The sequence below is a fragment of the Janthinobacterium breve genome, assembly GCF_051380895.1.
Taxonomy (GTDB): Bacteria; Pseudomonadota; Gammaproteobacteria; order Burkholderiales; family Burkholderiaceae_D; genus Janthinobacterium.
Genome location: NZ_JBNYXY010000011.1, coordinates 113,252 through 299,841, shown reverse-complemented (window position 1 = coordinate 299,841; position 186,590 = coordinate 113,252). Strand labels below are relative to the sequence as shown.

General features: G+C 61.4%; 158 protein-coding genes, 1 tRNA gene, 1 rRNA gene and 1 pseudogene (1 of these 161 cut by a window edge). 96 read left to right on the top strand and 65 right to left on the bottom strand.

Features of this window, described 5'->3' with window-relative positions; all coding sequences use genetic code 11:
- A 16S ribosomal RNA gene (locus tag ACQ4W0_RS23495) occupies window positions 1-74 on the bottom strand; the annotation flags it as partial.
- A gap of 483 nt (window positions 75-557) precedes the next feature.
- Here ACQ4W0_RS23495 and ACQ4W0_RS23490 point away from each other — a divergent pair.
- Window positions 558-1,937 carry a sodium-dependent transporter gene (locus ACQ4W0_RS23490; RefSeq protein ID WP_436578939.1) on the top strand — a complete coding sequence of 460 codons (1,380 nt, stop codon included), beginning with the start codon at window positions 558-560 and terminating at the stop codon, window positions 1,935-1,937.
- On the opposite strand, the gene ACQ4W0_RS23485 is transcribed toward ACQ4W0_RS23490, so the two are convergent.
- The 7 genes from ACQ4W0_RS23485 to ACQ4W0_RS23455 all read right to left on the bottom strand — a co-directional run bounded on the left by ACQ4W0_RS23485 (window position 1,938) and on the right by ACQ4W0_RS23455 (window position 9,404).
- Complete coding sequence (locus tag ACQ4W0_RS23485; protein WP_436578938.1) at window positions 1,938-2,552, bottom strand: M15 family metallopeptidase; 615 nt, start codon at window positions 2,550-2,552, stop codon at window positions 1,938-1,940. It abuts the gene before it with no gap.
- The gene (locus tag ACQ4W0_RS23480) at window positions 2,552-3,454 is read right to left on the bottom strand and encodes a LysR family transcriptional regulator (RefSeq protein ID WP_070288989.1); all 903 of its coding nucleotides are present in this window, start codon (window positions 3,452-3,454) and stop codon (window positions 2,552-2,554) included. The genes ACQ4W0_RS23485 and ACQ4W0_RS23480 overlap by 1 nt, the downstream gene beginning before the upstream one ends.
- Window positions 3,455-3,537: 83 nt before the next feature.
- Window positions 3,538-4,353, bottom strand: a complete 816-nt coding sequence (locus ACQ4W0_RS23475; protein WP_436578937.1) for an N-acetylmuramoyl-L-alanine amidase — start codon at window positions 4,351-4,353, stop codon at window positions 3,538-3,540.
- Between the two features lie 30 nt (window positions 4,354-4,383).
- Window positions 4,384-5,331 carry a BadF/BadG/BcrA/BcrD ATPase family protein gene (locus tag ACQ4W0_RS23470; protein ID WP_436578936.1) on the bottom strand — a complete coding sequence of 316 codons (948 nt, stop codon included), beginning with the start codon at window positions 5,329-5,331 and terminating at the stop codon, window positions 4,384-4,386.
- A 94-nt stretch (window positions 5,332-5,425) separates the two neighbouring features.
- The gene (locus tag ACQ4W0_RS23465) at window positions 5,426-7,087 is read right to left on the bottom strand and encodes a glycoside hydrolase family 10-like protein (RefSeq protein ID WP_436578935.1); all 1,662 of its coding nucleotides are present in this window, start codon (window positions 7,085-7,087) and stop codon (window positions 5,426-5,428) included.
- 97 nt (window positions 7,088-7,184) lie between these two features.
- On the bottom strand, window positions 7,185-8,477 hold the full coding sequence (locus tag ACQ4W0_RS23460) for an MFS transporter (protein ID WP_436578934.1): 1,293 nt from the start codon (window positions 8,475-8,477) through the stop codon (window positions 7,185-7,187).
- 45 nt (window positions 8,478-8,522) lie between these two features.
- Window positions 8,523-9,404: an N-acetylmuramic acid 6-phosphate etherase gene (locus ACQ4W0_RS23455; RefSeq protein ID WP_436578933.1), complete on the bottom strand. Its 882-nt coding sequence runs from the start codon at window positions 9,402-9,404 to the stop codon at window positions 8,523-8,525.
- 187 nt (window positions 9,405-9,591) lie between these two features.
- On the opposite strand from ACQ4W0_RS23455, the gene ACQ4W0_RS23450 reads away from it, so the two are divergent.
- Both ACQ4W0_RS23450 and ACQ4W0_RS23445 read left to right on the top strand, forming a co-directional pair.
- Window positions 9,592-10,650, top strand: a complete 1,059-nt coding sequence (locus ACQ4W0_RS23450; RefSeq protein ID WP_436578932.1) for a helix-turn-helix transcriptional regulator — start codon at window positions 9,592-9,594, stop codon at window positions 10,648-10,650.
- 142 nt (window positions 10,651-10,792) lie between these two features.
- On the top strand, window positions 10,793-11,926 hold the full coding sequence (locus tag ACQ4W0_RS23445) for a nuclear transport factor 2 family protein (protein WP_436578931.1): 1,134 nt from the start codon (window positions 10,793-10,795) through the stop codon (window positions 11,924-11,926).
- Window positions 11,927-11,928: 2 nt separating this feature from the next.
- Here ACQ4W0_RS23445 and ACQ4W0_RS23440 read toward each other — a convergent pair whose 3' ends face one another.
- Entirely contained in the window at window positions 11,929-12,669 is a 741-nt protein-coding gene (locus tag ACQ4W0_RS23440; protein WP_096232721.1) for a GntR family transcriptional regulator, read from the bottom strand.
- A 227-nt stretch (window positions 12,670-12,896) separates the two neighbouring features.
- On the opposite strand from ACQ4W0_RS23440, the gene ACQ4W0_RS23435 reads away from it, so the two are divergent.
- The 12 genes from ACQ4W0_RS23435 to ACQ4W0_RS23380 all read left to right on the top strand — a co-directional run bounded on the left by ACQ4W0_RS23435 (window position 12,897) and on the right by ACQ4W0_RS23380 (window position 27,023).
- Window positions 12,897-14,234, top strand: coding sequence for a serine hydrolase domain-containing protein (locus ACQ4W0_RS23435; protein ID WP_436578930.1), 1,338 nt, complete (start codon window positions 12,897-12,899; stop codon window positions 14,232-14,234).
- A gap of 91 nt (window positions 14,235-14,325) precedes the next feature.
- Complete coding sequence (locus ACQ4W0_RS23430; RefSeq protein WP_436578929.1) at window positions 14,326-15,612, top strand: D-amino acid dehydrogenase; 1,287 nt, start codon at window positions 14,326-14,328, stop codon at window positions 15,610-15,612.
- Window positions 15,613-15,692: 80 nt separating this feature from the next.
- Window positions 15,693-16,142 (top strand): YchJ family protein, encoded by a 450-nt coding sequence (locus ACQ4W0_RS23425; RefSeq protein WP_436578928.1) that lies wholly within the window; start codon window positions 15,693-15,695, stop codon window positions 16,140-16,142.
- Window positions 16,143-16,182: 40 nt separating this feature from the next.
- Window positions 16,183-17,805, top strand: a complete 1,623-nt coding sequence (locus ACQ4W0_RS23420) for a carboxyl transferase domain-containing protein (RefSeq protein ID WP_436578927.1) — start codon at window positions 16,183-16,185, stop codon at window positions 17,803-17,805.
- Between the two features lie 21 nt (window positions 17,806-17,826).
- Window positions 17,827-18,615, top strand: a complete 789-nt coding sequence (locus ACQ4W0_RS23415; protein WP_436578926.1) for an enoyl-CoA hydratase/isomerase family protein — start codon at window positions 17,827-17,829, stop codon at window positions 18,613-18,615.
- A gap of 19 nt (window positions 18,616-18,634) precedes the next feature.
- Complete coding sequence (bioA, locus tag ACQ4W0_RS23410; protein WP_436578925.1) at window positions 18,635-19,963, top strand: adenosylmethionine--8-amino-7-oxononanoate transaminase; 1,329 nt, start codon at window positions 18,635-18,637, stop codon at window positions 19,961-19,963.
- 1 nt (window position 19,964) lies between these two features.
- Complete coding sequence (bioF, locus tag ACQ4W0_RS23405; RefSeq protein ID WP_436578924.1) at window positions 19,965-21,161, top strand: 8-amino-7-oxononanoate synthase; 1,197 nt, start codon at window positions 19,965-19,967, stop codon at window positions 21,159-21,161.
- Entirely contained in the window at window positions 21,151-21,936 is a 786-nt protein-coding gene (gene bioD / locus ACQ4W0_RS23400) for a dethiobiotin synthase (RefSeq protein ID WP_436578923.1), read from the top strand. Before bioF ends, bioD begins: the two co-directional genes overlap by 11 nt.
- A 44-nt stretch (window positions 21,937-21,980) precedes the next feature.
- Entirely contained in the window at window positions 21,981-23,027 is a 1,047-nt protein-coding gene (bioB, locus tag ACQ4W0_RS23395; protein WP_436578922.1) for a biotin synthase BioB, read from the top strand.
- A 102-nt stretch (window positions 23,028-23,129) separates the two neighbouring features.
- The gene (locus ACQ4W0_RS23390) at window positions 23,130-25,157 is read left to right on the top strand and encodes an acetyl/propionyl/methylcrotonyl-CoA carboxylase subunit alpha (RefSeq protein WP_436578921.1); all 2,028 of its coding nucleotides are present in this window, start codon (window positions 23,130-23,132) and stop codon (window positions 25,155-25,157) included.
- Between the two features lie 11 nt (window positions 25,158-25,168).
- Window positions 25,169-26,101, top strand: coding sequence for a 2-hydroxyacid dehydrogenase (locus tag ACQ4W0_RS23385; RefSeq protein ID WP_436578920.1), 933 nt, complete (start codon window positions 25,169-25,171; stop codon window positions 26,099-26,101).
- A 1-nt stretch (window position 26,102) separates the two neighbouring features.
- The gene (locus tag ACQ4W0_RS23380; RefSeq protein WP_436578919.1) at window positions 26,103-27,023 is read left to right on the top strand and encodes a hydroxymethylglutaryl-CoA lyase; all 921 of its coding nucleotides are present in this window, start codon (window positions 26,103-26,105) and stop codon (window positions 27,021-27,023) included.
- Between the two features lie 92 nt (window positions 27,024-27,115).
- Here the strand turns inward: ACQ4W0_RS23380 and ACQ4W0_RS23375 are convergent.
- Window positions 27,116-27,192 (bottom strand) — tRNA-Pro (locus tag ACQ4W0_RS23375).
- A 166-nt stretch (window positions 27,193-27,358) separates the two neighbouring features.
- Here ACQ4W0_RS23375 and ACQ4W0_RS23370 point away from each other — a divergent pair.
- Entirely contained in the window at window positions 27,359-28,000 is a 642-nt protein-coding gene (locus tag ACQ4W0_RS23370) for a hypothetical protein (RefSeq protein WP_436578918.1), read from the top strand.
- Between the two features lie 36 nt (window positions 28,001-28,036).
- On the opposite strand, the gene rsmI is transcribed toward ACQ4W0_RS23370, so the two are convergent.
- Window positions 28,037-28,945: a 16S rRNA (cytidine(1402)-2'-O)-methyltransferase gene (rsmI, locus tag ACQ4W0_RS23365; RefSeq protein WP_436578917.1), complete on the bottom strand. Its 909-nt coding sequence runs from the start codon at window positions 28,943-28,945 to the stop codon at window positions 28,037-28,039.
- Window positions 28,946-29,110: 165 nt separating this feature from the next.
- Here rsmI and ACQ4W0_RS23360 point away from each other — a divergent pair, with 165 nt between their 5' ends.
- The 7 genes from ACQ4W0_RS23360 to ACQ4W0_RS23330 all read left to right on the top strand — a co-directional run bounded on the left by ACQ4W0_RS23360 (window position 29,111) and on the right by ACQ4W0_RS23330 (window position 34,023).
- Window positions 29,111-30,325, top strand: coding sequence for a penicillin-binding protein activator (locus tag ACQ4W0_RS23360; protein WP_436578916.1), 1,215 nt, complete (start codon window positions 29,111-29,113; stop codon window positions 30,323-30,325).
- Between the two features lie 9 nt (window positions 30,326-30,334).
- Complete coding sequence (locus ACQ4W0_RS23355; protein ID WP_436578915.1) at window positions 30,335-30,694, top strand: YraN family protein; 360 nt, start codon at window positions 30,335-30,337, stop codon at window positions 30,692-30,694.
- 57 nt (window positions 30,695-30,751) lie between these two features.
- A complete protein-coding gene (locus ACQ4W0_RS23350) occupies window positions 30,752-31,348 on the top strand; it encodes a phosphoheptose isomerase (RefSeq protein ID WP_102122463.1) in 597 nt (198 codons plus the stop codon).
- Window positions 31,341-32,027, top strand: a complete 687-nt coding sequence (locus ACQ4W0_RS23345; protein WP_436578914.1) for a BON domain-containing protein — start codon at window positions 31,341-31,343, stop codon at window positions 32,025-32,027. Before ACQ4W0_RS23350 ends, ACQ4W0_RS23345 begins: the two co-directional genes overlap by 8 nt.
- A 93-nt stretch (window positions 32,028-32,120) precedes the next feature.
- Window positions 32,121-32,642, top strand: coding sequence for a TlpA disulfide reductase family protein (locus ACQ4W0_RS23340; RefSeq protein ID WP_436578913.1), 522 nt, complete (start codon window positions 32,121-32,123; stop codon window positions 32,640-32,642).
- 98 nt (window positions 32,643-32,740) lie between these two features.
- Window positions 32,741-33,331, top strand: coding sequence for a sigma-70 family RNA polymerase sigma factor (locus ACQ4W0_RS23335; RefSeq protein ID WP_436578912.1), 591 nt, complete (start codon window positions 32,741-32,743; stop codon window positions 33,329-33,331).
- Window positions 33,328-34,023, top strand: coding sequence for an anti-sigma factor (locus tag ACQ4W0_RS23330; RefSeq protein ID WP_436578911.1), 696 nt, complete (start codon window positions 33,328-33,330; stop codon window positions 34,021-34,023). The genes ACQ4W0_RS23335 and ACQ4W0_RS23330 overlap by 4 nt, the downstream gene beginning before the upstream one ends.
- A gap of 2 nt (window positions 34,024-34,025) precedes the next feature.
- On the opposite strand, the gene ACQ4W0_RS23325 is transcribed toward ACQ4W0_RS23330, so the two are convergent.
- Both ACQ4W0_RS23325 and ACQ4W0_RS23320 read right to left on the bottom strand, forming a co-directional pair.
- On the bottom strand, window positions 34,026-34,448 hold the full coding sequence (locus ACQ4W0_RS23325; RefSeq protein WP_436578910.1) for a PaaI family thioesterase: 423 nt from the start codon (window positions 34,446-34,448) through the stop codon (window positions 34,026-34,028).
- 90 nt (window positions 34,449-34,538) lie between these two features.
- Entirely contained in the window at window positions 34,539-35,696 is a 1,158-nt protein-coding gene (locus ACQ4W0_RS23320; protein WP_436578909.1) for a PepSY-associated TM helix domain-containing protein, read from the bottom strand.
- 216 nt (window positions 35,697-35,912) lie between these two features.
- Between ACQ4W0_RS23320 and ACQ4W0_RS23315 the strand changes: the two genes are divergently transcribed.
- The 4 genes from ACQ4W0_RS23315 (at window position 35,913) to ACQ4W0_RS23300 (ending at window position 39,939) form a co-directional block, all read left to right on the top strand.
- On the top strand, window positions 35,913-36,467 hold the full coding sequence (locus ACQ4W0_RS23315) for a YbhB/YbcL family Raf kinase inhibitor-like protein (RefSeq protein WP_436578908.1): 555 nt from the start codon (window positions 35,913-35,915) through the stop codon (window positions 36,465-36,467).
- 1 nt (window position 36,468) lies between these two features.
- Window positions 36,469-37,278: a helix-turn-helix transcriptional regulator gene (locus ACQ4W0_RS23310; RefSeq protein WP_436578907.1), complete on the top strand. Its 810-nt coding sequence runs from the start codon at window positions 36,469-36,471 to the stop codon at window positions 37,276-37,278.
- A 69-nt stretch (window positions 37,279-37,347) separates the two neighbouring features.
- Window positions 37,348-37,692: a hypothetical protein gene (locus tag ACQ4W0_RS23305; RefSeq protein ID WP_436578906.1), complete on the top strand. Its 345-nt coding sequence runs from the start codon at window positions 37,348-37,350 to the stop codon at window positions 37,690-37,692.
- Window positions 37,693-37,782: 90 nt separating this feature from the next.
- A complete protein-coding gene (locus tag ACQ4W0_RS23300; RefSeq protein WP_436578905.1) occupies window positions 37,783-39,939 on the top strand; it encodes a TonB-dependent receptor in 2,157 nt (718 codons plus the stop codon).
- A gap of 61 nt (window positions 39,940-40,000) precedes the next feature.
- Here ACQ4W0_RS23300 and ung read toward each other — a convergent pair whose 3' ends face one another.
- From ung to pdxR, 4 genes are all read right to left on the bottom strand, one after another.
- The gene (ung, locus tag ACQ4W0_RS23295) at window positions 40,001-40,669 is read right to left on the bottom strand and encodes a uracil-DNA glycosylase (RefSeq protein ID WP_436578904.1); all 669 of its coding nucleotides are present in this window, start codon (window positions 40,667-40,669) and stop codon (window positions 40,001-40,003) included.
- Between the two features lie 143 nt (window positions 40,670-40,812).
- On the bottom strand, window positions 40,813-41,829 hold the full coding sequence (gene lipA / locus ACQ4W0_RS23290) for a lipoyl synthase (RefSeq protein WP_035823261.1): 1,017 nt from the start codon (window positions 41,827-41,829) through the stop codon (window positions 40,813-40,815).
- Window positions 41,830-41,866: 37 nt separating this feature from the next.
- A complete protein-coding gene (gene lipB, locus ACQ4W0_RS23285) occupies window positions 41,867-42,571 on the bottom strand; it encodes a lipoyl(octanoyl) transferase LipB (RefSeq protein WP_436578903.1) in 705 nt (234 codons plus the stop codon).
- Between the two features lie 75 nt (window positions 42,572-42,646).
- A complete protein-coding gene (gene pdxR, locus ACQ4W0_RS23280) occupies window positions 42,647-44,119 on the bottom strand; it encodes a MocR-like pyridoxine biosynthesis transcription factor PdxR (protein WP_436578902.1) in 1,473 nt (490 codons plus the stop codon).
- A 137-nt stretch (window positions 44,120-44,256) separates the two neighbouring features.
- On the opposite strand from pdxR, the gene ACQ4W0_RS23275 reads away from it, so the two are divergent.
- Complete coding sequence (locus ACQ4W0_RS23275) at window positions 44,257-45,456, top strand: multidrug effflux MFS transporter (protein WP_436578901.1); 1,200 nt, start codon at window positions 44,257-44,259, stop codon at window positions 45,454-45,456.
- Here ACQ4W0_RS23275 and ACQ4W0_RS23270 read toward each other — a convergent pair.
- The 3 genes from ACQ4W0_RS23270 to ACQ4W0_RS23260 form a co-directional block, all read right to left on the bottom strand.
- The gene (locus tag ACQ4W0_RS23270; protein WP_102122449.1) at window positions 45,449-45,745 is read right to left on the bottom strand and encodes a DUF493 family protein; all 297 of its coding nucleotides are present in this window, start codon (window positions 45,743-45,745) and stop codon (window positions 45,449-45,451) included. The genes ACQ4W0_RS23275 and ACQ4W0_RS23270 overlap by 8 nt on opposite strands.
- Window positions 45,746-46,065: 320 nt before the next feature.
- Entirely contained in the window at window positions 46,066-47,835 is a 1,770-nt protein-coding gene (locus ACQ4W0_RS23265) for a DUF6600 domain-containing protein (RefSeq protein WP_436578900.1), read from the bottom strand.
- Window positions 47,836-47,950: 115 nt separating this feature from the next.
- Window positions 47,951-48,592 carry a LysE family transporter gene (locus tag ACQ4W0_RS23260; protein ID WP_436578899.1) on the bottom strand — a complete coding sequence of 214 codons (642 nt, stop codon included), beginning with the start codon at window positions 48,590-48,592 and terminating at the stop codon, window positions 47,951-47,953.
- A gap of 191 nt (window positions 48,593-48,783) precedes the next feature.
- Between ACQ4W0_RS23260 and ACQ4W0_RS23255 the strand changes: the two genes are divergently transcribed.
- The 14 genes from ACQ4W0_RS23255 to ACQ4W0_RS23190 all read left to right on the top strand — a co-directional run bounded on the left by ACQ4W0_RS23255 (window position 48,784) and on the right by ACQ4W0_RS23190 (window position 64,558).
- Complete coding sequence (locus ACQ4W0_RS23255) at window positions 48,784-49,731, top strand: DUF808 domain-containing protein (RefSeq protein WP_436578898.1); 948 nt, start codon at window positions 48,784-48,786, stop codon at window positions 49,729-49,731.
- A gap of 85 nt (window positions 49,732-49,816) precedes the next feature.
- On the top strand, window positions 49,817-50,248 hold the full coding sequence (gene yiaA, locus ACQ4W0_RS23250; protein WP_436578897.1) for an inner membrane protein YiaA: 432 nt from the start codon (window positions 49,817-49,819) through the stop codon (window positions 50,246-50,248).
- Window positions 50,249-50,293: 45 nt separating this feature from the next.
- A complete protein-coding gene (locus ACQ4W0_RS23245; protein ID WP_436578896.1) occupies window positions 50,294-52,402 on the top strand; it encodes an EAL domain-containing protein in 2,109 nt (702 codons plus the stop codon).
- Window positions 52,403-52,597: 195 nt separating this feature from the next.
- Window positions 52,598-54,259: a methyl-accepting chemotaxis protein gene (locus tag ACQ4W0_RS23240; protein ID WP_436578895.1), complete on the top strand. Its 1,662-nt coding sequence runs from the start codon at window positions 52,598-52,600 to the stop codon at window positions 54,257-54,259.
- Window positions 54,260-54,284: 25 nt separating this feature from the next.
- Entirely contained in the window at window positions 54,285-55,733 is a 1,449-nt protein-coding gene (hemN, locus tag ACQ4W0_RS23235) for an oxygen-independent coproporphyrinogen III oxidase (protein ID WP_436578894.1), read from the top strand.
- Between the two features lie 9 nt (window positions 55,734-55,742).
- A complete protein-coding gene (locus ACQ4W0_RS23230; protein ID WP_436578893.1) occupies window positions 55,743-56,501 on the top strand; it encodes a sulfite exporter TauE/SafE family protein in 759 nt (252 codons plus the stop codon).
- 22 nt (window positions 56,502-56,523) lie between these two features.
- Complete coding sequence (locus tag ACQ4W0_RS23225; RefSeq protein WP_436578892.1) at window positions 56,524-58,953, top strand: heavy metal translocating P-type ATPase; 2,430 nt, start codon at window positions 56,524-56,526, stop codon at window positions 58,951-58,953.
- A gap of 3 nt (window positions 58,954-58,956) precedes the next feature.
- Window positions 58,957-59,133, top strand: coding sequence for a cbb3-type cytochrome oxidase assembly protein CcoS (gene ccoS, locus ACQ4W0_RS23220; RefSeq protein WP_436578891.1), 177 nt, complete (start codon window positions 58,957-58,959; stop codon window positions 59,131-59,133).
- Window positions 59,134-59,371: 238 nt separating this feature from the next.
- On the top strand, window positions 59,372-60,799 hold the full coding sequence (ccoN, locus tag ACQ4W0_RS23215) for a cytochrome-c oxidase, cbb3-type subunit I (RefSeq protein ID WP_102122394.1): 1,428 nt from the start codon (window positions 59,372-59,374) through the stop codon (window positions 60,797-60,799).
- Between the two features lie 15 nt (window positions 60,800-60,814).
- Complete coding sequence (gene ccoO, locus ACQ4W0_RS23210; RefSeq protein ID WP_436578890.1) at window positions 60,815-61,429, top strand: cytochrome-c oxidase, cbb3-type subunit II; 615 nt, start codon at window positions 60,815-60,817, stop codon at window positions 61,427-61,429.
- Window position 61,430: 1 nt separating this feature from the next.
- Window positions 61,431-61,631: a cbb3-type cytochrome oxidase subunit 3 gene (locus ACQ4W0_RS23205; protein WP_071080089.1), complete on the top strand. Its 201-nt coding sequence runs from the start codon at window positions 61,431-61,433 to the stop codon at window positions 61,629-61,631.
- The gene (gene ccoP / locus ACQ4W0_RS23200) at window positions 61,624-62,544 is read left to right on the top strand and encodes a cytochrome-c oxidase, cbb3-type subunit III (protein WP_436578889.1); all 921 of its coding nucleotides are present in this window, start codon (window positions 61,624-61,626) and stop codon (window positions 62,542-62,544) included. Before ACQ4W0_RS23205 ends, ccoP begins: the two co-directional genes overlap by 8 nt.
- A gap of 4 nt (window positions 62,545-62,548) precedes the next feature.
- Window positions 62,549-63,931, top strand: a complete 1,383-nt coding sequence (gene ccoG / locus ACQ4W0_RS23195; protein WP_436578888.1) for a cytochrome c oxidase accessory protein CcoG — start codon at window positions 62,549-62,551, stop codon at window positions 63,929-63,931.
- 102 nt (window positions 63,932-64,033) lie between these two features.
- Window positions 64,034-64,558, top strand: a complete 525-nt coding sequence (locus tag ACQ4W0_RS23190) for a FixH family protein (RefSeq protein WP_141171201.1) — start codon at window positions 64,034-64,036, stop codon at window positions 64,556-64,558.
- A gap of 3 nt (window positions 64,559-64,561) precedes the next feature.
- Here the strand turns inward: ACQ4W0_RS23190 and fnr are convergent, their stop codons facing one another.
- On the bottom strand, window positions 64,562-65,320 hold the full coding sequence (gene fnr, locus ACQ4W0_RS23185) for a fumarate/nitrate reduction transcriptional regulator Fnr (RefSeq protein WP_436518375.1): 759 nt from the start codon (window positions 65,318-65,320) through the stop codon (window positions 64,562-64,564).
- Between the two features lie 239 nt (window positions 65,321-65,559).
- On the opposite strand from fnr, the gene ACQ4W0_RS23180 reads away from it, so the two are divergent.
- Window positions 65,560-68,634 (top strand): response regulator, encoded by a 3,075-nt coding sequence (locus ACQ4W0_RS23180; protein WP_436578887.1) that lies wholly within the window; start codon window positions 65,560-65,562, stop codon window positions 68,632-68,634.
- Between the two features lie 53 nt (window positions 68,635-68,687).
- On the opposite strand, the gene ACQ4W0_RS23175 is transcribed toward ACQ4W0_RS23180, so the two are convergent.
- From ACQ4W0_RS23175 to modA, 4 genes are read right to left on the bottom strand one after another with little or no spacing between them, the layout of a single operon-like run.
- Complete coding sequence (locus ACQ4W0_RS23175; RefSeq protein WP_436578944.1) at window positions 68,688-69,455, bottom strand: TOBE domain-containing protein; 768 nt, start codon at window positions 69,453-69,455, stop codon at window positions 68,688-68,690.
- A 40-nt stretch (window positions 69,456-69,495) separates the two neighbouring features.
- Window positions 69,496-70,197 carry a sulfate/molybdate ABC transporter ATP-binding protein gene (locus ACQ4W0_RS23170; protein WP_436578943.1) on the bottom strand — a complete coding sequence of 234 codons (702 nt, stop codon included), beginning with the start codon at window positions 70,195-70,197 and terminating at the stop codon, window positions 69,496-69,498.
- Window positions 70,198-70,202: 5 nt separating this feature from the next.
- Window positions 70,203-70,874, bottom strand: a complete 672-nt coding sequence (modB, locus tag ACQ4W0_RS23165; protein WP_436578886.1) for a molybdate ABC transporter permease subunit — start codon at window positions 70,872-70,874, stop codon at window positions 70,203-70,205.
- A gap of 17 nt (window positions 70,875-70,891) precedes the next feature.
- Window positions 70,892-71,650 (bottom strand): molybdate ABC transporter substrate-binding protein, encoded by a 759-nt coding sequence (gene modA, locus ACQ4W0_RS23160; RefSeq protein WP_436578885.1) that lies wholly within the window; start codon window positions 71,648-71,650, stop codon window positions 70,892-70,894.
- 141 nt (window positions 71,651-71,791) lie between these two features.
- On the opposite strand from modA, the gene ACQ4W0_RS23155 reads away from it, so the two are divergent.
- Both ACQ4W0_RS23155 and ACQ4W0_RS23150 read left to right on the top strand, forming a co-directional pair.
- Window positions 71,792-73,024 (top strand): putative DNA modification/repair radical SAM protein, encoded by a 1,233-nt coding sequence (locus ACQ4W0_RS23155; protein WP_436578884.1) that lies wholly within the window; start codon window positions 71,792-71,794, stop codon window positions 73,022-73,024.
- Complete coding sequence (locus tag ACQ4W0_RS23150; protein ID WP_436578883.1) at window positions 73,000-74,496, top strand: UdgX family uracil-DNA binding protein; 1,497 nt, start codon at window positions 73,000-73,002, stop codon at window positions 74,494-74,496. The genes ACQ4W0_RS23155 and ACQ4W0_RS23150 overlap by 25 nt, the downstream gene beginning before the upstream one ends.
- Here ACQ4W0_RS23150 and ACQ4W0_RS23145 read toward each other — a convergent pair.
- Window positions 74,448-75,461 carry a bile acid:sodium symporter family protein gene (locus ACQ4W0_RS23145; RefSeq protein WP_436578882.1) on the bottom strand — a complete coding sequence of 338 codons (1,014 nt, stop codon included), beginning with the start codon at window positions 75,459-75,461 and terminating at the stop codon, window positions 74,448-74,450. The two genes, ACQ4W0_RS23150 and ACQ4W0_RS23145, sit on opposite strands and share 49 nt — an antisense overlap.
- A gap of 283 nt (window positions 75,462-75,744) precedes the next feature.
- On the opposite strand from ACQ4W0_RS23145, the gene ACQ4W0_RS23140 reads away from it, so the two are divergent.
- Entirely contained in the window at window positions 75,745-76,188 is a 444-nt protein-coding gene (locus tag ACQ4W0_RS23140; RefSeq protein ID WP_436578881.1) for a hypothetical protein, read from the top strand.
- Window positions 76,189-76,254: 66 nt separating this feature from the next.
- Here ACQ4W0_RS23140 and ACQ4W0_RS23135 read toward each other — a convergent pair whose 3' ends face one another.
- The 4 genes from ACQ4W0_RS23135 to ACQ4W0_RS23120 all read right to left on the bottom strand — a co-directional run bounded on the left by ACQ4W0_RS23135 (window position 76,255) and on the right by ACQ4W0_RS23120 (window position 80,199).
- The gene (locus tag ACQ4W0_RS23135) at window positions 76,255-76,617 is read right to left on the bottom strand and encodes a BON domain-containing protein (protein WP_436578880.1); all 363 of its coding nucleotides are present in this window, start codon (window positions 76,615-76,617) and stop codon (window positions 76,255-76,257) included.
- 266 nt (window positions 76,618-76,883) lie between these two features.
- The gene (locus ACQ4W0_RS23130; protein ID WP_436578879.1) at window positions 76,884-78,251 is read right to left on the bottom strand and encodes a sigma 54-interacting transcriptional regulator; all 1,368 of its coding nucleotides are present in this window, start codon (window positions 78,249-78,251) and stop codon (window positions 76,884-76,886) included.
- The gene (locus ACQ4W0_RS23125; RefSeq protein WP_436578878.1) at window positions 78,248-78,790 is read right to left on the bottom strand and encodes a hypothetical protein; all 543 of its coding nucleotides are present in this window, start codon (window positions 78,788-78,790) and stop codon (window positions 78,248-78,250) included. Before ACQ4W0_RS23125 ends, ACQ4W0_RS23130 begins: the two co-directional genes overlap by 4 nt.
- Window positions 78,787-80,199: a HAMP domain-containing sensor histidine kinase gene (locus ACQ4W0_RS23120; protein WP_436578877.1), complete on the bottom strand. Its 1,413-nt coding sequence runs from the start codon at window positions 80,197-80,199 to the stop codon at window positions 78,787-78,789. Before ACQ4W0_RS23120 ends, ACQ4W0_RS23125 begins: the two co-directional genes overlap by 4 nt.
- 297 nt (window positions 80,200-80,496) lie before the next feature.
- On the opposite strand from ACQ4W0_RS23120, the gene ACQ4W0_RS23115 reads away from it, so the two are divergent.
- Window positions 80,497-83,373: an insulinase family protein gene (locus ACQ4W0_RS23115; RefSeq protein ID WP_436578876.1), complete on the top strand. Its 2,877-nt coding sequence runs from the start codon at window positions 80,497-80,499 to the stop codon at window positions 83,371-83,373.
- A 28-nt stretch (window positions 83,374-83,401) separates the two neighbouring features.
- Here the strand turns inward: ACQ4W0_RS23115 and ACQ4W0_RS23110 are convergent, their stop codons facing one another.
- Both ACQ4W0_RS23110 and ACQ4W0_RS23105 read right to left on the bottom strand, forming a co-directional pair.
- The gene (locus ACQ4W0_RS23110) at window positions 83,402-83,806 is read right to left on the bottom strand and encodes a VOC family protein (protein ID WP_436578942.1); all 405 of its coding nucleotides are present in this window, start codon (window positions 83,804-83,806) and stop codon (window positions 83,402-83,404) included.
- A 55-nt stretch (window positions 83,807-83,861) separates the two neighbouring features.
- On the bottom strand, window positions 83,862-84,752 hold the full coding sequence (locus ACQ4W0_RS23105) for a helix-turn-helix domain-containing protein (RefSeq protein WP_436578875.1): 891 nt from the start codon (window positions 84,750-84,752) through the stop codon (window positions 83,862-83,864).
- Window positions 84,753-84,881: 129 nt separating this feature from the next.
- Between ACQ4W0_RS23105 and ACQ4W0_RS23100 the strand changes: the two genes are divergently transcribed.
- From ACQ4W0_RS23100 to ACQ4W0_RS23090, 3 genes are read left to right on the top strand one after another with little or no spacing between them, the layout of a single operon-like run.
- On the top strand, window positions 84,882-85,112 hold the full coding sequence (locus ACQ4W0_RS23100) for a hypothetical protein (protein WP_436578874.1): 231 nt from the start codon (window positions 84,882-84,884) through the stop codon (window positions 85,110-85,112).
- Between the two features lie 29 nt (window positions 85,113-85,141).
- Entirely contained in the window at window positions 85,142-86,197 is a 1,056-nt protein-coding gene (locus tag ACQ4W0_RS23095; protein WP_436578873.1) for a class I SAM-dependent methyltransferase, read from the top strand.
- On the top strand, window positions 86,194-86,685 hold the full coding sequence (locus tag ACQ4W0_RS23090; protein ID WP_436578872.1) for a hypothetical protein: 492 nt from the start codon (window positions 86,194-86,196) through the stop codon (window positions 86,683-86,685). Before ACQ4W0_RS23095 ends, ACQ4W0_RS23090 begins: the two co-directional genes overlap by 4 nt.
- Window positions 86,686-86,734: 49 nt before the next feature.
- Here ACQ4W0_RS23090 and ACQ4W0_RS23085 read toward each other — a convergent pair whose 3' ends face one another.
- Window positions 86,735-87,598 (bottom strand): LysR family transcriptional regulator, encoded by an 864-nt coding sequence (locus ACQ4W0_RS23085; RefSeq protein WP_436578871.1) that lies wholly within the window; start codon window positions 87,596-87,598, stop codon window positions 86,735-86,737.
- 143 nt (window positions 87,599-87,741) lie between these two features.
- Window positions 87,742-88,641, bottom strand: coding sequence for a LysR substrate-binding domain-containing protein (locus tag ACQ4W0_RS23080; RefSeq protein WP_436578870.1), 900 nt, complete (start codon window positions 88,639-88,641; stop codon window positions 87,742-87,744).
- A gap of 112 nt (window positions 88,642-88,753) precedes the next feature.
- Between ACQ4W0_RS23080 and ACQ4W0_RS23075 the strand changes: the two genes are divergently transcribed.
- Entirely contained in the window at window positions 88,754-90,025 is a 1,272-nt protein-coding gene (locus tag ACQ4W0_RS23075) for an MFS transporter (protein WP_436578869.1), read from the top strand.
- Here the strand turns inward: ACQ4W0_RS23075 and ACQ4W0_RS23070 are convergent.
- Window positions 90,022-90,681 carry a helix-turn-helix transcriptional regulator gene (locus tag ACQ4W0_RS23070; RefSeq protein WP_436578868.1) on the bottom strand — a complete coding sequence of 220 codons (660 nt, stop codon included), beginning with the start codon at window positions 90,679-90,681 and terminating at the stop codon, window positions 90,022-90,024. The genes ACQ4W0_RS23075 and ACQ4W0_RS23070 overlap by 4 nt on opposite strands.
- A gap of 123 nt (window positions 90,682-90,804) precedes the next feature.
- Between ACQ4W0_RS23070 and ACQ4W0_RS23065 the strand changes: the two genes are divergently transcribed.
- Genes ACQ4W0_RS23065 through ACQ4W0_RS23045 form a run of 5 tightly spaced genes read left to right on the top strand, consistent with a single transcriptional unit; the run spans window position 90,805 to window position 97,529 of the window.
- Window positions 90,805-91,287: a DUF2165 family protein gene (locus ACQ4W0_RS23065; RefSeq protein WP_436578867.1), complete on the top strand. Its 483-nt coding sequence runs from the start codon at window positions 90,805-90,807 to the stop codon at window positions 91,285-91,287.
- A 46-nt stretch (window positions 91,288-91,333) separates the two neighbouring features.
- Complete coding sequence (locus ACQ4W0_RS23060) at window positions 91,334-92,434, top strand: efflux RND transporter periplasmic adaptor subunit (protein ID WP_436578866.1); 1,101 nt, start codon at window positions 91,334-91,336, stop codon at window positions 92,432-92,434.
- 15 nt (window positions 92,435-92,449) lie between these two features.
- Window positions 92,450-95,542 carry a MexW/MexI family multidrug efflux RND transporter permease subunit gene (locus tag ACQ4W0_RS23055; RefSeq protein WP_436578865.1) on the top strand — a complete coding sequence of 1,031 codons (3,093 nt, stop codon included), beginning with the start codon at window positions 92,450-92,452 and terminating at the stop codon, window positions 95,540-95,542.
- Entirely contained in the window at window positions 95,539-96,927 is a 1,389-nt protein-coding gene (locus ACQ4W0_RS23050; protein ID WP_436578864.1) for an efflux transporter outer membrane subunit, read from the top strand. The genes ACQ4W0_RS23055 and ACQ4W0_RS23050 overlap by 4 nt, the downstream gene beginning before the upstream one ends.
- Window positions 96,928-96,953: 26 nt before the next feature.
- Complete coding sequence (locus ACQ4W0_RS23045; protein WP_436578863.1) at window positions 96,954-97,529, top strand: DUF1349 domain-containing protein; 576 nt, start codon at window positions 96,954-96,956, stop codon at window positions 97,527-97,529.
- Between the two features lies 1 nt (window position 97,530).
- Here the strand turns inward: ACQ4W0_RS23045 and ACQ4W0_RS23040 are convergent, their stop codons facing one another.
- On the bottom strand, window positions 97,531-97,929 hold the full coding sequence (locus ACQ4W0_RS23040; RefSeq protein ID WP_436578862.1) for a DUF4440 domain-containing protein: 399 nt from the start codon (window positions 97,927-97,929) through the stop codon (window positions 97,531-97,533).
- The gene (locus tag ACQ4W0_RS23035; protein ID WP_436578861.1) at window positions 97,926-99,347 is read right to left on the bottom strand and encodes an MFS transporter; all 1,422 of its coding nucleotides are present in this window, start codon (window positions 99,345-99,347) and stop codon (window positions 97,926-97,928) included. The genes ACQ4W0_RS23040 and ACQ4W0_RS23035 overlap by 4 nt, the downstream gene beginning before the upstream one ends.
- A 127-nt stretch (window positions 99,348-99,474) precedes the next feature.
- On the opposite strand from ACQ4W0_RS23035, the gene ACQ4W0_RS23030 reads away from it, so the two are divergent.
- Both ACQ4W0_RS23030 and ACQ4W0_RS23025 read left to right on the top strand, forming a co-directional pair.
- Window positions 99,475-100,377, top strand: coding sequence for a LysR family transcriptional regulator (locus tag ACQ4W0_RS23030; protein WP_436578860.1), 903 nt, complete (start codon window positions 99,475-99,477; stop codon window positions 100,375-100,377).
- A gap of 139 nt (window positions 100,378-100,516) precedes the next feature.
- Complete coding sequence (locus tag ACQ4W0_RS23025; protein ID WP_436578859.1) at window positions 100,517-101,347, top strand: hypothetical protein; 831 nt, start codon at window positions 100,517-100,519, stop codon at window positions 101,345-101,347.
- A 28-nt stretch (window positions 101,348-101,375) separates the two neighbouring features.
- On the opposite strand, the gene ACQ4W0_RS23020 is transcribed toward ACQ4W0_RS23025, so the two are convergent.
- The 4 genes from ACQ4W0_RS23020 to ACQ4W0_RS23005 all read right to left on the bottom strand — a co-directional run bounded on the left by ACQ4W0_RS23020 (window position 101,376) and on the right by ACQ4W0_RS23005 (window position 105,394).
- Window positions 101,376-102,431 (bottom strand): bifunctional nicotinamide-nucleotide adenylyltransferase/Nudix hydroxylase, encoded by a 1,056-nt coding sequence (locus ACQ4W0_RS23020; protein ID WP_436578858.1) that lies wholly within the window; start codon window positions 102,429-102,431, stop codon window positions 101,376-101,378.
- Window positions 102,428-104,143, bottom strand: coding sequence for an NAD+ synthase (locus ACQ4W0_RS23015; protein WP_436578857.1), 1,716 nt, complete (start codon window positions 104,141-104,143; stop codon window positions 102,428-102,430). The genes ACQ4W0_RS23020 and ACQ4W0_RS23015 overlap by 4 nt, the downstream gene beginning before the upstream one ends.
- 94 nt (window positions 104,144-104,237) lie before the next feature.
- Entirely contained in the window at window positions 104,238-104,750 is a 513-nt protein-coding gene (locus tag ACQ4W0_RS23010) for a ClbS/DfsB family four-helix bundle protein (protein ID WP_436578856.1), read from the bottom strand.
- On the bottom strand, window positions 104,750-105,394 hold the full coding sequence (locus tag ACQ4W0_RS23005) for an ArsR/SmtB family transcription factor (RefSeq protein WP_436578855.1): 645 nt from the start codon (window positions 105,392-105,394) through the stop codon (window positions 104,750-104,752). The genes ACQ4W0_RS23010 and ACQ4W0_RS23005 overlap by 1 nt, the downstream gene beginning before the upstream one ends.
- A 59-nt stretch (window positions 105,395-105,453) precedes the next feature.
- Between ACQ4W0_RS23005 and ACQ4W0_RS23000 the strand changes: the two genes are divergently transcribed.
- Window positions 105,454-105,942: a DUF2938 domain-containing protein gene (locus ACQ4W0_RS23000; RefSeq protein ID WP_436578854.1), complete on the top strand. Its 489-nt coding sequence runs from the start codon at window positions 105,454-105,456 to the stop codon at window positions 105,940-105,942.
- Here the strand turns inward: ACQ4W0_RS23000 and ACQ4W0_RS22995 are convergent.
- On the bottom strand, window positions 105,939-108,374 hold the full coding sequence (locus tag ACQ4W0_RS22995) for a DUF3772 domain-containing protein (protein ID WP_436578853.1): 2,436 nt from the start codon (window positions 108,372-108,374) through the stop codon (window positions 105,939-105,941). The genes ACQ4W0_RS23000 and ACQ4W0_RS22995 overlap by 4 nt on opposite strands.
- Window positions 108,375-108,641: 267 nt before the next feature.
- Here ACQ4W0_RS22995 and ACQ4W0_RS22990 point away from each other — a divergent pair, with 267 nt between their 5' ends.
- On the top strand, window positions 108,642-110,321 hold the full coding sequence (locus tag ACQ4W0_RS22990) for a methyl-accepting chemotaxis protein (protein WP_436578852.1): 1,680 nt from the start codon (window positions 108,642-108,644) through the stop codon (window positions 110,319-110,321).
- A gap of 112 nt (window positions 110,322-110,433) precedes the next feature.
- Here ACQ4W0_RS22990 and ACQ4W0_RS22985 read toward each other — a convergent pair whose 3' ends face one another.
- From ACQ4W0_RS22985 to msuE, 3 genes are all read right to left on the bottom strand, one after another.
- Complete coding sequence (locus ACQ4W0_RS22985) at window positions 110,434-111,462, bottom strand: methionine synthase (protein ID WP_436578851.1); 1,029 nt, start codon at window positions 111,460-111,462, stop codon at window positions 110,434-110,436.
- A 23-nt stretch (window positions 111,463-111,485) separates the two neighbouring features.
- The gene (locus ACQ4W0_RS22980) at window positions 111,486-112,466 is read right to left on the bottom strand and encodes a DUF1852 domain-containing protein (protein ID WP_436578850.1); all 981 of its coding nucleotides are present in this window, start codon (window positions 112,464-112,466) and stop codon (window positions 111,486-111,488) included.
- A 66-nt stretch (window positions 112,467-112,532) separates the two neighbouring features.
- A complete protein-coding gene (msuE, locus tag ACQ4W0_RS22975; RefSeq protein ID WP_436578849.1) occupies window positions 112,533-113,114 on the bottom strand; it encodes an FMN reductase in 582 nt (193 codons plus the stop codon).
- A gap of 128 nt (window positions 113,115-113,242) precedes the next feature.
- On the opposite strand from msuE, the gene ACQ4W0_RS22970 reads away from it, so the two are divergent.
- The gene (locus ACQ4W0_RS22970) at window positions 113,243-114,175 is read left to right on the top strand and encodes a LysR family transcriptional regulator (protein WP_436578848.1); all 933 of its coding nucleotides are present in this window, start codon (window positions 113,243-113,245) and stop codon (window positions 114,173-114,175) included.
- The gene (locus ACQ4W0_RS22965) at window positions 114,147-115,028 is read left to right on the top strand and encodes a methylenetetrahydrofolate reductase (protein WP_436578847.1); all 882 of its coding nucleotides are present in this window, start codon (window positions 114,147-114,149) and stop codon (window positions 115,026-115,028) included. The genes ACQ4W0_RS22970 and ACQ4W0_RS22965 overlap by 29 nt, the downstream gene beginning before the upstream one ends.
- A 16-nt stretch (window positions 115,029-115,044) precedes the next feature.
- Here the strand turns inward: ACQ4W0_RS22965 and ACQ4W0_RS22960 are convergent, their stop codons facing one another.
- Complete coding sequence (locus ACQ4W0_RS22960; protein WP_436578846.1) at window positions 115,045-116,088, bottom strand: serine hydrolase domain-containing protein; 1,044 nt, start codon at window positions 116,086-116,088, stop codon at window positions 115,045-115,047.
- A 242-nt stretch (window positions 116,089-116,330) separates the two neighbouring features.
- On the opposite strand from ACQ4W0_RS22960, the gene ACQ4W0_RS22955 reads away from it, so the two are divergent.
- Window positions 116,331-118,040: a TniQ family protein gene (locus ACQ4W0_RS22955; protein ID WP_436578845.1), complete on the top strand. Its 1,710-nt coding sequence runs from the start codon at window positions 116,331-116,333 to the stop codon at window positions 118,038-118,040.
- 110 nt (window positions 118,041-118,150) lie between these two features.
- Here ACQ4W0_RS22955 and ACQ4W0_RS22950 read toward each other — a convergent pair whose 3' ends face one another.
- Genes ACQ4W0_RS22950 through ACQ4W0_RS22935 form a run of 4 tightly spaced genes read right to left on the bottom strand, consistent with a single transcriptional unit; the run spans window position 118,151 to window position 124,533 of the window.
- Window positions 118,151-120,025 (bottom strand): TnsD family Tn7-like transposition protein, encoded by a 1,875-nt coding sequence (locus ACQ4W0_RS22950; RefSeq protein WP_436578844.1) that lies wholly within the window; start codon window positions 120,023-120,025, stop codon window positions 118,151-118,153.
- A complete protein-coding gene (locus ACQ4W0_RS22945) occupies window positions 119,985-121,478 on the bottom strand; it encodes an ATP-binding protein (RefSeq protein WP_436578843.1) in 1,494 nt (497 codons plus the stop codon). The genes ACQ4W0_RS22950 and ACQ4W0_RS22945 overlap by 41 nt, the downstream gene beginning before the upstream one ends.
- Before the next feature lie 9 nt (window positions 121,479-121,487).
- A complete protein-coding gene (locus tag ACQ4W0_RS22940) occupies window positions 121,488-123,671 on the bottom strand; it encodes a TnsB C-terminal domain-containing protein (protein WP_436578842.1) in 2,184 nt (727 codons plus the stop codon).
- 1 nt (window position 123,672) lies between these two features.
- Window positions 123,673-124,533 carry a TnsA endonuclease N-terminal domain-containing protein gene (locus tag ACQ4W0_RS22935; protein WP_436578841.1) on the bottom strand — a complete coding sequence of 287 codons (861 nt, stop codon included), beginning with the start codon at window positions 124,531-124,533 and terminating at the stop codon, window positions 123,673-123,675.
- Between the two features lie 1,227 nt (window positions 124,534-125,760).
- Here ACQ4W0_RS22935 and ACQ4W0_RS22930 point away from each other — a divergent pair.
- On the top strand, window positions 125,761-125,976 hold the full coding sequence (locus ACQ4W0_RS22930; RefSeq protein ID WP_436578945.1) for a hypothetical protein: 216 nt from the start codon (window positions 125,761-125,763) through the stop codon (window positions 125,974-125,976).
- Window positions 125,977-126,130: 154 nt separating this feature from the next.
- A complete protein-coding gene (locus ACQ4W0_RS22925) occupies window positions 126,131-128,617 on the top strand; it encodes a hybrid sensor histidine kinase/response regulator (RefSeq protein WP_436578840.1) in 2,487 nt (828 codons plus the stop codon).
- Between the two features lie 196 nt (window positions 128,618-128,813).
- Here ACQ4W0_RS22925 and ACQ4W0_RS22920 read toward each other — a convergent pair whose 3' ends face one another.
- From ACQ4W0_RS22920 to ACQ4W0_RS22900, 5 genes are all read right to left on the bottom strand, one after another.
- Window positions 128,814-130,037, bottom strand: a complete 1,224-nt coding sequence (locus ACQ4W0_RS22920; protein ID WP_436578839.1) for a cyclic di-GMP phosphodiesterase — start codon at window positions 130,035-130,037, stop codon at window positions 128,814-128,816.
- 199 nt (window positions 130,038-130,236) lie between these two features.
- Entirely contained in the window at window positions 130,237-130,617 is a 381-nt protein-coding gene (locus ACQ4W0_RS22915; RefSeq protein ID WP_436578838.1) for a response regulator, read from the bottom strand.
- Between the two features lie 373 nt (window positions 130,618-130,990).
- Entirely contained in the window at window positions 130,991-131,164 is a 174-nt protein-coding gene (locus tag ACQ4W0_RS22910; protein ID WP_436578837.1) for a transposase, read from the bottom strand.
- Between the two features lie 334 nt (window positions 131,165-131,498).
- Window positions 131,499-132,155 carry a response regulator gene (locus ACQ4W0_RS22905; RefSeq protein WP_436578836.1) on the bottom strand — a complete coding sequence of 219 codons (657 nt, stop codon included), beginning with the start codon at window positions 132,153-132,155 and terminating at the stop codon, window positions 131,499-131,501.
- The gene (locus tag ACQ4W0_RS22900; RefSeq protein ID WP_436578835.1) at window positions 132,152-134,470 is read right to left on the bottom strand and encodes a PAS domain S-box protein; all 2,319 of its coding nucleotides are present in this window, start codon (window positions 134,468-134,470) and stop codon (window positions 132,152-132,154) included. The genes ACQ4W0_RS22905 and ACQ4W0_RS22900 overlap by 4 nt, the downstream gene beginning before the upstream one ends.
- A gap of 272 nt (window positions 134,471-134,742) precedes the next feature.
- Between ACQ4W0_RS22900 and ACQ4W0_RS22895 the strand changes: the two genes are divergently transcribed.
- The 3 genes and pseudogenes from ACQ4W0_RS22895 to ACQ4W0_RS22885 all read left to right on the top strand — a co-directional run bounded on the left by ACQ4W0_RS22895 (window position 134,743) and on the right by ACQ4W0_RS22885 (window position 137,459).
- Window positions 134,743-135,219 carry a chemotaxis protein CheW gene (locus ACQ4W0_RS22895; RefSeq protein WP_436578834.1) on the top strand — a complete coding sequence of 159 codons (477 nt, stop codon included), beginning with the start codon at window positions 134,743-134,745 and terminating at the stop codon, window positions 135,217-135,219.
- A 35-nt stretch (window positions 135,220-135,254) separates the two neighbouring features.
- On the top strand, window positions 135,255-136,958 hold the full coding sequence (locus ACQ4W0_RS22890) for a methyl-accepting chemotaxis protein (protein ID WP_436578833.1): 1,704 nt from the start codon (window positions 135,255-135,257) through the stop codon (window positions 136,956-136,958).
- Between the two features lie 66 nt (window positions 136,959-137,024).
- Window positions 137,025-137,459, top strand: a pseudogene (locus ACQ4W0_RS22885) (Tn3 family transposase).
- Window positions 137,460-137,882: 423 nt separating this feature from the next.
- Here the strand turns inward: ACQ4W0_RS22885 and glmS are convergent.
- Window positions 137,883-139,712, bottom strand: a complete 1,830-nt coding sequence (glmS, locus tag ACQ4W0_RS22880; RefSeq protein ID WP_436578832.1) for a glutamine--fructose-6-phosphate transaminase (isomerizing) — start codon at window positions 139,710-139,712, stop codon at window positions 137,883-137,885.
- Between the two features lie 159 nt (window positions 139,713-139,871).
- Between glmS and ACQ4W0_RS22875 the strand changes: the two genes are divergently transcribed.
- Complete coding sequence (locus tag ACQ4W0_RS22875) at window positions 139,872-140,345, top strand: Lrp/AsnC family transcriptional regulator (protein ID WP_436578831.1); 474 nt, start codon at window positions 139,872-139,874, stop codon at window positions 140,343-140,345.
- 312 nt (window positions 140,346-140,657) lie between these two features.
- Here ACQ4W0_RS22875 and ACQ4W0_RS22870 read toward each other — a convergent pair whose 3' ends face one another.
- The gene (locus ACQ4W0_RS22870) at window positions 140,658-141,359 is read right to left on the bottom strand and encodes a response regulator transcription factor (RefSeq protein ID WP_436578830.1); all 702 of its coding nucleotides are present in this window, start codon (window positions 141,357-141,359) and stop codon (window positions 140,658-140,660) included.
- A gap of 53 nt (window positions 141,360-141,412) precedes the next feature.
- Between ACQ4W0_RS22870 and ACQ4W0_RS22865 the strand changes: the two genes are divergently transcribed.
- The 3 genes from ACQ4W0_RS22865 to ACQ4W0_RS22855 all read left to right on the top strand — a co-directional run bounded on the left by ACQ4W0_RS22865 (window position 141,413) and on the right by ACQ4W0_RS22855 (window position 151,902).
- Window positions 141,413-143,446 (top strand): sensor histidine kinase, encoded by a 2,034-nt coding sequence (locus ACQ4W0_RS22865; protein WP_436578829.1) that lies wholly within the window; start codon window positions 141,413-141,415, stop codon window positions 143,444-143,446.
- Between the two features lie 343 nt (window positions 143,447-143,789).
- Window positions 143,790-150,197 (top strand): YDG domain-containing protein, encoded by a 6,408-nt coding sequence (locus ACQ4W0_RS22860; RefSeq protein ID WP_436578828.1) that lies wholly within the window; start codon window positions 143,790-143,792, stop codon window positions 150,195-150,197.
- A 34-nt stretch (window positions 150,198-150,231) separates the two neighbouring features.
- Complete coding sequence (locus ACQ4W0_RS22855) at window positions 150,232-151,902, top strand: ShlB/FhaC/HecB family hemolysin secretion/activation protein (RefSeq protein WP_436578827.1); 1,671 nt, start codon at window positions 150,232-150,234, stop codon at window positions 151,900-151,902.
- 431 nt (window positions 151,903-152,333) lie between these two features.
- Here the strand turns inward: ACQ4W0_RS22855 and glmU are convergent, their stop codons facing one another.
- A complete protein-coding gene (glmU, locus tag ACQ4W0_RS22850) occupies window positions 152,334-153,710 on the bottom strand; it encodes a bifunctional UDP-N-acetylglucosamine diphosphorylase/glucosamine-1-phosphate N-acetyltransferase GlmU (RefSeq protein ID WP_436578826.1) in 1,377 nt (458 codons plus the stop codon).
- Window positions 153,711-153,735: 25 nt separating this feature from the next.
- Between glmU and ACQ4W0_RS22845 the strand changes: the two genes are divergently transcribed.
- The 5 genes from ACQ4W0_RS22845 to ACQ4W0_RS22825 all read left to right on the top strand — a co-directional run bounded on the left by ACQ4W0_RS22845 (window position 153,736) and on the right by ACQ4W0_RS22825 (window position 157,084).
- On the top strand, window positions 153,736-154,632 hold the full coding sequence (locus tag ACQ4W0_RS22845; RefSeq protein ID WP_436578825.1) for a DUF6279 family lipoprotein: 897 nt from the start codon (window positions 153,736-153,738) through the stop codon (window positions 154,630-154,632).
- A 211-nt stretch (window positions 154,633-154,843) separates the two neighbouring features.
- Window positions 154,844-155,503: a 16S rRNA (guanine(966)-N(2))-methyltransferase RsmD gene (gene rsmD / locus ACQ4W0_RS22840; protein WP_436578824.1), complete on the top strand. Its 660-nt coding sequence runs from the start codon at window positions 154,844-154,846 to the stop codon at window positions 155,501-155,503.
- A 100-nt stretch (window positions 155,504-155,603) separates the two neighbouring features.
- Window positions 155,604-156,101, top strand: a complete 498-nt coding sequence (coaD, locus tag ACQ4W0_RS22835; protein ID WP_034752633.1) for a pantetheine-phosphate adenylyltransferase — start codon at window positions 155,604-155,606, stop codon at window positions 156,099-156,101.
- A gap of 14 nt (window positions 156,102-156,115) precedes the next feature.
- On the top strand, window positions 156,116-156,382 hold the full coding sequence (locus ACQ4W0_RS22830; protein ID WP_077398358.1) for a YfhL family 4Fe-4S dicluster ferredoxin: 267 nt from the start codon (window positions 156,116-156,118) through the stop codon (window positions 156,380-156,382).
- A gap of 105 nt (window positions 156,383-156,487) precedes the next feature.
- Entirely contained in the window at window positions 156,488-157,084 is a 597-nt protein-coding gene (locus ACQ4W0_RS22825) for a chalcone isomerase family protein (protein ID WP_436578823.1), read from the top strand.
- 65 nt (window positions 157,085-157,149) lie between these two features.
- On the opposite strand, the gene ACQ4W0_RS22820 is transcribed toward ACQ4W0_RS22825, so the two are convergent.
- A complete protein-coding gene (locus ACQ4W0_RS22820) occupies window positions 157,150-157,455 on the bottom strand; it encodes a hypothetical protein (protein ID WP_436578822.1) in 306 nt (101 codons plus the stop codon).
- Window positions 157,456-157,647: 192 nt separating this feature from the next.
- Between ACQ4W0_RS22820 and ACQ4W0_RS22815 the strand changes: the two genes are divergently transcribed.
- On the top strand, window positions 157,648-158,628 hold the full coding sequence (locus ACQ4W0_RS22815) for a LysR family transcriptional regulator (RefSeq protein WP_034752642.1): 981 nt from the start codon (window positions 157,648-157,650) through the stop codon (window positions 158,626-158,628).
- Between the two features lie 48 nt (window positions 158,629-158,676).
- On the opposite strand, the gene ACQ4W0_RS22810 is transcribed toward ACQ4W0_RS22815, so the two are convergent.
- Both ACQ4W0_RS22810 and ACQ4W0_RS22805 read right to left on the bottom strand, forming a co-directional pair.
- Complete coding sequence (locus ACQ4W0_RS22810; protein ID WP_436578821.1) at window positions 158,677-160,236, bottom strand: methyl-accepting chemotaxis protein; 1,560 nt, start codon at window positions 160,234-160,236, stop codon at window positions 158,677-158,679.
- A gap of 201 nt (window positions 160,237-160,437) precedes the next feature.
- Window positions 160,438-160,893, bottom strand: a complete 456-nt coding sequence (locus tag ACQ4W0_RS22805) for an Lrp/AsnC ligand binding domain-containing protein (protein WP_010393827.1) — start codon at window positions 160,891-160,893, stop codon at window positions 160,438-160,440.
- Between the two features lie 206 nt (window positions 160,894-161,099).
- Between ACQ4W0_RS22805 and putA the strand changes: the two genes are divergently transcribed.
- On the top strand, window positions 161,100-164,753 hold the full coding sequence (gene putA, locus ACQ4W0_RS22800; RefSeq protein ID WP_436578820.1) for a trifunctional transcriptional regulator/proline dehydrogenase/L-glutamate gamma-semialdehyde dehydrogenase: 3,654 nt from the start codon (window positions 161,100-161,102) through the stop codon (window positions 164,751-164,753).
- Between the two features lie 76 nt (window positions 164,754-164,829).
- On the opposite strand, the gene ACQ4W0_RS22795 is transcribed toward putA, so the two are convergent.
- Window positions 164,830-165,588, bottom strand: a complete 759-nt coding sequence (locus ACQ4W0_RS22795) for a 5'-methylthioadenosine/adenosylhomocysteine nucleosidase (RefSeq protein WP_436578819.1) — start codon at window positions 165,586-165,588, stop codon at window positions 164,830-164,832.
- A gap of 1,479 nt (window positions 165,589-167,067) precedes the next feature.
- Between ACQ4W0_RS22795 and ACQ4W0_RS22790 the strand changes: the two genes are divergently transcribed.
- The 7 genes from ACQ4W0_RS22790 to ACQ4W0_RS22760 all read left to right on the top strand — a co-directional run bounded on the left by ACQ4W0_RS22790 (window position 167,068) and on the right by ACQ4W0_RS22760 (window position 175,825).
- Window positions 167,068-168,693, top strand: coding sequence for a GMC family oxidoreductase (locus ACQ4W0_RS22790; protein ID WP_436578818.1), 1,626 nt, complete (start codon window positions 167,068-167,070; stop codon window positions 168,691-168,693).
- Window positions 168,694-168,826: 133 nt separating this feature from the next.
- On the top strand, window positions 168,827-169,597 hold the full coding sequence (locus ACQ4W0_RS22785) for an ABC transporter ATP-binding protein (RefSeq protein WP_426073619.1): 771 nt from the start codon (window positions 168,827-168,829) through the stop codon (window positions 169,595-169,597).
- Window positions 169,597-170,325 (top strand): ABC transporter ATP-binding protein, encoded by a 729-nt coding sequence (locus ACQ4W0_RS22780; protein WP_436578817.1) that lies wholly within the window; start codon window positions 169,597-169,599, stop codon window positions 170,323-170,325. The genes ACQ4W0_RS22785 and ACQ4W0_RS22780 overlap by 1 nt, the downstream gene beginning before the upstream one ends.
- Before the next feature lie 84 nt (window positions 170,326-170,409).
- Window positions 170,410-171,618 carry an ABC transporter substrate-binding protein gene (locus ACQ4W0_RS22775; protein WP_102122736.1) on the top strand — a complete coding sequence of 403 codons (1,209 nt, stop codon included), beginning with the start codon at window positions 170,410-170,412 and terminating at the stop codon, window positions 171,616-171,618.
- Between the two features lie 164 nt (window positions 171,619-171,782).
- Window positions 171,783-172,667 (top strand): branched-chain amino acid ABC transporter permease, encoded by an 885-nt coding sequence (locus tag ACQ4W0_RS22770; protein WP_034752662.1) that lies wholly within the window; start codon window positions 171,783-171,785, stop codon window positions 172,665-172,667.
- A gap of 31 nt (window positions 172,668-172,698) precedes the next feature.
- Window positions 172,699-173,679, top strand: coding sequence for a branched-chain amino acid ABC transporter permease (locus tag ACQ4W0_RS22765; protein WP_436578816.1), 981 nt, complete (start codon window positions 172,699-172,701; stop codon window positions 173,677-173,679).
- Between the two features lie 82 nt (window positions 173,680-173,761).
- Window positions 173,762-175,825, top strand: coding sequence for a 3-hydroxybutyrate oligomer hydrolase family protein (locus tag ACQ4W0_RS22760; RefSeq protein ID WP_436578941.1), 2,064 nt, complete (start codon window positions 173,762-173,764; stop codon window positions 175,823-175,825).
- A gap of 3 nt (window positions 175,826-175,828) precedes the next feature.
- Here the strand turns inward: ACQ4W0_RS22760 and ACQ4W0_RS22755 are convergent, their stop codons facing one another.
- The 3 genes from ACQ4W0_RS22755 to ACQ4W0_RS22745 all read right to left on the bottom strand — a co-directional run bounded on the left by ACQ4W0_RS22755 (window position 175,829) and on the right by ACQ4W0_RS22745 (window position 177,762).
- A complete protein-coding gene (locus tag ACQ4W0_RS22755; RefSeq protein WP_436578815.1) occupies window positions 175,829-176,986 on the bottom strand; it encodes an iron-containing alcohol dehydrogenase in 1,158 nt (385 codons plus the stop codon).
- An 84-nt stretch (window positions 176,987-177,070) separates the two neighbouring features.
- The gene (locus ACQ4W0_RS22750; RefSeq protein WP_436578814.1) at window positions 177,071-177,430 is read right to left on the bottom strand and encodes an NADH-quinone oxidoreductase subunit A; all 360 of its coding nucleotides are present in this window, start codon (window positions 177,428-177,430) and stop codon (window positions 177,071-177,073) included.
- Window positions 177,431-177,441: 11 nt separating this feature from the next.
- On the bottom strand, window positions 177,442-177,762 hold the full coding sequence (locus ACQ4W0_RS22745; RefSeq protein WP_436578813.1) for a DMT family transporter: 321 nt from the start codon (window positions 177,760-177,762) through the stop codon (window positions 177,442-177,444).
- A gap of 318 nt (window positions 177,763-178,080) precedes the next feature.
- Here ACQ4W0_RS22745 and mnmG point away from each other — a divergent pair, with 318 nt between their 5' ends.
- From mnmG to atpA, 10 genes are all read left to right on the top strand, one after another.
- Complete coding sequence (gene mnmG, locus ACQ4W0_RS22740; protein ID WP_436578812.1) at window positions 178,081-180,018, top strand: tRNA uridine-5-carboxymethylaminomethyl(34) synthesis enzyme MnmG; 1,938 nt, start codon at window positions 178,081-178,083, stop codon at window positions 180,016-180,018.
- Window positions 180,015-180,659, top strand: coding sequence for a 16S rRNA (guanine(527)-N(7))-methyltransferase RsmG (gene rsmG, locus ACQ4W0_RS22735; RefSeq protein ID WP_436578811.1), 645 nt, complete (start codon window positions 180,015-180,017; stop codon window positions 180,657-180,659). The genes mnmG and rsmG overlap by 4 nt, the downstream gene beginning before the upstream one ends.
- A 168-nt stretch (window positions 180,660-180,827) precedes the next feature.
- The gene (locus ACQ4W0_RS22730) at window positions 180,828-181,598 is read left to right on the top strand and encodes a ParA family protein (RefSeq protein WP_096232943.1); all 771 of its coding nucleotides are present in this window, start codon (window positions 180,828-180,830) and stop codon (window positions 181,596-181,598) included.
- Between the two features lie 128 nt (window positions 181,599-181,726).
- Window positions 181,727-182,611, top strand: a complete 885-nt coding sequence (locus ACQ4W0_RS22725; protein WP_436578810.1) for a ParB/RepB/Spo0J family partition protein — start codon at window positions 181,727-181,729, stop codon at window positions 182,609-182,611.
- A 270-nt stretch (window positions 182,612-182,881) separates the two neighbouring features.
- Window positions 182,882-183,250, top strand: coding sequence for an ATP synthase subunit I (locus tag ACQ4W0_RS22720; protein ID WP_436578809.1), 369 nt, complete (start codon window positions 182,882-182,884; stop codon window positions 183,248-183,250).
- A 51-nt stretch (window positions 183,251-183,301) separates the two neighbouring features.
- Window positions 183,302-184,111, top strand: coding sequence for a F0F1 ATP synthase subunit A (gene atpB / locus ACQ4W0_RS22715; RefSeq protein WP_436578808.1), 810 nt, complete (start codon window positions 183,302-183,304; stop codon window positions 184,109-184,111).
- A gap of 59 nt (window positions 184,112-184,170) precedes the next feature.
- Window positions 184,171-184,449, top strand: coding sequence for a F0F1 ATP synthase subunit C (atpE, locus tag ACQ4W0_RS22710; protein WP_034752695.1), 279 nt, complete (start codon window positions 184,171-184,173; stop codon window positions 184,447-184,449).
- A gap of 43 nt (window positions 184,450-184,492) precedes the next feature.
- Complete coding sequence (locus ACQ4W0_RS22705; protein ID WP_034752697.1) at window positions 184,493-184,963, top strand: F0F1 ATP synthase subunit B; 471 nt, start codon at window positions 184,493-184,495, stop codon at window positions 184,961-184,963.
- Window positions 184,964-184,965: 2 nt separating this feature from the next.
- Window positions 184,966-185,511, top strand: coding sequence for a F0F1 ATP synthase subunit delta (locus tag ACQ4W0_RS22700; protein WP_034752699.1), 546 nt, complete (start codon window positions 184,966-184,968; stop codon window positions 185,509-185,511).
- Window positions 185,512-185,589: 78 nt separating this feature from the next.
- Window positions 185,590-186,590 carry the 5' portion of a F0F1 ATP synthase subunit alpha gene (gene atpA, locus ACQ4W0_RS22695; protein WP_077398373.1) on the top strand. 541 nt of this gene lie beyond the right edge of the window, so 1,001 of the gene's 1,542 nt are visible here — the first part of the coding sequence; its start codon is at window positions 185,590-185,592; the stop codon falls past the right edge of the window.

The following is a 186,590-nucleotide window of genomic DNA, read 5'->3' as shown; positions in this document are numbered from 1 at the left end:
TGCTGCCGTTCGACTTGCATGTGTAAGGCATGCCGCCAGCGTTCAATCTGAGCCAGGATCAAACTCTTCAGTTTAATCTCTGTTACTTTGCCCTTTTACAGGCACCATCATTGCTGATGGGTCGCTCACTCAAAAAACTGACAGGCCACTACTTTCGTAGCGCCTATTTCATTATTTCTTGTGAACATTTGATATTTTAAGTTAGACGCCAATCCGAAGATTGACGCTGCACTTACATCAAATGCCCACACTTATCGACTGTTAATTGTTAAAGAACGGTATTCGGTACTGCTTTCGCGCTATCGACAAAGCGTTGTGTTTGTCAGCTGCGAAGGAGGAAGAGTATGAAGCTTTTTCAGCATTTCGTCAACCTTCTTTTTTACTACCCAGCCCCTGAAGGCTGTCCCTTTTGTGCCGCAAACTAGTGCGTCTCATCGGGGAGGCGAACTATAGCAAAGCGCCCCGGTAGTAGCAAGGCTTTTCCAGGGCTTTTGCATCCAACTGCTACAATTTCGCCCCCTCAGCGCAAATCCGCGTCCATACATAGAAGATTCACCATGAAACAACAAGCTCAAGGATCAGGCCTGACCCTGAAACGAGCTGGCTTTACCACTGGCTTCGGCGTGCTCGCCGCCACCCTCGGTTCCGCAGTCGGTCTCGGCAATATCTGGAAGTTCCCCTACCTGACGGGCGCCAATGGCGGCGCTGGCTTCCTGCTCATCTATTTACTCGCCACCTTATTAGTAGGCCTGCCCGTGATGATCGCGGAAATCACCCTGGGGCGCCGCGCCAAGGTCAATCCCATCTCCACCATGGAACAACTGGCACCGAAGGGCAAGCCCTGGTGGCTGGTCGGCGTCATTGGCATGATCGCCGCCTTCCTGATCGTCGCGTTTTACTCGGAAGTGGTGGGCTGGGTGTTTGCGTATATCGCCAAGGCCATCGACGGTTCCATCCTCAGCAGCGACAAGCTGGTGACGGAAGCGGCCTTCGCCTCGCTGATCAGCAGTCCCCTGCAATCGCTATTCTGGCAATGGGGCGTGCTGCTGTTTATCGGTGGCATATTAATGCTGGGCGTGACCAAGGGCATCGAGGCGATCGCCAAGAAACTGATGCCGCTGCTGTTCCTGCTGCTACTCCTGCTCTGCGCGGTCAGCCTGTCGCTCGATAAAGCGGGCGAAGGCCTTGCCTTTCTGTTCCGCCCGGACTTCAGCAAGCTGACGGCTTCCGTCGTGCTGACGGCCATGGGCCTGGCCTTCTTCAAGTTGTCCGTCGGCATGGGTACGATGATGACCTACGGCAGCTATTTCCGCGACGACCAGAATATCCCCGTGACCACGCTGCGCGTCATGGCGGCCGACCTCGGTGTATCGATGCTGGCCGGCATCGCCATCTTCCCCGCCGTGTTCACGTTTGGCTTTGCCCCCAGTGCGGGACCGTCGCTGGTGTTCATCACCATCCCGGCCGTGTTTTCGCAAATTCCCATGGGACAAGGCCTGATGGTGGTGTTCTTCATCCTGGCCGCTGTGGCCGCCACAGGGGCGATGCTGTCGCTGATGGAAGTGCCCGTCGTGATTTTTCACGAACGCTTCGGCTGGACGCGCACCAAGGCCACGCTCGTGACCATGCTGCTGCTGGCCGTGCTCGGTTCCGTATGCGCGCTGAGTAACAGCACCCTGGCCAATTTCAAGCTGTTTAACTTGAATATGTTTGATCTGTTCGACTTCGTCTCGTCAAATATTTTCCTGCCCGTGGGTGGCATCGCGATTGCCTTGTTTACAGGCTGGGCCTGGGGCAAGCACCATTTCATCGAGGCAATCAGCAACCATGGCCAGCTGCAGAACAAGACGCTGGCGCATGTACTGCTGTTTCTGCTGCGCTTTGTCTCGCCCGTGCTGATCCTGATCGTGATGCTGAAAGGTTTGAAAGTCTTTTAACTAGAGTACTCGGGTGTAGGTCTGGCGCACCAGCACCCGGTCGCCGCAATCGAAATGCCACCATTCGCTGTTGATGCCGAAGAAGCCCGCCTGGAACATGGCGTCGCGCAACAATCGACGGTGCGCCACGTGCTCTCCCGTAATCTCTCCCTTTTCCAACAAGGACAGCTCCAGCGCCGGGTGTGAGCGTTCACTCAAGTCGTCAAAGCCCGTGCCCATGTCCAGTTCCTGCCCGTCGGGTCCCACGATGGTGATATCGAGCGCCATGCCGAACGAGTGGATGGAGCCGCGCGACGGCTCCGCGATGTAGCCGAGCAACTCTGTTCCCTGCAGCGCATCCCACAGTTGCTGCTGCACCCGCTGCGGGCGCAGGGCGTCGAGCACCAATAGATGATGATCGGGGCGATGCGCGCCCAGCCAGGCCACGGCCTTTTCCAGTGCCGCGGCGGCATCGCGGTGCAGCCAGGCGCAATCGATGGGGCTATATAAGTCGCGGCCGACGAAATTGTCGGGCGTGGCATAGCGCAAGTCGACAGTGATGCCGGCGATACTGCTCAAGTGGCGAAATTGCGGATCGCTGCCGACCGCTTCCAATTGCAAACTTGCAACAGACATCAGACTCCTCTTTCCAGGCAGTTGCGCGCCGCCACGCCAATACTGTCGGCCAGGCGCCGCGCGCCATGCGACAGCGGCGAGTGGCTGGCCGTCAATAAATACAGTTGGATGGGGATGGTCGGTGCCCAAGGACGACGCTGCAGGCGCTCGGGCGAGCCGGAGGCGGCCGTAAACGGGTCGACCACGGCCATGCCGGCGCCCGCTTCCACCAGCGAACGGGCGATTTGATAGGTTTGCACCACGGTACTAAAGACGGGGTGGATATCCTGCGCCTCGCAGGCGGCGACCACCAGTTCGCCCAGCGGATCGTTGTCGGCATGGCCGATCAGCTCACCGTTGAGGCCATGCGCCGTCAACGGCGTGCCGCAGTCGGCCGCATGCCAGGTGCCGGCCGGGGCGATCACCGTCATGACGCCGTGTGCAATCGGTTCGGCCACGATGCCCGGATGGCGCGGGTCTTGCAGCGATACGGCCAAGTCCGCTTCACCCAGGCGCAAGGTATTGACGATCTCGCCCGTGTGGTGGGTGGCCAGCTGGCAACGCGTGTGGGGAAAGTCGCGCCGCCACTCCGTCATGGCAAACGGCAAGACGCTGATGGCGAGCGTCGGCGTGGAGACCAGGCGGATGGTTTCCACCGCATGCCCCTTCAGACTGGCCGCCAGGCGGCGGATGCCCAATAAATCGCGGTTGAGCTTTTCCGTCTCGACAAACAGGCGGTGCGCCTCGGGTTTCGGGTACAGCTTGCCCCGCACGCGCTCGAACAGCGGCATGCCCAGTTGCAACTCACAATGCTGCAAGACCTTGGTCACGGCCGGTTGCGAGATATGCAACACCTGGGCAGCGCCGCTGATGGTGCCAACTTGCATGATGGCGTGAAACACTTCGATATGACGCAGCCGCATGAGCTATTCCTTTACCTTGCTTTGGCCACCTGGGCCGTCAACGTTCAGCATATAAGAAAAAGTCATGGGCTGGAACGGCCGTGCTACTTTGCTACAACAGCAGGTGTCGCAACCACTGGGGCCGGCGTCGTCAGCACTTCCAGCAGGGCCGCCGTTTCGCCATCGGGCGTGCCGTCAAACAATGTGTTGCGGTATTTCATCTGGAAGGCGATCAGCACATTGCGCGTCGCTTCATCGAAGACGCCCGTATTCGGCGTCGCATAGCCGTGCTGGGCCAGCTTTTTCTGGAACCAGACGGCGTCCGGCACTTGCTGCTCAAAAATGAGGCGCTGGGTAGCCACGCGGTTGGCGTCCGGCCAGACGATCAGGCCCGCAGCGGCCAGCTGGCGCCATGGGAACAGGGGGCCCGGGTCTTGCTTGCGCTGCGGCGCGATCTCGTTGTGGCCCAGGATATTTTCCGGCGCGATGTTGTAACGTGCCTGAATATCTTTCAGCAGCGGAATCAGCTCATCGATCTGCGCCTGCGGGAAGGGATACCAGAGGCGGCCTTCCGGCGTGTCCTTGTAGCCAGGATTGACGATTTCGATGCCGATCGAGCTGACATTCAACTGTGTATAAGTCTTCCAGTTACTCACACCCGCGTGATTGGCCTGGCGCGATTCGTCGACCAGCACGTAAAACTTCGGCTTGTCCGTGTCGGTCAGCAAATAATGGCTGCTGACCACTTGTTCCGTCAGGATCTTGATCGAGCGGGGCAGATCGCTGACCGTGTAATGGATGACGATGAATTTCACGCGCGGGCTCTGGCTGCGCGCCGTCAAACTGTGGTCGAGATGCGGCGCGGGCGTGGTACAGGCGGAGAGCAGGGCCACCAGCAGGGCGAGGGCGATTTTTTTCATGAAAGATCCATGTTCGGGTTAATAAAATAGTCAGTCTTTGCCGGCATACAAGCTGGCCGTCCTGGCTGCCAGCTTGGCCGCGGCCTCATGCGAACGGGCAACTTTTTGCTCCATCATCAACGATACAGGCAAAGCGGCGCGCATGGCTACCGCGATAGCCGGGTGCAATTGCGCCGCGCGACCCGCCAGCACCACGGGACGGGGGCCGTAGCGCGCCGTCAGTGCCAGCGCCAGGCGCGCCAGTTCCTGCCCCGCGCGCTGCAAGATGTCCAGCGCCAGCGGGTCGGCGTCTGCACTGGCAGCCACGGCCAGCGCCAGCCGGCCGATGGCGCCCCGGTCCTGGCCATACATGAAGGCGCGCGACAGCGACCAGTCGCTGCCACCCAGTTGCGCAAACACGGCCCCGGCCATGGGCGAGCTTTGCCAGCTGCCGGGCGCCTCGTCTTCGCGGCGCCAGATGTGGCGCAAGGCTTCGCGCGCGATCCAGTAACCGCCGCCGCCATCGTCAAGCAGCACGCCACGCCCGCCCGCGCGGTGAAACACGCCATCCGCGTCGATCCAGGCGGCGATCGAGCCCGTGCCAGCGTAGACCAGATAACCCTGACCCGGCTCAAAGCTGTCGCGATAGGCGATCTCGATATCGTTGCATAAACTGACGGCGGCGGCGTCCAGCGCCAGCAGGGTGGCCAGCGTTTGCGCCAGCACGACATCGTCGCCGCCAAAGCCCGTCAAGCCCGCCACCACGGCACGCGGCTGGCCGACAGCCAGCACGGCCTGGCACAGCCTGCTAAACGTGGCGTGCACGGCCGCGCGGCCCGCATCGCTGCTCATTTGCAAGGCAGACAAGCCTTCCACGGCGCCGTCGGCCACGATGACGCCGTCAACGGTGGCCAATGCCCAACGCGTCTGCGTGCCGCCCGCGTCGATACCCAGGCCCAGCACGGGCACCGCATGATGGTCTGTCGGGAAGGAAATCATGGCATGAGTGTAAAGCCAAGCTGGGCTTACAGGCATGAAAGCTTGCGCATGTTTCATGCCTGCAGGTTATGGACTACCGGAGATCCGGCAACAATTACTTGGCGGGGGCCGCAAACGGTTCGCGTACGGTGACGCGGGGGCTTTCATTGCCGAGGCGGTCCACGGCGCTGACGACCACCGCGTTGACTTTACCAGTGACATCATCCACCAGGGTCAGCTCGCCCTGCACGCCCGTGACCACGGTGAAGCGCCAGTCTTCACCGTAGCGCGCCCAAACGGCGTACTGGGCCACGGCTTTGCCGCCGCCCGCCGTCAGTTTCACGTTCAGGCTGGTGGAATCGCGGCGCAAGGCCAGCACGGGCGTACCGGGCGCTTCCTTCCCCAGCCACGGCGTGGCGGGAATCAGGGCAGGGCTCTGATACACGTTCGCCTTGAGTTGCTCGCTGACACCCTTGCGGTTCTGCATCAGGGGCGCCATGCTGAAATGCACCTGTCCATTCGCGCCGGGACGCGTGCGCGTCACTTCGATCTGCTTGATGATCTCTTGCGGCGTGAAGGACTTGGCGGAATTGTCGATCCGGCTCGTGTACAGGCCCGGCCACACGTGGCGGCCATACGGATTTTGCGCCAGCCAGTAGTCGAGCAGCACGCCAAATGCTTGCGGCGCCTGCGCCACGGGCCAGTACAGCTGCGGCGACAGATAGTCGAGCCAGCCCTTGGCCAGCCACAGTTCCGCATCCGCATACAATTTGTCGTACTGGCTGAAGCCGACGATGCCGGCAGGGCGACGGTCGGGACGGCCGATGCCGAACGGGCTGATGCCGAAGCGCACCCAACTTTTTTCGCGGTGGATGCCTGTGTATAACGCTTCGATCAGCTGGTTGACGTTCTGGCGGCGCCAGGAAGGGCGGTCCAGTTGGCCACCGGCCAGCAGATATTGCTGCCAGGAAGGCTCATCGGCAAACGGCAGTTCGCGCTTGGCGCCGCCATTGCCCGCGTCCAGAGCGGCCGTCTCGGCACCGGCGCCGGCGCCAGGCGCGTCGATCGGATACGGATAAAAGTAATCGTCGATGTGCACGCCATCGATATCGTAGCGGCGTACCACGTCCAGTACCACGTCCGTCGTGTGCTTGGAGGCGGCGGCGTCGCCCGGGTCCATCCACAGGTAGCGTCCGTATTGCTTGACGGATGCCGGGTTGGTGGAAGCGAAACTGTCGCGCGCCAGCGGCGACTTGGCCGTCGCGTGACGGGCCCGGTAAGGATTGAACCAGGCGTGCAATTCCAGGCCGCGCGCATGCGCCTGGGCTACCCAGAAGGCCAGCGGGTCATACAGGGGCAATGGCGGCTGGCCTTGCTTGCCGGTCAGGTATTCCGACCACGGCTCCAGCTGCGATGGGTAAATCGTGTCGGCGCTGGGCCGCACCTGTAACACAATCGCGTTCAGATTCAAGGACTTGGCGCGGTCGAGGATGGCAATGGCCTCGGCTTGTTGCTTGGCCACAGGTAAATTGCTGCGGCTGGGCCAATCGATATTGGCGACCGTCGAGACCCAGGCGGCGCGGAACTCGCGCGGCGCCGGCGGCGGCACTTCGCCCGTGATGTGCTGCACGGTCGGCACGGCCGGCAAACCCGCGTCGCCTGGCGTCACTGCGGAGGGCAGTTTGGTGCTGGTACAGCTGCTGAGCAATGTGGCGGTGGCCAGCGCGGCCAGCACGCCAGCCGTGGTGCCCAGGCGTTTTTTGAAAGTAGACAACAAAACAATTCCTTGCAGTGGTGGAGCGCAGGTGTATCGGTGCGGGCATTTTACTGTGCGCCCGCCATCCTTGCGGGCGCACGGTTCAAAAGAATCAGGCCTAGGCCTTCTTGCCGAATTCGGGATCGATCTTGACCAGCGCAGCCAGGATGAAAGCAGGAATGGTGGCGATACAGACCCAGATGAAAAAATGCTGGTAGCCAAGCATTTGCTGGATCCAGCCGCTGGCCATGCCCGGCAACATCATGCCCAGGGCCATGAAACCCGTGCAAATGGCGTAATGGGCCGTTTTATGCGCGCCATCGGACACCATGATCATGTACAACATATATGAAGCGAAACCGAAGCCATAGCCAAATTGCTCCAGGGCGATGCTCCCCGCGATCACATAGATGCTGCTGGGCAGGGCGCTGGCCAGGTAAACAAACACCAGGTCGGGCAAGTGGACGGACAGCACCATGATCCACAAACAGCGCTTCAAGCCGAAGCGGGAAATGATGAATCCGCCCAGCAAGCCACCAAGGGTCAGGGCGATCACGCCGATGGTGCCGTAGACGAGGCCCACCTGTTCCGTGCTGAGGCCCAGGCCGCCCTTGGCGACAGGGTCGAGCAGGAAGGGCGCAGCCAGTTTGAGCAATTGCGCTTCACCGAGGCGAAACAGCAGCAAAAATCCCAGGATGACGAGAATATCCTTCTTCTTGAAGAAGGCGGCAAAGGTGGCGATGAATTCCTGTAACGGGGAAACACCAGCGCCCTGGATGCTGGGACGGTCATCCTTGGGTGTCGGCAAGACAAAATAGTGATACAGGAAGAGGGCGATGAACAGGCCCGCCAAAATCGCAAACACGACCGACCAGGCCAGCTGCACATTGCCCGTCGCATGCGTCAAATAACCGGCAAGAAACACCAGGCCACCCTGGCCGGCGATCATCGCTAGGCGGTAAAACGTGCTGCGCACGCCGACGAAGGCCGCCTGCTGGTGCTCTTCCAGGCCCAGCATATAAAAGCCGTCGGCGGCAATGTCATGCGTGGCGGAACTGAAGGCCATCAACCAGAAGATGGCCAGGCTGATCTGGAAAAAGTGCGGCAAGGACGTCGTCAGGGCCACCAGCGCCAGCGCGGCGCCGATCACCAGCTGCAAGCCGACGATCCAGAAGCGCTTGGTGCGGTACATATCGATGAAGGGCGACCACAGGGGCTTGATGACCCACGGCAAGTACAGCCAGCTGGTATACAGCGCGATATCCGTATTGGAAAAACCATAGTTCTTGTACATGATCACGGACAAGGTCATGACCACTACATAGGGGATGCCCTGGCCGAAATACAGGGAAGGGATCCACAGCCACGGCTTATTGGCGCGCGCCGGGGCGGTCTGTTTCACTAGCTCCATACATCCTTCTTTGTCTCCCAGACAGAAGAATGCCGCGCCATCGGATCACGCCGCCAGTGCCGCCCGCACACTGCCGTCCGCGCCGGCCAACAATGCCTGTGCCTGGTTTGTGTTGATTTTTTTGATCAAGGCAACAATCGCCACCTTGACGTGAAATTGGCATTGCTCGAGCACGGTCCTGGCCTGCGCCTCGCTGGCGCCGGTGGCATGCATGGTCAGACGCACCGCCCGCCAGATCAGCTTGGCGTTGGTCGGCTTCAAGTCTACCATCAAGTTTCCGTAAGTTTTATGCAAACCCACCATCAGGGCGCTGGAAATCGTGTTCAGGGTGATTTTTTGCGCCGTGCCCGCCTTCAGGCGCGTGCTGCCGGAAATGACTTCCATGCCCGTATCGAGCACGATGCCGCATTGCGCCTCGTGTGCCACGGGGGCGCCCACATTGTTGGCAATGCCGATGGTCAGGGCGCCCGCCTTGCGCGCGGCCAGCAGCGCGCCCAGCACGTAGGGCGTGGCGCCGGAGGCGGCCAGCAGGATCACGACATCATTTTCTTGCGGCTGCAGGGCCAGCAAATCCTTCTCGCCTTGCGATAAATCATCTTCCGCCCCCTCGACGGCCACAAACATGGCGCCCGCGCCGCCGGCCAGGATGGCGACAGCCCGCTCGGGCGGCCAGGAAAACGTGGGGTTGAGTTCAACGCTGTCGAGTACGCCAAGGCGGCCCGACGTACCGGCGCCCACATACAGCAGGCGTCCGCCAGCGGCGATACGGGGCAGGGCAGCCGTGATGGCGGCCGCGATCTGCGGCGACGCCAGCCGCACGGCTTCGACAGCCCAGAACTGGTCATCGACCAGCGCCGCCACCAGTTGCTCCACCGGATACAGATCCAGATCCGGATGCCGCCGGCTCGGGGTTTCAGTTTTCAACATGATTTCAGAACATGGTTGAAGGTGAAACCAGTTTAATACCGATATGCAAGATCAGCCATGAAAGCTTGGCGGGCAGGCATAACGGGAGCTTATGGCTAGCGCAGGAAGGTGGTGTGCTACTTGTACTTCGATACGCTCCCGTTTGTGTCTATACTTCAGCTCGACGCCAACATCAACGACACGCCCCATGATCGCTCGCCAATTGCTGTTCCTGTTTAGCGCCCTTGGCGCCATCAACGGTATTTTCCTGGCCGTCTATTTTTTCAGCCGCCGGCCTCGCTGCCTCGCCGACTGCATGCTGGGTGCATTGCTGCTTGCCGTCGGGGTGCGCACCGCCAAATCCGCATTCCTCTTCTTCAACCCTGCGATCGCAATCGAATTCCGCCAGCTGGGCCTGTCGGCCTGCCTGCTGATTGGTCCCTTGACCTATCTCTATGTGCGCTCTTTCCTGGCCGGGCTCGCACAACTGCCTGCCGGCCAACAATGGCGTTGGCATCTCGGCTTGTCCTTCCTGCTGATAGGCATAGGCATTGCCTTCCCGTATTCCGCGTATCGTCCTGTGTGGGACCTGTCGAGCCATGCCATTCATGTGTTCTGGCTATGCTACCTGCTGGCAACTGCCAAGTTGCTCTGGCAAAGCCGCCATGCATGGTTGAACGACGGACATCGGATGGCCACCAGCAGCGTGCTCCTGCTGAGCGTCTTTGCAGGCAGCTGTGTCATGTTGGCGGCGTACGCGAGCACGCCGTTCACGTCCTATATTGTCGGCGCCTTGTCGTTCACCTTCTCGCTGCATGTCGCGGTCATGGTCTTTCTGCTGAGAAAGGAAACCTCGACGCCTTCCGACCCGAAGCAGAAGTACCAAAACAGCCGCCTGACGCACGAAGATGCGATTGCCGTGCTCGCTGCGCTGGAACAACAGATGAGCGGGCAGAAATCCTATCTGAATCCGAACCTCACCCTGGCCCAACTGGCCAAGCGGGCGGGATGCACGCAGGCGCAGGTATCGCAGGTGCTGAATGACAAGCTGAGCAAAAGCTTCAATACCTACGTCAACGAATACCGTATCGCCGAAGCGAAACAGGTATTGACTGACGAACCGCAACTGAACCTGGATATCGTTGCCGAGCGCTGCGGATTCAATTCCAGTTCCACCTTCTACTCGACCTTCAAGAAAGTTGCTGGGCAGACGCCCGCCAGCTTCCGGGCCCAATCTGGCCAGGCGGCCAGGGCCATTTCCGCGTAAAACCGCTCCGAAATCGCCATTCCGGAGTCTGAAATCATGTTTGGCGACATCCATTCCCCTGCATTTCGATAACTTATCGACCAGCAACGATCTGAAATAGTCGTTGCTCCGATAAACGCAGTTCTTCATTCAGGGTAAAGTCATGATTCAGTTTTTATTGCGCACGGTACTAGCCTGTTGCTTGCTCAGCAGCGCCGCCGTCGGCACCGCCGCAACCGCAGACCAGGACGAAAATGCCATCCGGGAGACCGTGGGCTTGTATTTGCATGGCACCAGCTTCAACGTACAGGACGAGATCAACCAAGCCTTCCATGCAACTTCCCGCCTTTACCTCGACGGCAAAAACGATGCGGAATGGGAGTTGAGCGGTCCGGAATACGCAAAACTCTTTTCCCAAGAGAAAATAGGGCAATTCAATGGACGCCACGGGCGGTTGATCAAGGTGGATGTGAGCGGCAAGGTGGCCACTGCCAAGGCCGAGATCCACCTTCCCCAGCAAGGGGTGCGCTATGTGGATGTATTCCTGTTGAAAAAGATCGCCGGCAACTGGAAAATCGTCAGCAAATCGGCCCATCGCGAACCTGCAGCCCCGCGCCAAGCACGCAAGGTGCTACTGGTTGTGTCGAATGTCCATCAATATCCCGGCACAAAAATTAACGCAGGCAATAATTTTCCCGAGCTTGCCTATACCTATGATGCATTTCGCAAAGCAGGGTACGCGGTCGATTTCGTCAGTCCAGAGGGTGGCGCCATTCCTTTGGAAATGATCGTCACGTCGGACGAGTTGCTCAAGAAGCATCTGTACGACAGCGATTTCATGTGGGCATTGGCCCATACCAAGCCCGTCTCCGAGGTCAAGGCAGACGAGTATGCGGGCATGGCGTTCGTCGGCGGCGGCGCGGCCATCGTCGGCATCCCGGAAAACAAGCCGCTCCAGGACATCGCCTTGCATATCTACGAACAACAAGGCGGGGTGATCGCGGCCATCTGCCATGGCACCGAGGGCATCAAGAATCTGAAGCTCAGTGACGGCACTTTCCTCATCCAGGGCAAGGTGCTCACCTCCTTCCCCGATGCGTTTCTCAACAAGGAATCGCCGGTCTACAAGGCCTATCCCTTTTCGGCAGAAGCCAGCATCAAGCGCCATGGCGGCATATTCAGGCACGGCACCAACGGCAAGAGTCACGTCGAGGTCGATGGCCGGCTGGTGACCGGCATGAGCTGGGAGTCGTCCGTCGGCGTGGCGGAATCCATGATCCGCCTGTTCCAGCAGTAGATTTATGGAGCGCGGCGCATTTCCGCCACAAAATCATAGTGATCGCTGCGGCAATACGAATGCGTGAGCTCCACCGCCTCGCCCGACTCCAGGTAGGCGATGCGCGTGATGAACAGCACGGCCTGGCCATCGGGGATGCCCAGTTGCTTGGCCAGCACGTCCGTCGCATTCATGGCGCGGATGTGCTGCAAGGCGCGCACGGGGGCCTTCTTGATGCTGCTCAAGTATTCATACAGCGAATCGCCCATGGCGGCCGGGTCCGGCACCACGCTGAAGGGCAGCACGCTCACTTCATACGCCATCACCACGTCGTCGGCCAGGCGCAGGCGCTCCAGGCGCGCCACTTTCGTATTCTGCGCCAGGCCCAGGCTCAGCTGTTCATCGCTGCTGGCGATGACGACTTCGCGCTTGAGCCAGCGCGAGCCGGGGCGATAGCCGCGCTGCTGCAGCTGCTCGGAAAAGCTCGACAGGTTCGACAACGGCTGCTCGATGCGTGGGGCAATATAGTTGCCCGAACCACGGCGGCGCACCACGAGGCCTTGCTCGACGAGCTGGTCGATGGCCTTGCGGGCAGTCACGCGCGATACGTCAAGCAGTTCGGACAGGGTACGTTCAGAGGGCAGGGCCTGGTCTACCTGGTAGCGGCCGTTGCGTACGTCATCGCTCAGCTTGCGGGCGATCTGCATATATAAAGGCGAATTGTCATTTAAATCGACCTTGAGTTCTACGCTGGTCTGGCTCATACAGTTCTCCTTGTCCTCCTAGTGTAATAGCGATGGCGCTTGCGCGTAGCCCGTCCGCCCATGAATAAATGGAAAATAGCTATAAATAACGGTTATACACTTAAAAAAACAATGTTTTACCGTGGGTATAGCTTTTCATTATAGATAAATAAGCAATTTTCATTAGCGTAGCAAACCATCGCACCCTATGCTGGCATGGCCTCCATCCACCATGACACAGGGAAAGCATGATCAACAAAATGACGGGTTTGCTGGGCTTACTGCTGCTGGGCACGACCTGGACCGCAATGGCCGCCCCGCCCGGCAGCGGTACTGAACAGCTCGCGCAACACGACCAGCAGCGCACGCTCGATGCGGAGCTGTCGGCCATCGTCGATGATACGGCTCACCCGCTGGCCAGCCTGTCCGTGCTGGCCATTCGCCAGGGCAAGGTGTCGTATCAGCAACAATTTGGCTACCGGCACATCGGCGTTACGCCAGCAGACAGCTTGCCCGTGACGCCAGCCACCCTGTTCCGCATCGCCTCCGTATCGAAGATGATGACCACTGTGGGCCTGATGCGGCTGGTCGAGCAGGGCAAGCTGAGCCTGGATCAAGACGTGGGCATCTATCTGGGCTTTTCCCTGCGCAACCCGCATTTCCCTCAGCAAGCAGTGACCTTGCGCAGCTTGCTCAGCCACACTTCCTCGCTGCGCGACGCGGGCGGCTACGCCTGGGGCCCCGAGCGCAGCTTGCGCGACGTGTTTACGGCCGGTGGCGATGCGATGTGGGATGCGGCTGCGGCGCCCGGCAGTTACTTTACATATTCCAACCTCAACTGGGGCGTGATCGGCACCGTGATGGAAAAGGTCATGGGCGAGCGCTTCGACTTGCTGATGCGGCGTTTGCTGCTCGATCCCCTCGATGTGCGCGGCGGCTACCACCCGGCTGCATTCTCCAAGGAAGAGCTGGCGAATACGGCCACCTTGTACCGCAAGCGCACGCTGGACACGGAAATCTGGCAACCGCAAGGGCCGTGGATCGCCCAGGCCGATGATTTTTACAAGCACCCACCTGCCGGCCTGGCCAGCTATGTGATCGGCAGCAACGCCACCGTCTTCAGTCCCACGGGCGGCTTGCGCATCTCCGCCGCAGGACTGGGCACCGTCATGCAGATGCTGCTCGACGGTGGCCGCCATCAGGGCAAGCAGCTATTGCAGCCGGCCAGCATCGCCTTGATGTTTGCCCGGCAATGGCAACTGGCGCCCGATGGAGACAATGGCAACAGCGAACAGGGCCTGTACCGCGCCTGGGGCCTGGGCAACCAGCAATTCGATGCGCTGGCGGGGCAGGGCAATGGCCTGGTCGAGGGCGCCAGTTTTCATGCGGTCGGCCACCTGGGCGACGCGTATGGCCTCGTCTCCGCCTTCGTGCTCGATTTCAAGAACAAGAATGGCATGGTGATGCTGGTGGGCGGCACGGGCGGCGACCCCGCGCAATATCCGGGCACGTATTCCGCCATGGGGCGCAGCGAGGAATTGATACTCACCACCTTATACCGTGGTGCGATTGGCAAGCATGAATAATGTGCACTGAAACAGTGCATTCCTGAAAGTTATGGCTGCACCATGATGTTTCATTGGCTCCCTGAACGGCCAGCCTCTAAGCTCTTCCCGAATGCTCCCGCACCATGGGAGCGCAACGCAGCGAGGCAACATGCAGCAACAAGTCATCATCATCGGCGGCGGTGTCGTCGGTCTGACATCGGCCTGGTGGCTGGCCGAGGCCGGCTACAAGGTCACCTTACTCGAACGCAATGAACAGGTGGCGATTGCCGCCAGCTACCGCAATGGCGGCCAGCTCAGCTATCGCTACGTGGCGCCGCTGGCGGACGCGGGCGTTCCCTTCAAAGCCCTGCAATGGCTGCTGCAGAAAGATGGCCCGCTGCGCTTCCGTCCCGAAGCGGACTGGCGCCAATGGCGCTGGATGGCCAGTTTCTTGCGCAATTGCAACAGCGCCAGCAATGCCCGCACGACGGCCAAGCTGCTGCAATTGGGAGAATGGAGCCGCGCCGGCATGGCGCAGCTGGAATTGACGGTGCCGCCCGAAGCGTATGCCTGGCGCGATGCGGGCAAGCTCATCGTCTATCGTTCACCGGCCATCTTTCAGCGGGCCGTGGCCCGGCCCGAGTCGGAAGAGGCGCGCATCGTCTTGTCTCCCACAGAAGCGGTGCAGCGCGAACCGGCGCTGGCCGCCTTGCAGGGTGCCCTGGCGGGCGGCATCTTCACGCAAGGCGAAGCGGTAGCCGATTGCCACGCTTTTTGCCTGGCGCTGGAAGCGCGCCTGCTGCAGCACCCGAATTGTTCACTGATATTAAAAGGCGAGGCGCGCCGCCTCGTCACGCGCAATGGCAAGATCGCGGGCGTCGACACCAGCCTGGGCTTGCTGGAAGCGGACCACTACGTGCTGGCGGCCGGCATCCAGAGCCGCGACCTGGCCGCCACGGCGGGCATCTACCTGCCCCTGTACCCCTTGAAAGGCTACAGCCTGACGGCGCCCATCCGCGCGCAAGACCGCGCGCCCGAGATCAGCATCACGGATTTCGAACGCAAGGTGCTGTATGCGCGCATCGGTGGCGACTTGCGCGTGGCGGCCATGGTCGACATGGTGGGCGCCGACAACAGCATCGATTGGAACCGCATCGCGGGCCTGACGCGGCTGGCGCGCGAAGCCATGCCGCACGGCGCCGATTACGACCAGGCCACGGCCTGGGCCGGCCTGCGCCCCGCCACGCCGAACAGCGCGCCGCTGGTGGGCGCCAGCAAGTACGCCAATCTGTGGCTCAACGTGGGCCATGGCCCGCTGGGCTTTACCTTCGCCGCCGGCACGGCGCGCATCCTGGCCGACCTCATGGCCGGCAAGGCGCCGCCGTTTGCGCTGGACTTCCTCAGTCCGCGAAAATAAGCGGACCAGCGGCGGCGGCGACCGGCGCCGCCGTTATGGCGGATAATTGCGGGACTTTCCTGTTCCCTGTCTGCCAGCGCATGCCCACACCCTCGACATCTGCCGCCTGCCCCTGTGGCGGCGCCTCCTACACCAGTTGCTGCGGCCCGTATATCGCGGGCGATGCCTTGCCGCCCACGGCCGAAGCCCTGATGCGCTCGCGCTACACGGCGTTTACCTTGCGCGATGAAGCGTATCTGCGCGCTACCTGGCACGCCAGCACCCGCCCCGGCGACGCCTTATTTGCGGAAGAAGAAAAAGTCCACTGGCTGGGACTTCAGGTAAAATCTGCTTTACGTTTACGTCAACGTAAAGCAGAATCAGCAGATCAAGCCGAAGAGATACACCGCGACAGCGTGGAATTCGTAGCCCGCTACAAGGTCAACGGCCGCGCGCACCGCCTGCATGAAGTGAGCCGCTTCGTGCGCGAGGCGCAAGAGGGCGGTGGTGCCCTGCGCTGGTTTTATCTCGACGGCAGTTTTCCCAAATAGCGCGACCCGAGAGACCGGGCGATCATAAAAAGGAACCGCAATGCCGCACATCGAAAGCAAACTCAATCCGCGCAGTGAAGATTTCAAGGCCAATGCCGCGGCCATGCAAGCCATCGTCGACGATTTGCGCGACAAGGTCGAGAAAATCGCGGCCGGCGGCGGCGAAGCGGCAGCGGCCAAGCACCTGGCGCGTGGAAAACTGCTGCCGCGCGACCGCGTACAGATGCTGCTCGATCCCGGCACGCCCTTCCTCGAGTTTTCCCAGATGGCGGCCTACGCCATGTACCAGGACGCCAAGGGCGTCGATGCAGCGCCTAGCGCCGGCATCATCACCGGCATCGGCCGCGTCTCGGGCCAGGAATGCGTCATCGTCTGCAACGACGCCACCGTCAAGGGCGGCACGTATTACCCGATGACGGTCAAAAAGCACTTGCGCGCCCAGGAAATCGCCGACCAGAACAAGCTGCCCTGCATCTACCTGGTCGATTCGGGCGGCGCCAACCTGCCGAACCAGGACGACGTCTTCCCGGACCGCGACCATTTCGGCCGCATCTTCTATAACCAGGCGAATTTGTCGGCCAAGGGCATCCCGCAAATCGCCGTGGTGATGGGTTCTTGCACGGCGGGCGGCGCCTACGTGCCGGCCATGAGCGACGAATCGATCATCGTCAAGGAGCAGGGCACGATTTTCCTCGGCGGCCCGCCACTGGTGAAAGCGGCGACGGGCGAAGTGGTGACGGCCGAAGACCTGGGCGGCGGCGACGTGCATACGCGTTTGTCCGGCGTGGTCGACCATCTGGCGCAGAACGACTTGCACGCGCTGTCGCTGGCGCGCACCATCGTCTCGAACCTGAACCGCACCAAGCCGCAGCAGATGGCCTTGCGTGAATCCGTTGAGCCGACATACCCGACGCAGGAACTGTATGGCGTGATCCCCGTCGACACGCGCAAGCCCTTCGATGTGAGGGAAGTCATTGCGCGCATCGTCGACGGCAGCGATTTCGACGAGTTCAAGGCCCGCTACGGCACCACCCTGATCTGCGGCTTCGCGCATATCTATGGCGTCAAAGTGGGCATCATCGCCAATAACGGCATCTTGTTCTCCGAATCGGCCTTGAAAGGCACGCATTTCATCGAATTGTGCTGCCAGCGCAAGATCCCGCTCATCTTCCTGCAAAACATCACCGGCTTCATGGTGGGCCGCAAATACGAAAACGAGGGCATCGCCCGCAATGGCGCCAAGATGGTGACCGCCGTGGCCACGGCGGCCGTGCCGAAGTTCACGGTGATCATCGGCGGCAGCTTCGGCGCCGGCAATTACGGCATGTGCGGCCGCGCGTTTTCGCCCCGTTTCATGTGGATGTGGCCGAATGCGCGTATTTCCGTCATGGGCGGCGACCAGGCGGCTTCCGTGCTGGCCACCGTCAAGCGCGACGGCATCGAAGGCAAGGGCGGCGCATGGAGCGCGGACGAGGAAGCCGCCTTCAAGCAGCCGATCAAGGAACAATACGAACACCAGGGTCACCCGTATTACGCCACCGCGCGCCTTTGGGACGACGGCGTGATCGACCCGGCCGACACCCGCATGGTGCTGGGCCTGGGCCTGTCGGCCGCCTTGAACGCGGAAATCCCGGACACGAAGTTCGGCGTGTTTCGTATGTAACCGGCAATAAGGGAGAAAATAATGGAATTTGAAACCTTAAAGCTGGTCATCGAGGGCAATGTCGCCACCGTGACCCTGAACCGCCCCGACGTGCGCAACGCCTTCAACGAGACGACGATCGCCGAACTGGCGCGCGCCTTCGAGGGCCTGGGACGCAGCGAGATGGTGTGCGCCATCGTGCTGGCGGCGAACGGCGCGGCCTTTTGCGCCGGCGCGGACTTGAACTGGATGAAGAAGATGGCCGGCTACACGCATGCCGAAAACCAGGCCGACGCGCTGCAACTGGCGCAGATGCTGCGCACGATTTACCTGTGTCCCAAGCCCGTGGTGGCAAAGGTCCAGGGCGACTGTTATGCGGGCGGCATGGGCCTGGTCGCCGCATGCGATATCATTCTGGCTGCGGAAGACGTGCATTTCTGCCTGAGCGAAGTGCGGCTGGGACTGATCCCGGCCACTATTTCACCGTATGTCATCAAGGCCATGGGCGAAAACGCGGCACGCCGCTATTTCCTGACCGCCGAGCGATTCTCTGCACAGGAAGCGCTACGCATCGGCTTTGCCCACGAGGTAGTCGCAGCAAGCGCACTGGACGCGAAAACCGCCGAGGTGCTGAAAGCGTTGACGGGCAACAGCCCGCACGCCGTGGCGCAAGCGAAAACGCTGGTGCGCGAGATCGCCGGCCAGCCGGTCGACGACGCGCTGCTGGCGGACACGGCCGAGCGTATCGCGCAGATCCGCGCCTCGGAGCAGGGACGCGAAGGCGTGCAATCGTTCCTCGACAAGCGCAAGCCGAGTTGGCTCATGGGCTAGCAATATCATTGGAGCAGTTTTGAAAGCAGAAAAACAATCGGGCTGGGTCGAACGCAGTCTGCGCAGCGTGTGGCACCCTTGCACGCAAATGCAGCATCATGAGACGGTTCCGCTCATCCCCGTCAGCCACGGCCGCGGCGCCTGGCTGTATGACCACGAAGGCCGACGCTACCTGGACGCCATCAGCTCCTGGTGGGTGAACCTGTTCGGCCATGCCAATCCGCGCATCAATGCGGAACTGAAGGACCAGCTGGACCGGCTGGAACACGCCATGCTGGCCGGGTTCACGCATGAACCGGTGGTCGAACTGTCGGAAAAGCTGTCGGCATTGACCGGCGGCGTGCTCGGTCACAGCTTCTATGCCTCCGATGGCGCCTCGGCCGTGGAAATCGCCCTGAAAATGAGCTTTCACGCCTGGCGCAACAGCGGCAAAAGTGAAAAGCAGGAATTCGTCTGCCTGAAAGGCAGCTACCACGGCGAAACCATCGGCGCGCTGGCCGTCACGGACGTGGCCCTGTTCAAGGATGCCTACGGCCCTTTATTACGCGCGTCGCAGACGGTGATGTCGCCCGACTTCCGCCAGGCAGTCGAAGGCGAATCGGCGCAGGACGTGGCGCGCCGCGCCGCCGCCGACGTGGAACTTTTGTTCCAGAAGAAGGCCGACAAGATCGCCGCCATCATCATCGAGCCGCTGGTCCAGTGCGCCACCGGCATGGCCATGCACGACCCCTTGTACCTGTCGCTGGTGCGCGCCCTGTGCGACCGCTACCAGGTACACCTGATCCTCGATGAAATCGCCGTCGGCTGCGGCCGCACGGGCACCTTCTTCGCCTGCGAACAGGCCGGCATCTGGCCCGACTTCGTCTGCCTGTCGAAAGGCATCAGCGGCGGCTACCTGCCTTTATCGCTGGTGATGACGCGCGAAGACATCTACCAGGCGTTCTACAGTACCGACGTGCGGCGCGGCTTTTTGCATTCGCACTCGTACACGGGCAACCCGCTGGCCTGCCGCGCGGCGCTGGCGACCCTGTCGATTTTCGAGGAAGACGATGTGCTGGTGGCCAACCGGGAGCGCGCCGCCAGGATCACGCGCGCCCTGGCGCCGCTGGCCCAGCATGAAAAAGTCACACACTTCCGCCAGCAGGGCATGATCTGGGCCTTTGACGCCATCGATGCGGCGCCCGATTTTTCGCGCCGCTTCTTCAGCACGGCGCTGGAGCATGAACTGTTGATGCGCCCCATCGGTTCCACCGTCTACCTGATGCCGCCGTACATCCTCGACGACGCAGAAATCGCGGGCCTGGGCGAGCAGACGCTGGCCGTCTTCAACAAAGTGATCGGAGCCTGAGATGGAACTGATCGCGCGATTACAACAGCAGTTGCAGGGGCTGGAAGAGCGCAGCCAGATCCGCCGCCGCCGCACCGTCGACACGCCGTGCGCGCCGCGCCTGACGGTGGACGGGCGCGACATGCTGGCCTTTTGCAGCAATGACTACCTGGGCCTGGCGTCGCATCCGCGCATCGTGGACGCGCTGAAAGAGGGCGCCGACCTGTATGGCGCCGGCAGCGGCGCTTCGCACCTGATCAGCGGCCATAGCCGCGCCCACGCGCAGCTGGAAGAACGCCTGGCCGCTTTCGTGGGCGCCAACCTGGAACAGGCGCGCGCGCTGTATTTCTGCACCGGCTACATGGCTAATTTAGCGGTGCTGACCGCCCTGGCCGCCGGTGATGCCGAAGCCGAGATCTTCTCGGAAGCGCTGAACCATGCCTCGCTGATCGACGGCACGCGCCTGGCCCGCGTCAAGACGCGCGTGTATCCGCACGCGGATCTCACCGCGCTGGCGTCCCTGCTGGCGGCAAGCAAAGCACAAACGAAGATTGTCGTCACCGACAGCATCTTCAGCATGGATGGCGACCTGGCGCCGCTGCCCGCGCTGCTGGCCCTGTGCGAACAGCACGGCGCCTGGCTGGTGGTCGACGACGCGCACGGCTTCGGTGCGCTGGGCGAGAACGGCCGCGGCGCACTAGAACACTTCGGCCTGCAGTCGCCGCACCTGGTGTATGTGGGCACCTTGGGCAAATCGGCCGGCGTGGGCGGCGCCTTTGTTTGCGCGCATGAGGCAGTGATCGAAACCCTGATCCAGAAGGCGCGTCCGTACATCTTCACCACGGCGGCGGCGCCGGCGCTGGCGCATGCGCTCTTGGCCAGCCTGGACATCATCGCCGGTGACGAAGGAAAACAACGTCGGGTGCACCTGGCGACGCTGGTGGCGCAATGGAACGAGGGCTTGCAGCTGCAACGCTGGCAAGCATTGCCTTCATTGAGCGCCATCCAGCCCGTCATCATCGGCGAAAACGCGGAAATGATGGGCATCGCCGCCCAGCTGTACCAGCAGGGGTTGTGGGTCGGTGCGATCCGCCCGCCTACCGTACCTGCGGGGTCGGCGCGCCTGCGCGTGACCCTGTCGGCCGGCCACACGGCGCAGGAAGTGGCGCAATTGATCAACGCAGTCAACACCTTGGAAAGGACTCGCCATGAGCCTTGATGATCCTGTCCTGGTAGAAGTGACAGCAGTACCGGCCGTGCGGCCGGCACCCGCTGCCACCGGCCTGCCATCGCGCTTTGCCTGTTTCGTCACCGGTACCGACACGGAAATCGGCAAGACCCTGACCTCGTCGGCCCTGCTGCACGCGCTGGTCGCGCGCGGCGTGCGCGCCTGCGGCATGAAGCCCGTGGCCGCCGGCGCCGAACTGCGCGACGGCGAGCTGCATAATGAAGACGCCGACAGCCTGATCGCCGCCGGCAACGTCACCATGCTGCGCAGCCTGACCACGCCCTATATGCTGAAGGAGCCGGCCGCGCCGCACATCGCCGCCGCTCTCGAAGGCGTGTGCATCGAATCGGTGCCGATTCTGGCCGCCTACCTGGAAATCGCCGCCGCCTCGGACGCCGTCGTGGTCGAAGGCGTGGGCGGTTTCCGCGTGCCGCTGTCGGTCGGTTTCGACTCGGCCGACCTGGCGCAGCAGCTCGATTTGCCCGTGATCCTGGTGGTCGGCATGCGCCTCGGTTGCATCAGCCAGGCCTTGCTGACGTTGGAAGCCATCGAAGCGCGTGGCCTGACGGTGATCGGCTGGGTCGCCAACACCCTGGAAGTGGAGATGCGCTTCCTCGACGAGAATATCGATGCACTGATCGAGCGCATCCCGGCGCCGCTGCTGGGCAAGGTGCCGCGCCTGGCGCAGCCCGGCGCTGAAGCGGCGGCGGCGTATCTCGATTTCACCGGCTTGCCCAACTGGCCGGCGCAACATCCGCACAATTAAACCGAACAATTAAACGTATTCAAAAATAGAAACGAAGGAATCACATGTCTCACGTCCAAGAAGCAGCAAAAACCGTCGAACTGCACCGCCCTGCGGCGCGCATCACCGTGCCGGAAGCGGCCACCTGGCCCGTCGCCGATGTATTGGCCCTGTTCGACCTGCCTTTCAATGACCTGATGTTCAAGGCCCAGCAAACGCACCGCATCAACTTCCCCGATGGTGACGTGGAACTGGCGACCCTGTTGTCGATCAAGACAGGCGGCTGCGAGGAAGACTGCGGCTACTGCCCGCAGGCGGCCCGCTACGACACGGGCGTGGAAGCGAAAAAAATCCTCGACATCGACACAGTGCTCGACGCGGCCCGCCAGGCGAAAGCCAACGGCGCCACGCGCTTCTGCATGGGCGCCGCCTGGCGCAGCCCGAAAGAGCGCGACATGGAAAAAGTCGAAGAGATGGTAACCAAGGTCAAGGCTCTGGGCCTGGAAACATGCGCTACTTTGGGCATGCTGGAAGAAGGCCAGGCAGACCGCCTGAAAAACGCGGGCCTGGACTTCTACAACCATAACCTCGATACGGCACCCGAGTTCTACGACAACGTCATCTCCACGCGCGAATACCAGGATCGCCTCGATACCCTGGGCCGCGTACGCGAAGCCGGCTTGAAAGTGTGCTGTGGCGGCATAGTCGGCATGGGCGAGACGCGTCTGCAGCGCGCGGGCCTGATCGCCCAGCTGGCCAATTTGAATCCATACCCGGAATCGGTACCCGTCAACCACCTGGTGCAGGTGGAAGGCACGCCTTTGTATGGCCTGGAAGCGCTCGACCCGTTTGAATTCGTGCGCACGATTGCCGTGGCCCGCATCACCATGCCGAAGGCGCGCGTGCGTTTGTCGGCGGGCCGGCGCCAGATGGGCGAAGCCGTGCAAGCCATGTGCTTCCTGGCTGGCGCCAATTCCATCTTCTACGGCGATAAGCTGCTCACCACCGACAACCCGGAAGCGGAAGACGACCGCACCCTGCTGAACAAGCTGGGGCTGCAGACGCGCGGCGCCATGCTGGACTCGGTACAGAAAGAGAAGTGCGGCTGCTGATGCAACAATAGCCGCAGCTTACACAAAAGAAGGCTGGGGTCTGACCCGTCGGGTCAGGCCCCCAAAAAAAACTTCCAGCCACGAGCTGCAAAGAGAGAGACCATGTTCACTAAAATCCTGATCGCCAACCGCGGCGAAATCGCTTGCCGTGTCGCCGCTACCGCGCGCCGCATGGGCATCCAGACCGTCGCCGTGTATTCGGAAGCGGACGCCAACGCCAAGCACGTTGCCGTGTGCGACGAAGCCGTCTTGATCGGCCCCGCGCCGGCCAAGGAAAGCTATCTGTGCGGCGACAAGATCATCGCCGTGGCGCTGGCGACAGGTGCGCAGGCGATCCACCCCGGCTATGGCTTCCTGTCCGAGAACGCCGATTTCGCCGACGCCTGCCAGGCAGCAGGCCTGGTCTTCATCGGCCCGCCGGCATCCGCCATGCGCGCCATGGGTTCCAAGTCGGCAGCCAAGTCGCTGATGGAAAAAGCCAACGTGCCGCTGGTACCCGGCTACCACGGCGAAGAGCAGGATGCGGACTTTTTGCACACGCAAGCCGACAAGATCGGCTACCCCGTCCTGCTGAAGGCCTCGGCCGGCGGCGGCGGCAAGGGCATGCGCGTTATCGACAACAGCGCCGACTTCAAGGCCGCGCTGGCCTCGTGCAAGCGCGAAGCGATCAGCTCTTTCGGCGACGACAAGGTGCTGGCCGAAAAATACCTGTCGCGTCCGCGGCATATCGAAATCCAGGTGTTTGCCGACACGCTCGGCAACTGCATCTACCTTTTCGAGCGCGATTGCTCGGTGCAGCGCCGTCACCAGAAGGTGCTGGAAGAAGCGCCGGCGCCGGGCATGCCAGCCGAACGCCGTGCCGCCATGGGCGAGGCGGCCGTCGCCGCCGCCAAGGCCGTCGGCTATGTAGGTGCGGGCACGGTGGAATTCATCGCCAACCAGGATGGCTCGTTCTACTTCATGGAGATGAACACGCGTCTGCAGGTGGAGCATCCGGTGACGGAAATGATCACCGGCACCGACCTGGTGGAGTGGCAGTTGCGCGTCGCCTTTGGCGAGCCGCTGCCGAAAAAACAGAGCGAATTGACGATCCATGGCCACGCCATCGAAGCGCGCATCTATGCGGAAAATCCGGAAAAGGGTTTCCTGCCGTCGATTGGCACGTTGCGCCACATGCAGTCGCCTTCCGCCGTGACGTTCGAGCTGGGTGGCACGGTGGTTCCGGCATCCGTGCGCATCGATTCGGGCGTGCGCGAAGGCGATGCGATTTCGCCATTCTACGACCCGATGATCGCCAAGCTGATCGTCTGGGGCGCGGACCGCCGCGAAGCGCTGGCGCGCATGGCGCAGGCGCTGGCCGAGTACCAGATCGTGGGCCTGGCCAGCAATATCGCCTTTTTGAAACGCTTGGTCGAAGGCCAGGCGTTTTCCAGCGCCGACCTCGATACGGGTTTGATCGAGCGCAATCACGACACGCTGTTCCCCGCCCTGCAGGCGGCGCCCGACACGGCCCTGGCGCTGGCGTCCGTCGCATTGCTGCTGGAAGAGAAAAAGGCCGCCGAGGCGCAATCGGCCAATCGCGCCGACCCGTGGGGCAATGCCCTGGGCTGGCGCTTGAACAGCACCCTGGGACGCAGCCTGTCGTTCACCGATGAATTCGCGCTGGCCGGCGACAGCAAGGCCTATGCCGCGCGCATCGCCTACAAGTCGGATGGATGGCTGTTCAACGGCCAGCCCCTGACCTTGACGGCGCGCAAAGGCAACGAGCTGCACATCAAGCTCGGCGAGCGTGCCGTGCACGGCACGGTGCTGCGCGATGGCGAGAAGTTCCACGTGTTCACCCATGGCTTGCACACCACCTTGCATTACAGCGACCCGATGGCGCATGCGGGCGAAGTGGAAGCGGAAGGCGGGCGCCTGACGGCGCCGATGCCGGGCAAGGTCGTCGCCGTGCTGGTGAACAAGGGCCAGGATGTCAAGAAAGGCGAGCCCCTGGTCATCATGGAAGCGATGAAGATGGAGCACACCATCGCCGCGCCGCACGACGGCCTGGTGGAAGACGTGCTGTACGCGGTCGGCGACCAGGTGGCCGATGGCGCGCCGCTGCTGGCCTTCAAGGCCGCCGCATAGAGGCTGCCACGATGCGCATCCTTTTACAGCGTTCGGACGGCAAGGAAGCGGCGTGGATCGCCGATTTCAAGGACTTGCTGCCCGAAGCGGAGATTGCCTTCTGGCGCGAAGGCGACACCTTCGCGCCATGCGACTACGCCGTCGTGTGGCAGCCGCCAGCGGCCATGCTGCCGGCATTGCGAGAAGTCAAAGCGATCTTCAACACGGGCGCGGGCGTCGACGCGCTCTTGAAATTTGGCGAGGCGCTGCCCGTCCACGTGCCGCTGGTGCGCCTGGACGACGCGGGCATGGGCGTGCAGATGGCCGAATATGTGAGCCACGCCGTGCTGCGCCACTTCCGCCGTTTCGACGAATACGAGGCGCAAGGCCGCGCCGGCATCTGGCAGCCGCTGCCCGCGTTCAACAAGGTGGATTTCCCCGTCGGCGTGCTGGGCATGGGCGTGCTGGGAGCCCGCGTGCTGCAAGTGCTGGCGCAGTTCGAATTTCCCTTGCGCGGCTGGAGCCGCAGCCAGAAACACCTCGATGGCGTGCAGTGCTTTGCCGGCGAGGAAGGTCTTGAGGAATTTTTGCGCGGCACGCGCGTGCTGGTGTGCATGCTGCCGCTCACGCCGGAGACGCACAACCTGCTCGACCGCACGCGCCTGTCGATGCTGTTACCGGGCGCGTACGTCATCAACGTGGCGCGCGGCGCGCATCTCGCCGAACCGGATTTGCTGACCCTGATCCGCTCCGGGCATATCGCCGGGGCGACACTCGACGTATTCCGCAACGAGCCGCTGCCGCAGCAGCACCCGTTCTGGCAAGAACCGCGCATCACCATCACGCCGCATATTTCGGCCACCACCCTGCGCCGCGAAAGCGTGGCGCAAATCGCCGCCAAGATGCGCCGCCTGCACGCCGGAGACTCTGTCGCCGGCATCGTCAACCGTTTGCAAGGATATTGAAATGAACGCTCAAGCTAGTTTGCCCAAGCAAGTGAAGATCGTCGAAGTGGGTCCGCGCGACGGCCTGCAAAACGAAAAGGAAACCATCAGCGCCGCCGTCAAGATCGAACTGGTCGACCGGCTGACGCAGGCGGGCTTCGCCAATATCGAGGCGGCGTCCTTCGTCTCGCCGAAATGGGTGCCGCAAATGGCCACCAGCGCGGAAGTGATGGAAAAAATCGCGCGCCGCGCCGGCACCCTGTATTCGGCGCTGACGCCAAACATGCAGGGTTTCGATGCCGCGCTGGCGGCGAAGGCCGATGAAGTGGTGATTTTCGGCTCCGCCTCCGAGGCGTTCTCGCAAAAGAACATCAACTGCTCCATCGCCGAATCGATCGCCCGCTTCGAAGGCGTGGCCAAGGCGGCCAAGGAACACGGCCTGCGCCTGCGCGGCAGCATCAGCTGCGCCTTCGGCTGTCCCTACCAGGGCGACGTGCCGCTGGACGCCGTGGCGGACGTAGTGGGCCGCATGCGCGACCTGGGCTGCGACGAGATCGACATCGCCGACACCATCGGCGTGGCCACGCCGCGCAAAACGCAGGCGGTGATGCAGCGCGCCATCGCAGCTTTCCACGTGGGCGGCCTGTCCGGCCACTTCCACGACACCTATGGACAGGCACTGGCAAATATTTACGCCAGCCTGGAAACGGGTATCGCGATCTATCACTCGTCCGTGTCCGGCCTGGGCGGCTGCCCCTACGCCAAGGGTGCCACCGGCAACGTGGCCACCGAGGACGTGCTGTACATGATGCAAGGGTTGGGCATCGCCACCGGCATCGACCTGGACCTGGTGGTCGATGCGGGCCAGTTCATCTCGCAGCAGTTGGGGCGCAAGGGATTTAGCCGCGCCGGCAATGCCATCGCGGCGAAACGCCTGGGGTAAATGAAAAGGGGCCGATGGCCCCTTTTTGCTGCAGGCGCTACAGACGAAAAAAAACCCAAGAGCCGAAACTCTTGGGTTTTTTTCTACAAATTTGGTCGGAGTACAAGGATTCGAACCTTGGACCCCCTGGTCCCAAACCAGGTGCGCTACCGGGCTGCGCCACACTCCGAAGACCAAGATAATACAGGCCGTATCGACTTCGGTCAAGGGTCAGGTGAAACTCTGTGTAAATTATTTACGCGCGGCACTGCAACCCCTGTATTTTTCAGCATGCATGAAATATGCGACACTTACTACGCAAGTTTTCCCGATCAGACATGAAGGCGACGACGGCAATGGATTTCAGTATTGAAAGAAACGGCGGAAGCGACGGTGGCCGGCCCTTGCCGAAGGGCCGCGGCATCGTGCTGGGCGTCGGCGTATCCTTGCTGCTGCATGGCGCCTTGATCTATCTGTGGCGCCATGTGCAGCCGACCGCACGGATAGACACGGCCCCGCGCGTGGAATCGATCGCCGTATGGATACGTCCGCTGGCCGCCAAGCCGCCCCCGCCACCTGTCGAAGTCGTCAAGCCGAAGCGCGAACCCAAACCCATCAGCAAGCCGAGACTCGCCACTGCCCGGGAAACGCCGGCGACCGCCACCGCACCAGCATCCAGCTCGCAAGCCATCACGGTCGTGCCCGCCTCACCAGCCACGCCGGCGGCCAGTTCCGATACCTTCACGCAGGAGACGCCAAAGTTCGATATGGAAGCGGCCAGGAAGACGGCGCGCAAGGTGGCGGGCGAGCGCGATCCGTCCAAGGTGGGCACGGCCGTGGGACAAATCCCCGACAAGCCGCTGCAAACGGAAACCCAGCTGGCACGCGATATCGCGCAAGGCAAGCGCGGCGATTGCCGCAGCGCCTATTCAGGGGCAGGCTTGCTGGCGCCCGTGCTGATGTTGCTGGACAAGAAGGACAGCGGCTGCAAATGGTAATAATTTAACAATAGCCCCAGTTGGGCATGTGGATAGTTATTCCTGCCCCTTCAACTGCAACGCCCGCTCATACAGGGCATTTTTCTTGCGGCCCGTGATTTGCGCCGTCAGATTCGCCGCCTGCTTGACGCTGCATTCGGCCAATAGAATGTTCAGGATGCGTTCCGCTTCCACGTCTTCCGCGTCCTGCGCCTCCGTGGCGCCTTCCAGCAGCACGACAAATTCTCCCTTTTCGCGGTGCGCGTCGGCACGTATCCAGCTTTCCGCTTCGGACAGGGGGCAGCGGTGGATTTCCTCGAACATTTTCGTCAGTTCGCGCGCAAACACCACCTGGCGCGTGGGCTCGAACGCTTCCAACAGGGCCGTGGCGCAATCGAGGATGCGGTGCGGCGCTTCATAAAAGACCATGGTGGCCGTCACGCCGCGCAGGCTGTGCAGCATGTTTTCGCGCTGCTTGGCCTTGGCCGGCAGGAAGCCGACGAAGTAAAACTGGTCATTCAATAGCCCGCTGGCGGAAATGGCGGTAATCGCCGCCGATGGGCCGGGCAAAGGCAGCACGCGCAAGCCGGCCGCGCGCACGGCGTCGACGATGCGCGCGCCCGGGTCGGAGACGGCGGGCGTGCCCGCATCCGAAACGAGGGCGATGCGCTCGCCGGCGTGCAGGCGGGCAATCAGGGTTTGCGCCACTTCGCGCTCATTATGTTGATGCGCAGCAATCAATGGCTTGTTCAGGCCAAAGCGCGTCAGCAGGTGCGCCGTGTTGCGCGTATCTTCACAGGCGACGGCGTCGGCAAGGCTCAGCAAATGCAGCGCGCGCAGGCTGATATCGGTCACATTGCCGATCGGCGTGGCCACTATATACAATGTTGCGATAGGATAGACCTGGTGCGCCGCCTCTGTCATGATGGGCAGGCTGGCAATGGAACTGATTTCTTGTACGGTCATTTTGGAGGTTAAATGCTTGCTAATAGTGTGAAGTTACTGCTTGTTTGTGCCGCGACCGGCATGCTGAGCGCTTGCAGCACGCCTTGCGACGCGCCCGGGCAATTGTGCGCGCCTATTGAATCTAACACAAGGGCGCTGCCGCCACCGAAGCCACTGCCACCACCCGTGCCGCCCAAGCCGCAACCGCCCGAACCGGTGACGTTTGCCGTGGCCGTGCCCGATATTACCGCGTATGACGGCAATGGTGCCCCGCTGGCGCCCATCACCACCAAGCCGGCGACCGGCACGCTGCTCGACATGCCGGCGGCCACGGCGCCGGCGCCCGCCGATGGCAAGGTCCACCACATCGGCCTGCTGCTGCCGCTGCGCTCGGCTTCCCTGGGCCCGGCCGCCGAATTGCTGCGCGCCGGCTTCATGGCCGCGTATGAGCGCGACCGCAGCGGCTTTGAAGTGACGGTGATCGACACGGGCGATGGCAGCAGCGACGTCCTGAACAAGTTTGCGCAAGCGCAAGAGGAACAGGACGTCGTCGTCGGTCCTTTGTCGCGCTCGGCCGTCACGGCCGTGGCAAATAGCGATCTGGTACGCAAGCCGACGATCGCCCTGAACCACCCGGACAACCGCGGCGAGGCGCGCCTGCCAGCCAAGCTGCTGGTGATGGGACTGTCGATCGAGGCGGAAGCACGCCAGGTCGCCGCCTGGGCCGCCAGCGAACAGCCTGGCGCCAGCGCGCTGATCCTGTCGGCCGGTTCACCCTCGCAGCGCCGCATCAGCGCCGCCTTCAAGCAGGAATGGCTGCGCCAGGGCGGCAAGATCGAGACGATGGACTTGACGGCCACGAATGGCTACCTGAGCGATGCCGAGCTGGTGCAGCTGCGCGCGCGCCTGGCCGCGACGCCGCCGGGCCTGCTGTTTGCCGCGCTCGACGCCGACCAGGCGCGCCAGCTGCGCGTGGCCATCGGCAGCGATCTGCCCCTGTATGGCACGTCGTCATTGAATCCCGGCGCCGGGCGCGGCGCCAGCGGCCCTGAGCTCGACGGCGCGCGCCTGCTGGACCTGCCTTGGCAAGTGCAGCGCGACCACCCGCAAGTGATGGTGTATCCCCAGCCGCCGCAGCCAGGCGACGTCCGCCTGACGGCGGATATGCAACGCCTGTACGCGCTGGGCATCGATGCCTTCCGCGTGGCGCGCGAAGTGGCGCTGCGCCCGAACGCGCCGTTCACGCTCGATGGCGTGACGGGCCGCCTGGCCGTGCGCTTCGAGAATGATCAAAGCGTATTCGAACGCACGGAACAGGCCGCCAGCTACCAGCAAGGCGTGCTGGGCACCTGGCCACCGGCCGCGGCAGCAACGCCAGCCGCCTTGCCGCAGGCCCAATAAGGACACGCCATGCCGCCCCTGCCTTTCCAGAATAAGCAGGCACGGGGGCGGCAGGGGGAAGACGATGCGCTCGCGTATCTGTTGCTGCAAGGCTTGGTGCTGTTGCAACGCAACTATCTGTGCAAGGGCGGCGAGCTGGACCTGATCATGCGCGATGGCGCGTCGGTCGTCTTCGTGGAAGTGCGGCTACGCAGCAGTGCAGCCTTCGGCGGCGCCCTGGCCAGCATCACGCCAGCCAAACAGCGGCGCATGGCGGTGGCTGCGCAAACCTGGCTGCTGGCACAAAAAACCGTGCCGCCCTGCCGCTTCGACGCACTCGCCATCGATGGCGGGCGCATCAGCTGGCTGAAGAACATCCTCGATATGTAAGCATTTTTAACAGTGCTTGTCCGCCACGCCGCGCGCCTGCACTATAATCGGCAGACTATGAATAATCAACGCATCCTCTCGCACTTCCACGAAAGTGCCGAACTCAAGATCCAGGCCGCTACCGTACTGGCGCATCCCATTGCGCAGGCGATCGACCTGATGTTTTATGCATTGTCCAACGGCAACAAGATCCTGGCGTGCGGCAACGGCGGTTCCGCCGCCGACTGCCAGCATTTCGCAGCCGAGCTGGTGGGACGCTTCGAACGCGAGCGCTTTCCGCTGCCGGCCCTGGCGCTGACGACGGATACCTCGATCCTGACGGCCGTGGCCAACGACTACAGCTACCGCGAGATTTTCTCGAAGCAGGTGCAGGCCTTCGGCCAGGCCGGCGACATCCTGCTGGCCATCTCCACGTCGGGCAATTCAGCCAACGTGATGGCCGCCGTGGAAGCGGCGCTCGAGCGCGAAATGCGCGTCGTGGCGCTGACGGGCAAGGACGGCGGCGCCATCGGCAAGATGCTGACGGACGCCGACGTGCATATCTGCGTGCCAGCCGAGCGCACGGCGCGCATCCAGGAAGTCCACCTGACCACCATACATTGCATCTGCGACGGCATCGATGTCGCGCTATTCGGAGGAGACGTGAATGACTAAATTCGGTACTGGCCCAGGCTGGAAACGCGTACAACGCCCGCTGGCAACTGCACTTTTGTGCGGCGCCATGCTCACCTCGCTCACCGGCTGCATCGAATTGATGGTCGGCGGCGCAGTGATGGGCGGCGTCGCTGCGGCAGACCGCCGCACCCTGGGCGCCCAGACCGAAGACAAGTCGATCGCCCTCAAAGGCGAGTCGCGCATCCCCTCCATCGTCGGCGATGCGGGCCATGTGAATGTCACCAGCTTCAACCGCCGCGTCCTGCTGACGGGCGAAGTGCGCGATGACGCGATGAAAAATGCCGTCGAACGCGAAGTGCGCAATATCGAGGGCGTGGAATCGGTGGCCAATGAACTGATCATCGCCGGCCCGGCCAGCTACACTTCGCGCTCGAACGATGCGCTGATCACCACCAAGGTCAAGGCCAGCTTGGTGGACATGAAAACCATCTCGGCCGCTTCGTTCAAGGTCGTCACGGAAAACGCCACCGTCTTCCTGATGGGCCGAGTCACCCAGCGCGAAGGCACGGTGGCGGCCGACGTGGCGCGCGGCGTGGGCGGCGTGCAGAAAGTGGTCAAGCTGTTCGACTACATTTCGGAAGCGGAACTGAAGCAATTGCAACCCGATCCGCCGCAGCCGCGCACCACGAGCACGGTCAGCGATACGGTACAGCAGTAAGCGCCTCCGCCATCCGACCTAGGGCACGGCGACGATGCGGCAGCTATAATAGTCACATCGTGGCCGCATTGCCGCGCTTTTCAAATAAAAACCATGTCAACTTCGCCCTCCGCAAGCAAGTCCTGGATCAAGCCAGCCCTGATCGCCGTCTTCGTGGCGGGCGTGGCAGCGGCCGGCTATTTGTCGCTGAATGACAAGCAAAGCGCGCCGGAGGTGACCTTTCATGGCATCCATGGCGAGAAAATCACTTCGGCCAGCCTGCGCGGCAAGGTGGTGATGGTCAATTTCTGGGCCACCTCGTGCACCACCTGCGTGGCGGAAATGCCGGAGATGGTCGACACCTACAACAAGTACAAGGGGCAGGGCCTGGAATTCGTCGCCGTGGCCATGAAATACGATCCGGCCAACTACGTGCTGAACTTTGCCGAAACGCGCCAGCTGCCGTTCAAGGTGGCGCTCGACGTGACGGGCGAGGCGGCCAAGGCCTATGGCGACGTGGCCCTCACGCCCACCACCTTCGTGCTCGACAAGCAGGGCAAGATCCTCAAGCGCTATGTGGGCAAGCCGGAGTTCGCCGAACTACACAAGTTGCTGGAAACAGCCATCGCCGGCTAAGAGACCGCACAAACTCGGTATAAAACCTTGTTGCCAGGTGTTGCCAATCTGTTATAACCTTCCCTTGCGTGATCCCATACACCTTGTGAAGGCCAGCCGTGTCCCTAGCCGCTCAATCGCTCGACCCGCAACAACTGAAAGCCTGGCTGCTTGCCGCCGGCAACAAGGACGCCACGGCGTTCCGCCAGCTATATATCTCCACCTCATCGAAACTGTTTGGCTTCGCGCTGCGTATATTGCATAAGCAAGAGCTCGCTGAAGAAGCCTTGCAAGAGGGTTTCGTCGCCATCTGGAACAACGCCGCCGCTTACCAGAGTCATCTGGCGGCGCCGATGACCTGGATGGCCACCATCGTGCGCAACAAGGCGTTCGATGTGCTGCGGCGCAGCGACGATACCGTGGAAATCGATGCCGAACAGTTTGATAGCGAAGTCATGAATGCACTCCGAGACCCCCAGGCCACGCCCATAGAATCGCTGCAAATGAGCGGTGATGCCAAGGCGCTGGCGTTTTGCATGTCGGCCCTGGAAGGGCTGCACCGGCAGGTGGTCGCCCTGGCGTTCTATCACGACCTGTCGCACAGCGAAGTGGCGCAGCAGATGTCGCTGCCGATCGGCACCGTGAAGACCTGGATACGCCGCAGCCTGGAACGGCTGCGCACGTGCCTGGCGAAACGGGAGGCTTCATGAATATCCGCGGCAATGACGTGCTGCGCCAGAAACTGGCGTCCGAATACGTGCTGGGTACCCTGAAAGGGGGCGCGCGGCGGCGTTTCGAAGGCTGGCTGCACAACGACGCCGACTTGCGCAATATCACGGCCGAATGGCGCCAGCGTCTGGAACCGATGGCGGAATTTGCCACGCCCGTGGCGCCGCCCAAGCGCGTCTGGCAGCAGATCGAGCAGCGCCTGCATTTGGCGCCGCAGGGCGGCTGGTCCTTGTTCCGCGATTCGCTGTCGTTCTGGCGTTCGCTGGGCATGGCCTCGAGCGCCATCGCCGCACTGCTGGTGATCGTCGTGGCCACGCGCGTGATGGACGCGCCGCAGATCAGCTATGTGGCCAGCCTGACGGACGAGAAAGCGCAAACGGCCCTGCTGCTGACGGCCGACAGCCGCCATGGCGCACTCGAGGTGCGCATGGTGGGCAACGCGCCCGTGCCGAGCGATAAGGACCTGGAACTGTGGGCCGTGCCGAAGAGCGGCAACCCGCGCTCCTTGGGCTTGCTGGCCGACAAGGGCAACGTGAAACTGGCCCTGTCGCAGCGCGCCATCGGCAACGACGTGGCACTGCTGGCCGTCACCCTGGAACCGAAAGGCGGTTCGCCCAATCCCAACGGACCGACGGGACCGGTTTTGTATAAAGGTAACTGGGTAAAAATATAAGCCTATTTGGGATACAGGATCATCTGGGTGCAGCGAAACAGGGCAATCGTCTTGCCTGTTTCCTTGCTTTTCACCACGGCATCCCACACTTGCGTGTTGCGGCCCTTGTGCTCAACTTTCGCCGTGCAGGTGAGCGTGCCTTCGCGGACCGTGCCCAGGTGGTTCGATTTCAACTCGATGGTGGTGAAATTGTTCGCGCCCTCGGGCAGGTTGACGATGCATCCGTAGCCGGACGCCGTGTCGGCCAGGGTCACCACGCTGCCCGCGTGCAGATAGCCGTTCGGCGCCAGCAGGTGTGGCAGCACGGGCAATTCCGCCGTCAGCTGGCCGTCGCCCACGGCCGTGATGACGATGCCCAAGTGGCCGGGCAGGCGGCCTGTGCCGCGTTCATTCAACAGTGCTACGGTGATGTCGGGATTGCTCATGCGGGTCCTTGTGCGGGTGAATCCGGGCAGCGGATCTGCCGGAAAATACTATGATGATAGCAACTTTCCCCGCATCGGTTTGACGGCCGCTTATTTCCGGCCGCGCCGCCGTTTCCACCACACCAAACTGCCCGTCAGCAGGAACAGCAGCGGCATCAAGCCAAAGACGGTAATGAAGGCGCGCCCGGCCACGCCAAACGCCTGGCCCGAATGCAGGGGGAATTGCCAGCCCAGAAAGCGCTCGCCATACGGGGCCGTGAACGGATCGCGGATGCGCAGGGGCAAGCCGCTGCGCGCGTCCAGGGTCAGCCTCGTGGCTCCGTCGCCGTGGGCGATTTCGTCCGGCTGGCGCACGCGGATCTCGTACGGCTGGTCCTGTTTCGCCGGCAGCACGATGCGCGACACGCGCGCCTGCGGATACAGCAGCTGCGCGGCGGCCATGGCCTGGCCCGCATCGAGCAGGGCGCCATCCTGCGCCACATTTTTCAATTTTGCCGTGTCCGGCACCGTCGACACCAGGTCCACCAGCGGCACCACCAGTTGCGGCAAATTGAAATAGATACCGGAAAAGGCGAGCACGGCCAGCACGGGCGCGGCAAAGAAGCCGGCCGCCTTGTGCATCGTATAGTGAAAGCGCGGCCAGGAGCCGCTATGCGACACCGTCAATGCGCGCCGGATAGCCGTCCACTGCAGGCGCGGCCACCACAGGTAGATGCCGCTGAAGGCCATCAGCAGCAGGGCCACGCCCGAAATCCCCGTGATGGTCTTGCCTGCGTCGCCCGTCAGCAGATAGCGGTGCAAATGAAACATGCCCGACATCAGCAGCGGACGCGTGAGGCCGAAACGGCCCCAGTCGCGTTCGCCTTTGACTTGCAGGGTGTAGGGGTCGACCATCACTTGGCGCACGATGGCCTGGCGGAAGGGGGACGGCTTGGCTGGCTGGCGATACGAAGCCACGTACACGTCGCGCGCATCGGCGGGTGGATTGAGCTGGGCCGGCTTGCCGTAGGCGGGGTCGGCCGCAAGAGTGTCCACCACCGCCTGCAGCGTGCGCGGCGTGACCTGGAACACCTGGCCAGGCGCGGGCGTGCTCGCCTGCAATAAATTCGGATTCAGATACGCATCGAGCTCCGGCATCCAGGCGATGGCGGAACCGGTCAAGCCCAGCAGGACGAACAGAGCGCCGAACCACAGGCCCGCATACAGGTGCAGTTTGCTGATCAACCACTTGCTGGGGTATTGCGACATGGAAACTCTGGGAAATTTTGGGCTGCGAAACGATAGCATGAAAGCCCCGCAGTGAAAATCATGCGCATCAAGAAAGGGGCAAACCAGACAACACGCTCATGGGAACGTCGGCATCGGGCAAAAACGAGCGTTTCGGCACCATCAGCGAGCGCATCGGCATCGCGGGGTCATGTTGCACGGCATACACTTTCGCCTATACTTATCAAAAGGAAAACCATGCCCCCCTCCCACTTCCTCGTCGTCACGCTGAGCCTGCTTAGCCCACTGCTGCACCTGGGCGCCCACGCCGCCGATTTCACGGTATCGAGCACCGACATCGCCCCCGGCCAGACCTTGGCGCCCGCGCAAGTGTTTCAGGGCTTCGGCTGCACGGGCGGCAACCTGGCGCCGCAATTGTCGTGGCACGACGCGCCAGCCGGTACCAAAAGCTATGCCATCACCCTGTACGACCCGGACGCGCCCACGGGCAGCGGCTGGTGGCACTGGAGCGTCTTCAATGTGCCCATCAGGACCACCTCCTTGCCGACGGGAACAACGGCGGTTACTTTGCCAGCGGGCGCCGTGCAAGGACGCAACGATTACGGCGACAGCGCCTACGGCGGCGCCTGCCCGCCACCCGGCGACAAGGCCCATCGCTACCAGCTCACGGTGTGGGCCTTGAGCGTGGACAAACTGCCACTGGACCAGCACGCCAGCGGCGCCATGCTCGGCTACATGCTCAACGCCAACGCGCTGGGCAAGGCGCAGCTGACGGGACTGTATGGCAGATGAGATGGAAGCGGTTGCCCTGAGCGAACTGCGCATCGCCCACGGCACCATCGAGGCGCGCCGCGCGCAAACCCTGCGCCGCGTACCCGTCTTCCAGAGCGCCCTGTGCCGCGTGCGGCAAGGAACAAAACTGCTGGAATGGGGCGCTCGCCAGGCGCGCGCCGGCACGGGCGACGTGGTGCTGATGCCGGCGGGACAGGAACTGGGCGTGGCCAACCTGCCCGGCGCGCAAGGCTACCGGGCGGAAGTACTGAGTTTTTCACCGGCCCTGATCGCCCGTTTCCGTGCGCGCCATGGCGGCCTCGTCGATACCCAGCTGCACCAGGCGGCCACGGCCAGCCTGTGCGTGCCGCTCGATGTGCATGCGGCGCAGGCCTGGGACCAGCTGATGGCCAGCTTGGCCAATGGCGCACCGGCCGCTCTGCTGGCGCACCAGGCCGAAGGCTTGCTGCTGGCCCTGGCCTTGGGCGGCCATTGCGGCCCGCTGCTGCTGGACCGCCGCGATCCGCTGGCCGCGCGCGTGCAGCAAGTACTGTTGCTGGACCCGGGCGCCGACTGGAGCGTGGCCAAGGTAGCATCGAAACTGCATGTGGGCGCCTCCACCCTGCGCCGCCAGCTGGCCCTGGAACAGCGCCATTTCCGTACCATCCTGGAAGGCGTGCGCCTGGGACTGGCCTTGCAGGAGTTGCAATCTGGTAGTTTACCCATCGCCGACATCGCGGCCGCCTGCGGCTACGCCTCGCCGTCGCGCTTCGCGGCCCGCTTCCGCCAGCACTACGGCCTGTCGCCGCGCGACTTGCGCGCCACCCTGTAAGTTCGCTCTAGCGCAAATCAATTGCAACAAGCGCTGACAGCGAGGCGATTTTCTTGCTACTATGCGCCCATGTCTTCCCGCCAGCCCACCCGCAAGCTTGCTCATCACGGTGCCGCCGCCCTCGCGCGCACGCCGTGGCAGCTGTGCGTGGCCCTGTTCAGTGCGCTGGCCCTCGTGTTCCTGCTGTCGACGGCCGCCTCGCACCTGCACAAGACCACCCTCGACGCGGAAGAGTGCGCGCTGTGCGCCACGGTCATCGACAAGGTGGCCGATATCGCCGTGCCGCCGGCCATCATCGAGCCGCCCGCCCAATTACTGCCGTACCGCTTGCTGGCCGTCGCGCCCGCCACCCTGGCGCCTGTCGCCGCCCTCATCCTGCCGCCCGTGCGCGGCCCGCCTGCCGCCTCGTTGTAGTTCCCACGCTGTTTATCCATTTTTCGGGCTGCACCGCCGTGTTCTGACGCGCGCCGTGCCGCCTGGCGTTGACTATTTTTGAGGTTTACCATGCAACACACCCCCCGCCTGAGCGCGCTGTCGCTCGCCCTTGCCAGCCTGTTTACCGTTTCCGCCCATGCCGCCGAGCCTGCCGAGGGCAATACCGATGCTGCGCCACAAGACATGCAGAAGGTGGAAGTCACGTCCGCTCATTTGAAAAGCGCGCGCATCGAACTGTCGCCGAAAGTCGGCACCACCATCTACAGCATCGACAGCCACATGGTCGACATGCTGGGCCAGGGCGACAACACGCCATTCAATGAAGTGCTGCTGCGCCTGCCGGGTGTATCGCAGGATTCGAAAGGCTCGGGCGCCCTGCACGTGCGCGACGACCATGCCAACGTGCAATACCGCATCAATGGCGTGCAATTACCGGAAAGCATCAGCGGCTTCGGCCAGTCGATCGACACGCGCCTGATCGACAAGACGGATTTCATGACGGGCGCCTTGCCGGCCCAGTTCGGCCTGCGCACGGCGGGCATCGTCGATATTGAAACGAAGGAGGGCGGATTGAGCCCTGGCGGACGCATCGGCATCATGGTCGGCAGCCATGACCATGTGGAGCCGAGTGCCGAATTTTTCGGCAGCGTGGGCAAGTTCAATTACTACCTGTCCGGCAGCTACCTGGGCAATGCCCTGGGCGTGGAAAACCCGCAAGCCACGCGCAGCGCCTTGCACGACAAGACGCGGCAGAACAAATCGTTCGGCAGCCTGTCGTATTTCCTTGATGACAACACGCGTCTGGGCGCCATGTTCGGCACGTATAACGGCCGCTTCCAAATCCCGAACAACCCGAACCAGGCGCCCGCCTTTTCGCTCGATGGCCACAGCGATGCGCAGGCGGGCACATCTACCTTGCCGTCGTCGCAATTGAATGAAAACCAGCGCGAAGTGAACCGCTTCCTCGTGCTATCGCTGCAAAAGAGCCTGGGCGACGTCAATTACCAGGTGTCCGCCTTCCACCAGTACTCGGAACTGCATTTCACGCCCGATGCCATTGGCGACCTGATCTACAACGGCGTGGCGTCGGACTCGCGCCGCGCAAACAGCGCTTCGGGTGCCCAGTTCGATATCAGCTACAAGCTGCATCAGGACCACACCGTGCGCGCGGGCCTGGCCTACACGCGCCAGAAGACGAGCAGCGACAACACGGTGGCCGTCTTCCCCGCCATTGACGGCGCGCAAGCCTCCACCACGCCGATCAGCATTCTCGACAACAGCGGCAAGACAGGCACCCTGGCCAGTTTTTACCTGCAGGATGAATGGCATATCAGCAAGCCCCTGACCCTGAACTATGGCGCCCGCTTCGACAAAGTCTCGGCCTACACGAGCGAGCAGCAATGGAGCCCGCGCGTCAACCTGGCGTATCAGATCGCACCGGGCACGGCCCTGCACGCCGGCTATTCGCGCTACTTCACGCCACCACCGCAGGAACTGGCGGCGCAAGGCAGCATCGACCTGTATGCGAACACGACGAATGCGCCGGCAATCGGCCAGTCGGACAACGTCAAGGCCGAGCGCACGCATTACTACGACGTGGGCATCAGCCATCAGGTGAGCTCGAAACTGACCGTAACGGCCGATGTGTACTATAAAAAGATCAACAACCTGCTGGACGAAGGCCAGTTCGGCCAGGCGCTGATTTTGACGCCGTTCAACTATGCGGACGGCTACGCCAAGGGCCTGGAATTGTCGGCCATCTACAGCGAGAAAAACTGGGGCCTGTTCCTCAACGCCAGCACGCAAAAGGCGCAGGGCCGCAACATCAATTCGGGCCAGGCCCTGTTTGGCGCCGATGAGTTGAACTACATCAGCCAGCACTATGTCTACCTCGATCATGACCAGAAATACACGCTGTCGGGCGGCGGACATTATCACTTTGGCGATTCGCAAGTGAGCGCTGACTTCCTGTATGGCAGCGGCCTGCGCATGACTCCGGACGGCGGCGCGCCCAATTCCGGCCATCTGCCCAGTTACTTCACCGTCAACACGGCGCTCACGCACACGTGGAAAAACACGCCGGTCGGCAAGGTGGAAGGACGGTTGGCCCTGATCAACCTGTTCGATAAATCGTATCTGCTGCGCGACGGTTCCGGCGTGGGCGTGGGGGCGCCGCAGTACGGCGCCCGCCGCAGCTTCTACGCCGGCCTGTCTACCAGCTTTTAACCGTTACGCGCGAAGACAGCGGCAGGGAGCAACGCCTGCCGCTGTCGGTTGCCGTCATGCTTCAGCTATCGCCCCAGACGATGGGCGCCTGCCCGTGCGCTTGCAAATAGGCATTCGCCTGGCTGAACGGCTTGCTGCCAAAGAAACCTTTACTGGCAGACAAAGGCGAAGGGTGGGGCGCCGCCAGCACCAGGTGCTTGCCGGGATCGATCAGGCTGCGCTTGGCTTGCGCGTAGCCGCCCCACAGAATGAAGACGAGGTTGCTACGCTCGGCGGACAGGTGCCGAATCGCGCTGTCCGTCAGCTTTTCCCAGCCCTTGGCCGCGTGCGAGCCGGCCACCCCGGCGCGCACGGTCAACACGCTGTTGAGCAAAAACACCCCTTGCGCTGCCCAGTCCGACAAATCCGTGCGCGTGCGCGCCACGCCTATGTCCGTGGATAATTCCTTGAAGATGTTTTGCAGGCTCGGCTGCGCGGGATGGCCGTCCGGCACGGAAAAGCACAAGCCCATGGCCGCGCCGGGCGTGTGATACGGGTCTTGCCCCAGGATCACGACGTTGACTTGCCCGAACGGCGTCAGGTCGAACGCGCGAAAGATGGCCTTGCCCGGCGGAAAACACGGCCCCGCCGCATACTCTTCCTTCACGAAGGCCGCCAGGCGTTCCCAATACGGCTGGGCGAATTCCCCCTCCAACCGCGCCTTCCACGATGCGTCGATGCGTACGTCCATGCGTCACCTCATAGCTTATTCACCAACCATGCTTTTTCAGCATGCCAGTATAGAACGCTCGTCAGCTTGGCGCGCATACGATACGGGCAGACAAAAAAAAGCCACCGGCGTTAGCAGGTGGCTTTGATGTGGCGCAAGGTTACTTAGAAGTTCAGCGCCGATTCCACGCCGGCGCTGTGCGCCTGTTCATCCGCATGGTACGAGCTGCGCACCATGGCGCCCACGGCGGCGTGGGTAAAGCCCATTTTATAGGCTTCTTCTTCGAACATCTTGAACACGTCCGGGTGCACATAGCGGCGCACGGGCAAGTGGCTGTTCGATGGCGCCAGGTACTGGCCGATGGTCAGCATGTCGATGTCGTGCTCGCGCATGTCGCGCATGACTTGCAGGATTTCTTCATCCGTCTCGCCCAGGCCCACCATGATGCCGGACTTGGTTTTCACGTCCGGGTACATGGCCTTGAAATCCTTCAGCAGTTTCAAGGAATGCATGTAGTCGGAACCGGGACGCGCTTCCTTGTACAGGCGCGGCGCCGTTTCCAGGTTGTGGTTCATGACGTCAGGCAAGCCATCCTTGAACAACAGCAATGCTTTTTCCAGGCGGCCACGGAAGTCGGGCACCAGCACTTCGATGCGGGTGTTCGGCGACAGGGCGCGCGTTTGCTGGATGCACTCGACGAAATGGCCGGCGCCGCCGTCGCGCAAGTCATCGCGGTCGACGGAAGTGATGACGACGTAGTTCAGGCGCAGCTTGGCGATGGTTTTCGACAGGTTGGCTGGCTCTTCCTTGTCCAGCGGATCAGGACGGCCGTGGCCCACGTCGCAGAACGGGCAGCGGCGCGTGCACTTGTCACCCATGATCATGAAGGTGGCCGTGCCCTTGCCAAAGCATTCGCCGATGTTCGGGCAGCTGGCTTCTTCGCACACCGTGACGAGTTTGTTTTCGCGCAGGATGTCCTTGATTTCATAGAAGCGGGTCGATGCCGAGGCGGCCTTGACGCGGATCCAGTCCGGCTTTTTCAGGCGCTCGACTTGCTCGATCGGAATGATCTTGATCGGAATGCGCGACGTCTTGCTGGCGCCTTTTTGCTTTTCGCTCGGGTTGTACGCGGGAGCGGCAGTAGCGGCGGGGGCGGTGCTGGAAATGGTCTCAGAAGTCATGGCTGCAAGCCCTTGACGGGCGTGTTGGTTTGTTTGCTCAGGCATCTGCTGCCTGAGGCGCGCCTGCGGCGCTGTTTACTTCGCTTACATCGAGTAATACGGTCAATGCATGGGCCAGGGCCCGCTGCACCTCGGCCAGCGGCGCCACAACGCCCATGCTGCGCATGTCCACCGTCTTCAGGCCGGAATAACCGCAGGGGTTAATCCAGGAAAACGGCGCCAGGTCCATCGCCACGTTGAGCGATACGCCATGGTAGGTGCAGCCGTTGCCGCGCACTTTCAATCCCAGCGCGGCGATCTTCGCACCCTTGTCCGGCCCGCCGGCGATGTAGATGCCGGGCGCGCCATCGATGCGCTCGCCTGCAAGATTATACGCCGCCAGCACGTTGATGATGGCTTGCTCGATTTTATGCACGAACTGGCGCGCATACAACTTGCCGCCCGGCTTGTTGCGGCGTAAGTCCATCAGCAGGTAAATCACCACCTGGCCGGGGCCGTGGAACGTCACTTCACCGCCGCGGTCCGTCTGCACCACGGGCACATTCTCTGCGCCAGCCAGCAAATGGCCACGGTCGGCCGCCAGGCCCAGCGTGAACACAGGCGGATGCTCGACGATCCACAGTTCATCGCGCGTGTCCGTCGTGCGCGCATCGGTAAAGGCGCGCATGGCGGCAAAGGTCGGCTCGTAATCGACGCGGCCCAGCTCGCGGATCAGCGCCGCTTCGGTTCGGGTGGTGGTCATGACAGATTCTGTAATCAACTGCCGGCGCCTTGCGGGCGCTGCGGCGAAGCCGTGATTATAAGCCAGGCTGCCGTTTCATTCAGCCCCGGGCGCCGGCAACAACAGCAAAGTGCCCAATTTTTGTGCAGCGTGGCGCACCTGGGCAAGGCTCAGCGCCGTGTAGCCCAGCAGCACGGCCGGCGCCAGCCTGGCGCTATGGCAAAAATCACCGAGCGGCTGCAACGCCAGCCCCGCCTGCGCGGCGCGCGCGCAAAACGCCCGCTCGTCGCCATCCGGTGGCAGCCACAGCACGCAATGAAAGCCCGCCTGCTGGCCGGAAATCGTGTAACGGCCAGGGGCGATCTGTTCGAGGCAGGCCAGCAGCAAGTCGCGCCGCTCCTTGTAGGCCAGGCGCGCCTGACGCAAATGGCGCACAAAAGCGCCTTCCTCCATCCAGGCGGCCAGCGCCAGCTGCTCCGTCACGCCCACGGAGCGGCCCGTCAACTGCACGATGCGCAGCAGTTGCGGGCGCAAGGCGGGCGGCAGCACCATGAAGCCCACGCGCAGGCCGGCAAACAGTGTCTTGTTAAAACTGCCACAGTAGATCACACGCTGGTACTGGTCCAGCGCCTTCAGGGCCGCCAACGGCGCGCTGTGGTAATTGAATTCGCTGTCGTAATCGTCTTCCACCACCCAGGCACCGCTGTCATTCGCCCACTCCAGCAAGGCCAGGCGGCGCGTGACGGACATGGTCACGCCCAGCGGCGACTGGTGCGCCGGCGTCACATACGCGAGGCAGGCGTCGGCGTGCGCGGCCAGGGCGGCGCAATCGATGCCCTCGGCGTCGACGGCAATGTCCACGGACACGGCGCCCGCCAGGGCGAACAGGGCGCGCGCGGCCGGATAGCCGGGCTCTTCCAGGCAAACCTTGTCGCCATCGCGCACGATGCTGCGCGCCAGCAAGTCGATCGCGTGGCGGATGCCGGTCGTAACAACGATATCTTGCGGATCGCAGCGGATGCCGCGGTATTTGGCGAGGAAGTCGGCGATCTGCTGGCGCAGCTGGGGCAGGCCGGCCGGATCGGCGCCGCACAACTGCTCCGGCGTGGCGGCCGCCAGCGCCCGCGTGGCGCACTTGGACCAGGCGGCCATGGGAAACAGGCTGGCGTCGGCGCGCCGCGCCACAAACGGCAAGCCGTCGCGCACGCCCGTGTCCGGGGCGGGCGCGGGTACGCTAGCCGGTGCGGCCGAGGTGGCATCGGCGAAGCCTGCCATCAAAAAGCGTTCCGGCACCACGGCGCACACGCGCGTGCCGGAGCCGGGCACGCGCGTCACATACGCTTCCGCGTGCAACCGGTCGAACACGGTTTCGATAGTGCCGCGCGACAACTCCCACCGTTCCGCCAGGGTGCGGCTGGACGGCAAACGGCTGCCCGCCGGCAGCATCTTCGTCAGGATGGCCGAGCGCAGCGCTTCATACGCGCCATCCTGCTTGTTGACGCCCGCCTTGTCGAGCCAGCTGGTGGGACGAGGCAAGTCCAGGGCGTGCGGTAATTTTCCTCGCGGCATAATGATCGTCCAAGTGGTCCAATGAATTTTCTGATGACTGGCACTTCGCATTACACCACAAACATTCTACTCTCACCGTTCCGGTGCGCCAGCGGGGCGCACGCATGAAGGGACACATGAGAGGATCGTATACAACAATGCAGAAACAAATCGCTGTATGGGCCTGGGGCGGCATCGTGCTGCTGCTGGTCTGCCTGTCGCGCATCAGCATCGACATCTATTTACCTTCGCTGCCGGCCATGGCCGATGCCCTGCATGCCAGCGATGCCCAGCTGCAACTGACCCTGAGCCTGTTCATGGCCGGCTCGGCCGCGTCAATGCTGGCTTGCGGGCCGCTGGCCGACCGTTACGGACGCCGTCCCGTGCTGCTGGCCGGCACGGGCATTTATGTGCTCGCCAGCATCGTCTGCAGCGTGACCTCCGATGTGCACGTACTGATCGCCGCGCGCGTGCTGCAGGCGTTCGGCGGCTGCAGCGGCACCATCATTGGGCGTGTCATGGTGCGCGACCGCTTCGACCCCGCCACGCAGGCGCGCATGCTGGGGAGAATATCGATGGTGATGGGCCTGTCGCCCATCGTGGCGCCGCTGGCCGGCAGCGTGCTCGATGCAGCGTTCGGCTGGCGCGCCGTGTTTGGCGTGCTGTGCCTGCTGGGCGCGCTGTCGCTGGGGTTGATCGCCGCTTACGTGCCGGAAACCAAGCCAGCCGACGCCGTGCCACAAGGCAATACCCTGGCGCTCTACCGCCGCCTGCTGGGCGACGCGTATTTTCTGCGCTATGCACTGGCCATCGGCTGTGTGTATTGCACGTATTTCCCGTTCATCGCGGAATCGTCCGTGTTGTTGCAAAGGGGGATGCATCTGTCGCCGCACGCGTATGCGCTGGTGTTCGCGCTGACGGTCAGCGGCTATGTGGCGGGATCGAGCCTGTTTCGCGCCCTGGGACCGCGCCTGGGCGCCAATTACCTGCTGGGTGTGGCGGTGCTGATCAATGTGGCGGGCGCGGCCAGCTTGTTGCTGGCAGGCAGCCTGGCGCCGCAGCACGTGGCATCGCTGGTGGCGCCCATGCTGCTGGTGATGGTCTCGGTGGGCATGGCCATCCCCGCCTGCCAGCTGGCGGTACTGCAGCCGTATGGCGCCCAGGCGGGCAGCGCCTCGGGCCTGTTCTTCTTCATCCAGATGCTCATCACGGCCGCCTGCGGTGCCGTGATCGCCGCCATCACCGACGGCAGCGAAAAGCCCCTGCTGTGGGTGACGGCGGCGGCCAGCGCGGCCTTTGCCCTGGTGTGGCGGCTGACGAAACGCCAGCCAGCCCGGGCAACAGCATGTCTTACATGACGATCTTGACCATCGGGTGGCCCGACAGTGCCATGTACAGGGCGTCGAGCTGCTCGCGGCTGATGGCGCGCACGGTGACGGTCAGGCCCGTGTAATTACCCTTGGGCGATGGGCGCTCTTCCATGCGGCCCACGTGAAAGGTCGGATCGTGGCTGATGACCAGTTCCAGCATGGTCGGCGCGAAGTCCACATGCGTCGGGCCCATGATCTTGATGGGGAAATCGCTCGGGTATTCGATCAGCGATTCGCTGGGGGGAATCGTGACTTCGGTGGGTGGGGTGGTTTGCATGGGGAATCCTATCAGTGCCGGTCAGAACAGGCGGCGCAGCATATATCGCGCGGCGACCGCGTAAAGACGTATTGTAGCCAACTTTCGGAGCGCATGCGCCCGTTGCCATGGCGCCAGGGGCGCAGAAAAAAAAAGCCAGCTTTGTCAGCTGGCGAAAACTATTTCGTTTGGACAAAATAGCCGGAAAAGTCGATGCTGTCACTTGGAGGATAAGCAGTGGTCGTACTGTAGACAAACCGAGGCGACTTTGCATCCAGCATGTGACGAACTGCGCATTTTGCGGCTTGAACGTCGATACGGCGCGACAGACGGCACGGCCGTCAGCGCTCCACTTCCTGCATCCGGCCATTGCGGCCGGGATTGCCGCGCTCATTGCCTCGGTCATTGCTCCGTTCACGGGGCGGCCCGCTGCGTTCGCCGCCACGCGCCTCCTGAGGCGGACGGGCGGCAGGGGCCGGCATCGGCGGCGGTGCGGGCCGCGGCTGAGCCACGGGTGGTGGGGAAGGCAAGGACGGCAGTGGCGCCGTCTGCAGTACTTCGCGACGGCCGCCACGTTCTCCACGGTCCGGACGGGGTGCATCAAAGGGACGCTCGACGCGGGACCGCTGCTCGCCACGCCACCCGGGGCGGGCCACCTGGTCTTGCACGGGTGGCAAGGCTGGCATCGCCGGCATCACGGGCTGGGCCGGTATCGGCGGCTGTTGCGGCTGGGCCGGCACGGGCGGGCGGTTCGGCTGCATGGGACGCGGCGCCAGATGCGTCTGGCCATCGTCCGTCTGCAAACGGCCGGGACGGTTGACCCATTCGCGCCGGAAACCGTTGTCGCCGCGCGGCGCTTCGGCAGGGCGCTGCCAGTTGCCCGCAGGCGCAGGCGCCGTGCTCAAGGGCAAGCTTTGCATCACGGGTGGCGGCATGGTGGTGCGGTCGCGGCGCGGCACGTCGACCGTGCGCTGCGCGCCAAAGCGCTCGCCCGGCAACATGCTCATGCCTACACGGCGTTCGCGTTCTCCCGCCACAGGCCGGCGCCCCTCGGCCACGCGGTTGATGCGGCGTTCATACTCTGCGCTGGCGCGGTAGCCGGGCACGTAGCGGTCATGTGGCGACAGGGGAAACCAGCCCACGCCAGGACGCGCACCTTGCTGCGGCCCGTGGCCACCCCCCACCCAGCCCACCAGGGCGGGCGCCCACGGCACGCGGCCGCGCTCGCGCCCCGGTGCCCAGCCCCAGCGGTGGCCCAGCAGCACCCAGCGACCGTAATGCGAGGGCGCATAGCCCCACGGCGCATTGTCGACCCAGGTCCAGCCCCACGGCGCGATCCACGTCCAGCGACCGTCGCTGTAGGGTGCCCAGCCGACCGGCACCGTGCTGGGCAGCCACAAGGGGCCATATTGCGCATCGTCCTGCCAGGCGCCGTAGCGGTCCAGCTCTTCATAGCCGGTAGTATCGTCCGTGACATATTGCAAGGCCGGCGTGGCGGCGGGCAAGGCTTCGGGCCAGTTGTCGAAGGCGATCCTGTGCAAGGCGCCCGTGCGCAATTCCTCGTCCGTCAGCTCGGCGCGCTTGCCGGCACGCAAGGTCACGCTGCCCGTCGCGCCATCCACGTCGGCCGCCCCTTCGAGCACGCTGACGACGCTGGTGCCGGGCTGGCGCCCCGCATCGATGCGTACCCAGCCCGGCTGAGTGAGAGTCACGCGCGCCTGGGCGGTGGTCAGTTCGAAGCCGCGCAGCGCATCGGGATTGCGCACGCGCACGCTGACTGTGCCATAGCTGAGGTGCAGTGTGAAATGGTCGTCATCGAGCTCGCTTACTTCCAGTTCGGAATCGCCGTCGAGGCGCACGGCGGCCGCGCCCAAGCGCAATTCCGCCAGCGCACCGCGCATGGTGCTGAGCCGGTTATCCGTCGTGACGGGCCAGTTCAGCAGGGCATTTTGCGCCTCGCCACCACCGGCGCGCACCAGCACCTGCCCTTCGACGGTGGAAATGCGGCCCACGCGAGCGGGCGGGTCCTGCGCCAAGGCGAAGGTGCACGCCGACGACAGCAGCACGGCGCACACGGTTTTCAAGAGGGGGAGAGAGAGGATCGGACGCATGATAGCGCTCCAGGCAGGACTTACAAGGACGATTGCTATCGATTACATCCGCATCGGGCGGGCATCGCAAGCGGGCTTACAAATGTTTGCATCTTGGTTTGCATGTTGCCTTGGCTCAGGATGCCGCCTGGCTGCCCCGTTTAACGAAGAACAAGGCGGCGCCGACGGCCATCAGCAGGCCGCCAAAGAAGCGGTTCTGCTTTTTCACGGCGCGCGCGTCACGGAAAAAGCGCTGCATCGACGAGGCCAGGAAAGCATAGCTGTGCATGACGATCTGATCGATCGTGCACATGGTGACGGCCAGGATCAGCAATTGCGGCAGCAACGGCGCCGTGGGGCTGATGAATTGCGGCAATACCGCCACCATAAAAATAATGCCTTTCGGATTCGTCACGTTGGTGAGAAAGCCCGTCAGCACGCGTCGGCCCATGGAAGGCACCACGGCGTCGGCATGCAGGTCGCCCGTGACCGCCACCCTGGCGCGCCACTGCGACAGGCCCAGGTAGATCAGGTACAGCGCGCCCACCGTCTTGACGATATTGAAGGCCACTTCGGAGGCCAGCAGCAAAGAGCCCACGCCGGCACCGGCGATGCCCAGCACCACCAGCAGCCCCAGCTGCAGGCCAAGGATGGTGGCGCTGGCCTTTTTCACCCCGTAGGACAGGCCGTGCGACATCGACAGCACGGCGCCCGAGCCGGGCGAGACGGCGATGATGGAGGCGGCGATGACAAAGGTGATCCAGGTGGCAAAGGGCATGCGGTTTCCAAAAAGGCTGACGAGGAGCAATTTTAACCCGGCCCGTGCGGCCCTGCCGGCCCTGCCTGAGGTAAGATCGCATGCATGCTTTAGCTACGCCTTCCCTTGCCGTACAACCAAGAATAACATCATGAAAAACAACACTTTCCTCGCTCCACAATTCCCTGCCACCACTGCGGGAGCGTGCTGAGATGGCCGGCTCCAGCCTGCTGGCCCTGCTCGACGATATCGCCAGCATCCTCGACGATGTTTCCCTGATGACCAAGGTAGCCGCCAAGAAGACGGCCGGCGTGCTCGGTGACGACCTGGCCCTGAACGCGCAGCAGGTTGCCGGCGTGCGTGCCGAGCGCGAACTGCCCGTCGTATGGGCCGTCGCCGTCGGTTCGCTGAAGAACAAGGCCATCCTCGTGCCGGCAGCGCTGGCCATCAGCGCGTTTGCGCCGTGGGCCATCACGCCGCTGCTGATGCTGGGTGGCGCCTACTTGTGCTTCGAGGGTTTCGAAAAGATCGCCCACAAATACCTGCACCCGGACGACAGCCACAAGGCCGAGCTGGCACAGGCGCTGCGCGACCCGCAGGTGGACCTGGTAGCGCTGGAAAAGGACAAGATCAAGGGCGCCATCCGCACCGACTTCATTTTGTCGGCGGAAATCATCGTCATCGCGCTGGGCACGGTGGCTGCGGCCACCTTCGCCGAGCAGGTGGCCGTCGTCGTCGGCATCGCCATCATCATGACGGTGGGCGTGTATGGCCTGGTGGCCGGCATCGTCAAGCTCGATGACGCGGGCTTTTATCTGGCGGCGCGCAAGGGCGCGGGCGCGCTGATGAATGGCGTGCGCGGCTTTGGCCGCATGCTCGTGTCGGCGGCGCCGAAACTGATGAAATTTCTCTCCGTGGTGGGCACGCTGGCCATGTTCATGGTGGGCGGCGGCATTTTGACGCACGGCTGGCCGTGGGCCAGCGCCATGTTGCACCACGCGGAAGAAGCCGTCGGCAGCGTGGCCGGCATCGGCCCCGTGCTGGCAGCCGTCACGCCCAGCCTGATCAACGCCGTCGCCGGCGTCATTGCCGGTGGCCTGGTGCTGGCCGGCGTCACCGCCGTGTCGGCTTTGTTGCGCATGCTCAAATCAAACAAATAAGCTTTCTGGTCTGATGGGGCGGCAGGCGCATCCGTGCCTGCCGCCCCGGCCATGCCGGCGGTGCCTGCCTGCCCATGGAGACCCTATGCAGCCTTCCCCCATCCAACGCCCCAGCAACGCCTTCATCGGCGCCTCCTGGGCGGCCCTGCTGATCGGCGCCATTACCTATTTGTCCGGCCTGTGGAACGCCACGATGGCCCTCAACGAGAAGGGCTATTACTTTACGCTCCTCATGTATGGCCTGTTCGCCGCCATCTCGCTGCAAAAGTCCGTGCGCGACCGCACGGAAGGCGTCGCCGTGACGGGCATGTATTTCGGCCTGTGCTGGATTTCCGTGCTGCTGGCCTTGCTGCTGCTCACCGTCGGCCTGTGGAATGCCACCCTGCAAAACAGCGAAAAGGGCTTTTATGCCATGGCATTCCTGCTCAGCCTGTTTGCCGCCGTGGCCGTGCAAAAGAATGTGCGCGACGTGGCGCGCGCCCCGGCCGTCACGCCAGCCGACGCGCCGGGAACTTAAGCACCAGCGGCGCATCTATTTCTATATCCATAGCGGGAGAGGACGATGAGCGACCAGCAGAAACGTTTACAAATGGCGCTGGAGGCGGCGCACATGGCGATATGGGATTCGCGCATCGTCGCTGGCCAGGTCATCGACGGCACGGTCATCTGGTCGGCCAGGGGCGCGGCCCTGCTAGGCCTGGAGGAGCGTGCCCTGACCCATTCCTTCCCCGCCTTCCTCGACTGCGTGCATGCCGATGACCGCGACAAGGTGATCGGCGTGCTGCAGGACGGCGTGCGGCGGCGCGGCGGCTACGCCCTGCAATACCGCGTCATCTGGCCCGACGGCAGCGAACACTGGCTGGCGGCCAAGGCGCAGGTCTTCATGGATGGCGGCGGCCATCCCGAGCGCACCCTTGGCGTCATCTGGGATGTCACCGAGCACATACTGCGCGAACTCATGATCGCCGAGCGCAAGGAACTGGCCGAAGTGACGCTCAGCTCCATCGGCGACGGCGTCATCACCACCGATCCGCAGGGCAAAACGCGCTACCTGAACCGCGTGGCCGAGCAACTCACGGGCTGGAGCAGCCAGTTGGCCGAGGGGATCGACATCCTGGAAACGCTGTGCCTGGTCAATGAGCACTCGAACCAGCCGCTCGAGCACGTCGCCATCAAGTGCCTGCGCCAGCGCCAGGCCATCGGTATCTCCACGCACACGCAACTGATCACGCGCGAAGGCCGGCGCATCGCCATCGAAAAGTCCGCCGCGCCCATCTGGTCGCGCGACGGTGAGATCCTCGGCGCCGTCGTCGTGTTTCGCGACGTCAGCCACGAACGCAAGCTGAGCCAGCAATTGTCGTGGCAAGCCACGCACGACGCCCTGACGGGCCTGATCAACCGGCGCGAATTCGAACACCTGGTGGCGGGCGCCCTGCATACGGCCAAAGAAAGCGGCCACGCGCATGCGCTGCTGTACCTCGACCTGGACCAGTTCAAGATCATCAACGACACTTGCGGCCATGGCGCCGGCGACGTGCTGCTGCAGTTGCTGGCCAAGATGCTGCAGGGACAGATGCGCGACAGCGACATCCTGGCGCGCCTCGGCGGCGACGAACTGGGCGTGCTGCTGCCCCACTGTCCGCTCGAGCATGCGCGCCTGATCGGCGAACAGCTGCGTCAGTCCGTGCGCGAATTCCCCTTCGCCTGGGACGAACACAGCTTCGAACTGGGCGTGAGCATCGGCATCGCGGAAATCAACCAGGACAGCAAGTCCATGAGCGAGCTGCTGAGCGCCGCCGACCAGGCTTGCTACCTGGCCAAGGAGCAGGGCCGCAACCGCCTGCACGTGTACCAGGAGTCCGACGTCATGCTGGCGCAACGGCATGGTGAAATGCTGTGGATTTCACGCCTGAACGAAGCGTTCGCACACGATTATTTCCGCCTGTACGCCATGCCCATCGTGCACCTGCGCGACAGCCCGGAACAACACGATGAAGTGCTGATCCGCATCCGTAACAGCCAGGGCGACCTGATACTGCCCGGCGCCTTCATTCCCGCCGCCGAACGCTACGACATGATGCTGTCCATCGACCGCTGGGTCATCCGCGCCGTGTGCCAGCATATCCAGAGCGTGCGCGACAGCCTGCCGCCTTTGGCAGCGCTGGCGGAAAGCCGGCGCCGCACACCGGCCCTGTATTCCGTCAACCTGTCGGGCATGTCGCTGGCCGACACGGGCCTGCAAGACTACATCACCGGGCAATTCGTGCAGTATGCCATTGCGCCTGAACAAATCTGCTTTGAAATCACGGAAACGGCCGTCATCGCCAACTTGCCAAAAGCGCAAATTTTCATGCGCCAGCTCAAGGCCATGGGCTGCCGCTTCTCGCTTGACGACTTTGGCAGCGGCTTTTCCTCGTTCGGCTACCTGAAAGCGCTGCCCGTCGACTACCTGAAAATCGACGGTGTCTTCGTGCGCGGCATCGCCACCAATGCCATCAACCGCGCCATGGTCAAGGCCATCAATGAAGTGGGCCACGTGATGGGCTTGAAAACGGTGGCCGAATACGTGGAAAACGCGGAAACCCTGACCATCATCCGCGAGCTGGGCATCGACTACGCGCAAGGCTACGCCGTGGGCAGCCCGCGGCCGCTGACGGCAGGCGTCGATTAGCCACCGCCGGCAACCAGTAAATTTAAAACAATGCCGCATTGCTATCCCTAAATGCGTGCGAGCACGACCAATCTGGAGGATTTTGATCTACATCAATAAATTTGCGCAGGCGACTCCTTACACTGATCTCCATTCTTGCAATCGTGCAAGTCTTACTCACCAATTAGCTCTTTAACTGATCAGGAAGCCGCAACCATGCGCCAAAATTTGCCAGTGACTAACCGTGAAGTCCTCGTCTTGGACGATCAGGCCATCGTGTCGAAAACGGATATGAACGGCAATATCGTGTATGTGAATCCGTACTTCAGCCAGGTCAGCGGCTTCAGCGAGGCAGAGCTGATCGGTTCGCCGCAAAACATTGTGCGCCACCCGGATATGCCGGCCGAAGCGTTTGCCGACCTGTGGGCTTCGATCCAGGCCGGCACGCCATGGACGGGCCTGGTCAAGAACCGCTGCAAGAACGGTGACTTTTACTGGGTGCGCGCCAACGTCACGCCCATCCGCGAAGCGGGCAAGACCATCGGCTACATGTCGGTGCGCGTGAAGGCCGACAAGGATCAGGTCAAGGTGACCGAGGAAGCCTACGCGGCCATCCGCAACAAGGAAGGTGGCAATATTGTCATCAAGAACGGGCAGATCGTGCGCCCGGGCCTGGCGCACCTGCTGCACAACCTGACGCACATGTCGCTCAACCTGCGCATCTGGGCCGCCACCTCCATCGTCAACTGCCTGCAGTTACTGGTGTGCGTCATCAGCCTGTTCGCCAGCGGCGGCAAGATCACCAATTACGCCATCTTCGGCGCCACCCTGTTCGGTTTCCTGATTAACGTTTTCCTCTGGTACACCTTGCGCATGTCCGTGCTCAAGCCGCTGGGCAAGGCCCTGAACGGCGCGCGGGCGATTGCCGCCGGCGACCTGTCGGGCAGTTTTGAAACGGACAGCACGGATGAAGTGGGGCAATTGCTGCGCGCGCTGCAACAGATGAATAGCAACCTGATCGCCACCATCCGCGACGTGCGCATCAACGTGGAAACCATGGCCGTGGCCACCAAGCAAATCGCCGCCGGCAATATGGACCTCTCGGGCCGCACGGAATCGCAGGCGGCCAGCCTGGAAGAGACGGCCTCGAGCATCGAGGAATTCTCGTCGACGGTAAAACAGAATGCGGACAACTCGGTGCAAGCGAACGAACTGGCCGTGGCCGCCTCGAAAGTGGCCGTCCAGGGCGGCGAAATCGTTGCCGAAGTGATCACCACCATGGACGAGATCAACACGTCGTCGAAGAAGATCGTCGACATCATCGCCCTGATCGAAGGCATTGCCTTCCAGACCAATATCCTGGCCCTGAACGCGGCCGTGGAAGCGGCCCGCGCCGGAGAACAGGGCAGGGGCTTCGCCGTGGTGGCGGGCGAAGTGCGCAACCTGGCGCAGCGCTCGTCCGTGGCCGCCAAGGACATCAAGCAGCTGATTGAAATTTCCGTCGGCAAGGTGGGCGCCGGCATGCTGCAGGTGAACCGCGCCGGCGCCACCATGGAACAGGTGGTCAGCTCCGTCAAGCAAGTGACGGCCATCATGCAGGAAATTTCCATCGCTTCGCGCGAACAGAGCATCGGCGTCGACCAGGTCAACCAGGCCATCGCCCACATGGACCAGGTGACGCAGCAGAACGCGGCCCTGGTGGAAGAAGCCGCCGCCGCCGCCACGCGCCTGGCGGAAGAAGCCGCCAGCCTGTCGCAAGCCGTGAGCCTGTTCAATTTCGGCAAGATGCCGCCACCGCGCCGCGTCGCCATGCCCGGCGGCAAGGGCGGCGCCGCGAACACCGGCAAACCCGCCGCGCTGAAACGCCTGGCCGCCTAACACCTTTCAAGACCTTACACACACCATGCCTACACTACTCAGCAGTGCTTCCGCCGACCTGGACGCCGTCGTCGAATTCGACCCGGTCATCATCGGCAAGATGAGCCAGTCCGGCCCCCGCTACACGTCCTATCCGACCGCCGACCGTTTCCATGCCGACTTCGGCTACGGCAATTTCCTCGAAGCGCTGGCCGCGCTGCGCATGCGCGGCGGCCGGCGTCCGCTGTCGCTGTACGTGCACGTGCCGTTCTGCGACACCCTGTGCTACTACTGCGCCTGCAACAAGATCATCACCAAAGACCGTAGCAAGGCCGCCACCTATCTCAGCTATCTGAAACAGGAAATCGCCATGCAGGGCAAGCTGTTTGCCGGCATGAACCAGATCGAGCAGCTGCATTTCGGCGGCGGCACGCCGACCTACCTGAGCGAAAAGCAGATGGAGGAGCTGATGCTGCATTTGCGCCAGCATTTCGAGTTCGCTTCCGATGAAGACGGCGAGTATTCGATCGAGATCGATCCGCGCACCGTGTCGCGCGAACGCGTGTTTTCCCTGCGCGCACAAGGTTTCAACCGCATCAGCCTGGGCGTGCAGGATTTCGACGCTGACGTGCAGAAGGCCGTCAACCGCATCCAGCCGGAAGCGGAAACGGTGGCCATCATGCAAGCGGCGCGCGACGCCGGTTTCCGCTCGATCAGCATTGACCTGATCTACGGTTTGCCCAAGCAAAACCTGGAAACGATGACGGAAACCCTGCGCAAGGTCATTTCCGCCAGCCCCGACCGCATCGCCCTGTACCACTACGCGCACATGCCGCACCTGTTCAAGCCGCAGCGCCGCATCCTCGACGCCGACATGCCCGACAGCGCCACCAAGCTGGCCATGCTGGGCCTGTGCATCGCGCGCCTGACGGCCGCCGGCTATGTCTACATCGGCATGGACCATTTCGCCAAGCCGACGGACGACCTGGCCGTGGCGCAGCGCCAGGGCCGCTTGCACCGCAACTTCCAGGGCTACTCGACGCGCGCGGAAGCGGACCTGATCGCCTGCGGCGTGTCGGCCATCAGTTCCGTCGGCGCCGTCTACAGCCAGAATGAAAAGACGCTGGACGCGTATTACGAAAAACTCGACGAAGGCGTGCTGCCGATCGCGCGCGGCATCAAGCTCGATACCGATGATTTATTGCGCCGTATCATCATCCAGATGCTGATGTGCAACTTCGAATTGTCGATCGCCACCATCGAGCAAGCCCACCCCGTGAAGTTCCGCAGCTATTTCGCCGTCGAGCTGGAAAAGCTGCGCGAACTGGCCCGTGACGGCTTGCTCGTCATCGAGGAAGACTGGCTGACGGTGACGCCGAAAGGGCGTTTGCTGATCCGCAATATCTGCATGGTCTTCGACCGCTACCTGACGATGGCCCGCGCCAACGCGGCGCCGGACGCGGTGCAGCCGCTGCGCTACTCGAAAACGGTGTAATACCGTCCGATGAATGCCCTGAGCCTCGTGCCCATGTTCATGGTCGGCCTGGCCGGCAGCGTGCACTGCATCGGCATGTGCGGCGGCATCGTCGGCGCCCTGTCGATCAGCGGCGGTGCACCGGCGGCGCCCACGCGTCCCGTAATCGCCATCGCCGTGGCGCGCCCCGCGCTGCAAACGAACGTGCTGCGCGTGCTGGCCTACAACGGCGGGCGCATAGTCAGCTACATGCTGGCCGGCGCCCTGGCCGGCAGCCTGGCCGGTGCGGGCATGCTGCACATGGCGTCACTGCAGGTGGCCGGCTACTGGCTGGCCAACCTGATGCTCGTCGCCCTGGGCCTGTACCTGATGGATGCCTGGCGCGGCCTGGCCCACCTGGAAGCGGCCGGCAATGTCGTCTGGCGCCGCGTGCGCCCCCTGTTGCATCCGTTGATGCCGATGGATACGCCATTCAAGGCGCTGGCCGTGGGCGGCCTGTGGGGCTGGGTGCCGTGCGGCATGGTCTACAGCGCCCTGCTGACGGCCATGCTGCAAGGTTCGGCCCTCGACGGCGCGGCCGCCATGGCCGCCTTCGGCCTGGGCACGCTGCCCATGCTGCTGGGCATGGGCTTGCTGGGCACGCGCCTGCGCGCGCAGATGCAGCGCCGTCCCGTGCGCATCGCCAGCGGCTTGCTGGTGCTGGGCTTTGGCTTGCTGGGCCTGCTGCGCGCCGCGAATGGCGTGTCGCTGGGCTGGCTCGACGCCCTGTGCGTCACGGGCCATCCATGAAAAGATGCATGAAACCAAACCTATGAATGCTGTTTTAAAACCCTCCGCCTGCTTCCATTGCGGCTTGCCGGTCCCCAGCGGCTCGAGCTGGAACGTCACGATCGACGAGCTGCCGCGCACCATGTGCTGCCCCGGCTGCGAAGCGGTGGCCCAAACCATCGTCGACATCGGCCAGAGCGCGTACTACCGCGACCGCGACGAATATGCCGTCAACGCGTTTGATGCCACCCTGATGCCGCCCGAACTGCGCCTGTACAGCAATGACGACTCGCAATTCGCGCGCGACGCCAGCAGCTGCGAAGCGACCCTGTCCGTCGAAGGCATCCGCTGCGCCGCCTGCGTCTGGCTGATCGAACGCCAGCTGACGCGCCTGCCCGGCGTACAGGCAGCCAGCCTGAACGTCGCCACGGAGCGTTTGTACGTGCGCTGGAGCCGCGCGCAGTGCGAGCCGGGCGACATCCTGCAAGCCGTGCGGCAAGTCGGCTACACGGCTTATCCGTATGACGCCGTGCGCCATGGCGAACGCCTGCAAAAGGCCAGCAAGACCCTGGGCCGCCAACTGTTCGTGGCGGGCCTGTCGATGATGCAGGTGATGATGTACGTGGCGCCCGCCTACCTGGCCGCCGAGGACGGCACCCTGGACGACAGTATGGCCAGCCTGATGCGCTGGGCCAGCCTGCTGCTCACGTTACCGGCCATCTGCTATTCGGCCATGCCCTTCTTCCAGGGCGCCTGGGCCAGCCTGCGCGCACGCACCCTGGGCATGGACGTGCCCGTGGCGCTGGGCATCCTGGCGGCCTTCTTCGGCAGCGTGGTGGCGACCTTTACGGGCCGCGGCGAGGTGTATTACGACTCGGCCACGATGTTCATCTTCCTGCTGCTGTGCAGCCGCTATTACGAGCTGCAGGCGCGCCGCAAGGCGGCCTCGGCGCTGGAACGACTGCAGCACGCCTTGCCCGCCTCGGCCTCGCTGATGGCGGGCTTTCCCGACAACCGCGCCACCACCCTGGTGCCAGCCGGCACGCTGGATGTGGGCGACATCATCCTCGTGAAACCGGGCGAAGCGATCGCCGCCGACAGCGTCATCATCGAGGGCACGAGCGCGCTCGATTTATCTCTGCTGACGGGCGAAAGCGCGGCCCAGCGACGCAAGACGGGCGAACAGGTGCCGGGCGGCGCCATCAACGCCAGTGCCGTCCTGACATTGCGCGTACTGAAACCGGCGCGTGAAAGCACCCTGTCGGACCTGTTAAAACTGATCGAGCGGGCCGGCAGCGGCAAGCCGCAGATCGCGCAGTGGGCCGACAAAGTGGCCGCCTGGTTCGTGCTGGGCCTGCTGCTGTTTGCCGTCGCCGTGTTCGCCTTCTGGAGCTGGCACGATGCGTCGCGGGCCTGGCCCGTGGCCATCGCCGCGCTGGTCGTGTCGTGCCCGTGTGCATTATCCCTGGCCACGCCGACGGCGCTGGCGGCCGCCACCGACAGCCTGCTGCGGCGCGGCGTGCTCATCGTCCAGCCGCATGTGCTGGAAACCCTGCACCGCGCCACCCATATCGTCTTCGACAAGACGGGGACATTGACCCTGGGCCGGCCTGTGCTGCAGCAAATCGAGGGCCTGGGCAACATGACGGAAGACGCTTGTTTGCAACTGGCCGCTGCACTGGAAGCGGGCAGCGCCCATCCGCTGGCGCAGGCGATCCTGGCTGCCGCCGGAGAACAAGCGCGCGCGCATGCGGAACAATTGCAGGAAGTGCAGGGCCAGGGACTCGAAGGCGTGATCAATGGCGTGCGCTACCGTCTGGGCAACGCGGCCTTTGTCGCCGCCATCGCCGGGCCGCCGCTGGGCGACACGGCCGTCGGCATGCAGGGCATGACGCCGCTGTACCTGGGCACGCAGGGGCACTGGCTCACGCGCTTTTTGCTCAGCGATGCGCTGCGCCCGGAAGCGCGCGAAGTGGTCGCATATTTCCACCGGCGCGGCAAGCAAGTCGTGTTGCTGAGCGGCGACCAGGAAGCCCTGACGCAAAGCGTGGCGGCGCAACTGGGCATCGCCACGGCCTGCGGCGAATGCCTGCCCGATGAAAAGCTCGATTTCGTGCAGCAATTGCAGGCGACGGGCGCCGTCGTGGCGATGGTCGGCGACGGCATCAACGACGCCGCCGTGCTGAGCGCGGCCGACGTCTCGTTCGCCATGGGTTCCGGCGCCGCACTGGCGCAGGCGCATGCGGACACGGTGCTGCTGTCGTCACAGCTGCGCTCCGTGCTCGATACGGCGCAAACGGCCGCGCGCAGCATGCGCATCATCCGCGAAAACCTGGGCTGGGCCACCCTGTACAATCTGACGGCCATCCCGGCGGCCGCGCTGGGTTTCCTGAACCCCTGGCTGTCCGGCGTCGGCATGGCTGCCAGCTCGGCGGTCGTCATCGCCAACGCCCTGCGCCTGCGGAAAGCCTGAACCATGGAAGCACTCTACCTCCTCATCCCCTTAAGCGTCGTGGTCGTCTTCATCGCCCTGTGGGTGTATTTCACGGCCTCGGACAGCGGCCAGTTCGACGACCTCGTCGGACCGGGCCTGCGCGTGCTGCAGGACGACGATACGGCCGTCAAACCAGCACCCGACGAACCGCACGCTTGACTTTTCCACACCCGGCACGATGGCCTCCAACCATCGTTGGCATACGCTTTTTGACACAGCTCAAGCACCACTTGCAGGGATCTTGCCCGGCTTTTTTTACCTAAATCACCATTTATTTCGATGCCACTTCGCTACCCTTATTTCATCCGGGGAATTTTGATCCACATCAAAGTTTTTTAGCGGTCAAACACTTACTCTCTGGCCACCATCATAAATAGTAATTCCAGGGAGAGTCTTTGTGGATCAATCGCTGAACTATAACTACAAGATCGTGAAGCAATTCGCGGTCGCTACTGTGGTATGGGGCATCATCGGCATGCTGGTTGGCGTTATCATCGCCGCTCAGTTGGCCTGGCCTGCCCTGAACCTCGACATACCATGGCTGACATACGGACGTTTGCGTCCGCTGCACACGAATGCGGTGATTTTCGCCTTCGGCATCTGCGGCCTGTTCGCCACCTCGTACTACGTTGTACAACGCACCTGCCAGGTGCGCCTGTTTTCCGACAAACTGGCCGCCTTCACGTTCTGGGGCTGGCAAGCGGTGATCCTGTCCGCCGTCGTCACCCTGCCCATGGGCATGACGCGCGGCAAGGAATACGCCGAACTGGAATGGCCTATCGCCATCCTCATCGCCGTCGTCTGGATCGCTTACGCCATCGTTTTCTTTGGCACCTTGATCAAGCGCAAGGTCAAGCACATCTACGTGGCCAACTGGTTCTTCGGCGCCTACATCCTGGCCGTGACGATTTTGCACGTGGTCAATGGCGCCGTCATGCCAGCCTCGTTCACCAAGTCGTATTCCGCCTATGCGGGCGTGCAGGACGCCATGATCCAGTGGTGGTACGGCCATAACGCGGTGGGTTTCATCCTGACCGCCGGCTACCTGGGCATGGTCTACTACTTCATCCCGAAACAGGCAGAGCGCCCCGTGTACTCGTACCGCCTGTCCATCGTCCACTTCTGGGCGCTGATCTTCACCTACATGTGGGCCGGCCCGCATCACCTGCACTACACGGCATTGCCTGACTGGACGCAATCGATCGGCATGGTCTTCTCGCTGGTCCTGCTGGCACCAAGCTGGGGCGGCATGATCAACGGCATCATGACCCTGTCGGGCGCCTGGCACAAGCTGCGCACCGATCCGATCCTGAAATTCATGATCGTCTCGCTGTCGTTCTACGGCATCGCCACCTTCGAAGGTCCGATGATGTCGATCAAGACCATCAACTCGCTGTCGCACTACACCGACTGGACCGTTGCCCACGTACATGCGGGCGCCCTGGGCTGGGTGGGCTTCATCACCATGGGTTCGATCTACTATCTGCTGCCACGCCTGGCGGGCCGCACGCAGATGCACAGCACGCGCCTGGTCGACGTGCACTTCTGGGTGGCCACCATCGGCATCGTGCTGTACATCGCGGCAATGTGGATCGCCGGCGTGATGCAGGGCCTGATGTGGCGCGCGGTCAATCCGGACGGCACACTGACCTACACCTTTGTCGAAAGCGTGAAAGCAACATATCCGTACTACGTGGTGCGCGTGGCCGGTGGCCTGCTGTACCTGTCGGGTATGTGCATCATGGGCTACAACACCTGGATGACCTTGCGCGGCAGCAAACTCCCCGTCGCCCGCATTCCGGAATTGAACGCGGCGCACGCCTGATAGGAGCAAAAGCAAATGAAATTTTCACATGCATGGATTGAGAGAAACCCCTGGCTGCTGATTGCCCTGGTCACGGTAGTGATCAGCATCGGCGGCGCCGTCGAGATCATTCCCCTGTTCTTCCAGAAGAGCACGACGGAACCGGTCGCTGGCCTGAAGCCGTATTCGCCGCTGCGCCTGGCGGGCCGCGACATTTACGTGCGCGAAGGCTGCTACAACTGCCACTCGCAGATGGTGCGTCCGCTGCGCGCGGAAACGGAACGCTATGGCCACTATTCGGTCGCTGGCGAGTTCGTGTATGACCGTCCGTTCCAGTGGGGTTCCAAGCGCACGGGGCCGGATCTGGCCCGCGTGGGCGCCCGCTACAGCGATGAATGGCACCGCACGCACTTGAACAACCCGCGCGACGTGGTGCCCGAGTCGAACATGCCGGCCTACCCATGGCTGGCGAAGACCAAGCTGGTGCCTGACGACATCATGCCGAAGATGCGCGCCCTGAAACGCCTGGGACAGCCGTACAGCGATGCGGAAATCACCGCCGGCCCGGCGCAGCTGCAGGACAAGACGGAAGAAGACGCCCTGGTCGCCTATCTGCAAGGCCTCGGTACATTAATCAAAACAAGGAATTAGCATGGCAATCGAAAACCTGTTTGACAGCGCCAGCAGCGTCATGACGGTGGTTTCCTTTACGACGTTCGTAGGCATCCTGTGGTGGACTTTCAGCCGCAGCAACAGCGACTTCGACGCGGCGGCGCGCCTGCCGTTCGACGACGAGGCGCTCGACTACGCGGCCGATGCCGCGCCGGCACAAGGGGAGCGCAACCATGGCTGACTTTACCAATGGCTTCTGGAATATCTACATCATCGTGCTGTCCCTGCTGGGCATCATCGGCTGCGGCGTGCTGCTGTACTCGCAGTCGAAAATCAAAGTGGTCGAGGGCGCACCTGCCGACGGCACCACGGGCCACGTCTGGGACGAGGACTTGAAGGAACTCAACACGCCAATGCCGCGCTGGTGGATGTGGTTGTTCTACATCACCATCGTCTTCGCTCTGGCGTATCTGTTCCTGTACCCGGGCCTGGGCAACTATGCCGGCAGCCTGGGCTGGAAATCGACGGGCCAGTACGAGGAAGAGCTGAAGAAGGCGGAAGCCGACTACGGCCCCCTGTTCAACAAGTACCTGAGCCAGGACTTGAAGACGGTGGCGGCCGATCCGCAGGCGCAAGCCATCGGCCAGCGTTTGTTCCTGACCTACTGCGCGCAATGCCACGGTTCGGATGCGCGCGGCAACAAGGGCTTCCCCAACCTGACCGACAAGGACTGGCTGTATGGCGGCGAACCTGACATCATCAAGACCACCATCATGCACGGTCGCAATGGCCAGATGCCACCGATGGGCGCCGCCCTGGGCTCCGAAAAGGATGTCGAGAACGTGGCCCATTATGTGCTGAGCCTGTCCGGTTCCACCTCGGACCCCGTCAAGTCGGTGCTGGGCAAGGCCAAGTTCGGCGCCTGCATGGCCTGTCATGGCGCCGATGCGAAGGGCAACCCGATGCTGGGTTCGCCGAACCTGACGGACAAGATCTGGCTGTACGGCGGCAGTGCTGATACCATCATGGAAACCATCCGCAAGGGACGCAACAACACCATGCCGGCTTTCAGCGATTTCCTCGGCGAGTCCAAGGTACATGTGTTGTCGGCCTATGTCTGGAGCCTGTCAAATCCCCAGACGCCCGTGAAATGACGTAATGGAACCTCAAGTCATCAAGATGTATGCGGCCCGCGAGCAAATCTACCCTCGCGAGGCCAAAGGACGCTACGCTACCTGGCGATGGGTATGCGTATGGCTTACCCAGCTGGCGTTCTACGGCTTGCCGTGGTTGACCTGGAATGGCAGGCAAGCCCTGCTGTTCGATTTGACCACGCGCAAGTTCTACATTTTCGGCGTCGTGCTTTGGCCCCAGGATTTCATCTATCTGGCGGCCCTGCTGATCATCTGTGCGTATTTGTTGTTCCTCGTCACGGCCATCGCCGGGCGGGTGTGGTGCGGGTTCTCTTGCCCGCAAACGGTATACACGGAAATCTTCCTGTGGGTCGAACGCCGCATCGAGGGCACGCGCAGCGCGCGCATGGCCCTCGACAAGCAGGGCCCCTCCGTGCGCAAGGCCTTCAAGAAGACGGCCAAGCACCTGGTGTGGGGCGCCATCGCCCTGTGGACGGGCTTTACCTTTGTCGGCTACTTCACGCCGATCAAGGACCTGGCGCAGGCGGTGACCACCCTCAATTTCGGTCCCTGGGAATGGTTCTGGGTCTTGTTCTACAGCCTGGCAACCTACGGCAACGCGGGCTGGCTGCGCGAGCAGGTGTGCAAATACATGTGCCCCTACGCGCGCTTCCAGAGCGCCATGTTCGACCAGGACACCCTGATCATCACCTACGATACCAAGCGCGGCGAACCGCGTGGCGCCATCAGTAAGAAGGCCGGCAACAACGACAAGCTGGGCGACTGCATCGACTGCACCCTGTGCGTGCAGGTGTGTCCGACCGGCATCGATATCCGCAACGGCCTTCAGTATGAATGCATCGGCTGCGCCGCCTGCGTCGATGCCTGCAACAGCGTGATGGACAAGGTCGAGCGGCCACGGGGACTGGTACGCTACAGTACCGACCATGCGATGGAAAACAACTTCAGTTCGAAGCAGATACGCCAGCGCGCCATGCGTCCGCGCGTGCTGATCTACACCTCCATCCTGGCCCTGATCATCATCGCCGTGTGTACTTCGCTGGCCCTGCGCACGCCCCTGAAAATGGACGTCATCCGCGACCGCGGTTCGATGGGACGCGAAGTGGAAGACGGCATGATCGAGAACGTTTACCGTCTGCAGATCATGAACACTTCGGAGCAAACCCAGCACTTCAAGATCAGCGCTTCCGGCTTGCCGGGTCTGACCTTGCTGACGCGCGAAGAGGTGACCTTGCAGCCAACGGAAACGCTGGGCTGGCCTATCCGCCTGCGCGTGCCGCACGGCGTCGGCGAGAAGGGCTCGAACAAGATTGCCATCGAATTGCACTCGCTGGACGACCCATCGCTGCATGTGCGTGAAAGCGCGGTATTCATCGTGCCGCGCTAACAAGGAAAGGCGGACGGGGACCGGGTGCCCTCGCCGCCGCCACGAAGTTGTAGGAAGGCCAGTCCCCGGATGGGGATTGGCCAATTAATCAGGAGAAATACCATGTCCGACAGTCTCAAGCTGCAAGCCCCCGTTGCACCGTGGTACAAGCATCGCTGGCCTTGGCTGCTGATGATCGGTCCCGGCCTGTCCGTGGTCGTCGGCAGCTGCATGGCGTATATCGCGTTTACGCAGCCCGATGCGCTGGTGGTGGGTGATTATTACAAGCAGGGCAAGGCGATCAACCAGGACTTGCGGCGCGATACGATCGCCAGCGACCTGGCGATGGATACCAGCCTGTCCTATGATGTGGCGTCAGCGCGCCTCAGCGGTTCCGTGCACAGCTTCGGCAAGGCTTACCAGGGTCCGCTGCAGCTGCACCTGGCGCATGCGACCTTGCCGGAAAAGGATATCAAGCTGCTGGTGCAGCCCGATGCGGCCGGCAACTTCTCGGTAGCGCTGCCGATGCTCGAGCGCAGCCGCTGGCAAGTGCTGGTGGAAAACGACAAACGCGAGTGGCGCCTGTCCGGCATCTGGACCTGGCCCCTGCAGCGCAGCATCGCGCTGCACGCCGATGAAGAGCTGTAAGACTTACTTGCAGACGTCCGTGCCGGCCGTAATGGCTTTCAACTTGGCCGGCTGCAAGATCTCGATCTCGCGGTTGGAGACGCGCAGCCAGCCTTCTTTCTTGAATTTCGACAATAAACGGCTGACGCTCTCGATGGTCAGCCCCAGGTAATTGCCGATTTCCTCGCGCGACATGCGCAGCTGAAATTTGCTGGCCGAATAGCCGCGCGCTTCATAGCGCGAGGCCAGGTTGACGATAAAGGCGGCAAAACGCTGCGTCGCCTGCATATTGCCCAGCAACAGCATCACGCTTTGCTCGCGCGTGATTTCCTGGCTCATCATGCGGTGGAAATGGCGCAGCAGGGTCGGCATATTGCCCAGCAATTGTTCCAGGCTGGAAAACGGAATTTCACACACTTCGCTGTCTTCCAGCGCCACCGCATTACAGTGGTGGCGATCGGCGCTGATGGCGTCCATGCCCAGCAGTTCGCCGGCCATCTGGAAACCCGTCACCTGCTCTTCGCCGCCCGGATTGATCTGGTACGTCTTGAAGTGCCCCAGGCGGATCGCGTACAGATTCTGGAACGAGTCGCCGATACGGAACAACGAAGCGCCGCGCACGATCTTGCGGCGGCGGCCGATGATCTGGTCCAGCCTGTCCATGTCGCCCACATCGAGGCCCATCGGCAGGCACAATTGATGCATGCTGCAGGTCGAGCATCGCGCACGCAACGCTTCCACGTTCACTGTGGGCAAGGTGGGAGTGAGTAGCGCTTCAGTCATGTCGTTACCTTTTAGAAAATGCAATAACGAGTTTACTGCATACACGGTTGCCGTGTGCCAATTTCACCGCAATTGCGCTGAATAAACGACGTTCTGACTTTAATTATCTGGCAACATCGTCAAAAGCCCATGCGGGGAGGGCAATTTGCGCGGCGCCGCTTGCCAAGTTGATGTATTGATAGGAAAATTCCTGACAGCATTATCTGCCGCCTGTGCCGCACGGTACTGAAAAGGAAATCATGAAGCCTCTCGGCATTAAAGCAAAAGTCGCGCTGGCCACCAGCCTGACCTCGATCGCCATGATCGCGCTGGTCACCATGATCCAGTTGCAGCACATGCGCGCCGACTTCACCAGAGTACTGCTGAGCCAGCAATCGTCCCTGATCACCCGCACCGCTGCCGAGCTCGACGACAAGCTGGGCATGCTGCTGCAGATCGTCACGCTGACGGCCAGGCAGCAGCCGCCGGAATTGATCGCCCAGCCCGCCCAATTGCGCGAATACTATGCGCGCCGCTCGATGCTGGTGCTGTTCGACGACGTGCTGGTGCTCGACGCGCAAGGCGCCGTCGTGGCCGACATGCCCCTCGTCACGGGACGCGCCGGCATCAACGTTGCCGAACGCGAATATTTCCAGACCGTCTTGCGCACGCGTCAACCCATGATCACCGAACCGATACTGGGCAAATCGAGCGGCATGCCCATCGTGCAGATGGTGGCGCCCGTGCTTGGCGCCAACGGCCAGGTGGTGGGCGTGGTGATCGGCGTGCTGCGCCTGTACAAGGATAACCTGCTGGGCCGCCTGCGCACGGAAAAGATCGGCAAGAGCGGCTATTACTTCATCATCACGCGCGACGCCGCGCCGCGCTACGTGCTGCACCCCGATACCAGCCGGCTGCTGCAGCCGCGCAAGCCGAACGCCAACCTGACGACCACACAGTTACTGAAGGAAGATGGTGAAGGCAGCATGGTCAGCACCAACAGCCGCGGCGTCACGGCCGTCAACAGCTTCAAGCGCCTGAAGTCCGTGAACTGGCTGCTGGCCGCCTCGCTGCCCGTCGAGGATGCCTTCGAACCGTTCGATGGTGTGCTGTACCGGCTGGTACTGTGGAGCATTCTCGCTTCGCTGCTGGCCGCTACCGTGCTGGGCTGGGTCACCGTGCGCCTGCTGTCGCCGCTGGTGCGCCTGCGCGACACCCTGCTCGCCCTGCGCACCAGCGGCAGCCGTTTCACCCCCGTACCGGTGCAGCAGCGCGACGAGATCGGCGAACTGACGGAAGCGTTCAACGGCCTGATGAGCGAACGCGACCGCCTGCAGCAGGAACTCGAATCGCGCGCGGCGGAGCTGGAACAGGAGCGCGACCGGGCCGAGGCGGCCAACCGCGCGAAGAGCGATTTCGTGGCCAACATGAGCCATGAAATCCGCACGCCCCTCAATGCCGTGCTGGGCATGGTGTATCTGCTGGGCAATACCAGGCTCGATACGGAACAGCGCAAGTATCTGACCATGGTGCGCGTGGCGGGCCAGTCGCTGCTGGGCATCCTCAACGACGTGCTCGACTATTCGAAGATCGAGGCGCGCCGCATGGAATTGTCGCCCGTCGAATTCGACCTCGATGAAGTGATGAATACCCTGGCCACGACGATGACCATGAATGCGGGCGAAAAGGAGCTGGAACTGGCCATCGCCGTCGAGCCCGACGTGCCGCGGCGCCTGGTGGGCGACGCCCAGCGCCTGCAGCAAGTCCTCGTCAACCTGGCCGGCAATGCCATCAAGTTCACCGAGAGCGGCGAAGTGGTAGTGGCCGTCAGCCTGGCCGAGAGCGGGCACGGGCGCGCCTGGCTGCGCTTCGAAGTGCGCGACACGGGCATCGGCATGACGGAATTGCAGCAACAGCAACTGTTTTCCGCATTTTCACAGGGCGACCAGAGCATCACGCGGCGCTTCGGCGGCACGGGCCTGGGCCTGGCCATCAGCAAGCAGCTGATCCACATGATGGGCGGCGACATCGCCGTCGCCAGCAGCGAAGGCAAGGGCAGCCGCTTCTGGTTCAGCGTGCCGTTCGACATGCTGGCGCAGCCGGCCGAAACGCGGCGCATGCCGGCCCTGGGCCAGTTGCGCCTGCTGGTGGCCGACGATAACCGCACCACGCGCGAACTGATCGTCAAGCTGATCGAGGCGTGGGGCTGGCTGGCCGATGAAGTGGACTCCGGCTTTGCCGCCATCGAACTGTACCGCGAACGCCTGGCGCAGCAGCAGCCCTACGACGTGGTGCTGGCCGACTGGCACATGCCCGTCATGGATGGCCTGGCCACGGCCAAGGCCATCCGCCAGGCGGCCACCGGCCAGCGCCAGCCCATCGTGGTGATGGTCAACGCCTTCGCCCGCAACCACCTGGAAGAAATCTCCAGCGCCGCCGAGGCCGATGTCGTGCTGATGAAGCCGATCACGGGATCGAGCCTGTTCGATGCCCTGCACCAGGCGCTGATCACCAAGAACGACCGCGGCGAGCAGCGCATGCTGCGCCAGCCGCTGGGCACGGAGCTGGCCGGCGTGCATTTCCTGCTGGTGGAAGACAATCATTTGAACCAGGCCGTGGCGCGCGGCATCCTCGAGCACATGGGCGCCACCCTGGACGTGGTGGGCGACGGCTGGCAGGCCGTGGAACGGCTGCGCACGGAAGCGCTGCGCTACGACATCGTGCTGATGGACATGCAGATGCCCGTCATGGACGGTTTCAGCGCCACCCATATCATCCGCACGGAACTGCGTCTGAGCCTGCCCGTGATCGCCATGACGGCCGGCGTGCTGGCGTCCGAGCGCGAGCGCTGCATGACGGCCGGCATCAGCGATTTCATCGCCAAGCCCGTGGTGGTGGAAGAGATGATGGAAGTCATCCTGCGCCACCTGCCCAAGCGCCCCCAAGTGCAGACGACCGAGCCGGCGCCTGTTGCCGATGAGGAAGTGTTTTCCATGGCGCCGCTGATGCGCGTGATGGGACGCGATGCGAAGGGGCGCGGCGTGCTGCGGCGCATGGTGGAAGACGCCCTGAACAAGGGCATGACGCCCGTGCGCGACGCCGAAACAGCGTTGCAAACGGGCCGCCACAGCGACGTGGCGCGCATCCTGCACGGCGTGCGCGGTTCCGTGGGTACCCTGGGCACCAAGCGCCTGATCCGCGCCGCGTTTGCCACCGAGGAAGCCATCGACGCGGGCCGCCTGGACGAGGTGCCGGCGCTGCTGGCGCACACGGCGCAGGAACTCGGGCAGGCGCTGGCGGCGGCGGCCGATTGGTTGTCGAGGCTGAAGGATTAGGCCTGCAACGTAAAGCTGGGGTCTGACCCCTGAACTTAGTCCTTGCTTCGGGTTTAAGCCGGCACGCCCAGGATCACGCTGGACGCTTTGAAAATTGCCGTCACATTGCTGCCGATCTCGATACCCAGGTCGGTGCTGCTCTGGTTCGTGATGATGGCGGCAATCGTGCCGCCGCGCGGCAAGTCCAGCACCACTTCCGTGTTGACGGCGCCCGTCTGCACGCGCGTCACAAGCCCGGCCAATTGGTTGCGCGCGGAAAAGCGCGCCCCTTCGCTGTCCGCCACGAGGATGATGGACGAGGCCTTGATCAGCGCGAACGCTTCCGCGCCCGGCACCAGGCCCAGGCTTTCGCTGCTGTCGCGCGTGACGATGGCCACGATGTGCTGGCCGCCTGGCAATGCCAGCGTGACTTCGTCGTTGACGGCGCCCTGTTTCAGTTCGGTCACCTTGCCCAGGAATTGATTGCGTGCCGTGGTTTTCATGGCCATTCTCCGTATGAGTAAAAGATCGTCGGCGATGCCTTCCGCCTGGCTGCCCAGCTGGCGCAGGTAGCGGGCATGCTCACGCTCGATGATACGGAAATTGTCGACCAGCTGGCGCCCCCGTGGGGTCAACCGCGTGCCGCCGCCGCCCTTGCCACCCGTCAAGCGCTCGACCAGCGGCTCGCCAGCCAGGTTGTTCATGGCGTCGATGGCGTCCCAGGCCGCCTTGTAGCTCATCTTGACGAGTTTGGCCGCCTGCGTGATGGAGCCGCACTCGGCAATGGCGCCCAGCAATTCCACGCGGCCGACGCCGCCCAGGTGCTCGCCGCCCACCGTCATCCATACCGAGCCTTGCAGGCCGATTTCCGCTGCCGCTGATTTATCCAATGCGTTCACCTGATGCCCTATTTTCTTCCATGCTGTCAATTTGTCCGTCACGCAAGTACAACACATGTTCACCCAGGATGCGCGCATCTTCCGGATCATGTGTGATCAGGATCATGGGCACGTCCAGGCGCTGCTGCCACTGGCTCAGCTCCAGACGCATTTTGACACGCAGCGCCGGATCGAGGGCGGCAAACGGCTCGTCGAGCAGCAGCGCGTTTGGTTCGGCCACGAGCGCCCTCGCCAGCGCCACCCTTTGGCGCTGGCCACCGGACAACTCGTCAGGGAACTGATGCGCCAGTTCCTGCAAATGAAACGCGTCTAGCCAATGCTCGACTTTCTGCAATTTTTCGCGCGCGCGCGGATTGAACCAGCCGCGGCTCAGGCCAAAGCCCACGTTCTGGCGCACCGTCAGGTGCGGGAACAGCGCGTAATCCTGGAACAGGTAGGCCACGTTGCGCTGCTGCGGCGGCAAGTTGATGTCGGCGGCGGAATCGAACAGGGTACGGCCATTCAGGCGGATATGGCCGGCGTCCGGTGTAAACAGTCCGGCAATGGCTTTCAGGGTCATGCTCTTGCCGGCACCGGACGGCCCATACACGGCGATGCGCTGGCTGTTCGAGGTGCATTGCACGTGCATGTCGAAGCGGCGTTTGCCGGAGCGCAAGGTGGCGCGAATGTCGAGGTCGAGTTGCATAGGCGTCATTTGTGTACGATGCGCCCGGGCGCCAGACGGCCAGCCGACAGCAGCACCACGATGCACACGGCAGAGGTGATCAGCACCAGGGTGTTGGCGACGTCGTCCTGGCCCGCCTGCACGGCTTCATACACGGCCACCGACAAGGTTTGCGTCTTGCCGGGAATGCTGCCGGCCACCATCAGGGTGGCGCCAAACTCGCCCAGCGCGCGCACAAAACCCAACAGCACGCCGGCCAGGATGCCGCGCCAGGCCAGCGGTAACGTGACGCGGAAGAAAATCGCCATTTCCGAGATGCCCAGCACGCGGGCCGCCTGCTCCAGCTGGCCGTCGACCGCCTCGAAGGCAGCGCGCGCCGGCTTGAAAACGAGGGGAAAGGCGACCACCGTGGAGGCGATCACGGCGCCTTGCCAGGTAAAGATGAGGTTGATACCGAAGTTGTCTTGCAGCCAGATGCCCAAGGTGCCGCGCCGGCCCAGCAGCACCAGCAGGTAATAGCCGAGCACGGTGGGCGGCATCACCATCGGCAGGGTCAGGAGGGCGTCGAGCAGCTCGCGCCCGGGAAAACGCGTGCGCGCCAGCAGATAGCCCGTACCGATGCCGAGCAGCAAATTGAGCGCTGTGGCCCAGGCCGCTACTTTGAGCGACAGGGCCAGCGCGGTCCAGGCGATATCCATGCGGGCGCGTGCTTAAGTTATGGTTTCTTGAATCCGTACTTGGCGAAAATGGCTTGCGCCGGCGCCGTCTGCAGGTAGCTGACGAAGCGCTTCGCTTCGGCCGCATTGCTGCTGCCCTTGATGGTGGCGATCGGGTACAGCACGGGCGCATCCAGCGGCACCTCCAGCACGACGTTCACTTTATCCTTCATGATGGCCGCGTCGGTGGCGTAGACAAAGCCCGCATCGACTTCGCCGCGCGCCACATAGTCGAGCGACTGGCGCACGTTCTGCGTGCCGATGGCCTTAGTTTGTACGGCTTCCCACAAATTCGCCTTTTTCAGCGCGCCTTCCGAATAGCGGCCAACGGGCACGCTGGCCGGGTTGGCGATGGCCACGCGGGTCACGCCCTTGTGCGTCAGGTCGCTCAAGCTCTTGATGCCCAGCTTGCTATCGTGCGGCACGATCAGCACCAGGCTGTTGCTGACGAAATCCTGGCGGTCGGCCGGCAGCACCAGGCCCTGCTTTTGCGCCGCATCCATGGTTTCCTGGTCGGCCGAGGCAAACACGTCCACGGGCGCGCCCTTGACGATCTGCTGCAGCAGCACGCCCGAAGCGGCGAAGTTCAAGGACACCTTGCTGCCCGGATACTGCGCCTCGTAGCTTTGCGCCGCATCCTTGAACGCATTCGTCAGGCTGGCCGCGGCCGACACCACCACTTCGCCGGCAAAAGCGGACGAGGCGACAGTGACGAACAGGGCGGTGCTGAGGAGTTGGGCGAGGGAGGTGAGGCGCATGATCGTATCCTTGTAAAGTAAACGGTGAACAAGGACCGTAATATACACTTATATATAACGTTCTGCCATGGCGCAAGTCAAGATAGCACGCGGTCGATTCCCTGTTATACTGTATATAAACACAGTATATCGAGGCACCCCATGGAACTGACGGACAAGCTGGAAATCCTGGCCGATGCGGCCAAGTACGACGCGTCCTGCGCCAGCAGTGGGGCGCCCAAACGCGATTCCATCGGCAAGGACGGCTTTGGCGCCACCTCCGGCATGGGTATCTGCCACAGCTACACGCCGGACGGGCGCTGTGTCTCGCTACTGAAAGTACTGCTGACCAATTACTGCCTGTACGATTGCCAATACTGCGTCAACCGCCGCAGCTCGAACGTGCCGCGCGCGCGATTCACGGTGGCCGAAGTGGTCAAGCTGACGGCCGATTTTTACCTGCGCAACTATATCGACGGCCTGTTCCTCAGTTCCGGCATCATCCAGTCGGCCGACTACACGATGGAACAGCTGGTGCAAGTGGCGCGCGAGTTGCGCGAGGTGCATCAGTTCCGCGGCTATATCCATTTGAAAACCATCCCCGATGCCGATCCGGCCCTGATCGCGCAGGCGGGCCGCTATGCCGACCGGCTCAGCGTCAATATCGAACTGCCGACGCAAGACAGCGTGCAAAAGCTGGCGCCGGAAAAAAGCGTGCATACGATCAAGCTGGCGATGGGGGCGATCCGCCGCAAGCTCGATGAAAAGGCGGAAGAACCGCGCTCGCCGCGTTTCGCGCCGGCCGGGCAGAGCACGCAGATGATCGTCGGCGCCGACGCCAGCGACGACCAGCAGATCCTCTCCACGGCAGAGACCCTGTACGGCAGCTACAAGCTCAAGCGCGTGTACTACTCGGCCTTCAGCCCGATCCCCGACAGCCCGAACAGCGTGCCGCTGGCGCCGCCACCCATGCTGCGCGAACACCGCTTATATCAGGCTGACTTTTTGCTGCGCAGCTACGGTTTTCAGGCTAGCGAACTGCTGCCCGCCACGGGCGGCAACCTGGCGCTGGACATCGATCCCAAGCTGGCCTGGGCACTGGCGCACCGCGAACATTTTCCGCTGGACTTGAACCGCGCGGCGCAGCACATGATCGCCCGCGTGCCCGGCATCGGCTTGCGCAATGCGCAGCGCATCGTCGACCTGCGCCGTTTGCGGCAAGTGCGCTACGCCGATTTGTCGCGCCTGCGCTGCAGCATGAAAAAGATTGCGCCGTTCATCATTACGGCCGACTACTTTCCCGCGCGCGACACCACGGCCTCGGAACAGCTGCGGCGCGCCATGACGGAGGCGCCGCAGCAGATGAATTTATGGCCCGAACTGCAGGCGGCGTGAAAGATGTCAACGAGCGAGTCGTCCGGCTGGCGCAGTCGTTCGACGAGTGGCGCGCAGGCGCACGCGAACTGATCGCGCGCGGCGTGCCACCTGCCGACGTTGCCTGGCAGTCGCAACCCGGCGATGGCGACCTGTTTTCCTCCACGCCAGATGCAACAGATACCAGCGCGCCACTGCTGCGTCTGCCCCGTCCCTTGGTGGAGTTGCTGGAAAGCGCCGCCTGTTTCAGCGCCCCGGATCGCTGGGCCTTCCTGTACCAAGTGCTGTGGCGCTGGCAACTGGGCCAGCACGACGTGATGTCGCCTGCCGATACGGATGGCGCACGCCTGCACGCCATGGCCAAGGCCGTACGCCGCGAAGAACACGACATGCATGCTTATGTGCGCTTTCGCGAGCGGGCCGAAAGTGATGGCGCTCCCCGTTTTGTCGCCTGGTTCGAACCCACGCACGACGTGCTGCCGCAAGTGGCCCGCCACTTCGCCCGCCGCATGGGCGCCATCAGCTGGATGATCGCCACACCGACGGCCAGCATGTTGTGGGATGGTCAGACCTTGCATGCGGGACCGGCGCTGATGCGCGGCGCGGCCGATATCGACGATGCGAGCGAAGCCTTGTGGCTGACCTATTACCGCAGCATCTTCAACCCGGCACGGCTGAACGCCGGCCTGCTGCGCAGCCATATCCCTTCGCGCTTCTGGAAAAACCTGCCGGAAGGCGCCATCGTGCCCGCCATGGTCAGCGGCGCCGCGAATGGCGAACGGCGCACGGGGCAGACGGCTACCGTGGGCCAGCGCAACGGCGCCACTATGATCGCGATTTCCGCCGAGCGCGCCCAACCCGCGCGCGCGGCGGCCACCACCCTGGACCAGTGCCGCCGCTGCGAGCTATGGAAAAGCGCCACCCAGGCCGTGCCCGGCGTAGGGCCCGAACAGGCGCGCATCATGCTGGTCGGCGAACAACCGGGCGACCAGGAAGACCTGGCGGGCCTGCCGTTTGTCGGACCGGCCGGCGCGCTGCTGGAGCAGGCGATGCACGATGCGGGCATGGCGCGCGACAGCATCTATCTGACCAACGCCGTCAAGCATTTCAAGTGGGAAGCACGCGGCAAGCGCCGCCTGCACAAGACGCCCGCGCAGCGTGAAATCCTCGCCTGCCATGACTGGCTGGAAGAAGAGATACGACGCGTCCAACCGCAAGTGATCGTGGTACTGGGCAGCACGGCGTTAAAGTCCGTGCTGCAAGACGGCGCGGCCACCATGACGCCGCTGATCGGCACGCCCATCCAGCACAATGGGCGCTGGGTGATCGCCGTATATCACCCGTCGTATGTGCTGCGCGTGCCGGACGAAGCGAGCCGGCGGCAGGCGTATGCGGTGATTGTCGACGGCTTGTACCAGGCGATGCAGCTACTACAAGGCCAGGATCATAGCGTCGACGCTGGCACTTCCGCCCCCTCGTCACGCCGCGCATAGCGCTGCGCAATCACGGCACAGATCATCAGCTGAATCTGATGGAACAGCATCAGCGGCAAGATCACCATGCCCAGTGAACGGGTGGAAAACAGCACCTTGGCCATGGGCACGCCGCTGGCCAGGCTTTTCTTCGAGGCGCAAAAGACGATGGCGATTTCATCTTCCTTGTTAAAGCCCAGGCGGCGGCTGATGAAAGTGGAGATACCCAGCACCAGCGCCAGCAGCAAGAGGCTGATCAGGCCCAGCGCGACCAGGGTTTCCACCGAGATCGTATGCCACAGGCCTTCGCTGACGGCTTCGCTGAAGGCCGTGTAGACCACCAGCAAGATCGAACCCTGATCGACGTATTTCAAGGTGGCTTTGTGGCGGTCGACCCAGCGGCCGATCCAGCGGCGCAGGAACTGGCCGGCCAGGAAAGGCAACAGCAGCTGCATGACGATGGAGAGCACGGCATCGACCGAGGACTTGCTTTCCGCGCCCTTGGCCACCAGCAAGCCCACCAGGATGGGGGCGAGAAAAATGCCGATGAAATTTGAGGCCGAGGCGCTGCAGATGGCGGCCGGTACGTTACCGCGCGCCATGGCTGTCATGGCGATCGACGATTGCACGGTCGAGGGCAGGGCGCACAGGAACAAGATGCCCATGTACAGGTCCGGCGTGAGGAAGGTCAGCGCCAGCGGGCGCAGGGCCAGGCCCAGCAGCGGAAACAGGACAAAGGTGCTGGCCAGCACCAGCAAGTGCAACCGCCAGTGCATGGCGCCTGCCACCACGGCTTCGCGCGACAGCTTGGCGCCATGCAGGAAGAACAGGGCGCCGATGGCCACGGTGGTGATGTTGCCGAAGACCACGGCCGTCGTGCCCGTGCAAGGCAGGAACGTGGCCAGCGCCACGGTGACGAGCAGGGCGATGGTGAAATTATCGGGTTTCAGATTGCGCAACAGGGCAGCGGAAGAAAAAGAAGACATGCGGTAGCCTGGTAACGGCGCAGCCTTGCAACACTGTGCCGGGGATGACAAACAGCGCCGGGAGCGGCGCCAGTGCTGGCTATTCTACCGTTTAACTTGATTCCTCATTGCTAGAAATGATTCAGTGAGAATGAAAGGGGCTTTGCTATCGCATTATTTGCGCTTCCAGTGATTCATCTAAAAAGAAACAAAATTTCCACAATTAAAATATTTTCATAGATAAATAAACAATGCCAATTTACACTAGTTTGTTTTAAAAATTACAACTACATCTAGGGTCAATATGTATAAGTTATCTCTTGTCTTGGCATCACTGGCGTTGACTGGCTGCGCATCCGTCGCGGGCGAAAAATTTCAGCCTGTATCTATCCAAACCATCCATGAGAGCAAGGAAGTGGCCGGTATTGGTTGCAATCTCAGCAACGATGCAGGCAACTGGTTCGTTGTCAGCCCTGGTAGCGTTATGGTGCATAAGAGCACTGGCGACATGATCGTCGACTGCAAAAAGGGCAATCTGTCTGGAAGTTCGACTCTGGTATCGAAGTCGAATGGTGCCGTATGGGGCAATATTCTCTTGGGCGGCGGCATCGGCTACATTGTCGACCGGAGCACGGGGGCAGGCTTTGATTATCCCAATACGACAACAATCCAGATGCGGGACATCGTCACAGCCCCGGTGACACTGCCGCCCCCGCAAGCAGCTGCCGAAACTGTCAAGGCAAACTGAAATAGTCAAAAAAAATGCCCTGTCCGCAGACAGGGCAATCCGGAGTAAAGTACAGCGCGAGGGCGATTAACCGGCGGCTTTGACTTTCAGCTCGTTCTTGATTTCTTTCACGCCGCTCACGGAAGCGACGATCTGCACGACGCGGTCACCCGCTTCGGCGCTCGGCACGTCGCCCGACAGGACAACGACACCTTGCTGGGTTGCTACCTTGACTGGCAGGGCAGCGGCTTGCGCATCGGCGCTCAGGGCGGCCTTGGCCGAAGAAGTGATGGTTTCATCAGGGACGGCAGCGGCGGCGTTGGCGGCCAATACAGTCTTAGCAGGAGCTTGTGCTTTTGGTGCGGAGTCAGCTGCATGCGAAGCGGTGATCGAGGCGCCCGACAGTACGATAGTGGCGACCAGGGTATTGAACAGTTTCGATGTTTGCATGGTAGTTCCTCTCAATGAAGTTAAAAGCTTCTTACTTGGATAAAGCAACACTTTGAAGCGTCACATCTACCCATACAGCAAGCACCGTGCCAGCTTTTAAATTACATTAAAAATCAACGACTTAGCTTCGAACGCGATTTTTTCAGCGCGTTTCAGCCGGATCTGCCCCCAAAAACGGGGCTTTTTGTCGCCTGACAGCGACAGTTTGTGGCAAGACAATCAGTATCTTACGTAAGTCTTTGATTATCCACACTTTATTTTTGTCGCTAATCAGCGACAGGGTCGCCGTCAAGCCGGAACAGGGCCGGTGTCAGCTCGTATTTCTGTAGTAAACGGTAGAACTCCGTGCGGTTGCGGTCGGCCAGGCGGGCCGCGTCGGCCACGTTGCCGTCCGTCAGGCGCAGCAGTTGAATCAGGTAGTCGCGCTCGAAGCGCTGCTTGGCTTCGTTGTAACTGAGCGCTTCCAGCGACGGCACGCGCAAGGCCCGTTGCACCAGGCTCAGGGGCACCAGCGGCGCCGTGGCCAGCGCGCACACTTGCTCGACCACATTGACCAGCTGGCGCACGTTGCCGGGCCATGGCGCGGCCACCAGCGCCGTCAAAGCATCCGGGGCGAAGCCGTTCAGGGGTTTCTGGTACTTGGCCGCCAGTTTCTGCAGGAAATGGTTCGCCAGCAGCGCAATGTCTTCGCGGCGCTCGGCCAGCGGCGGCAAGGTCAGGGTCACCACGTTCAGGCGGTAATACAAGTCTTCACGGAACTGTCCTTCCGCCATGGCCACGTCCAGGTCGCGGTGCGTGGCGGACAAGAGCCGCACGTCGACCGGACGCGTCTGGTCGGCGCCGACGGGGCGCACGGCCCGCTCCTGCAGCACGCGCAGCAGTTTGACTTGCAACGGCAGCGGCATGTCGCCGATCTCATCTAAAAACAGGGTGCCGCCATCGGCCGCCAGGAACAGGCCTTCACGGTTGCCGACGGCGCCCGTAAACGAGCCCTTCACGTGACCAAACAGTTCCGATTCCAGCAGCTGCTCGGGGATGGCGCCGCAGTTGACGGCGATGAACGGCGCCTTGGCGCGGCGGCTGGCGTTGTGCAGGGCGCGCGCCAGCAACTCCTTGCCGGTGCCGCTGGGGCCACGGATCAAAATGCTGGCGTCGGAACCGGCCACCAGCTTGGCTTCGGCCAGCAGCTCGGCCATCTGCGCACTGCGGCTGATCAGTTCGGCGCGCCAGCTCTCATCGCCGGACGCTGGCGCCGGCATGACGGTAGACAGGTTGATGGCATACGCCACCTTTTCCATGAGCAGCTTGCCATCGAACGGCTTCGTCAGATACGCAAAGGCGCCGCGCGCCGTCGCCTCGACGGCGTCGGGGATGGTGCCGTGCGCCGTCAAGAGAATCACGGGCAGGGCCGCATGCTGGCGGCGGATTTCATCGAACAGGGCCAGGCCATCGCGGCCCGGCAATTGCACGTCAGTAATGACCAGGGCCGGCAATTCCACTGCCAGGCGGGCCAGCGCCGCTTCCGCGCTGCCCACGGCCGTGACCCGATAGTTGCCCGCTTTCAAGCGGATGGTCAGCAAGCGCAGCAGGTCGGGGTCGTCGTCGACCAATAAAATGTGGGCGTGCTCGCTCATTTCGGCGCTCCCGCGGCGGGGCGCACGGACAGGCTGCGCTCGATGTTTTTCAGCGCCTCGAGTTTTTCATTGAGCAAGTCGTTGCGGCGCTGGGCGTCGCGCAGCTGCGTGTTGAGCTTGTCGATACTCTCTTCCTGGCGGCGCAGCTCACCGTACTGGCTGCTGAGCAATTGCACCAGCGGCGCCAGCAGTTGCGCGTCCTTGCCCGTGGCCGTGGCCAGTGGTTCCAGCAAGGCTTGCGCGCGGGCCAGGTCGCCGGCACCGCGCAAGGCCGCTTGCAGCATGGCGCGGCGTATCATGTTGTGCGGCGCGTGGTCGGCCTTCGCCAGGTCCAGCTGCGCTTTCACCAGTTCCGACGGCGTCATCAGGCGCAAGGCGCTTTGATACGCCAGCAGTTCGGTCAGCTGGGGGTCCATCACCACCACCACGCGCGGCGGCGTTTGCACCAGCACGGGCGTCTGGGTGGGGGGCTTGGCGGCGCAAGCGCCCAATAGCAACGCACAGGCGGCCATGCCGGCCAGGGAAATTCTCGTCATCATAAGGGCAGTTCTATCCGAAAATGCGCGCCAGCCTGGCGCGGTAAAAGAGTGACGCTGCCATCGTGGGCAGCGATATATTCGCGCACGATGGACAGGCCGATGCCATTGCCGTTGCGCGCGCCGACCGCCTGGCGCACGCCCTGGTAAAACGGCTCGAAGATGCGCGCGGCATCCTCGGGCGCCACGCCGGCACCCTCGTCGATGCAATCGATGCACACGCGGCCGCCTTCGCTGGACAAGCTGAACCGCACGGTACCGCCTTCCGGGCTGAAGCGCACGGCATTCGACAACAGGTTTGCCAGGGCCGTCGCCAGCTTGTCGCGGTCGGCCTGCAGGATCAGCGACTCACCCTGCACCTCGACCGTCAAACGGCGCGCCAGCCATTGCAGGCGCTGCCCGGCCACCACATCTTGCAGCAAGACCAGCAAGTCGACCTTGCTGTGCGCCAGATGCTGGGCGTCAAAGGCGGCAGTATTGTAGCGCAGCAAGTCTTCGATCTGGGTTTGCAGGGAGGCCGTGTTTTGCTGCAGGATGCCGGCGATTTCGCGCTGGCCATCGCTGAGCTTGCCGGCCACCTCATCTTCCAGCAAGGCCACGCCTTCGCGCAGGGCCGCCAGCGGCGTCTTCAGTTCGTGCGAGATATGGCGCAGAAAGCGTTCCTTGTCCGCGTCGAGGTCTGCCAGGCGCTGGCGCAGCCAATCGAGCTGCTGGCCCAGGCGGCGCGTGTCGGCCGGGCCACCGACGACGATGCGCTGGTCATAGCGCTTCTCGCCCAGGCGCCCGATGGCCGTCTCGATGCGGCGCAGCGGGCGCGACAGCAAGAAGCCGAAGCAGGTGGCCAGCACGGCCGCCAGCAGCACGGCGCCGCCCACCAGCACGCCCAGCACGCGGCGCTGGCGTTCCAGCTCGGCCAGCAGGGCGTCGTTGCGGCTGCCGATTTCCGTCTTGCTTTCGCGCGCCAAGCTGTCATTGATCTGCGTCATGCGGGCGAACGCGCGGTACACGACGGCGTGGCCGTCACGCTTGCGACGTTTTCCCGCTTGCAACACTTCCCAGGCCGCTTGCGCTTGCACCGTCCACTCATCGGCCAGCTGGGGCGCGAACTCGGGCGTGGCGCGGTTCAGCACTTGCAGCGCCGCCGTCGCTTCGTCGCGGGCCGCCGCGTAGCGCTCGCGGAACACGGAATCATCGAGCACGAGAAACTGGCGCGCGCTGCGCTCCATGGCCAGGGTCCGCTCGGACAAACGCTGCGACTGTTCCGTCAGGGTAATCGCCTGCGCCGCCGTCTCGCGCCCCAGCCGCGCCAGGTGCTCCAGGGTCAGCAGGGCTTGCACGGAGGTGGCCGTCAAAATGCCCGTCGTCAAAATGAAGGCGGCAAATAACAGTTGGCGAAAGGACAGTCTGGACAAGGTAAGCGCCTTCGGTTCAGTCAGCAAGGGGAAAGGCGCATGGTACGCTAAGCCTCCATCCCGGGGCGCCACCTGTCCACAAATAGTCTATTTGGCAATATTGTTGCTTTTGCGTCCGACAAGCAAGCCTCGGCGGCGGCGCGCAGATACTCCTAGTACAATAGGGAAAAGCTTCAGACAGGCATCAAGCTGGCACCCGCCCTGGCGAGCCAGCCCTGGCATTGCACCGCTTTGCCCCCATATGTCATGCAGCCCCACCGACTATCCGTTTCACCTGCCGAAGAGATCCCATACCGCATGAGCACATTTGAAAAAGTCAGCAGCAACTTCATTCCAGTCTTGCAGGCAACCATCGAGCAATATGTCGAGCCAGCAACGGGCATGCGCCATATCCACATGCATACCGAGCAGGCTGAGATGGTGTTCCTGGTGGCCTTTCCCACTGTGCCTGAAGTGAGCGACGGGCGCGCCCACATCCTCGAGCATCTGGCCCTATGCGGCTCGTCGCGCTACCCGGTGCGCGACCCCTTCTTCTCGATGCTGCGCCGCTCGACGGCCACCTTCATGAATGCGATGACCTATCCGGACCGCACCGTGTACCCGTTCGCCAGCACCGACCGCAAGGATTTCTTCAACTTGCTCGACGTCTACCTGGACGCAGCTTTCTTCCCGAATCTCGATTACCTGAACTTCCGCCAGGAAGGCTGGCGCCATGCGTTCGAAGGCGACAAGCTGGTGTACCAGGGCATCGTCTTCAATGAAATGAAGGGCGCTTTCAACAGCCCCATGCGCGCGCTCGACAGCGGCATCGCCAGCGCCTTGCTCAAGGGCACGACGTATGAAGTGGAGTCGGGCGGCGATCCGCTGGTGATCCCGGAACTGACGCATGAAATGCTGAAAGAATTCCACGCCAGCCACTACCATCCTTCACAAGCCGTGATCATGACCGCCGGCAATATCGAAGCGTCGGCCGTGCAGGAACAAGTGGCCCAGCGCGTGCTGTCAAAACTCAGCGGTTTCTCCGAACGTCGCCTGCCGCAGCTGGCCCCCGCGTGGACCGCGCCGCAGGAAAACGTGGTGAAAATTCCGTCGCAGGAAGCGCGCGACGATGAATTCGGCCTGCAATTCGCCTGGCTGATGGGCGAGTCGAGCGACCCCATCGCCTACTACCACGCGCATCTGCTGTCGCACGGCTTGCTCGGTGAATCGTCGGCGCCCGTCATGCGCGCCATGGAATCGGCCGGCTATGGCCGCCCATCGGACATGAATGGCCGCGACGCGGGCATCCGCCAGATGGTATTCCACATCGGCATGGAAGGCTTGACCCAGGAACAGATCGCCGATGCGCACCAGCGCATCTGGACGGCCCTGGAAGAAACGGCGGAAGAGGGCATTCCCGCCGCCGTGCTGCACGCGGCCTTGCGCGATATCAAATACAGCCAGCGCGAAATCAGCAGCGGCCGCATGCCTTACGGCCTGGGCCGCTTGCTGCACGCCTTGCCGCTGGCCATGTATGGCGGCGATGTGATGGACGCCTTCGACAATGCGGCGATCCTGGAAACGCTGGAACAACAGATCGAAGATCCGGAATTCTTCAAGCAACTGGTGCGCGAGCTGATCGCCAATCCAACCCGTTTGACCACCAACGTGGTGCCCGACAGCGCCTACTTCACGGACCGTGCCGCCCAGGAAGACGCCAAGCTGGCGGCCCTGCAAGCGCAGCTGACGGATGCCGAGCGCGAACACATCGTGGCTGAATCGGCCGCGCTGGAAGCGCATCAGCAACTGCCATCGAACTCGGAAGTCTTGCCGCGCATCCGCCCGGGCGACGTCAGCGTCGCGCCGCGCCCGGCCCTGCCGATTCCCCCGGCGATCGATGGCGCCGTGGCGTTTTCCATCGCCTCGAACGGCATCAGCTATGCCAACGTGCTGTACGACGTGTCGAGCTTGCCGGAAGCGTCGTGGCCATGGCTACGCCTGTACACGGACCTGGCGCCGGAACTGGGCGTGGGCGACATGTCGTTCGACGACGCCAGCGCCTGGCGCCAGAGCATGGTGCCCTCGTTCCACATCGGCCTTGAAGCCATTCCCCGCCCGCAACAAGCGATGCGCGTGGAACTCTCGTTCTCGGCCAGCGGCTTGCGCGAAGAACACGCGGCGATTGCCGCCGTGCTGTCGGCCTGGATCGCCAAGCCCCGCTTCGATGAAGAAGAGCGTCTGGCTTTCCTGATCGAAAGCCTGGTGCAGGACAAATTGAGCAGCCTGGCCGAATCGGGCAACCGCTACGCCATGCTGGCCTCGGCAGCTCCCCTGTCGCCCACGCGCCGCTTCGACGACATCGTCGGCGGCCCGGCGGCATTGCCGTTCTACCGCCGTTTGCAGCAACTGAGCAAGACGTCGGCAGGCTTGCAGGAAATCGCGCGCGAGCTCGACACCCTGCACGCGCACATTATCGCCCAGGCGCCAACCGTGCTGTGCGCGGGCCTGGAGCAGGATGGCATCACCCTGGCCCGCTTGCTGGAGTTGCCAGCGGCCAGCACCGAGGCGGCTGCCCCTACTGCAACGGAAGTGCCAGCGTCGGCAGCATTGCCGCTGGCCAACACGGCCCTGCATGCGACGAGCCAGATCAACCATTGCTTCGTTTCCTGGGCCGTGCCCGGCGTGCACAATCCGGACGCATCCGCCCTGGCTGTCGCCGCTGAACTGATGACCAACCAGGTGCTGCATACGGCCCTGCGCGAAAAAGGCGGCGCGTATGGCGGCAGCGCCAGCTATGCGGCCGGCGCCGGCACGTTTACCCTGAGTTCCTACCGCGATCCGCGTCTGGCCGGCACGTTTGCCGACTTCGGCACGACCCTGGATCAAATCCTCGACGGTGATTTCTCGCAAGAGCAGGTGGAAGAAGCCATCATCTGCGTCATCAAGGGCCTCGACAAGCCGCATTCACCATACGCGGAAGCGCTGACGGCGTGGAACATGCAGCAGCGTGGCACGACGGAAGCCGTGCGCCAGCAATTCCGCACCGGCGTGCTGACCTGCACCCTGGCGCAGATCAAGGACGTCACGCGCACCTGGCTGAAAAACGGCCAGCAAAGCCGCGCCGCGTTTGCGGGCAACACGACGCAAGACCTGGCGGGCCTGGACGTGGTCGATTTATTGGCGCTGGCCAGCTAAGAGCACTGTACCGGATTCAATACCGTAACTATTGCGGTATTGAATTAGGTTCCATATACATCAGCTCCCACTGATGCCCATCGGGATCCTGGAAACTGTGGCCATACATGAAGCCGAAATCGATCGGCTCCTTGTAAATGCTGCCGCCCGCCTGGACGGCCTTCGCCACCAGGTCATCGACTTCGCCCCGGCTCTCGGCCGACAAACACACCAGCACTTCCGTCGCCACCTTGGTATCGCACAGCTGCTTGGGCGTGAATTGCTGGAATTTGTCGTGCGTCAACAACATCACGAAAATATCGTCGGCGACGATCATGCACGTCGCCGTTTCATCCGTGAAATGGGCATTGAAACTGAAGCCCAGCGCCGTGAAAAACGCCACGGAACGTTCGAGCGACTGCACGGGCAGATTGACAAAGATTTTGCGGGCCATCATGTCTCCTAGAGGTGAGATGAAAAATGCTGCCCGCCGATTCTACACCGCCTGTTCAGCCCTTCGCGCGCGCCACGGTCTTCGGCGCGTAGCCGAAATAGCGGCTGAACGCGGCACTGAAATTGGCCGGGTGGCGGTAGCCCGTTTGCCAGCCCGCTTGCGCCACCTGGCAACCATTTTCCAGCATTAACTTTGCCCGCTGCATGCGCAGCGCCAGCAGGGTGCGCTGGGGGCTGTCGCCATAGCGGTACTTCCACCCCTGCTTGAGTTTGAACAAACTCAACCCCACTTGCGCACACAGGTAATCGAGCGTGAGTGCCTGCGCCATCTGCTCCTGCATCAGCGCGTGGACACGCTCCAGTTTGACAATCTCAGCCTCGGACCAGCGCGGCACCAGCATGGACGCGGGCCGCAGTCCCCGCAACTGTTCCGCCAGCAGGCTGAGCACGCCAATATGCACGGCCAGCGGGTCCGTCGCGCGCAGCAGCGCCCGGGCGTGCAGGGTGGCGGCGGGTGTGGTGGCGGCATGCGCCAGCTGGCGCGCGCCACCGTTGGGCAGCAATGCAGTCAAGCCCTCCGGCCAGTAGCGCGCCAGCGCATCTTCGTCGACCAGCACGCGCAGTTGCGCCGCCCGCTGGCCAGCCTCGAAACGGCGTTCGCCGCTCGTATGGCGAAACACCGTCATGGTCGTATGGCCGCCCCGGAAACGCAATTGCTCACCATCGCGCGTGGTGTAAGCGGACGCGCCTTCCAGGCCGATGGTAATGACCAGGCCGCCCGCATCGTCATGCTTCGACTGCTCGACGAGCGCCAGCCGCGGACGGTAATCGGAATGCACAAGCAGCAAGCCCTGGTCGACCTGGCGCTGGTCGGCGCGGCACTCGCCCATCCCCGGGTCCAGCTGGCGCCGCGTCCAGCCTGCCGCTTCCCTGTCCTGTCCTGCCATCGCTCCTCCTGTCCCTGCGCACCGTCCCGCATACGAAATGCGCCGTATCGCATACAAATGCAAATGATAATTATTCTCATTGTTGCATAAAATGAGCGTCATGCCCACCTTTGCAGGAGCCTTGTCCCTATGCCGCCTTTTCTTCCCCGCTATCCCTTGCGACCCCATCACTTCCTGCCTGCCTTGCTGTTTTCGCTGGACTGCACCGTGCGGGCCGACGAGAGTGCCATGCCCATGGTGAGCGTGAGCGCCAGCAAGCTGGCGGATCGCCGCTACGACGCGGTGGGCTACCAGAACGGCATCGTCACCGTCGTCAGCCCGTCGCGCGAAGCGGGCCTGCGCCTGCGCTGGTCACGCTAATCCACCAGCATTTTTTGAAAGGAAATCGTATGGTATTCAACACCCCCCATGCACTGCAACCCTACTGGGACCTGGCTGTGGCGCCGGTCCAGGCGGACGCGCTGGCCGCCGCCCTGGAACTGGACATTTTCGATGCGCTGGCCACGCCGCACACGCCCACGCAGCTGGCCCGGAAATTGTCGCTGCATGCGCCGCATACGGCACTGCTGCTGGAACTGCTATGGAGCATGCATGTGCTCGAACGGGGCGTGGCCGCGAGCGCGGGCGACAGCGAATCGAGCTACCGCTGCACGGCGACGAGCTTGCAATATTTTTGCCGTGCCTCGCTGGCCTTTTGCGGCGATGCCTGGCTGTACCGGCTGCACGCGCTGCGCCATTTCGCCACTCAGCTGGGCACGCTCGTGCGCGATGGCGGCAAGGCCTCGCCTTCCCCCGGCAACATCGCCAATGGCGTCAACTGGGCCACCGCCGCGCAACAGCAAATCGGCCAGGAACAGCGCGCCGTCACCATGCGCGCCGCGCTGTCCGTGATGGACAGGGTTGCGCCGTTTGCGGGACGCGACACGGCGCTGCGCCTGCTGGACCTGGGCGGCGGCCCAGGCTGGGTTGCCATTGCGCTGGCGCAAGCCCATGCCGGCGTGCGGGGAACCGTCTTCGACTGGCCGGAAACCGTGGCCGTGGCCGCCGCCAATATCGCCCATGCAGGCCTGTCGGCGCGCCTCGACACCCTGGGCGGCGACCTGGCTACCGACGACATCGGTAGCGGCTACGACATGCTGTGGTGCTCGTCCGTGCTGCACTTCGTGCCGGACATGCCGGCGGCCCTGCGCAAGATGCATGCGGCCCTGCAAGCTGGCGGCGTGCTGGTGTGCGTACAGGCGGAAATCGCGCCGACGCCGGACGATGCGGCCAGGGTGCTGCCCTACTATTTGCCCATGCGCATGCTGGGTCGCGCCGTCACGCGGCAAGGGGAACTGGCACAGCACTTGCGCAGCGCCGGCTTTGCCCGCATCGAGCAATACCAGGCTAGCGACTTTCCGATGGTGCCCGTGCAAGTACTGATCGCCCGCAAGGATGGACTGTGACGCCAGCCCTGCGCATCACGCTGCTGCACGCGCTGTTCGGCTGGCTCAACCTTTCCCTGACGGCGCCCAGCATCTATCTGTGGCTGGGCTTGCCGTTGATCATGCGCCAACATGGCTGGTCCGGCATCGATATCGGCCTGTTCCAGCTGGCAGGCTTGCCGGCACTGTTCAAGTTCGCGCTGGCCTTGCCTGTCGAACGCATGCGCGGCACGGCCGATGCCAGCACGCAGCGCTACCGGCCATGGGCGATTGCGCTGTGCCTGTTGCTGGCGGCGCTGATGGCCTTGCTGGCCCTGGCGCTGGCCGTGGGCGTGGCGGCCAGCCTGGCATTCGGCCTGATGATGTATTTCGCGCGACCCGGCCATAGCGCCGCCGACTATGGCGTGCAGGCAAGCCTGTTCGCGGCGGGGCGCATGCTGGTGCCGCTGGCGGCCGGCGCCCTCCTCGACCAGGGCTGCTCGCGCTGGCCGTGGCGATGGCGGGCGTGACCGTGCTGGCCTTCGACAGCCGCGCACAGATCGCCCGGCAAGCGGCCCATTAAAGCTTCGACAGCGCGTCGCCCACGGCATCGAAGACGAGGCGCAGCCGCTGCGCCAGCGGCCCCCGCTGCGGGCGATAGATATAGATGTCCCATGGCGCCGGTTCCGCCACGCGCATGAGGGCTACCAGGCGGCCGGCGGCCAGGTGGCTGTCGACGAGAAAGCTGGGCAGCTGGCCAAACGCCAGTCCCGCCAGCACGGCGGCCAATTCCGCTTCCGCGTCATTGCACATGAAACGCGCGCCCGCCGGGTAGATGTGCTGGCCATCGGCAAACAGCCATGGCCAGGCGCGGCCCGTGTTGCGGTCATGCATGGCGGTGGTCGGCAAGCGGTTCAAGTCGTCGAAAACGTCCGGACTGCCGTGGCGCGCGATGCACTCGGGCGTGCCCACCACGTACAGCTGCGTCTTGGCCACTTTGCGCGCCACGAAACGGTTGTCGCGCAGCACGCCGATATCGATCTTTTCATTGACCACGTCGACCAGTTCATCGCTGAGGCGCAAGTCGAAATTAATCTTCGGATAGCGCAGGGCCAGGTCCGTCAGGGTCGGCAGGATCACGGCGCGCGCCAGCGAAGCGGGCGCCGTCAGGCGCACCAGCCCGGCTGGTTCATCGCCGCTGTCGATATCGTCGTGTTCGAACAGCTGGTCCACCTGCTGCACGGCTTGCTGCGCAAGCATTGCCAATTTCGCACCAAATGCGCTGAGCTGCACCTGCCGCGTATTGCGGTGAAACAGCAATTCGCCCTGCAAGCGTTCCAGTTCCTGCACCGCGCGCGTCACGGCCTGCGGTGAAATGATCAGGCGGATGGCTGCTTCCTTGAAACTGCCCAGTTCGGCAGCACAGCAAAAAATACGCAACATTTCCAGTCGATTCAACATCAGGCGGTCTCGCGATGCTTGCCAATTTTGGAATTTTTAAAGCTTAGCATTTCCACTGCTTGCAAGCATGACGGGCCCGCGACTGATGTCATCCACCGCAGCAGCGGCCGCACGGTGCAGGAGTGTCAATCCGCACCTTGCTGCAGCGACTCGATGATCAGGCCGGCCAGCCGCTCGACGGGCGGCCTGGACACGCTGGAGGCGCGCAGAAGTTCCAGCGACAGAGGGGGCAGGGCGGGCAAACCCGCCGCCACGTGATCGAGCGCACACACGGAAGAGGGTAAGCCCAGGCTGGTGCGCACCGTCACGCCCAGTCCGGCCGCGGCCGCCGCCCACAGCCCTGCCAGGCTGGGACTGGTAAACGCCGTGCGCCAGGCGATGCCGGCCCTATCGAGCGCCTGCGTGGCGCAGCGCTGGAACAGGCAATCGCGGTCGAACGTAATGAGTGGTAACGGTTCGCCCGATTCGGGGCGCCAGGCCAGGCTGGACGAAGCGATCCAGCGCATGGCCGGTTCGGCGATATGCTGGCGCTGCTGCGGCGGATACTCGGCCACATCGGCGATGCAGGCGCCGCCCCACAGCAGAGCCAGGTCCAGTTGGCCCATGGCCAGCCCTTGCATCAAGGCCGTGTTGCGCGCCACATGCGCCTCGATGCGCACTTTCGGGTGCGCGCGGGCAAAGCGCCCCAGTACGTCGGGCAGCAAGGCTTCGCCAAAATCCTCCTGCAGGCCGAGCCTGATCCAGCCTTCCAGTTCCGCGCCGCGCAAGGCGACGGCCGCCTCGTCATTGAGTTCCAGCAAGCGGCGCGCATAGCCGAGCAGGACTTCGCCGGCCGGCGTCAGCGCCAGTCCCCGGCCATCCTTGCGGAACAGGGGCATGCCCGCCTGCTCCTCGAGTTTTTTCAGCTGCGCGCTAACGGCCGAGGTGGAACGGCCCACCTTGTCGGCCGCGCGGGCAAAGCTGCCCAGCTCGATGCCAGCCACATAGCTGCGCAAGAAGGCGATGTCGAAATTAAGCAAACTCATGGCGTGACGATAATCGTCCTGTTTTATGGGATGGTATAGCGAAAATTATCTGATATTCAGAATGATCGTAGCGCGCAACACTGTCAGGGTCAACCACTTTCCTCACCATGCCATGACCACCAACTGCCCTGCCGTTTCTATCCCCATCACCGCGCCCTTGTTGGGCGCCTCGCATCGCTGGAAAGTGCTGGCCGTGGGCGTGGCGGCCAATGCCAGCTTTTCCGCCGCCGCCAACGGCATGCCCACCACGGCCATCTGGCTGCGCAGCGGCTATCACCTGAGCAATACAGAACTGGGGGTGGCGCTGGGCGCCATGGGCCTGGGCGTGGCCCTGACCGAATTACCATGGGGTATGGCCACCGACCGCTGGGGCGACCGCCCCGTGCTGCTGACCGGCTTGCTGGGCACCATGCTGGCTTTGCTGTCCCTGCTGCTGTGGATCACGCCGCAGGATGGCGCCGTGCCGCCCTTGTGGGCGCTGGCGGCGGGCTTGGCGCTGGTCGGCGTGCTGGGCGGCAGCGTGAATGGCGCCAGCGGCCGCGCCGTGATGCGCTGGTTCGGCCCGGGCGAACGGGGTTTCGCCATGAGCATCCGCCAGACGGCCGTGCCGCTCGGCGGCGGCCTCGGCGCCCTCATCCTGCCCAGCCTGGCATCGCGCTATGGCTTCATGCCCGTGTTTGGCGCCCTGGCCCTCGTATGCGGCCTTTCGGCGTTTTTTACGTGGCGCTGGATGCATGAACCCGATTTCTCTGCCGAGGCCGCCACGGCCCCGCAAAACGCGTCCACGGGCCTGATTGGGGTCAAGCCTGCGCCGCCCTTGCAAGGTCCACTCAAAAACCGCAAAGTCTGGCGCATGGTGGCCGCCATCGGCTTGCTGTGCGTGCCGCAATTTGCCGTGCTCAGCTTCGCCACCGTCTTCCTGCACGACCATGGCCATCTGGGCCTAGCGGCCATCACGGCCGTAATGGTAGCCCTACAGGCGGGCGCCATGGTGATGCGCATCTGGAGCGGACGCCACACGGACCGCCACGCCAACCGGCCCGCCTACCTGCGCGGCTCGGCCCTGGTGGCGCTGGCCTCGTTCGTCTTGCTGGGATGCATCGCCTGGCTGGACGCGCCCGGCTGGCTGTTGATGGCCGCCGTGGTGGCCGCCGGTATCGCCGTGTCCGCCTGGCATGGCGTGGCCTACACGGAGCTGGCCACGGAAGCGGGCGGCGCCAATGCGGGCACGGCCCTGGGCATGGCCAACACGGCGGTCTACGTGGGGCTGTTCCTCACGCCAATCGCCATCCCGCACCTGCTGGCGGCCAGCAGCTGGCCCGTCGTGTGGTGGCTGGCGGGGCTGGTGGCGCTAGGCATCTGGCCCCTGTTTCCCAAAGCTTAAGGAAGCGGCGAAATACGATAGACGCAGCGCATTGCATTGGCCAGCACATGCTGCTCGCGCACAATGCTGGCGCCTGGCCCCACCACTTCCTGGAACAGCTGCAATTCGGAGCGGCAAAAGCCCTGGCAGGTGCGTGCGGCGGCGCAGATGGGGCAGTGGTCTTCGATCAGCAGCCAGTCGTCGCCATCCGCTTCCACGCGCGCCATATAACCCTCTTCATCGCGCACGGCCGCCAGCTGCTGCAAACGCGTGGGCAAGTCCGGCGCCGAGCACGCCAAGGCATACGCGCTGCGGCTTTCCTCTTCGCGCTGGGTGATGAGTTTATCCAGCCCCGCTTCGCCGAACAGCTGGCGCACCGAGCCGATCAGCTTGATCGTCAGCTGCGCATGCGTGTCGGGGAAGCGCGCATTGCCCGCTTCCGTCAAGACCCAGTTCTGGCGCGGCCGTCCCGCGCCCGCCTGCGCTTCCTGGCGCCCTTCGATCAGGCCCGCCGCCACCAGCTTTTGCACTTGCTGGCGCGCGGCCTCGCCCGTCATGTCCAGGGTCTTGGCCAGGGTCGTCGTGGAGACGGGTCCCTTGGTCTTGATGAAATACAGGATGCGCTCCGTCGTCTGCGGCGCTTCGCCATTATCCAAACGTTTACTTGTGTAATTCATTTCGCTCAACTATCATGGGGCCAGTTAACCAACTAATTGCTTGCATAATAGGCCGGTAGCTTCCCGCTGTCGAGGAGTTTCCACGTCCGCATGCAGGCAAGACACCTTTTGGACTGGAATCCCATGCAGCTGCAGCACTCCATCTGGCTGTTTCACGCCATTCTCGCCACCGGCCTGGCCATTTGGCTCAGCCTGGCCGCCATCAACAATCTGCACGCCTTCCACGGCGCCGTCTGGGCCATCGGCAACACCATGCGCATGGACCCGCTGCGCCAGGATCCCACCATCCAGACGCCGCTGCTGCGCCGCGCCATCACCTCATTGACCCTGCACCGGCTATCGCTGGGCGTGGTGCTGGCGCTGCAACTGCTGGCCGCCATCGCCGCCTGGACGGGCGTGGCGCTGTTCTTTGGCGCGTCGCTGGCCGATGCGCTGCCGTGGCTGAACCTGGCCCTGTGCGCCATGGCCGCCTTTTTGCTGCTGATGCACCTGGGCGGCCTGTGGTTCGGCTACTGGATCGCCCAGGAAGGCTTGCAGACGACGCATCTGGTGCTGCTGCTGTGGACCCTGGGTTTGTTCTTTCTTTTCAACGCGCAGTGGACCTGACCAGCCTCCGCTGCGCATCTGTTACCTCCTCATGAAAGACTTCATCATGAATACGAAAATCGTCGGCGCTTCCGCGCTGGCCATCACCCTGGCCGTCGCGGGTGCCGCGCTGACTCCGCGCGCAGACTCGCATGCGGCCGATGCCGCCGCCACTCCCGCCACCAAGGTGGCGCTGGTTCCCGTCGTGCTGGACACGCAGGAACGCTACTTCGCCGGCGTGGGCGAACTGGAAGCGGCGCGCCAGGTGCAGGTAGCCGCCGAAACGGGCGGGCGTGTCACGCAGATCCGCTTCGAATCGGGCCAGACCGTGGCGGCCGGCACCGTGCTGGTGCAGCTGAATGACGCGCCGGAACAGGCGGCCCTGCTGCGCCAGCGCGCGCAGCTGAAAAACGCGGAAAGCAGCCATGCCCGCACGGCGCAGATGGTCAAAGAAAAGGCAGCCACGCAGGAGCAATTGGATAGCGCATTGGCCGCGCGCGACGCGGCCCTGGGCGACGTGCGCCAGACGGAGGCGCTGATCGCGCAAAAGACCATCCGCGCGCCGTTCGCCGGGCAGCTGGGCATCCGCAAAGTGCACGCGGGCCAGTACCTGAATGCGGCCGATACCGTGGCCAGCCTGATCGACACGAAGTCCTTGCTGGTGAACTTCGCCCTCGATGAACAGAGCAGCGCAAAGCTGGCGCCAGGCCAGGCCGTGCAAGTGCTGGTGGACGCCTATCCCGGCGACGTTTTTACGGCGAAAATCAACGCCATCGATCCGCTAGTCGCCCGTTCGCGCATGGTGCAGGTGCAGGCGGCGCTGACAAATCCACGCGGCGCTTTAAAAGCAGGCATGTACGCGAATGTGCGCGTGGCGCGCGAAGCAGGCCAGCAGCTGACGGTGCCGGAAACAGCCGTGACCTATAGCGCGTATGGCGACACGGTCTTCGTCGCGCAGCAACAGGGCAAACAGCCGCTCACCGTCAAGCGCGTGGGCGTGAAACTGGGCGAGCGGGCCGGGGGCAGGGTGGCCATCCTTGACGGCTTGCGTGAAGGCCAGCGCGTGGTCGCTTCGGGCCAGCTGAAACTGGCCGACGGCATGGCCGTGCAAGCGGTGGCCAATACCCTGGACGAGGCCAAGCGCGCCGCGCCCAAGGCTGGTTCGTAAAGGAAGACCACCACCATGAAATTTACCGATTTATTTGTACGCCGCCCCGTGCTGGCGCTGGTGATCAGCACCCTGATTCTGATGCTGGGCGTGATCGCCATCAAGCAGCTGCCGATCCGCCAATACCCGATGCTCGAATCATCCACCATCACGGTGAAAACCACATATCCGGGCGCCTCGGCGGAACTGATGCAGGGCTTTGTCACGCAGCCCATCGCCCAAGCCGTGTCGTCGGTGGAAGGCATCGATTACCTGACCTCGTCGTCCGTGCAGGGCAGCAGCACGGTCACCGTGCGCATGGAACTGAACCGCGATTCCACGCAAGCCTTGACGGAAGTCATGGCCAAGGTCAACCAGGTGCGCTACAAGCTGCCCGAAGGCGCCTTCGATCCCGTGATCGAGCGCGCGGCCGGCGATTCCTCGGCCGTCGCGTATGTGGGCTTTGCCAGCGAGAGCGTCTCTGCGCCCGCGCTGACGGACTACCTGGCGCGCGTGGTACAGCCCATGTTCGCCACCATCGATGGCGTGGCCAAGGTCGACGTGTATGGCGGCCAGCAGCTGGCCATGCGCCTGTGGATAGACCCGGCCAAGCTGGCGGCGCGGGGCTTGACGGCCGCCGACGTAGCCGATAGCGTGCGGCGCAATAACTACCAGGCGGCGCCCGGCAAGATGAAGGGACAATTCGTCGTCTCGAACATCAGCGTCAACACGGATCTGACCAGCGTGGCGGAGTTCCGCGACATGGTCATCCGCAAGGGCGGCGATGATAGCGCCGCCCTCGTACGTTTGAAGGACGTGGGCACGGTAGAGCTGGGCGCGGCCGCGACGGAAACAAGCGGCATCATGGACGGCGTGCCGGCCGTGTATCTGGGCCTGTCGCCCACGCCGGGCGGCAACCCGCTGGTGATCGTCGACGGCATCAAGAAGCTGCTGCCCGAGATCCAGAAAACCCTGCCGCCCGGCGTAAAAGTCGAACTGGCGTTCGAGACGGCGCGCTTCATCCAATCGTCCATCGACGAGGTGGCACACACCCTGCTCGAAGCGCTGCTCATTGTCGTCATCGTCATCTACCTGTGCATGGGTTCCTTGCGCTCAGTGCTGATTCCCGTCGTGACGATACCGCTGTCGATGCTGGGCGCGGCGGCGCTGATGCTGGCCTTCGGCTTCAGCATCAATTTACTGACCTTGCTGGCGATGGTGCTGGCCGTGGGCCTGGTGGTCGATGACGCCATCGTCGTGGTGGAAAACGTGCACCGGCATATCGAGGAAGGCAAGACGCCCGTGGCGGCCGCCCTGGTGGGCGCGCGCGAAGTGGCCGGCCCCGTGATCGCCATGACGATCACGCTGGCGGCCGTGTATGCGCCGATCGGCATGATGGGGGGTCTCACCGGCGCGCTGTTCAAGGAATTCGCGCTGACCCTGGCCGGCGCCGTGGTGGTGTCGGGCGTGGTGGCGCTGACCCTGTCTCCCGTGATGAGCTCCTTGCTGCTGCAGCCGAAGCAGGCGGAAGGGCGCATGGCGCGGGCCGCCGAGCACTTCTTCGAAGGCTTGACCACGCGCTATGCGCGCCTGCTGGACCGCTCCTTGCACCACCGCTGGCTGAGCGCCGGTTTCGCCGCGCTGGTGATGGTCAGTTTGCCCTCCCTGTACCTGCTGCCGCAGCGCGAACTGGCGCCGGCGGAAGACCAGGCCAGCGTCTTGACGGCGATCAAGGCGCCGCAGCACGCCAACCTCGATTACGTCGAGCGCTTCTCGTACAAGCTCGATGACATCTACAAGAATATCCCCGAAACGGCCTCGCGCTGGATCATCAATGGCGGCGAAGGCCCGGCATCGAGCATCGGCGGCATCAACCTGACGCCGTGGGCCAAACGCGCGCGCAATGCAGCTGTCATCCAGGCCGAATTGCAGCATGCCGTGGGCGACGTGGAAGGCACCAGCATCTTCGCCTTCCAGTTGGCGCCCTTGCCGGGATCGAGCGGTGGCTTGCCCGTGCAGCTGGTGCTGCGCAGCGCGCAGGATTACGCCACCCTGTTCCGCACCATGGAAGACGTCAAGCAGCGCGCGCGCGACAGCGGCCTGTTTGCAGTCGTCGACAGCGACCTCGATTACAACAACCCCGTGGTGAAAGTGCGCGTGGACCGTTCCAAGGCGAACAGCCTGGGTATCCAGATGCAGGACATCGGTGTATCGCTGGCCGTGCTGGTGGGCGAGAATTACCTGAACCGCTTCGGCATGGATGGCCGCGCGTATGACGTCATCGCGCAAAGCCCCCGTGAACAGCGGCTCACGGCGCAAGCCCTGACGCAGCAGTACGTGCGCGCCGACGATGGCAGCCTGCTGCCCCTGTCCGCCGTCGTGTCGGTGACGGAACAAATCGAGCCGAACATGCTGACGCAATTCAACCAGCAAAATGCGGCCACCTTCCAGGGCGTGCCGGCGCCGGGCGTGACCCTGGGCGACGCCGTGGCCTTCCTCGACGGCGTGGCCAAGACCCTGCCACCGGGTTTCAGCTACGACTGGCAATCGGATGCGCGCCAGTTCGCCACGGAAGGCAATGCCCTGCTGCTGGCTTTCCTGGCGGCCGTCGTCGTGATTTACCTGGTGCTGGCGGCCCAGTATGAAAGCCTGACGGACCCGCTGATCATCCTGATCACGGTGCCGCTGTCGATCTGCGGCGCCCTGATTCCGCTGGCGCTGGGCTACGCCACCGTCAACATCTACACGCAGATCGGCCTCGTTACCCTGATCGGCTTGATCAGCAAACACGGCATCTTGATGGTGGAGTTTGCCAATGAATTGCAGGTGCATGAACAGCTCGACCGCATCACGGCCATCCGCAAGGCGGCGCAAATTCGTTTGCGCCCGATTTTGATGACGACGGCGGCCATGGTGGTGGGCCTGGTGCCGCTGCTGTTTGCTTCCGGCGCGGGCGCCAACAGCCGTTTCGGCCTGGGCCTGGTGATCGTCTCGGGCATGTTGATCGGCACCTTCTTCACCCTGTTCGTGCTGCCCACCGTGTACACCTTTTTGGCCCGCCGCCATACGGCCGACCATGCCACGCCGCGTGCGCGCGACCTGTCGCAGGCGCTGAAGGAATCCCTATGAAAAATTACCGCTATCTTGTTTCCCTTTTCCCCCTGCTGGCCGGCTGCGCCGTCAGCCCCATCTATGTCACGCCGGGTACGCCCGACGTCCATCTGGCCAGTCCGCAGCAAGCGCAATTCGCGCCTGGCGCGAGCGCCGTCAGCGAAGCCGCCTGGTGGACGTTTTTTGACGACGCACGCCTGTCGCAGCTGATCGCCAGCGCGCTCGAACACAACCTCGATATCGCGCAGGCACAGGCGAACTTGCTGGCCGCGCGCGCCGTCTTCGACGAGCGCCGGCTCGACGAACTGCCTGCCGTCACCAGCGAGGCGGGATGGCAGCGCAAGGTGCAGCAAAACACAGCCGATAGCCGCGCCGCCAGCGCCAGCACGCGCGTGGGTTTCGATGCGCAATGGGAGATCGACCTGTTCGGCCGCCTGGCGCATATCAGCCGCTCGGCGCAGGCGCGCGCCGACGCGGCGCAGGCCGACTTGCGCCAGGTGCAGCTGACGATTGCCGCCGACGTGGCGCGCAATTACTACGAGGCGCTGGGCAACCAGCACAACCTGGCGCTGACACAGGCGCAGGTGCAAAGCTGGCGCGATACGGTGGCCCTGATCGACGCGCGCATCCGCGCCGGTAGCGGCTTGCCGGAAGAACGCCACAATGCGCTGGCCAACCTGGCGCGCAGCGAGGCGGCCATTCCTCCCTTGCAGGCGGGCTTGCGCCAGGCGCAGTACCGGCTCGATGTCTTGAGTGGGCAAGCGCCCGGCGCCATCGCGCTGGCCACCAAACCCCAGCAACAGGCGCCGCTGGCGGGCCAGCTGCCGCTCGGCGACGTCAACCAGTTGATCAAGCACCGTCCCGACGTGGTGCGCGCCGAGCGCCTGCTGGCCGCTTCCAGCGAAGATGTTGGGGCCGCCACGGCCGACCTGTATCCGCGCCTGAGTCTCGGTGGTTTCCTGGGCTTCTTCGCGCTGCGTGGCAGCGGCGTGTTCGACGGCGGCGCACGCGCCTTCGAAGTGGCGCCCTCCGTCAGCTATCCCGCCTTCCGCCTGGGCAGCGTGAAGGCACGCTTGCGCGGTACGCAAGCCGAGGCGCAGGGCGCGCTGGCGCGCTATGCACAGGCGATACTGGTGGCGCAGGAAGACGTGGAAAACGCCGTCACGCAGCTGGCGGAAAACCAGACGCGATTGGCCTCCCTGCTGCAGTCGGCGCGCCACGGCAACGCGGCCCTCGGCATCGCCACGACGCGCTATCAGGGCGGCGCCGGCAGCTATCAGGCAGTGCTGGAAAACCAGCGCGCGCTGTACGATATCCGGCGCGAAGCGCTGCAGGCGGAAACGGCGTCCTACATCGATGCGATTGCCCTGTACAAGGCGCTGGGATGGGGGCACACTATGTAACAATTTTTGGCTCGGAAAGGGGCACGATGTTCACACAAGGCAGCTGGCTGAATCAGCCGAAAACATGGTCCGCCGACGGCGCGCAATTGCGCGTGACGACGGATGCCAATACGGATTTCTGGCGCAAGACCTCGTATGGTTTTATCCGCGACAGCGGCCACTTTTTCGGCACTGACATCGACGGCGATTTCACGGCGCAGCTGCACGTGGCGGCGCAGTACTCAGCGCTGTACGACCAGGCCGGCATAATGGTGCGCATCGACGAACAAAACTGGATCAAGTGCGGCGTCGAATTTTCCGACGGCCAGCTCTTGTTGAGTACTGTATTGACGCTGGACAAATCGGATTGGGCCGTCAGCATCGCCCCCGCCATGCCCGATGGTTTCTGGCCGCGCGTGACGATTGAAAGGGGCGTGATCCGCGTGCAGTATTCCACCGATGGGCGGCGCTGGCCGCTGCTGCGCCTGGCGCCGTTTCCCGAGGCCGGCAGCTACCGCGTGGGACCCATGTTCTGCACGCCGGAACGCGGTGGGCTGGAGGTGGTTTTTTCCCAGTTTTCCATCGCTCCGGCGCAGCAAAAAGACTTGCATGACTTGAGTTAAATCAAGCGACCCACGTCTCGTGCAAATGGCGCCACAGCAGCGTTCCAGCCGGTGTTTTTTCATACACGACGGTCGACAGGCGTTCGGTGCTATCACCGCCCGGCAGCGACTGAAATTCGCGGTAAGTCACGCTGGCGCCGACGCTGCTTTCCTGGATCAATGTCAGGTCGGTGATGCGCATGGCGAGGCCCGGACGGCTGCCGCCGGCCCCCTGAAAAAATTTTGTCAAACCAGCGCCATCGAGCTGCTGGCCGCCGGGTGACACCATCGTGAAATCGGGCGAGAAACGCGCCAGCAATTGGGCGCAGTTTTCCGCTGCCGCCGCCTCGCCAGAAAGCCATGCGCGGATCAGCACATGCGTAGATAAAACGTCGTCAAAATAGGGATTCGTTGCATTCATTTTTTGCTTGCTCCATGGTGATGTAAAAGGTCGAGTACGGCGCGGTTGTCAATGCGCAGGCACAGCGCCAAAGGCAGCACGCACGAGGCGGCAGCCAGCGCAAAACACCAGTGAAACACGTGGGCCGCGCGCGCGTGCTGGGCAGGGTCGTCCAGGCTACCGATGCCCTGCGCCGCCAGCAGGATATTGAGCAGCACGCTGAGTAGCGCCACGCCCAGGCAAAAGCCCAACTGGCGGTTGATATTCCATACGGCGCTGGCCTGGCTCAATTGCGCGTCCGGCGTGCGCAAAAAGGCCGTGCTTTGCGCCGTGCTGCTGCACAAGCCGCCGCCAAAACCCATCACGGCATACGCGCCGGCCAGCCAGAACAGCTGACCCGCAGAGTCCACCCGCAGCAGCATCAGCATGCCCGCCGCCTGCAGCAGGGCGCCAGCGATGAACAAGGGTTGCGGACCCACGCGGCGATAGCTTTTACCCGTGAGCGAAATGGCCGCAAACGAGGCCAGCGCCCACGGCAGCATCAGCGCACCCGCCGTCGACGCCGACATGCCCAGCACGCCTTGCAGGTACAGCATGGCCAGCAGGCTCACGCCCATGAAGACGCCCGGCACCAGCAAATACATGAGCATGGAGATGCGCAACAGCGGTTCGGCGGCCAGGCGCAGCTTGAGCAGCGGCGTGGATTTGCGCAGCGCGCCGCGCACATAGCCCCAGGCGCAGACGGCGCCCAGCGCCAGCACGCCGGCACCGGCGGCCAGCTCGCCCGGCGTGCCCAGCATGGTCAAGCCCAGCAACAGCAGCAAAATCGCCGCGCTGCCCGCCAGCAGGCCGCTGACGTCGAGGCGGGGAACAGCCCCGCGCGGCGGGTCGGGACGCAGCCAGCAGGCGGCCAGCAGCAGCGCCAGCGCCGCAAATGGCACGTTCAGGTAGAAAATCCAGCGCCAGGAAAGACTATCGACGATGACGCCGCCCAGGGCGGGCGAGAGGGCGGGCGCCAGCAAGCCCACCAGCATGATGACGGAAGACAGGCCGGGGCGTTCGGCAGGCTGGTATAGCTGGTACGTCATGCTTTGCCCCAGCGGAATGAGCAAGCCGCCGCCCAGGCCCTGCACGCAGCGCCAGGCGATCAGCGCCTCGATCGATTGGGCCAGGCCGGCGCCGATGCTGGCGCATAAAAAAGTTAGCAACGATGCCATGAACACGGTTTTGCCGCCATAATAGGCAGCCAGCCAGGCGCTGGCCGGGATGACGATGGTCAGGCCGAGGATGTAGCCGGTGCTGATCCAGGCCAGCTGCGCCACCGAGGCGTGCAAGGCATGGCCGATGTCGGGATAGGCGACGCTGGTGATGAACATGTTGATCAGGTCGACGAAAAACCCCAGCAAATAGATGGCCGCGACCTTTTTGCGATAGTCCATGGTGCTCCGAATGGCAAACGCCTAGCTTAAGCGCCCATCGCCATTTGCGTAACGGGCCAGCCCCGATTACACTGTCAAACAAATTTTGACAAACCCCTGAAAACTGCATGCTTCCTCATTCTTGTTTATGATCAGTCTTGACCGCTTGGGTATTTTCATCGCCATCGTCGACGCCGGTTCGCTGACGGCCGCCGCCGCCGTGCTGGGCCAGAGCAAGGCCGTCGTCAGCTTCAACTTGAAACAGCTGGAGGCGGAGCTGGGCGTGTCGCTGCTCACGCGCAGCACGCGCAGCCTGGCGCTCACCGACGTGGGGCGGCGTTTTTACGAAGATTGTCAGCGCGTGCTGAGCGAAGCGCAGAGCGCCATCGAGACGGCGCGTCAGGGCCACCAGGGCTTGCGCGGCACCCTGCGCCTGACCACCACGGTCGAATACGGCAGCCGCACGGTGATTCCCGCGCTGATCGCCTTTGCCGCCGCCCATCCGCAGCTGCAGATCCAGCACTCCTCGTCGTCCTCGCATGAAGACCTGATCTCGGGCGGCTATGACCTGGCCATCCGCATGGGTTCCCTCAACGATTCGAGCTACCGCGCCGCGCTGATCGAGCCGTATGCGATCTGGCCCGTCGCCTCGCCCGCCTACCTGGCCAGCCTGCCCGGCAAGGACATCGCCACCTTGCCCGACTTGCAGCGCGCGCGCTGGCTGGCGCATAGCCGGCTCAGCACGCCCCTGCGCTGGGACGTGCAGACGCTGGACGGACCCGCCGCTTTCATCGTACAGGACGAGGCCGCCATCCATTCCGACTCCGCCTCGGCCCTGCTGGGCTTTTCCCTGGGAGGCTGCGGCGTGGCCCTGCTGCCGCAGTGGCAAGTAGAAGGAGAAGTGCGCGCGGGACGCTTGCGCCGCCTGCTGCCCGACGTCATCTTCCCGCAGCAGGGCGTGTATGCCGTGTATCCGAACACCCAGCATATTGCGGAAAAGGTGCGCGCCTTTATCGATTTTTTGCGCACTTTTGTGGGCACGCCAGACTGAGGTTGCACGTGGCGCCACGGTGCCCATATCACGTCGACAACACTTGTTGAATACAACGATTTCCAAGGGGCAAACGAGCGCCCCTTTCGTTTTGCACGGCCTACACTGACAGGACGTTGTTCACCGATTGGAGATCATCATGGCACACACATTGGCAGCAGTTTTCGTCCTGCGCGACATGGCCGAGCGCGCCCGGCACGACCTGATCACGGCGGGCCTGCCCGACGCCAGCATCCGCCTGCACGATGCGGGCAGTGACGATATTTCCGCCACGGAAAACATCCGCCGCGACGATAGCGACAGCCTGCTCGACAACATCAAGCATTTCTTTACGGACCTGTTCGGCGGCCACGCCGACCGCCACATCTATGCAGAAGCCGTGCGGCGCGGGCATGTCGTGCTGACACTGGAAGGGGCCAGCGACGCCGATATCCAGCGCGCCACCGACATCGTCGAGCGCTACGCGCCGCTGGACATCGATGCGCACGCCGATCACTGGCGCGCGGGCGGCTGGCAAGGCATGCCGCAAAACGACGGCGCGATGCGCCAGGGCGCCAGCATGCAGTCAAGCGCGCCATCGCAGCAGGACACGCCCAGCGGCAACCTGAACACGGCGGCAGCAGCGTCGCAGCAATTTGCGGGCGGCATGGCATCACCACCGTCCAACGCGGGCGCCAACGTGCGCCGCTATCCCAGCGCCGACAACCTGCCCGGCACCAGTTACGACGACGAGCAGTATTACCGCAACCACTGGAGCAGCCAGTATGCGTCCAGCGGCGGGCGCTTCGACGATTACGATCCCGCCTATCGCTATGGCCATTCGATGGCCGGCAGCGACAGCTACCGGGGACAAAGCTGGGAAGAAGTCGAGCTTGAACTACGCAGCACCTGGGAACACACGTATCCGCAATCGGCGTGGCACGACTTCAAGGCGGCCGTCAAACATGGCTGGGAACGCGTGACGTCCTGACACGTGACGAGAGGGGGAAAACGCCCCCTCAGCGTCCCTCGTGCGTGAGCTGCAGGAAGTGGTTCAGGATATGAAAGTGGTCTTCGAAGAATTGCTCTTCCATGGCCGGCAGCGACGCCACGGGCACCCACTCGGCCAGCGCCGCATCGTCGGCCGCCGTCACGGCAGGCAACTGGCGCGTCTTCAAGTCGAAATAATGCGCATGCGTGATGGTGCGCCCGCGCTGGCTGCGGTCCGGATGGTCGAACACGGCCACGCCGACCAGCGCCTCGACGAGGGTGGGCGCCAGTACGCCCAGCTGCGTCTCTTCCGCCAACTCGCGCAACGCTCCCTGCAGCAGACGTTCGCGCGGCTCCAGGAAGCCGCCGGGCAAGGCCCAGAGGCCCTTGCCCGGATAGCCACCACGGCGCACGAGTAAAACGTGGCCGCCCGTCTGCACCAGCGCGTCGACGGTGCAAAAGATGGGCGCATACGGCGCCGTGCGCCAGCGCGCCTTGTACGCCTCGATGGCGCGGTGTTCCTGCACCAGCGGCGCGTACCACGGCAATAAAGTCCACGCCTTCAGGTACTGGCCGATGGCCGCCGGCAGCAGCTGCGCCACGGCGCCCAGCGACACATCCACGTCTTCAGCTTCGAACAGTACGTTGCGAATCGCCGTCGCGCCGATGGGCGCGCCCGCGTCAATCTCCAGATTGAGTAACTGCCAATGCGGGAAGTGGTGCAGATAATAACTGGTGGCGTCCTTGAAGCAAGCCACCAGTGTCACGCGCTGCGCTGCCGGCACGGCGCCCGCCACGGCGCGCCGCACGGCATCGGCCCACAGGCCATCATCGTAGTAATCGCGCACGGCCACGTAATGCACGCGCGCGCGCTGCGCCTCGGGCAGGGTGGCGGCGATCATGGCAGCGCGCTCCTGCCACGTAAACGGATTCTTCGGGCTGCGCGCATGGAAGGCGGAACCGAGCACCACCACCACCTGGGCGGCGGTGGCCAGCGCCGTTTGCAGCAAACCGGCATGGCCATTGTGAAAAGGCTGGAAGCGGCCGATCAGGATGGCCGCGTCGGCGGGATAGGCGAGGGTCATGCGTCGTCTCCGGTGGGGTAGTGGGCGGCGATCGGCAATTGACGCCCGCTGCCAAAGGCGCGCGAACGCACGCGGATGATGGGCGCCGCCTGGCGCCGTTTGTATTCGTTGCGGGCGACCATGCCGAGGATGCGCGTCACCAGCGATCGCCCCTCGTCCGTCTCGCGCAGCTGGTCGACCAGGGTCAGCGCTTGCGCGCTTTCCTGCGCCGGCAAGCGGCGTCCCTCGATATGCCACTTCAAGATTTCATCGAGCACGGGATATGGCGGCAGGCTGTCCGTGTCGCGCTGGCCCGGCGCCAGTTCCGCCGACGGGGGTTTCTCCAGCACGGCGACAGGAATCAGTACGCGCCCGGCGCTGGCGTTGAGATGGCGCGACAGGGCGAACACCTCGGTCTTATACAGGTCGCCGATCAGCCCCAGTCCCCCGTTCGTGTCGCCGTACAGGGTGCAGTAGCCGACCGAGATTTCGCTCTTGTTGCCGGTGGTGAGCAGCAGGGCGCCAAACGCATTCGAGTATTCCATCAAAATCGTGCCGCGCACTCTGGCCTGCAGATTTTCCAGCGGCAGCCCCTGCAGCTTGCCGTCGAAGGCCCCCGCGTAGCCGGCTTCGTACTGCGCCACGATGTCGCGTATCGGATGCGTGTGCAGCGCGATGCCAAGATTGGCGCACAGGGCGACGGAATCGGTGACGGAGCCGGCACTGGAAAAGACAGACGGCATGGTGATGGCCACGACATTGTGCGCGCCGAGCGCCTCGACGGCCAAGGCCAGGGTCAGCGCCGAATCGATGCCGCCCGAGCAGCCGACCACCACTTTTTGAAAGCGGCAGCGGCGCGCATAGTCGCGCAAACCCAGCACGATCTGGCGCCGCGCAAACTCCACGGCGGGAATGCCGTCCGGGTCGGGCACGGGGAAAGGCTGGCCATCGGGCTGCGCGAAACGCCCATCGGCAAAGCGCAGCAGTTGAAAGTCTTCGACGAAGCGGGCCGCCTCGAATTGCACGCCGTCAGTCGGCGAGATGGCGAACGAAGCGCCGTCGAATACGAGTTGATCCTGGCCGCCCACCTGGTTGACGAACAGCAGGGGCAAGTTGACGCGCGCGCAGGCGGCGCCAAACACGGCGTGGCGCTGCGCGCGCTTGCCGATGTCGGACGGGCTGGCGTTGATGCTGACCACCAAGTCGGGCCGCGCCGCGTGCAGGGCCTCGAATGGGTTGACGGCGTAGGCGCGGCCGTCGTCGTTCCAGCCATCCTCGCAAATCATGAAGCCTACCTTGCAGCCAGCGATGGGCAAAATGCAGGCGCCGGGCGGACCAGGCTCGAAATGACGGCCCTCGTCGAAGATGCCGTACGTCGGCAGCAGCTGCTTGTGGTATTCGGCCACGATGCGCCCGTCGCGGATGGCCAGCAAGGCGTTATACAGAGGCTTGCCGACGCCGGGATTGGGCCGCGCCGTGCCGATGACGGTGACCAGCGCCGGCCAACGCGTGGACGCTTGCAGCAGGGTCTCGAGCGCCTGCTGCATGTCGCGCAGGAAGGCGGCATCCTCGAACAGGTCGCCGGGGTAATACGCGCACAGCGACAGTTCGGGGCACACGAGCAAGTCCGCGCCATCGCTGCTGGCGCGCTGCATGCGCGCAACGATGGCGGCGACATTGGCGTCGAAGTCGCCCACGGTGGGATTCATCTGGGCGAGGGCGATGGTCAGCATGGTGATCCTTCTTGTTTACGCTTGAAACCACTATCCTGCCTGAAAACGTTTCTGATGGTACTGATGCAATCGTGCAAGCCTGCCGCTCAGGGTGCTACAAGGTCTTGAGCCAGGCCCGCAAGCGCGTGCGCGCATTCGCATACGGCGACGAGGTGTTGAACTGGATCATGCGCCCCATCGTGTAATGCGTGTACCAGGGCTGGCCATACAGTTGCGCGTCGTCATGGGCTTCGATCAGCGCCAGCAGCTGGTCTTTCGCCTGCTGCAGGCGTTGCAACAATTCGTCCATGCTGAGTTCAGCATAGTCCGCATAGAAGCGCTGCGCCAGTGCACCCAGAGCGTTCCACGTGAAACCTTCGGCGGGAAAGGCGATTTCCTCGATGCGTTTGCCGTCGCGCAGCTGCGCGTGCCAGTGCAAGACCAGCTCGTTCCACCCCACCAGGTACGCGAGCAGATCGCACACGCTCATGCGCGTGCCCTTCACCTGGCCTTCCAGCACGGGATCGCGCGCAAAGGCCGGCGGCACGCGCGCCAGCTCCTGCGCCAGCTTGGCATACGTGGTGCTAATCGCCTCGACCAGTTCCTGCTTGCTGTTCGGGATCGCCATCACGCCGCCCGGCTCACGGGCAAGCCAGCCGCCTGCCAGTCGTCGTAGCCGCTGCCGAGACGGCGCGCATGCAAGCCGTGCTGGCGCAGGGCCGCCACCGCCTGCACGGACAACACGCAATACGGGCCGCGGCAGTAGGCGGCGATTTCCTGGTTAGCGGGCAGCTCGGCCAGGCGGCGCTGCAAGTCATCAAAAGGAATATTGATCGCACCGGGCAAGTGACCGGCGGCGAATTCCTGCGCTGGGCGCACGTCGAGCACGGTGATGCTGGCCTCGTGCATGCGTTCCAGCAACTCGTCGCCCGTGATCGCTTCCACGTGGTCGCCCCGGCTCAGCGCCTGCAACTCGCTGCGCTGATGCTGCGCATACAACTCCAGCGCGGCCAGCAGTTGCACGATGGGGCCGCTGCCGAGCCGGTACAGCATGCGCTTGCCGTCGCGGCGCGCCTGCACGAAGCCGGCGCGCCGCAACTGCTGCAAATGCTGGGAGGTATTCGCCACGGACAGGCCCGTCAACTCTACCAGTTGCTCCACCGCATACTCGCCCTGCGCGATTTGCTCGAGCAGGCGCAGACGGGGCGCGCTGCCCAAAATATGGGCAAACCCGGCGGAACCGGTGAGGGTATCGATTTCGGCATTTTTCATTGACACGATGCTAGCACCCTTATAACATTCAAGCAATCAATTGAATGTTAGGGGCGGTAATGCAAATACTCTGGCTTGATGCCCTGGCGATCGGCGTAGGCGCGACGGCGGTGATGGATGTGTGGGCGGTGGCCTTGAAACGCTTCTGGTGCATTCCCTCGCTGAACTTTGCGATGGTGGGGCGCTGGCTTGGCCATTTGCCGCGCGGCACGTTCACCCACGTCAACATCGGCCAGGCGGCGCCCGTGCGCGATGAAGCCATCCTGGGCTGGGCCGCCCATTACGTGATCGGCGTGCTGTTTGCGGCCGTGCTGCTGGCGCTGGTGGGACAAGAGTGGGTGCAGCAGCCGACGTTCGCGCCGGCGCTGCTGGCGGGCATCGTGAGCGTGGCCGCGCCGTTTTGCATCTTGCAGCCGGGCATGGGCGCCGGCCTGGCCGCCAGCAAGACGCCGCATCCGACCGCCGCCCGCCTGCGCAGCCTGATGGCCCACACGGCGTTCGGCATCGGCCTGTACCTGGCGGCGCTGCTGTGGTCGACGGTGCGTTAAGACGTCAGCGGCGGCACGGGTGCGGGCGCCACCGTCGGTGCAGGTACAGCCGCCGAGATGGCCGGCGTCTCCGGCTGTGCCGGCACGCTGCTCAGCACCATGGTGCTGGGCTTGGAAATCGGCATGTTCGCCGCGTGCAGGCGCTTGAGCAAGTCGAACAGCAGATTGCTGCGCACGCCATACGCCAGGCGCGGCGAACCCACATAGCCGGTGGCGTTGAACATCAGATAGCCATTGTCGATGCCGTCGAGCTGCACGCTGGGCGCCGGCGTGTCCAGCACCTCGTGATTGTCGACAAAGGCGGCCAGGATCAGCGCGCGCGCCTCGTCCGCATCGGTGGACAGGGGCAGCGGCAGTTTCAGCTGCACCAGGCCCAGGGGATTGGCGTGCGTGACGTTGCGCACCGTCTTGGTGATGAATTCCGAGTTCGGCACAATCACCGTGGAACGGTCGCCCAATTGAATTTCCGTGGCGCGCACGTTAATGCGGCGGATATCGCCTTCCACGCCGCCCAGCGAGACCCAATCGCCCACTTTGACGGGGCGCTCGGCCAATAAAATCAGGCCGGACACGAAGTTCTGCACCACCGCCTGCAAGCCAAAACCAATACCCACCGACAAGGCCGACGCCACCCACGCGATGCGTTCCAGGCCGATGCCCGCCGCCGACAGGGCCAGCGCCACGGCCAGCACCCCGCCGATGTAGCCAAACAGGGTGATGAATGACACTTGCATGCCGGAATCGAGATTGGTGGTCGGCAAATAACTGTTTTGCAGCCAGCGCTTGAACAGGCCCAGCGCAACAAAGCCCACCACCAGCACCAGCAGGGCCTGGATCAGCGCGGCAGGGCGGATCGCCACCTCGCCGATGGCCAGGCCATCCTGCAGCTTGCCGACCCGCTGGAACAGCTCGCCCGGACCTTCACCGAACGGCGCCAGCAGCAGCATCAGGGCCAGCAGCACGACGATGGCGCGGCCGATGCCCGACAGCAGAACGGCCGCCTGGTCGCGCGCCTTGGGCGTGGCCAGCACGGGGTTGACGGCGTCCGGCGGCGGCGGGGTCGAGGCCAGCAGCATGCAGATATCGTCGACCAGCACCGTCAGCAGATAGGTGCTGCCCAGCACCACGATGACCCAGGCAATTTGCTTGGCGATAAAACTGCCGAAGGCCACATAACCGACCAGCAAGCTGATGACGCTCGACGCCAGCGCCAGCCACAGCAGCACCGTGACGCAGCGCAGCCACAGGGGCGTGACCAGGGTGGCGGGATCGGCCTCGCGCAACAGGCGCCAGCAGCGCTCGGCACGCATCAAGCCATAGGCGATGGTCGTGCTCATCACCAGGGCGACGATGCAATTGACGGCCACGGCCGTCGACAGGCCCGCATTGATGACGATGGTGACGCGTTCCGTGGCCCACACCAGCACCACGATGAAGGCAAACGTCGATGGGAAATAGCGCAAGCGGTGCGCCAGCGCGTCCGGCAGGGGCAGCAAGCGCCACGACACGCGCCATGGCGACAGCAGCGCGTGGCCCAGGCCCGCCGTAAAACCGGCAAAACAGATGATGCCGATCAAGCTGCTGAGGAAAGTCGAGGTTTTATCAGACAGGCCGCCATCCCAGCGCAAGCCCATGGCCAGCAATTCCGCCACCAGCCCCGGCGTGGCCGCCGCCAGCACCAGCACGGCCAGCGCATGCAAGGAGCGGCGCAAGCGGCCATGCGGCACGCGCGTGGCCGTGATCACCAGCAGATAGCGCGAAGCCCAGACGCTGGCGCCGATCACGGCCACGATGCCGGCCAGCAAGCCGCCCCAGGCCGACCATGGCGTGGCGCTTGCCGCGTCGGCCAACTCCAGCTCCAGCGCCCGCAGGCGTTGCAGATTCTGCGGCAGTTCCGCATGCAGCTGTTTCCAGAAGGAACCGGCCAGGATCGACGGCGTGCGCTCGCCCAGGCGCGCCTGCAACTGCGCGCGGCGCGCCGTCGATACTTGCTCGGACGCCTGCGTCGCTTCCACAGCCAGCAATCGCGCCAGCTTCACCTGCGCATCGAGCGCGCTGCTGGTGCGGTCCAGCTGGCTGCGCTGCGCCGCCACGTCAGGGGCATCTTTTGTTCCCGCCGCCGGCTTGCCCAGCTCGGCCAGCCGCGCCTGTACGCTGGCGAGCGTGGGCGACAGCGACTCGGCCACCTTGTCCGCCTCGGCGCTGGCCGCCAGCGCATCGGCGCGCATCTGCGACAGGGTTGCGTCATCGAGATCGGCCTCGCCATCGAGCGCCTTCTGAATGGTCGTGATCTGCTTGCGCAAGCCATCGAGGCGCTGGTCGGCCGTGGCGGCGTCGTCGACGGGCTGGGACCAGGCGGACGGCGCCGTTAGCGAGCACGCCAGCAGCAAGGCCAACAGGAAGGGGAAGAAACGGAGACGGAAAGAAGTCATGCGGACCTATGGCTGAAAATGAAAAAACTGCCGGATTGGCAGCGGAGCCGGTTATGGCGTGCTGCCCAACGGGTGCCTGTCAATATAGCTGAAAACACGGGCAAGCCGCAGGATAGGCGGAACTGGCGTGTTCCCCGGGGCGCAACTAGGCATATTGCCCTATGGAAATATCACATAAAAAGGTCTAGGATCGTCCTCCGCTTGGCGGCGCGGCATCCATTTGCACGCCGCCGACCTTTTTACCATTCCCTCCGTATTGAGACAGTCATGAAGTTTTTATCCAACCTGACCATCGGCACACGGCTCGCCGTGGGCTTTGGCGCCATCGGCGCCATGCTGATCATCATCTCTTGCCTGGGCATTGCCATGCTGGGCAAAATCAAGCAGAGCACCGGCCATATCGTGCATGACAGCATGCCCAAGATTGAACTCGCCAACAGCGTGTCGGCCAACATCAACGACATCGCCATTGCCCTGCGCAACATGATGCTCAGCGCCGATCCGGCCGACCAGCGCAAGCAAACCGACGCCATCCTGGCCGCGCGCCAGGCGGCGGCCGGCAATCTCGGCAAGCTCGCAGACATGCTCGATTCCGAGCGCGAACGCGCGTTGCTGGCCAAGATGAACGACGCCAACACGCGCTACGCACAGGGACAGCAGGCCTTGCTTGAACTGATCAGGAGCGGCACACCGGACGACAGCAGCGCCTACCTGTACGGCCAGCTGCGTCCCGTATTGCTTGTCTACAAGCAATTGATTGCCGAACAGATCAGCTTGCAAAACACCCTGGCCAACACGGCGGGCGACAACGCCAATGCCACCTATGCCAACACGCGCACCTTGCTGATCGGCATGTCGCTGGCGGCGCTGGCCATCGCGGCGGCGTTGGCGTATGGCATCACGCGCTCCATCACCGGTCCCGTCACCACGGCACTGCAGGTGGCCAACACGGTGGCCGCTGGCGATTTGCGCAGCCAGATCACCGTGCAGTCGCGCGATGAAATGGGGCAACTGTTGCACGCGCTCAAGCGCATGAACGACAACCTGGCGCACACGGTGGGCACGGTGCGCGCCGGTACGGAAACGATCGCCTCGGCCTCGTTCGAAGTGGCCGCCGGCAGCCTGGACTTGTCTGCGCGCACGGAGCAGCAAGCCAGCTCGCTGGAAGAGACGGCCTCTTCCATGGAGGAACTGACCTCGACCGTCAAGCAGAATGCCGACAATGCGCGCCAGGCGCATGTGCTGGCCGACACAGCCTCTGGCGTGGCGCAGCGTGGCGGCGCCGTCATCGCGCAAGTGGTGGCGACCATGCGGCAAATCGACGCCTCATCGAACAAGATCGCCGACATCATCGGCGTCATCGATGGCATCGCTTTCCAGACCAACATTCTTGCCTTGAACGCGGCGGTGGAAGCGGCGCGCGCGGGCGAGCAGGGCCGCGGCTTTGCCGTCGTGGCCACGGAAGTGCGCAGCCTGGCGCACCGCTCGGCCGCGGCGGCAAAGGAGATCAAGACCCTGATCGACGACTCGACCCAGACCGTGGCGGCCGGCAGCGAACTCGTGCACCAGGCCGGCAACACCATGAGCGATCTGGTCGACAGCGTGCGCCGCGTCACCGACATCATGCAAGAGATCACGTCCGCCAGCGCGGAACAGACGGCCGGCATCGAGCAAATCAACCAGGCCATCAGCGAAATGGACAACGTCACCCAACAAAACGCGGCCCTGGTGGAAGAGTCGGCAGCCGCCGCTGCGGCCATGCAGGAGCAGGCGGCCACCTTGGCGCAGGTGGTGAGCGCGTTCAAGCTCGATGCCGGCGCGCCGCACACCAAACCGGCAGCCGCCACGACAACAGCACCACGCCAGCAAGCCATCACCCTGCGCGTGCCGGTTGCCAGGAAAGCTGCGCCGGCAGCAGCGGCTTCATCTGACTGGGAAGAGTTCTAAAACAGCAACGCCACAGCTACCTGCCGGTGCCTGTGGCGTCATAAAGCATGGGCTGCCTCCTGTTACGCGACCTTATTCATGTCAATAAACAATAAAGTTTGACACAGCACCGCTAGGCCGACAGTTCTCCTCGGATGATGTCTGCGCCTGCACTGAGCGCATGCAATTTGCCTCTTGCTACCCGACGAGACAAGGGCGCCATGCCACAGTTGGTGCTAGGGTAGAGCTTGTCGGCATCGACAAACCGCAGCGCTTTGCGCAGGGTGTCGGCGACTTCCTCCGGCGTTTCAATGGTATTGGATGCCACGTCAATGGCCCCTACCATCACTTTTTTGCCACGAATGAGTTCAATCAGGTCGATGGGAACACGCGAGTTGTGGCATTCCAGCGAGATGATGTCGATATTCGATTTCTGCAGCTTGGGAAAGGATTCTTCGTACTGACGCCACTCGGACCCCAGCGTATTTTTCCAATCCGTATTGGCTTTGATACCGTAGCCATAGCAAATATGGACGGCAGTCTCGCATTTGAGCCCTTCAATCGCCCTTTCCAGGGTGGCAATCCCCCAGTCATTGACCTCATCAAAGAAAACATTGAATGCGGGTTCGTCAAACTGGATGATGTCGACGCCGGCCGCCTCCAATTCTCTGGCTTCCTGATTGAGGATTTTAGCGAATTCCCAGGCCAGTTTTTCGCGGCTCTTGTAGTGGCTGTCATACAGCGTATCAATCATCGTCATCGGACCTGGCAGGGCCCATTTGATCGCTTGCGTGGTTTGCTGACGTAAAAACCTGGCGTCTTCCACAAAAACCGGCTTCGGGCGACTCACCGCGCCCACGACGGTCGGCACACTCGCATCGTAGCGATCACGAATTCTGACGGTCTCACGTTTGTCAAAATCGACTCCGCTCAGATGCTCGATGAACGTGGTGACGAAATGCTGGCGGGTCTGCTCGCCGTCACTGACGATATCGATGCCTGCCTGCTGTTGTTCCTGCAGCGACAAACGCAAGGCATCCTGTTTGCCCTCGATCAGTTCCTCGTCCTGCAATTTCCAGGGCGACCACAGCTTTTCAGGCTGTGCAAGCCAGGAAGGTTTCGGCAAGCTGCCGGCGGTGGAAGTAGGCAATAATTTTTTCATGATGATGATTTCGTGTATTTTTGTTAGTTAGAGAGCGTGGTGGCAGCCCATTGTTCAAGAATATTCTTGTATGGCTTGATGAAGTGCTCTTCCGTATATTTGCCCTGCTTGACAGCCAGCTGGCTGCGCTCTTCCCGGTCATAGACAATTTGCGTCAGCGAATAATCCTGATTCTTCAGGCTGGGCTGATACGACTTGCCTGCCGCAGAATTGGCGTTGTAAATTTCTGGCCGGTAGATCTTTTGAAATGTCTCCATCGTGCTGATGGTGCCGATCAGCTCAAGATTGGTGTAGTCGCCCAGCAGGTCACCGATGAAATAAAACGCCAGCGGTGCGGCGCTATCCGGCGGCATGAAGTAGCGAACCTGCATCCCCATTTTTTCAAAATATTGATCGGTGGAGGAAAACTCGTTTTGTTGATACTCGACACCCAATACGGGATGCTGATTTCCGGTCCGGTGATAGACCTTGCTGCTCGATGCACTGATGCAGATGACCGGCGGCTTGTCGAAGTGCTCCTGGTAAGTGTCTGAGCTTACAAAGTGCTTGAATAGCTTGCCATGAAAATCGCCGAAATCATCCGGGGCGCTGAAGGTGGATTTATTATTGTTGTGCTCTGCCAGCACTACGCTGAAGTCGTAATCGCGCACGTAAGAGGAGAAGTTATTGCCTGCAATCCCATCGATGCGTTCCCCGGTTTTTTTGTCGATGATGGTCGGTTTCAGTATCTCGATCAATGGAATATTGCCGCCTTTGACATCAATATTCAACTCCACGGAAATGATTTCGAGCTCTACGGAATAGCGATCGCCGTTCGGGTTGTCCCAATGCGCCAGGTTGTTGAAACGGTTGTCTATCATCCTCAGGGTATTGCGCAGGTTTTCCTGGCGGCTGTTTCCCCGGGCCAGATTGGCAAAGTTGGTCGTCAGGCGCGTATTGTCGGCCGGATGATAGTTTTCATCGAAAACAATACTCTTGATGCTGAATATAAAATCTTTGCTCATGGTGATCTGGTGTCCTGATTTCTGCGAAAAAATGAATGTGTGGATTGCTGGCCGTCGTGATGCGTGTCAGGCCGCGACCGCTTCATCAGCGGTGGCAGAACGCGCATGGCGCGTCAGTCCGATCAATGGCAATGCCCGTTGCACCGCCAGCGCGGCGCGCTGGATCAGGGCCTCATCCTGCAGACGGTAGTCGACGAAATCCTGGTCGGTTGCATAGACGCCCAGCGGCAATGTACGTGCCTGGAAGAAGCTGAACAGCGGCCGCAACTGGTGGTCGATCACCAGGGCATGGCGCTCGCTGCCGCCAGTGGCAGCCAGCAAGACTGGTTTGTCGATCAAGGCGTCCTGATGAATGAAGTCGAAGAAGTGCTTGAACAGTCCCGTGTACGCGCCGCGGAAGACCGGTGTTGCCACCACCAGGATGTCGGCTTGCTCGACCGCCGCAAGTTCCCGCTCCACCGTATCGGGCAGGTGAGAGCGCCAGACCGCGCCGGCAAGCTGCGGTGCGAGCTGACCCAGTTCGACCAGGCGTTGTTCGCACAGCACTTCGTCGGCGATCAGATCCATCAGGTGCTCTGCCAGCGCTGCGGCCTTGGAAGGGCGTTGCAGCCCGCCGGAAACCGCGACTATACGAAGTGGACGTGTCATGTTTGCTTTCATAGGGATGGATGCGCCAGGACCGAACAATGCAGGCAACAAGGGGATCGATGATAGCGGCTGGAATCGATGAAGTATAATGGTCTTATTTCATACATCCATGAACATGGCTCATCTCAATGCTTGAACGCATCCACCTCAGCATCGTCCAGCAGGTCGAGAAACAAGGGTCGTTGACGGCCGCAGCTAGCGTGCTGCACCTGACCCAGTCGGCCCTGAGCCACAGCATGAAGAAGCTGGAGCAGCAACTGGGCACCGACGTCTGGCTGCGCGAAGGGCGAAACCTGCGCCTGACGCAGGCCGGCCAGTATCTGCTGGCGGTGGCGAACCGGGTGCTGCCGCAACTGGACCTGGCCGAAGAGCGCCTGGGCCAGTTCGCGCAGGGCGAGCGCGGTAGGCTACGCATCGGCATGGAATGCCACCCTTGCTACCAGTGGCTGCTCAAAGTAGTGTCCCCCTATCTGGCCGCATGGCCCGACGTGGATGTGGACGTCAAGCAGAAGTTCCAGTTCGGCGGAATCGGCGCGCTCTTCGGCTACGAGATCGACCTGCTGGTCACGCCCGACCCGCTGTACAAGCCGGGGCTGATATTCGAACCCGTGTTCGACTACGAGCAGGTGCTCGTCGTGGCCAAGGGCCATGCCCTGGCGTCGGCGGCCTTTGTGAAACCCCAGCAACTGACCCAGGAAGTGCTCATCAGCTACCCCGTGGACATCGAACGCCTGGACATCTATAACCAGTTCCTGTTGCCGGCCGGCGTCACGCCCAAGCGCCACAAAACCATCGAAACCACCGATATCATGCTGCAGATGGTGGCCAGCGGCCGCGGTGTGGCCGCCCTGCCGCGCTGGCTGGTCGAGGAATACGCGGCCAAGATGGACGTGGTGCCTGTGCGGCTGGGCGTGCGCGGCGTTGCCAAACAGATCTTCCTGGGGGCACGCGAGGCGGACACCGCCATCGACTACGTGCGGGCCTTCATCGAACTGGCGCGCCAGCCTGCCATCGTCATTGCGCAAGGAAGCGATGCTAAAAGCCTTGATGCATCCAGCTAAGCCCAGGCCCGCCTGCAACATCACGCACGCCTATTCCTTGGAAGTCAGTGCGAAGGACATTGCTGCTTTGAGCGCAGCGGCGCCCCGGATATTGCCCGCGTCAACCATTTCCATTCCCTACCTGCCACGCGAGGACAACGACGCGCGGCTGGCCGCAGCGCGGGCCGTGCGCAGACTCGGCTTTGAGCCCATGCTGCACTTGTCTGCGCGCCGTATCTGCTCGCTCGTCGAGTTCGATTCCTTCGTCCAACGCGCGGTCGCTGAAGCCGGCGTCGAGCGCTGCTTCGTGATTGCCGGAGATCCGTCCACCCCGATGGGGCCGTTTTCCGACAGTTCCTCGCTGATCGAAACAGGCATTTTCGAGCGCGCGGGCATGAGGGTGATCGGCGTCGGTGGTCACCCGGAAGGCCATCCGGTCATGAGCACGGCCGAGCAGTGGGAGGTGCTCGAACGCAAGTGCCACAGCATCGGCGAGCGTGGCATGACGCCCTTGATCGTCACGCAGTTTGCATTTGATGCTGACATCGTGTTGACGTGGTTGAAAGCGCTGCGCGAGCGTGGCATTCAACATCCGGTGCGCGTGGGCGTGCCGGGCCCCGCGAGCATCGCGGTGCTTGCCCGCTATGCCGCATTGTGCGGCGTGAGCGCATGCGCATCGATGTGGTCCAAGTACGGCGTCTCAATCGGCAAGCTGTTCGGCACGGCAGGGCCGGATCTTTTTGTTGAGCGCCTGGCCACCGGGCTGACCCCAGCACATGGCAAGGTCAGCCTGCATTTCTTTCCCTTTGGCGGCATCGCCCAGTCGGTGAAGTGGATAGAGCAGTACCGTGCTCGCGCCGACCCGGCCCCTTAAGCATCACAGCTCATGCCTACTTGGCGCTTTCCATGGATTCCACTGTGTCGAAAATGTGCGCCAGCGCACTTTCCATGGCGCCGGCAGTAGCGTCGCCGCTCTGGTTGGTGATGATGAAGACCCCAAGCTGATATTGAGGAACGATGTAAGCGTAGCTTTGCGCACGTGGCACGCCGCCATGGTGGACATAATGCGTGCCCAACTGGCGATTGGTGCCGATGTTCCAGAAATAGCCAATGCTGAAGTCGTCCTGAAAGCGTGCCAAAGGCTTGTGCGATTCGACGACCGCGGGATGGGCGCTCAATTGCAGGCGCAGGTACTTCGCCATATCCGGCATGGTCGACTTCAGGTTGCCCGCTGCCCCCCAGGGCAGTTGCGGCATCGGCGTTGTCATGACGGGATTGTCGCTGTGGTAGCCGGGCGCTAGCCGCCCGGCATCCTTGGCTGTGATGTTCAGCTTGGTATCGTGCATGCCGGCTTCGCGCGCGACGAATTGCGTGAGCAGGACTTCATAGGGCATTCCGTAGATTTTTTCGAGAGTGTGCGCAATGAGTTCGCTACCGGCGCTTGAATATGCATAGTCCTTGCCCAGCGGACCTTTGATGCTGACGGTGTGCAAGTCCTGCCAGAATTGCTGTTGTCCGTAGTTGGCGTAGGCTGCATTGAGCTTTGCCGGCGTGGCATGCGCAGTGAAATCCTTCAATATGGTGTTCACCTGCAATGGCAGCATGCCCGGCATGTTGCTGGTGTGCGTGACCAAATGGCGCAAGCGAATTGGCTGCCCCTGCGACTGCAGGTTCGGGTAGGTGGCCGCCAGGTACTTTTGTATGGGATCGTCGAGCGCCGCCTTCCCATCAAGCACAGCGTTCGCCAGTAGCAGGCCAGCAAAAGTTTTGCTGACTGAGCCGATTTCATACAGCGTTGTATCGTTCGGCGGATTGGCTTTGCCGGTCTCCAGCTCGCCTTGATGCAGAATGAATTCCTTGCCACGATAAACGACGGCAATCGAGGTCGCGTGTAGAAGTCTTGACTGCAGCAGGGTGGTCGCGGTCTGGCGCATTGCCGCAGGCATGTCATGCGCAGGTGCTGTGGCTACGGGCTTGCAAGCTGCTGTCGACACATAAAAAAGTTTGACACAAGTAGCCTATACAAATCAATGATTTACGAAAAATCCCTAAAAACGATTTTGGAAAAAAGTTTGACACAAACAAACCAGATTTTAAACGACATCGAAATCTTGCAATAAAAATGTTTGACACAATATCAGAGAGCTCCCCCTCAGTCCGTGCCACGCCGCCCTCAATGCCTGCAAAACTCCTTTTCTTTCCACCTGCGTTCCCTGACGAAACCCTCATTTCACGGGTCTCACGCTATCATCTCATGTCAGGCAACAGAACTGACCAGTCCACATTTATCGAGCTTTTCGGTAGAGTAGGTTTTGGATTGGGGGCAGTAGTGCCGCCGCATATTGAGGAACTGGCCTTGCGCCTGCCAGGAGAGCTCGACACCAACGTGGCCGCCATCCTTAGGCAGAGCACCTTGCTTCCCGCATTTCGCCCGTTTTTAGGGAGATCAAGCAAATCTCCCTCGCTTCGCAGCGATGAGGGTGGCGAGCGCGCAGGAATCAGCCACCTGCCCAGGCACGTGGTCGGCATGAGCGGAGAGGCGAAACTTTGCCTGAGCTGCGCCAAAGATGATGAGAAGCCGCATGGTGCCGGGTATTGGCACCGATCACATCAGATCCCAGGAGTGACTGTATGCTGGAAACACCAAGAGGCACTGATCAGCAGCTGTCCGAATTGCCGATACCCGTTTCAACATGCGAATAGACTACTCTCCGTGCCTTGGGAGTCTTGCTACCAATGTAAGCAGCGTTTGAACAAGGCCAATCAAGGGCAGACCGTAACGGAATTAGAAGTTGCGTATGCGAGCTACGCGCAAAATTTGCTCCAGGAAAACATGGCATCGGTGCCGCCCGACATTCTCATGAACACGTATCGGGAGAAGATCAGACAACGCGGCTATATTCGAAAGTCCCAAATCGATCTTAAAAGTTTTCAGGAGGCGATGATTCAAGATCTGGGAGAGCCATTTATCCGTAAGGTGGATCCCGCTTTTTCGTTGAATCGGACCAGCACTTGGCTCCGCTTATCCTACCTGCAGTCCGCACTGGATCTGCCGATTACGCGTCACCTCCTGATGGGAATGCACCTGTTTGGCACGGCCTCTCATTTTCATATCGAAGTGCAAACGATGCAGAACGCTGGGCATATTGCGCACCGCAAGAAGGCAACGCAGTCCCACGCTAGCCAGAATATGCTACGGGATGAATTCAGACAAAAAATCACAAAGGAATTGAAGAAAAATCCCGCGCTCAGCATGGAAAAACTTTGGAAGAAGCAAGTACGTACGATGGCATGGTTATTCGAGCACGACAAGACCTGGCTGAACAATACGGTGACCTCGGGCGCAAGTAGAGAGGCCGAAGGGTTAGCATCCAAAATACAGGCCGACGATGCCCTTGATCGTGAAGGTGCGCGTCAAGTTGAAGAGGTATCACGCAAGCTGTTTGAACAGGCAGGTAAACCTCAGCGCGTGACGATCAGCAAGATTCTCGCGGGTCTGTCCAAGCCTGTAGCCAGCACAGCGGGCAATTGGGAGCGCTATCCGCTGTTGTTCGCTACAATCAACCTGTGCAAGGAAACCGCTTGGTGCTTTAGCGTACGCCGGATATTGTGGGCTTTGGGAGAACTGGATCGTTTCGAGGAAACGATCACGACAGGCAACATCGTATTGAGATCTGCTGTCGGAACTCGCGCCGTGGAGGAAATATTGCAATTTTGTGGCTGGGAGGGAGAAAAGCTGAGCAAGACCACGATCAACCCAAAAATCTTGCTGGCGAAAGCAGGCATCACGCGCACATGGCGCTGCCCGTCCGAAAACAAGTTAGGAGAATTTGCTGGCCGCGGTTACGTATCAAAAGGCACGCGCCGAAAAAATTTGGCTATTTAACCCAGACAGCACCATCCATTGCCTAGGCCGACACAAGCAAAACAAAGGTCAGCGCACGGATCGATAAATGCATCAAGACATCAGGTACTACCGCCTCGCGCGCTTGTCAATCAATATCGATTGACAAGCCGATTCAATAACAGTTCTACCTCCTTGGCCAGGGGTGGTCTCAATCTGGCCATATGCATCAACTGCCACGATGGCGGCAAGCCCTGCTGATACATCTGCCGAGCTGCCCAAGACAGTCGGCGACACTGAAATTGCGCCGTCGTCTCCACGCATTCAGCAAGCGCAACAGCGGTCAAAGGCAATTTGATCAAATGTTTTTCCAACACTGCGAGGCAGCCGATTTTGCGGCCTATTGCCGATCGACTGACGCGAATAGGCTTTTCCAGTGCGTAAAGCCCCCTGCTACATTCCCGCACAGCGTCGGCTTTTTCCTGGTCCCGTCGCCCCCAATCTATCCGCGCAGTGTGTACTATCAACCGACGTGGTGTTGCCTCAATAGTTTGGGTCAACCATTCTCGGTCATACCTGTGCAACCAAGCGTAATCGGCTCGTGCTCGCGGCAAGATGGTTGGATGTCCGCCTACAAATCGCCTCCGTCGCCGATTTCGTTGATTCACAAATATTAGTTTCTCTCTGACTTGTGCCGCATCGGGACACATGCGCAATAACCGATACAGGCTGACGGTCGAAGTCTGATGGCGTCGCGCCAGTGTCTCGAGCGAAGTGCTGGATTGGAGCGCCTTCGTCAGTATTGCCACAGTGGGTCCATCGAGTTTCTTGGGCCGCTTTGCAACAGGGATGCCGCCTTGAGCAGCCTCGATACGCAAAGTAGTCACAGACTTGCCGAGAAGTTGGGCACAGCGCCGCAACGAGTACTGATGATCCAACAGCATCGTTCGTAACTGATTGACAGAAGATGTAGCGGCGGGCGATGGTAGTGGACGATTGAATGGACGCGATATCTTGACCGTCTCGTTCGCCGCCGTCAAAAAGTGTTCGATCTTGCCATTGAGACACCGCAGAAGAACAAGATGCTTAAGTGGATGTGACGAATTGCGTGACTTGCGCAGCAAACTGATCGCCCATTCAAGGGGGCCGGATGCCGGTCGTTGAAGGCATTGCATTGCCCCACTTGCGGACAACGATGACACTTGCTGCCTTACTCGCTGGGATAATTCAACAACCTTTACCCGGCCACCAGCATGGGTGAATCCGAGGTCCGATGCCAGACTGCGATACAAGTCCTGGAGTCGTCTGGTAGGGATAATATCTAGGCGCGAGTTGAGAACTTGCCGACTCAGGATCGAGAAAGCTAGCATCTCTTCTCGATGTTGTTCTGAAACGAAAATGTGCTTTGCGTGCCGAATGACTTCCTTGTCTGCAGGGAGAAACAGTTGGTGGCGATGCTGTGCGACCCAGCTCGCCGCCAGTTCGACAAGCGGTGTGCCATGTTGTGCGCAGATATGCACCGCCGGCAGTTGATGGGCCCGGTGCCAATACGGTTGCCCAACAAGTTCCACATCCTGCTCGCTGCATTGTTCACAATAACGATAGCAATTTTCCCCGCCCACTTGGCTGGCGATCAACCCCATCAACGTCTTGAGCCCTGAAGCCGATGGACCTTTCATGACAGCGAGACTAAGTGCAACCTGCCGCTCCGTTAAGAATGGCCGGTAATACGGGAACAAGGTATGTCGATCGACAATGTCTTGGGCATCGAGCGCCATTGCCCGGGGAAGTCTGGAAACGAGGGTATCGAGCAAACTCGGAAGGTGTGACGACACGATCTGTGTATGCTTACCGAATAATTCATGCAATGTATCCCGGTCGTCATGATGGCCGGAAAGACGATGGTATCGCGCAACCAAACTAAACAGCGACTCATCCGGGTAACTGGAGGGGAAAAATTGCAGGCGACCACAATCACTCATTGTCCTATACGCTCTTGCAATAGCTGTCGGAAAACTCCAGCGCATCGGTTTGCAACCAATTCGCCAGGCGAAGGACTTCTAGTGGATTTGCCTGTTCCGCGATGGTGGCAGAAATCGTCGGCGTTGATGGGAGGGCGTTGGTGGCCACTTGCTGCGGAGATGGTGTCGAAGATGGTGGTTTTTCTGTAGTTGGCGCGGTTGCCGTCGGCGTGCCTCTGGCAGCTTTGGCCTGGCGCAGTATAGACAGGCGACTCTCGGTGGTCAGTACGCCGGCATCGATCATCATATCGTCGAGCTGATCGTCTGTCGGCATCAGGTCTTCAAATTTGCGCATTTTCTTGGGATCCCGACTGCGCAAAACCGCCAGCGCCGGCTTCAGCAGTTTCATTTTGGTGTCGGCGACGTGCTTAAAGACAGCCTCCGTCAGCGTCTCCTCATTGGACTGGATGGCGTAACGCTGTCCAAGTATCATCAGTTTGGCCAGAAAGTCGGTGACGCCCTGCGTGAGGTCGTACAGAGTGGCCCGTATACCGTCGGTCAGCACTGCGGGATTTCTGACCCATTGGTACTCCCAGATGGTATCGACGAGCAATGTCCAGGCATCACCACTTTCCTCTGGTTGCTTGAAATCATAAGTACCCAAGCCGCACGCGCGCCGGGCATTTCGAAGCACGTCGGAGAACAAATCGACCATCGAGTTCGTGCCGATAAATACGACTGGAATCCCAATGGTATTGATCAGATTAACGAAAAAATTAAGCATGTTGTCTTTGCCGCCGGTCTTGGCCGCGTTCAGATGCTGCAATTCGTCAATAAAGATCGCTCCGATAAAATAGGTGCTGGCAATTTGCTCCATCCTTTGGATCATTTCCAGAATGCCGCCTTTGGATTTATATCGCTTGGCGTACTTCTGCTGTCCCAAAGCTTGATCCACGGCCCGGAAAAACGCGTGGCACAGGCCAGATAGCGAGCCATCGAAAGGGCATTCAATTTTCAGCCAGACAATCTGTGTATGGATGAATTCGCGATCCTTGTAGCGCTTATGGAGTATCGTTTGCGGATACAAGCGTAAGATCGAATTGAGCGCTGTGGTCTTGCCAATCCCGCTTAAGCCGACTAAGCTAAAGGTCGTGGCCGAGGACTGGAAATTTGCCATGGCGCGTCGATCCGTCGACAAGGTGTGCAAATGCCGCCAAGTAGCCGCCGACATGGGATTGCGGCTGACATAGCCGCTACGGATCAGTGACGAGACTGCACTTTCCAGTTCAAGGTGAATCTCCAACGGTTGCACCACGGTTCTCAACCGATCAATGCAATGGAGCCGGACTTCCTTGGGCAAGCTGCGCTCTTGTTCGCTCCCGTCAGGAAAGTGGCCGATCAAGAACGCCGCATCCTGCTCCGATAGAATAGGCGGCAGTGCTTCAATCAAAGGATTACCGCCATATTCGGAAACGGGAGACGGGGTGTAGGTGGCATAGACCGGCGCTTGGTTGCTCATGGTGGCAGCTTATTGTTTTCGACGTAGACGGCTTAGTAGATTGATAACCTCACCACTGCGTTGTCCATAGGTTTCAGAACCGGCGGGGACTGGCAGTGGAACATGGCGTACAGTCACGCTTGAAAGGGCAAGCGCTGGATTCACGCTGCCAGCCCGCTCGGCGGCTTTTTCGATTGCGCGGTTGCCACGGATATCGGCCACGCTTTGCGCAGCCGACAGTTGATCCGGGGCTAGCTTTTTTTCTGCGGTAGCCTGCGCAATAATGCTTTGCACCTGATCATCGAGTTGAACCTTACTGGTCAGCTCGACATACTTTTCTTCGGGTGAGGCGTGCTTGATCATTGCCAGCATGTCCTGGATTTCCTCGAGCCGATGCCCTTGATATCGGACTTCCGATGCACGCAGATTATATTGGACAAATGAATGATCGCCGCCGCGTATCCAGAGGTGTTCGGGCTTGGTCGGATCGTGCCACACATCGATCGACTCACGTCCCTTGGCGCGAGCACGAGCGAATTTCAAACCTTCGCGGTCACCGGCCGAGGTGTAATACATGCCCGAGAAATAAATCCCGCCGGACTGCACGCTCGCCTTTGCCTTCGGCAAAAGATGTAGGTAGATCAATTCGGTGGCCTGGATATTTGGCGTGCCAAAGCCATGCTCAATACCCCAGTTCCAGATACCCAAGGGTGTGGAATCAATCCCTTGAGCGATCATGTCCGCGTTGAGCCAATCGGGCTGCCGGCTATGGCGGTTATAGTGCAAAGTGCTGGCAACGATGATTTTGGTGAACTCTTGCAAGTCAAGCGTCGCATCCAGACGATAGTCCCGTTCGCCACGCTCCTTAACGCGTTCAGCGACACCACCAGGCGCCCACTGTATCTGAGTCAAGCGATTAAGTACCCGGAAACGGCTCTCGACGATCGCTTTCCAGTCAGGGCGGTACGGCGGAGGGAACACCAGGTCGATGCCCAAGCCCGTTGCCAGGCTTTCGGCGGCGGTCCCCAGCATCTCGCCACGATCGCCACATATTTCTTGCGGCAAATGATGACAGGGCCAATCGTTGGCACTAATCTGGATATCGAATTGCCGGCAAAACTCCACCTTGTCACTAAATGCATTCCACAGAGCTTGCCGCGCGCCGCTCCAACTCGGGCCCTCCAGCCCGACATACAAGCCGACAATCATTCTGGAAAAAACATCGACCACAACATATACCACCGGCCGGCCGATAATCCAGTTGCGGTTAAAGCGGCTGACCAAATAGACGTCGGCTATGGTGGCGTCAATTTCAAAGCGGTGGCAAGGACCAAACAGACCTTGATTGGCTCGGCCCGCCAGGGCACGATGATCTTTTGCCCATTTGCGCTCACCTTTACGCCCGCGCAGCACCGTAATTTCGTCGAATGTTTTCTTGCCCCAGTAGTCGAATTGCGTGAACTTGGGCAGTTCGTGCGCGGGCTTGAGTACTACCTCATCGTCCGAATAACCTGCCACCGGTTGTGTCGTCCGGTAAAATTTGTTCAGAGTCCTGGTATAGGCGTCGGTGATACATTGGACCTCATTGTCTTTATATAGGGCGTAGCCGATCTTGATCATGGCCTTGTCCAGGTCGGACAGAATTTTGGCCTTTGTGTCCATCACGACACCTTGAAATCTCGGAGGTCGGCCGTTGATCTTCCCGTTGACGAAGGTCTTCGGCTTGCCAGCGCCACCGGAACGAACATAGTCGGGTAACAGCGTATTTTCGGTGGAGCCAAATAGCCAGAAACGGTACAACAATCGATATAGCGTCTTGCGCGGCAAACCCGTGGCGGCGGCATGCGCAGACAACAAAGGTCCCATGGCGTCAGGGAAGAATATCTCGCCGGGATATTTAGTTTGCACGAGCGGCTGGATACGCTCCCAGCTGGTTTGGCGGATGAGTTTGGCTTTAGCGTTGAGCTCGTCCTCCAGCAGCAACATAAAGGCAGGCACCTTGATGTCAACGCGGCGGATCTTCTGCTCTTGCAATAGTCCATGCAGCTCATCCAAGGGTATCGTCCACGGCTGCCGAGGTGGAACCTGCATGGTGATTAGGGTGGCGAGATTGTTCTCTTTATCCAACCACAGCACCCTGGCCGGCAACGCGAAGTAGGTTTCTTGATGGATGGATTCGAACACCTCCTGGATGGTGATCTTGGGAGTCATCATCTCAAGCGGCCTTTAACTGGCTCACAGCCGAGATTGCGCCGTGGTGGATCGTCAACGCCGGACAGAGCCCGCCAAGCGTGAGCGCCTGATGTGCTATATCGAGCCGGATTGCTTTTTGAAGAACCAAATATTTGAACAGCAGGACACCATTCGGATAAGGAACATGGGTGGCGGTCGCCGCGGCACGGATCATGGATGACAATGCGCGCTCTCCTCGGGCATAGTGTTCCAGGGCGTCCAGGAATTGAAGCTGAACGTCCAGCTTCTGCAGGTGACGCTCCAACGACTTACCTTTTCTGAGCCAGATCAGATTGGTGATTAATGTCGGCCCTAAAGTATTTTCCGTGACCAGCTTCCAGTCGTCGACGCCTTGAGCATGCCAGATGGCCTTTTCCAGTTCCAGCTTCTCAACAGTGTGTTTCAGGTCGGGAGATGGTTGGAAGGCTTCTTCGTATTTGACTGTGCGGGCCACCAATTTGTGCGATCCATCGGGCGCCTGCAGGGTGACCATAAAGTCAGTGCTCATCACGTAGTGAAGTTGTGTGCCGTGGAAACGGGGATAGCGAATCCCAAGCTGTGCTGCGATATCAATGGCCTGTTCGGTCGGAAAGAGCGGAAACTGCTCTCGGATATCGACTACTTGCTCGGAAAATTCGAGAACCAGAAAATAGCCAAACTCCAACTCCGAAAGAAATTCGTGTAACCGGCCCGTCTTGACGCCTTGCACCTTGCGTGACCGACCTTGCGATGGGACATCCTGGACGCGCAACCAGGGCTTGTAGTTTGCACCATCCCCTTGCCCGTATCCGTGTGCAATATGACGATCAATATCGGTTTGCGTTTTGAAGCGTCGTCCCCGCACTGTTCCTGCCTCTTAAAAAGAAATAGCACGCAATTATAGCGAAAGGTAGTTGCACCGGGAGTGGTGGCCATGTACGCAGAGAGTGTTGTTTTCAATCTCTTCTTGAAATGATAAAAGCTGTCCTTCAAATGATCGGCGCCAAGGATGCCTCCGCTAGCCTGTAGTAACGCTACCAGCAGTGCTATCTCGCGGCACGACAGGTCTATTGCTTCATGCCTTCCATTTGTTCATCCGTTGATTATCGCATCGTTAACCTAGCCTTAACCAGCACAGAACAGGATGTGAACTAGCGCCACTGAGGCGCTCCAGGCGCTCATTAAATGCGTCGCCTAGGCTTTTATGCCTCAATGCCTGACATAGCAAAATTGCATCATTTCAACGAGGTCCCATATTGCTTCGCAATGACGAGTGTTTCTGATCTTGCATGTTTTGCTCTCCGCTAGGTTGCATTCTAATGCATTACTGTCGGAAAATAATCCGAAAGGATTGACATATGCCAGAACAATCGCAACGCACCTCCCATGGAAACTAATATGACCGCACACCCCATCATTCATCATCTACAAATTCCGTCGGGCACGGCCGATGGTGTCACTTTCCCATTCGAGATGAAGCCAGATTGTGCAGATCTCTAATTGATGACGGTGCACGCGTGGCGCTCGATGACTTTGGTGCTGGCAGGGATGGGCTGGAGCGACTTTATGCAATCCGCAACGCGTCAGCAGTAAGATCGACCGTGAGTTCATCTGCGACTGCTCCTGTTCGAGCACGTCGGCCACGCTCAGGGCCGGATGCTTCAGGTGGCACAATTCGTTCCACAGTAGGGTTGTACGCGGGAACCGCCCAAAATTCCGGCTGGCAGACAATGAATTGGTAAAAGATTGGGTGCGAAGCTCTTTCTTCATTGGCGAGCCTGTTGTGCCGTGTGTTGGACGGTAAGGATTTCAGATTTCTCACTTGCAGTGTCTGAGCAGTACACTCCAAGTACACGGTTTCCATAACTTGATCGTTGCACTCGCGGAGCGTGCATTTGAATAATTTAATTATCAGCAAAGCACTTCTAAGAGTCAAAGAAGGATGTGCAAATTGTGCAACCTCCGCGTTGCCCCCATCAAATTCCCATCACTTATGCCACTCTGGCCATTATTTATGCAGAATTAAGGACAGAAGCGCGCGCGGCAGAAACTGAGTCATCCGAACAGGCAAGATAGACGTTATTATCATGAGATGCCGACGAGTTATCTTCCCTACGATCCGCAGCAGCAGATGCTTCTGCGCTATGCGCTGCAAGACTGGCCGCTGAAAGGCCACCTTGCCTACTTCATCATTGATACTGTCCACTCGCTCGATCTGTCCCGTGGACTGAGCAAGGGCCAGGCCGAGTGGGAACTCGTCTGCAAGGCGTTAAAATTGCAAAAAAGGATGAAAATGCTGTATGCGTAAGCACATCAAAGCAATAAATGAACCCGATTCCGCTCCGGATAATACGATTCCATTTGACTTTCGCGCGAAAAATCGGAGTCGCTGTCAGATACTGGCAAAATGCATGGACATCAGCGGTTCAAATTCTGTCTGCAGCTTCCACTCTTAGCCAATCATGCCTGCCAAAACCAGCTCGAGCCACATTGCAAGTTTTCTAGCGGTTTTCCTTGTGCTCACCGTGTTGGTTGCGCTCGGTTCGTCGATCTGGTTTTCACGCGCACGATCAATCGAGGAATGGCGCGCGCACCTTGACAACCTGTCACTGGTGTTGGCCGAGCAGACGTCGCAAGAGATCAGTTCGGCCTTCTTGGTACTTGAAAGCATCGCCGAAAGCGTGCGTGCGAACAATGTTGTGAACGCTTCCGAACTGCGCGAGAAAATGGGTTCGCTGGCTCACTTTAACAGCATGCGCGACAAGACGCGCGGCCTGCCACAGGTCGACGTGGTCACCATCGTGGCCGCTAATGGCGACGTCATCAACTTCACCCGCTCCCACCCGGCGCCGGCGATCAATCTGGCCGACCGCGATTATTTCCAGGCCCATCTCAAGCAGCCGAAACTTGGTGTGTACATCAGCAGGCCGGTGCGCAACAAGGGCAATGGCCAGTGGACGTTTTACCTCAGCCAGCGCCTGAACGGCCCGAAGGGCGAATTCATTGGCCTGGCGCTGGTCGGCTTTTCGAGCACGTTCCTGAGCAATTTCTACAGCAAGATCAATCTGGGCAGCGGTGCCACGGTCAGCCTGTACCGGCGCGACTTCATCCTGCTGGCACGCTGGCCGCACACCGACTTATTGATGGGTAAACCTAACATGAGCGGGTCGTCGTATCAGGTAATCGAGCAGATGAAGAAGTCGCACGACGTGGTGCAGACCGCCTCGCCGCGGTTTAAGGCCGATGGCAACAAAGTCGGGCGGCTGGGCGCGGTGCGCCTGATCGACAATTATCCGCTGATCATCAACGTCACAGTCACCGACGAACTATACTTGGCCCAGTGGCGCCATTTCGCCATCGTCCTGTCGGTGGTCGGCGGCTTCGCCGCGTTTGCGATGGCGGCCGCGTTCATCATGCTGATCCGTTTGCTCACGCGGCGCGAGCGCAGCATGGAAGAGACGCGGGCGCTAAAAACGGTGGCCGAAGCGGCAAATCGCGCCAAGTCGGAATTTTTGGCCATGATGAGCCACGAGATCCGCACCCCGCTGACGGCCATCATCGGCTTCGCCGAAATGATGGTCAAGCCGCAGACGGCGGGCGCGAGCAGCAACACCGGCGCGGTAATCCTGCGCAACGGGCAGCACCTGCTGCACATTATCAACGACATCCTCGACATTTCCAAGATCGAGGCAGGGCGCCTTTATATCGAGCACCTCGCGTTCTCGCCGCTCGAACTGGTGCAGGGGGTGCACGCGATGATGGGAGCGCAGGCGGCCAGCAAGGGTATCGGCTTCGGCATAAAGGTCGAATACCCATTCCCAGCGCTGGTGATGGGCGATCCGACGCGCTGGAAGCAAATCTTGTTCAATTTGTGCAGTAACGCTATCAAATTTACTGAGCTCGGCCAGGTCAAGCTAACACTATGGTATGACCCGCTGTCCGGCAAGCTTACCTGCAATGTCGTCGATTCCGGCATCGGCATCTCCGATGCCCACCGTGAGCAGCTGTTTCAGCCGTTTTCTCAGGCCGACAGCACGGTGGCGCGCAAGTACGGTGGCACCGGCTTGGGGCTGCACTTGGTTAGGCAGCTGGCCGCCAAGATGGGCGGCAGCGTGGTCGTCTCCAGCGAACTCGGGCATGGATCGGTGTTTGAAGTGGCCATTGACGCCCAGCTCGCCACGGCCAGTACGTGGCTCAACGAGGCGCCACCTCTGCTCGACACTGCGCGCCAAGCCCATGCGTCCGATCTGCGCTTGCACGGCCATGTGTTGGTGGCCGAAGACGGACCCGACAACCGTGTGCTGATCGGCGCGTATCTGGACAGTATTGGCGTCAGCTACGAGGTGGCCGAAAACGGTGCCCAGGCGATCGAACTGGCGCTCGTCGGCGGTTTCGACCTGATCTTGATGGACATGCAGATGCCGGTGATGGACGGCACCCAGGCTACCGAGGTGCTGCGCGTGGCCGGGTTCGGCCGACCGATCGTCGCCCTGACCGCGAACGTGATGGCGGACGACGTCGAGCGCTACCGCGCGGCCGGCTGCAACGAGTGTCTCGGCAAGCCGATCGACTTTGGCGCGCTGAGTCAAATGCTGGCGCGCTTACTCGCGCAGGATGTCCCATCCAAGGCGGCCGCCAATCAGTTCGAGCAAATCGACGGATACTCTGCCTTACGCGCTACGTTTGAGGCGAGGCTGGCGCCGCAGCTGGTGCAGCTGGCGCGGGATGTTGGCACGCAAGCCTGGAGCGAGGTCGCCGACTTGGCACACCAGTTGAAGGGATCCGCTGGCTCGTTCGGCTACCCCGGTTTGACACTGTGCGCCGGCGAGCTCGAGCGGGCGGCGCGGCGCGGCGACGCGCACGAGGCGGGTGCCGCGCTGTCACAACTGCTCGGGCTTGACGAACTAAATTTACTGAACGTAAGGGGCTCCCCCGATGTCCAGCAATGAGTGTAACGGCTTGCATTTCAAACCGACCGTGCTTGCAACGCTACGTGAATGCGCGCTTCACTTCCACAATCGATCGTGCGGTCCAGTTATAGAACGTTGTCTCCCATGCCATCGTGTGAGCATTTTTTGCTGTCGAGAACCTGGCGTCGGATGAATTGATGCATCGTTTCGGCAGCGCGCTGGCTAACAAAAAATCTCACAATACGGTAGGGTGCTTGATCCAATACCTTCTGGTATCGCCGACGCCCCATTTTGCGGCATCTTCACGTCCGAGTATCTTGTCTTTGACGGCCGGCTCAGCAAGATTGACTAGTTCCGGCACCAGTAAGGTTTTGGAATTGGTGCAGAAAAATACACACACAGTCGGGGCGATCAGGGACTTTCCCAAGCCGTGGTCAGCGATCACCGCAAGGCGACCAGACTGCATCTTGACTACGGTACCTACCGGGTAAATCCCCATGCATTTGATGAAAGCGCCTAAGATATCTGGGTCGAAATGCCCGTTACACCATTCCATCATTTTGCTCAAGGAAGTAGCTGGACACCAGCCGGACTTGTATGGGCGATCGGAAGTAATCGCATCGTAGACATCGCAAATGGCGCCCATGCGCGCGGCCACGCTGATCGCGTCGCCGGCCAGGCCCGCCGGGTAACCGGTTCCGTTCATCTTTTCGTGATGGTGCAGGCAGACGTCAAGCACTACTTCGCTCACGTCGTTGCCCGCTAATAACAGCCGGTGCCCTGCTTCCGGATGATCCTTGATGGCCGTGAATTCGTCTTGGGTCAGGTCCCCCGGTTTGTTCAGGATGTCTTGCGGAACCAGCATCTTGCCGATATCGTGCATGAGTCCGGCCAGCCCGAGCTCGCGGACCTGCGCGTCGGGCATCTTCAGCTGACGAGCCAGCGCAATCATCAGCGCGCATACCGCCACCGAATGCATATAGGTATATTCGTCGGCATGTTTGAGCCGAACCAAGCCGACTAAGGCATCCGGGTTGCGCATGACCGACATGGCGATTTCGTCAACGAGGGGCCGCACTTGTTCGGCGGCGACCGCATTTCCCATGCGCGCTTCATGAAACATGGAACTGACCGCAGTTTTTGATTCGGTCAAGAGCTGCGCGGCGCGCTCGAGTTCGGTCGCCATCGACGTCGGTACGACCGGCGGATAACGAAACGGAACCGCTTTGGATAGCGTCGCCTTTGCCGTTGCCGCGCCGGCTGACGGCGCGAGCGCGATGTCGACGCCCCGGCTCGGGTCGATCACCAATTCGACAATGTTACTTGCTATGATCCTGGCCAGTTTATCTGGCGTGTCCACCAGCAAAGAAAGAGACCAGAAGGGACTCTTCAGCCAAGGCATGCAGAAATCCTCAACGTACATGCCAACTCTCAATTCGGATATATCGATCTTTTTCATATATTTTCCATGCTAAAAATCGCCGCTGACACGCACGGTGGTGGCACAGCGCCGCCATGCGCATTAACTTGCATTGCTCATCTGCCACTTCAACCAAAGCATTATTCTGCACAATTTTCATACGAATGACGACTCGCCATTGGCCAGCAGTATGTGGCCGGGTGGTCAACCGGTGGGTTGCCGGCAACCTGCTTCATTGCTAGCTCCTGTTATCGAATTTGTCCAGAATATCGAAGACCTTTACCATACTGTACGGTTTAACAATAAAGCCGTGCGCACCCGCACTGATGGCCGACAGCACGTTGGGCAGTCCGCTATGTCCGCTGACTATGACCCACATACAATGCGGTAGTAAGGGGCGACAGGCGCTTAGTACGTCGAGGCCGCTCATGCCAGGCATTTCCAGGTCCAGCAGAGCCAAGTCGAACGGCTCCTTCACGTCCGCCAATAATCCATAGGCCTGCGTGCCATTACTGGCATGAACGATATCGCGATAGCCACGCTGGTGCAATATCGAAACAAGTAACTCGCGCATCTGCGCATCATCGTCTGCGATCATGATGCGTGGTGGCGCGTTCATCTGCACCCCACGCCGCTCGCGGCTAGGCTCTGCTGGCCAGCCATCAGCGCCCCTAACACGTGTTGCGCCGTTAAAGTTTCGCCCCCGCGCACGGTCGCTTCAACAAGGTCGCTTTTGGTCATGAGATCACCAGAGGTTCGAACCCAAATTTCATGTATGTCGGATATGTATCTCATCATATATATGAGCATGGTATAGACATCAGGGACGTTTTAACAGGGCGTTGAAAAAAGAGCACAGTCTTTCGGGTTTTGTCGCCCGAAATGCAAATTTTTCAGGCTGGAACCAGCTTGCCGCTTAAAAACCGGTTTTCAGCTACTTTTTAGGCGGTTTTTTGGTGCTTTTTAACACTTTCAGATTTCACTGGACGGAGTTATCCCACCATCTCCGAAAAACGCCAGCCAAAGATGGTCGCCATGCGTGTCAGGTTGTAGGCGGCGAAGGTGAACGTGGTCTGTGCGCGCACCTTTACCAGGCCGACAAAGCGTGCATTGCGCAGCCCACCGATGGTTTTATTCCAACCGAATATCCGTTTCTTGATGATCACAGCGTTGCTGGCATGGCGCGTGGTCCGCCCATCGATGGCGCTGTGTTTGGTGAAGCAAGCCGATATAGCGTTTACCTAGCAACACCAAGTTCTTCGCAAAGCGCGGCCATCTTTGTTCCCTATTAGACCACGAGCGCTCTCGCCAAGAGTTGTCCTTCCAATACTGATCTATGTTTTTCATAGCCCCAACGGTATCTAGTCTACGTCGTAGGGCATGCTGCCGTCACTGCGCATCTATTATCAATGAAGTTTCCACATGGAATCAAGAATTACTCTTAGGAGCAACGAGAATTTTTCTCGTCCTACCCGACATGGGCCACCTATGACGCGTCCGTTAGCCCCCAGCGTCCACCATCCCGTTTTTAACGGCGAGCAGTACCAAGCTGACGACGTCACGCACACCGAGTCGTTCCATCAGTTGGGATCGATGCGCCGCCACGGTCTTCTCGCTCAAGTCGAGTTCAAAAGCAATCTCCTTCGTGCTTTTTCGGGTGACAATCAATTTAAGGATTTGCAATTGCCGGGCCGTCAGGGATTGAAATTGCCTCATCTCGCTTGCCGGGGCCAGGACAAATCGCTCGATCATTTTGGTCGATACAGCCGGACTCAAATACTTGGTGTGGCGTACAATTGCATCGAGTGCGATCTCCAGTTCCGCCGGTGCCGATTCCTTCAACAAATAGGCGGATGCACCTTGCCGCAGCGCTTCCGTCACCATTTCCTCGGACGCATGCATACTAAGAATGATAGTGGCCACTTGCGGGAACTGCTGCTTGAGCACGCGTATCAGGTCGAGTCCGTTATGCTTGCCCATCGTGATGTCGGTTATCACGATATCGGGAATCTGTCGGGCCACGCCGCGCATGGCTTCATCAGGATCGGATGCCTCGGCGATCACAGAATAATTGTCTAGCTGATCAATCAGGCTGCGAATGCCAGCGCGCACCAGTACGTGATCGTCAACGAGTAGGATGGTCGTCTTTGGCATCATCTCGCTTCCAACGGGATAGCAACGATGACGCGGGTGCCGCCGTTGGCCGACGATTCAACATTAAAAGTACCACCTAGCAGTTCAACTCGCTCATGCATACCGCGCAGACCACCGCGACTGCCATCGGCTCGCTGTACTTGGAGTCCTGCGACACGGGAAAAGCCAACGCCATTGTCGCGAATTATCAACTCAAGTTCGCGGCCAGATTCGCCGCCGTTCACTTCAACCACCACGCAGGTGGCTTCGGCATGTCGCACGACGTTGGTGATGCTCTCCTGCACGATACGATAGACCGCGATTTCGATGGGTGGCGCGAGCTTAGCCGGCAAGCCCGCATACTCGAAAATATAGCCACAGTCACCGGTCGCAAATTGGCGCTTCAACAACTGCTCCAGTGCAGGTTCAAGGCCTAGGTAATCGAGCGAGGGCGGTCGCAGCGATACCGAAATGACCCGAATCTGCGCAATCAAGGTGAGCACGGCCGCGTCAGCTACCGTCCAGGCCTCGTGCGCATCTGGCTCGGACAGGAAGCGGCGCAGATGGTGTAGATTAATCTTTAAAAGCGCCAGGCGCTGGCCCAGTTCGTCGTGTAATTCGCGCGCCAAGCTAATTCGTTCCTGTTCCTGGGCATGCAATAGCTGGCTTGACATTTTTTCTAGGTTGGCGTTCAGACTTAGAATTTTCGTGGCGGATTTTCTTTGCTCGGTAATGTCCTCGCCAATACTTGCGGTGCCGATCACCTTGCCATTGTGATCATGTAGCACCGAACTGTTCCAGCAGATTAGGCGCCGTTCACCGTTTTCCCTGAGGATTTCATCTTCATAGCGTAGCGTTGTAGGACTGTTTGACAGCAAGTCGAGAAAGTGCTTCCTTGCCTCAGCATGATCGGCTGCCATGAAGATGGAGAACCAATCGCCGCCGATGACGGCATCGAGCCGCCGGCTGGTTAGACGCAGTAACGCTTCATTGCAGAATGTGACCTTGCCCTCGAGGTCGAGCATCACCGATAGTAAGCTAGTGTTGTTTAACAACTCGTGGAAGCGGTGTTCGCTCTCGCGCAAATCATGCACCGCCTCTCTGCTTTCCGTAATGTCCTGTGCCACTCCCGAAATACGGGTGACAATGCCGTCGGCGTCCAGGATCGAGAACACCATCATGAAAATCCAGCGCACTTTCTGATCCGGGCGTACGATTTGAAAGAAACAATCAAAGCGTGCGTTAGAGCTATTACGATGCTTTGTGTAGGCAGCGGCAATACGTGCACATTCATCCGGCAACATTGCGCTGGTCCATGAATTGGGATCGGCATACAAGGTGGCGCAGCTGCGCCCAAAGATTTCTTCATAGGCGGAACTGATATAAAGGACACTCCAGGTTGTGGCATCAACAAGAAAAAAGACATCGCGGATGTTATCGGCCATTTGTCGGAACTGGGCTTCGCTCTCGCGCAACAATTGTTCGGCGAGGTACGTCTGGGTCACCTCCATATGCATGACGACCGCGCCTTCTGCACCGTCGCCAAGGGGCGACACCGTCATCATGAACCAGCGCTGCTGTTGCTCAGTATGGCAAGGGTATTCAATGGAAAAATTGTGCTCCGCGCCACTTAACACCAATCTTATGCCGCGCGCCACTTCTTCGCTGCGATTCTCTGGAAACAAACCGGCAGCTTCACATACTGTGAGATAGTTGCTGTTAATACCAAAATTATACGTTGCGGCCATCCCGTTGAGATCGGCAAAGGTCCGCCAAGCCTGGTTCACAGAGACTACAATGCCCTGAAGGTCGAGCAAGGCGACGGTGAAAGGCAGCGCATCGAGAACGTCAACTTGAAGCGCTTCGACGGCGGTAAGCCCCCGCGCGCTCTCGGGCTCCAGCGCAACCGTCTCAACGTACAGGGGGAGCGACGCCCCAGTTAAACGCAACAGATTGCGCACCCGGAGGCGTAGTTCTTCAGCCTCGAGCGGATGCATCAAGAAAACGTCGGCGCCCGCTTTCAGCGCGTCCAAGGGCGCGCTAGAATCTATATGGGAGCTCACCACCAACACGGGAATTTTTACGGTTGCCAGATTAGCCTTGAGCGATCGCACCCAGGCATAGCCATTGGCTTCGCCTGAGGACAAATCTAGGATGATTAACCTGGGGGGGCACAAGGAGATAGCCGCCGCGGCGGCATCCATATCAGCCACCACGACTACGCAAAAGCCATCCTCACGCAAGACCGATTCAATCGACACAGCCGTGCCGCTGCTGCGCTTACCAAGCAGCAGCAGCGGCTGCGGATCGATGTCGGCGAGTGGATGCGGGTCTAACATCGCCGCGTCACTGTAAAAGCGTCATCATGTTCATGCATGCATTGTGCATCATTTTCTTGCTAATCGGCGCTGGACTGGACGTTTCCGCATAGCAACTTTGCTTAAACAAGGAATTTTCTTGTTGCTCCTAGGGAAATCCCCCAACTTGCAAAGTGCGTTCTTCGCTATCCTCGCTCTCTTGTACCAAAACGCGACTTTACCGCCGAACTCCCACGGCGACCAGGCAGACGCAATTCGCGTTCCTTGCCGTTACTACCCGACAAGGTCTCAAAATGCAAGTAGCCCAAGACATCAACAGCGCGGCTGCATTTTTAGCTTTCACGATGGGCCAAGAAGAATACGGACTTGACATCATTAAAGTTCAGGAAATTCGCGGCTACGTGGCTGTTACGCGATTAGCAAATGCCCCTGATTATTTAAAAGGGGTCATCAATTTGCGTAGGGTGATCGTGCCGGTCATCGATATGCGTATCAAGCTCGGCCTAGGTCCGCCCGTCTACGACCAGTTCACCATCGTGATCGTACTCAACATCAAGGGCAACGTGATGGGCATGGTAGTTGACAGTGTATCGGACGTAACGACGCTCACGCTTGAGCAGATACGACCCGCACCAACGTTCGGCAACGCGATTGATACCGGCTATCTGATCGGTTTGGGCACGGTAGACCAGCGCATGCTTATTCTGGTCGATATCGAAAAATTGATGACGAGCGATGACATCAGCGTGATCCACAAGCTCGCCGCGTAAAAATGTATTTCCTATCCACGTAACAGGAGACACCGATGTTTATACAACTCACCGTGCGCGCGCGCTTGCTGACCGGATTCTTGCTGGTCGCTTTTCTGGGCGCGCTTGTCGCGGTCATTGGCATCGTCAACATGACCAAAATGAACCAGTTGGCCGAGCGTGCTTATGCGCAGAACTTGCTGGGTATTTCGGCGTCCAAGCAAGTTAACATCAACCTGATATATATCGGGCGCGCCGTGCGCAATCAGTTACTTGCCCGTACCCCGGAAGAGCGTGTCCAGTTCGGAATAGCGACCGACGACGCCAGGAAAACCTTGGGAGAAAGACTCGGTGTGGCCCGCCCCTTGTTTACGGCTGACGCAGCGAAAGCCATGTTCCGCGAGCTCGACATAGGACTGAGGGAATATGATGCGATTCGCGCGCAAATAAATATATTACTTCAGAACGATAGCCCAGAGGGAAAAAGTGCCGCGGTCGACCTGCTGTTCGGTCAGCTTTCTCAGAACGCAAAATTTCTCGACGAAAAACTGACGGAAATTGCAAGTCAAAAGGAGAATATTTCAGCTGCTCAAGCCCTTGAGGCCGGCCGAGTCTATCAGCAAAGCCGCATGCTCATGATCATATTTGTTCTGTGCAGCCTTGGCGTCAGCATTGCCATTGCCTTGTGGATCACCCAAAGCCTTAGCCGGCAACTCGGTGGCGAACCGAGCTACGCGGTGGATGTCGCCGGCACCATTGCTGCCGGCGAACTGTCCCGGGCGGTCGAGCTACGTAGTGGCGACAAGGACAGCCTGCTGTTCGCCATGGAAGTGATGCGTGCTTCGTTGGTCACGATCGTTGAGGAAGTACGCACCGGAACCGATACCATTGCCACGGCGTCGAATCATATCGCGGCCGGCAACCTGGACCTGTCGTCGCGCACCGAGGAGCAGGCAAGCGCGCTGGAAGAGACAGCCTCGTCGATGGAAGAACTTACCAGCACCGTTAAACAGAACGCCGACAATGCTCGCCAAGCTAACGTGCTGGCGGTGTCGGCTGCGGAGGTGGCGGTGCGCGGCGGCGCGGTCGTAGCAGAAGTGGTCGACACGATGGCCTCGATTAACGCATCATCACGCAAAATCGTCGACATTATTGGCGTCATCGACGGCATCGCATTCCAGACCAACATCTTGGCCTTGAATGCCGCAGTGGAAGCGGCGCGCGCTGGTGAACAAGGCCGCGGCTTTGCGGTCGTTGCATCCGAAGTGCGCAACCTGGCGCAGCGCTCGGCCGCAGCGGCCAAGGAGATCAAGCTTCTAATCACCGACTCAGTCGACAAGGTCGATGCCGGCGGCAAGCTTGTCGACCAGGCAGGTGTGACCATGGCTGAGATTGTGCATTCAATCACGCGCGTGACCGATATGATGTCTGAAATCGCCTCGGCCAGCATAGAGCAAACCCTGGGTATCGAGCAGATCAATTCCGCAATTTCGCAAATGGATGAAGTTACCCAGCAGAATGCGGCGCTGGTCGAAGAAGCGGCAGCGGCAGCGGGCTCGCTGCAGGAGCAAGCTTCAGCACTGGCCGAGGTGGTCAGCATCTTCAAGGTTGGGCAGGAAGCGTTGGGCAAGGACAGGGTTCCGCTGCGGCAGATTGCCACCACGGCCGCTTCTGTCAAGTTAGCACCGCGATTGGTCACAACAAAAGCCGTAGCTGTACGCCAAGTGCCGTTGGTTGCCAACGGTGCCATTGCCAACTGAGAACAGCTTTAAATATGGTTTCTAATTTCTAATATAATTGCTTAAATTTTAACATTATATGGCTATATGAAAGGCATCGTTTTCAATTTTCTTGAGCAAGCCGTTAGCACGGAATTCGGCGAGGAAACTTGGAACAAGCTGCTTCTGGAACGAAACGTGCTTCGCTCCCAGAACCGCATCGAGTCCTACCACCAGCTACGCTCGACCATCGCGCACGTCGGCGGGGAAAAGGAATTATTCGGTCGCGCCGACATCGAAATTGAGATCAGCAACCAATGCGTCAGGCTGATCGCCTATGCGATCATCTATTACAACTCTGCCATCTTGTCGCAGCTGCTGACGAAGTACGAGGCGAGTGGCAACGCCAAGGCCGTTGAGCTAATCTTCCAGCTATCGCCGGCAGCCTGAAGGCATATTCTGCTCAACGGGCACTACACTTTCCAGAGCGGCGACAAGTTAATCGACTTGACCACACTCCTAGACGGGCTGGAGTTGAGGTAACGGGAACTTCGGCGATTCCGGCTTACAACCCCACAGTGCGCGGCAACGCTGGGCCAGCCACGCATTGAGTTCGGCGAAGGAAGTGAACCGCAGGGTCTGCGCCTTGATTCAGATGCGCCTGCGGCTATTTGCACGTAACAGCGACAGCTTATCGCGCAGGAGCATCCTTCGGACCTTGCCTAACATTTCCTTGGTGATCACCTATTATTTATCCCGCCTAATAATTAGGCAGGAGTGGTAGAACACCTGAGTCAATTTTCGGTCGACGCCAACAACTTGACCACTTGGGCCGACTCGGCGGCTCTGGGTCTCGAATTCGCCCAATTTTCTTGTGTCAAACTTTTTTACGTTGTGTCAAACTTTTTTACGTTGTGTCAAACATTTTTATTTATCGACAGTGGCCAGGGGCAGCACCCGGCCTGCTTACTCCACCGTCACCGACTTCGCCAGATTGCGTGGCTTGTCCACATCCGTGCCCCGCGCCAGCGCCGTGTGATACGCCAGCAATTGCAGCGCGACCACGTGCAGGATCGGCGACAAGTCGCCGTAGTGCTCGGGCAGGCGGATGACGTGCAAGCCTTCGCCGGAGCTGATGCGCGAATCGACGTCGGCGAAGACGTACAGCTGGCCACCGCGGGCGCGTACTTCCTGCATGTTCGATTTCAGCTTTTCGATCAGGGCGTCGTTAGGCGCGATGGTGACGACGGGCATTTCATTCGTCACCAGGGCCAGCGGGCCGTGTTTCAGCTCGCCGGCCGGATACGCTTCGGCGTGGATGTAGGAAATTTCCTTCAGTTTCAAGGCGCCTTCCAGGGCGATCGGGTAGTGCATGCCGCGGCCCAGGAAGAGGGCGTTTTCCTTGCGTGCAAATTCCTCGGACCAGGCGATGATTTGCGGTTCCAGCGCCAGCACGGACGCGATGGCGACGGGCAGGTGGCGCATGGCTTTCAGGTGCGCCGCTTCCTGCTCTTCGCTCAAGCGGCCATTGACTTGCGCCAGGCACAGGGTCAGCAGGAACAGGCCCGCCAGCTGCGTCGTAAACGCTTTCGTTGACGCCACGCCCACTTCCACGCCGGCGCGCGTGATGTAGGCCAGCGCGCATTCGCGCACCATGGCGCTGGTGGCCACGTTGCAGATGGTCAAGGTATGCAGCATGCCCAGGCTGCGCGCATGTTTCAGGGCGGCCAGGGTGTCGGCCGTCTCGCCGCTTTGCGAGATGGTGACAACCAGGGTGTTCGGGTGCGGCACGCTGTCGCGGTAGCGGTATTCGCTGGCCACTTCAACGCTGACGGGCACCTTGGCGATCGACTCGATCCAGTATTTGGCCGTCATGCCCGCATACGAGCTGGTGCCGCAGGCGAGGATCAGGACGCGGTCGATCTGCTTGAAGATGGCATAGGCATTGTCGCCGAACAATTCCGGCATGATGCCCGTCACGCCTTCGAGCGTGTCGCCGATGGCGCGCGGCTGTTCAAAAATTTCCTTCTGCATGTAGTGGCGGTACGGACCCAGCTCGGCCGCACCCGTATGCGCATGCACGGTTTTCACTTCGCGCTCGACGGGCTTGCCATCAACGTCAACGATCCAGCAGCGCGACAGTTGCAGGTCGACCACGTCGCCTTCTTCCAGGTAGATGATCTGGTCCGTCGTGCCGGCAAGCGCCATGGCGTCGGACGCCACAAAATTTTCACCATTGCCCAGGCCGACGATCAGGGGCGAGCCCTGGCGCGCGGCCACCACGCGGTGCGGCTCGTCGCGGCAGAAGACGGCGATCGCATATGCGCCATCGAGGCGCTTCACGGCCTGCTGCACGGTCTCAAATAAATCGCCGTTGTACATGTGCTCGACCAGATGGGCGATCACTTCCGTATCCGTCTGGCTCTGGAAGACGTAACCCAAGGCCGTCAGTTCGGCGCGCAGTTCGTCATGGTTTTCGATGATGCCGTTATGCACCAGCGCCACGCGGGCGTTCTCTTCCGTTGGGGAAAAGTGCGGGTGGGCATTGAAGGACACAGGGGCGCCATGCGTGGCCCAGCGCGTGTGGGCGATGCCCGTAAAACCGCTCAAGCCTTCTTCGGCGATCTGCTTTTCCAGCTCGGCCACGCGCGAAGTGGAGCGCGAACGCTGCAAACGGCCATCGGCGTGCAGGGCGATGCCGCAGGAATCGTAGCCGCGGTATTCCAGGCGCTTCAAGCCTTCGAGCAGGATGGGAGTGATATTACGTTGCGCTACCGCGCCGACGATGCCGCACATGGAAACCTCTGTCTAAGTTAATCAATGCATGCATGCTAATGCAGAGTGCATGAAATATGCTTTCTAAATCAGTATATTTTTGACTGAATATTTCACCACTATTTTGCTATGAAATATTATTTCATTTAAACTCGATATATTTTTCAATTCATCAAAATCATGAGCGAACACAACATTACCCTCGACGAGATTGATCGTCGCATCCTGAACGCCTTGCAAATTGATGCATCGCAAACCAACAGTGAGCTGGCGCGCTCGGTGCATGTCTCGGCGCCCACGTGTTTGCGGCGCGTCAAGCATCTAATAGAAAGCGGCGTGATCGAGCGGCAGGTGGCCATCGTCGCGCCGCAGCTGGTGGGCGCGCGCCTGACGGCCATCGTGGAAATCACGCTCGATGTGCAGGCGGCGGAACGCATGGTGGAATTCGAGCAGCTCGTGGCGGGCGAGCCCGCCGTGCTGCAGTGCTACCGCGTCTCGCCCGGTCCCGATTTCGTGCTGATGGTGCAGGTGGCCGACATGCCCGCGTATCACGCGCTGGCGCACCGCCTGTTTGCCGCGCACGCCAATGTGCGCAACGTCAAAAGCTATTTTTCCACGTTTCGCAGCAAGTTCGAGACACGCATCGCCGTCTGATTTGCCATCAGTCGATTATCCACCGCTTGCCCACATGTTTATACGCGCCTTGCGCACCGCTTATACGGCACTTTTGCACAGGTTTATACACAAGCAATATCTGCTCATATGTGATGCCACGCCGATATTTCTCAATGAAGAGGCTGGCGAGCCGCCGCCGGAGCCGGCAAGCGCGTCCCCGCGTATCGGCGGCAATACTTGCCAGGGTAAGTAGCATGACTTTCACACCGCTTTCACACAGCTTGCCAACAGGCTTTTGCACCACTTATCGACAGGCTTATCCACACCCACCAAGGCGTGACAAGGATACGTTCAGGGACGCACTTGCGCGTCGGCATAAAACCGGTAACCGGCATTGCGGGCGGTATTGATGGGCAAGGTCATGCCGGTGGCCTGCTCGGCCTTGCGGCGCAAACGGCTGATCTGGGTATCCAGGCGGCGCTGGTCATAGCTGAGGAAATCCTCGCCCAGCGACTGGACGATCTGCTGGCGGCTGACGATGCGCTCCGGTTCGGCCATCAGGGCGTGCAGCACCGTCACATCCTGTTGCGACAGCGCAATGGCGTCGCCACCGGGCGGCAACAGGCGCCGCCGCCCCAGTTCCAGCACCCAGGCCGTGACGGGCGCCGCGATGACGGCAGCGGCCGGTTCGCCCAGGCGCCGCGCCAGCGCGCTCAGGGTGGCCGCCAGTTCATCCAGGTCGGCGCTCTTGGGCAGATAATAATCGGCGCCGCCGCCCAGGCCGTTCACCTTGTCCCGCGTCGTGCCGCGCGCCGTAAACACGACAATGCCGATGGGCTGCCCCTGCGCCCGCAAGGCGCGCACCAGCACCATGCCTTCGCCGTCGGGCAAGCCCAGGTCGATGATGGCGACACGGTGCAGCGCCGGTGCGTAACAGGCGTGAAACGCGGCCAGGTCAGCCACGGCGGTCACGCGATAACCGCAGTCGCCGAGAAATTCGGTCAATTCCTGCCGCAGCACGGCTTCATCTTCAAGCAGAATGAGGTTCAACATGGCGCAAGGATAACCGATCGTCATGCTGCCGGGAAGCAAGCCGCAGGGGCGTCATGGCCCGCATGGTAAGCTCCTGCGCCATGAAAATCCTGTTTGCCATTGTCCTGTTGTTCGCCACCCTGCAGCCGCTGGCCGGGGGTGCCGCGCCCGTATTGGCGCCACTGACGCTGCCGGCCAGCGGACAGCCCGTGTCGGCCAGCGGCCACATGCAGATGCTGCGCGATACTTCCGGACGGCTGGATCCGGAAGCCGCGCTGGCCGCGTCAGGCTGGCGCCCGCTGCCTGGCGCCGTCAGTGCCGGCTATACGCAGGACGCCATCTGGCTGCGCCTGGAGGTGACGCGCGCAGCGCGGTCGCCCGATGAATGGGTGTTGCGCTTTAGCAACGCCGTGCTCGATGACGTGCGCCTGTATCGCCAGGATCAGGCTGGACACTGGCTGCGGCAAGAGGCGGGCGCCGACGTGAGCCGCGACGCCTGGCCTATCGATGCGCGCCAGGCGGTGTTTCCCGTTCAGTTGCAGCCGGATCAGCCGCAGCGCTGGCTGGTGCGCCTGCACAGCAAGAAAGCCATGTCGACGGAGCTGACGTTGTTGCCCAGCGCCAGCTTCGACGCTTCCTCGCGCCGCGAATACCTGTATTACGGCTTGCAGTTCGGCAGTTATTTGCTGCTGATACTGTTCCATATCTTTTTCTGGCGCATGACGCGCGAAGCCCACAGCGGCTGGTATCTGCTGTACGTGCTGACGAATGCCACCACGGAAGCGCTGACGATCGCCATTCCCCAGCAAATTTTCGCCATGCCGAACTGGCTGTCCGATCCCATGCTGGGCGTATCGATGGCCATGTCGATTGCCGTCGGCGCGCGTTTTTCCACTTTACAATTGGAACTGCCCGCCCTGTATCCCCGTTTCAGCCGCGTGGTAGTGGGCATCACGGCCGCCGCCGCCCTGTTCGGGGCGCTGCTGGTGCTGCGCGGCGACTATGCCGCGGGCGTGCTGGTGGTGCAAATGACGGCCTTGCCGCTGATCGTGCTGTTCATCGGCCTGGCCAGCTGGCTGGCACTGCGCGGCCATCGCCCGGCGCATGCCTTCCTGTTCATTTTCGGCATCTTTTACGCTGGCGTCATCATCAGTTTCCTGCGCAATATGGCCGTGTTGCCGCCAAATTTCTGGACCAACCATGCAGCCACCCTGGGCGCCTTTGTCCACATGATGCTGATGAGCCTGCGCCTCAACCGCCGCTATGCGGAATTGCGCCGCGCCAAGGACAAGGCACAGGCCGAGGCGGTGCGTGCCGTGCGCGCACTCAACGAACGCCTGGAAGAGCAGGTGGCGCGGCGCACGCTGGCGCTGCAACAGGAAATCGGCCGGCGCGCCGCGCTCGAAGGCGAATTGCGTGCCGCCCTAGAAGTGGAAACCCGCACACGCGAGGAACAGCAGGATTTCGTTGCCATGGTGTCGCATGAATTCCACACGCCGCTGGCCATCATCAATACCACGGCCCAGCAAATTGCCCGCAACACAGAGGCGCCGTGGGAAAAGACCTTGCAGCGCTGCCAGAACTTGCGCGAAGCGAGCGGCCGCATGACGGCGCTGGTGGATGAATACCTGAGCGCCGACCGCATGGAAACGAGCGCGGCGACGTTCCGTCCCCAGGCATGCGATTTGCGCGCCCTGCTGCACGCCGTGCTGGCCGAATGGCCCGATGGCCGCATCGATGCCAGCGTGCAGGCGCTGCCCGGCAGCGTCGAGGTCGATGCCAGCCTGCTGCGCGTGGCCCTGCGCAACCTGCTCAGCAATGCTGACCGGCATGCGCCGCAAGCCCAGGCGATACGCGTGCAGGCCACCACGCTCGATGACGGCCGCGTGCAGATCGTCGTCAGCAATGCGGGCGAGCCCCTGCCCGCCGATGAAATCCCGCGCCTGTTCCAGAAATACTTCCGCGGCCGCATCGCCCAGCACAAGCCTGGTGCCGGACTGGGCCTGTACCTGGTACAGCGCATCGCCGAATTGCATGGCGGCCAGGTCACCCTCGATAGCGCCGGCAACAACGGCACCATCAGCTTCGCCTTGCGCCTGCCCGCCTGATTGCCGCCGGCATTCCCGACTAAATCAGTCGGGAATCGCTCAGGTTTGCTCAACTTCAAATTCTTCCATTCTGCTATATTTCCCACCAGAAATTTTTGTAGCTTTTTATAACGACAGTGTTTAAAAAAGCAACAAAAAATGACTTTGGGGAAGCGCGCTTTTCCTGTCGGCCATCGGCGCCACCACATACAGCACAGGGAAAACATGCATCGCCGTTCATTCTTCATCCGCAGCATCGGCCACGCCTGTCCCCGGCCGCATTCCTGAGCGATTTTCATTCCGTTTCTGCCCGCGCCAGCCTGGCGCCCGGGCATTCTTTTTCAAATCAACAAGGATCGACCATATGCATCGTCATGGATCATTGAATCACGTATACCGTCTCGTCTGGAGCCACGTCCTGAACGCCTGGGTCGCCGTTGCGGAAACCTCGCGCGGGCGCGGCAAGGGCGGCGGCCGCAAACTGGCCGCGGCGGCGGCGGCCATGACGGCGCTGGCGCTGGGAGGCCCGGCGCTGGCCGCTCCCACGGGCGGGCAGGTGGTGGCAGGCACGGCCAGCATCCGCCAGCAGGGCAACAGCACCACCATCCGGCAATCGAGCCAGCAGGCGGCGCTGAACTGGAGCGGTTTCAACGTGGGTGCCAATGAAACCGTCAACTTCGTCCAGCCCTCGGCCAGCGCGCTGGCCGTCAACCGCATCTTCGACAGCAACGGCACGCAGATCTTGGGGCGCGTCAATGCGAACGGCCAGGTGTACCTGATCAATCCGAACGGCGTGCTGTTCGGCCGCGGCGCGCAAGTCAATGTGGGCGGCCTGGTGGCGACCACGCTCGACGTCGACAATTCCAGCCTGGGCGGTTCAAGGCACGCATTCGGCGGCAATGGCACGGGCCAGGTCGTCAATGAAGGCACGCTGCGCGCAAACGATGGCGGCTATATTGCCCTGCTGGGCCGGCAGGTCAGCAATCAGGGCAGCATTTCGGCCCGCCTGGGCACGGTTGCCCTGGGCGCCGGCAGCGCCGCCACCCTGAGCTTTGACGGCGCGCGCCTGCTGCAATTGCAGATCGACCAAAGCACCCTGAACAATCTGGCCGAGAACGGCGGCCTGATCCGCGCCGATGGTGGCCAGGTGCTGATGAGCGCGGGCGCCCGCGACTCCCTGCTGGCCAGCGTCGTCAACAACACCGGCGTCATCGAAGCGCGCAGCGTGGAACAGCACGATGGCAGCATCGTACTGCTGGGCGGCATGCGCGCCGGCACCACCCGCGTGGCCGGTACCCTGGACGCCAGCGCGCCTGCGGGCGGCAATGGCGGCTTCATTGAAACGAGCGCCGCCCACGTGAAGATCGACGACAACGTCCACATCAGCACGGCCGCTCCGCTGGGCCGCACTGGCACCTGGCTGATCGACCCGGTCGACTTCACCATCGCCGCCACCGGTGGTGATCTCAACGGCGGTACCCTGTCGGTCATGCTGCATTACAACGATATTCTGGTCCAAAGCACGAATGGCATGGGCGGCACTGGCGGCGACGTCAACATCAACGACAGCGTCAAGTGGTCGGCCAACAAGCTGACCTTGAACGCCCAGCGCAACGTCAATATCAACGCTACGCTGCAGGCCTCCGGCACGGCCAGCCTGGCGCTGGAATACGGCCAAGGCGCCGCCGCCGCCGGCAACACGGCGGTGTATCAACTAGGCAACGGCGCGCAGGTGAGTTTGCCCGCCGGGCAGAATTTCAGTACCAAGCAGGGCTACGACGGCGTGCGCACCGACTATACGGTCATTACCCAGCTGGGCGCTTACCGCAGTGTCACGGGGACCGACTTGCAAGGCATCAACGGCAAGCCGAACGGCAATTTTGTGCTCGGTGCCGACATCGACGCCTCGGCCACCGCCTCGGCTGAGTGGAATCCCGTATGGTGGGACGCGGGCTTCATGTCGCTGGGCAGGAATACGAGCTTTAGCGGCATCTTCGACGGCCTGGGCCATTCCATCAGTCAGCTCAGCATGATGTCCGGTTACAACGAAGGCAGCGGCTTGTTTGCCATGACCACCAAGGATGCCCTGATCCAGAACGTGGGCTTGATTGGTGGCCACATCAAGACCCACTATTACGCCGGCGGCCTGGTCGGCGACAACAAGGGCACGATCAGGAATAGCTATGCGGCACTCGATGTCACCAGCGACGGCTTCATCAGTGGTGGCCTGGTGGCGCGCAACAGTGGCACCATCGTCAACAGCTACGCCTCGGGCGCCGTCAGCAGCAATACCCAGAGCGGTGGCCTGGCCGGCATCAACCTTGGAACGATCAGCAACAGCTATGCTACCGGCAGCGTGGCGGGCAAGACCGACATTGGCGGCCTGGTTGGCAACAACTCGGGAGCGGTCAATACCAGCTACGCAACGGGGCGCCTGCTCATCGCCGACGGCGCCAGCAACTTCGGCGGTTTGATCGGCAATAACAGCACGCCGCAAAAAATCATCAACAGTTTCTGGTCCATCGACGGTACGGGCCAGACGACCTCCAAGGGCGGCACCGGGCTGACCGACGCGCAGATGCGCACGGCCAGCAACTTTACGGGCTTTAACTTCACCACCACGCCTGGCGCACCGGGCAACAACTGGGTGCTGGTCAGCGCCTATGGCGAGTTGAACAATGCGGGTGGCGCGGCGGGTGCCATGTATCCGATGCTGGCATCCGAATATGCAACCACCCTCCAGAATGCCCACCAGCTGCAGTTAATGGCCATGGCGCCGGGCGCAGCATATGTGCTGGGCGGCAACATCAACGCAGCCGGCACGGCGACTGGCAAGGATGTCTGGACGGCTGCCGGTTTCATGCCCATCGGAAACAACAGCCATACCTTCACAGGCAGCCTGGATGGCCGCGGCTATACCATCAGCGGCCTGAACATCGACCGGCCAAGCGCCAATTACGTGGGTCTGATCGGTTTCGCGGACCACAGCGCGTTTGTCAGCAATATCGGCCTGCTGGGCGGTAGCGTCAATGGCAAGTTCGCCGTTGGCGCCCTGGTCGGATTCAGCGCCGGCCTGGTCAGCAACAGCTACGCCAGCACCACGGTGACTGGCGACAATAACATCGGTGGCCTGGTCGGGCAAAACTTTAGCGGCCGCATCGTGGGCAGCTATGCCACCGGCGATGTCAGCGGCACGCGCAGTGTCGGCGGCCTGGTCGGCGGCAACCTGGGCGATAGCAGTGCCGTCGCCATGGTCGATGGCAGCTACGCCAGCGGCAATGTCACGGCGCGCAAGGACACCGTGGGAGGCTTGGTTGGCTTCAACTCGGGGGGCACCATCTCGAACAGCTACGCCATGGGCAGCGCCAGCGGCGAGGGCAATGTAGGCGGTTTGCTCGGCTCTAACGTCTTCGCTACCGATAGCGTCAGCAACAGCTACGCCACTGGCACCGTGCATGGCTTTGCCAGCATCGGCAGCCTGATCGGCAGCAATGCCGGCGCGGTGCGCAACAGTTACTGGAAGAACTCGTCAGGAACAGCCGGCATCGGCGACAATGCCGGCACGCTGGACCATGTGCGGGGCCTGAGCGACGCAGAGCTGCGTTCGCCATCGAGCTTCGAAGGCTGGGACATGGCGACCAGCGGTGGCAGCCATGCCGTCTGGCGCATCTATGCAGGCCAGACCACGCCGCTGCTGCGCAGCTTCCTGACGGCACTGACCATCGACGCCGATGCCGCCAGCAAGACCTACGACGGCAGGAACTACTCGGGCGGCTTGGTCAATGCCCGCTATTCGCTGGCCGGTGCCGCCGAATCCGGAAAGATCCTCTACAGCAGCAATGGCCCGTATGGCGCCATGCGCGACGCCGGCAGCTATAACGCCATCGACAGTTATGTGTATTCCGGTCAGCAAGGGTATGACATCGATCTGGTGGCAGGGGCACTGACAATCAACCGGGCCGTCATCACGCTCGACGGCATGCGCAACTATGACGCCAGCACCAGCATGGCTGCCGGCCAGTTGAGCATGCACGGGCTGGTCAACGGTGAAAGTCTGATCCTGTCCGGGAATGGCAGCCTCGACAACAAGAACGCCGGTACAAACAAGCGCATCAACAACGGTAGCCTGATGTTGTCGGACGGCCAGGGTGGCCTGGCAGACAATTACACGCTGGAAGGTGGCCAGCACCGCGCCACCATCACCCAGGCCACGCTGAATGTGCAGGATGCAGGCGTGGCCAATAAAGTGTATGACGCCACGAGCAATGCCACCCTGACGGGCGCGGCCAAGGTGCTGGCGCTGGGCAACGACCAACTCAAGCTGACAGGCGGCACTGCGCATTTTGCCGACAAGAACACCGGCAGCGCCAAGACCGTCATCGTCGACGGCTTTGCCTTGCAGGGCGCAGATGCGGACAACTACTTGCTGGTGCAGCCAGGCAATGTCACGGCCGACATCAGCAAGGCCAGCATCTCCGTGGCAGGCGTGGGCGTGGCCAATAAAGTGTATGACGCCACGCGCAACGCCAGCCTGACGGGCACGGCCACCGTGCAGGCACTGGGCGATGACCGGCTCGGCGTGACGGGCGGCAGCGCATTCTTTGCCGACAAGAACGCCGGCAGCAGTAAAACCGTCATCCTCGACGGCTTTGCCTTGCAGGGCGCGGATGCGGGCAACTATGTACTGGTGCAGCCGAACAAGGTCACGGCCAATATCAGCAAGGCCAGCGTGGCAGTGGCCGGCGTGGGCGCGGCGAACAAGGTGTACGACGCGACAACCGGCGCCACCCTGACGGGCACGGCCACGGTGCGGGCGCTGGGCGACGACCAGCTCGGCGTGACGGGCGGCAATGCATCCTTTGCCGACAAGAACGCCGGCAACGGCAAAACCGTCATCGTCGACGGCTTTACCTTGCAGGGCGCAGATGCGGACAACTACGTGCTGGTGCAGCCAAGCAACGTCACGGCCGACATCAGCAAGGCCAGCATCTCCGTGGCAGGCGTGGGCGTGGCCAATAAAGTGTATGACGCCACGCGCAACGCCAGCCTGACGGGCACGGCCACCGTGCAGGCGCTGGGCAACGACCGGCTCGGCGTGACGGGCGGCAGCGCATCCTTTGCCGACAAGAACGCCGGCAGCGGCAAGACCGTCATCCTCGACGGCTTTGCCTTGCAGGGCGCGGATGCGGGCAACTATGTGCTGGTGCAGCCGAACAAGGTCACGGCCAATATCAGCAAGGCCAGCGTGGCAGTGGCCGGCGTGGGCGCGGCGAACAAGGTGTATGACGCGACAACCGGCGCCACCCTGACGGGCACGGCCACGGTGCGGGCGCTGGGCGACGACCAGCTCGGCGTGACGGGCGGCAATGCATCCTTTGCCGACAAGAACGCCGGCAACGGCAAAACCGTCATCGTCGACGGCTTTACCTTGCAGGGCGCGGATGCGGGCAACTATGTACTGGTGCAGCCGAACAACGTCACGGCCAATATCAGCAAGGCCAGCGTGGCAGTGGCCGGCGTGGGCGCGGCCAATAAAGTCTATGACGCCACCACCGGCGCCACCCTGACGGGCACGGCCACGGTGCTGGCGCTGGGCGACGACCAGCTCGGCGTGACGGGCGGCAATGCATCCTTTGCCGACAAGAACGCCGGCAACGGCAAAAACGTCATCGTCGACGGCTTTGCCTTGCAGGGCACGGACGCGGGCAACTATGTACTTGTGCAACCGGGCAAGGTCACGGCCGATATCAGCCAAGCCAGCATCACCGTGAGCGGCGTGGGCGCGGCAAGCAAAATCTATGACGCCACCACCGCCGCCACCCTGACGGGCACGGCCAGCGTACTGGCGCTGGGCAACGATGCACTGCGCGTCACAGGCGGCAATGCATCCTTTGCCGACAAGAACGCCGGCAGCGGCAAGACCGTCATCGTCGACGGCTTTGCCTTGCAAGGCGCGGATGCGGGCAACTATGTCCTTGTGCAACCGGGCAAGGTCACGGCCGATATCAGCAAGGCCAGCATCACCGTGAGCGGCGTGGGCGCGGCAAGCAAAATCTATGACGCCACCACCGCCGCCACCCTGACGGGCACGGCCAGCGTGCTGGCGCTGGGCAACGATGAAGTGCGCATTGCCGGCGGCAGCGCCCACTTTGCCGACAAGCATGCCGGCAGCGCTAAAACCGTCATCGTCGACGGCTACACCTTGCAAGGCACGGACGCGGCCAACTATGTCCTCGTGCAACCTGGCAACATCACGGCCGACATCGCCAAGGCCAGCCTGTTGTTGACGGCAAACGCTGCCAGCCTGACGGGTGGTCGCGCGCCCGATGGCTTGCGCGGCAAGGTCAGCGGTCTGCTGGGCAGCGACACCCTGGCGGATGCCACCAGCGGCACCCTGGCCTGGACCAGCCCGGCCACGGCCAGCAGTCCTGCCGGCAACTACGCCATCACCGGTAGCGGCCTGGCCTCGGCCGACTATGCCTTCGTGCAAGCCGAAGGCAATGCCGGCGCCCTGACCTTGACGTCGGCCAGCCTGCCGCCGCCGGCCCAGGCAGCCGTGGTGCAACTGCAGGCGCAAGTGCTGGGCAGTTTTGCCGACACGCGTCCCGGCACGCTGGCTGCCGCGCCCACCATCACCGTCACGCAGACCGATGCCCCTGCCGGCACTGCCTTGCCAAACACCACCATGCAGATCGGCAGCCGCGGCCCGGCCCTGCAAGTGGTCCTGGGCGGCGTCAAGCTGCCCGCCAACATGCTCAACGTAAATCAATAACACCATGACTTATTCATCGATTCCGCGACACCTGATGCAACAACCGTTGCTGTCCCTGCTGCTGCTGGCCTTCGCGCCATGCGCCGCCGCCCAAACCAACCCGGCCGTGCCCGATGCGGGTGCCATCCTGCGCCAGTTGCAGCCGGCTACGCCCGCCAATGCGCCCGCCAATGCGCCAGCGCTGCGCATCGAACAGAAAGAGGGCGCGCCGCTGCCCGCCAGCGCGCCATTTCTCGTCACGCGCATCGATATCGCCGGCAACAGCGCATTCGATACGGCCACCTTGCAGGCGCTCGTCGCCAGCGCCCACGGCACGACCCTGTCGCTGGAGCAGCTGGGCGAACTGGCCGCCCGCATCACCAGCTACTACCGGATCAACGGCTATCCGCTGGCGCGCGCCATCGTGCCCGCCCAGACCATCCGCCAGGGCATCGTGCGCATCGAGGTACTCGAAGCGCGCTATGGCCAGGTGGGCATCGCCAACCAGAGCGACGTCAGCGATACCTTGCTGAACGCCACCCTGGCGCCGCTGCAAACGGGCCAGACCATCAGCCAGGCGGAGCTCGACCGCAGCTTGCTGCTGCTGTCCGACATGCCGAATGTCGCCATCACGGCCACGCTCAAGCCGGGCGCCGAAGTTGGCAGCTCCGATCTGCTGGTCGATGCCTGGTCCGGCCCTGGCGTGGCAGGCAATGCTTTCCTCGATAACAATGGCAACCGTTACACGGGCCGCGCCCGCGCCGGCGCCACGCTATACCTGTACAACCCGCTGCACCAGGCCGACGTGGCCAGCGCCAGCGTGCTCAGCTCGGGCAAGGGCATGTACTACGCCCGTCTCGGCTATGACCTGCTGCTGAACGGCGCAGGCACGCGCGCCGGGGTGAGCATGTCCGCCCTGCGCTACCGCCTGGAAGGCGCCATGCGTCCGCTGCAAGCGCACGGAACGGCCCAGGTCGCCAGTGGCTGGTTGCGTCATCCGTTGCTGCGCAGCCGCGATGCGAATATGTCTGTCCAGTTGCAATACGACCAGGTCCATCTGCGCGACCGCATCGATGCCAGCGCCATGCGCAGCGACCGCCGCCTGGATAACTTGAGCGCCACCCTCGGCGGCGACGTGCGCGATGCCGCCCTGGCTGGCGCCATCACCAACTGGAGCGTGGCCGCCACCGCTGGCAAGCTCGACATCAGCGACCCGCTGGCACGCCTGAACGATGCCTTCAGCGCACGCAGCCATGGCACGTACGCGAAATGGAACGTCAACCTGTCGCGCCTGCAAAACCTGGATCAGCGCAACGCCGTGTATCTGGCGCTCGCCGGGCAGTGGGCGGACGGCAACCTCGATTCGTCCGAAAAGATGAGCGTGGGGGGCCCGTACACGGTGCGCGCCTATGACGTGGGCGTGGCTGCTGGCGACCTCGGTTATTTTGGCAGCGCGGAGTGGCGACATGAACTCAGCGCCAGCGACACGGGACAATGGCAAGCCGTGGCCTTCATCGACAGCGCGCGCGTGACGGTGAACCAGCAGCGCTGGTCGGCCGGCCCGAACAGCGCGCGCCTGCACGGCGCCGGGCTGGGCGTGAACTGGGCAGGCGGGCAGCAATGGAATGCCCGCGCCTATGTCGCCAAGCCCTTCGGCAGCACGCCCGCCCTGATCGCCTCACGCAGTTCGGCCCGCCTGTGGATCGAGCTCAATCGCCACTTCTGATGCGCCAATAACAGCCGGAGGCCGTCTTCCGGCTGTCATTTGATTCAATGCAATACTTACCCACCAACTATCCACCGCTTGCGCAAGGCTTTTCCACAGGCTTACCCACAGCAACACCAGGGGATGCAGCAGCAGAAAGACAGTTATCCCCACTTACACCCAGGCTATCCAGCGCTTATCCGCAGGCTTACGCACAGACTTATCCACAATGCAGTGGTAAACGTCGCTGCAGCGTTGACAGCCAGCGGCAAGCGAGGGAAAAGGAAGCGACAGGCGCATGCCAGGCGATTTATACAAACTTGCCAACAGCTTATGCAAGGGCTTGCACATATGCTTATCCGCCACTTATGCAGCAGCTTACCCACATAGTTATCCACAAACAAAAAAGGCAGGCCGCAAGGCCTGCCTGTGTGCAAAAGTGGACCTTACGCTTACTTCTTGATCTTCACAGGACGCATCCAGCCGTCGATGGTCACTTGCCGCGCGCGCGAGACCGTCAGCTTGCCTGCCGGCGCATCTTTCGACAAGGTCGTGCCGGCACCCAGGGTAGCGCCCTTGCCGACGGTAACGGGCGCGATCAGCTGGCTGTCGCTGCCGATAAAAGCGTCGTCTTCAATCACCGTGCGGAACTTGTTGACGCCATCGTAATTGCAGGTGATGGTGCCGGCGCCGATGTTAACCCTGGAGCCGATGGTGGCGTCACCGATGTAGGCCAGGTGGTTGGCCTTGCTGTGCGCGGCGACCTGGCTGTTTTTCACTTCGACGAAATTGCCGATATGCACGTCTTCCGCCAGCACGGTGCCGGGACGCAGGCGCGCATACGGGCCGATGATGGAAGCGGCGCCGACAACGGCATCCTCGATATGGCAAAACGGCTTGATGTGCGCACCGGCCGCCACGCTGGCATTGATGATGACGTTGTGGGCGCCCACGCGCACGCCATCGCCCAGTTCCACGCGGCCTTCAAATACGCAGCCGACGTCGATGGTGACATCGCGGCCACAAATGAGTTCGCCGCGCACGTCGATGCGGGCCGGATCAAACAGGGTCACGCCACGCTCGAGCAGCGCTTGCGCGATATTGTTCTGGTGGATGCGTTCCAGCTGGGCCAGTTGCACCTTGCTGTTGACGCCCGCCACTTCCCACACGGCAGCCGGGTGGGCCGAGGTGACGGTCACGCCATCGGCGACGGCTTGCGCGACGATATCGGTCAGATAGTATTCCCCTTGCGCATTGTCATTCGACAAGGCCGACAGCCACTGCTTGAGCTGCACGGTGGGCGCGACCATGATGCCGCTGTTGATTTCGCGGATGGCGCGCTCAGACGGCGTCGCGTCTTTTTCCTCGACGATGCGCACGATGGCGCCGTTCTCGCGCACGATGCGGCCCAGGCCAAACGGATCATCCTGTTCCACCGTCAAGATGGCCAGCTTGTCCTGGCCGGCCGCCTGCACCAGCTGCTGCAGGGAGGCGGCGCTGGTCAGCGGCACGTCGCCGTACAGGATCAGGGTCGGCACCGTATCGTCCAGCAAAGACAGCGCTTGCTGCACGGCATGACCGGTACCCAGCTGCTGCGCCTGCTCAGCGGCGTCGATCTGCACGGCATGGCTGGCGTTGTAGCCGTCGAGCAACTTCAGCACCGCTGCGCCCCCATGCCCGTAAATCACGCATAATCGGGACGGCGCCAGGCCGCGCGCCGTGTCGATGACGTGCGACAACAGCGGCTTGCCTGCCAACGGGTGCAATACCTTGGGCAGTGCCGACTGCATGCGTTTGCCCATACCGGCAGCGAGAATGACAACGTTCATAGACCGTCTTTTATAAGTTAAGAATATGAAAAAGTTTAACACGCAGGCCCCCATCTCCAACCGCTTTACTTATGCCGTGCTGGCCATCATGCTGGTCGTCATGGCCGGTTGCAGCGGCTTGCGCCTGGCCTACAACAACGGCGATACCGTGCTGTATTGGTGGCTGAACGCGTATGTCGACCTGGACCGCGACCAGAAGGGCTGGGTACGCGACGACATCGACAAGATGTTCGACTGGCACCGCAAGACGCAATTGAAGGATTACGTGGAAATCCTGCGCACGGGCCAGAAGCAGCTGCAAGGCAATATCACGCAGGCGGACTTGATGACGGATTACAGCGAGATCAAGCAGCGTACCCAGGCACTGCTGCTGAAGGCGGCGCCCGAACTGGCCGACCTGGCGCGCTCGCTCAAGCCCGAGCAAATTGCGCAGATGGAAAAGAAGTTCAAGTCAAACAATGAGGATTATCGCAAGAAATACCTGAGCGGCGACCAGGAGAAGCGCCAGAAACTGCGCTACAAGAAGGCCATGGAACAATTCGAACTGTGGTTCGGCAGCTTCAGCAGCGAGCAGGAAGCCATCATTCGCAAGGCGTCCGACGCGCGTCCGCTGAACAATGACATCTGGCTCGACGAACGCATGCGGCGCCAGCAGAATGTGTTGAATCTGGTCAAGAAAGTCCACCAAGAAAAGCTCGGCAAGGAAGCGGCCACGGCCTTGGTCACGACCCTGATCAAGGACAGTTTCGAGCGCCTGGAACACTCGGAGCGCAAGGCTTTTTTTGAAAGCTACGAAGCGAGCACGGCGCAAATGGTCTTAACGGTCATCAAGATCGCCACGCCGGCGCAAAAAGCCCACGCCATCAAGCGCATGCAGGGCTGGATCGACGATTTCAATTCCCTGGCCAGCGCGCCCAAATAGACAGGCAGCGCCAGCAGGGGAGGTGGGGCCATATGCTATAGTGGCCGCCACCAAATTGAAGAAATGGAACGCCTAACAAAACCGTAGCGAGCGGCAGTAAGTTGTGGCTAAGAAGCGCAGCTGTGCAAATGCACGGGGACGCCGAGTCAGTGAGCATCGCAGGCCGCAAATCGCGACGCGCAGTAGGTTTTGTTAGGTGTTCTAAATGCCCATGCAAAAGAAAATTAAAAAACCCGCCAAAGTCCCCGTCCACCACGCGCCGCCACCGAACCAGGTACGCATCATCGGCGGCCAATGGAAGCGCTCCGTGCTGCCTGTTTTACAGGCACTGGGTTTGCGCCCGACACCGGACCGCGTGCGCGAAACCGTGTTCAACTGGATCAATCACTTGCGCGATGGCGACTGGGCCAACGCCCAGGTGCTGGACCTGTTCGCCGGCAGCGGCGCACTGGGCTTCGAGGCGGCCAGCCGCGGCGCTGCGGCCGTCACCATGGTCGATACGCACACGCCCGTGATCCGCCAGTTGGAAGAAAACAAGACGAAATTGCGCGCCGATAATGTCCAACTGCTGCGCGGCGACGCCCTGCTGACGGCGCAAGGCCTGGCTTCGCGCGGCCAGCGTTTCGACCTGATCTTCCTCGATCCGCCCTACCAGCAGGATTTCCTCGCCAAAGTGTTGCCCTTGTGCGCCAACCTGCTCAAGGAAGGCGGCATGGTCTACGCGGAATCGGGCTTGCCGCTGGTCTTCGACGAGAGCAACGCACTGGAAAAGCCCGAGTGGATGGCGCCGTGGGAAGTCATCCGTGCCGACAAGGCGGGCACCGTTTATTATCATTTGCTAACTTACAACAAAGTGCCGTCAACTGCCTGAATCTGCCTATAAATAAGGCAAAAAGGCTCCCTGGCCCAAGGCGCAGCACCAATTTCAGGCATAATGCGCGTCTATATTGGTGCATCATCAGGGAGCCGCAATGGTTGTAGCCGTTTATCCAGGAACATTCGATCCGCTCACGCGCGGTCATGAAGATTTGGTGCGCCGCGCATCGGGTCTGTTTGACAAGCTGATCGTCGGTGTGGCCGACAGCAAGAACAAGCAACCGTTTTTCTCGCTCGACGAACGACTGGAAATCGCCAACGAAGTGCTCGGTCACTATCCGAACGTGCAAGTGGAAAGCTTTTCCGGCTTGCTCAAGGATTTCGTGCGCAAGCATGAAGCGCGCGTCATCGTGCGCGGCTTGCGCGCCGTTTCCGACTTCGAATACGAATTCCAGATGGCGGGCATGAACCGCTACCTGCTGCCCGATGTCGAAACCATGTTCCTGACGCCCTCCGACCAGTACCAGTTCATTTCGGGCACCATCGTGCGCGAAATCGCGGCCCTGGGCGGCGACGTCTCCAAGTTTGTGTTCCCCTCGGTGAACCGCTGGCTGCAAAACAAGATTGCCGCCAACGCTGCATCATCGCAATAAGTAAGAGTGAAATCATGGCGTTACTGATCACCGACGAATGCATCAATTGCGACATTTGCGAGCCCGAGTGCCCGAATGACGCGATCTACATGGGTGCGGAAATCTACGAAATCGATCCCAACAAGTGCACCGAATGCGTGGGGCACTTTGACGAGCCGCAATGCCAGCAAGTGTGCCCCGTCAGCTGCATCCCCTTCAATCCCGCCTGGCGCGAAAGCCCGGAGCAATTGATGGCAAAGTACGAACGGCTGCAAGCGGAACTGCCGGCAGCCAAGGCCTAAGCGGCCGTCGTCCCCCTCACCACCGCCCGCGCGGCCCTCTTTTACCAACTGTTCTACACTGTGTGCAGACTTATCCACAGCACATGGTTTCCACGGAGGTAGAAGATGCATAGCAGCACATCCCGTTTGGGCCGCTCCCTGGTCGCCGCCTGCCTGTGCGCCGGCCTGGCACAAGCAGCGCTGGCCGTCGAAGTGGGCGGCGTCAAGCTGGACGACACGGTGCAGCTGGCCAGCCGCGAACTCAAGCTCAACGGCGCCGGCGTGCGCTACAAAGTCATCTTCAAGATTTATACGATTGCACTGTACCTGCCGGAAAAGAAAACCCAGCTGGCCGACATCCTGCCCCTGCCCGGGCCGCGCCGTCTGGAAATCGTCATGTTGCGCGACATCACTTCCGACGAGCTGGGTCTAGCCTTCATGCAAGGCTTGAAGCGCAGTTCCGACCAGGCCGACCGCACGCGCCTGCTGAGCCAGACGATGCAGTTCGGCGCCATGTTCGCCATGGTGCCCGGCCTGAAAAAGGGCGATATCCTGACCGTGGACTGGCTGCCGGAAGAGGGGACGTTGTGCAAACTGAACGGCAAGCAGGTAGGCGACACGGTGCCGGACCTGGCCTTTTACAATGCGCTGCTGAAAATCTGGATCGGCGCCCATCCGGCCGACACCTTGTTGCGCGCACATTTGCTGGGCGACGTGGCGTAATCGGCTGGCGGCCGGCGTAAAAAAAGCCGGCTCACGCCGGCTTGTCATCTGCAACAGTGTATTGCTCAGGCGCGCGTCGACAGGGCGCGCAACTCGGCGGCATTGCTGGGCGACACGCCATCCATCTTGCCCAGGGTGCGTTGCAAAGCTTGCGCTTCGCGCATCTGCTGGCGCGCCAAACGCTCTTCGCGGCTCAGCTTGGGACGCACCAACAGCACCATGGCGCGGGCGATGCCCACCAGCAAAGGCTTGAACAGCAGGGCGAATGCGCCCACGGCCACGATCACCAGCACGAGTTGCAGGGCGTTCAGCAGGGAAATCTCCAGCACGGGTGCGGATACTGCGTACAGGGCGGAGGCGAAGGTAGACATACTGTTCCAGTGCATTATAGAATTTGCCAGTACTATAGTGCAGTGCAACATATAAATCTAATTCCATTTCTTGATACCAATTATATGAATCGTGAATGGAAAACTGTAATATTTTTTGACGAGTGAAAATATTCGTGCCCGGCGCGGTTTACACTCTGTAGTAATCAATTCAACTTTTATCTTGGGCTTTCCATGAGTTTTCTGACGCTGGATCTGAACTTGCTGCGTGTTTTCGACGCCGTCATGACGGAACAAAACCTGACGCGCGCAGCCGGCCACCTGGCGATGACGCAGCCGGCGGTATCGAACGCCATCAAACGCCTGCGCGAGAGCCTCGGTGACGAATTGCTGATCCGCACGGCGTATGGCGTGAAACCCACGCCCCGTGCCGAAGCGCTATGGCCATCCGTGCGCTCGGCCCTGGCCAGCCTGGAAGCGGCCGTCACGCCGGAAACCTTCGACGTGTCGAAGACGCATGCCACCTTCCGCATGGCCATGGCCGATGCGACCGCCGCCTTCTGGCTGCCTTCCTTGATGCGCTCGATCGAACGCGAAGCACCGGGCGTCAACGTGCGCATGATGCCGCTGACCACGCGCGAACCGCGACCGATGTTGCTGCGCGGCGATATCGACCTGGCCGTGGGCTTCTTCCCCGGCGTGGCGGCGCAATTGTCAAGCGAAACGGGCTCGCCCATCCGCCATGAGCGCCTGTATTCCGGCAAGTATGTGTGCGTGATGCGGCGCGGCCATCCGCTGGCCGACAAGGAATTGACCTTGGATAACTATTGCGCGGCGAACCATTTGTTGGTGAGCTTTTCGGGCCGCGCGCATGGCTTGATCGACGAGGCACTGTCGCAGATCCACCGCGAACGGCGCATCTTGTTGACGGTCAACCAGTTCTTCACGGCCGGGCGCGTGGTGGCCAATTCCGACCTGATCACCGTCTTGCCGCGCCACCTGATCGCCTCGACGGGCATGACGGAGTCCCTGCTGTACAAGGATTTGCCGCTGACTCTGCCGGCCGTCCACCTGGACATGCTGTGGCACGAACGCGACGCGCGCAGCCCCGCCCACAAATGGCTGCGCAATCATCTGGAAAGCATGAACACGCCCACCCTGCGCACGGCCACGGCGGCCGGCGGCGGCGTGGCGCCCAAGCCGCATATAGAGTAACCGTAGCCGACTCAAGAAAAAACGCCTGATGAGACATCAGGCGTTTTTTTATGCGTGGTTACTGGAGCGATAACCGATACGGAAACCGCCCCAGTGCTTGCCATCGACGTGGATGGGCACGGATAAATCGTGCATGACTTCGCCCGTGTCGCGCTTGTACGTCTGTAACAGGAACGGCTTGGTATTGCTGCCGCAGCGTTTGCCAGTGCGGTCGCTGAAGATGCGCTTGGTGCGGTTATTCACGATATCGGTAGCGTAATCGCCCGTCAACGGCTGCGAGAATTTCTTGTTGTGCGTTGGAAAGTATCCATTGTTGTCGACCGCGCCCGCATACGCCAGGTGGGGCAGGGCGGCCAGCACGCCTTCCTGCAGCTCCGGCAGCACCTTGTCCGTAAACGCATCGAATTTCGTGTTGTGCTTGGGCGGATTGGTGTTCGGGATGGGACGGTAGTGGCGGTCGAACAGGGCTTCACGCGTGATGCGCCCCGAAGCGACGGCTTGTTCGAACAATTTGCCCACCTCGCGCGCCGCGTGCTGGGCCGCTGCACGGATTTCGTCGTGCGGCGTGGCCACGCTCGATTCGCCCAGGGCGCTGGCGATCACTTCGGCCCGCTCGGCCAGTGCCATGGCCGACTGCGTGGCGCGCGGCAATTCGGCATTCGTCGACAGCATGCTGTCGCGGATTTGCAGGATGGCGTCGGCGATCAGCTGCGTGGTATCGACGTGTTCGCGCGAGGCGCGGGCGATTTGCCCGATCGCGTCTTCCGACACGCCCGACGATTCCTCGATATGGCTGAGCGAGGCATGCACGCTTTCCACATTGCGCGCCGCTTCCGTGACACCCGCCGCCAACGAACTCATGCCGCGTGCCGCTTTTTCCGACTGTTCATTGATTTCGCGCACCATCACGCTGATTTCATCGGAGGCTTCCTTGGTGCGCTGCGCCAATTGCCGCACTTCACCGGCCACCACGGCAAAACCGCGTCCGTGTTCGCCGGCGCGCGCCGCCTCGATAGCGGCGTTCAGCGCCAGCAAGTTGGTGCGCGCGGAAATATCGGAAATGGCTTCCGTAAAGCCGGTGATGCGTTTGGATTTGTCCTGCAAGCTCAACATGGTGCTGGAGGCACCTTGCGCTTCCTCGCGTGCGTTATTGATGCGGCGCAAGCCCTGATCCACTTCGGCGCGCGCCGCCACGCTTTCCACGCGCACGCCGGCGGCCACCTTGGCGGCCCGTTCCGCATTGGCGGCGATCTTTTCCGTCATCACGGCATTTTGTGCGGAACTGTCGGCGATGTCGCTGGCCGTGCGCACATCGAGTTCCACCTTCTGTTTGACGGAATCGACAAAATACGAGGTTTCCGCCGCGCCGATCATGATGGCGTCGATGGCGTTGCCCACCGTGTCGGCGAACTGGTGCAAGCCCGGCTCACCGCGTGGGCGGCCGGCGAACGCCAGCAGCGCGGCGCCAATGGCGGCGGCCACGCAGGCAATCAGATACGGATGTTCGCCGCCCGATAGCAGCAGCAGATAGGCCAGGCAACAGGCCACGGCCATGGCCAGGATCGTGAATACAAGGAAACGCACCAGCTGGTGCTGCAACTGCTTCATTTGTCCCCCGCTGCGCGAACCCGTCACGTCCCCGCGGGGACGTGCTGTAACCGTATGCGGGTGGGCACGATTGCCCACCTTGCACCCTGAACGTAACGTCTGCGCGGCGTTTCAGGCGGCTACCGGATAGCAATGTGTAGTTCTACCCTACAACAATTGTTCCGATAGCTCAATCAGAAAAGTGGGCTGGCTACACCGAGGTCACTTAATTGGCAATTTGGTGGTGTTTTTGACCTCTTCCATGACGGCATAAGTGTGGGTTTCCCGCACACCTTTTTGCAACAAGGTCTTGCCCAGGAATTCGCGGTAGGCCGCCATGTCCTTGACGCGCGCCTTGACCAGGTAATCGAAGCCGCCAGCCACCATATGACATTCCAGTACCTCTGGAATGATTTGTACGCTATGCTTGAAGGCGTCGAACACTTCCGGCGTCGTGCGATCGAGCACCACTTCGATGAACACCAGCAGCGACACATCGAGCAGCTGCGGGTTCAACTGGGCCGTATAGCCCATGATGTAACCGGATTCGTGCAACTTGCGCACGCGCTCCAGGCAGGCGGCAGGCGACAGGTTCACGCGCGCGGCCAGCTCCACATTGCTGATGCGTCCATCGCTCTGCAATTCCATCAAGATTTTCTTACTGATCTTGTCCAGCATTACCATCACCCCCAAATTAATATTATTTGGTTAAATTGTCGCATCAAAAACTATCTATTGCTAGTCCCCTGTATTACCAGAATTAATCCATAAGAATCCCCTTTACAATCGAATCATCTTAACGTCCGACTTTCTGTATTTTTTTGCACCAAAAAAGAGCAAGAATTACGTCAGTTTTCGTCCCCATTTCCTTGTAAAGAGTATTTATGCACCCTGCAGGCCCCTCGGCTTTTACCCCGATTCCTTTTGCCGCGTTCCAGGCAGAAATCCTGCCCGAAGCGACACCCCAACGCGCCGCCATCACCGCCGCCTATAGGCGCGACGAGGTTTCCGCCGTGCAGTGGCTGTTGCAACAAGTCCGCGCCAGCAGCACCGAAACGACGGCCGAGGGACAAGCGCTGGCGCACCGCCTGGTCTCGAACGTGCGCCACAAACGCACACGCGCGTCCGGCGTCGATGCACTGATGCACGAGTTCTCGCTATCGTCGGAAGAGGGTGTTGCATTAATGTGTCTGGCTGAAGCGCTGTTGCGTATACCCGACAGTCAAACGGCTGATCGCCTGATCGCCGACAAAATCAGCAAGGGCGACTGGAAGAAGCATCTGGGCGAATCGCCATCGCTGTTCGTCAATGCCGCCACCTGGGGCTTGCTGATTACGGGAAAACTGGTCAGTACCAGCAGCGAATCGGGTCTCGGTTCGGCCATGAGCAAGCTCATCGCCAAGGGCGGCGAACCGCTGATACGCAAGGGCGTCGACCTGGCCATGCGCATGCTGGGCAACCAGTTCGTGACGGGCCAGACCATCGAGGAAGCCTTGAAAAACAGCCGCGAGAATGAAACGCGCGGCTACCGTTACTCGTACGACATGCTGGGAGAGGCGGCCCTGACGCAACAGGACGCCGCCAACTATTACGCCTCGTACGAAACGGCGATCCATGCCATCGGCAAGGCGTCGAACGGGCGCGGCATCCGCAACGGCCCCGGTATTTCCGTGAAACTGTCGGCCCTGCACGCGCGCTACAGCCGCGCCCAGCGCGCCCGCGTCATGGAAGAATTGTTGCCGAAAGTCAAAGCACTACTGTTGCTGGCAAAACAGTACAACATCGGCTTCAACATCGATGCGGAAGAAACGGACCGTTTGGAACTGTCGCTCGACCTGATGGAAGCATTGGCTTTTGATACAGATTTGGCCGGTTTCGAGGGCATCGGCTACGTGGTGCAGGCGTATCAAAAGCGCTGCCCCTTCGCCATCGATTTCCTGATCGACCTGGCGCGCCGCAGCGGCCGCAAGTTCATGGTCCGCCTGGTCAAGGGCGCGTATTGGGATGCGGAAGTCAAACGCGCGCAAGTCGATGGCCAGGAAGGCTATCCCGTCTACACGCGCAAGGTCTACACGGACGTTTCCTACCTCGTGTGCGCACAAAAACTGCTGGCTGCCAACAGCCTGATCTATCCACAATTTGCCACGCACAACGCGCAAACCCTGTCGACCATCTATACCTGGGCAAAACGCGATGGCATTACCGACTACGAGTTCCAGTGCCTGCACGGCATGGGCGAAACCCTGTACGACCAGGTCGTCGGCGCCGACAACCTGGACAAGCCATGCCGCATCTACGCGCCCGTCGGCTCGCATGAAACCCTGCTGGCCTATCTGGTGCGCCGCCTGCTGGAAAACGGCGCCAACTCCTCGTTCGTCAACCAGATCGTCGACGAAAACGTGGCCATCGATAGCCTGATCCGCGATCCCCTCGAGCAGGCGCGTCTGCAGGGCGGCTTGCCGCACCCGTCGATTCCGTTGCCGCTGGACATGTTTGGCAGCGAGCGCAGGAACTCGGCCGGCCTTGACCTGTCGAATGAAGACACCTTGCGCACCTTGGCCACCGGCCTGGCGCAGCAGCAGCAATGGCAGGCAGCGCCGCTGATCGATGGCGCCGTCAGCCTGAATGGCCCCACGCACATGTTGCACAATCCGGCCCAGCACGACGATGTCGTGGGGAAAGTCATGGAAGCCGGTCCGGCCGATGTGGAAACGGCCCTGGCCAGCGCCAGCGCCTACGCCATGGACTGGCAAACCACGGAACCGTCGATCCGCGCACAAGCGCTGCTGCGCGCGGCCGACCTGTTCGAAGAGCATCACATCGAGCTGATGGCCCTGGCCGTGCGCGAAGCGGGCAAGTCCCTGCCGAATGCGATCGCGGAAATCCGCGAAGCCGTCGACTTCCTGCGCTACTACGCGGCGCAGGTGGAACACGCGCCGAACGCCCTGGCGCTCGGTCCCGTCACCTGCATCAGCCCGTGGAACTTCCCGCTGGCGATCTTTACGGGCCAGTTGGCAGCCGCCCTGGCTGCCGGTAACGTGGTGCTGGCCAAGCCGGCCGAGCAGACCCCGCTGATCGCCCACCGCGCCGTGCAATTGCTGCATGCGGCAGGCGTGCCGCGCGGTGCGCTGCAATTTTTTCCCGGCAGCGGCGAAATCGTTGGCGCCGGCCTGTGCAATGACGCGCGCGTGAAAGGCGTGATTTTCACGGGCTCGACGGAAGTGGCGCAATTGATCAACCGCAACCTGGCCGCGCGTGCCGTGGCCGAAGGCATCGATATTCCCCTGATCGCCGAAACGGGTGGCCAGAATGCCCTGATCGTCGATTCGTCGGCCTTGCCGGAGCAAGTGGTGCAAGACGTGATGTCGTCCGCCTTTGACAGCGCCGGCCAGCGCTGCTCAGCCTTGCGCGTGCTGTTCCTGCAAACGGAAATCGCCGACAAGACCATCCACATGCTGAAAGGCGCGATGCAGGAATTGCGCGTTGGCAATCCTGATCGCCTGGCGACCGATATCGGTCCCGTCATCGATGCGGAAGCGCAAGGCAATCTGCTGGCGCACATCAACAAGATGAAAACCGTGGCCATCGACCACTATTCGCTCGACTTACCCACCGTCAAAGGCACGTTTGTCGCTCCGACCGTACTGGAAATCAAGTCGCTGGCGCAATTGACGCACGAAGTCTTCGGCCCCGTGCTGCACGTGATCCGCTACAAGCGGTCCGAACTGCCACAACTGGTGCAATCGATCAACGACAGCGGTTACGGCTTGACCCTGGGCATCCATACGCGCATCGATGAAACCATCGATTTCATCACCAGGCGCGCGCACGTGGGCAATATTTATGTAAACCGCAACATCGTCGGCGCCGTCGTCGGCGTGCAGCCGTTCGGCGGCGAAGGCAAATCGGGCACGGGACCGAAAGCCGGCGGCCCCCTGTACCTGAAGCGTCTGCAGCGCAATGCGCCGGCCGGCGCACAGCACCAGCGCCAGGCGCCGCCCGCGCTCGATGCGCTGACCGTGTGGGCGAAGATGCATGGCCACGACAAGGTCGAGCAGTTGGCGCAGGAATACGCGCGCACGACCTTGCTGGGCAGCACCACCGTGCTGCCAGGCCCTACTGGCGAGCGCAATACCCTGAGCTTTGCCGCACGCGGCACGATTCTGTGCGCGGCGGCCACCTCCGGCACGCTGATGAATCAGCTGGCAGCAGTCTTGGCCACCGGTAACCAGGCCCTGGTGCTGGCGCAAGCGCCGGATCTGATTCCGGGCGACCTGCCGGCGGCGCTGAAGGACCGCATCCAGGTCGTCGGCAACCTGGATGCGGTCCAGCATGATTTCCAGATCGCCATGATCGAGCCGAGTCTCGATGGCCAGCTCAAACCGCTGCTGGCGGCTCGGGAAGGGGCCTTGGTGAGCACCATCGCCACCACGCAGGAGGGTGTCATCCCCCTGTGGCGCCTGGTCGCTGAGCGGGCGCTGTGCGTGAATACGACGGCGGCAGGCGGTAACGCGAGTTTAATGATGTTAAGTGTCTAAAATTTAAGCAGATAGTGAACGTAAAAAGGGCAGAACCGCTGGTTCTGCCCTTTTTTTATGCACGCTCCGTAAAAACTCAGCCAGCCAGGCGCTGGCACAGCTTGTGAATCACGGCAAACGCATAAGGCGAGGCAACGGTCTGCACAAAACGCATGAAGTCGACGGCCGCCTCTTCGTTGGCGTTGTCGGAAATGGTGCGCATGACGGTAAACGGCACGCCCAGTTCAAAACACACTTGCGCCACGGCCGCGCCTTCCATTTCGACGGCCAGCAAGTCGGGGATATCCGCCTTCAGCTGGTTTACATGCGCGGCGCTGCTGATGAACTGGTCGCCGCTGGCGATCAAGCCGCGATGGACTTGTGCGTGCTGCAAGCCAAATGCCACGATATCGGCCGGCTTTAGCACGCTGGAAACATCGTCACGCAGAAAATCTTCCGCGGCAGCTGCCAGTTGCGTGCTCAGTTCCAGATCCGTGGCAAAACGCTGCAAGCCCGTCAGCGGCACTTCGAAGCGGGGAAACAAGGGCCGGGCATCCATATCGTGCTGCAGCAATGCTTCGGCCACCACGATATCGCCCACTTTCACGTGTTTATCCCCACTGCCGGCCACGCCGGTGAAGACGATGTGGGTAACTCCATACTTTTCCACAAGGATAGAAGCTGTCATGGCAGCGGCAACCTTGCCCAGACGCGACAGGACGCACACAGCGTCGATATTCCACAGGGTTCCCAGGGTGTAGTCGCGCATGCCGTGCGAACGCCTCTGGGGGCCTTGCATGGCTTCTACCAGCCCCTGCTGTTCTTCGTGCAAGGCACTGATGATGCCTAAACGCATTTTTTTATGTGAATTCATGCTGTTTTTACAGGTTTTTGGATTGCAAGACGGTTTACCACGGTGAAAACAGCTATTTCGGAGACTTTTCCACCGTTCGGGTTTGTCTCTGTGTTTTAAATAAAGATGTATACATAAAAATAGTAGTAATAGTAAACGGCCATTTTTTTGTGGATAAGTCGGTATACCATCGAAAAATCATCGACTTAGCGCTCAAAAAAGTAGGCGCACAAGCATTGTATCGAGACCGGACTTGTTTGGGATAAAAATTAAGCTGTGGACAAAGATCGACTTTTCCCACATCTCATCCTGTGGATATGCAGGCACTTATCCACACCGGCAAGCAAAAATCACGGATTTTCTTGCTGTAGTGGCACGTTTGACGTGCTGCGTATGCGCTGATCCTTGTTTGGCAATCAACGTCGAGTGATCACGAGCGCGGTTCTTTCGTTGACGCATGCGCCCAGTTGATTCCTGGAAGACGGTTTTGCAGTGGATCTGGCTGTCGTCGTTGGCTTTTTTTTTGACGCTTCTTGCATGCTTTTTGGAAATATCCCCGGACTTCCGCTTTTTTTATCGGTTTACAATAGATCTATATATAAAAATAGTAGTAATAGTAAACACGGTTTTTTCTGTGGATAAGTCACTTTTTTTCAACAGGATCAAGTGTTTACGCGCAAAATAAAGCGTGCATAATCGCTGTATCACGCGAGGAGCAAAATTGTATAAAATGCGGGCCTGCGCATAACTTCGTGTTTACTCACAAGTCATCCTGTGGATATCAAGTGACTTATCCACAATCGAAGCAAATTTCCCTTTTTTTGACATCGAACAGCCTGCTTGGCCAGAGCTTGGCCAAGCTCTGTTGACGTTTCTATTTTGCAAAACGGTTTGGCAGTGCTGTGTGCGTGATGCCGGCCGCGCCGGTTTTCGTCGCTCAGTTGTTGGCGCGATTTTTTTTTGTCAGCAGCTTGCCGGCTTTTTTTTGAAGTGAGGCTTGCGAACCTTCTCGACGGCGAAGGGTAGGCAAAACGCGCGTCATCGGGTTTACCTTAATAAGTTCGTATACAAGAATAGTAATAGTAGTTAACGGGGGCATCTTCTGTGGATAAGTCCTGATTTATCCTTGTAAACAATCGCTTGGCGTGCGGATAAGCGCTGAGTAAGCGTTGTATCTGCCCGGGATGGTTTCTGGACAAAAAAAAGCCGCCGAAAAAATTTTTCGTTTACGCACATATCGTCCCTGTGGATATCCATATGCTTATCCACAACCTGCAGCCCCTGTTTTCGCTGTGTTTTTCCTTGCCCGTCACGCTAGCCCATACGGCTTGCCACGATTAATGTCGCCCTGGCCCAGCACTGGTGGTAATCTCAAGGCGGCTCAACAGCCATGCATGCATGAAAAAAGACAGACTCTGGTAACGGGACGTGGTGGGGAGACACACTGCGCGACAGCTTGATGGCATACCGAAAGGAGCTTCATTGGAATCGGCAGGCGAATACGACTACATCATCGTGGGCGGTGGCACGGCAGGTTGTGTGCTGGCCAACCGGCTCACACGCGACAAGGACGCCAGCGTGTTACTCGTGGAAGCGGGCGGCAAGGACGATTACGTGTGGATTCACATCCCCGTCGGCTATCTGCATTGCATCGGCAATCCCCGCACGGACTGGCTGTATTCCACGCAGGCGGACGCGGGTCTGGGCGGACGCAGCCTGATGTATCCGCGCGGAAAAGTACTCGGCGGCAGCTCTTCCATCAACGGCATGATTTATATGCGCGGCCAGGCTGGCGATTACGACCACTGGGCCGACCTGACGGATGACGCTTCCTGGCGCTGGGACAAGGTCTTGCCGCTATTCAAACAAAGCGAGGATTACTACGGCGGCGCCTCGGAAAACCATGGTGTGGGCGGCGAATGGCGCGTGGAAAAACAGCGGCTGTCGTGGGATATTTTGAATGCGTTTCGCGACGCAGCGCAGCAGGTCGGCATTCCGAAAACCAGCGATTTCAACGGTGGCGATAATAGTGGCAGCGCGTATTTCGACGTCAACCAGCGCCGCGGCATCCGCTGGAATACCTCGAAAGCCTTCCTGAAACCGGCCGCGCGCCGCCCGAATCTGACCATCATGACGGGCTGCCACGTGGAACGTCTGTTGCTTGAGACTTCGGAGTCGGGACCGCGCTGCACGGGCATCGTGTTTACGGGCGGCGGCACACAGTGGCAGGCGACAGCCAGGCGTGAAACCTTGCTGACGGCGGGCGCCATCGGTTCGCCGCAATTGCTGCAATTGTCCGGCATCGGCCCGGCCGCCTTGTTGCAGCAGCATGGCATTGTTCCCGTTGTGGACGCCGTTGGCGTGGGCGGCAATTTGCAAGACCATCTGCAACTGCGCATGGTCTTTAAAGTCCAGGGCGTGAAAACCCTGAATGTGATGGCGGGCAATTTACTGGGAAAAATGCAGATCGGCTTGCAATATGCGCTGTTCCAGAGCGGGCCCATGTCGATGGCGCCGTCGCAGCTGGGTGCGTTTGCCAAGTCCGACCCGCAGCAAGCCACGCCGAACCTGCAATACCACGTGCAGCCGCTGTCGCTCGATAAATTCGGCGAACCGCTGCATGCGTTTCCCGCGTTTACGGCCAGCGTGTGCAATTTGCGCCCCACCTCGCGCGGCCATGTGCAGATAGCCAGCGCCGACAGCTATGCGGCGCCGAACATCGTGCCCAATTACCTGAGTACCGAGCAGGACCGCAGCGTGGCGGCCGACGCCTTGCGCCTGACGCGGGCCATTGCCGCCGCGCCGGCCCTGAAACAGTTTGCGCCGCAGGAATATAAGCCCGGCGTGCAATTCCAGAGCCAGGAAGAACTGGCACAGGCGGCCAGCCAGATCGGCACCACCATCTTTCACCCCGTGGGCACCTGCCGCATGGGCCTGGCCAGCGAGGCATCGAGCGTCGTCGACAGCGCGCTGCGCGTGATCGGCGTGGCCGGCTTGCGCGTCGTCGATGCCTCCATCATGCCGTACATTATTTCTGGTAATACGAACTCGCCGACGGTGATGATCGCGGAAAAAGCGGCGCAAATGATACACGCAGCCTGGAAATGACCGCGTAAAAGCGCGGGTTTGCGCCATTCGGGCTGGCGATAAATTCCCGTAGTTATACTGTATTGTGCGATAAATTTAAGTTGTGTATTATAAAAATGACTAAGTAGTACAAAAAGTACAACTAGGAGACACGATGTCAAACGTAATCTTGGAAACAAGAAATTTGACCAAGGAATTCAAGGGTTTCACCGCAGTGAGCGAGGTGAACCTGCAGGTAGAGCGGGGCCATATCCACGCCTTGATCGGTCCTAACGGCGCCGGCAAGACCACGTGTTTCAACTTGCTCACCAAATTCCTGGTCCCCACTTCCGGACAGATCCTGTTCAATGGGAAAGATATCACGGCCGCCAAGCCGGCGCAGATCGCGCGCATGGGCGTGATCCGTTCCTTCCAGATTTCCGCCGTCTTCCCGCATTTGTCGGTGCTGCAAAATGTGCGCATCGGCTTGCAGCGCCAGCTGGGCACCTCGTTCCACTTCTGGCAAAGCGAACGTTCCCTGAACCAGCTCAATGACCGCGCCATGGCCTTGCTGGCCGAGGTCGACCTGACGGAGTTTGCCGACACCATCACGGTCGACATGCCCTACGGGCGCAAGCGGGCGCTGGAAATTGCCACCACCCTGGCGATGGAACCGGAAATGATGCTGCTCGATGAGCCGACGCAGGGCATGGGCCACGAAGACGTGCACCGCGTCACCGAGCTGATCAAGAAAGTCTCGGCCGGCCGCACGATTTTGATGGTGGAACACAATATGAGCGTGGTCTCTGGCATCTGCGACAAGATTTCCGTCCTGCAGCGCGGCGCCATGCTGGCCGAAGGCAGTTACGCGGAAGTGTCGCGCAATCCGCATGTGATGGAAGCATACATGGGCACCACCCACGCCGAACTGGAAGGGGCGCATTGATGGCGACACAAGTGAATGGCAGCGCGCCCGCGCTGGAAATTGCGCAACTGCACACCTGGTATGGCGAATCGCACATCCTGCACGACGTGAATCTGAAAGTGGAGCAGGGCGAAGTGGTGACGTTGCTGGGCCGCAATGGCGCCGGCCGCACGACCACCTTGCGCGCCATCATGGGGCTGACGGGGGCGCGCACGGGCTCCATCAAAGTCAACGGCGTCGAGGCCATAGGTTTGGCCACGCACAAAATCGCCCACCTTGGCATCGGTTATTGTCCCGAAGAGCGCGGCATTTTTTCATCGCTGTCGACCGAGGAAAATCTGCTGTTGCCGCCGACCCTGGCCAGCGGCGAGAAGGGCATGTCGGTGGAGGAAATCTACGCCATGTTCCCGAATTTGCAGGAACGCCGCCATAGCCAGGGCACGCGCCTGTCGGGCGGGGAACAGCAGATGCTGGCCGTGGCGCGCATCCTGCGCACGGGCGCGCGCCTGCTGCTGCTCGATGAAATATCCGAAGGCCTGGCGCCCGTCATCGTGCAAGGGCTGGCGCGCATGATCACCACCCTGAAAGCGAAGGGCTACACCATTGTCATGGTGGAACAGAATTTCCGGTTTGCCGCGCCGCTGGCGGACCGGTTTTATGTGATGGAGCACGGTCAGATCGTCGAGACTTTTGCTGCATCCGAACTGGAGGCCAAGATGCCGGTATTGACCGAGCTGCTTGGCGTGTAATCCCCATGTAGTACGCGTATATCTTGTACGCGTCATCGTCCAGCAATCGACTGAATAGCAAACAATAATCCCAACGGAGACACTATGAAACGTAACGCTATCGCCATTGCCACCGCCACCCTTTGCGCCCTGGGCTTTTCCGCGGCTGCGCATGCCCAGGTATCGGGCGACACCATCAAGATCGGTTTTATTTCCGACATGTCGGGCGTGTATTCCGACGTCGACGGCCTCGGCGGCGCGGAAGCCATCAAGATGGCGATCGCCGATGCCGGCGTGGTACTGGCCGGCAAAAAGGTGGAATTCATTTCCGCCGACCATCAAAACAAGGCTGACATCGCCGCCTCGAAGGCGCGCGAATGGTTCGACCAGCAGGGCGTCGACATGCTGATCGGCGGCACCAATTCCGGCGCCAGCCTGGCCATGGCCAAGGTCGCGGCGGAAAAGAAGAAAATCTTCATCGCCATCGGCGCCGGTTCCTCGCGCCTGACGAATGAAGAATGCACGCCTTACACCGTGCATTACGCCTACGACACGGTGGCGTTGGCGCGCGGTACGGGCGGCACCATCGTCAAGCAGGGCGGCAAGAGCTGGTATTTCATGACGGCCGACTACGCGTTCGGCCATTCGCTGGAAAAAGACACTGCCGAGGTCGTCAAAGCGGCCGGCGGCAAGGTGCTGGGCAGCGTCAAGCATCCGCTGGGCGCCTCGGATTTCTCTTCCTTCTTGCTGCAGGCGCAAGCGGCCAAACCGCAAATCCTGGGCCTGGCGAATGCCGGCGGCGACGCCATCAACAGCATCAAGGCGGCCAACGAGTTCGGCTTGACGAAGTCGATGAAACTGGCCGGCTTGCTGATCTTCATCAATGACATCCATTCCCTGGGCTTGAACCTGACGCAAGGCATGTACCTGACCGATGGCTGGTACTGGGACTTGAATGCGGAAACGCGCGCCTGGTCGAAACGCTATTTCGCCAAGATGAAGAAAGAACCGTCGATGCTGCAGGCAGCCGACTATTCGGCCGCAGCGACCTACCTGAAAGCCGTCAAGGCGTTGGGAACGGATGACACCGAGAAGGTCATGGCCTACCTGAAAAAGACCAAGATCAACGACATGTTTACGCAGAATGGCGAAGTGCGCCCCGATGGCCGCATGGTGCACGATATGTATTTGATGGAAGTCAAAAAGCCATCCGAGTCGAAATACCCATGGGATTACTACAAGGTGGTTGCCACCGTGCCCGGTGCGCAAGCATATGTGACCAAGGCCGAGTCGAAGTGTTCGTTGTGGAAGTAACGCTGTAGCCATACCTCCAGCGGATCGCCCGCCTGCGCGCGGGTGGTCCGTCCTGCACGCGCTTCGCTCGCAGGGTTCGCCTTGCGCCGCCGCACCAGTCTGCGGTGGCGTGTTTCCCTTGATACCACACCGCTACCCGGCGGTGCTTTTTATACTGTGATGCCATGGAAATTTTCGGCGTTCCAATACAAGCGATGATGAGCCAGCTGCTGCTGGGCCTTGTCAACGGCTCGTTCTATGCCATGTTGTCCCTCGGTCTGGCCGTCATCTTCGGCTTGCTCAACGTTATTAATTTCTCGCACGGCGCCATGTACATGATGGGCGCCTTCCTGGCCTGGATGGGCCTCAGTTATTTCGACATCAATTACTGGGCCATGCTGGTCATCGCCCCGATCCTCGTCGGCCTGGTCGGCATCCTGATTGAAAAGACCATGTTGCGCTGGCTCTATAAACTCGACCACCTGTATGGCTTGCTGCTGACCTTCGGCATTACCCTGATCATGGAAGGCGTGTTTCGCTCCTTCTATGGCGTCTCGGGCCAGCCGTATGCCGTGCCCGAAGCGCTGGCCGGCGCGACGGACCTGGGTTTCATGATCCTGCCAAACTACCGCGCCTGGGTGGTGATCGCTTCGCTTTCGGTGTGCCTGGCCACCTGGTTCGTCATCGAAAAAACCAAGTTGGGCGCCTACCTGCGGGCGGGTACGGAAAACCCGAAACTGGTGGAAGCGTTCGGCATCAATGTGCCGCTGATGGTGACGTTGACATTTGGCTTCGGCGTGGCGCTGGCCGGTTTCGCCGGCGTGCTGGCCGCACCGATCATCCAGGTTTCGCCGCTGATGGGCTCGAACCTGATCATCGTCGTGTTTGCCGTGGTGGTGATCGGTGGCATGGGTTCCATCATGGGTTCCATCCTGACGGGCCTGGGCCTGGGCGTGATCGAGGGCTTGACCCGCGTGTTTTACCCGGAAGGCTCGGCCACCGTGGTCTTCGTGGTGATGGTCATCGTGCTGTTGCTGCGTCCCGCTGGCCTGTTCGGCAAAGAAAAGTAATCCTCATCAGTCATGTATTGGAGCTACCACGATGAATAAGAATGTAGGCTACGCCATTGCCCTGCTGCTGGCGTTGGCGGCCCCGTTTTACGGCTATCCCGTCTTCCTGATGAAGTTGCTGTGTTTCGCCCTGTTCGCCTGTGCCTTTAACTTGCTGATCGGTTACACGGGCTTGCTGTCGTTCGGCCATGCGGCCTTCTTCGGCGGCGCCGGCTATGTCACCGGCTATGCGCTGCGCACCTGGGGCTGGCCGACGGAACTGGGTCTGCTGGCCGGAGTCGCCACGGGTGCCTTGTTGGGCCTGGTGATCGGCGGCCTGGCGATCCGCCGCCAGGGCATCTACTTTACGATGATCACCCTGGCACTGGCGCAGATGGTGTACTTCCTGGCCTTGCGCCTGCCGTTCACGGGCGGCGAGGATGGCTTGCAGGGTGTTCCACGTGGAACCTTGCTGGGCATGATAGACCTGGGCAATGACACCGTACTGTATTACTTCGTGCTGGCCATCTTCATCGCCGGCTTCGCCCTGATCGTGCGCACCATCCACTCGCCGTTCGGCCAAGTGCTCAAGGCGATCAAGGAAAACGAACCGCGCGCCATCTCGCTGGGCTACGATGTCAACAAGTACAAGCTGATGGCTATCGTGCTGTCCGCTTCGCTGGCCGCCCTGGCCGGTGCCACCAAGACCCTGGTGCTGGGCTTTGAAACCCTGACCGATGTGTACTGGGGCATGTCGGGCCTGGTCGTGCTGATGACACTGGTGGGCGGCATGGGCACGATGGCCGGTCCCATCCTCGGCGCCGTACTGATCATCGCGCTGGAAAACAAGCTGGGCGATGTTGGCACCTATCTGGCCACGCACACGGGCATCGAGTGGTTCGGCACCCTGGGCGAATCGGTGGGCATGGTGACCGGCGTGATCTTCGTCATCTGCGTGCTGTTGTTCCGGCGCGGCATCGTCGGCGAAGCCATCGCGCGCTTCGGCGGCAGGGCTGCCAAAGCCGCTGTCTGATTTTCAAGCAACGCCGGACGGATAGTCCGGCGTTTTTCATTGTGCGTCCACTGTTACCTCAACGGAGAGAACCACCATGCAAATGACGATCACGCGCACGGGCACTACTGGCATGGGCCTGTGCACCTTGCTGGCGTTGGCAGCCTGCGGCAGCAACCATGCATCGGAAGAACTGAACCAGATGCCCGGCTATCTGGGCACCATCGCGCGCGCCGACTACGACGGCAAGACGAATGATTTGCTCACGGCCGGCCTGGGCAAGACGGGCTTGGCGGGCACCGCGCCCGCGTATGCGAATGCCGAACAGCCGACGCCGGTCGAACTGCGCCGCAATGCGATCTACGCCAACTACCGCGCCGTGCTCGACATTGCCGCCAACAGCGGCTACGGCACCTTGTACGGCCCGAATGTCGATGCCGGCGGTAACGTGGGCACGGGCGAGGGTCTGGTCGCGGGCAGTGAATATATCGCTTATGCTGACGACGGCACGGGCAAGAAGAATGTCACCTTGATGGTGCAGGTGCCGGCCAGCTTCGATCCCGACCATGCCTGCATCGTCACGGGCACCTCCAGCGGCTCGCGCGGCATCTATGGCGCCATCGGCAGTTCGGGAGAGTGGGGTTTGAAGAAGGGCTGCGCCGTGGCGTATGCCGACAAAGGTTCCGGCACGGGTTTGTATGTGTTTGAAGACGACAGCGTCAACCTCCAGAACGGCGTGCGTGCGGGAAGGGTGGCCGCCGGCAAGAACGCGCTCTTCGCGCCGGACTTGAGCGACGCCGACCGACTGGCCTGGGCTAGTGCCAACCCGAACCGCATCGCCTTCAAGCATGCGCACTCGCAGCAGAACCCGGAAAAGGACTGGGGCAAGGTTACCTTGCAGGCGGTCGAGATGGCCTATTTCGTCTTGAACGAACGCTATGGCGTGCTGGCCCGTGACGGCAGTTCGCGCATCGTGCGGCTGACGCCGAAGAACACCATCACGATTGCCTCGAGCATTTCCAACGGCGCCGGCTCGGCCTTGCTGGCGGCGGAACAGGATAGCAAGGGCTTGATCAGCGGCGTGGCCGCCAGCGAGCCGCAAGTCCAGCCGGCCGCATCGAGCGCCTACAGCGTGCGCCAGGGCGGGGTGGTGGTGAACGCACCGGGGCGCGCCCTGTTCGACTACGCCACCTACGCGGCGTTGTACCAGCCGTGCATTGCCTCCGTGGTAGGCAATGCGGGACGCTGCACGGCGCTGGTAGCCAAGGGGCTGTTGAACGGCGCCGACCTGGCGGCGCAGCAGGCGGACGCGAAGCAGCGCTTGCAGGCGTATGGCTGGCTGGTCGATTCCGATCCGCTGCAGGCCGCGCACGCGGGTACGAACATCCTGGTGGCCGTCACGTATGCCTATGCCTATGGGAAATTTTCCGTGACAGACAAGGTATGCGGTTTCACGTTTGCGCAGACGGATGGCAGCGGTAATCCGATCCCGTTTACCACGGCGCAAAAGGCGGCCAGCTTTGCCGCGCAAAACGGGATACTCGGCAGTGTCGTGTACGAGAACAGTGTAGGCGGCGCCAAGGTCTATACGGCCGGCGTGTCGCCGTCAAACAGCCTGGCGGACCAGTCGCTCGATGGTTTCCTGTGCCTGCGCAGTCTGGCGACGGGGCGCGATGCCGTCAGTAGCGCCAACTTGCAGGGTACATTGGCCGGGCAGAGCGTGCGCGTGCGTGCGGGCATGGCCGAGGTTGCGGCCAGCGGCAAATTGAATGGCAAGCCGGCCATCATCGTGCATGGCCGCAGCGATACCCTGATTCCCGTCAATCACGCATCGCGCGCCTATCTTGGCCTGAACGCCGCCGTGGAAGGCGCCGCCAGCCGCTTGCGCTATATCGAGGTGACCCATGCCAACCACTTCGATTCCTTCAGCAGCGTTTTGCCGACCCTGATCGTGCCCTTGCATGTGTACCTGAACCGGGCACTCGACGCCATGTATGCGCATTTGTCCGCCAAGCAGGCCTTGCCGCCCTCGCAGGTAGTGCGCACGGTAACGCGCGCCGATGCGTCGACCTTGATCACGAATATCAACGCGCCGGCGATAGTGTCGACGCCAGCGGCAGGCAATGCGATCAGTGTGACGGGGACGGTGGTGGATGTGCCCAACTGAGTGTCATAGCGCGGCCGCATAGATGGCGCGGGCATCCTCGCGTGTGACGACGCGCGGATTGTTGCCCAGCAAGCGCGTCTGCAGCATGGCGTCGTCGGCCAGCCGGTCCAGGTCGCTGGCCGCGATGCCCACCTCGCGCAGGGTGCGCGCGATGCCGGTGGCCAGGGCAATATCTTGCATGGCGTCGATCAGGGCCACGGCCCGCGCTTCCTCGCTGCCCGTGATGCCGGGCTGCACGACGGCTGCCAGTTGCGCATACAGGGGCGCCGCGTGGGACAGATTGAAACGCAGCACATGCGGCAGCACCAGCGCATTCGACAGGCCATGTGGCACGTGGAACAGGCCACCGATGGGATAGGCGAGCGCGTGCACGGCGGCCACGGGCGCATTGGCAAACGCCTGGCCGGCCAGCATGGCGCCCAGCAACATGGCCTGGCGTGCCGGCAAGTTGGCGCCATCGCGGCAGGCCGTGAGCAGATTGCTGGACAGCAGTGACAGCGCCTGGATGGCCAGCATGTCGGACAATGGATTCTTCAGCAGGCGGCTGGTGTACGCTTCGATGGCATGCACCATGGCATCGATGCCGGTGGCGGCCGTCACGGCGGGCGGCAAGCCCAGGGTCAGGTTGGCGTCGAGGATTGCCAGGTCCGCATACAGTTGCGGCGCGACCACGCCCATCTTGCTGGTGGCGCCCGTGGTGACGATGGCGATATGCGTCACTTCCGAACCCGTGCCGGCCGTGGTCGGCAATTGCACCAGAGGCAGGCGCTGGCCGCGGACATTGCCGATGCCATACAGTTGCGCCAGTTCCTGGTGGCCGGGCGCCAGCACGGCGATCAGCTTGGCCACGTCCAGCGAGCTGCCGCCACCGAGGCCGATAATCAGTTCCACGTGAAACATTTTCGCCTGTGCCACACCGGCCAGCACGATCGCTTCGGGCGGATCGGCTTGCACGTCTGAAAACATGTGCGTCTCGATACCCGCCATTTGCAAGCTGTGCAGGGGAGCATCGGCCAGGCCTGTACGTAAAAAGCCTGCGTCAGTGACGAGCAGGGCGCGGCGCACGGTGGGGAAGTGATGGGCGATGTGCGCGCCCAACTGGGTGGCGGCGCCTGGTTCAACGATCAGATGCGGCACGGTGCGGAACTGGAAGGCGGACATGCAGACTCCTGACAACAAGGACAGAAGCCAAGCTTACTCCGCTTTCCAGCCCCGCGCATGTTTCACGTGGAACCAGAAGCGGGGTTACTCCCACTCCAGCGCGCCGCGTTTCCATTCATAGGCCAGGCCGACGGTCAGCAGGCTCAAGAAACCCATGACGGCCCAGAAACCGAGCAAACCCAGTTCGTTGACGTTGGCCGCCCAAGGCATCAGGAAGATCACCTCGATGTCGAACAGGATGAACAGAATGGCGACCAGGTAGAAGCGGATGTCGAACTTCATCCGCGCGTCGCCGAACGCTTCGAAGCCGCATTCGTACTGGGACAGTTTTTGCGGATCGGGTTTGTGCGGACCCAACACGCGCCCCAGTAGCATGGGCACGATGCCAACCAGCATGCCGATCAGAATGAACAGGAGGACGGGAAAATAGTTTTCGAGGAGCATGGGGATTCCTCTCAGTGGCTGGAAGACAGCTTCATCAGCACGATGCCGCACACGATGAGGACGGCGGCGCACACGCGCATGGCATTCAGTTGTTCACCGAGCGCGACGATGCCGACGATAAAGGCGCCGACGGCGCCGATGCCGGTCCAGATCGTGTAGGCTGTGCCCAGGGGCAGGGTGCGCATGGCAATCGACAGCAAGCCGAAGCTGGCGATCATCATGACGATGGTAATCACGGAGGGAGTGAGCTTGGTGAAACCCTCGGAGAGTTTCATCGAGTATGCCCACACGACTTCAAGCATGCCGGCAATGAGTAAAAGTATCCAGGCCATGGCGGCTCCTTATACAGAGCGGGCCGTCCCGGTGTGTTCCCATGATGGGGGAGGCCGTCCTCCTGGATGATCGTCACTATGGCCACTGGCGTGACCACTGTGTTGCGGACGATGCGGCAATTGTAGCAAACATTGCCCGCCGCTGCAGCCCCATCGCGGGCCCATGGAGTGTTCCACGTGAAACAGAAATCACCGGTTTCTTGCTACTGCTGAGTAAAAATTAAGCAAAAATTGGCCCGTGGAAGGTTGCGCTCGCAAAAAGACTCTATAATCGGAGCTCTCTTCCCGCATTTTTACTTGCACTGTTACCTATTTATCATGTTATTTCCTACAGAATTCGACGTCATCGTTGTCGGTGGTGGTCACGCCGGTACCGAGGCGGCCCTCGCTTCCGCCCGCATGGGGCAGAAGACGCTATTGCTCACGCATAATATTGAGACACTGGGCCAGATGTCGTGCAATCCCTCCATCGGTGGCATCGGCAAGGGCCACCTGGTCAAGGAGGTCGATGCCATGGGCGGCGCGATGGCGATTGCCACCGACGAGTCCGGCATCCAGTTCCGCATCCTGAACTCGTCGAAAGGCCCGGCAGTACGCGCCACGCGCGCCCAGGCCGACCGCCTTCTCTATAAAGCTGCCATCCGTACACGCCTGGAAAACCAGCCGAATTTGTGGCTGTTCCAGCAAGCGGTCGATGATTTGATCGTCGAAGGCGACCGCGTCGTCGGCGCCGTGACGCAGATCGGTTTGAAGTTCCTGTCGCGCGCCGTGGTGCTGACGGCTGGCACTTTCCTCGACGGCAAGATCCATGTGGGCTTGAATAACTACTCGGCTGGCCGCGCCGGCGACCCGCCCGCCATCTCGCTGTCCGCCCGTTTGAAGGAATTGAAGCTGCCGCAAGGGCGTTTGAAAACGGGCACGCCGCCGCGCATCGATGGCCGCACGATCGACTTTTCCGTGATGCAAGAACAGCCGGGCGACCTCGATCCCGTGCCCGTGTTCTCGGTGATGGGCAACACGTCCATGCACCCGCGCCAGGTGCCATGCTGGGTCACGCACACGAATAGCCAGACGCACGACATCATCCGCGCCGGCCTCGATCGCAGCCCCATGTACACGGGCGTCATCGAGGGCGTGGGCCCCCGTTATTGCCCGTCCATCGAAGACAAGATCCACCGTTTCGCGGGCAAGGAATCGCACCAGATCTTCCTCGAGCCGGAAGGCTTGACGACGCATGAGTTCTATCCGAACGGCATCTCCACCAGCCTGCCGTTCGACGTGCAGATCGCCCTGGTGCAATCGATGAAGGGCATGGAAAACGCGCACATCCTGCGCCCCGGCTACGCCATCGAATACGACTATTTCGACCCGCGCGGCTTGAAAGCTTCGCTGGAAACGAAGGCGGTGGCAGGCCTGTTCTTCGCCGGCCAGATCAACGGCACCACCGGCTACGAGGAAGCGGCCGCGCAAGGCATGCTGGCGGGGCTGAATGCGGCGCTGCTGACGCAGGACAAGGAAGCCTGGGTACCTGGCCGCTCCGAGGCGTATCTGGGCGTGCTGGTCGACGATCTGATCACCCAGGGCGTGCAGGAGCCGTACCGCATGTTCACCAGTCGCGCCGAGTACCGCTTGAGCCTGCGTGAAGACAATGCCGACATGCGCCTGACGGAAATTGGCCGCACCCTCGGTTGCGTGGGCGACGCCCAATGGCAAGCCTTCGAGACCAAGCGCGAAGCGGTGGCGCTGGAACTGCAGCGCCTGCGTTCCACCTGGGTCAATCCGCGCATCCTGGCGGCCGCCGAATCGGAACGCATCGTTGGCCAGGCCATCGAGCGCGAGTACTCGCTGGCGGATTTGCTGTGCCGCCCGAACGTCGCCTACGACACGCTGATGAGCATGACGGGCATGGAAGGCCAGGCCCTGGCCGGCCCCGGCGTGGAGGATCCCGCCGTGCGCGAGCAGGTGGAAATCCAGCTCAAATATGCGGGCTACATCGAGCGCCAGAGCAAGGAAATCGAGCGCCACGAACACTATGAAAACCTGGCATTGCCGGCCGGTTTTAATTACCTGGACATCGGCGCGCTGTCGGTCGAAGTGCGGCAAAAACTCGACAAGCAGCGCCCAGAAACCCTGGGCCAGGCATCGCGCATTTCCGGCGTGACGCCGGCGGCGATTTCGCTGCTGCTGGTGCACTTGAAAAAGCGCGGTTTTGGTGCCGCGCAGACCACCACTTTAAAGGACGAGGTTGTTGAATGAAGCAGTTTGACCGGGCCGCACTGGCCCAGATTTTGAATGAAGGCATCGCCGCGCTGGGGCTGGACCTGAGCGCGGATCAGACGGAAAAACTGCTCGATTACCTGGCCTTGCTGGCCAAATGGAATAGCGTGTACAACCTGACGTCGGTGCGCGATCCCCTGCAGATGCTGACCTTGCACGTGCTCGATTCGCTGGCGGCCGTGCCCGCGTTCGCGGACGCCAAAAACGTGCTCGACGTGGGCGCCGGTGGCGGCTTGCCGGGCATGGTACTGGCCATCGCGCGGCCCGATGTGAAGGTGTCGATGATCGACACGGTGCATAAAAAGACGGCATTTTTGACGCAAGTGAAGGCGGAACTGGGCTTGAGCAACGTGACCGTGTACACCAAGCGCGTGGAACAGCTGGAAGTGCAGCAGAAATTCGACGTGATCACCTCGCGCGCCTTCGCCGACCTGTCCGATTTCGTCAACTGGTCGGGCCACGTGCTGGAAGAGGGAGGCCAGTTCATCGCCTTGAAAGGGGTGGCGCCGCCAGACGAGCGCGAGCGACTGCCAGCGGAATGGCAAGTTACCGAGCTACGCGCAATTGCGGTGCCAGGGCTAAATGCAGAGCGTCATCTGGTCTTTATAGCAAGAGTTTAAGCGCCAGAAAATTAAACGATATAAATCATATAAATGGTTTATACGGTATAAATGATATAAACCGTATAAACGATTTATATCGTATAAATGAAATAAACAGTATAAATCGTTTCGGTTAAATGCCGGGGCGCACGATGAAGTTTGCATCTCTTTACAACTAGAAGATACATGGCCAAAATTTTTTGTGTAGCAAATCAAAAGGGTGGTGTTGGTAAAACCACAACAAGCGTCAACCTCTCCGCCGGCCTGGCCAAGTTGAACCAGCGCGTGCTGCTGGTCGACCTCGACCCGCAGGGCAATGCGACCATGGGCGCCGGCATCAACAAGGCCGGCCTGAAGGCGTCCACCTATGAAGTCATGTTGGGCGAGTCCGATGTCAAGACGGCACGCCAGCGTTCGGAAGCGGGGCGTTTCGATGTCTTGCCGTCGAACCGCGAACTGGCCGGCGCCGAAGTGGAGATGGTCGAACTGGACAACCGCGAACGCCGCCTGAAGGATGCGCTGGCCGAAGTCGACAGCGAATACGATTTCATCCTCGTCGATTGCCCGCCGGCATTGTCGATGTTGACCCTGAACGGCCTGTGCGCCGCGCATGGCGTGATCATCCCGATGCAGTGCGAGTACTACGCGCTGGAAGGCTTGTCCGACCTGGTCAACACTATCAAGAAGGTGCACGCCAACCTGAACCCCGATTTGAAGATCATCGGCTTGCTGCGCGTGATGTTCGATCCGCGCATGACATTATCGCAACAAGTGTCGGCTCAGTTGGAGCAGCACTTCGGCGACAAAGTCTTCAAGACCATCATCCCGCGCAATGTGCGCCTGGCCGAAGCGCCATCGTACGGCTTGCCCGGCGTGACCTTCGACCCCAGTTCGAAAGGTGCCCAGGCGTATATTGCCTTCGGCGCCGAGATGGTTGAACGTATCAAACATATGTAAACAGCAGCACCGGGGTCAGACCCTTGGGTCTGACCCCAGCTTTAGCAGTTGGGTTGAGAACTGCCAACCCCAAGAAAAATACTGGGGTCGGACCCGAAGGGTCTGACCCCCTAGTTAGTTAGGACAGCATGGCTACGAAAAAATTAAAAGGACTGGGTCGCGGACTCGACGCCCTGTTGGGCGGCGGCGGCGACTTCGCCGGTCCGGACACGCATCAACCGTCGAACTTGCCAGTGTCACAAATGCAAGCCGGCAAATACCAGCCGCGCACGCGCATGGACGAGGGGGCCCTGAACGAACTGGCCGCCTCGATCAAGGCGCAAGGGCTGATGCAGCCGATCCTGGTACGCCCGATCGGGCAAGACACCCTGAGCGGACTTGTCAAATATGAAATCATCGCCGGCGAACGCCGCTTCCGTGCCTCGCAGTTGGCCGGCCTGACGGAAGTACCGGTGCTGGTGCGCGATGTGGACGACCTGGCCGCCGCAGCCATGGCGCTGATCGAGAATATCCAGCGCGAAGACCTGAACCCGCTGGAAGAAGCGCAGGGCATCCACCGCCTGATCGCCGACTTCCATTTTACGCATGAGCAAGCGGCCACTGCGCTGGGACGCTCGCGCAGCGCGGTGTCGAACCTGCTCCGCCTGATGAACCTGGCCAGCCCCGTGCAGACCATGCTGATGGCCGGCGATATCGACATGGGCCATGCGCGCGCCTTGCTGGCGGTCGATACGGCCAGCCAGATCAACTTGGCCAATCAGGTGGTGGCCAAGCGCCTGTCGGTGCGCGAAACGGAAAAGCTGGTCACGCGCACGGCCGAGGAAGCGGCCAACCCCGTCGAGCCGCGGCAAAAGGAAAAGTCCGGCGACATCGCCCGCCTGGAAGAAGAGTTGTCCGATGCGCTGGCCACGCCCGTGGTGTTCAAAATGGGCAACAAAGGCCGTGGCCAATTGGTGATCGATTTTGCCGATCTTGACGTGCTCGATGGATTGTTGACCCGCTTGCGTGGTTAAATAGCAAGCTGCAAAGACATGGGGAGTGCGGGTGTGGATAATCCGGCCATGCTTTCCAGATGCACCACGTAATTCCTTGATAACACGGCTGGAAGCGGCCAGACAAGCGACTTTGCCATATAGTGGTGCAAATGGCGGCGAATAGTCGGTAAAGCGTCAGTTTCACGCAGCAATCGCCCTGCTGCGGTGCAGCAACGTTTGACTCGATAGATCAAAGCCAACTATAATCCCGTGTCTTTGCGTGTGTAGATTTTTCTGGGAACCTGGCAATTGAGTGATTCACAACAAAGTATTGCCAAACCCGTCTACAAAGTAGTTGCATTGCAGTTAGCAATCGCTATCAGCTTTGCCACAGTCACCCTGTTTTTCGGTGGCAGTGTCAGAGGCTGGTCCGCCGCATACGGCGGTGCTATCGCAGTCATCGGTAGCCTGGTATATGCCATGTTGGTCGTTCGCGGTTCTAGCGATGCCAATAAGGCATTCCGGGCGCATTTGCGCGCAGAAGTGATGAAAATATTTATCACAGCGGTGCTGTTTATATTGGCACTGGTGTTGTTTCAGTCGGCCGCCTGGTTATGGCTGATCTTGGGTTTCGCGGTGGCAACCTTAGCATACTGGTTTTCATTGCTCGCTGTTTAATCATTGGTTTTGGGGCCTGTTGTGCTCTGAAACGACAAATCTAAATTCATTATGACCACAGAACACGCTATTGAAGCGGGCCATGCTGCCCCGGCCAACGCCACAGAATACATCAGTCACCATCTGGCCCACCTGAGAAGTGCCGACGGCATGATCAATCTGGATACGTTCTGGATTTCGGCCATTCTGGGCTTTGTTTTCCTGGCTGTTTTCTATATGGCGTCGCGCCGCGCGACGGCTGGTGTCCCTGGCAAGTTGCAAAATTTCGTCGAAATGATCATGGAGATGGTCAATGACACTATTAATGGGGCCTTCCACGCGAAAAGCAAGGTCATCGCACCGCTGGCCATCACAATTTTTGTCTGGGTCTGGCTGCTCAACGCGATGGACTTCCTGCCGGTTGACCTGTTGCCGAAGATCCTGAGCTGGTTTGGCGTGCATAAATTGCGCGCCGTGCCGACCGCCGACGTCAACCACACCTTCGCCATGTCGCTGTCGGTGGTGCTGTGCGTGATCGCCTTCTCGATCAAGGCCAAGGGCCTGGGCGGCTGGATCAAGGAACTGTTCACGGCACCGTTCCATGCGAATGGCTTGATCGCCACGATCGCCCTGGCACCTGTCAATTTCTTGCTGCAAATGGTTGAGCTGGTTGCAAAACTGATCTCCCTGTCGCTGCGACTGTTCGGCAATATGTATGCCGGCGAACTGATTTTCATCTTGATCGCGTTGTTGCCTTGGTGGGCACAGTGGGCGTTGGGTGGTCCATGGGCAATTTTCCATATCTTGATTGTAACTTTGCAAGCTTTTGTGTTTATGGCGTTGACGGTTGTGTATCTGAGCCTTGCGGTTGAGAAACATTAATCATTAACTTTATATTTTGTTTTTTTAGTATCTTTCGTTTTTAAATTTAGGAGAATTTTATGCAAGCTCTGATCGCACAAGTACAAAGCATGACCGTTCTGGCAGCAGCAATCATCATCGGCCTGGCCGCAATCGGCACCGCTCTGGGCTTCGCTATCTTGGGTGGCAAATTCCTGGAAGCTTCGGCACGTCAACCAGAACTGATGCCACAACTGCAAACCAAACTGTTCGTTATCGCTGGTCTGCTGGATGCTATCTCGATGATTGGCGTTGGTGTTGCTCTGCTGTACACGTTCGCTAACCCGTTCCTGTCCGCTCTGACGGCTGTTGCTCAGTAATTCGCTCCAACCCTAGGAGAAACTTTTAGTTAGGAGCAAAGGTATGGACATCAATATGTCGCTCATCGGCCAGATGATCACCTTCGCGGTGTTGGTCTGGTTCTCGATGAAGTTCGTATTTCCAGCGCTGAACAATGCGCTGGATGAGCGTGCCAAACGAATCGCGGATGGATTGGCTGCGGCCGATCAGGGTCAAGCTTCGATGGCTGTCGCTGAAAAGCGTGCGCAAGAGGCATTGAACAGTGCACGTGAAGAAGCGTCGCAACGCGTTGCGGACGCTGAAAAGCGCGCGCAGCTGGTTGCTGAAGAGATCAAGCAAAATGCACAAGCTGAAGCTGCGCGTATCATTGCGCAAGCCCAGTCGGACGCCGAACAGCAACTGTCGAAAGCACGCGAACAATTGCGCGCTCAGGTGGCTGACCTGGCTGTCAAGGGTGCCGAGCAGATCTTGAAGCGTGAAGTCAACGCTACGGCTCACGCCGAAATGTTGCAGCGTCTTGCTGTCGAGCTGTAATCATGGCAGAACTCGCAACCGTCGCCCGTCCCTACGCGGAAGCTTTGTTCCGCGTAGCCCAAGCTGGTAAGGAGTCAAGCAACCTCGCGGCGTGGTCCGAACTGGTGTCTGAACTGGCACAGATCGGTAGCCACCCCGAGGTACAGGCGTACGCGCGCAATCCGAAAGTTTCGGAAAGCGACGTCGCCGCCACCATCCTGTCGTTGTTGAAATCGCCGCTCAATGAGGAAGTGAAAAACTTCGTCACGATGTTGATCGAAAATGGCCGCATCAGCCTGCTGCCGGAAATCGGCGCGCAATTCCATGCCTTGAAAAATGGCCTGGAAGGTGCGGCTGACGCCGAGATCACGAGCGCTTTCGATCTGAGCGAAGGCCAAACGGCCGAGCTGGTCGCAACGCTGGAAAAGAAATTCAGTCGTAAGCTCAACCCTGCCGTCACAGTGGATCCATCGCTGCTCGGCGGCGTGCGCGTGGTTGTTGGCGACCAAGTGCTCGACACCTCGGTGCGCGCCAAGCTGCAGCAACTGCACGCTGCATTGGTGTCGTAAGACACGCGCTTCGGCAGGCCAGCTAAGACAGACCCTTACCCCTCGCGCAAGCTGAGAGAAACACTTTTAGGAGTTAGTATGCAACTCAACCCATCTGAAATCAGCGAGTTGATCAAGAGCCGGATCCAAGGTCTTGATGGCGGCGCTGAAGTGCGTAATCAAGGCACGGTTATTTCCGTTGCCGACGGTATCTGCCGCATCCACGGTTTGTCGGACGTGATGCAAGGCGAGATGCTGGAATTCCCAGGCAACACGTTTGGCCTGGCAATGAATCTGGAACGCGACTCCGTCGGTTCCGTGATTCTGGGTGCCTACGAGCACATCTCCGAAGGCGACACGGTGAAATGCACCGGCCGCATTCTGGAAGTGCCAGTCGGCCCTGAGCTGCTCGGCCGCGTTGTCAACGCGCTGGGTCAGCCAATCGACGGCAAAGGCGCCATCGACACGAAACTGACGGCCGCGATTGAAAAAATCGCTCCGGGCGTAATCGCCCGTGAGTCCGTTTCGCAACCAATGCAAACCGGCCTGAAGTCGATCGATGCGATGGTTCCAGTTGGCCGCGGCCAGCGCGAACTGATCATCGGCGACCGTCAAACCGGCAAGTCGGCTGTGGCGATTGATGCGATCATCAATCAAAAAGGCCAGGGCATGAAATGTATCTACGTCGCGATTGGCCAAAAAGCCTCGTCGATCAAGAACATCGTGCGCTCGCTGGAACAGCACGGCGCGATGGAATACACCATCGTTGTCGCCGCTTCCGCTTCGGAATCGGCCGCCATGCAATACATCTCGCCGTACTCCGGTTGCGCCATGGGCGAATACTTCCGTGACCGCGGCGAAGATGCACTGATCGTCTACGATGATCTGTCCAAACAAGCTGTTGCTTACCGTCAAATCTCGCTGCTGCTGCGCCGTCCACCAGGTCGCGAAGCGTACCCAGGCGACGTGTTCTACCTGCACAGCCGCCTGCTGGAACGCGCAGCACGCGTGAACGCCGACTACGTCGAGAAGTTCACCGACGGCGCCGTCAAAGGCAAGACCGGTTCCCTGACGGCACTGCCGATCATTGAAACGCAAGC

Coding starts and splice junctions, on each gene's coding strand:
- ACQ4W0_RS23325 (WP_436578910.1), bottom strand. CDS start 34,448: ATGAGCAATCCCGACATCACCGTAGCACTGTTGAATGAACGCGGCACA.
- ACQ4W0_RS23475 (WP_436578937.1), bottom strand. CDS start 4,353: ATGAAAAAAATCGCCCTCGCCCTGCTGGTGGCCCTGCTCTCCGCCTGT.
- ACQ4W0_RS23270 (WP_102122449.1), bottom strand. CDS start 45,745: ATGCAAACCACCCCACCCACCGAAGTCACGATTCCCCCCAGCGAATCG.
- mnmG (WP_436578812.1), top strand. CDS start 178,081: ATGTTATTTCCTACAGAATTCGACGTCATCGTTGTCGGTGGTGGTCAC.
- ACQ4W0_RS22965 (WP_436578847.1), top strand. CDS start 114,147: ATGCTAAAAGCCTTGATGCATCCAGCTAAGCCCAGGCCCGCCTGCAAC.
- ACQ4W0_RS22785 (WP_426073619.1), top strand. CDS start 168,827: ATGTCAAACGTAATCTTGGAAACAAGAAATTTGACCAAGGAATTCAAG.
- ACQ4W0_RS23225 (WP_436578892.1), top strand. CDS start 56,524: ATGAATGCTGTTTTAAAACCCTCCGCCTGCTTCCATTGCGGCTTGCCG.
- glmS (WP_436578832.1), bottom strand. CDS start 139,712: ATGTGCGGCATCGTCGGCGCGGTAGCGCAACGTAATATCACTCCCATC.
- ACQ4W0_RS22980 (WP_436578850.1), bottom strand. CDS start 112,466: ATGAGCAAAGATTTTATATTCAGCATCAAGAGTATTGTTTTCGATGAA.
- ACQ4W0_RS23050 (WP_436578864.1), top strand. CDS start 95,539: ATGAAAAATTACCGCTATCTTGTTTCCCTTTTCCCCCTGCTGGCCGGC.
- ACQ4W0_RS23205 (WP_071080089.1), top strand. CDS start 61,431: ATGGCAATCGAAAACCTGTTTGACAGCGCCAGCAGCGTCATGACGGTG.
- ACQ4W0_RS22745 (WP_436578813.1), bottom strand. CDS start 177,762: ATGGCCTGGATACTTTTACTCATTGCCGGCATGCTTGAAGTCGTGTGG.
- ACQ4W0_RS22875 (WP_436578831.1), top strand. CDS start 139,872: ATGAGCGAACACAACATTACCCTCGACGAGATTGATCGTCGCATCCTG.
- ACQ4W0_RS22895 (WP_436578834.1), top strand. CDS start 134,743: ATGCAAGTAGCCCAAGACATCAACAGCGCGGCTGCATTTTTAGCTTTC.
- ACQ4W0_RS22825 (WP_436578823.1), top strand. CDS start 156,488: ATGCATAGCAGCACATCCCGTTTGGGCCGCTCCCTGGTCGCCGCCTGC.
- ACQ4W0_RS23460 (WP_436578934.1), bottom strand. CDS start 8,477: ATGGAGCTAGTGAAACAGACCGCCCCGGCGCGCGCCAATAAGCCGTGG.
- rsmG (WP_436578811.1), top strand. CDS start 180,015: ATGAAGCAGTTTGACCGGGCCGCACTGGCCCAGATTTTGAATGAAGGC.
- bioD (WP_436578923.1), top strand. CDS start 21,151: ATGAGCCTTGATGATCCTGTCCTGGTAGAAGTGACAGCAGTACCGGCC.
- ACQ4W0_RS22860 (WP_436578828.1), top strand. CDS start 143,790: ATGCATCGTCATGGATCATTGAATCACGTATACCGTCTCGTCTGGAGC.
- yiaA (WP_436578897.1), top strand. CDS start 49,817: ATGCAGCCTTCCCCCATCCAACGCCCCAGCAACGCCTTCATCGGCGCC.
- ACQ4W0_RS23380 (WP_436578919.1), top strand. CDS start 26,103: ATGAACGCTCAAGCTAGTTTGCCCAAGCAAGTGAAGATCGTCGAAGTG.
- ccoS (WP_436578891.1), top strand. CDS start 58,957: ATGGAAGCACTCTACCTCCTCATCCCCTTAAGCGTCGTGGTCGTCTTC.
- ACQ4W0_RS22945 (WP_436578843.1), bottom strand. CDS start 121,478: ATGAGCAACCAAGCGCCGGTCTATGCCACCTACACCCCGTCTCCCGTT.
- ACQ4W0_RS22985 (WP_436578851.1), bottom strand. CDS start 111,462: ATGAAAAAATTATTGCCTACTTCCACCGCCGGCAGCTTGCCGAAACCT.
- ACQ4W0_RS23015 (WP_436578857.1), bottom strand. CDS start 104,143: ATGCTGACCATCGCCCTCGCCCAGATGAATCCCACCGTGGGCGACTTC.
- ACQ4W0_RS23060 (WP_436578866.1), top strand. CDS start 91,334: ATGAATACGAAAATCGTCGGCGCTTCCGCGCTGGCCATCACCCTGGCC.
- ACQ4W0_RS22760 (WP_436578941.1), top strand. CDS start 173,762: ATGACGATCACGCGCACGGGCACTACTGGCATGGGCCTGTGCACCTTG.
- ACQ4W0_RS23040 (WP_436578862.1), bottom strand. CDS start 97,929: ATGAATGCAACGAATCCCTATTTTGACGACGTTTTATCTACGCATGTG.
- ACQ4W0_RS23175 (WP_436578944.1), bottom strand. CDS start 69,455: ATGACGGTGGGCGGCGAGCACCTGGGCGGCGTCGGCCGCGTGGAATTG.
- ung (WP_436578904.1), bottom strand. CDS start 40,669: ATGGACGTACGCATCGACGCATCGTGGAAGGCGCGGTTGGAGGGGGAA.
- ACQ4W0_RS23485 (WP_436578938.1), bottom strand. CDS start 2,552: ATGTCTGTTGCAAGTTTGCAATTGGAAGCGGTCGGCAGCGATCCGCAA.
- ACQ4W0_RS23315 (WP_436578908.1), top strand. CDS start 35,913: ATGCCCCCCTCCCACTTCCTCGTCGTCACGCTGAGCCTGCTTAGCCCA.
- ACQ4W0_RS23180 (WP_436578887.1), top strand. CDS start 65,560: ATGAAGCCTCTCGGCATTAAAGCAAAAGTCGCGCTGGCCACCAGCCTG.
- atpE (WP_034752695.1), top strand. CDS start 184,171: ATGCAAGCTCTGATCGCACAAGTACAAAGCATGACCGTTCTGGCAGCA.
- ACQ4W0_RS23070 (WP_436578868.1), bottom strand. CDS start 90,681: ATGAATTACACAAGTAAACGTTTGGATAATGGCGAAGCGCCGCAGACG.
- ACQ4W0_RS22725 (WP_436578810.1), top strand. CDS start 181,727: ATGGCTACGAAAAAATTAAAAGGACTGGGTCGCGGACTCGACGCCCTG.
- modB (WP_436578886.1), bottom strand. CDS start 70,874: ATGGATATCGCCTGGACCGCGCTGGCCCTGTCGCTCAAAGTAGCGGCC.
- ACQ4W0_RS22820 (WP_436578822.1), bottom strand. CDS start 157,455: ATGTCTACCTTCGCCTCCGCCCTGTACGCAGTATCCGCACCCGTGCTG.
- ACQ4W0_RS23150 (WP_436578883.1), top strand. CDS start 73,000: ATGGCCCGAACTGCAGGCGGCGTGAAAGATGTCAACGAGCGAGTCGTC.
- ACQ4W0_RS23275 (WP_436578901.1), top strand. CDS start 44,257: ATGCAGAAACAAATCGCTGTATGGGCCTGGGGCGGCATCGTGCTGCTG.
- coaD (WP_034752633.1), top strand. CDS start 155,604: ATGGTTGTAGCCGTTTATCCAGGAACATTCGATCCGCTCACGCGCGGT.
- ACQ4W0_RS23085 (WP_436578871.1), bottom strand. CDS start 87,598: ATGTTGCGTATTTTTTGCTGTGCTGCCGAACTGGGCAGTTTCAAGGAA.
- ACQ4W0_RS22900 (WP_436578835.1), bottom strand. CDS start 134,470: ATGTTAGACCCGCATCCACTCGCCGACATCGATCCGCAGCCGCTGCTG.
- ACQ4W0_RS22865 (WP_436578829.1), top strand. CDS start 141,413: ATGGCCCGCATGGTAAGCTCCTGCGCCATGAAAATCCTGTTTGCCATT.
- ACQ4W0_RS23340 (WP_436578913.1), top strand. CDS start 32,121: ATGTCAACTTCGCCCTCCGCAAGCAAGTCCTGGATCAAGCCAGCCCTG.
- ACQ4W0_RS22905 (WP_436578836.1), bottom strand. CDS start 132,155: ATGATGCCAAAGACGACCATCCTACTCGTTGACGATCACGTACTGGTG.
- msuE (WP_436578849.1), bottom strand. CDS start 113,114: ATGACACGTCCACTTCGTATAGTCGCGGTTTCCGGCGGGCTGCAACGC.
- ACQ4W0_RS23170 (WP_436578943.1), bottom strand. CDS start 70,197: ATGCAACTCGACCTCGACATTCGCGCCACCTTGCGCTCCGGCAAACGC.
- glmU (WP_436578826.1), bottom strand. CDS start 153,710: ATGAACGTTGTCATTCTCGCTGCCGGTATGGGCAAACGCATGCAGTCG.
- ACQ4W0_RS23075 (WP_436578869.1), top strand. CDS start 88,754: ATGACCACCAACTGCCCTGCCGTTTCTATCCCCATCACCGCGCCCTTG.
- ACQ4W0_RS23420 (WP_436578927.1), top strand. CDS start 16,183: ATGCCGCACATCGAAAGCAAACTCAATCCGCGCAGTGAAGATTTCAAG.
- ACQ4W0_RS23350 (WP_102122463.1), top strand. CDS start 30,752: ATGAATAATCAACGCATCCTCTCGCACTTCCACGAAAGTGCCGAACTC.
- ACQ4W0_RS23115 (WP_436578876.1), top strand. CDS start 80,497: ATGAGCACATTTGAAAAAGTCAGCAGCAACTTCATTCCAGTCTTGCAG.
- ACQ4W0_RS23245 (WP_436578896.1), top strand. CDS start 50,294: ATGAGCGACCAGCAGAAACGTTTACAAATGGCGCTGGAGGCGGCGCAC.
- ACQ4W0_RS23260 (WP_436578899.1), bottom strand. CDS start 48,592: ATGCCCTTTGCCACCTGGATCACCTTTGTCATCGCCGCCTCCATCATC.
- ACQ4W0_RS22830 (WP_077398358.1), top strand. CDS start 156,116: ATGGCGTTACTGATCACCGACGAATGCATCAATTGCGACATTTGCGAG.
- ACQ4W0_RS23480 (WP_070288989.1), bottom strand. CDS start 3,454: ATGCGGCTGCGTCATATCGAAGTGTTTCACGCCATCATGCAAGTTGGC.
- fnr (WP_436518375.1), bottom strand. CDS start 65,320: ATGACTGAAGCGCTACTCACTCCCACCTTGCCCACAGTGAACGTGGAA.
- ACQ4W0_RS23470 (WP_436578936.1), bottom strand. CDS start 5,331: ATGATTTCCTTCCCGACAGACCATCATGCGGTGCCCGTGCTGGGCCTG.
- ACQ4W0_RS22810 (WP_436578821.1), bottom strand. CDS start 160,236: ATGAAGCAGTTGCAGCACCAGCTGGTGCGTTTCCTTGTATTCACGATC.
- ACQ4W0_RS22705 (WP_034752697.1), top strand. CDS start 184,493: ATGGACATCAATATGTCGCTCATCGGCCAGATGATCACCTTCGCGGTG.
- pdxR (WP_436578902.1), bottom strand. CDS start 44,119: ATGCCGCGAGGAAAATTACCGCACGCCCTGGACTTGCCTCGTCCCACC.
- ACQ4W0_RS23255 (WP_436578898.1), top strand. CDS start 48,784: ATGGCCGGCTCCAGCCTGCTGGCCCTGCTCGACGATATCGCCAGCATC.
- ccoP (WP_436578889.1), top strand. CDS start 61,624: ATGGCTGACTTTACCAATGGCTTCTGGAATATCTACATCATCGTGCTG.
- lipA (WP_035823261.1), bottom strand. CDS start 41,829: ATGACTTCTGAGACCATTTCCAGCACCGCCCCCGCCGCTACTGCCGCT.
- ACQ4W0_RS23110 (WP_436578942.1), bottom strand. CDS start 83,806: ATGGCCCGCAAAATCTTTGTCAATCTGCCCGTGCAGTCGCTCGAACGT.
- ACQ4W0_RS22920 (WP_436578839.1), bottom strand. CDS start 130,037: ATGAAAAAGATCGATATATCCGAATTGAGAGTTGGCATGTACGTTGAG.
- ACQ4W0_RS23490 (WP_436578939.1), top strand. CDS start 558: ATGAAACAACAAGCTCAAGGATCAGGCCTGACCCTGAAACGAGCTGGC.
- ACQ4W0_RS23000 (WP_436578854.1), top strand. CDS start 105,454: ATGCAAATACTCTGGCTTGATGCCCTGGCGATCGGCGTAGGCGCGACG.
- ACQ4W0_RS23435 (WP_436578930.1), top strand. CDS start 12,897: ATGATCAACAAAATGACGGGTTTGCTGGGCTTACTGCTGCTGGGCACG.
- ACQ4W0_RS23125 (WP_436578878.1), bottom strand. CDS start 78,790: ATGATGACGAGAATTTCCCTGGCCGGCATGGCCGCCTGTGCGTTGCTA.
- ACQ4W0_RS23440 (WP_096232721.1), bottom strand. CDS start 12,669: ATGAGCCAGACCAGCGTAGAACTCAAGGTCGATTTAAATGACAATTCG.
- ACQ4W0_RS22845 (WP_436578825.1), top strand. CDS start 153,736: ATGAAAAAGTTTAACACGCAGGCCCCCATCTCCAACCGCTTTACTTAT.
- ACQ4W0_RS22700 (WP_034752699.1), top strand. CDS start 184,966: ATGGCAGAACTCGCAACCGTCGCCCGTCCCTACGCGGAAGCTTTGTTC.
- ACQ4W0_RS22955 (WP_436578845.1), top strand. CDS start 116,331: ATGCCTGCAAAACTCCTTTTCTTTCCACCTGCGTTCCCTGACGAAACC.
- ACQ4W0_RS22770 (WP_034752662.1), top strand. CDS start 171,783: ATGGAAATTTTCGGCGTTCCAATACAAGCGATGATGAGCCAGCTGCTG.
- ACQ4W0_RS23330 (WP_436578911.1), top strand. CDS start 33,328: ATGAATATCCGCGGCAATGACGTGCTGCGCCAGAAACTGGCGTCCGAA.
- ACQ4W0_RS23390 (WP_436578921.1), top strand. CDS start 23,130: ATGTTCACTAAAATCCTGATCGCCAACCGCGGCGAAATCGCTTGCCGT.
- ACQ4W0_RS23230 (WP_436578893.1), top strand. CDS start 55,743: ATGAATGCCCTGAGCCTCGTGCCCATGTTCATGGTCGGCCTGGCCGGC.
- ACQ4W0_RS23305 (WP_436578906.1), top strand. CDS start 37,348: ATGTCTTCCCGCCAGCCCACCCGCAAGCTTGCTCATCACGGTGCCGCC.
- ACQ4W0_RS23445 (WP_436578931.1), top strand. CDS start 10,793: ATGATTCAGTTTTTATTGCGCACGGTACTAGCCTGTTGCTTGCTCAGC.
- ACQ4W0_RS22940 (WP_436578842.1), bottom strand. CDS start 123,671: ATGATGACTCCCAAGATCACCATCCAGGAGGTGTTCGAATCCATCCAT.
- ACQ4W0_RS23320 (WP_436578909.1), bottom strand. CDS start 35,696: ATGTCGCAATACCCCAGCAAGTGGTTGATCAGCAAACTGCACCTGTAT.
- ACQ4W0_RS22780 (WP_436578817.1), top strand. CDS start 169,597: ATGGCGACACAAGTGAATGGCAGCGCGCCCGCGCTGGAAATTGCGCAA.
- ACQ4W0_RS23345 (WP_436578914.1), top strand. CDS start 31,341: ATGACTAAATTCGGTACTGGCCCAGGCTGGAAACGCGTACAACGCCCG.
- bioF (WP_436578924.1), top strand. CDS start 19,965: ATGGAACTGATCGCGCGATTACAACAGCAGTTGCAGGGGCTGGAAGAG.
- ACQ4W0_RS22805 (WP_010393827.1), bottom strand. CDS start 160,893: ATGCTGGACAAGATCAGTAAGAAAATCTTGATGGAATTGCAGAGCGAT.
- ACQ4W0_RS23035 (WP_436578861.1), bottom strand. CDS start 99,347: ATGGACTATCGCAAAAAGGTCGCGGCCATCTATTTGCTGGGGTTTTTC.
- ACQ4W0_RS23005 (WP_436578855.1), bottom strand. CDS start 105,394: ATGAAAAATGCCGAAATCGATACCCTCACCGGTTCCGCCGGGTTTGCC.
- ACQ4W0_RS23455 (WP_436578933.1), bottom strand. CDS start 9,404: ATGTTGAAAACTGAAACCCCGAGCCGGCGGCATCCGGATCTGGATCTG.
- ACQ4W0_RS23130 (WP_436578879.1), bottom strand. CDS start 78,251: ATGAGCGAGCACGCCCACATTTTATTGGTCGACGACGACCCCGACCTG.
- ACQ4W0_RS22765 (WP_436578816.1), top strand. CDS start 172,699: ATGAATAAGAATGTAGGCTACGCCATTGCCCTGCTGCTGGCGTTGGCG.
- ACQ4W0_RS22870 (WP_436578830.1), bottom strand. CDS start 141,359: ATGTTGAACCTCATTCTGCTTGAAGATGAAGCCGTGCTGCGGCAGGAA.
- ACQ4W0_RS23240 (WP_436578895.1), top strand. CDS start 52,598: ATGCGCCAAAATTTGCCAGTGACTAACCGTGAAGTCCTCGTCTTGGAC.
- ccoO (WP_436578890.1), top strand. CDS start 60,815: ATGAAATTTTCACATGCATGGATTGAGAGAAACCCCTGGCTGCTGATT.
- ACQ4W0_RS23055 (WP_436578865.1), top strand. CDS start 92,450: ATGAAATTTACCGATTTATTTGTACGCCGCCCCGTGCTGGCGCTGGTG.
- ACQ4W0_RS22855 (WP_436578827.1), top strand. CDS start 150,232: ATGCAACAACCGTTGCTGTCCCTGCTGCTGCTGGCCTTCGCGCCATGC.
- ACQ4W0_RS23010 (WP_436578856.1), bottom strand. CDS start 104,750: ATGGCGATCCCGAACAGCAAGCAGGAACTGGTCGAGGCGATTAGCACC.
- ACQ4W0_RS23020 (WP_436578858.1), bottom strand. CDS start 102,431: ATGACCCTCGCCTATCCCGCCGACGCGGCCATCCTGATCGGCCGCTTC.
- ACQ4W0_RS23045 (WP_436578863.1), top strand. CDS start 96,954: ATGTTCACACAAGGCAGCTGGCTGAATCAGCCGAAAACATGGTCCGCC.
- ACQ4W0_RS23100 (WP_436578874.1), top strand. CDS start 84,882: ATGCCGCCTTTTCTTCCCCGCTATCCCTTGCGACCCCATCACTTCCTG.
- ACQ4W0_RS23310 (WP_436578907.1), top strand. CDS start 36,469: ATGGAAGCGGTTGCCCTGAGCGAACTGCGCATCGCCCACGGCACCATC.
- ACQ4W0_RS22890 (WP_436578833.1), top strand. CDS start 135,255: ATGTTTATACAACTCACCGTGCGCGCGCGCTTGCTGACCGGATTCTTG.
- ACQ4W0_RS23190 (WP_141171201.1), top strand. CDS start 64,034: ATGTCCGACAGTCTCAAGCTGCAAGCCCCCGTTGCACCGTGGTACAAG.
- ACQ4W0_RS23095 (WP_436578873.1), top strand. CDS start 85,142: ATGGTATTCAACACCCCCCATGCACTGCAACCCTACTGGGACCTGGCT.
- ACQ4W0_RS22995 (WP_436578853.1), bottom strand. CDS start 108,374: ATGACTTCTTTCCGTCTCCGTTTCTTCCCCTTCCTGTTGGCCTTGCTG.
- ACQ4W0_RS23135 (WP_436578880.1), bottom strand. CDS start 76,617: ATGCAAACATCGAAACTGTTCAATACCCTGGTCGCCACTATCGTACTG.
- ACQ4W0_RS22970 (WP_436578848.1), top strand. CDS start 113,243: ATGCTTGAACGCATCCACCTCAGCATCGTCCAGCAGGTCGAGAAACAA.
- ACQ4W0_RS22795 (WP_436578819.1), bottom strand. CDS start 165,588: ATGCGTTTAGGCATCATCAGTGCCTTGCACGAAGAACAGCAGGGGCTG.
- ACQ4W0_RS22815 (WP_034752642.1), top strand. CDS start 157,648: ATGAGTTTTCTGACGCTGGATCTGAACTTGCTGCGTGTTTTCGACGCC.
- lipB (WP_436578903.1), bottom strand. CDS start 42,571: ATGACCACCACCCGAACCGAAGCGGCGCTGATCCGCGAGCTGGGCCGC.
- ccoG (WP_436578888.1), top strand. CDS start 62,549: ATGGAACCTCAAGTCATCAAGATGTATGCGGCCCGCGAGCAAATCTAC.
- ACQ4W0_RS23140 (WP_436578881.1), top strand. CDS start 75,745: ATGTATAAGTTATCTCTTGTCTTGGCATCACTGGCGTTGACTGGCTGC.
- ACQ4W0_RS22915 (WP_436578838.1), bottom strand. CDS start 130,617: ATGAACGCGCCACCACGCATCATGATCGCAGACGATGATGCGCAGATG.
- ACQ4W0_RS22775 (WP_102122736.1), top strand. CDS start 170,410: ATGAAACGTAACGCTATCGCCATTGCCACCGCCACCCTTTGCGCCCTG.
- ACQ4W0_RS22950 (WP_436578844.1), bottom strand. CDS start 120,025: ATGCGCTGGAGTTTTCCGACAGCTATTGCAAGAGCGTATAGGACAATG.
- ACQ4W0_RS23265 (WP_436578900.1), bottom strand. CDS start 47,835: ATGCGTCCGATCCTCTCTCTCCCCCTCTTGAAAACCGTGTGCGCCGTG.
- atpB (WP_436578808.1), top strand. CDS start 183,302: ATGACCACAGAACACGCTATTGAAGCGGGCCATGCTGCCCCGGCCAAC.
- ACQ4W0_RS23300 (WP_436578905.1), top strand. CDS start 37,783: ATGCAACACACCCCCCGCCTGAGCGCGCTGTCGCTCGCCCTTGCCAGC.
- ACQ4W0_RS23415 (WP_436578926.1), top strand. CDS start 17,827: ATGGAATTTGAAACCTTAAAGCTGGTCATCGAGGGCAATGTCGCCACC.
- ACQ4W0_RS23105 (WP_436578875.1), bottom strand. CDS start 84,752: ATGGCAGGACAGGACAGGGAAGCGGCAGGCTGGACGCGGCGCCAGCTG.
- ACQ4W0_RS22730 (WP_096232943.1), top strand. CDS start 180,828: ATGGCCAAAATTTTTTGTGTAGCAAATCAAAAGGGTGGTGTTGGTAAA.
- ACQ4W0_RS23450 (WP_436578932.1), top strand. CDS start 9,592: ATGATCGCTCGCCAATTGCTGTTCCTGTTTAGCGCCCTTGGCGCCATC.
- ACQ4W0_RS23080 (WP_436578870.1), bottom strand. CDS start 88,641: ATGAGTTTGCTTAATTTCGACATCGCCTTCTTGCGCAGCTATGTGGCT.
- bioB (WP_436578922.1), top strand. CDS start 21,981: ATGTCTCACGTCCAAGAAGCAGCAAAAACCGTCGAACTGCACCGCCCT.
- hemN (WP_436578894.1), top strand. CDS start 54,285: ATGCCTACACTACTCAGCAGTGCTTCCGCCGACCTGGACGCCGTCGTC.
- ACQ4W0_RS23385 (WP_436578920.1), top strand. CDS start 25,169: ATGCGCATCCTTTTACAGCGTTCGGACGGCAAGGAAGCGGCGTGGATC.
- modA (WP_436578885.1), bottom strand. CDS start 71,650: ATGCGCCTCACCTCCCTCGCCCAACTCCTCAGCACCGCCCTGTTCGTC.
- ACQ4W0_RS23025 (WP_436578859.1), top strand. CDS start 100,517: ATGGCACACACATTGGCAGCAGTTTTCGTCCTGCGCGACATGGCCGAG.
- rsmI (WP_436578917.1), bottom strand. CDS start 28,945: ATGACCGTACAAGAAATCAGTTCCATTGCCAGCCTGCCCATCATGACA.
- putA (WP_436578820.1), top strand. CDS start 161,100: ATGCACCCTGCAGGCCCCTCGGCTTTTACCCCGATTCCTTTTGCCGCG.
- ACQ4W0_RS23030 (WP_436578860.1), top strand. CDS start 99,475: ATGATCAGTCTTGACCGCTTGGGTATTTTCATCGCCATCGTCGACGCC.
- ACQ4W0_RS23355 (WP_436578915.1), top strand. CDS start 30,335: ATGCCGCCCCTGCCTTTCCAGAATAAGCAGGCACGGGGGCGGCAGGGG.
- ACQ4W0_RS22930 (WP_436578945.1), top strand. CDS start 125,761: ATGCCGACGAGTTATCTTCCCTACGATCCGCAGCAGCAGATGCTTCTG.
- ACQ4W0_RS22960 (WP_436578846.1), bottom strand. CDS start 116,088: ATGCGCCAGACCGCGACCACCCTGCTGCAGTCAAGACTTCTACACGCG.
- ACQ4W0_RS22755 (WP_436578815.1), bottom strand. CDS start 176,986: ATGTCCGCCTTCCAGTTCCGCACCGTGCCGCATCTGATCGTTGAACCA.
- ACQ4W0_RS23425 (WP_436578928.1), top strand. CDS start 15,693: ATGCCCACACCCTCGACATCTGCCGCCTGCCCCTGTGGCGGCGCCTCC.
- ACQ4W0_RS23370 (WP_436578918.1), top strand. CDS start 27,359: ATGGATTTCAGTATTGAAAGAAACGGCGGAAGCGACGGTGGCCGGCCC.
- ACQ4W0_RS22750 (WP_436578814.1), bottom strand. CDS start 177,430: ATGCTCCTCGAAAACTATTTTCCCGTCCTCCTGTTCATTCTGATCGGC.
- ACQ4W0_RS23430 (WP_436578929.1), top strand. CDS start 14,326: ATGCTCCCGCACCATGGGAGCGCAACGCAGCGAGGCAACATGCAGCAA.
- ACQ4W0_RS23155 (WP_436578884.1), top strand. CDS start 71,792: ATGGAACTGACGGACAAGCTGGAAATCCTGGCCGATGCGGCCAAGTAC.
- ACQ4W0_RS23065 (WP_436578867.1), top strand. CDS start 90,805: ATGCAGCTGCAGCACTCCATCTGGCTGTTTCACGCCATTCTCGCCACC.
- ACQ4W0_RS22925 (WP_436578840.1), top strand. CDS start 126,131: ATGCCTGCCAAAACCAGCTCGAGCCACATTGCAAGTTTTCTAGCGGTT.
- ACQ4W0_RS22990 (WP_436578852.1), top strand. CDS start 108,642: ATGAAGTTTTTATCCAACCTGACCATCGGCACACGGCTCGCCGTGGGC.
- rsmD (WP_436578824.1), top strand. CDS start 154,844: ATGCAAAAGAAAATTAAAAAACCCGCCAAAGTCCCCGTCCACCACGCG.
- ACQ4W0_RS23145 (WP_436578882.1), bottom strand. CDS start 75,461: ATGTCTTCTTTTTCTTCCGCTGCCCTGTTGCGCAATCTGAAACCCGAT.